Origin of the sequence: Streptomyces yangpuensis (assembly GCF_024666385.1) — a bacterium.
In the GTDB taxonomy this organism is placed as follows: Bacteria; Actinomycetota; Actinomycetes; order Streptomycetales; family Streptomycetaceae; genus Streptomyces; species Streptomyces yangpuensis.
The window spans coordinates 3970047-4165000 of record NZ_CP102514.1 but is presented as its reverse complement, the minus strand read 5'-3'; the positions used below and the strand labels follow the sequence as shown (position 1 = coordinate 4165000).

Annotated in this window: 170 protein-coding genes, 2 tRNA genes and 2 pseudogenes (1 of these 174 only partly in view); 80 read left to right on the top strand and 94 right to left on the bottom strand. The window is 72.2% G+C overall.

Annotated features, from left to right (window positions below; genetic code table 11):
• Positions 1-193: 193 nt before the first annotated feature.
• Complete coding sequence (gene trpS / locus NRK68_RS19045; RefSeq protein WP_183066690.1) at positions 194-1192, top strand: tryptophan--tRNA ligase; 999 nt, start codon at positions 194-196, stop codon at positions 1190-1192.
• A 56-nt stretch (positions 1193-1248) separates the two neighbouring features.
• Here trpS and proC read toward each other — a convergent pair whose 3' ends face one another.
• From proC to NRK68_RS19020, 5 genes are all read right to left on the bottom strand, one after another.
• A complete protein-coding gene (gene proC, locus NRK68_RS19040; protein ID WP_030966218.1) occupies positions 1249-2058 on the bottom strand; it encodes a pyrroline-5-carboxylate reductase in 810 nt (269 codons plus the stop codon).
• 137 nt (positions 2059-2195) lie between these two features.
• Positions 2196-2933, bottom strand: coding sequence for an ABC transporter permease (locus tag NRK68_RS19035; RefSeq protein WP_046780886.1), 738 nt, complete (start codon positions 2931-2933; stop codon positions 2196-2198).
• Positions 2930-3727, bottom strand: coding sequence for an ABC transporter ATP-binding protein (locus tag NRK68_RS19030; protein WP_257856292.1), 798 nt, complete (start codon positions 3725-3727; stop codon positions 2930-2932). Before NRK68_RS19030 ends, NRK68_RS19035 begins: the two co-directional genes overlap by 4 nt.
• A 124-nt stretch (positions 3728-3851) precedes the next feature.
• Positions 3852-4409: a hypothetical protein gene (locus NRK68_RS19025; protein ID WP_257856291.1), complete on the bottom strand. Its 558-nt coding sequence runs from the start codon at positions 4407-4409 to the stop codon at positions 3852-3854.
• Between the two features lie 136 nt (positions 4410-4545).
• The gene (locus tag NRK68_RS19020) at positions 4546-4848 is read right to left on the bottom strand and encodes an SH3 domain-containing protein (RefSeq protein WP_183066686.1); all 303 of its coding nucleotides are present in this window, start codon (positions 4846-4848) and stop codon (positions 4546-4548) included.
• Between the two features lie 106 nt (positions 4849-4954).
• On the opposite strand from NRK68_RS19020, the gene NRK68_RS19015 reads away from it, so the two are divergent.
• Positions 4955-7096, top strand: a complete 2142-nt coding sequence (locus NRK68_RS19015) for a serine/threonine-protein kinase (protein WP_257856290.1) — start codon at positions 4955-4957, stop codon at positions 7094-7096.
• 153 nt (positions 7097-7249) lie between these two features.
• On the opposite strand, the gene ilvD is transcribed toward NRK68_RS19015, so the two are convergent.
• From ilvD to NRK68_RS18990, 5 genes are all read right to left on the bottom strand, one after another.
• The gene (gene ilvD / locus NRK68_RS19010; protein WP_183066685.1) at positions 7250-9100 is read right to left on the bottom strand and encodes a dihydroxy-acid dehydratase; all 1851 of its coding nucleotides are present in this window, start codon (positions 9098-9100) and stop codon (positions 7250-7252) included.
• Positions 9101-9221: 121 nt separating this feature from the next.
• Positions 9222-9842: a TetR/AcrR family transcriptional regulator gene (locus NRK68_RS19005; protein WP_257856288.1), complete on the bottom strand. Its 621-nt coding sequence runs from the start codon at positions 9840-9842 to the stop codon at positions 9222-9224.
• Positions 9839-10666 (bottom strand): sugar phosphate isomerase/epimerase family protein, encoded by an 828-nt coding sequence (locus NRK68_RS19000; RefSeq protein ID WP_183066683.1) that lies wholly within the window; start codon positions 10664-10666, stop codon positions 9839-9841. Before NRK68_RS19000 ends, NRK68_RS19005 begins: the two co-directional genes overlap by 4 nt.
• 68 nt (positions 10667-10734) lie before the next feature.
• On the bottom strand, positions 10735-11385 hold the full coding sequence (locus NRK68_RS18995) for a DUF7691 family protein (RefSeq protein WP_257856287.1): 651 nt from the start codon (positions 11383-11385) through the stop codon (positions 10735-10737).
• Positions 11386-13086: 1701 nt separating this feature from the next.
• A complete protein-coding gene (locus NRK68_RS18990) occupies positions 13087-14034 on the bottom strand; it encodes a Ppx/GppA family phosphatase (RefSeq protein ID WP_183066681.1) in 948 nt (315 codons plus the stop codon).
• A 216-nt stretch (positions 14035-14250) separates the two neighbouring features.
• Here NRK68_RS18990 and NRK68_RS18985 point away from each other — a divergent pair, with 216 nt between their 5' ends.
• Positions 14251-15000 carry a DUF3109 family protein gene (locus NRK68_RS18985; RefSeq protein WP_257857882.1) on the top strand — a complete coding sequence of 250 codons (750 nt, stop codon included), beginning with the start codon at positions 14251-14253 and terminating at the stop codon, positions 14998-15000.
• Positions 15001-15046: 46 nt separating this feature from the next.
• Here the strand turns inward: NRK68_RS18985 and NRK68_RS18980 are convergent, their stop codons facing one another.
• On the bottom strand, positions 15047-16825 hold the full coding sequence (locus NRK68_RS18980; RefSeq protein ID WP_257856286.1) for a BACON domain-containing protein: 1779 nt from the start codon (positions 16823-16825) through the stop codon (positions 15047-15049).
• A 209-nt stretch (positions 16826-17034) separates the two neighbouring features.
• Between NRK68_RS18980 and radA the strand changes: the two genes are divergently transcribed.
• Together radA and disA are read left to right on the top strand one after the other, a co-directional pair.
• A complete protein-coding gene (gene radA / locus NRK68_RS18975) occupies positions 17035-18471 on the top strand; it encodes a DNA repair protein RadA (protein ID WP_183066678.1) in 1437 nt (478 codons plus the stop codon).
• Between the two features lie 298 nt (positions 18472-18769).
• A complete protein-coding gene (gene disA / locus NRK68_RS18970) occupies positions 18770-19894 on the top strand; it encodes a DNA integrity scanning diadenylate cyclase DisA (RefSeq protein WP_030817598.1) in 1125 nt (374 codons plus the stop codon).
• A gap of 90 nt (positions 19895-19984) precedes the next feature.
• Here disA and NRK68_RS18965 read toward each other — a convergent pair whose 3' ends face one another.
• Complete coding sequence (locus tag NRK68_RS18965; RefSeq protein WP_257856285.1) at positions 19985-20791, bottom strand: hypothetical protein; 807 nt, start codon at positions 20789-20791, stop codon at positions 19985-19987.
• Positions 20792-20951: 160 nt separating this feature from the next.
• Between NRK68_RS18965 and NRK68_RS18960 the strand changes: the two genes are divergently transcribed.
• From NRK68_RS18960 to NRK68_RS18930, 7 genes are all read left to right on the top strand, one after another.
• Complete coding sequence (locus NRK68_RS18960; RefSeq protein WP_373023622.1) at positions 20952-21350, top strand: phosphatase PAP2 family protein; 399 nt, start codon at positions 20952-20954, stop codon at positions 21348-21350.
• Complete coding sequence (locus NRK68_RS18955; RefSeq protein ID WP_257856284.1) at positions 21347-22348, top strand: iron-sulfur binding domain-containing protein; 1002 nt, start codon at positions 21347-21349, stop codon at positions 22346-22348. Before NRK68_RS18960 ends, NRK68_RS18955 begins: the two co-directional genes overlap by 4 nt.
• 274 nt (positions 22349-22622) lie before the next feature.
• Positions 22623-23189 carry a SigE family RNA polymerase sigma factor gene (locus NRK68_RS18950; RefSeq protein ID WP_030763752.1) on the top strand — a complete coding sequence of 189 codons (567 nt, stop codon included), beginning with the start codon at positions 22623-22625 and terminating at the stop codon, positions 23187-23189.
• Between the two features lie 65 nt (positions 23190-23254).
• Entirely contained in the window at positions 23255-23893 is a 639-nt protein-coding gene (locus NRK68_RS18945; RefSeq protein WP_257856283.1) for a hypothetical protein, read from the top strand.
• Between the two features lie 34 nt (positions 23894-23927).
• A complete protein-coding gene (cseB, locus tag NRK68_RS18940; protein WP_046780900.1) occupies positions 23928-24641 on the top strand; it encodes a two-component system response regulator CseB in 714 nt (237 codons plus the stop codon).
• The gene (gene cseC / locus NRK68_RS18935; protein WP_183066672.1) at positions 24638-25978 is read left to right on the top strand and encodes a two-component system sensor histidine kinase CseC; all 1341 of its coding nucleotides are present in this window, start codon (positions 24638-24640) and stop codon (positions 25976-25978) included. The genes cseB and cseC overlap by 4 nt, the downstream gene beginning before the upstream one ends.
• Positions 25979-26066: 88 nt before the next feature.
• Positions 26067-27245 carry a LamG-like jellyroll fold domain-containing protein gene (locus NRK68_RS18930; protein ID WP_257856282.1) on the top strand — a complete coding sequence of 393 codons (1179 nt, stop codon included), beginning with the start codon at positions 26067-26069 and terminating at the stop codon, positions 27243-27245.
• Positions 27246-27362: 117 nt separating this feature from the next.
• On the opposite strand, the gene NRK68_RS18925 is transcribed toward NRK68_RS18930, so the two are convergent.
• A complete protein-coding gene (locus NRK68_RS18925; RefSeq protein ID WP_183066670.1) occupies positions 27363-27944 on the bottom strand; it encodes a M23 family metallopeptidase in 582 nt (193 codons plus the stop codon).
• A gap of 523 nt (positions 27945-28467) precedes the next feature.
• Positions 28468-30993 carry an ATP-dependent Clp protease ATP-binding subunit gene (locus NRK68_RS18920; RefSeq protein WP_183066669.1) on the bottom strand — a complete coding sequence of 842 codons (2526 nt, stop codon included), beginning with the start codon at positions 30991-30993 and terminating at the stop codon, positions 28468-28470.
• Between the two features lie 463 nt (positions 30994-31456).
• On the opposite strand from NRK68_RS18920, the gene NRK68_RS18915 reads away from it, so the two are divergent.
• Positions 31457-32038, top strand: a complete 582-nt coding sequence (locus NRK68_RS18915) for an SCO3374 family protein (protein WP_183066668.1) — start codon at positions 31457-31459, stop codon at positions 32036-32038.
• On the opposite strand, the gene NRK68_RS18910 is transcribed toward NRK68_RS18915, so the two are convergent.
• The 7 genes from NRK68_RS18910 to NRK68_RS18880 form a co-directional block, all read right to left on the bottom strand.
• Positions 32017-32352: a histone-like nucleoid-structuring protein Lsr2 gene (locus NRK68_RS18910; RefSeq protein WP_030027396.1), complete on the bottom strand. Its 336-nt coding sequence runs from the start codon at positions 32350-32352 to the stop codon at positions 32017-32019. The two genes, NRK68_RS18915 and NRK68_RS18910, sit on opposite strands and share 22 nt — an antisense overlap.
• 165 nt (positions 32353-32517) lie before the next feature.
• Entirely contained in the window at positions 32518-33048 is a 531-nt protein-coding gene (locus tag NRK68_RS18905; protein ID WP_046777941.1) for an amino-acid N-acetyltransferase, read from the bottom strand.
• Between the two features lie 11 nt (positions 33049-33059).
• The gene (locus NRK68_RS18900; RefSeq protein ID WP_183066667.1) at positions 33060-33500 is read right to left on the bottom strand and encodes a BlaI/MecI/CopY family transcriptional regulator; all 441 of its coding nucleotides are present in this window, start codon (positions 33498-33500) and stop codon (positions 33060-33062) included.
• A 111-nt stretch (positions 33501-33611) separates the two neighbouring features.
• Entirely contained in the window at positions 33612-33779 is a 168-nt protein-coding gene (locus tag NRK68_RS18895; protein ID WP_257856281.1) for a hypothetical protein, read from the bottom strand.
• 87 nt (positions 33780-33866) lie between these two features.
• Positions 33867-34451 carry a hypothetical protein gene (locus tag NRK68_RS18890; protein WP_257856280.1) on the bottom strand — a complete coding sequence of 195 codons (585 nt, stop codon included), beginning with the start codon at positions 34449-34451 and terminating at the stop codon, positions 33867-33869.
• An 84-nt stretch (positions 34452-34535) separates the two neighbouring features.
• Positions 34536-34721, bottom strand: coding sequence for a DUF397 domain-containing protein (locus NRK68_RS18885; protein WP_030817586.1), 186 nt, complete (start codon positions 34719-34721; stop codon positions 34536-34538).
• Between the two features lie 274 nt (positions 34722-34995).
• The gene (locus NRK68_RS18880; RefSeq protein WP_183066664.1) at positions 34996-36132 is read right to left on the bottom strand and encodes a threonine aldolase family protein; all 1137 of its coding nucleotides are present in this window, start codon (positions 36130-36132) and stop codon (positions 34996-34998) included.
• Between the two features lie 54 nt (positions 36133-36186).
• On the opposite strand from NRK68_RS18880, the gene NRK68_RS18875 reads away from it, so the two are divergent.
• Genes NRK68_RS18875 through NRK68_RS18855 form a run of 5 tightly spaced genes read left to right on the top strand, consistent with a single transcriptional unit; the run spans position 36187 to position 41658 of the window.
• Positions 36187-37152 (top strand): Rossmann-like and DUF2520 domain-containing protein, encoded by a 966-nt coding sequence (locus tag NRK68_RS18875; RefSeq protein WP_259656628.1) that lies wholly within the window; start codon positions 36187-36189, stop codon positions 37150-37152.
• On the top strand, positions 37149-38141 hold the full coding sequence (gene panC, locus NRK68_RS18870; protein ID WP_183066663.1) for a pantoate--beta-alanine ligase: 993 nt from the start codon (positions 37149-37151) through the stop codon (positions 38139-38141). The genes NRK68_RS18875 and panC overlap by 4 nt, the downstream gene beginning before the upstream one ends.
• Positions 38138-39874, top strand: coding sequence for an L-aspartate oxidase (locus NRK68_RS18865; protein ID WP_257856279.1), 1737 nt, complete (start codon positions 38138-38140; stop codon positions 39872-39874). The genes panC and NRK68_RS18865 overlap by 4 nt, the downstream gene beginning before the upstream one ends.
• 2 nt (positions 39875-39876) lie before the next feature.
• The gene (gene nadC, locus NRK68_RS18860; protein ID WP_183066725.1) at positions 39877-40845 is read left to right on the top strand and encodes a carboxylating nicotinate-nucleotide diphosphorylase; all 969 of its coding nucleotides are present in this window, start codon (positions 39877-39879) and stop codon (positions 40843-40845) included.
• 3 nt (positions 40846-40848) lie between these two features.
• Positions 40849-41658, top strand: a complete 810-nt coding sequence (locus NRK68_RS18855; protein WP_030656442.1) for a type III pantothenate kinase — start codon at positions 40849-40851, stop codon at positions 41656-41658.
• A gap of 47 nt (positions 41659-41705) precedes the next feature.
• Here the strand turns inward: NRK68_RS18855 and NRK68_RS18850 are convergent, their stop codons facing one another.
• A complete protein-coding gene (locus tag NRK68_RS18850) occupies positions 41706-42143 on the bottom strand; it encodes an ATP-binding protein (RefSeq protein WP_257856277.1) in 438 nt (145 codons plus the stop codon).
• A 200-nt stretch (positions 42144-42343) separates the two neighbouring features.
• Here NRK68_RS18850 and NRK68_RS18845 point away from each other — a divergent pair, with 200 nt between their 5' ends.
• The gene (locus tag NRK68_RS18845) at positions 42344-43195 is read left to right on the top strand and encodes a helix-turn-helix domain-containing protein (RefSeq protein WP_183066660.1); all 852 of its coding nucleotides are present in this window, start codon (positions 42344-42346) and stop codon (positions 43193-43195) included.
• A 13-nt stretch (positions 43196-43208) separates the two neighbouring features.
• On the top strand, positions 43209-43409 hold the full coding sequence (locus tag NRK68_RS18840; RefSeq protein ID WP_257856276.1) for a DUF397 domain-containing protein: 201 nt from the start codon (positions 43209-43211) through the stop codon (positions 43407-43409).
• Positions 43410-43488: 79 nt separating this feature from the next.
• Here NRK68_RS18840 and NRK68_RS18835 read toward each other — a convergent pair whose 3' ends face one another.
• Positions 43489-43698, bottom strand: coding sequence for a hypothetical protein (locus NRK68_RS18835; protein ID WP_183066658.1), 210 nt, complete (start codon positions 43696-43698; stop codon positions 43489-43491).
• Positions 43699-43896: 198 nt separating this feature from the next.
• Here NRK68_RS18835 and NRK68_RS18830 point away from each other — a divergent pair, with 198 nt between their 5' ends.
• Entirely contained in the window at positions 43897-45021 is a 1125-nt protein-coding gene (locus tag NRK68_RS18830; protein ID WP_257856275.1) for a DUF5937 family protein, read from the top strand.
• 309 nt (positions 45022-45330) lie between these two features.
• On the top strand, positions 45331-46884 hold the full coding sequence (locus NRK68_RS18825; RefSeq protein WP_183066656.1) for a M28 family metallopeptidase: 1554 nt from the start codon (positions 45331-45333) through the stop codon (positions 46882-46884).
• An 84-nt stretch (positions 46885-46968) separates the two neighbouring features.
• Here the strand turns inward: NRK68_RS18825 and NRK68_RS18820 are convergent, their stop codons facing one another.
• Entirely contained in the window at positions 46969-47946 is a 978-nt protein-coding gene (locus NRK68_RS18820; protein WP_257856274.1) for an SAM-dependent methyltransferase, read from the bottom strand.
• 106 nt (positions 47947-48052) lie between these two features.
• Here NRK68_RS18820 and NRK68_RS18815 point away from each other — a divergent pair, with 106 nt between their 5' ends.
• Complete coding sequence (locus NRK68_RS18815) at positions 48053-49255, top strand: sensor histidine kinase (RefSeq protein ID WP_183066655.1); 1203 nt, start codon at positions 48053-48055, stop codon at positions 49253-49255.
• A gap of 17 nt (positions 49256-49272) precedes the next feature.
• Entirely contained in the window at positions 49273-49947 is a 675-nt protein-coding gene (locus NRK68_RS18810; RefSeq protein ID WP_030656452.1) for a response regulator transcription factor, read from the top strand.
• Between the two features lie 153 nt (positions 49948-50100).
• Here the strand turns inward: NRK68_RS18810 and NRK68_RS18805 are convergent, their stop codons facing one another.
• Together NRK68_RS18805 and NRK68_RS18800 are read right to left on the bottom strand one after the other, a co-directional pair.
• Entirely contained in the window at positions 50101-51408 is a 1308-nt protein-coding gene (locus NRK68_RS18805) for a PH domain-containing protein (RefSeq protein ID WP_373023621.1), read from the bottom strand.
• A gap of 191 nt (positions 51409-51599) precedes the next feature.
• Positions 51600-52091 (bottom strand): PH domain-containing protein, encoded by a 492-nt coding sequence (locus NRK68_RS18800; protein WP_257856272.1) that lies wholly within the window; start codon positions 52089-52091, stop codon positions 51600-51602.
• Between the two features lie 31 nt (positions 52092-52122).
• Here NRK68_RS18800 and NRK68_RS18795 point away from each other — a divergent pair, with 31 nt between their 5' ends.
• From NRK68_RS18795 to NRK68_RS18785, 3 genes are read left to right on the top strand one after another with little or no spacing between them, the layout of a single operon-like run.
• Positions 52123-53265: an NADH-quinone oxidoreductase subunit D gene (locus NRK68_RS18795; protein ID WP_183066652.1), complete on the top strand. Its 1143-nt coding sequence runs from the start codon at positions 52123-52125 to the stop codon at positions 53263-53265.
• Between the two features lie 45 nt (positions 53266-53310).
• Complete coding sequence (locus NRK68_RS18790) at positions 53311-54192, top strand: arylamine N-acetyltransferase family protein (RefSeq protein WP_257856270.1); 882 nt, start codon at positions 53311-53313, stop codon at positions 54190-54192.
• A 28-nt stretch (positions 54193-54220) separates the two neighbouring features.
• The gene (locus tag NRK68_RS18785) at positions 54221-54436 is read left to right on the top strand and encodes a hypothetical protein (RefSeq protein WP_046777919.1); all 216 of its coding nucleotides are present in this window, start codon (positions 54221-54223) and stop codon (positions 54434-54436) included.
• Between the two features lie 19 nt (positions 54437-54455).
• On the opposite strand, the gene NRK68_RS18780 is transcribed toward NRK68_RS18785, so the two are convergent.
• Positions 54456-55283, bottom strand: a complete 828-nt coding sequence (locus NRK68_RS18780; protein WP_183066723.1) for an NAD(P)-dependent oxidoreductase — start codon at positions 55281-55283, stop codon at positions 54456-54458.
• 184 nt (positions 55284-55467) lie between these two features.
• On the opposite strand from NRK68_RS18780, the gene NRK68_RS18775 reads away from it, so the two are divergent.
• Positions 55468-56061, top strand: coding sequence for a TetR/AcrR family transcriptional regulator (locus tag NRK68_RS18775; protein WP_183066650.1), 594 nt, complete (start codon positions 55468-55470; stop codon positions 56059-56061).
• A gap of 33 nt (positions 56062-56094) precedes the next feature.
• On the opposite strand, the gene NRK68_RS18770 is transcribed toward NRK68_RS18775, so the two are convergent.
• The 4 genes from NRK68_RS18770 to NRK68_RS18755 form a co-directional block, all read right to left on the bottom strand.
• The gene (locus NRK68_RS18770) at positions 56095-57087 is read right to left on the bottom strand and encodes a hypothetical protein (RefSeq protein WP_183066649.1); all 993 of its coding nucleotides are present in this window, start codon (positions 57085-57087) and stop codon (positions 56095-56097) included.
• Between the two features lie 95 nt (positions 57088-57182).
• Positions 57183-58160 (bottom strand): ABC transporter substrate-binding protein, encoded by a 978-nt coding sequence (locus NRK68_RS18765; RefSeq protein ID WP_183066648.1) that lies wholly within the window; start codon positions 58158-58160, stop codon positions 57183-57185.
• 69 nt (positions 58161-58229) lie between these two features.
• The gene (locus tag NRK68_RS18760) at positions 58230-58898 is read right to left on the bottom strand and encodes an ABC transporter permease (protein WP_257856267.1); all 669 of its coding nucleotides are present in this window, start codon (positions 58896-58898) and stop codon (positions 58230-58232) included.
• 4 nt (positions 58899-58902) lie between these two features.
• Complete coding sequence (locus NRK68_RS18755) at positions 58903-59643, bottom strand: ABC transporter permease (RefSeq protein WP_257856266.1); 741 nt, start codon at positions 59641-59643, stop codon at positions 58903-58905.
• A 149-nt stretch (positions 59644-59792) separates the two neighbouring features.
• Between NRK68_RS18755 and NRK68_RS18750 the strand changes: the two genes are divergently transcribed.
• On the top strand, positions 59793-60755 hold the full coding sequence (locus NRK68_RS18750) for an ABC transporter ATP-binding protein (protein ID WP_183066645.1): 963 nt from the start codon (positions 59793-59795) through the stop codon (positions 60753-60755).
• 83 nt (positions 60756-60838) lie between these two features.
• Here NRK68_RS18750 and NRK68_RS18745 read toward each other — a convergent pair whose 3' ends face one another.
• Positions 60839-61948 (bottom strand): alpha/beta hydrolase, encoded by a 1110-nt coding sequence (locus NRK68_RS18745; RefSeq protein ID WP_183066644.1) that lies wholly within the window; start codon positions 61946-61948, stop codon positions 60839-60841.
• A 152-nt stretch (positions 61949-62100) separates the two neighbouring features.
• Between NRK68_RS18745 and NRK68_RS18740 the strand changes: the two genes are divergently transcribed.
• The 6 genes from NRK68_RS18740 (at position 62101) to NRK68_RS18715 (ending at position 67087) form a co-directional block, all read left to right on the top strand.
• Positions 62101-63951, top strand: coding sequence for a phosphatidylglycerol lysyltransferase domain-containing protein (locus NRK68_RS18740; protein ID WP_183066643.1), 1851 nt, complete (start codon positions 62101-62103; stop codon positions 63949-63951).
• Positions 63952-64111: 160 nt separating this feature from the next.
• Positions 64112-64984, top strand: a complete 873-nt coding sequence (gene folP, locus NRK68_RS18735; RefSeq protein WP_183066642.1) for a dihydropteroate synthase — start codon at positions 64112-64114, stop codon at positions 64982-64984.
• Positions 64985-65009: 25 nt separating this feature from the next.
• A complete protein-coding gene (locus NRK68_RS18730; protein ID WP_079025781.1) occupies positions 65010-65453 on the top strand; it encodes a nuclear transport factor 2 family protein in 444 nt (147 codons plus the stop codon).
• 132 nt (positions 65454-65585) lie between these two features.
• Positions 65586-65945 carry a dihydroneopterin aldolase gene (folB, locus tag NRK68_RS18725; protein WP_030010912.1) on the top strand — a complete coding sequence of 120 codons (360 nt, stop codon included), beginning with the start codon at positions 65586-65588 and terminating at the stop codon, positions 65943-65945.
• A complete protein-coding gene (gene folK, locus NRK68_RS18720) occupies positions 65942-66550 on the top strand; it encodes a 2-amino-4-hydroxy-6-hydroxymethyldihydropteridine diphosphokinase (protein WP_046777910.1) in 609 nt (202 codons plus the stop codon). Before folB ends, folK begins: the two co-directional genes overlap by 4 nt.
• A gap of 48 nt (positions 66551-66598) precedes the next feature.
• A complete protein-coding gene (locus NRK68_RS18715) occupies positions 66599-67087 on the top strand; it encodes a DUF3180 domain-containing protein (RefSeq protein WP_183066641.1) in 489 nt (162 codons plus the stop codon).
• A 108-nt stretch (positions 67088-67195) separates the two neighbouring features.
• Here the strand turns inward: NRK68_RS18715 and folE are convergent, their stop codons facing one another.
• From folE to dacB, 6 genes are all read right to left on the bottom strand, one after another.
• Entirely contained in the window at positions 67196-67804 is a 609-nt protein-coding gene (gene folE, locus NRK68_RS18710) for a GTP cyclohydrolase I FolE (RefSeq protein WP_030845998.1), read from the bottom strand.
• 106 nt (positions 67805-67910) lie between these two features.
• The gene (gene ftsH / locus NRK68_RS18705) at positions 67911-69935 is read right to left on the bottom strand and encodes an ATP-dependent zinc metalloprotease FtsH (RefSeq protein ID WP_183066640.1); all 2025 of its coding nucleotides are present in this window, start codon (positions 69933-69935) and stop codon (positions 67911-67913) included.
• Between the two features lie 203 nt (positions 69936-70138).
• On the bottom strand, positions 70139-70699 hold the full coding sequence (gene hpt / locus NRK68_RS18700; RefSeq protein WP_030010907.1) for a hypoxanthine phosphoribosyltransferase: 561 nt from the start codon (positions 70697-70699) through the stop codon (positions 70139-70141).
• 65 nt (positions 70700-70764) lie between these two features.
• Positions 70765-71844, bottom strand: coding sequence for a tRNA lysidine(34) synthetase TilS (gene tilS, locus NRK68_RS18695; protein WP_183066639.1), 1080 nt, complete (start codon positions 71842-71844; stop codon positions 70765-70767).
• A gap of 310 nt (positions 71845-72154) precedes the next feature.
• Positions 72155-73309 (bottom strand): Rv3626c family coenzyme F420 biosynthesis-associated protein, encoded by a 1155-nt coding sequence (locus NRK68_RS18690; RefSeq protein WP_183066638.1) that lies wholly within the window; start codon positions 73307-73309, stop codon positions 72155-72157.
• A 38-nt stretch (positions 73310-73347) separates the two neighbouring features.
• On the bottom strand, positions 73348-74820 hold the full coding sequence (dacB, locus tag NRK68_RS18685) for a D-alanyl-D-alanine carboxypeptidase/D-alanyl-D-alanine endopeptidase (RefSeq protein ID WP_183066637.1): 1473 nt from the start codon (positions 74818-74820) through the stop codon (positions 73348-73350).
• A 133-nt stretch (positions 74821-74953) separates the two neighbouring features.
• On the opposite strand from dacB, the gene NRK68_RS18680 reads away from it, so the two are divergent.
• Together NRK68_RS18680 and NRK68_RS18675 are read left to right on the top strand one after the other, a co-directional pair.
• Positions 74954-75448, top strand: a complete 495-nt coding sequence (locus NRK68_RS18680) for an inorganic diphosphatase (RefSeq protein WP_030031597.1) — start codon at positions 74954-74956, stop codon at positions 75446-75448.
• Positions 75449-75618: 170 nt separating this feature from the next.
• Positions 75619-77265 carry a threonine/serine exporter family protein gene (locus NRK68_RS18675; RefSeq protein ID WP_183066636.1) on the top strand — a complete coding sequence of 549 codons (1647 nt, stop codon included), beginning with the start codon at positions 75619-75621 and terminating at the stop codon, positions 77263-77265.
• A 121-nt stretch (positions 77266-77386) separates the two neighbouring features.
• On the opposite strand, the pseudogene NRK68_RS18670 reads toward NRK68_RS18675, so the two are convergent.
• From NRK68_RS18670 to NRK68_RS18630, 9 genes and pseudogenes are all read right to left on the bottom strand, one after another.
• Positions 77387-78058: pseudogene (locus tag NRK68_RS18670) on the bottom strand (DedA family protein); the annotation flags it as partial.
• Positions 78059-78177: 119 nt separating this feature from the next.
• Positions 78178-78936: a MerR family transcriptional regulator gene (locus NRK68_RS18665; RefSeq protein WP_257856265.1), complete on the bottom strand. Its 759-nt coding sequence runs from the start codon at positions 78934-78936 to the stop codon at positions 78178-78180.
• 76 nt (positions 78937-79012) lie between these two features.
• Positions 79013-79795: an ABC transporter permease gene (locus NRK68_RS18660; RefSeq protein WP_183066633.1), complete on the bottom strand. Its 783-nt coding sequence runs from the start codon at positions 79793-79795 to the stop codon at positions 79013-79015.
• Positions 79792-80718: an ATP-binding cassette domain-containing protein gene (locus tag NRK68_RS18655; RefSeq protein WP_259656627.1), complete on the bottom strand. Its 927-nt coding sequence runs from the start codon at positions 80716-80718 to the stop codon at positions 79792-79794. The genes NRK68_RS18660 and NRK68_RS18655 overlap by 4 nt, the downstream gene beginning before the upstream one ends.
• A 78-nt stretch (positions 80719-80796) precedes the next feature.
• Positions 80797-81411: a PadR family transcriptional regulator gene (locus NRK68_RS18650; RefSeq protein ID WP_183066632.1), complete on the bottom strand. Its 615-nt coding sequence runs from the start codon at positions 81409-81411 to the stop codon at positions 80797-80799.
• A gap of 65 nt (positions 81412-81476) precedes the next feature.
• Positions 81477-81989 carry a DinB family protein gene (locus NRK68_RS18645; protein ID WP_183066631.1) on the bottom strand — a complete coding sequence of 171 codons (513 nt, stop codon included), beginning with the start codon at positions 81987-81989 and terminating at the stop codon, positions 81477-81479.
• 109 nt (positions 81990-82098) lie between these two features.
• Positions 82099-84174, bottom strand: a pseudogene (gene mrdA / locus NRK68_RS18640) (penicillin-binding protein 2); the annotation flags it as partial.
• Positions 84175-84235: 61 nt separating this feature from the next.
• Positions 84236-85693, bottom strand: a complete 1458-nt coding sequence (locus NRK68_RS18635) for an aldehyde dehydrogenase family protein (protein WP_183066629.1) — start codon at positions 85691-85693, stop codon at positions 84236-84238.
• Positions 85694-85782: 89 nt separating this feature from the next.
• Positions 85783-86661, bottom strand: a complete 879-nt coding sequence (locus NRK68_RS18630) for a Sco1979 family transcriptional regulator (RefSeq protein ID WP_183066628.1) — start codon at positions 86659-86661, stop codon at positions 85783-85785.
• Between the two features lie 341 nt (positions 86662-87002).
• On the opposite strand from NRK68_RS18630, the gene NRK68_RS18625 reads away from it, so the two are divergent.
• The gene (locus NRK68_RS18625; RefSeq protein ID WP_079025779.1) at positions 87003-87512 is read left to right on the top strand and encodes an ATP-binding protein; all 510 of its coding nucleotides are present in this window, start codon (positions 87003-87005) and stop codon (positions 87510-87512) included.
• 110 nt (positions 87513-87622) lie between these two features.
• On the opposite strand, the gene NRK68_RS18620 is transcribed toward NRK68_RS18625, so the two are convergent.
• Positions 87623-87868 carry a DUF397 domain-containing protein gene (locus tag NRK68_RS18620; RefSeq protein WP_030656519.1) on the bottom strand — a complete coding sequence of 82 codons (246 nt, stop codon included), beginning with the start codon at positions 87866-87868 and terminating at the stop codon, positions 87623-87625.
• 144 nt (positions 87869-88012) lie between these two features.
• On the bottom strand, positions 88013-89194 hold the full coding sequence (locus tag NRK68_RS18615) for a DUF2786 domain-containing protein (protein WP_183066626.1): 1182 nt from the start codon (positions 89192-89194) through the stop codon (positions 88013-88015).
• 232 nt (positions 89195-89426) lie between these two features.
• Here NRK68_RS18615 and NRK68_RS18610 point away from each other — a divergent pair, with 232 nt between their 5' ends.
• Positions 89427-91157 carry a bifunctional 3'-5' exonuclease/DNA polymerase gene (locus NRK68_RS18610; RefSeq protein ID WP_257856264.1) on the top strand — a complete coding sequence of 577 codons (1731 nt, stop codon included), beginning with the start codon at positions 89427-89429 and terminating at the stop codon, positions 91155-91157.
• A gap of 13 nt (positions 91158-91170) precedes the next feature.
• Here NRK68_RS18610 and NRK68_RS18605 read toward each other — a convergent pair whose 3' ends face one another.
• The 3 genes from NRK68_RS18605 to NRK68_RS18595 form a co-directional block, all read right to left on the bottom strand.
• Complete coding sequence (locus NRK68_RS18605; protein ID WP_183066624.1) at positions 91171-92451, bottom strand: hypothetical protein; 1281 nt, start codon at positions 92449-92451, stop codon at positions 91171-91173.
• A 67-nt stretch (positions 92452-92518) separates the two neighbouring features.
• Positions 92519-93034 (bottom strand): SigE family RNA polymerase sigma factor, encoded by a 516-nt coding sequence (locus NRK68_RS18600; protein ID WP_046777894.1) that lies wholly within the window; start codon positions 93032-93034, stop codon positions 92519-92521.
• Positions 93035-93090: 56 nt separating this feature from the next.
• The gene (locus NRK68_RS18595; protein ID WP_257856263.1) at positions 93091-93621 is read right to left on the bottom strand and encodes a GNAT family N-acetyltransferase; all 531 of its coding nucleotides are present in this window, start codon (positions 93619-93621) and stop codon (positions 93091-93093) included.
• Between the two features lie 340 nt (positions 93622-93961).
• On the opposite strand from NRK68_RS18595, the gene NRK68_RS18590 reads away from it, so the two are divergent.
• The 15 genes from NRK68_RS18590 to NRK68_RS18520 all read left to right on the top strand — a co-directional run bounded on the left by NRK68_RS18590 (position 93962) and on the right by NRK68_RS18520 (position 114755).
• Entirely contained in the window at positions 93962-94348 is a 387-nt protein-coding gene (locus NRK68_RS18590; protein ID WP_183066622.1) for a hypothetical protein, read from the top strand.
• A 123-nt stretch (positions 94349-94471) separates the two neighbouring features.
• Positions 94472-95827 carry a type VII secretion integral membrane protein EccD gene (gene eccD, locus NRK68_RS18585; RefSeq protein ID WP_183066621.1) on the top strand — a complete coding sequence of 452 codons (1356 nt, stop codon included), beginning with the start codon at positions 94472-94474 and terminating at the stop codon, positions 95825-95827.
• A 21-nt stretch (positions 95828-95848) separates the two neighbouring features.
• Entirely contained in the window at positions 95849-97174 is a 1326-nt protein-coding gene (locus NRK68_RS18580; protein ID WP_183066620.1) for a MinD/ParA family ATP-binding protein, read from the top strand.
• A 2-nt stretch (positions 97175-97176) separates the two neighbouring features.
• Complete coding sequence (gene eccCa / locus NRK68_RS18575; RefSeq protein WP_183066619.1) at positions 97177-101151, top strand: type VII secretion protein EccCa; 3975 nt, start codon at positions 97177-97179, stop codon at positions 101149-101151.
• 16 nt (positions 101152-101167) lie between these two features.
• The gene (locus NRK68_RS18570; protein WP_257856262.1) at positions 101168-102586 is read left to right on the top strand and encodes a DUF6177 family protein; all 1419 of its coding nucleotides are present in this window, start codon (positions 101168-101170) and stop codon (positions 102584-102586) included.
• Between the two features lie 130 nt (positions 102587-102716).
• Positions 102717-103049 (top strand): hypothetical protein, encoded by a 333-nt coding sequence (locus NRK68_RS18565; protein WP_183066617.1) that lies wholly within the window; start codon positions 102717-102719, stop codon positions 103047-103049.
• Between the two features lie 53 nt (positions 103050-103102).
• Positions 103103-103417 carry a pore-forming ESAT-6 family protein gene (locus NRK68_RS18560; protein ID WP_045320797.1) on the top strand — a complete coding sequence of 105 codons (315 nt, stop codon included), beginning with the start codon at positions 103103-103105 and terminating at the stop codon, positions 103415-103417.
• A 72-nt stretch (positions 103418-103489) separates the two neighbouring features.
• Entirely contained in the window at positions 103490-103918 is a 429-nt protein-coding gene (locus tag NRK68_RS18555) for a DUF6507 family protein (protein ID WP_183066616.1), read from the top strand.
• Entirely contained in the window at positions 103915-106728 is a 2814-nt protein-coding gene (locus NRK68_RS18550; protein WP_257856261.1) for a hypothetical protein, read from the top strand. The genes NRK68_RS18555 and NRK68_RS18550 overlap by 4 nt, the downstream gene beginning before the upstream one ends.
• A gap of 17 nt (positions 106729-106745) precedes the next feature.
• Positions 106746-107600: an immunity 49 family protein gene (locus NRK68_RS18545; protein WP_257856260.1), complete on the top strand. Its 855-nt coding sequence runs from the start codon at positions 106746-106748 to the stop codon at positions 107598-107600.
• A gap of 140 nt (positions 107601-107740) precedes the next feature.
• The gene (locus NRK68_RS18540) at positions 107741-108601 is read left to right on the top strand and encodes an immunity 49 family protein (protein ID WP_257856259.1); all 861 of its coding nucleotides are present in this window, start codon (positions 107741-107743) and stop codon (positions 108599-108601) included.
• A gap of 7 nt (positions 108602-108608) precedes the next feature.
• On the top strand, positions 108609-109472 hold the full coding sequence (locus tag NRK68_RS18535) for an immunity 49 family protein (protein ID WP_257856258.1): 864 nt from the start codon (positions 108609-108611) through the stop codon (positions 109470-109472).
• Positions 109473-109531: 59 nt separating this feature from the next.
• Positions 109532-110392, top strand: a complete 861-nt coding sequence (locus tag NRK68_RS18530; protein ID WP_257856257.1) for a protein kinase family protein — start codon at positions 109532-109534, stop codon at positions 110390-110392.
• On the top strand, positions 110392-112638 hold the full coding sequence (locus NRK68_RS18525; RefSeq protein ID WP_257856255.1) for a serine/threonine-protein kinase: 2247 nt from the start codon (positions 110392-110394) through the stop codon (positions 112636-112638). The genes NRK68_RS18530 and NRK68_RS18525 overlap by 1 nt, the downstream gene beginning before the upstream one ends.
• A 26-nt stretch (positions 112639-112664) precedes the next feature.
• Entirely contained in the window at positions 112665-114755 is a 2091-nt protein-coding gene (locus NRK68_RS18520) for a serine/threonine-protein kinase (RefSeq protein WP_257856254.1), read from the top strand.
• A gap of 31 nt (positions 114756-114786) precedes the next feature.
• Here NRK68_RS18520 and NRK68_RS18515 read toward each other — a convergent pair whose 3' ends face one another.
• The 3 genes from NRK68_RS18515 to NRK68_RS18505 form a co-directional block, all read right to left on the bottom strand.
• Positions 114787-115458: a DUF5825 family protein gene (locus tag NRK68_RS18515; protein WP_183066611.1), complete on the bottom strand. Its 672-nt coding sequence runs from the start codon at positions 115456-115458 to the stop codon at positions 114787-114789.
• Positions 115455-117374 carry a RiPP maturation radical SAM C-methyltransferase gene (locus tag NRK68_RS18510; RefSeq protein ID WP_257856253.1) on the bottom strand — a complete coding sequence of 640 codons (1920 nt, stop codon included), beginning with the start codon at positions 117372-117374 and terminating at the stop codon, positions 115455-115457. The genes NRK68_RS18515 and NRK68_RS18510 overlap by 4 nt, the downstream gene beginning before the upstream one ends.
• A 157-nt stretch (positions 117375-117531) precedes the next feature.
• Positions 117532-120654 (bottom strand): AfsR/SARP family transcriptional regulator, encoded by a 3123-nt coding sequence (locus NRK68_RS18505; RefSeq protein WP_257856252.1) that lies wholly within the window; start codon positions 120652-120654, stop codon positions 117532-117534.
• Between the two features lie 171 nt (positions 120655-120825).
• On the opposite strand from NRK68_RS18505, the gene NRK68_RS18500 reads away from it, so the two are divergent.
• From NRK68_RS18500 to NRK68_RS18460, 9 genes are all read left to right on the top strand, one after another.
• Positions 120826-121035: a hypothetical protein gene (locus NRK68_RS18500; protein ID WP_183066608.1), complete on the top strand. Its 210-nt coding sequence runs from the start codon at positions 120826-120828 to the stop codon at positions 121033-121035.
• 10 nt (positions 121036-121045) lie between these two features.
• Positions 121046-122425 carry a lysine N(6)-hydroxylase/L-ornithine N(5)-oxygenase family protein gene (locus NRK68_RS18495; protein ID WP_220818888.1) on the top strand — a complete coding sequence of 460 codons (1380 nt, stop codon included), beginning with the start codon at positions 121046-121048 and terminating at the stop codon, positions 122423-122425.
• An 11-nt stretch (positions 122426-122436) separates the two neighbouring features.
• Positions 122437-123816 carry an aspartate aminotransferase family protein gene (locus NRK68_RS18490; RefSeq protein ID WP_257856251.1) on the top strand — a complete coding sequence of 460 codons (1380 nt, stop codon included), beginning with the start codon at positions 122437-122439 and terminating at the stop codon, positions 123814-123816.
• Positions 123813-124631: a homoserine O-acetyltransferase/O-succinyltransferase family protein gene (locus tag NRK68_RS18485; RefSeq protein WP_183066605.1), complete on the top strand. Its 819-nt coding sequence runs from the start codon at positions 123813-123815 to the stop codon at positions 124629-124631. Before NRK68_RS18490 ends, NRK68_RS18485 begins: the two co-directional genes overlap by 4 nt.
• A gap of 15 nt (positions 124632-124646) precedes the next feature.
• Positions 124647-125918 carry an aspartate kinase gene (locus tag NRK68_RS18480; RefSeq protein WP_183066604.1) on the top strand — a complete coding sequence of 424 codons (1272 nt, stop codon included), beginning with the start codon at positions 124647-124649 and terminating at the stop codon, positions 125916-125918.
• 14 nt (positions 125919-125932) lie between these two features.
• Positions 125933-127234 (top strand): MFS transporter, encoded by a 1302-nt coding sequence (locus tag NRK68_RS18475; protein ID WP_183066603.1) that lies wholly within the window; start codon positions 125933-125935, stop codon positions 127232-127234.
• 72 nt (positions 127235-127306) lie between these two features.
• Complete coding sequence (locus NRK68_RS18470; RefSeq protein ID WP_257856250.1) at positions 127307-131395, top strand: non-ribosomal peptide synthetase; 4089 nt, start codon at positions 127307-127309, stop codon at positions 131393-131395.
• A gap of 235 nt (positions 131396-131630) precedes the next feature.
• Positions 131631-132086 (top strand): helix-turn-helix domain-containing protein, encoded by a 456-nt coding sequence (locus tag NRK68_RS18465; protein ID WP_183066601.1) that lies wholly within the window; start codon positions 131631-131633, stop codon positions 132084-132086.
• 13 nt (positions 132087-132099) lie between these two features.
• A complete protein-coding gene (locus NRK68_RS18460; protein WP_257857880.1) occupies positions 132100-132648 on the top strand; it encodes a PIN domain-containing protein in 549 nt (182 codons plus the stop codon).
• A 134-nt stretch (positions 132649-132782) separates the two neighbouring features.
• Here the strand turns inward: NRK68_RS18460 and NRK68_RS18455 are convergent.
• From NRK68_RS18455 to bldG, 10 genes are all read right to left on the bottom strand, one after another.
• A tRNA-Thr gene (locus NRK68_RS18455) sits at positions 132783-132856 on the bottom strand.
• Positions 132857-133012: 156 nt separating this feature from the next.
• Positions 133013-134584 (bottom strand): alpha/beta hydrolase, encoded by a 1572-nt coding sequence (locus NRK68_RS18450; protein ID WP_183066599.1) that lies wholly within the window; start codon positions 134582-134584, stop codon positions 133013-133015.
• A 223-nt stretch (positions 134585-134807) separates the two neighbouring features.
• Positions 134808-136019, bottom strand: a complete 1212-nt coding sequence (locus NRK68_RS18445) for a DNA polymerase III subunit delta' (RefSeq protein WP_257856249.1) — start codon at positions 136017-136019, stop codon at positions 134808-134810.
• Positions 136020-136108: 89 nt separating this feature from the next.
• Positions 136109-139357 (bottom strand): dTMP kinase, encoded by a 3249-nt coding sequence (tmk, locus tag NRK68_RS18440; RefSeq protein ID WP_257856248.1) that lies wholly within the window; start codon positions 139355-139357, stop codon positions 136109-136111.
• A gap of 188 nt (positions 139358-139545) precedes the next feature.
• Positions 139546-142377 carry a type I DNA topoisomerase gene (topA, locus tag NRK68_RS18435; RefSeq protein ID WP_257856247.1) on the bottom strand — a complete coding sequence of 944 codons (2832 nt, stop codon included), beginning with the start codon at positions 142375-142377 and terminating at the stop codon, positions 139546-139548.
• Between the two features lie 567 nt (positions 142378-142944).
• The gene (locus NRK68_RS18430) at positions 142945-144474 is read right to left on the bottom strand and encodes a DUF7059 domain-containing protein (protein ID WP_183066595.1); all 1530 of its coding nucleotides are present in this window, start codon (positions 144472-144474) and stop codon (positions 142945-142947) included.
• A gap of 232 nt (positions 144475-144706) precedes the next feature.
• Positions 144707-145273: a small secreted protein gene (locus tag NRK68_RS18425; protein WP_183066594.1), complete on the bottom strand. Its 567-nt coding sequence runs from the start codon at positions 145271-145273 to the stop codon at positions 144707-144709.
• 162 nt (positions 145274-145435) lie between these two features.
• On the bottom strand, positions 145436-147835 hold the full coding sequence (locus NRK68_RS18420; RefSeq protein WP_183066593.1) for a sodium-translocating pyrophosphatase: 2400 nt from the start codon (positions 147833-147835) through the stop codon (positions 145436-145438).
• 257 nt (positions 147836-148092) lie between these two features.
• Positions 148093-148533 (bottom strand): ATP-binding protein, encoded by a 441-nt coding sequence (locus NRK68_RS18415; RefSeq protein WP_046777869.1) that lies wholly within the window; start codon positions 148531-148533, stop codon positions 148093-148095.
• A 122-nt stretch (positions 148534-148655) separates the two neighbouring features.
• Positions 148656-148997 (bottom strand): anti-sigma factor antagonist BldG, encoded by a 342-nt coding sequence (bldG, locus tag NRK68_RS18410; RefSeq protein WP_030028781.1) that lies wholly within the window; start codon positions 148995-148997, stop codon positions 148656-148658.
• 81 nt (positions 148998-149078) lie between these two features.
• Here bldG and sftH point away from each other — a divergent pair, with 81 nt between their 5' ends.
• Positions 149079-151550, top strand: a complete 2472-nt coding sequence (gene sftH / locus NRK68_RS18405) for a DEAD/DEAH box helicase (RefSeq protein ID WP_257856246.1) — start codon at positions 149079-149081, stop codon at positions 151548-151550.
• Between the two features lie 325 nt (positions 151551-151875).
• On the opposite strand, the gene NRK68_RS18400 is transcribed toward sftH, so the two are convergent.
• From NRK68_RS18400 to ssd, 7 genes are read right to left on the bottom strand one after another with little or no spacing between them, the layout of a single operon-like run.
• The gene (locus NRK68_RS18400; RefSeq protein ID WP_257856245.1) at positions 151876-152217 is read right to left on the bottom strand and encodes an Rv3654c family TadE-like protein; all 342 of its coding nucleotides are present in this window, start codon (positions 152215-152217) and stop codon (positions 151876-151878) included.
• A complete protein-coding gene (locus NRK68_RS18395; RefSeq protein WP_373023620.1) occupies positions 152214-152561 on the bottom strand; it encodes a TadE family type IV pilus minor pilin in 348 nt (115 codons plus the stop codon). The genes NRK68_RS18400 and NRK68_RS18395 overlap by 4 nt, the downstream gene beginning before the upstream one ends.
• A gap of 25 nt (positions 152562-152586) precedes the next feature.
• Entirely contained in the window at positions 152587-152784 is a 198-nt protein-coding gene (locus tag NRK68_RS18390) for a DUF4244 domain-containing protein (RefSeq protein ID WP_183066589.1), read from the bottom strand.
• A 47-nt stretch (positions 152785-152831) separates the two neighbouring features.
• On the bottom strand, positions 152832-153617 hold the full coding sequence (locus NRK68_RS18385; protein WP_257856243.1) for a type II secretion system F family protein: 786 nt from the start codon (positions 153615-153617) through the stop codon (positions 152832-152834).
• Entirely contained in the window at positions 153617-154501 is an 885-nt protein-coding gene (locus NRK68_RS18380; RefSeq protein ID WP_257856242.1) for a type II secretion system F family protein, read from the bottom strand. Before NRK68_RS18380 ends, NRK68_RS18385 begins: the two co-directional genes overlap by 1 nt.
• On the bottom strand, positions 154498-155646 hold the full coding sequence (locus NRK68_RS18375) for a TadA family conjugal transfer-associated ATPase (protein ID WP_183066587.1): 1149 nt from the start codon (positions 155644-155646) through the stop codon (positions 154498-154500). The genes NRK68_RS18380 and NRK68_RS18375 overlap by 4 nt, the downstream gene beginning before the upstream one ends.
• Positions 155643-156776: a septum site-determining protein Ssd gene (gene ssd / locus NRK68_RS18370; RefSeq protein ID WP_257857879.1), complete on the bottom strand. Its 1134-nt coding sequence runs from the start codon at positions 156774-156776 to the stop codon at positions 155643-155645. Before ssd ends, NRK68_RS18375 begins: the two co-directional genes overlap by 4 nt.
• A 566-nt stretch (positions 156777-157342) precedes the next feature.
• On the opposite strand from ssd, the gene NRK68_RS18365 reads away from it, so the two are divergent.
• The gene (locus tag NRK68_RS18365; protein ID WP_183066586.1) at positions 157343-158218 is read left to right on the top strand and encodes an HAD family hydrolase; all 876 of its coding nucleotides are present in this window, start codon (positions 157343-157345) and stop codon (positions 158216-158218) included.
• Positions 158219-158596: 378 nt separating this feature from the next.
• On the opposite strand, the gene NRK68_RS18360 is transcribed toward NRK68_RS18365, so the two are convergent.
• A complete protein-coding gene (locus NRK68_RS18360) occupies positions 158597-159418 on the bottom strand; it encodes a Fic family protein (RefSeq protein ID WP_183066585.1) in 822 nt (273 codons plus the stop codon).
• 109 nt (positions 159419-159527) lie between these two features.
• Between NRK68_RS18360 and NRK68_RS18355 the strand changes: the two genes are divergently transcribed.
• A complete protein-coding gene (locus tag NRK68_RS18355) occupies positions 159528-160586 on the top strand; it encodes an ATP-binding protein (protein ID WP_220818887.1) in 1059 nt (352 codons plus the stop codon).
• Here NRK68_RS18355 and NRK68_RS18350 read toward each other — a convergent pair.
• The gene (locus NRK68_RS18350) at positions 160540-161838 is read right to left on the bottom strand and encodes a polysaccharide deacetylase family protein (protein WP_183066584.1); all 1299 of its coding nucleotides are present in this window, start codon (positions 161836-161838) and stop codon (positions 160540-160542) included. The genes NRK68_RS18355 and NRK68_RS18350 overlap by 47 nt on opposite strands.
• Before the next feature lie 237 nt (positions 161839-162075).
• Here NRK68_RS18350 and NRK68_RS18345 point away from each other — a divergent pair, with 237 nt between their 5' ends.
• From NRK68_RS18345 to NRK68_RS18325, 5 genes are all read left to right on the top strand, one after another.
• The gene (locus NRK68_RS18345) at positions 162076-164565 is read left to right on the top strand and encodes a bifunctional SulP family inorganic anion transporter/carbonic anhydrase (protein ID WP_257856241.1); all 2490 of its coding nucleotides are present in this window, start codon (positions 162076-162078) and stop codon (positions 164563-164565) included.
• 161 nt (positions 164566-164726) lie between these two features.
• Entirely contained in the window at positions 164727-166727 is a 2001-nt protein-coding gene (gene acs / locus NRK68_RS18340; RefSeq protein ID WP_257856240.1) for an acetate--CoA ligase, read from the top strand.
• 246 nt (positions 166728-166973) lie between these two features.
• On the top strand, positions 166974-168407 hold the full coding sequence (nhaA, locus tag NRK68_RS18335; RefSeq protein WP_257856239.1) for a Na+/H+ antiporter NhaA: 1434 nt from the start codon (positions 166974-166976) through the stop codon (positions 168405-168407).
• Between the two features lie 70 nt (positions 168408-168477).
• Positions 168478-168936, top strand: coding sequence for a phage holin family protein (locus NRK68_RS18330; protein WP_183066580.1), 459 nt, complete (start codon positions 168478-168480; stop codon positions 168934-168936).
• The gene (locus tag NRK68_RS18325; protein WP_183066579.1) at positions 168933-169892 is read left to right on the top strand and encodes an alpha/beta fold hydrolase; all 960 of its coding nucleotides are present in this window, start codon (positions 168933-168935) and stop codon (positions 169890-169892) included. The genes NRK68_RS18330 and NRK68_RS18325 overlap by 4 nt, the downstream gene beginning before the upstream one ends.
• A 322-nt stretch (positions 169893-170214) precedes the next feature.
• Here NRK68_RS18325 and NRK68_RS18320 read toward each other — a convergent pair whose 3' ends face one another.
• From NRK68_RS18320 to nth, 3 genes are all read right to left on the bottom strand, one after another.
• A complete protein-coding gene (locus tag NRK68_RS18320) occupies positions 170215-171417 on the bottom strand; it encodes a MarP family serine protease (protein ID WP_183066578.1) in 1203 nt (400 codons plus the stop codon).
• Positions 171418-171430: 13 nt separating this feature from the next.
• Positions 171431-172153, bottom strand: coding sequence for an NUDIX hydrolase (locus NRK68_RS18315; protein WP_183066577.1), 723 nt, complete (start codon positions 172151-172153; stop codon positions 171431-171433).
• A gap of 83 nt (positions 172154-172236) precedes the next feature.
• Positions 172237-173067 (bottom strand): endonuclease III, encoded by an 831-nt coding sequence (gene nth, locus NRK68_RS18310; protein ID WP_257856236.1) that lies wholly within the window; start codon positions 173065-173067, stop codon positions 172237-172239.
• A gap of 290 nt (positions 173068-173357) precedes the next feature.
• Between nth and NRK68_RS18305 the strand changes: the two genes are divergently transcribed.
• Positions 173358-174032 (top strand): Crp/Fnr family transcriptional regulator, encoded by a 675-nt coding sequence (locus tag NRK68_RS18305; protein ID WP_003981529.1) that lies wholly within the window; start codon positions 173358-173360, stop codon positions 174030-174032.
• A 162-nt stretch (positions 174033-174194) separates the two neighbouring features.
• On the top strand, positions 174195-175031 hold the full coding sequence (locus tag NRK68_RS18300; RefSeq protein ID WP_257856233.1) for a nucleotidyltransferase domain-containing protein: 837 nt from the start codon (positions 174195-174197) through the stop codon (positions 175029-175031).
• Here the strand turns inward: NRK68_RS18300 and NRK68_RS18295 are convergent.
• From NRK68_RS18295 to sp36, 5 genes are all read right to left on the bottom strand, one after another.
• The gene (locus NRK68_RS18295; RefSeq protein WP_183066574.1) at positions 175012-175314 is read right to left on the bottom strand and encodes a hypothetical protein; all 303 of its coding nucleotides are present in this window, start codon (positions 175312-175314) and stop codon (positions 175012-175014) included. The genes NRK68_RS18300 and NRK68_RS18295 overlap by 20 nt on opposite strands.
• Positions 175311-176156, bottom strand: coding sequence for an MBL fold metallo-hydrolase (locus tag NRK68_RS18290; protein ID WP_183066573.1), 846 nt, complete (start codon positions 176154-176156; stop codon positions 175311-175313). The genes NRK68_RS18295 and NRK68_RS18290 overlap by 4 nt, the downstream gene beginning before the upstream one ends.
• Complete coding sequence (locus NRK68_RS18285) at positions 176153-177097, bottom strand: NUDIX hydrolase (RefSeq protein WP_183066572.1); 945 nt, start codon at positions 177095-177097, stop codon at positions 176153-176155. The genes NRK68_RS18290 and NRK68_RS18285 overlap by 4 nt, the downstream gene beginning before the upstream one ends.
• Before the next feature lie 184 nt (positions 177098-177281).
• A complete protein-coding gene (locus NRK68_RS18280; RefSeq protein ID WP_257856232.1) occupies positions 177282-177755 on the bottom strand; it encodes a RidA family protein in 474 nt (157 codons plus the stop codon).
• Entirely contained in the window at positions 177752-177913 is a 162-nt protein-coding gene (gene sp36, locus NRK68_RS18275; RefSeq protein ID WP_007264966.1) for a Sp36 family protein, read from the bottom strand. The genes NRK68_RS18280 and sp36 overlap by 4 nt, the downstream gene beginning before the upstream one ends.
• Before the next feature lie 72 nt (positions 177914-177985).
• On the opposite strand from sp36, the gene bagA reads away from it, so the two are divergent.
• Together bagA and bagB are read left to right on the top strand one after the other, a co-directional pair.
• The gene (gene bagA / locus NRK68_RS18270) at positions 177986-178966 is read left to right on the top strand and encodes an ATPase BagA (RefSeq protein WP_030957807.1); all 981 of its coding nucleotides are present in this window, start codon (positions 177986-177988) and stop codon (positions 178964-178966) included.
• Positions 178963-180216, top strand: coding sequence for an ATPase BagB (gene bagB, locus NRK68_RS18265; protein ID WP_183066570.1), 1254 nt, complete (start codon positions 178963-178965; stop codon positions 180214-180216). Before bagA ends, bagB begins: the two co-directional genes overlap by 4 nt.
• A gap of 31 nt (positions 180217-180247) precedes the next feature.
• Here bagB and NRK68_RS18260 read toward each other — a convergent pair whose 3' ends face one another.
• On the bottom strand, positions 180248-180598 hold the full coding sequence (locus NRK68_RS18260; RefSeq protein WP_030648100.1) for a WhiB family transcriptional regulator: 351 nt from the start codon (positions 180596-180598) through the stop codon (positions 180248-180250).
• A gap of 385 nt (positions 180599-180983) precedes the next feature.
• Between NRK68_RS18260 and NRK68_RS18255 the strand changes: the two genes are divergently transcribed.
• Positions 180984-183263, top strand: a complete 2280-nt coding sequence (locus NRK68_RS18255; RefSeq protein ID WP_183066569.1) for a transglycosylase domain-containing protein — start codon at positions 180984-180986, stop codon at positions 183261-183263.
• Positions 183264-183358: 95 nt separating this feature from the next.
• On the opposite strand, the gene NRK68_RS18250 is transcribed toward NRK68_RS18255, so the two are convergent.
• On the bottom strand, positions 183359-183820 hold the full coding sequence (locus NRK68_RS18250; protein WP_030817481.1) for a GatB/YqeY domain-containing protein: 462 nt from the start codon (positions 183818-183820) through the stop codon (positions 183359-183361).
• Positions 183821-183887: 67 nt separating this feature from the next.
• Between NRK68_RS18250 and NRK68_RS18245 the strand changes: the two genes are divergently transcribed.
• Both NRK68_RS18245 and NRK68_RS18240 read left to right on the top strand, forming a co-directional pair.
• Complete coding sequence (locus NRK68_RS18245) at positions 183888-184826, top strand: metallophosphoesterase (protein ID WP_183066568.1); 939 nt, start codon at positions 183888-183890, stop codon at positions 184824-184826.
• Positions 184827-184926: 100 nt separating this feature from the next.
• Positions 184927-185000: transfer RNA gene (locus tag NRK68_RS18240), tRNA-Pro, on the top strand.
• A gap of 765 nt (positions 185001-185765) precedes the next feature.
• Here NRK68_RS18240 and NRK68_RS18235 read toward each other — a convergent pair.
• The 7 genes from NRK68_RS18235 to NRK68_RS18205 form a co-directional block, all read right to left on the bottom strand.
• Entirely contained in the window at positions 185766-185981 is a 216-nt protein-coding gene (locus NRK68_RS18235; protein ID WP_183066567.1) for a hypothetical protein, read from the bottom strand.
• A gap of 361 nt (positions 185982-186342) precedes the next feature.
• Positions 186343-186948 carry a hypothetical protein gene (locus tag NRK68_RS18230; RefSeq protein ID WP_257856230.1) on the bottom strand — a complete coding sequence of 202 codons (606 nt, stop codon included), beginning with the start codon at positions 186946-186948 and terminating at the stop codon, positions 186343-186345.
• A gap of 107 nt (positions 186949-187055) precedes the next feature.
• The gene (locus NRK68_RS18225) at positions 187056-187334 is read right to left on the bottom strand and encodes a hypothetical protein (protein WP_046777826.1); all 279 of its coding nucleotides are present in this window, start codon (positions 187332-187334) and stop codon (positions 187056-187058) included.
• Between the two features lie 48 nt (positions 187335-187382).
• On the bottom strand, positions 187383-187877 hold the full coding sequence (locus tag NRK68_RS18220) for a DUF5956 family protein (RefSeq protein WP_257856229.1): 495 nt from the start codon (positions 187875-187877) through the stop codon (positions 187383-187385).
• A 59-nt stretch (positions 187878-187936) separates the two neighbouring features.
• Positions 187937-188521 carry an HD domain-containing protein gene (locus NRK68_RS18215; protein ID WP_183066565.1) on the bottom strand — a complete coding sequence of 195 codons (585 nt, stop codon included), beginning with the start codon at positions 188519-188521 and terminating at the stop codon, positions 187937-187939.
• A 6-nt stretch (positions 188522-188527) separates the two neighbouring features.
• On the bottom strand, positions 188528-189829 hold the full coding sequence (gene codA / locus NRK68_RS18210; RefSeq protein ID WP_308296205.1) for a cytosine deaminase: 1302 nt from the start codon (positions 189827-189829) through the stop codon (positions 188528-188530).
• Between the two features lie 25 nt (positions 189830-189854).
• Positions 189855-190022, bottom strand: coding sequence for a hypothetical protein (locus NRK68_RS18205; RefSeq protein WP_157879735.1), 168 nt, complete (start codon positions 190020-190022; stop codon positions 189855-189857).
• Between the two features lie 86 nt (positions 190023-190108).
• Between NRK68_RS18205 and NRK68_RS18200 the strand changes: the two genes are divergently transcribed.
• Together NRK68_RS18200 and NRK68_RS18195 are read left to right on the top strand one after the other, a co-directional pair.
• Entirely contained in the window at positions 190109-191920 is a 1812-nt protein-coding gene (locus NRK68_RS18200) for a S9 family peptidase (protein WP_183066564.1), read from the top strand.
• Positions 191921-191957: 37 nt separating this feature from the next.
• Complete coding sequence (locus NRK68_RS18195) at positions 191958-192827, top strand: SURF1 family protein (protein ID WP_183066563.1); 870 nt, start codon at positions 191958-191960, stop codon at positions 192825-192827.
• Here the strand turns inward: NRK68_RS18195 and NRK68_RS18190 are convergent.
• From NRK68_RS18190 to NRK68_RS18180, 3 genes are all read right to left on the bottom strand, one after another.
• Entirely contained in the window at positions 192794-193888 is a 1095-nt protein-coding gene (locus NRK68_RS18190; protein ID WP_183066562.1) for a hypothetical protein, read from the bottom strand. The genes NRK68_RS18195 and NRK68_RS18190 overlap by 34 nt on opposite strands.
• Positions 193885-194655: a SigE family RNA polymerase sigma factor gene (locus NRK68_RS18185; RefSeq protein ID WP_183066561.1), complete on the bottom strand. Its 771-nt coding sequence runs from the start codon at positions 194653-194655 to the stop codon at positions 193885-193887. The genes NRK68_RS18190 and NRK68_RS18185 overlap by 4 nt, the downstream gene beginning before the upstream one ends.
• A 169-nt stretch (positions 194656-194824) precedes the next feature.
• Positions 194825-194954: the 3' end of an aspartate-semialdehyde dehydrogenase gene (locus NRK68_RS18180; protein WP_183066560.1), read on the bottom strand. It continues 947 nt past the right edge of the window; the window shows 130 of its 1077 coding nt (coding positions 948-1077); the start codon falls outside the window, past its right edge; the stop codon is at positions 194825-194827.

Below are 194954 nucleotides of genomic sequence, written 5' to 3'. Positions count from 1 at the left end.
GACTACGCATGCGCTCACGCTCAGCCTTCGCTGGTGGGCCGCCTGACGGCGGCCGACCTTCCACGCGAGCACGCATGCGCTCACGGCCGCCGCCTCGGCGGCCGTTCTGTTTTCTCCCCCTTCCGGGAGTGGCCCGGCCGCCGCCCGACGCGGTGGCCCGACACCACTCACGCACTCACCGGGAGAGCAGGACATGACGAGGATCTTCAGCGGGATCAAGCCGACCGGTCACATGACCCTGGGCAACTACCTGGGCGCCGTACGCCAGTGGGTCGCGGCCGACCAGGAGCCCGACGACGCGCTGTTCTGCGTCGTCGACCTGCACGCGCTGACCGTCGAGCACGAGCCTGCGCGCGTACGGAGGCTGAGCCGGCAGGCCGCGACGCTGCTCATCGCCGCCGGGCTGGATCCCCGGCGGTGCACCCTCTTCGTCCAGAGCCATGTCGACGAGCACACGCGGCTGGCGTACCTGCTGGAGTGCACGGCGACCGACGGCGAGCTGCGGCGGATGATCCAGTACAGGGAGAAGGCGGCGAAGGCGCAGGCCGCCGGCGACGGCGTACGGCTGTCCCTGCTCACCTATCCGGTGCTGATGGCCGCCGACATCCTGGCGTACGGGGCCGGGGAAGTGCCGGTCGGGGACGACCAGCGCCAGCACGTCGAGCTGACCCGGGATCTGGCGGTGCGGTTCAACCAGCGCTACGGCCACACCTTCACCGTTCCGCAGGCCACCCATCCGGCGGTGGCCGCCCGCGTCATGGACCTGCAGGATCCGACGTCGAAGATGGGGAAGTCCCACGAGAACGGGGCGGGGATCGTCTACCTGCTCGACGAGCCCGAGGTGGTCCGCAGGAAGGTGATGCGGGCCGTGACCGACAGCGGCGACGGTGCGGTGGTCCACGACCGGGAGACGCGGCCCGGGGTGGCGAACCTGCTGGACATCCTGGCGGCGTGCACCGGCGGTGATCCGGCCGCGCTCGCCGAGGGGTACAGCGGCTACGGGGCGCTGAAGCGGGACGTCGCCGACGCGGTGGTGGAGCTGCTGCGTCCGTTGCGGCAGCGGCATGCGGAGCTGGCGGCCGATCCCGCGCAGGTGGACGAGGTGCTGCGGGAGGGGGCGGAGCGGGCCAGGGGGCTGGCGCGGCCCGTGGTGGACCGGGCGTACGAGGCGATCGGGCTGCTCAGGCCGTAGCCGGGGGTACGGGCCCCGGCGGGGCGGGGGCCCGTACCCGCGCGCGTACGCGTGGTTCAGCTGTTGCCGGAGGCGAGCTCGCGGCTGCGGTCGCGGGCCGCTTCGAGGGCGGCGATCAGGGCGGCGCGTACGCCGTGCCTCTCCAGCTCGACGATGGCGTTGATGGTCGTGCCGGCCGGGGAGGTGACGGCCTCACGGAGCTTGACCGGGTGTTCGCCGCTGTCGCGGAGCATCACGGCGGCGCCGATGGCGGCCTGGACGATGAGGTCGTGGGCCTGGGCGCGGGGCAGTCCGAGGAGGATGCCGGCGTCGGTCATGGCTTCGACGAGGAAGTAGAAGTAGGCGGGTCCGGAGCCGGACAGGGCAGTGGCCGCGTCCTGCTGGGATTCGGGGACGCGCAGGGTCTTGCCGACGCCGCCGAAGATCTCCTCGGTGTGGGCGAGGTGACCGGCGGTGGCGTGGCTGCCGGCGGAGATGACGGACATGGCCTCGTCGACGAGGGCGGGGGTGTTCGTCATGACGCGCACGACCGGGGTACCGGGGGCGAGCCGCTCCTCGAAGAAGGAGGTGGGGATGCCGGCGGCGCCGCTGATGACGAGGCGGTCGGCGGGGACGTGCGGGGCGAGCTCTTCGAGGAGCTTGGCCATGTCCTGGGGTTTGACGGTGAGGATCAGGGTGTCGGCGCGCTTGGCGGCCTCGGCGTTGGAGACGGCCTCGACGCCGTAGCGGGTGCGGAGTTCCTCGGCGCGGTCGCTGCGGCGCGCGGTGACGAGGAGCTTGGAGGCGGGCCAGCCGCCGCGGATCATTCCGCTGAGCAGGGCCTCGCCGATCTTGCCGGTACCGAGGACTGCGACTGTCTGGGTCATGCCCGATTCACCTCGCCGAACGTTCTTCCACCTGGGCTGCGTAGGCGTGGCGTACGCGTACGCCCACGCCTGCTCATCCTTGCACTCGGGCGGCGGGGCGGGGGGGGCCGTCCGGAGTGCGGTCAGGTCGGGCCGGGTCAGGGGGTGCGGCGGCGGAGGGTGGCTGCGCCAAGGGCGAGTACGAGGACGGCGCAGGCGGCGACGATCACCACGTCGCGGACGAAGTCCGCCGTCATGTCGGTGTGGGTGAGGACCTGGGTCATGCCGTCGACGGCGTAGGACATGGGCAGGGCGTCGGAGATGCCTTCGAGTACGGGGTGCATGGTGCTGCGGGCCGCGAAGAGGCCGCAGAGGAGCAGCTGGGGGAAGATCACCGCCGGCATGAACTGGACGGCCTGGAATTCGGAGGCCGCGAAGGCGGAGACGAAGAGGCCGAGGGCGGTGCCGAGGAGGGCGTCGAGGAGGGCGACGAGCAGGAGGAGCCAGGGGGAGCCGACGACGTCGAGACCGAGGGCCCAGAGGGCGAGGCCGGTGGCGAGGAGGGACTGGACGACGGCGACGGCGCCGAAGGCGAGGGCGTAGCCGGCGATGAGGTCGCCCTTGCCGAGCGGCATGGCGAGGAGGCGTTCGAGGGTTCCGGAGGTGCGTTCGCGCAGGGTGGCGATGGAGGTCACCAGGAACATCGTGATGAGGGGGAAGATCCCGAGGAGTGAGGCGCCGATGCTGTCGAAGGTGCGGGGGCTGCCGTCGAAGACGAAGCGCAGCAGGGTGAGCATCAGGACCGGCACCAGGATCATCAGGGCGATGGACCGCGGGTCGTGGCGGAGCTGGCGCAGGACGCGGGCGGCGGTGGCGGCGGTGCGGGCGGCGTTCATCGGGGCTGCTCCTGGACGGGGAGGGCGTTCGCCTGGTCGACGAGGCGGAGGAAGGCCTCTTCGACGGTGGCGGAGTGGGTGCGGGTGCGCAGGGCGTCGGGGGTGTCCTGGGCGAGGATGCTGCCCTCGCGCATGAGGAGCAGGTCGTGGCAGCGCTCGGCCTCGTCCATGACGTGGGAGGAGACGAGGATCGTGGCGCCGCGGGTGGCGGCGATGTCGTGGAAGAGGTTCCACAGGTCGCGGCGCAGGACGGGGTCGAGTCCGACGGTGGGTTCGTCGAGGACCAGGAGCTCGGGGGTGCCGAGCAGGGCGACGGCGAGGGAGACGCGGCTGCGCTGGCCGCCGGAGAGGTTGCCGGCGAGGGCGTCGGCGCGGGTGGTGAGGTCGACGTCGGTGATGGCGCGGTGCACGGCGTCGGCGCGGCGGGCGGCGGCGGCCCGGCCGGGGTCGAGGATCGCAGCGAAGTAGTCGAGGTTCTGGCGGACGGTGAGGTCGTCGTAGACGGAGGGGGCCTGGGTGACGTAGCCGATGCGGGAGCGGAGGTCGGGGTGGCCGGCGGGGCGGCCGAGGACGTCGAGGGTGCCGGTGACGTGGGCCTGGGTGCCGACGATGGCGCGCAGGAGGGTGGATTTGCCGCAGCCGGAGGGGCCGAGGAGGCCGGTGATGCGGCCGCGGGGGACGTCGAAGGCGATGTCGGCGATGACGGTGCGGGGGGTGCGGCCGGTGCCGCGGCGGACGGTCAGGCCGTGGGCGTGCACGGCGGCCTGGTCTCCCTCGGCCTGCTTATTCATCATGTGATGAATAATGCTCCTGGCGGTGCCCGGGCGTCAATGACCGGGGGCAGGCCGTGGGGAGCAGGCTGCGGGGGCGAGGCAGGCCGCCGGGGCGGTGCGGGCCGCTGGGGGCTCGCCCGCTACTTCACTTCTTGCGCTTGGGGCGGCGGGCGGCCGGGTTGCCGGTACGGGTGCTGCGGCGGCGCTCGTAGTCGGCGAGGGCGCGCTCGTACTCGGCGCGGCGGAGCTGCTCGCCGGGGGCCTCGGTGAGACAGCGCAGGGAGTACGCGATGAGGGAGCCGATGAAACCGATCGTCTTGAGGCCCTTGAGGGCGGCCTCGTCGGAGGACGGGGCGGGGCGCCGCTTGTAGGAGTCCCAGGTCTTGACGAAGGCGATGGCGCTGGAGATCGCGAAGAGGACGACGACGGAGATGCTGAGGAAGGGGCCGACGTTGCCGATCTCCAGGCCCTCGTAGGAGAGGCGGAGCAGCAGGGCGGCGGCGGTGGCCGTGACCAGGGAGCCGACGGCGAGGGCGGCGCGGCGCAGGCCGTAGCCGCTCTCGTGGTTCACCCAGGTGGTACCGAAGTACCGGATCGGCTCGGGCTGCGGGCCGGCGGGGACCGCGGCGGCGGGCGCGGTCGAGGCGGGGGCGGCCGCGCCGGCCGGCTCGGCGGGGGTCTGGTCTCGCTGGTCGTCGCTCACAGCAGCGATTATCCCCCGCCGGACCGGTCGAGCCGGTTGTGTCTCACGTGTCAGACGGGTCGGACGCGCCGGACGGGGCGGACGCGACGGACGAGGCGACGGCCGGGACCCCGCACGCCGCCTCGGCCGGCGAGGATCAGCCGCAGCGGGTGACCACGAAGCCGTCGCTGCCCGTCTTCACGTAGGCGTCGGAGACGAAGCGGCCGTTGCCGACGCAGTCCCAGATGTCGGTCGTGCCGTACGGGCCCGAGACCGTGGTGCCCTCGGTCTGGCAGCGCAGCGTGACCGTCGCGCCGAGCGGCAGGACGTCGATCACCGAGTAGTTGGTGCCGGGGCCGCTGCGGACGTTCAGGCGGTAGCCGGGAGCGACCGGATAGGACGGGTAACCCGAGCCCGAAGTCAGGCTCTGGACTTGGCTCGAATCGTTCTCGACCGACATGCGAAATCTCCCCCCATGGGCGTTGCCGTGCGCAACTCGCGCAGGGTAGCAGGACCTTGGAGATGCGTACCGGGCATCGACTAGGCTCCGGCGGGGGTGGTGAGCGGTGCATTCGCTGCGCGCGGACTACGCGGGCTTTCCGGAGTACGCCGGGCAGTACCGGCTCGAATCGGTGCTCGGCTCCGGAGGGATGGGCGTCGTCCACCTCGCCACGTCCGGCTCGGGGCTGAAACTCGCCGTAAAGATCGTGCATGCCGAGCACGCGGTCGACCCGGAGTTCCGGGCCCGCTTCCGGCAGGAGGTCACCGCCGCGCGCCGGGTGAGCGGGGCGTTCACCGCGCCCGTCGTGGACGCCGACCCCGATGCCGAACGGCCCTGGATGGCCACCCTGTTCATCGACGCCCCGACGCTCGCCGCACGCGTACGGGAACAGGTGCTGGACCGCACCGAGCTGGCCCGGCTCGCCGCCGGCCTGGCGGAGGCGCTGCGCGACATCCACCGGGCGGGCGTGGTCCACCGGGACCTCAAGCCCAGCAACGTGCTGATGGCGCCCGACGGCGTGCGGGTCATCGACTTCGGCATCTCGCGTCCGGCCGACAGCGACCTGCGCACCGAGACCGGGAAACTGATCGGCACCCCGCCGTTCATGGCGCCCGAGCAGTTCCAGCGACCTCGCGAAGTCGGAACGGCCGCGGACGTCTTCGCCCTCGGTGCGGTGCTCGTGCACGCGGCGACGGGCCGCGGGCCCTTCGACTCCGACAGCCACTACCTGGTGGCGTACCAGGTGGTGCACAGCGAACCCGACCTGACCGGGCTCCCGCGGCAGCTCGTACCGCTCGTCGAACGGTGCCTGGCCAAGGACCCGCAGGAGCGGCCCACCGCCGAGGAGCTGATCGCCGAGATGCGGGCGGTCGCCTACCCGACCGCCGAGGACACCCAGGCCTTCATCCCCCGGCCGCGGCAGCCCGACGGGGCCGAGCTGCTCACCCACCGCAGGGAGCGGCTCCCCGCCGTGCCGGAGCCGCGGGCACCGAACCGGCGGCGGGCCCGGATCGCGGTCGGGGCCGGGGTCGGGCTGCTGATCGTGAGCGGCGCCGTCGGCGGGTACCTGCGCTACGGGACGGCCGCCGGGTCGTCGCCCGCCCAGATCGCCGCGCAGGCGGACCCGGCTCCGGCGAAGGCCTTCACCCCCTGGTCGGTCCCCCTGGGCAAGCCCGGGACGGGCAACCGGATCGGGGCCTGCTCCTGGCAGGCGGAGGCCCTGTACTGCGCCGGACCGGGCCTCGCCGCGGCCCGGCTCGATCCCGCGGACGGCTCGACGGTGTGGACCGTGGAGGCGCCCGCGTCCGCGTCGGCGAAGGGGGCGACGCCCGTCGGCGCGCCCCTGCACGCCGGCGGGCGGGTCCTCGTCGTGGCGCCGGGCAGCGAGACCCTCCGGGCCCTGGACCCGGCGACGGGGGCCGAGCGCTGGAAGCACCGGCTCCCCGCCGGCTCGCAGATGGTGCCCGCGGGCGGGCAGGTGCTGCTGGTCGGTACGAACGGCGCCGTCACCGCGCTGGACGCGGCGGCCGGCACCACGCGCTGGACCCAGCAGATCGGCGGGGTCGGCTCCGTGTGGTGGAGCGGCGGCGGGCAGGAGGGCGGCGCGGCGCCCGAACTGTACGTCGCGACGCCCGACGGCAGCGGTTCCACCCAGCTCGCCGCGGTCGATCCGGCGAACGGAAGCGTCGTGCGGCAGTTCCGTACGGCGGGACGGCTGCGGCCGGTCGGGGCGACGGGCGGCGGGCTGTACCTGACGGACTTCGACGCGTCCTCCAGGGCCACCGCCGTCGTACGCGCCGACCTGGGGGCGCGCACCGTGCAGCGGGTGAAGCTCACGGCGCCGCTGTTCGACGCGGAAGCGACGGTGGACCGGGCCGGGGTCACGTACCTGTTCGGGACCTCCGGCGCGCTCGTCGCGGTCGGGCCGGACAAGGAGCGGTGGCGGCTGGAGACCGGCGTGACGGTGGCCTCCCGTCCGGTGGTCGCCGACGGGCGGGTCCACCTGACGGCGCCGGACGGGCGGCTGCTCGCCGTCGACGCCGCCGATGGCAGGCCGGCGGGCCAGACCAGGCCGCGGATGGCCGACGGCAAGGACACCTACGCGTCGACGCTGCCGGCTCCGGTGGCCGGTGGCGGGCGGCTGTTCGCGGGCGCGCCCGACGGATCGGTGTTCGCGGTGGCCGCGGGCGACCCCGCCCACTGGTGACCCCGGGCCCGGCCCGGACCGGTGGGCGCCTTCCCCGGTAGGGCCCCGGCACGGTCCTGGTGCGGCCCCGGTCCGGGACCGGCCGGGGCGCAAACGCGGGCGCCCCCGCACCGGGGTGGTGCGGGGGCGCCGCTGCCGGGGTCGGCGGGCCGGTCAGCCCAGGCGGGTGACGTCGCGGACCGCGCCCTTGTCGGCGCTGGTGGCCATCGCGGCGTAGGCGCGCAGGGCCGCGGAGACCTTGCGCTCGCGGTTCTTCGGCGCGTACACGCCGCCGAGGGCCTCGTGGCGGGCCGCGAGCGTGGCCTCGTCGACGAGGATCTCGATGGACCGGTTCGGGATGTCGATGCGGATCCGGTCGCCGTTCTCGACGACGGCGATGTCGCCGCCGGACGCCGCCTCCGGGGAGGCGTGGCCGATGGACAGGCCGGAGGTGCCGCCGGAGAAGCGGCCGTCGGTCACCAGCGCGCAGACCTTGCCGAGGCCGCGGCCCTTGAGGAACGACGTCGGGTAGAGCATCTCCTGCATGCCGGGGCCGCCGCGCGGGCCCTCGTAGCGGATGACGACGACGTCGCCCGCCTTGACCTCCTTGCGCAGGATCTTGTCGACGGCCTCGTCCTGCGACTCGCAGACGACCGCGGGGCCCTCGAAGGTCCAGATCGACTCGTCGACGCCGGCCGTCTTCACGACGCAGCCGTCGGCGGCGATGTTGCCGCGCAGGACGGCGAGGCCGCCGTCCTTGGAGTACGCGTGCTGCACGGAGCGGATGCAGCCGCCCTCGGCGTCGAGGTCGAGGGTGTCCCAGCGCTCGGACTGGGAGAAGGCGGTGGCGGAGCGGACGCAGCCGGGGGCCGCGTGCCACAGCTCCATGGCCGTTTCGCTGGCCGTGCCGGAGCGGGCGTCCCACGTGCCGAGCCAGTCGTCCAGGCCCTCGGAGTGGACGGTCGTCACGTCCTTGTTGAGGAGCCCGCCGCGGTGCAGCTCGCCGAGGATGGCGGGGATGCCGCCGGCGCGGTGCACGTCCTCCATGTAGTACGTGCCGCCGGGCGCCACGTTCGGGGCGACCTTGGCCAGGCACGGGACGCGGCGCGAGACGGCGTCGATGTCCTTGAGGTCGTAGTCCAGGCCCGCCTCCTGCGCGGCGGCCAGCAGGTGCAGGATCGTGTTGGTGGAGCCGCCCATGGCGATGTCGAGGGCCATGGCGTTCTCGAAGGCCTCGCGGGTGGCGATGTTGCGGGGCAGGACGGACTCGTCGCCGCCCTCGTAGTACCGCTTGGTGATCTCCACGACCGTGCGGCCGGCGTCCTCGTACAGGGCGCGGCGGGCGGTGTGCGTGGCGAGGACCGACCCGTTGCCCGGGAGGGCCAGGCCGATGGCCTCGGCGAGGCAGTTCATCGAGTTGGCGGTGAACATGCCGGAACACGAACCGCAGGTGGGACAGGCGTTCTCCTCGATGCGGAGCACGTCCTCGTCGGAGACGTTCTCGTTGGAGGCGTCCACCATGGCGTCGATCAGGTCCAGCTTGCGGACGGTGCCGTCGACGAGGATGGCCTGGCCGGCCTCCATCGGGCCGCCCGAGACGAACACGGCCGGGATGTTGAGGCGCATGGCGGCCATCAGCATGCCGGGGGTGATCTTGTCGCAGTTGGAGATGCAGATCAGGGCGTCGGCGCAGTGCGCCTCGACCATGTACTCCACGCTGTCCGCGATCAGGTCGCGGGACGGCAGGGAGTACAGCATGCCGCCGTGACCCATGGCGATGCCGTCGTCGACGGCGATCGTGTTGAACTCGCGGGGGATGGCACCGGCCGCGCGGATGGCGTCGGAGACGATCCGGCCGACGGGCGCCAGGTGCGTGTGACCGGGCACGAACTCGGTGAAGGAGTTGGCGACCGCGATGATCGGCTTGCCGATGTCCTCGCTCGCTACGCCCGACGCGCGCATAAGGGCGCGGGCGCCCGCCATGTTGCGGCCGTGGGTGACGGTGCGGGACCTCAGCTCGGGCATGCGGTTCACTCCCCATGAGTGCGGCTGTACGGTCAGCCGCGACTGTGGATATGGCTCAGATACGAGGCTACGCCCACCGCCCGGGATCCGGACGGCATGTCCGCATGGCGGGACGAGCGGCTCAGTCCTCGGTCAGGTACCGCTGGAGCGTAGGGGCCACGAGCGCCACGATGTCCTCGGGGTCGGCGGACGCGAGGGGCTCGACCTGCAGGACGTAGCGCAGGATCGCGATCCCGACCATGTGGGAGGCCGCGAGCTCGGCGCGGAAGGTCGGATCGGGAACGTCCAGGTCGGCGGCGACCCGCTCCAGGACCCGGCGCAGCACCAGCCCGCGCAGCACCTTCGCGGCGGCCTCGTGGGTGAGCGCAGACCGGATCACGGCGAGCAGCGGGGCCCGGGTGACCGGGTTCTCCCAGACGCCGAGGAAGTAGCGGGCGAGGCGCTCGCCGATGCCGTCGGGCCCCTCGCCGATGACGGCCGGATCCACCAGGGCGGGCTCCATGCTCATCTCGATGGCCGCGGCGAACAGGTCGTCCTTGCTGCCGAAGTAGTGGTGCACCAGGGCCGGGTCCACGCCGGCGACCTTCGCGACGCCGCGCACGGACGTCTTGTCGTAGCCGCGCTCGGCGAACACCTCACGGGCGGCGAGCCGGATGCGTTCCTGGGTGCCCGGACCCTCCTCGGCCTCGTCCTGGCGGGGCCGGCCCGGCCCCCGGCGGCGCGGGCCGCTCTCCCCGGTCACGGCCGCCGGGCCCCGTCGCGCCCGGCGGCGGCCAGGTGCAGGCGCGTGAAGGCCAGCGCCTCGGCGAGATCGGCCTCGCGCTCGGCGGAGGACATCGCGCGCCGCGTGTTGACCTCGATCACCACGTGGCCGTCGAAGGAGCTGCGGGCCAGGCGTTCCAGCAGCTCGGCGCAGGGCTGCGTACCCCGGCCGGGGACCAGGTGCTCGTCCTTCGCCGACCCGTTGCCGTCGGCGAGGTGCACGTGGGCCAGCCGGTCCCCCATCCGGTCGATCATCGCGGTCGCGTCCGTACGGGCGGTCGCGGTGTGCGACAGGTCGACGGTGAAGTGCCGGTAGTCGTCCTTCGTCACGTCCCACTCCGGGGCGTAGGCGAGCATCTCGCGGTCCCGGTACCGCCACGGGTACATGTTCTCCACGGCGAACCGGACGTCGGTCTCCTCCGCCATCCGCCAGATGCCGGAGACGAACTCCCGCGCGTACTGGCGCTGCCACCGGAAGGGCGGATGCACGACCACGGTGGACGCGCCGAGCCGCTCAGCCGCCGACCGGGCACGCTGCAGCTTGACCCACGGATCGGTGGACCACACCCGCTGGGTGATCAGCAGGCAGGGGGCGTGGACGGCGAGGATCGGCACCTGGTGGTGGTCCGAGAGGCGGCGCAGCGCGTCGATGTCCTGGCTGACCGGATCCGTCCACACCATGACCTCGACGCCGTCGTATCCGAGGCGTGCGGCGATCTCGAAGGCGGTCGCCGTGGACTCCGGATAGACGGAGGCGGTGGACAGGGCGACTTTCGCGGTCGGGATGCGGACGGGTTCTGCCACGGGGACAGGGTACGGGGCCCGCGCCCGCCCGGTACGTGACGGCCGCCACGCGGGCCCCGTTCCGGCCGTCAGACGAGCCGGAAGAAGAGCGTGTCCTGGGTGTACCAGTCGAGCTTCTCCGTCGCGCGCTCCCACTCCCGGTGCTCCTCCTCGAGCTTGTCGATGAGTTCCTGCACGTCGTAGCGGAAGTCGGGGTCCATCCGGTCCAGGACGGCCCGGTACGCCCCGGCGGCGTCCTTGGCCCTCGCGAGGGGCAGGTGGCCGATGGCCGGGTACCCGTCCGTCGACCAGGGGATGTCCGGGAACTCGACGGGCGTCCCGCCGTAGAGGAACCCGTGCGGCAGCAGTTCGGCCGGCACACCGAGACGGCGCATCTCGTCGTCCACGAGGCCGAAGAAGGTGCTGGGCCTGGAGTACGTGCCGAGGTGCATCGAGTCGGAGGCGTTGAAGTCGATGACGAACTGCAGGGCGGTGGTGTAGGCGTTGCCCGCGCAGTCCGCGTCCGAGTCGGTGCGGCCCGCGATCAGGTGCTCCAGGGCATCGGGAACGGACAGCCCCCACTCCACGCCCTGGCGGTCCAGGTTGTCCTGGTAGGCCCGGGCGTACCTGCGCATGCTCTCCAGCCGGCGCAGCTGATCCGCCGTGAGATCGCCCTGGCTGCCGAGGAAGGCCAGCACGTCGGCCTTGTCCGCCGTGGAGTACGAGATGTTGTGACTCATGGTCACCATCCTCCCCCTCAGCACCGACAGCCCGTGCCGGGGCGCGGGCGGGGGCCCCACCCCCGCGGCCCCGCCCTCCGGGCCGGTGGCTGCCCACCCACCTCAGGGCGCGGTGTGGTCGGAGCACGGCAGGAGCAGGCGGGGCGGTGCGGGGGATCGGGAGCCGTTAGGGGCGGCGGCTTCGACGGTGCGGGGTGGTGGTGGGGGCGGGATCCTCTTGGGCGGCATCAGTGACGCGTATGGGGGTTTCCCGGCAGTCCCATCGTCTCTCCGTGTCGTGCCGGTCCCTCAAGGGCGCTCCTTCGTCGCGTCGCTTCGCGATGGCCTGCGGCCCCCCTTGACCGACCGTCCCGCCCCGGAAATCCGAAAGACTGCCGGGAAACCCCCAAAAGGACGGGCCGGGGGGAGAAAGAGACAGACGGGGCGGTGCCCTGCCCGGGCGAAGCCCGGAGCGCCCCCAATCGCTACGCGCTCCTGCCCGACGGCGTCTGCCAGCCCCTGTGGCTGGTCATAAGCCGCCACTAATCGCTACGCGCTCCTCCAAGACGGCGTCTGCGAGCCTCATGGGCCGGACATAGGCCGCCATCAATCGCTACGCGCTCCTCGAGGACGGCGTCTGCAAGCCCCGTGGGCTGGCCATAGGCCGCCATCGATCGCTACGCGCTTCTCGATCACGCGCCCGGAGACCGCCCGGGGCTGGCCAGAAGCCGCAGATACCTTCCTTCACCCACCACGGACGGCGTCCGAAGGCGGTCGTGGGCCGGAAATCCGGCAGATGACGGCTGAGACGAAGTCAATCCGGGTCTGGGAGGGTGCGAGCCCCAAAGAGCCTGCAATATGCCCCAATTGCCCTCTTCTGGGCGGGCAGATGGGATCTCGCAGTGGCCCTGACGGGGATTGAGTTCGGCTGGGCCGATGGATCGGCCTTTCGGACCTCCCATTCGCCCCGATCAGCCCCCAACTGGGGGCGGACGCCGTCTCGGAGAAGCGCGTAGCGATCGATGGCGGCCTGTGGCCGATCACAGGTGCCCGCAGACGCGTGATTGAAAAGCGCGTGGCAGATGTGGGCGGCCCCTGCCCGACCCAAGGGGCTCGCAGACGCAGTCTTCGAGAAGCGCGTAGCGATCGATGGCGGCCTATGACCCAGCCCACGGGGCTCGCAGACGCCGTCTTGGAGGAGCGCGTAGCGATTAGTGGCGGCTTATGACCAGCCACAGGGGCTGGCAGACGCCGTCGGGCAGGAGCGCGTAGCGATTGGGGGCGCTCCGGGCTTCGCCCGGGCAGGGCACCGCCCCGTCTGTCTCTTTCTCCCCCCGGCCCGTCCTTTTGGGGGTTTCCCGGCAGTCTTTCGGATTTCCGGGGCGGGACGGTCGGTCAAGGGTGGCCGCAGGCCATCGCGAAGCGACGCGACGAAGGAGCGCCCTTGAGGGACCGGCACGACACGGAGAGACGATGGGACTGCCGGGAAACCCCCATACGCGTCACTGACCAAGGCCCGGGCAGCTCCCGCCCCCACACCACCCCGCACCGTCGAAGCCGCCGCCCCTCACGGCTCCCGCTCCCCCGCACCGCCCCGTCGGCTGCCGCCGTGCCCCGACCACACTGCGCCCTGAGGGCGGGGCCGCGGGGGTGGGCCTCCGCCCGCGCGTGCCCCCGTGCCCCCGTGCCCCCGTACCCCACGTCCCCCGACCCCCGTACTCGCTACGCCGGTGCGGTGCCCGGGGTGGGGAGGTGGTCCAGCCTGCGCAGGATCACGCCCTCGCGCAGGGCCCACGGGCAGATCTCCAGCTCCTCGACGCCGAAGAGGTCCATCGTGGCCTCGGCGACGAGCGCACCCGCCAGCAGCTGGTTGGCACGGCCCTCCGAGACGCCCGGCAGGGTGGAGCGCTGGGCCGTCGTCATCTCGGCCAGGCGCGGGACCCATTCCTCCAGGGCCTTGCGGCTGAGGTCCCGCTGCACGTACAGGCCGTCCGCCGAGCGGGCGGCGCCCGCGATGCGGGCCAGCTGCTTGAAGGTCTTGGACGTCGCCACCACGTGGTCCGGGGCACCGAACCGGCTGAACTCGCGGACCGTCCGCGCGATCTCCGTCCGCACGTGCCGCCGCAGCGCCCGGATGTCCAGGGGGTCCGGCGGGTCCCCCGGGAGCCACCCCGAGGTGAGGCGGCCCGCGCCGAGCGGGAGGGAGACGGCTGCGTCCGGGTCCTCGTCGATGCCGTACGCGATCTCCAGGGAGCCGCCGCCGATGTCCAGGACCAGCAGCTTCCCGGCCGACCAGCCGAACCAGCGGCGCGCGGCGAGGAAGGTGAGCCGCGCCTCGTCCTCCCCGCTCAGCACCGGCAGGTCGACGCCCGTCTCGGCCTTGACGCGGGCCAGTACCTCGTCGGCGTTGGTGGCCTCGCGCACCGCGCTGGTCGCGAAGGGGAGGACGTCCTCACAGCCCTTGTCCTCCGCGGCCTGTACCGCCTCGTTGACGACCGAGAGGAGACGCTCGACGCCCGCGGGGGTGACGGCGCCGGCGTCGTCGAGGAGCTCCGCCAGCCTTATTTCCACCTTGTGCGAGTGCGCCGGCTGCGGGCGCGCACCGGGGTGCGCGTCCACCACCAGCAGATGGACGGTATTCGAACCCACATCAAGGACACCGAGTCTCATAGGGGGAAACGCTACTGCGAGGAACGCTCAGGGGTTGCGTAAGGGGCGCTTAGGCTTGGGTTTGTGCCAAATACGAAGAAGGCCAACAAGACCCGGCCGGAGAAGGACACGGGCAAGGACGACCAGGGCGCGAGCACCCGGCGCGCCAAGAACAGCAAGCCCGGCCGGCCCGACAAGGCGGGCAAGCCGGGCAAGCCCGCGAAGGGCAGGACCGCCGTGGCAGACGAGAAGGGGCTCGACTTCCCCCGCGCCTGGGTGGAATTCCCCGACCCCGCCGACGACGAGCAGGTCTTCCGCTGCGACCTGACGTGGCTGACCTCGCGTTGGACCTGCATCTTCGGCAGCGGCTGCCAGGGCATCCAGGCGGGCCGGGCCTCGGACGGATGCTGCACGCTCGGCGCGCACTTCTCCGACGAGGACGACGAGAAGCGCGTCGCGGAGCACGTGGCCCGGCTGACACCCGAGCTGTGGCAGTTCCACGACGTCGGCAGCGAGAGCGGGTGGACGCAGAACGACGACGACGGGGAGAAGCAGACCCGACGCTGGGACGGCGCGTGCATCTTCCTGAACCGGCCCGGGTTCCCCGCCGGGGCCGGCTGCTCGCTGCACATCCTCGCGCTGAAGGAGGGCCGGGAGCCGCTGGAGACCAAGCCGGACGTCTGCTGGCAGCTGCCGATCCGCCGGACGTACGACTGGATCGACCGGCCCGACGACACCCGGGTGCTCCAGGTGTCGATCGGCGAGTACGACCGCCGGGGCTGGGGCCCCGGTGGCCACGACCTGCACTGGTGGTGCACGTCGGCGACGTCCGCGCACGGTGCCGGGGACCCGGTGTACGTGTCGTACCGGGCCGAGCTGACGGAGCTGATGGGCAAGGAGGGGTACGAGGCGCTCGTGCGGCTGTGCGAGGCCCGGCTGGCCTCGCTGCTGCCGATGGCTCCGCACCCCGCGGACCCGGCCCCGTAGGCGAAGGCCGCGCCGAAGCCGCAGGCCAAGCCTGCGGCGAAGCCCGTCAGCCTCCCGCCGGGCCCGACGGGGCCGGGTCCGGCGCGGGGGAAACCGTTCCGCCTGCGCCGTCCGTCGGGGTCGGCGCGGGCGTCGGGGACGGCGGCGGGGTCGTCGGTTCCGTCGGGGCCGGTGTCGGCGTGGGCCCCTGGCTCTGGTCCGGTGACGCCGGCGGGCTCGCGGGCTGGGTCGGTTCCGGCTGCGGGGTCGGCGTCGACGCGGGCCGGCCGCGGCCCCGGATGGAGACCACCGCGCCGGTCGGGTCGACCCCGACCCGGGCGGTCCAGGCTCCGACGGGCTGCGCCTCGGGGTCGACGGCGATGTGCAGCGTGACCGACTCTCCGGGCGCGAGCGTGCCCGCGGTGCGGCTCGCGCGCAGCCAGGGCGCGTCCGACCAGAGTCGCCAGTCCACCGGGGCGCCGCCCGAGGCGGTGAGGGTGAGCAGGGTGAGGGCGCCCCGCGAGGAGGCGGCCACGGAGAGCCGGCCGGGGGCACCGGCCTGGTCGGGGGGTGCGGGCGGGCCGCTGCTGATCACCTCGACGGAGACGTCGGAGGACTCGCTGCTCTCGGCGAAGCCGGGGCCGTCGGTGGTGGCGGCGGCGTTCCCCGTGTTCTCGTAGGCGGTCAGCGGGCGGCCGTCGACCCGGGCGGTCGGGAGTTCGGTCTCGCTCGCGGAGATCCGGGTGGAGCCGTTCCCGGCGGGCTCGCCGGTGCCCTGCTCGGCGCGGTACGAGGCCCACAGGGCCAGGACCGGGGCCGCGACGACGGTGGCCACGACGGTGGTGGTGACCGCCCGGGCCCGCAGCCGGTCGCGTCGGGCCGCGCGGTCCTTGGGGTCCATCGGGAAGCCGGTGCGGTCGAAGCGCGGGCCGGGACTGCGACCGCGGCCCCGGCCGGAGCGGAGCATCGCGGCGTGGACCGCGGTACGGGGGGCCGGTACGAGCGGCAGTGCGGCGTTGCCGACGCCGGCGGAGCCGGGCCAGGGGGCGGCGGCGCCGACGCGTTCGGCGACGCGCCGGCACCGGGGACAGTCGTCGACGTGCCGGACGAGTTCGGCGCGCAGGGTGCTGGACAGCAGGACGTCGCCACTGCCGCCGTTGCCGTCCGCGTCCCCGCCGGTGAGCTGGGAGACGCTGGGGCAGCCGCCGGTCTCGACGACGGCGAGGGCGGCGCGGGTGCGCTCCACCTCGCAGGCGGCGCCGGTCAGCAGCTCCCGGGCGGCGGCGGGCGGCGTACCGAGGACCGCGGCGAGTTCGGGGAGGGCGAGGCGGTGGCGGACGGCGAGTTCGAGCGCCTCGCGCTGCGCGGGTGTGGTCCCCGCGGCCTCCGGCCAGGCGAGCCGGGCCAGCTCGGTACGGCGGTAGGCGCTGACGTCAAGCTGTCGGTGGGCGTCCTGGACCGGGCCGTCGTCCGTCGCGCCCCCCGGCGCACGATCACGCCCTGCATGCTCCGGCGCACGCCGGGCGGAATGCGCTCCCTGCCGAACGCGCCGCTGCTCCGCCAGCCGGCGCAGGCAGCCCCAGCGGGCGAGCGCGTAGAGCCAGGCGCGTCGGTCGCCCTCGTCGGGACAGCGGCCGGGATGCCGCTCCGCCACGGCGAGGACGTCTCCTAGCACGTCGGTCGCGCTGTCGTGGTCGCACAGGACCGACAGGCAGTACGTGAACAGGCCGTCGAGGTACGGCTCGTGCCGGAAGGGGCGCGGCGGCTCCTCTTCGCGAGGCGTGCGCCCGTGCGCCCGGTGTGCGCCGGTGCGCGGCGAGGGTTGGGCCTGGTGGCTGCTGTTCACCTGGCGACCGTAGGCGGCGCGTCGGGGGCGCCCTGGAAGCCTTCCCCGGTTTTAGCCCTTACGGGTGAACAGATCGGTGGTGCACTGACGACGGCACTGACGACGGCCCGAACGCGGGCGGGGGCGGGGGAGCCGCCCGCCCCCGGAGCCGCCCGCCCCGAGGGGCACCGCGGCCCGCGCTGTCGGTGGCGGCGGCTACCGTGAACGGCATGGCTGCCCGCACTGCTCGTTCATCCGCCAAGGACCGACCGTCCTACCGCTGCACCGAATGCGGCTGGACCACGGCCAAGTGGCTCGGCCGGTGTCCCGAGTGCCAGGCCTGGGGGACCGTCGAGGAGATGGGTGCGCCCGCCGTACGGACCACCGCGGCCGGCCGGGTGTCGACCGCCGCGCTGCCGATCGCCCAGGTCGACGGGCGGACGGCGACCGCGCGCAGCACCGGGGTGGACGAGCTGGACCGTGTCCTGGGCGGCGGGCTGGTGCCCGGCGCCGTCGTACTGCTGGCCGGTGAGCCCGGCGTGGGCAAGTCGACGCTGCTGCTGGATGTCGCGGCGAAGGCCTCCAGCGACACCCACCGCACCCTGTACGTCACGGGTGAGGAGTCGGCGAGCCAGGTCCGGCTGCGGGCCGACCGCATCAAGGCACTGAGCGACCACCTGTACCTCGCCGCCGAGACCGACCTGTCGGCGGTGCTCGGGCATCTCGACGCCGTGAAGCCGTCCCTCCTCATCCTCGACTCCGTACAGACCATCGCCTCCCCCGAGATCGACGGCGCGCCCGGCGGCATGGCCCAGGTGCGCGAGGTGGCGGGCGCGCTGATCCGGGCGTCCAAGGAGCGGGGCATGGCCACCCTCCTCGTCGGCCACGTCACCAAGGACGGGGCCATCGCCGGTCCCCGCCTGCTGGAGCACCTCGTCGACGTGGTGCTGAGCTTCGAGGGCGACCGGCACGCCCGGCTGCGGCTCGTGCGCGGCGTGAAGAACCGGTACGGCGCCACCGACGAGGTCGGCTGCTTCGAGCTGCACGACGAGGGGATCACCGGGCTCGCCGACCCGAGCGGGCTGTTCCTGACCCGGCGCGCCGAAGCCGTTCCGGGGACCTGCCTGACCGTGACCCTGGAGGGGAAGCGGCCGCTGGTCGCCGAGGTGCAGGCGCTGACCGTGGACTCGCAGATCCCCTCCCCCCGGCGGACCACCTCGGGCCTGGAGACCTCGCGCGTCTCGATGATGCTGGCGGTGCTGGAGCAGCGCGGCCGGATCACGGCGCTCGGCAAGCGCGACATCTACAGCGCCACCGTGGGCGGGGTGAAGCTCACCGAGCCGGCCGCGGACCTGGCGATCGCGCTCGCGCTGGCGTCCGCCGCCAGTGACGTCCCGCTCCCGAAGAACCTGGTGGCCATCGGGGAGGTCGGCCTCGCCGGAGAGGTGCGGCGGGTGACGGGCGTACAGCGGCGGCTGGCGGAGGCTCACCGGCTGGGCTTCACGCACGCGCTGGTACCGGCGGATCCGGGCAAGGTGCCGCCCGGCATGAAGGTCACGGAGGTCGCCGACATGGGCGACGCCCTGCGGGTGCTGCCGCGCGGCCGTTCCCGTACGCCGGCCAGGGAGGGCCGGGAGGCCAAGGAGCGGGCCGCGGCGGCGGAGTAGGTCCGGCACCCGTCCCGGCCGGGCCCGGCCGGGGCCGTCGGCCCCGGCCCGTACCGCGTACCCCGTACCCCGTACCCACGACCATGATCGAACCGGGTGGCCCGTCATGATCGAACCGGCCGACCGACCGGTCGCCGCCCTGGTCAGGGGGTCCGCGCGGCCCCCCACCGGGCCGTAGCACGCCAAGCCACGGCGGGTCCGCAGCGCGCGCCGGTAGACTTTGTGCTGGTCCGCCCGGCCGTACGCACGTCCTCGTGCCCCCGCGCTGGGCGGCGCAACCCGCGACCGGAGGAGTGCAGTGGCAGCCAAGGACGGGGCATCAGCACCCGGGAAGTCCGGCGCGAGCTCCAAGCACGACGCGCTCATGCGCGCCTCGCTGAGCGCGGTCGCACCTGGTCAGCCGCTGCGCGACGGCCTTGAGCGGATCGTCCGCGGCAACACCGGCGGCCTGATCGTCCTCGGCATGGACAAGGCCGTCGAGGCGATGTGCACGGGCGGCTTCGTCCTGGACGTGGAGTTCACCGCGACCCGGCTGCGGGAGCTGTGCAAGCTCGACGGCGCGCTCATCCTCGACAAGGACCTCACCAAGATCCTGCGGGCCGGCGTACAGCTCGTGCCGGACGCCTCGATCCCCACGGAGGAGACCGGTACCCGCCACCGCACGGCCGACCGCGTGTCGAAGCAGTGCGGCTTCCCGGTGGTGTCGGTGTCGCAGTCGATGCGGCTGATCGCGCTGTACGTGGACGGGGAGCGGCGGGTCCTGGAGGAGTCCGGGGCGATCCTGTCGCGGGCGAACCAGGCACTGGCCACGCTGGAGCGGTACAAGCTGCGTCTCGACGAGGTCGCGGGCACGCTGTCCGCGCTGGAGATCGAGGACCTGGTCACGGTGCGCGACGTGACGGCGGTCGCGCAGCGGCTGGAAATGGTCCGCCGGATCGCGACCGAGATCGCCGAGTACGTGGTCGAACTGGGCACGGACGGGCGACTGCTGTCCCTCCAGCTGGACGAGCTGACCGTGGGGATCGAGCAGGAGCGGGAGCTGGTCATCCGGGACTACGTGCCCGAGCCGACGGCGAAGCGTTCCCGCACGGTGGACGAGGCGCTGGCGGAGCTGGACGCGCTGACCCACCCGGAGCTGCTGGAACTGCCCATCGTGGCGCGGGCGCTGGGGTACACGGGCTCGCCCGAGACGCTGGACTCGGCGGTGTCGCCGCGCGGCTACCGGCTGCTGGCGAAGGTGCCGAGGCTGCCGGGCGCGATCATCGAGCGGCTGGTGGAGCACTTCGGCGGTCTGCAGAAGCTGCTCGCCGCGAGCGTCGACGACCTGCAGACGGTGGACGGTGTGGGCGAGGCCCGGGCGCGGAGCGTGCGGGAGGGGCTGTCGCGGCTGGCGGAGTCGTCGATCCTGGAGCGGTACGTCTAGCATGCGGCTCTGCTCGGCCTACCCGCCTCGCCGCGCCATTCGGGGCTCCGCCCCCCGGCCCCGCGCCTCCAACGCCGGCGGGGCTGGGGTTCAGTTCTGCTTGAGGACGAAGGACGTGCGGGCCACCGGCATGCCGGGGGACTTGACCTCGACCACGTAGGTGTCCGGGGCGGCGGTTCCCGCGGGAGGCGTCTGGCACTGGTCGGCCGCGCTGAACCTGCGGTCCCAGTCCAGTGCGTGCTTGGTCTCGCCCTGGGCCGGGAGGCGGAAGAAGGCGTTGCCCGCGCCCGTCGGACAGTCCGCCGAGGACCACACCGCCTTGTTGCCGCTCGCCTGAAAGATGGTCATGACGGCCTGCTTCGGGCCGAGATCGACCTTGCAGGTGGTTCCGGAGATGTTGCGGGCGACCAGTTCGAGGCGGGGCTTCTCGTTCGCCTCGTACTCGTTCTTCGCACTCTTGACCTCCCACTGGAGCGCGCTCGTCGCGCACGTGGGGAGCGGGGAGTCCGCCGGGACCGCCGCCGGGCCGCCCGCGCCGCCGCCGCTCGCGGAGCCCGAACCGCCGCCCGCGCCGCCACCGTTGCCCGGTTCGCCGTTCTTGCCCGCACCGCCGCCGGAGCCGCCGCCCGAGCCCGCGGACCCGCTGCCGCCGGACTCGGGGCGCCCGCCGGGGGCGGCGCTGATGGCGGGGCCCGTACCGGACGGGCCCGGGGTGATCGAGGTGACGGGATCGGGGCCGCCTTCGCCCTTGCCGTTCGTACTCGTCCTCCCCCCACCGGAACTGACGGTCCATACGGCGAGGAGCGCGAGGAGCGCGACGACGGACGCCAGCACAGCCCTCCGTCGCCAGTAGATGGAGGAGGGGAGCGGCCCGACCGGATTGCGCAGAGATCCCACGGAGGGAACTTTACGAGAGTTCGCGACGCGATCAGTGCCCCACATGCCGCGCAACGGACTCGATTTGCCGATGATCATCCTGCGGGCCCAGGCGGAGGCGGTGAGAACCGGCCAAAGGGCTGACATGGAGATTAATCCTGTTTCAGTACGTTCGGTGACCATGGACACCTCCGGCCTCTACCGCGCCGTCACCGCCCGCCGCCCGCCGTCCGGAGACCACTCGTTCCCGGGCAACCAGGCGGCCATCGCGGGCGCCGCCGCCGTGGCCCTGGTCATGGCCGCGCGCCGGCTCGCGCCGCTGGTGGTGCCGCTCGCGCCGCTGATGGCCTTCTCCCGTGTCTTCGTCGGTGTCCACTACCCGCACGACGTGGCGCTGGGCCTGCTGCTGGGCGGGGCGGTCGCCGCGCTGCTCGTCCTCGCGCTCACCGGTCCGGCCGCCTTGGCCGTCCGCGCGGTGCGGGCGGGCCGGATCCGGGCGGGCGTGCTGCTGACCGGGCCGGGTCCGGCCGACACGGCCTCCCCCGAGGTCCGAAACGTGCCAGGATGCCGTATGCCATGACTGCATCCCCCTCTCCCTCCCCCGACATGACCGACGCCGTGACCGACGCCGTGACCGACGACGCCTCCCGCGACGCACGCCGCGACACGTCCGCCGACTCCTCCCACGCGCTGCACTCACCCGTCATCGCGTGGTTCGAGGAGCACGCCCGCGACCTGCCCTGGCGCCGCCCCGAGGCCGGCCCCTGGGGCGTCATGGTCAGTGAGTTCATGCTCCAGCAGACCCCGGTCAGCCGGGTCCTGCCGGTCTACGAGCAGTGGCTCGCCCGGTGGCCCCGCCCCGCCGACCTGGCCGCCGAGGCCCCCGGTGAGGCCGTACGGGCCTGGGGGCGGCTCGGCTACCCGCGCCGGGCCCTGCGGCTGCACGGCGCGGCCGCCGCGATAACGGAGCGGCACGGGGGCGACGTACCGCAGGAGCACGCGCAGCTCCTCGCGCTGCCCGGGGTGGGCGAGTACACGGCCGCCGCGGTGGCCTCCTTCGCGTACGGGCAGCGGCACGCCGTCCTCGACACCAACGTCCGGCGGGTCTTCGCGCGCGCCGCCACCGGGGTCGAGTACCCGCCGAACGCGACCACGGCCGCCGAGCGGCGCCTGGCCCGCGAGCTGCTGCCCGGGGACGAGAGCACCGCGGCCCGCTGGGCGGCGGCGTCGATGGAACTCGGCGCGCTCGTGTGCACCGCGAAGAACCCGGACTGCGCGCGCTGCCCGGTGGCCGGGCTGTGCGCGTGGCGGCTGGCCGGGAAGCCGGCGCACGACGGGCCGCCGCGGCGCGGCCAGACGTACGCCGGGACCGACCGGCAGGTGCGCGGCAAGCTCCTGGCCGTGCTGCGCGAGGCGGTGGGCCCCGTTCCGCAGGCCGTGCTCGACACGGTGTGGAACGAGCCGGTGCAGCGGGCCCGCGCTCTCGACGGGCTGGTCTCCGACGGGCTGGTGGAACCCCTCGACGGCGGCCTCTACCGGCTCCCCCAGAGCCGGCCCGACACCCGGCCGCAGGCGTGACCGGCGGCGGGCCGGGGAGGGTTCGCGACCGGGCCGGGGACGGTTCGGGAACGGACCGTGCACCGGTCCGCCACCGCCCGTAGCGACCCCTGAAGCTGAGCCGGCAATTCCGCTTGTTGCCGTGAAACCGCAGCTCACGGGCACTGTTACACAACCTATGGGTGTCCGTGCTCCCACCGAAGGCTGGCTCGCACAGGCCCGTGACAACCCCTCCGTACCGTCTTCCCCGTAAGACAGCGGTGGAGCGGTCGGACGGGAACGGAGGCGGTCTGAAATGGCGCAGGCGCATGGCGAGGTGCTCGGGTTCGAAGAGTACGTACGCACCCGGCAGGACGCCCTGCTGCGCAGTGCGCGGCGCCTGGTCCCGGACCCCACCGACGCCCAGGACCTCCTCCAGACGGCCCTCGTGCGCACCTACGGCCGCTGGGACGGGATCGCGGACAAGTCGCTGGCCGACGCCTACCTCCGCCGCGTCATGATCAACACTCGTACCGAGTGGTGGCGCGCCCGCAAGCTCGAAGAGGTCCCCACCGAGCAGCTCCCCGACGCGTCCGTCGAGGACGGCTCCGACCAGCGCGCCGACCGCGCCCTGCTGATGGACATCCTCAAGGTGCTCGCGCCCAAACAGCGCAGTGTGGTCGTCCTGCGACACTGGGAGCAGATGAGCACCGAGGAGACGGCCGCGGCGCTCGGAATGTCGGCGGGAACCGTGAAGAGCACTCTGCACCGCGCCCTGGCCCGCCTCCGGCAGGAGCTGGAGAGCCGGGACCTGGACATGCGTGCGCTGGAGCGCGGTGACCACACCATGCGGTACGAGGGGCGTGAGCGGTGCGCGGCCTGAACGGCCAAGATCTGAACGGCAGGAGCTCTCCCCCCTCCTTCGGGGGAAGAGGCAGTCTGGTGCTGGTGTCGGCGGGGACGATCGTCCTCGTCGGCACAGCCGTGTTCGCGGTCGGTTGCGCCACCGGCGGCACCGGCCTGCGCGACGGCGGCCCCGCCCGCAGCGACACCGTCGCCAGGACCATGCCGTCGGGCTCGTCCTCCGGGTCCTCCTCGGCCTCGTCGTCCGCGTCCGGCACGGCCCTGAAGAAGGTGGACCCGGTCGCGCTGGTCATGGCGGACCCGAAGGTCAGCTCCGAGGTCAAGCGGGACCTCAAGCCCTGCACGGGCAAGGAGTATCCCGTGGACGTGAGTTACGGCAGGGTCACCGGCGGCCCGGTGGCGGACATCGTAGTGAACGTCCTGTCCTGCGCCGATGCGCTGGGCCGCGGCTCCTACGTGTACCGGTCGGACGGCGGCTCGTACGAGAATGTGTTCTCGGACGAACAGCCACCCGTCTACGCGGAGATCGACCGGGGCGACCTGGTGGTCACGAAGCAGGTCTACGGAAAGAGCGACGCGCTCGCCTATCCGTCGGGCGAGGACGTGATCACGTACCGCTGGAACGGTGAGAAGTTCACCGAGCAGGACCGGGTGCACTCGGAGTACAGCAACGTGGTCGACGGCGGCGTCCAGCCTGCCCCGGCGACAAGTCAGAAGAACTGAGCACTGAGCAAGAAGAACGAGGCGAGGCTTGCGCATGGCCGAGACCCATGTCCTGTTCGTGGAGGACGACGACGTCATCCGTGAGGCCACGACCCTGGCGCTGGAGCGCGACGGGTTCGTGGTCACGGCCATGCCCGACGGCCTGTCCGGTCTGGAGTCCTTCCGCGCGCGCCGGCCCGACATCGCCCTGCTGGACGTGATGGTGCCGGGCATGGACGGTGTGAGCCTGTGCCGCCGCATCCGTGACGAGTCCACCGTCCCCGTCATCATGCTGTCGGCGCGCGCCGACTCCATCGATGTGGTGCTGGGCCTGGAGGCGGGCGCCGACGACTACGTCACCAAGCCCTTCGACGGATCCGTGCTCGTCGCCCGGATCCGCGCCGTGCTGCGCCGCTTCGACCACTCGGGCGGCGCGCAGAACGGCGGCGCGGGCGGCCCCGACCACGGCCCGGACGGCGAGCGCGGGGTGCTCTCCTTCGGCGACCTGGAAGTGGACACCGAGGGCATGGAGGTCCGCAGGTCGGGTGCCAACGTGGCGCTGACGCCGACGGAGATGCGGCTGCTGCTGGAGTTCTCCTCCGCACCCGGCACCGTCCTGTCGCGCGACCGGCTCCTGGAGCGGGTGTGGGACTACGACTGGGGCGGCGACACCCGCGTCGTGGACGTCCACGTCCAGCGGCTGCGCACCAAGATCGGGCAGGACCGGATCGAAACGGTCCGGGGCTTCGGATACAAGCTGAAAGCATGAGACGGTTCACCCTCCGCACGGGGATCCGCTGGAAGATCACACTCGCCATCGCGGCCGTGGGCGCCCTCGTGACGATCGCGCTGAGTCTGGTGGTGCACAGCGCTGCCCGCGTGTCGATGCTGGGGAGCGCGCGCGAAGTCCAGCTGGAACGCGTGCAGTTCATCTCCCGCAACGCCGAGGCCGGGCGCAAGCCGCCCATGGGGGCCAAGCTCAACGATCCCGAACTGCCCGCCGAACTGCGGCAGAAGGCGCAGTCGGGGCGGCGCGGGACGTACATCCAGGAGCGCCCGCACGGGGTGCCCGAGGTGTGGGCCGCCGTACCGCTCGGCAACGGCCAGGTGCTGTCGCTGCACACGCCGTTCCGGGAGAGCGCCGACCTGCTCCCCGACCTGGACCGGGCGCTGGTCATCGGCGGACTCGCCGCCGTCATCGGCGGATCGGCCCTCGGCGTCCTCATCGGCGGCCAGATCTCGCGCCGGCTGCGCAAGGCGGCCGCCGCCGCGCAGCGGGTGGCGCACGGTGATCCCGACGTACGGGTGCGGGACGCGGTCGGCGGCGTCGTCCGCGACGAGACCGACGACCTGGCACGGGCCGTGGACGCCATGGCCGACGCCCTGCAGCAGCGGCTGGAGGCCGAGCAGCGGGTGACCGCGGACATCGCGCACGAGCTGCGGACCCCGGTGACGGGTCTGCTCACCGCCGCGGAACTGCTGCCTCCGGGGCGGCCCACGGAGCTGGTGCGGGACCGCGCGCAGGCGCTGCGCGCCCTGGTCGAGGACGTGCTGGAGGTGGCCCGGCTGGACAGCGCCTCGGAGCGGGCGGAGCTCCAGGAGGTGGCGCTGGGCGAGTTCGTGAGCCGGCGCGTGAAGGTGCTGATGCCGGAGGCGTCGGTCCGGATCGTCGCGGACGAGATCGTCAGCACGGACCCGCGCCGGCTGGAGCGGATCCTGGGCAACCTGCTCGCCAACGCCGCCCGGTACGGGCGGCCGCCGGTCCAGGTCGACGTCGAGGGACGGGTGGTGCGGGTCCGCGACCACGGGCCGGGCTTCCCCGAGGCACTGTTGCGCGAGGGGCCGAGCCGGTTCCGTACCGGGTCGACGGACCGGGCCGGTGTGGGGCACGGGCTGGGGCTGACCATCGCGGAGGGTCAGGCACGGGTGCTGGGAGCCCGGTTGACCTTCCGCAACGTGGCGGCCCCCGGTGTACTGGACCGCTCGGTGACGGCGGCGGGCACGCCCGCCGGAAGCGCGGCCGGAGCGGTCGCGGTGCTGTGGCTGCCGGAGCACGCGCCGACGGCGACGGGCAGCTTCCCGGCCCTGAAGCTGCCGCCGGGCTGACGGAGGGGCACGCTGCCGTAGGACCGGTACGGGGCCGACGGGTACCGGGCCGTGCCCGTCGGTGGGTGCGTGTCCTAGGCTCCCTGCCATGACCGACGGCACGAATCCCCCGAGCGGCCCGCAGCCCGAGCCCGCACCCGGCAGCGGCGGATACGGGTTCCCGCCGGGACCGCCCGCCCAGAGCGGCTACGGCTACGGCTACCCGGCGGCGAACGAGGGCTACGGCTATCCGCAGCCCGGGCAGCAGCCGAACCCGTACCAGCAGGACGCGGGCGGTGGTCAGTGGCCGCCGGCCGCCGATGCGGCCCCGGCCCAGCCGGGCTTCACGAGGCTGGCCGGTCCGGACATGCCCGGCGCTGCGGAGCAGCCCGACTGGGAGGCCATGGCCGCCCGGTCCGAGGCGGCACGGCGCACGAAGAAGCGGCGGATGCTGGTCGGCGGGGCGGCCGCACTGGTGCTGCTGGCCGGCGGTGGAACGTTTTTCCTGATGAGCGGCCTGGGCGGCACCGAGGACGGGGCGAACGCCCAGCCCTCGACGTCGACGTCGGCCACGCCCGAACCGGAGGCGTCGCAGTCGTCCCAGGCCTACACGGCAACGGTCGCGGGTGACGACACGCTGCTGCGCGACAGCTACGGGCAGACCGGCATCCGGCTGGGCCCCGACCTCAAGGTCGCCCCCGTGGGCCAGCGGTTCCAGGTCCTCGGCAAGGGCAACGGGAACTCGTGGGGACAGTCCGCCGAGGCCGTCGTCGACGTCACCAAGAGCTTCACGGTCACGGCGCGCGTCTACAGCTCCGCCGCCAAGGGCTCACGGATCGCGATCAGCCAGGGCGACGGGGAGTCCTACTCCTTCGAGCTCGGCGTGAACGAGATCAACGGCAAGCAGGCCTGGATCTTCCGGGTGCAGACGGGCGACAAGGGCGCCGAGGCGACCACGCGGACCGTCGCAGCCGAGGGGCTCACCGTCCTCAAGACGCCGACGCTGCTGATGGCCACGTACGACGCGGAGAAGAAGGCCATCGCCCTCTACGTGGACGGCAAGAAGGCCGGCGAGACGCCGGTCCCGGAGATCTGGCAGGGCCCCGGCCCGATGCAGCTCGGCCGCTCCCGGCACCACAACATCTGGACGGGACCGTGGCAGGGCGGCCTGCACAACATCAAGGTGTACGACGCGGCCTTCACGCAGGAGCAGGCCGCCGGGTACAAGGAGGGCAAGCTCTCGCCGGCGCCGAAGCCGGCGCATGCCTGGCTGCTCACCTGGCCCTGACCCGACCCGGGCCTGACCGGCGGCGAACGGGTACGACGACGCCGACCGGCCCACAGGGGCCGGTCGGCGTCGTCGTGAAAAGGTCTCGCGCGAGTCGGTCGCGCGTCGGCTCTCAGGTCAGATGCTGACGCCGTTGGTGCGCAGGAAGGCCATCGGGTTGAGGGCGGAGCCGTAGTTCGGGGTGGTGCGGATCTCGAAGTGCAGGTGCGGGCCGCTGGAGTTGCCGGTGTTGCCCGACAGGCCGATGCGCTGCTTGACGGAGACCTTCTGGCCGATCTTGACCTGGATCTTCGACAGGTGCGCGTACTGCGAGTACGTGTTGTTCGCGTGCTTGATCACGATGGCGTTGCCGTACGCGGGACCGTCGCCGCCGCCGTTCGGGCCGGCCTTGACGACGACGCCGCCGCCGGCGGCGTTGACCGGGGTGCCGACCGGGACGGCGAAGTCCTGGCCGGAGTGCTTACGGGCCCACATGCTGCCGCCCTTGCCGAAGGTCGCGGACAGCGTGTACTTCTCCAGCGGCTTGTCCCAGAGACCGGCCTTCTTCTTCGCCGCGGCGGCGGCGTCGGCGGCGGCGGGAACCGTCTGCGGGGCGTCGGCGAAGGCTGCGGTCGTCCCGGCCCCGAGAGCCAGCACAGCACCGAGGGTTGCGCCGACGGTGATACGGGTAGAACGGGTGATGACGCGCTTCGCGGACATAGAGCAGACCTCCGGGGCCGGGGACGTGGGCGATCACGCCCGTCTCGGGCATGAAGTGACCCGGCACGTTCAGCCATGTGCCGGGTTGGCTCATCTTTGGTAACCCGTATGTCCGGACATCCCCAAACGTCCCCGTTTACTACCGGGGCTCGTAGGCGCGCCGGAGTGACGTGGTCCGTTGACAGGATTCTCCGCGGCCGAGCGACCCTCGACGGGCCCCCGAGGCCCTTTCGATCTACGAAACCCCCTCGTATGTCCGTTTTGTTCTGTGCGGCTTGTCACCGGCCTGTCCCAGAACCGACCGCTTCGGGCCCCCGTGAATGTGACCGGCGCTACCCTCCTGGCGCGCGGGCGCATCACGGGGGATCCGGCCGGCTTCGGCCGCCGTGACGCCCCCGATCAAGAAGCTCTTACGGACCGAGGGCGCCTGCGCGCACGAGCGGTGACCGGCCGACGGACGGCAAAAGGGGCGGCCCCGGGACTCGGAAGTCCCGGGGCCGCCCCTGTTACCGCTCAGTCGCGCTTACGCGCCCTTCGACAGGTCCGGGCCGGAGCCCGTGGCCTCGATCGGGGGGAGGTCGGGCAGCGCCGACTTCTCCTCGCCGCGGAAGGTGAACTTGGCTTCCTCGCCCTCACCCTCCTTGCCGACGACCACGATGTGGCCGGGACGCAGCTCGCCGAAGAGGATCTTCTCCGACAGCACGTCCTCGATCTCGCGCTGGATGGTCCGGCGCAGCGGCCGGGCACCCAGGATCGGGTCGTAGCCGCGCTTGGCGAGCAGGAGCTTCGCGTCGCCGCTCAGCTCGATGCCCATGTCGCGGTCCTTCAGGCGCTCGTCGACCTTGGCGATCATCAGGTCGACGATCTGGATGATGTCTTCCTCGGTGAGCTGGTGGAAGACGACCGTGTCGTCGACGCGGTTCAGGAACTCGGGCCGGAAGTGCTGCTTGAGCTCTTCGTTGACCTTCGCCTTCATCCGCTCGTAGCCGGTCTTCGTGTCGCCCTGGGCCGCGAAGCCCAGGTTGAAGCCCTTCGAGATGTCCCGCGTGCCCAGGTTGGTCGTCATGATGATGACCGTGTTCTTGAAGTCCACGACCCGGCCCTGGGAGTCGGTCAGGCGACCGTCCTCCAGGATCTGGAGAAGGGAATTGAAGATATCCGGGTGGGCCTTCTCGACCTCGTCGAAGAGGACGACGGAGAACGGCTTGCGGCGCACCTTCTCGGTGAGCTGGCCGCCCTCTTCGTAGCCCACGTAACCGGGGGGCGAACCGAAGAGGCGGGAAACCGTGTGCTTCTCGCTGAACTCCGACATGTCGAGGGAGATCAGCGCGTCCTCGTCGCCGAAGAGGAATTCGGCGAGCGTCTTGGAGAGCTCGGTCTTACCGACACCGGACGGGCCGGCGAAGATGAACGAGCCACCCGGGCGCTTCGGGTCCTTCAGACCCGCACGGGTACGACGGATCGCCTGGGAGAGCGCCTTGATGGCGTCCTTCTGGCCGATGACCCGGCGGTGGAGCTCGTCCTCCATGCGGAGCAGTCGCGAGGACTCCTCCTCGGTGAGCTTGAAGACGGGAATGCCGGTCGCGGTCGCGAGGACCTCGGCGATGAGCTCGCCGTCGACCTCGGCGACGACGTCCATGTCGCCGGCCTTCCATTCCTTCTCGCGCTTGGTCTTCGCCGCGAGCAGCTGCTTCTCCTTGTCGCGGAGGGAAGCCGCCTTCTCGAAGTCCTGGGAGTCGATGGCCGACTCCTTGTCCCGGCGCACGGCCGCGATCTTCTCGTCGAACTCGCGGAGGTCCGGCGGCGCGGTCATCCGGCGGATGCGCATCCGGGAGCCGGCCTCGTCGATCAGGTCGATCGCCTTGTCCGGGAGGAAGCGGTCCGAGATGTACCGGTCGGCCAGCGTCGCCGCCTGGACGAGGGCCTCGTCCGTGATGGAGACGCGGTGGTGGGCCTCGTAGCGGTCGCGCAGGCCCTTGAGGATCTCGATCGTGTGGGGGAGGGAAGGCTCCGCCACCTGGATCGGCTGGAAGCGGCGCTCGAGGGCCGCGTCCTTCTCGAGGTGCTTGCGGTACTCGTCGAGCGTCGTGGCACCGATGGTCTGGAGCTCACCACGGGCCAGCATGGGCTTGAGGATGCTCGCGGCGTCGATCGCGCCCTCGGCGGCACCCGCACCCACGAGGGTGTGGAGCTCGTCGATGAACAGGATGATGTCGCCGCGGGTGCGGATCTCCTTGAGCACCTTCTTCAGGCGCTCCTCGAAGTCACCGCGGTAGCGGGAACCGGCGACCAGGGCGCCGAGGTCAAGCGTGTAGAGGTGCTTGTCCTTGAGGGTCTCGGGGACCTCGCCCTTGACGATGGCCTGCGCCAGGCCCTCGACGACGGCGGTCTTGCCGACGCCGGGCTCGCCGATGAGGACCGGGTTGTTCTTCGTACGGCGGGACAGCACCTGCATGACCCGCTCGATCTCCTTCTCGCGCCCGATGACCGGGTCGAGCTTGGATTCGCGGGCAGCCTGGGTGAGGTTGCGGCCGAACTGGTCCAGGACGAGGGAGGTCGAGGGCGTGCCCTCGGCCGGGCCGCCGGCCGTGGCCGACTCCTTGCCCCCGCCGGTGTAGCCGGAGAGCAGCTGGATGACCTGCTGCCGGACTCGGTTGAGATCGGCGCCCAGCTTCACGAGGACCTGGGCCGCGACGCCCTCGCCCTCGCGGATCAGGCCGAGCAGGATGTGCTCGGTGCCGATGTAGTTGTGGCCGAGCTGGAGGGCCTCTCGGAGCGAAAGCTCCAGGACCTTCTTCGCCCGCGGGGTGAAGGGGATGTGGCCGGACGGGGCCTGCTGACCCTGACCGATGATCTCCTCAACCTGCTGGCGAACAGCCTCGAGCGAAATCCCGAGGCTCTCCAGGGCCTTAGCGGCGACACCCTCACCCTCGTGGATCAAGCCCAGGAGGATGTGCTCGGTGCCGATGTAGTTGTGGTTGAGCATCCGGGCTTCTTCCTGAGCCAGGACGACAACCCGCCGCGCGCGGTCGGTGAACCTCTCGAACATCGTTTATCGCTCCTCAGAGCGGTCGGGCAGTTCGGGGTCGGTCCCCGCCCTGTCCTTCCGCATGCTAGTCCCGTGGGGCGGGACAGCTCATTCCAACTGCCGACATCCGTCCACGGCTCACCCCTGCATCAGCGGGAAAACCGGCTTGAAGAGCCGACAACTGCTCCAACTCGATGGTGCGAGACGATGTTCCCGCAGGCCAGGCAGATACCCGTCATGCGTGTACGCCGACGGCGAACGGAAGCCGGTCAAATCAGCGTGTCGCCCCGATCCACTAGGAATGTCTTACCCGTAAGGGCTGACACTCCATGCCGGTGACGCCGGTTCCCTCCGCTGAGGGCGAACAGAGTTCCGTCTCGAATGTGGGGCTCCACGGCCGCGGACGTTTACGTTCCGCACATCTTCGAGTGCCGAACGTCACATCCACCGTAACCCCCGAAGCGTTTCTGCAGTTGCTCCGGGTATGGCCGCAACCCTGCCGACCGTCCCGCCGCCCCGTGTCGCGTCCGAGGAGGACGCGTACGCCGCCTGGTACGGGAAGGTGCTCGGCTGGACCGTCACGGGCGGGCCGCCGGTCCAGCTCGTGACCGGTGTCGGCTTCGATGTGCTGGAGCTGCCGTCGGACGCGGGGACGGCGCTGTTGCGCCGGCCGGTCGCCACGGGTCCGGTGGCCGTGATGGGGCGCCGGATGCGGTTCCTGGTGGCCTCGGGGAGCGCAGAGGAGCTCGACGGGCTGCTCGACTGGCTGGAGTGGGGCGGGGTCGCCCTGGATCTGACCGCCCTGGGTGCGGGCGGGCGGATCACCGCCCCGGCTCCACCGGGGCGGCCTCTGGGAGAAAGCCTTCGGGGGGCCGCCGTGTGGCTGCGACCCCCCGAGCAGGGGTGTGAGGCACTGCTGCCGGCCCTGCCCGGTCCCGGGCGGGCCGCAGGGCCCGCTCACGGGCCCGATCTCGTACGCCTGGTCGCGGCGGCGGCGACGGAATGCCACCGGGCGCGCCTGGGCCGGCGTACGAACGGGGTCCGTCAGCCCTTGGCCTTCTCGTAGGCCTCGCGGATCTCGGCCGGGACGCGGCCGCGGTCGTTGACGTTGTAGCCGTTCTCCTTGGCCCAGGCGCGGATCTCGGCCGTGTCCGGGTTGCCGGTCGCCGCGGCGCGGCCCTTGGCGCGGGCGGCGGTGGCACGGCCACCGGTACGGCGGCCGCCCTTGGTGTACGGGTCGAGCAGACCGCGGAGCTTTTCAGCGTTGGCGGTGGTGAGGTCGATCTCGTAGGTCTTGCCATCCAGAGCGAACGTCACCGTCTCGTCCGCCTCGCCACCGTCGAGGTCGTCGACAAGAAGGACCTGAACCTTCTGTGCCACCGGGATTTCCTTTCATCGAAAAGCAGTACGCGGAAAGGAAACCGCTTTTGCCGGGAAAACACAAACCCCCCGGGAGAGGTTCAGGACCACAACGAGGCGGGAAACGTGCGCGATTCGGACATAGGCCACAGGTGCGCGGAGCGCCGGAAAAGCTGGGGCCATCGATCAGAGGTGCAGAAGCATCCGGCTGTTGCCCAAGGTGTTCGGCTTCACTCGTTCGAGACCGAGGAACTCGGCGACGCCCTCGTCATAGGAACGCAAGAGCTCCATGTAGACATCGGTGTCGACCGGGGTCTCGCCGATCTCGACGAAGCCGTGCTTCGCGAAGAACTCGACTTCGAAGGTCAGGCAGAAAACCCGGCTCACCCCGAGCGTGCGGGCGGTGCTCAACAACTGCTGGAGCACCTGATGGCCGACGCCGGCGCCCTTCAAGTCGCGGTCGACGGCGAGAGTACGCACTTCGGCCAGGTCTTCCCACATCACGTGGAGTGCACCGCAGCCCACCACCTGTGCATCGGAGTCGCGTTCCGCGACCCAGAACTCCTGGATGTCCTCGTAAAGGACGACCGGTGCTTTGTCGAGCAGGATCCGCTGCTGCACGTACTGGTCGAGGAGGCGGCGCAGCGCGGGAACATCGCGTGTGCGGGCACGGCGGATCGTCACTGTTTCTGCGTGTGCAGAGGAAAACTCTCCCATGGCTGCGGACGCTATCGCTCCGGCGGCGTCGGGGGCCCGGCGGACTCCCCTTCGGCCTCGGGTGGCGCGGGGGCCTCCGTGGCGGACTCGTCGTCGTACTGGACGACCCGGACGGCGTCCCGGAGGGCCTCGCGCTGTTCCGCGGACATCATGCCGAAGAAGGCGACGAGAGCGGCGGCGGGGTTGTCGCTCGTCGACCAGGCTTCGTTCATCAGTGCGGCCGAGTAGGCGGCGCGGGTGGAGACCGCCGTATATCGATAGGCGCGGCCTTCGGCTTCCCGGCGGACCCAGCCCTTCTGATGGAGATTGTCCATAACGGTCATGACCGTGGTGTACGCGATGGACCGTTCCTGCTGGAGGTCTTCCAGGACTTCCCGAACGGTGACCGGGCGGTTCCACTGCCACACCCGCGTCATGACGGCGTCTTCGAGTTCTCCCAAGGGGCGAGGCACAACAGCACGATAGTGCGGCTTGTACGGAATTGCCCGACTATTCACCCGGCAACGCGCAACAAAATCGGGCGCACGGTCCGTACCCGTGCGCCCGCGCGGAGGGGCCGCGCTCTAGTTCTGCTGCTGGCGGGTGGCTTCGGCCCGGGCGATCACGGCGTCGACCGCCACGTCCTCCTTGGCCTTGTTGGAGCCGCCCTGGCTCTTCACGATCGTCACGACGAGGGCGATGAAGAACGCGGCCATCACGAAGGGGGGCACGAGCGCGGAGACGTAGTCCATGCCCCCAGCGTAGCCACCCGCGCCCGGTCCGGTCCGGGTGGGTGAGGGGTGGGTCCCGCAGCCGTCACCCGGACCGCCCGGGCGGGCTCAGACGGCGGCGAGCCCGGACGCCGGGGGCGCGGTGGGCTTGCGGCGCGGCGGGAAGACCTCGCCGGGGGTGGGGACCGGCCGCTCGGGGCGCGGGCGCTCCTTGGGCGCGGGCGCCGGCCGCGGCGGCTCCGCCTGGCCGCCCGCCAGGGTCAGCAGGCGGGTGCGGGGCGCGGGGGTCGTGGCCAGGCGGCGCCGTACGGATCGCTCCGCGACCGCCCGGGCCCGCTCCAGCAGCGCGGCGGCGGCCGGATCGGCCCGGAGCGCGCGCAGGGCGGCGAGGTCGTCGGGGACCGGCTCGTAGCCGGTGGCGAGGGCTTCCCGGAGCAGTGCCAGGTAGCCGGGGAGGCTGCCGGGCAGGGCGCCGCGGTAGCGGGCCAGATCGTCCAGGACGAAGGCTCTGAGCCGGCCCGCCTCCCGGACCGCTTCGTCCACCGACTGCGCGAGGTGCAGGCAGTCCTGGACCTCCTCGGCCGCCAGGGGGGCCGAGGAGGACTGAAGGGCGTGGGCGAGCGAACGCCTGAGCACGTGCAGCTCAGCGGCGCTGAACGCCATGCCGCCGCGGGATCCGTAGGGCGTGGGCATGGGGCCGAAGATACGCGCTAATCGGACAAAATCCCCTTAAGGGGGCCGGCTGCGGCGCGGCGCGGCCGGCCCCGGCGCCGGACCTCAGCCGGTCTCCTTGACGGCGCGCAGGAAGTCCGCCCAGGCGGCCTGGGTCGTGGCCAGGACCAGGTGGGCGGGGTCGACGCGGTCGGCGACCTTGACGAGGGCTCCGGGGGTGACGGCGACGTAGACGCAGGCGTCTCCGTCACCGCAGAACGAGGACTTCCGCCACGCGGGCTGAGCGGTCATGGTGTCTCCTCCGGGCACGGTGGCCGGTAAATGCGGTCAAGGGACGGTAACTCCGCAGCCGGCCCTCACCGGCGACTTTCACGCAATTCGGCGTGTCGCCGCGGCCCTGCGGGGGTCCGGGTGATACACGGCGGTGCCGGCCCGTCACAGGCCGGCGGCCGTTCGGCGGGTGCCGGCCGGACCCGCGCCGACGGGCCGCGGCGGGGCTGGTTCCGGCCCCGCGGGCGTCGTCGGACCCGGGCCACCGAGGCCGGTACCCGCCCCCGGGCCGGGGTCAGATGCGGGACACGAAGGCCGAGACCGCCTCGTGGACGTCGGACTCCGTCCAGGACAGGCCCGGCCCGGTGACGTCCACCTCGGTCACCGCGAGGCCCGGCGGTCCCCCGGCCGACCAGCGGCGGAAGAGGACCGTGCCGGTCTCCTCCGCCTGCCGCAGCCCCGCGTCCGTCAGCCGGTCCGGGTCGTGGGGCAGCCACACCTGGAACTGGTGCGTGTGCGGCTCCTCGGGGTGGACGCGCGACCACGGGACGCCGGACGCCGCGAAGGCCTCGCGCAGCGCCCCGGCCACCATGCGCGCCTGCGCCACGTACGACGGCAGCCGCGGCAGCTCCCGGTCCAGTCCGGCCAGCGCGGACAGGGCCTGCGGGAACTGCCGGAAGATCTGGCCGCCGTAGCGGTGGCGCCAGACCCTGGTCTCCTCCACGAAATCCCGCGGGCCGGCCAGGGCCGCCCCGCTCAGCCCGCCCAGCGACTTGTAGAACGAGACGTACACGGAGTCGGCGAGCCCGGCGATCTCCGGCAGCGGGCGGCCGAAGCGGACCGTCGACTCCCACAGCCGGGCCCCGTCGAAGTGGATCACCGCCTCCCGCTCCCGGCCCGCCTCCACCAGCGCCACCAGCTCCTCCCAGGTGGGCAGCAGGAACCCGGCCTCGCGCAGCGGCAGCTCCAGCATCAGCGTCCCGAAGGGCTCCCGGACGGCCGCGACCTCCTCCGGGGTCGGCTGGCGCGGCTCGGTCGTGGGGTGGACGACCCGCAGCCCGGAGACCGTCGAGAGGGCGTCGCCCTCCCACATCTCGGGGTGGCTCATGGGGTGCAGCGCGACGACCGGGTTCCCGGTCCGGCCGGCCCAGCAGCGCAGGGCGACCTGCTGCGCCATCGTGCCGCTGGGGAAGAACGCGGCATCCTGCGTCCCGAGCAGCTCCGCGACCCGCCGCTCCAGCTCCTCGACGATCCCGTCGCCGTAGATGTCGGCCGGCGCGTCCATGTCGTAGGCGTACGGACCCTCGGCGAGCCGCGCCAGACACTCACCCACCGTGGCCTCGCGCGGACCGCGGGTCAGGGTCGTGGCCGCCGCCCGCCAGGCCGCCGCGAGCCGCTCGTCGCGCCGCGTTTCCTCGTTGCTGTCGCTCATGGCCCCTGATCCTCGCCGCTCGTCCCCGACCGGCCAAGAGCCTCACGGGCTAGCATGGCGGCGTATCGTCCGGTACCCCTGCGGACTGGAACGGAAGGCATTCCCCGCGTGAATCCATCACAGCAGCCACGCCCTGCCCGGCTCGCCGTCGGCGTCGTCGGGGCGGGCCGCGTCGGCCCGGCACTGGCCGTAGCGCTCCAGCAGGCGGGCCACCGGCCCGTCGCCGTGTCGGGAGTGTCCGACGCCTCCGTGCGCCGCGCCGCCCGCATGCTGCCCGATGTACCGCTCGTGCCGCCCGCGCAGGTGCTGGAGCTGGCCGACCTGGTCCTGCTGACCGTCCCCGACGACGCGCTGCCGTCGCTCGTGGAGGGGCTCGCGGAGACCGGCGCGGTCCGGCCCGGCCAGCTGCTCGTGCACACCTCGGGCCGGTACGGGACCGCCGTGCTCGACCCGGCGCGCCGCGCCGGCGCCCTGCCGCTGGCCCTGCACCCCGCGATGACCTTCACCGGCACCGAGGTCGACGTGCAGCGGCTGGCCGGCTGCTCCTTCGGCGTCACCGCCCCCGACGAGCTGCGGCTGGCCGCCGAGGCCCTGGTCATCGAGATGGGCGGGGAGCCCGAGTGGATCGCGGAGGAGAACCGCGCGCTCTACCACGCGGCGCTGGCCCTCGGCGCGAACCACCTCGTCACCCTGGTCGCCCAGTCCCTGGAGCTGCTGCGCACGGCCGGGGTCGCGCACCCCGACCGGATGCTGGGCCCGCTGCTCGGCGCGGCCCTCGACAACGCCCTGCGCTCCGGGGACGCGGCCCTGACCGGGCCGGTGGCCCGCGGGGACGCCGGTACGGTCGCCGCGCACATCTCCCAGCTGCGCCGGCACGCGCCGGGCACGGTCGCCGGATACCTGGCCATGGCCCGCACCACCGCCGACCGGGCCCTCGCCCACGGGCTGCTCAAGCCCGAACTCGCCGAGGACCTGCTCGGTGTACTCGCCGACACGGACCCTGACGGGGGCGACCAGTGACCGAGCTGCTGCTGCACACCGCCGACGAGCTGCACAAGCTGCCGCGCACCGGGCGGCGGGCCGTGGTGATGACCATGGGCGCCCTCCACGAGGGTCACGCCACGCTGATCCGTTCCGCCCGTGCGGCGGCCGGGCCCGAGGGGCAGGTCGTCGTCACCGTCTTCGTCAACCCGCTGCAGTTCGGGGCGGGCGAGGACCTCGACCGCTATCCCCGCACCCTCGACGCGGACCTGGCGATCGCCGAAGAGGCGGGCGCCGACGCGGTGTTCGCCCCCGCCGTCGACGAGGTCTACCCGGGCGGGGACCCGCAGGTGCGGATCAGTGCCGGCCCGATGGGCGAGCGCCTGGAAGGGGCCACCCGGCCCGGCCACTTCGACGGGATGCTGACCGTCGTCGCCAAGCTGCTCCACCTGACCCGGCCCGACCTGGCCCTCTTCGGCCAGAAGGACGCGCAGCAACTGGCCCTGATCCGGCGGATGGTGACGGACCTGAACTTCCCCGTCGAGGTGGTCGGCGTACCGACCGTCCGCGAGGAGGACGGGCTGGCGCTGTCGTCCCGCAACCGCTACCTCTCCCCCGCGGACCGGCGGACCGCCCTGGCGCTGTCCCGGGCCCTGTTCGCGGGCCGCGACCGGCTCGCGGCGCAGGCCGCGCTGCGGGCCCGCGCCGAGGCCGCCCCGGCCACCGACGAGCGGGCCACCGCCCTGGCCCGGCTGGGCGAGATCCGCGCCTCGGCCGACGCGCACGCCGTCTCGGCGGCCTGCGCAGGCCTGCCGGACGCGGTCCGGGCCGCGGCGGCCCACGTACTGGCCGACGCGGCCCGCTCGGAGCCGCCGCTCGTGCTGGACTACCTGGCTCTGGTGGATCCGCAGGACTTCACCGAGGCCGGTCCCGACTTCACCGGGCAGGCCGTGCTGGCCGTCGCCGCGAAGGTGGGCACGACCCGGCTGATCGACAACATCCCATTGGAATTCGGAGCACACTCGTGAGCACCCCTGGCAGAGGCCCCGCAGGCAGCACCGGCATACGGCTGCACGCGCCGGCGCCCGGCTGGTCCCTGGACGCCGACGTCGTGGTCGTCGGATCCGGCGTGGCGGGGCTGACCGCCGCGCTGCGCTGCGCGGCCGCGGGCCGCCGTACCGTCGTGGTCACCAAGGCCCGGCTCGACGACGGCTCCACCCGCTGGGCCCAGGGCGGCATCGCCGCGGCTCTCGGCGACGGCGACACCCCCGAGCAGCACCTCGACGACACCCTGGTCGCGGGCGCCGGCCTGTGCGACGAGGAGGCCGTACGGCTGCTCGTCACCGAGGGCCCCGACGCGGTGCGGCGGCTGATCGACACCGGTGCGGTCTTCGACACCTCCGCCGAGACCGGGGAGATAGAGCTGACCCGCGAGGGCGGCCACCACCGCCGGCGGATCGCGCACGCGGGCGGTGACGCCACCGGCGCCGAGATCTCCCGGGCGCTGGTCGAGGCCGTGCACGCCGCGGGCATAGAGACCGTGGAGAACGCGCTCGTCCTCGACCTCCTCCAGGACGCGCAGGGCCGTACGGCCGGTGTCACCCTGCACGTCATGGGCGAGGGCCAGCACGACGGCGTCGGCGCCGTCCACGCGCCCGCCGTGATCCTGGCGACCGGCGGCATGGGCCAGGTCTTCTCCGCGACGACCAACCCGTCGGTGTCCACCGGCGACGGCGTGGCGCTCGCGCTGCGCGCCGGGGCCGAGGTCTCCGACCTGGAGTTCGTGCAGTTCCACCCGACGGTGCTGTTCCTCGGCCCGGACGCCGAGGGGCAGCAGCCGCTGGTGTCGGAGGCCGTGCGGGGCGAGGGCGCGTACCTCGTCGACGCGGACGGCGTGCGCTTCATGGTCGGGCAGCACGAGCTCGCCGAGCTGGCCCCGCGCGACATCGTCGCCAAGGGCATCATGCGCCGCATGCAGGAGCAGGGCGCGCAGCACATGTACCTGGACGCCCGGCACTTCGGCGCCGAGATGTGGGAGCAGCGCTTCCCCACGATCCTGGCCGCCTGCCGCTCGCACGGCATCGACCCGGTGACCGAGCCGATCCCGGTGGCGCCCGCCGCGCACTACGCGTCCGGCGGCGTACGGACCGACCTGCACGGCCGCACCACCGTCCCCGGCCTGTACGCCTGCGGCGAGGTCGCCTGCACGGGCGTGCACGGCGCGAACCGGCTCGCCTCCAACTCCCTGCTGGAGGGGCTGGTCTTCGCCGAGCGGATCGCCGAGGACATCACCGCGCAGGAGTACGGCGGGGGCGGCCCCGGCGTGCCGGTGCCCTCGACCGGGCCGCTGCAGCCCGCCGAGGCCCGCCACGAGATCCAGCGGATCATGACGGAGGGCGCGGGCGTCCTGCGCTCCGCCGCGTCGCTGGCCGCGGCGGCCGAGGCCCTGGAAGGGCTGTACGCCACCGCCCTGACCGCGCTGGAGACGCACGGCAAGACCGCCGTCCCGGGTGTGGACACCTGGGAGGCGACGAACCTGCTGTGCGTGGCGCGGGTCCTGGTCGCCGCCGCGCAGCGGCGCGCGGAGACCCGCGGCTGCCACTGGCGCGAGGACCACCCGGACCGGGACGATGCGCGGTGGCGCCGCCACCTGGTGGTCCGGCTCTCGGCCACCGAGAAGCGGGCCCTGGTCGTCGTACCCACCGACTCCGCGGACTTCCCGTCCGTGCACCCCCTGAGCACCCCGAGCCTGGAGCAGTGACCGTGAGCACCCCCGAACTTCCCCTCATCGACCAGAACGACGGCGGCTGCGGCGACGACTGCGCCTGCGGCGACGGCGAGGAGAGCGGCCTCGACCCGGCGCTCGCCGAGCTGCTCGCGGACGCGGGCCTGGACCCCATCGAGGTCGAGGACATCGCCCACATGGCGCTTTCCGAGGACCTCGACGGCGGCGTGGACGTCACCACCGTGGCCACGGTCCCCGAGGACGCCGAGGCCATCGCCGACTTCGTCGCCCGTGAGGACGGTGTCGTCGCGGGCCTGCGGATCGCGGAGGCGGTGTTCTCCGTGGTGTGCACGGAGGCCTTCGAGGTGGAGCGGCACGCGGAGGACGGCGACACCGTCAAGGCCGGTGAGGTGCTGCTGTCGGTCCGCGCCCGCACCCGCGACCTGCTGACGGCCGAGCGCAGCGCGCTGAACATCCTGTGCCGCCTCTCGGGCATCGCGACGGCCACCCGCCGCTGGGCGGACGTGCTGGAGGGCACGAAGGCCAAGGTCCGCGACACCCGCAAGACGACGCCGGGCCTGCGTTCGCTGGAGAAGTACGCGGTCCGCTGCGGCGGCGGTGTCAACCACCGCATGTCGCTGTCGGACGCGGCGCTGGTGAAGGACAACCACGTGGTCGCCGCGGGCGGTGTCGCGCAGGCCTTCACCGCGGTGCGCGAGGCCTTCCCGGAGGTCCCGATCGAGGTCGAGGTCGACACGATGCACCAGGTCCGCGAGGTCCTGGACGCGGGCGCCGACCTGATCCTGCTGGACAACTTCACGGTCCCGGAGACCGAGGAGGCCGTCACGCTGGTGGCCGGCCGGGCGGTGCTGGAGTCCTCCGGCCGCCTCACGCTGGACACCGCCCGGGCGTACGCGGAGACCGGCGTGGACTACCTGGCGGTCGGCGGGCTGACCCACTCCTCGCCGATCCTGGACATCGGTCTCGACCTGCGCGAGGCGGTGTAACCGGTGCTCCTCACCATCGACGTAGGCAACACCCACACGGTCCTGGGCCTGTTCGACGGTGACGAGATCGTCGAGCACTGGCGCATCTCGACCGACCCGCGGCGCACGGCCGACGAGATGGCCGTGCTGATGCAGGGCCTGATGGGCATGCACCCGATGCTCGGCAGCGAGCTCGGCGACGGGATCCACGGCATCGCGATCTGCTCGACGGTGCCGTCGGTCCTGCACGAGCTGCGCGAGGTCACCCGGCGCTACTACGGCGACGTGCCGGCGGTGCTGGTGGAGCCGGGCATCAAGACGGGCGTGCCGATCCTGATGGACAACCCGAAGGAGGTCGGCGCGGACCGCATCATCAACGCGGTCGCGGCGGTCGAGCTCTACGGCGGTCCGGCGATCGTGGTCGACTTCGGTACGGCGACCACCTTCGACGCGGTGTCCGCGAAGGGCGAGTACGTGGGCGGGGTGATCTCCCCGGGGATAGAGATCTCGATGGAGGCGCTCGGCGTGCGGGGCGCGCAGCTGCGCAAGATCGAGCTGGCCCGGCCGCGCCACGTGATCGGCAAGTCCACGGTCGAGGCGATGCAGTCGGGCGTGATCTACGGTTTCGCGGGTCAGGTCGACGGGGTCGTGGCCCGGATGGCCAAGGAGCTGGCCGGGCCGAACGGCGATCCGGACGACGTCCGGGTCATCGCGACCGGCGGGCTGGCCCCGATGGTGCTGGGCGAGTCGTCGGTGATCGACGACCACGAGCCGTGGCTGACGCTGATCGGGCTGCGGCTGGTGTACCAGCGCAACGCGCCGAACTTCGAGTGACGCCGCCGGGACCGGGGCCGTACCCCGTGGGTGCGGTCCCGGCCCCGTCAGGCGCGGACCTCGACCCACAGCAGCTTCCCCCCGGCCTCCCCGTACAGCCCCGTCCCACCGAGCGGGTAGCCGCCCCAGTTCGCGGCGTACGCCCGTACGAGGAACAGCCCGCGGCCCCGCTCGGCACCCGACGGCGGTGCCTCGGCGCGAGGATCCGCTCCGAAGGGCGGAGGGATGTGCGGATTGCTGTCCCAGACGCTGACACCCAGCCGGGTGGACCCCATGGCCCGGAGCCGGAGGGTGTACGGACCGTCGGAATAGAGGTAGGCGTTGGCCAGCAGCTCACCGGCCAGCAGTTCGGCGGTATCCAGGAGTGCGCTCATCGCGTGTGTCCGCAGCACGGACCGCAGGGTCTGGCGGGCGAGGCCGGGAGCACGGGGATCTTGCGGGAGTTGCAGGCTGTAGGCCCACGACGGAGATACGGTGGCAGGCATGGAAGTCTCCGATCACGGAGGGGTGTTGGTCTCGTCGTTCGTGCTGCCCGGTGACCGTGCCGCTCCGTCGAGCGGGGTACTTCCGGGCGGGGTGGCCTGCGTCCCAGATTAGGGGCGAGCAAGTGTTATTTGCGCGAATGCTGGGAGATCCAGGCGTTCCTTCGCTCGTGTGAGTGAGACAGTCGCCGGAAGGGAGTGCGATGGCGGGGCGGGTAGCACTGACGGCCCGACGCATCCGCGTCGCCGTTGAGCTGCGCAAGTTGCGAGAACGCTCCGGGCTCACGTCGACCGAGGCTGCCCGTCAACTCGGCACCAGCCAGGGCCAGCTGAGCAATGTGGAGACCGGCAGGTTCGGAGTCAGCCCCGAACGCGTCCACGCCATGGCGCAGGTGTACTCCGTCTGTGACCCCCTGCTCGTCGACGCACTGGCCGCCATGGCGGGCGACCGCACGAAGGGCTGGTGGGAGCAGTACAGGGGGATCCTGCCGCCCGGCCTCCTCGACCTCGCCGAGCTGGAGCACCACGGCCTGGCGCTGCGCGCCGCTTACACCGTCCACGTGCCCGGCCTGCTACAGACAGCGGAACACGCCCGGGAGATCTTCGGGCACGTGCTGCCGCCGCTTCCCCAGGGCGACGTGGAGCAGCGCGTGGCTCACCGCATCAAGCGGCAGGAGGTACTCCACCGCGACGACCCGGTCCCGTACACCGCGATCATCCACGAGGCGGCCCTGCGGATGAAGTTCGGCGGGCACGCCGTCGTGCGGGCCCAGCTGGCCCACCTGCTGGAGATGGGGGAGCTGAGCCATGTCCGGATTCTGGTGATCCCCTTCGACGCGGGTTCCTTTCCCGGGTCGGGCCAGTCGATCTACTACGTCCACGGGCCGGTGCCGCAGCTCGACACCGTCCACCTGGACCAGTCCCACGGCCCGGCACTGGTCGACGCCGAGGCCCAGCTCGCCAAGTACCGGCTGCTTCTGGACCGCATGGAGGGCGCGGCCCTCACATGCGGCAAGAGCCGGGACTTCATCCACAGCATCCTGCGCGCCCTGTGAACGGAGAAGCCCCATGACTCGGCCCAGCTGGCGAAAGTCGTCGTTCTGCCAGGAGGGAGAGGCCTGTGTGCACGTAGCGACGACCGCCCCGGACGCGGCCGTGAAGGTGGCCGGCAGCGCCGACCCCGCCAAGGACCACCTCACCGTCTCCGCGGCCGCGTGGACGGCCTTCCTCCAGGCGGTCCAGGCTGCCCCGCAGGGGCGACAGGGCTGAGCCGGGGCCGGGCAAGGGCGGACGTCTGCCCCTGGCGGCAGCCACCGTCCGGCGGCCACGGGTCACTCCCGGGTACGGCTCAGCACGGGCGGGGGCGGGTCAGTATGCGGCGCAGGGCGGCTCTCCAGGGGTGGCGGGCCTCGCCGCCGTCCAGGACGGCGCGGAACTGCTGGTAGGAGCGGGCCGCGCGGACGACGGCCACGTCGTCGCGGCCGGGCGGCGGGGGCATGGGGTCCCCGTGCTGGGACGCGCGGTAGGTGTCCATGAGGTACTGCTCGATCGCTGTCATCCCTCCACCCTCACCCCGTCGGCCCCGTCGCGCACGACGGTTGACGTTCCGCGTCAACCGTCCCGTCCGGCGGCCGCCCCGGGCGGTGACGATCACTCGTCCGGCGGCCGTGACGAGGGCCCGTACGGCCACCCGTACGGCGGCGCGGAGTGGCCGGGCCGGACGTCCCCGACGTGCGGGAACGGACAGAATGGCCCGATGAGCGTCACCATCGACATCGCCGGGCTCCCCGCCGAACGGATCGTCTTCGCGCCCTCCCCGCTCGCGGAGCTCTGCATGGCCCTGCACGCGCTCTCGCAGCCGGCCCACCACCCGCGGCTCAGCTCCTGGACCACCGCCACCTCAGCCTCGCTCGATCCGTGTCTCGCGGACCGTCTGCTGGAGGCCGACTTCCTGTGGCGCAGCTCCTTCTCCGACATCTTCATGCCCTTCGCCGGGATCCCCGGGGAGGCCGGGCTGCCGGCGGCGACGCTGGCCGAGGAGCTCGACGTACTCGACCGGCTGGACGACGAGCGGTTCGTGGGGGCCGCGCTGGAGCACTGCCGGCTGGCGCTCTACAACGAGGGCGGCGGGCCCTCGCCGCTGAAGGACCCGTCGGCCCGGGCCAGGGCGCTGGAGCTGGCCGCCGCCCGCGGGCCGCGCCAGCTGGCCTTCTCCGTGCGGCTGCTGGACGACACCGCTGCCGTGCGGGTGTGGCTCAGGCGGCTCCTGGAGGACTGCGACGAGGCGTTCTTCGCGCAGACGTGGGAGCGCCTGGAGCCCGGGCAGAGCGCCGACGCCCGGCACAAGGCCGAGCTGCTGCGCCGCAGGGGCCTGGCGGCCGCGCTGAAGGACGTCTCGACGGCCCTGAGCGTCGACGAGGGCCTCACCACCATCACGGCCGACAAGATGGTCCACGGGACGGCGACGGCGACCGATCCCCGAATAGGCAGCGGCCTCGTCTTCGTACCGACCAACTTCGGCTGGCCGCATCTGCTGGTGCTGCACGCACCGGACTGGCGGCCGGTGGTCCACTATCCGCTCGGCACCCCCGAGCCGGCCTCCGGGCCGGGCTCGGTGGAGCTGCTCCAGCTGCGGATGGAGGCCCTGGCGCACCCGATGCGGATGATGCTGTGCCGGAGTCTGGCCCGGGCCCCCTACACGACGAGCGAGCTGGCGAACGTGCACGGGATCACCGCGCCGGAGGTGTCACGGCACCTGGCCGTCCTGAAAAAGGCCGGTCTGATGCATACGCGAAGGCAAGGCCGTTATGCCCAGCACCAGTTGGATCTGGGTACGGTCGCCCGTATCGGCGCCGACTTCATCGAGGGCATCCTCCGATAGCGCCAACCAGCAGGTGGTTGGCTGGATTCGACCGGCCCAGAGTCACCGATATACGGAATTCATAAACCGAAATCAGCGAAAACTCTGGCCATGATGGCCACTTGCTGTCTAACGTGCGCTCACTGTTCGCCCACGTAACGCGCACCGCGTCCGCACGTCCGGTCCGTCGCGTTCCGCCGTGCTGTGCCCTGCTCCGCCCGTCGTGCCCGGATCCACCTCGTTCCGCCCGTCGTGCCCAGCTCCGCCCTGTCCAGCTCTGCCCTGCTCCGCTCTGCTCTGCTCTGCTCGCCCAGTCGTGGAAGGACCTTCATGCCCTCACGCCGTATAGCCGCAGCAACCGCCGCCCTGGCAGCCGCGGCCCTCGTCTCGCCCCTGCTGATCGCCGGACCGGCCGGTGCCACCGGAAGCCCGCAGAGCGACGCCGCCAGGGCCGACGCGCTGGCCCGGAAGCTGGTCAAGGACGCGACCGGCAAGGGAGCCTTCAACCACCTCAAGGTCCTGCAGTCGATCGCCGACTACAACAACGGCAACCGCGCCGCCGGTTCCAAGGGCCACGAGCAGTCGGCCAAGTACGTCGAGGCCGTGATGAAGGCGGCCGGTTACACGGTCACCCGCAACGAGTTCGACTTCGTCTACGTCGAGACGCTCGAGGAGAAGCTCACGGTCAACGGCGCGAACGGGCGCGACGTCCCGATCCACCTGATGACCTACACGGCGAACTCCCCGGAGGGCGGTGTCACCGCCCCGGTCGCCGTCGCCCCGGTCGACGCGGACGGGACCAACGGCTGCGAGCCCGGCGACTTCGCCGCCGGCGCCTTCACCGGCAAGATCGCCCTGATCAAGCGCGGCGGCTGCACCTTCGCCGCCAAGCAGCAGAACGCCGCAGCGGCCGGCGCGGTCGGCGCGGTCATCTACAACAACACCGCGGGCGCCCTGAACGGCACGATAGGCGACCCGACCGCGGGCAAGGTCCCCACCGGTGGCATCACCCAGGCGGACGGCGAGAAGCTGGCCGCCGAGGCCGCCGCCGGTCCGGTCGAGCTGACCCTCGACATCCGCGAGCTGCGCGAGACCCGCAAGACCTTCAACGTCATCGCCGAGACCAAGGGCGGCGACGAGAACAACACCGTCTTCCTCGGCGCGCACCTCGACTCGGTCGCGGCCGGCCCGGGCATCAACGACAACGGTTCCGGCTCGGCCGGCATCCTCCAGGTCGCCCAGCGCCTCGCGAGCGAGCAGAAGAAGGTCAAGAACAAGGTCAAGTTCGCCTGGTGGTCGGCGGAGGAGTTCGGCCTGCTCGGCTCCGAGGCGTATGTCGGGGGCCTGACGGACGCGCAGAAGAAGCAGATCAAGCTCTACCTGAACTTCGACATGATCGGCTCGCCGAACGCCGCGTACTTCGTGTACGACGGCGACGACTCGGACGGCGTCGGCGCGGGCCCCGGCCCGGAGGGCTCCGCCCAGCTGGAGAAGGGGATCACCGACTTCCTCGACTCGAAGAACATCCCGCACGCGGGCACCGACTTCTCCGGCCGCTCGGACTACGGCCCGTTCATCGAGGTGGGCATCCCGTCCGGCGGCACCTTCACCGGCGCCGAGGGCATCAAGACGCCCGAGGAGGCCGCGAAGTTCGGTGGCCAGGCAGGTGTCGCCTACGACGTGAACTACCACGGCAAGGGTGACGACATCACCAACATCGACCAGAAGGCGCTCGACATCAACGTCGACATCATCGCGGACGCGGTCGGGCACTACGCCCACGACCTCGCCCCGCTGTCGAAGCCGGTCGTCTCGACGCCGACCCCCGGCGGCAGCGGCGGTGGCGGCGGTCTGCACCCGGGCCACGACGAGGTCACGCAGTAAGGACGGTCAACGGTGAGGGGGCGCGATCCCAGGGGGTCGCGCCCCCTTCGCCGTCCGTGCCCCTTCTTCCTCCGTTCCCCCCGGTCAGTCCGCGGGCGGCCAGGCCCGCACACCCACCGGCTGCACCAGCCAGCCGAAGGCGCCGAGGCCGGAGCGGGAGGTCAGCTCCGCCGCCTCACCGGCCGAGGCCAGGGCCCGTACGTAGGCCACCGGGTCCGAGGAGGCCAGGGCGAGCGGGGGGCGGGCGCCCGAGACGCCGAGGGCGGTGAGGGCCTCGGCCTGCGTCAGCAGGACCGCTCCCGGCCCGGCGCAGGCGTCGAGCGCCACATGGGCGGTGACGTCGCAGCCGCCGTCCGGGACCGGCGCGACCTCCCGGCCGCCCCGGAATCCGGTCAGGGTGCCGAACGGGGGCCGGGCCCGGCGGGTGTGGGCGTAGTCCACCGCCACCGCCAGGCCCCGCTCCAGGGTCCGGGCGGCGGCCGCCCAGGCCTCGTCGCGCGGGCGGCCGATCTCCGCGCGGCCGCCGCCCGGCCACCACCGCTCCAGCCAGGCCCGGTCGGCGTCCTCCAGCGGGCCGCCCCGGCTCTCCGTACCGTCCGGCGCGACCAGTACGTAGTACCCGTCCTCGGCGATGTCGAGGGGGACGTTGTCCAGCCATTCGTTGGCGAAGAGCAGCCCGGTCACGCCCTCGGGCGGCTCCCCGGTCCAGTGGATCCGCGGGTCGAGCCCCTCGGGCCGGGGCGCCCGCTCCACGGCGTACGGGCGCACCCGCGCCGCCGTCTCCGGGTCGAGCGCGGCGAGCACCCCGGACAGCAGTTCGGCCCGCCCGGCGCCCATGTCGACGAGGTCGAGCTCCCGCGGGTGCCCGAGCTCCGCGTCCACCCACCGCAGCAGCCGGGCCACGGCCGCCGCGTAGAGGGCGGAGGCGTGCACGGAGGTACGGAAGTGGCCGGCGGGACCGGGCCCCGCGGGACGCACGTAGAAGCCGCCGGGCCCGTACAGCGCGGCTTCCATCGCGCTGCGCCACCGGACCGGCGCGCCGGGTCCACCAGGAGTACTCATCACCGAAGGCTATGCTCACCCTCCACCTTGGGGAGTATGTCCCCGGTGTCAGGTTCGGACCTCTGGTTGACTCCAGCACCTATCCCCGTTCCCTACTCTGGGTTACGTGCAGCGCCTCTACGACTTCCTCCGCAGACACCCGACGGGCGTCGACAGCTTCTGGGCTGTGCTCTTCTTCGGGGTCTCGATGCTGAACGTCACGGGCGAGCCCGACATCAGCCGGCCCCTGAAGATCGTCGCCGTCCCGGTGGTGATCGCGCTGAGCACGGCCCTGGCGCTGCGCCGCAGGTGGACGCAGGCGATGTTCTGGCTCACCCTCGGGGCGGGCCTGCTTCAGCTGGCCGCGGGGATCGTCGCCGGGTTCTACGACATCGCCATGTTCGTGATCCTCTACACGGTCGCCGCGAGCGAGGTCCCGCGCTGGGTCTCGCGCGCCGCGCTGGGCTGGGGGCTGGTGGCCGCGCCGCTCTACTTCCTGCGGTACGGCGTGGACAAGGGCACCAACGACGTCGACAACATCCTCTTCGCCGTCTTCATGATCGTCCCCTTCGTCCTGGCCTGGGTGCTGGGCGACTCCCTGCGCACCCGGCGGGCCTATTACGCCCAGCTGGTCGAGCGCAACCAGCGGCTGGAGAAGGAGCGCGAGGCCCAGTCCAAGGTGGCCGTGGCCGCCGAGCGCGCCCGGATCGCCCGCGAGCTGCACGACGTCGTCGCGCACAACGTCTCGGTGATGGTGGTCCAGGCGGACGGCGCCGCCTACGTCATGGACGTGGCCCCCGAGCAGGCCAAGGAGGCCCTCCAGACCATCTCGGGGACCGGCCGCCAGGCCCTCGCCGAGATGCGCCGGCTGCTCGGCGTCCTGCGCACGGGCGAGCCGCAGGAGTCCGAGGACTACGTGCCGCAGCCCGACGTCGAGCAGATCGAGGTCCTGGTCGAGCAGGTACGGGCGGCCGGGCTGACGGTGGACTTCGAGGTCGAGGGCGCCCCGCGGCCGCTGCCCAGCGGGGTCGAGCTGACCGCGTACCGGATCGTGCAGGAGGCGCTCACCAACACCCGCAAGCACGGCGGCCCCGAAGCGAAGGCCAGCGTCCGGCTGGTCTACTTCGACGACGGGCTCGGCCTGCTGGTCGAGGACGACGGCCGGGGCGCGGCCCACGAGCTGTACGAGGACGGCGGCGCGGACGGTGCCGGGCACGGGCTGATCGGCATGCGCGAGCGGATCGGTATGGTCGGCGGAACCCTGGACGCGGGGCCGCGGCCCGGTGGCGGCTTCCGGATCAGCGCACTGCTGCCCCTGAAGAAGAGATGACGAGGACGAGGTAACTGATGTCCATCCGAGTGATGCTGGTCGACGACCAGGTCCTGCTGCGCACCGGCTTCCGCATGGTGCTCGCCGCCCAGCCGGACATGGAGGTCGTCGCCGAGGCGGGTGACGGGCTGGAGGCTCTGGAGGTGCTGCGGGCCACGAAGGTGGACGTGGTGCTGATGGACGTCCGCATGCCGAGGCTCGACGGTGTCGAGGCGACGCGGCGGATCTGCGAGCCCGAGGAGCACCCGAAGGTGATCATCCTGACCACCTTCGACCTGGACGAGTACGCGTTCTCGGGCCTGAAGGCGGGCGCGAGCGGCTTCATGCTGAAGGACGTGCCGCCGGCCGAGCTGCTGGGCGCCATCCGCTCGGTGCACAGCGGGGACGCGGTGGTCGCCCCGTCGACGACGCGGCGCCTGCTGGACCGTTTCGCCCCGATGCTGCCGACGACGACGCAGGAACCGGAGAACAAGGAGATCGAGCGGCTGACGGAGCGCGAGCGCGAGGTCATGCTGCTGGTGGCGCAGGGCCTGTCGAACGGCGAGATCGCGGCGCGGCTGGTCCTGTCGGAGGCGACGGTGAAGACCCACGTGGGCCGCATCCTGACCAAGCTGGGCCTGCGCGACCGGGTCCAGGTCGTGGTCCTGGCCTACGAGACGGGCCTGGTCCGCGCGGGCGGCGGCGCCGGCTAGCCGGTACGGCCTGATAAGGGCCGACGTGCCGGGTTGTCCGGACCCGGCCCCGATCCGCCGGGCGCCCCCAGGCACCTGCCCCGCCCCCGGAGGCCCGGGCCGAGGGGCCCGGGCCGACGGGTGCCGGGCCGGCGGGTGCCAGGCCGGGCAGGGTCAGGCGTCGGGGTCCGGGGAGGTCATCCAGCGGTCCGGGCGGGCCGTCGCGCGGGAGGTGTGGGAGCGGGCGGCCTGGTCGTGCAGGAGCTGCGCGGCCTCGGCGGCCGGCCGCAGCCGGGCGGTCACCGTGCCGTTCGCGCCGGTGTCCACGTGGACGTCGGCGACACCACGGGCGCGGGCCCACGGGCCCTGGGTGAACCGGACGCTCTGCACCTTGGCGTGCGGGACGATCTCCGTACGGCGGCACAGGCGGCCGTGCCGGGCGGCGAACACCTCCGGGGAGAGCGCCAGGGCGTAGCCCTTCCACCAGACCGGGACCACCCAGCGCGATCCGGTGTCCGGGGAGCCCGAGTAGGACAGGCCCGCCAGATCCACCCCGGGCAGGACCCGGGCGATCACGGCGTACGCGTCGGCCCGGGAGGCCACCGGCACCAGGACCTCGTTCTTCGATCCGGCCACGGCCAGCTCCACGCGGACCCGGTCGCTGCGCCGCCACAGCAGCGGCTCCACGATCCGTACGGTCTGCACGCGCCCCGGCGGCACGGTCTCGTGGGCCCGGTCCAGCATCCCGTGGTCCAGGCGCAGCCCGTCCGGGGACTCGGCGACCCGCCAGTCGTACTCGGTGAGGAAGCGGCCGACGGTACCCGCCCACACCGCGCCCAGCATCGGGAGCAGGGTGGCGACGGCCACCCACGGGCTGGAGCTGAACCACCACACGGCGAACGGCGCGACGATTCCGCCGGCCAGGGCCGCCCAGACGCCGAGGCTGAGCATCAGCGACACCGCGAGCTCGCGCGGGGGCACCCGCAGCAGTTCGCGCTGCGGTGCCTCGCCCAGGCGCACCGCCTCCTCGGGGGCGAAGCCCGCGGCGCGGGCCAGCAGCTCGGCGCGCAGGGCGACGGCCTCCTTCTCGCCGAGGAAGGACAGCTGGTCCTTCTCCTCGGCGCCGATCACGTCGAGCCGCAGGCTGGCGACACCGGTCAGCCGGGCCAGCAGCGGCCGGGTGACGTCCACGGCCTGGAGCCGGTCCAGCCGGATGTGCGCGGTGCGGCGGAAGAGCAGCCCGGTGCGGATGCGCAGCTCGGTGTCGGTCACCGCGTAGTGGGTGAACCACCAGCTCAGGAACCCGTACACGCCGAACACCAGCAGCACTGCGGCCAGCGTGACCAGCCGCAGGAGCGTGGACAGGTCCGCCACCCAGCGCGCCGCGCGGTCGCCCTGCTGGGCCAGGACGCCGACGGTCGCGGCGATCGGCACCCAGGCGCGGCGCAACGGTGTGAAGGGATGCAGCCGTCGCTCGGCCACCGGCCCGCCGCCTCCCGCCACCGGGGCACCCGGGCCGCCGTCCCCCGGACCCGGACCGCTCGCCCCGCCGCCCGCAGCCCCGCCGCCCGCCGGACCCGGGCCGCTCGCCCCGCCGTCCGCAGCCCCGTCGCCCGCCGGACCCGGGCCGCTCGCCCCGCCGTCCGCAGCCCCGTCGCCCACCGGACCGGCGGTCACAGGCCCGCCGACCTTGCCTCGCCGAGCGCGGCGAGGCGGTCGCGCAGCCGCTCCGCCTCGGCCGGCACCAGCCCCGGGATCCGGGCGTCGGTCGCGGCCGCCGCCGTGTGCAGCTGCAGGGACGCCAGGCCGAAGCGGCGCTCCACCGGGCCCGAGGTGACCTCGACCAGCTGCATCCTCCCGTACGGGACCACCGTCTGCTCCCGCCACAGCACCCCGCGGCTGATCAGCAGGTCGTCGGCGCGCTCCGCGTACCGCCAGGACCGCCAGTTCCGGCCCAGCAGCACCCAGCCCCAGGCCCCCGCGGCGAGCCAGAACCCCCCGGCCGCCCCCCATACCGGGCCCACGAGCAGGCCGAGCAGCACCGCCGTCGCCACCGCGAGCAGACCGCACCAGAACGCGAGCAGCGTCCGCCGCATGGTGAGCAGCCCGCCGGGCAGGCCCACCCACCGCAGGTCGCCCGTCTCACCCTTCGTCCCCGTATCCATCCCCCCAGCGTAGGACTGAGACAATGCCCGCATGACGGAGACCACGGTCGGCATCGGCGGAGCGGCGGAGAGCACCGACATGGTGCTCAACATCGGCCCCCAGCACCCTTCCACGCACGGCGTGCTGCGCCTGCGCCTCGTCCTGGACGGCGAGCGGATCGCCGCCGCCGAACCGGTGGTCGGCTACATGCACCGCGGCGCCGAGAAGCTCTTCGAGGCCCGCGACTACCGCCAGATCGTCATGCTCGCGAACCGGCACGACTGGCTGTCGGCGTTCTCCAACGAGCTCGGTGTGGTCATGGCGGTCGAGCGGATGCTCGGCATGGAGGTCCCCGAGCGGGCCGTGTGGATGCGGACCCTGCTGGCCGAGCTGAACCGGGTGCTGAACCACCTGATGTTCCTCGGCTCGTACCCGCTCGAACTGGGCGGGATCACCCCGATCTTCCACGCGTTCCGCGAGCGCGAGGAGCTCCAGGCCGTCATGGAGGAGATCTCCGGCGGCCGGATGCACTACATGTTCAATCGCGTGGGCGGCCTCAAGGAGGACCTCCCGGCCGGCTGGCTCGGCCGGGCCCGCGCCGCGATCGCCGACGTACGCACCCGGATGGACGTCTACGACAAGCTGGTCCACGGGAACGAGATCTTCCGCGGCCGGACCCGCGGCGTGGGCGTCCTGTCCGCCGAGGCGGTGCACGCGTACGGGGTCTCCGGCCCGATCGCCCGCGCCTCCGGCGTCGACTTCGACCTGCGCCGCGACGAGCCGTACCTGGCCTACGGAGAGCTCCAGGACGTCCTGAAGGTGGTCACCCGCACCGAGGGCGACTGCCTGGCCCGCTTCGAGTGCCTGCTGGACCAGACCCACAACTCCCTCGACCTCGCCGTGGCCTGCCTGGACCGGATGGAGGAGCTCCCGCCGGGGCCGGTCAACCAGCGTCTGCCCAAGGTCCTGAAGGCGCCGGAGGGACACACCTACGCCTGGACCGAGAACCCGCTGGGCATCAACGGCTACTACCTGGTCTCGAAGGGCGAGAAAACCCCGTACCGGCTGAAGCTGCGCAGCGCCTCCTACAACAACATCCAGGCGCTGGCCGTGCTGCTGCCGGGGCAGCTGGTCGCGGACATGGTGTCGATCCTGGGCTCGCTGTTCTTCGTGGTCGGCGACATCGACAAGTAGCCGTAATTCAAAGGGAGTAGAGGCTTCCGCGCCTAGCCTGGCCGGATGACACCGGACTTCTTCGACGGCTACCTGCGCCGCCTCGGCGTCGCCGAACCCGCCCTCGGCGCCCCCAGCGCGGAGGGCCTGTTCGCGCTCCAGCGCGCGCACCTGGAGCGCATCGCCTACGAGAACATCGACATCCAGCTCGGCCGGCCGCCGGGCATCGACCCCGAGCTGTCGGTGCGGCGGTTCGCCGCGGGGCGGGGCGGCTACTGCTTCCATCTGAACGGTGCCTTCGCCCTGCTCCTGGAGTCCCTGGGCTATGAGGTGACCCGGCACCTCGGCGCGGTGAACTCCGACGCCGCGTCGCGGGCGGTCCGGGGCGACCACCTCGCGCTGACCGTACGCGTCGGGGGCGCCGAGTACTGGGTGGACGCCGGGCTCGGGGACATGGGCCCCTACGAGCCGCTGCCGCTGCGGGCCGGCACCTACGAGCAGAATGGTTTCACCTACTCCCTGGAACGGCTGGACCCGCTGGAGGGCGAGGGCCCCGGCTGGTCCTTCTTCGCCTCCGCGGGAGGCGCGTCACGGATGAACTTCCGCGACGCCCCGGCCACGACCGCCGATTTCGAGGCCATGCACGCGTGGCTGTCCACGAACGAGGAGTCGCCCTTCGTGCGGGTCTTCGCGGTGTTCCGCCGCGACGCGGGCGGCGCGGACAGCCTGCGCGGCAAGGTCCTGACCCGGCTGGAGCACGGGAAGCAGGCGCACGAGCGGGTGCTGTCCGGGCCGGAGGAACTCCTCGCGGTCCTGGGCGGGCTCTTCGAGCTGGACCTCGGCGACCTGACCCCGGCCGACCGGGCCGCCCTGTGGGCCCGGGTGGAACGGGTCCACGAGGTGTGGCTGAGCCGGCGGCGGGCGGGTGCGGAGCCGGCACGGGCCTGATGTCGGTGCGGCAGGGCAGACTTGGCGCATGTCCCACTCCCCCCGCCGGGCCTGCCCCGCCTGCGGCCGCGACTGCGCCGTCACCGCCGGCCGCATCGCCCGCCACGACCCGCCCGCCCCGCGGGACCGCGCGGATCTGGTGTCCTGCCCGGGATCCCGCGCGCGGGTGGTGATCGGCGCCTCCGCGCCGACGCTGGACGGCTTCGTCCTGCCCGAGTTCCCCGGGCAGCTGCCGCTGTTCTGAGGCGCCGGCCCGCCCGCGCTCAGGCCGCCTCGGCGGCCAGCAGTCCGATCAGCCGCGAGCTGCTCTCGGCGCCGAAGCCGGCGTCGACCCCGCGGCGGTACAGCTCGGCGTGCGCGGCCAGGATCGTGGTGTCCACGCCGGAGTCGGCCGCGGTGTGCAGGATGTGCTCGACGCTGGCGGCGCACATCGTCAGGCGCTCCTCCTCGCCGCGGTGGTCGTCGGCGTCGACGAGCGCGGCGCTCCCGGTGTAGAAGCCGCGCATGGTGTCGGCGGTGTAGCCGGCGTAGGGCAGGATGTCGGACGCCGTCAGGCCGTTGGCGCGGGCCACGGCGACCGCCTGGTACCAGCCCGTGTAGGCGGTCCAGAAGAGGATCATGTTGAGCTGGTAGTAGAGCTGCGCATAGCCGGGGTCGGCGCCCCGGTAGTCGGTGGCGGCGAGCAGGTCGAGCGCCGTGCGGTGCTCGTCGTAGACCGCCCTCGGGCCGCTGATGAAGATCGAGGAGCCCTCCTGGCCGATGCCGGTGGGCGGTACGTTGACCCCGCCGGTCAGGTACGACGCCCCACGCTCCTCGGCCCACCGTGCGGCCGCGCGGGCCTTGTCCGGGAGGTCGGAGGAGAGGTTGGCGAGCACGCGGCCGGTGAGGTCGGTGTCGCCGAGGGTGCCGTACATGGCCTCCACGTCGATGAGGCTGAGGACGACCAGCGGGCTCGCCGCGACGGCCGCGGCGATGTCCGCCACGCTGCGCGCGCCGCGGGCGACGAGCTCGGCGTCCTTGCCGGCGCTGCGGTTCCACACGGTGACCTCGTAGCCGGCGTCGAGGTAGGCGGCGGCCATGGCCCGGCCCATCGGGCCCAGCCCGACCACGGTGACCTTGGTGTTCTCGGTGTTCTTGGTGCTGTTCACGGAGCTGTTCACGGAGCTCTCCCCCAGGAGTGAATGGCTAGAACGAGCGCTCTATCCAGCGCTCGGTCCGACCGTAGCACGGGACTAGAACGAGCGCTCTATCCAATTTTCCGGGTAGGATCCGGCCATGGCGGCAACAGGGACGACGACAGAGCTGGGAACGCGCGAGCGGCTGGTCCGCACCGCCTCCCGCCTCATGCAGCACGGCGGCTACGAGAACACCCCGGTCAAACAGCTCGTCCGGGAGGCCGGAGCCACGCTGGGCTCGCTGTACCACTTCTTCCCGGGCGGCAAACAGGAACTGGCGGTGGCCGCGATCCACTTCGGCGACGAGGAGTTCGCCGCGCTGCTGCGCGCCGGCCTCACCGCGCACCCCGACCCGGCGGAGGCCGTGGAGGCGGTCACGGGCCTGCTCGCGGAGGCCCTGGAGGCGTCCGACTGGCTCGACGGCTGCCCGGTGACGGCCACCGCCCTGGAGACGGTCGGCCGCCTCCCCGACCTGCAGGCGGCCTGCGCCCGCGCCTTCGCCAACTGGCGGGAGCTGGTGGCCGCGAAGCTCCTGGCCTCCGGCTACCCGGAGGAGGAGGCGCGGGACCTGGCGATCACCGTGGTGAACACCCTGGAGGGCGCGGAAATGACCTCACAGGTCACCCGGAGCCGGACCCCGCTGCTGGTGGCGGGCCGGCACCTGGCCCGCCTGGTGGCCTCGTACCGGCCCTGACCGCGGGCCCACCGGGGCCGGACGGGGCGCGGACTACGAGATCGCGGTGCGCAGCCGGACCACGTCGACGGGCTCGGTCTCGTCGTGGGCCGTCAGGTCGATGACCTGGCCCACCGCACGGGTCTCGTCGGTCGGCGGCTTGAACTCCGGCTCGGCCGTCTCCTGCGCGGACTCCGCCTTGTGCACGGCGAGGGCCTCGGCGCCCACGACGTCGGCCAGGTCCTCGTTCTGGACCGCCTCGATCGCCGCGCGGGCCTGCGCCGAGTTCTTCGTGCCGAAGAAGTCGAAGCCGCCCTCGACACGGGAGGCCGTACGCCGCTGGGCCGCGTACGGTGCCACGGCCGCCGCCGGACGGCGGGCCGGGACGGAGGCGGCCGCCGCCGACGCGGGCAGCTCCCCCACGGCCCGCGCCTTGGGCAGCGCCCGCTCCTGGGCCTTGCGGGCCAGCGCCGCCATGGCCGCGTGGGCGCGGGCGTAGCCGACGGAGGTGGGCGCGCCCGCCGAGGTGCGCTCCTCGGAGACGGCCGGAAGCTGCTTCGGGTCGGCCGGGGCCGTGGCCGCCGAGGCCTCGATGGCCAGCAGCCGGCGCTTCTCCAGCGCGCTGGCGCGCTCGGTCTCGGCGGTCGCGTAGCGGCGCAGCAGCGCCGCGTGCTCGCCGCGCAGGCCCGCCAGTTCGACGCGCTTGGCGCGCAGCTTGGCGTCGAGCCTGGCCCGCAGCGCCCGGGCCTCCTCGAGGTCGGACTCCAGTTCGGCTATGCGCTCGTCGGTGCGCCACTCGTCCTTGACCCGCTCGCGGGCGAGTTCGGCCACCCGGCGGCCCGCGGCGCGGTCCCAGGCCCGCATCACGACGGCGCCGGCGATCCCGGCGGCCGCGGCGACGGCCACGAGGAGCCTCAGCGCGGTGCCGTCGTCGGGACCGGCCAGCAGCCAGGCGGCGCCGACGCTGGTGACGGAGACACCTGCGACGGCCGTCGGCGTGAGCAGCCGGTGCAGGGGTTCGGGATTGCGGTGGCGTCCACGGGGCATGGCCTGAAATTTACAGGGCGTGGGGGTCGTGCGGGATACCACCCGGCAATATGTTCCCGGGCAGTTACCCCGCATTCCCCTTCGACCGGTGGCCGCTACTTCTTCAGAAGGCCCTTCGCCTCCAGGTAGGCCTTCGCGACATCGGCCGGCTTGGCGCGCTCGGCGTCCACCTTCCGGTTGAGGTCGACCAGGTCGGCGGTGGTGAGCACCTTGGTCAGCTTGTCCAGCGCGGCCGCGACCTCGGGGGCGCCGGCGTCCTTGGCGTTGACCACAGGCAGCACGTTGTCGGCGTTCTGGAGCTTCTTGTCGTCCTCCAGCAGGACCAGGCCGAAGCTGTCGAGGGTGGCGTCCGTGGTCGTGGTGAGCACGAGCTGGTCGACGCCGTCCTTGACGGCCTGCTTGGCCTGCGGGGTGCCGACGCCCTTCGGGTCGATACCGGAAACTTGAATTCCGTATGTCTTCGTCAGTCCGGGGCCGCAGAAGGGACGGACCGCGCATTCGTCGCCCGCCGCGATCTTCACCTGCAGTCCCGACTTACCAAGATCGGAAAGCGACTTGAGGTTGTTCTTCGCGGCGAATTCCTTGGTCACCGCGAATGCGTTCTGGTCGACCGCCGCGCCCGCGGGCAGCACCTTCAGCCCGAGCGGGGCCGCGAGCTTCTCCAGGCCCGCCACCGTCGCCGCGACGTCGCTCGACGCGACGGGCTTCTCCTCGGGTGCCTTCGGCCCGTTGACCTTGGCATTGAGGAACTCCGCGAGCGTGGCCGCGTACTCCGGGACGACGTCGATCTCGCCCTTCTCCAGCGACGGCTCGTACAGCTCACGGTTGTTGACCGTCTTGACGGACGTGCTGTAGCCGGCGTCCTTCAGAACCTGCGCGTACAGCTCCGCCAGCACGTTCGACTCGGTGAATCCGGCCGCGCCGATCACCAGGCCGCCCTTGCCGTCCGCGGCCGGGGCCGCGCCGCCGCCGTCCTTGCTCTTCTCCAGGCTGTCACCGCCGCACGCGGCCAGCGACACCGTCAGGGCCAGGACGCCCAGGGACGCGCCGAGGACGCGCGTGGTCTTGGTCATGGACTTGCTCCGTTCGAAGAGAGGAGAAGGGGAAGGAGGGGAAGAAGGGGGACGGGACGGGGACGGGGATCAGCGGTGGGCGCCGGCCCGGGGCAGCAGCCGGTCCGCCGCCACCAGCACGCCCTCCACCAGCAGCGCCAGCGCCGCCACGAGCAGGGCCCCGGCGACGACCTGCGGGGTGTTGTACGTGTTGAAGCCGGCGGTGATGATCCGGCCGAGACCGCCCTGGCCGACCATCGCCGCGATCGTGGCGGTCGCGACGACCTGCACGGCGCCCGAGCGCAGGCCGGTCATCACCAGGCCGCGCGCGAGCGGGAGTTCCACCCGCCAGAAGAGCTGCCCGCCGGACATGCCCATCCCGCGGGCGGCCTCCACCACCGAGCGGTCCACCTCGCGCATGCCCACGTACGCGTTCGTCAGCAGCGGCGGTACGGCGAACAGCACCAGGGCGGACACGGTCGGCAGGTAGCCCTCGTTGCGCAGCGGGGAGACCATGAAGAGCGCCAGCACGGCGAAGACCGGAACGGCCCGGCCGACGTTGGAGACGTTGACGGCGAGGGTGCCGCCCCGGCCGAGGTGCCCGAGGTACAGGCCGACCGGCAGCGCGATCGCGCAGGCGATCGCCAGGGCGAGCCCGCTGACCCAGGCGTGTTCGGCGAGCCGGTGCCAGACACCGTTCTCCCCGGCCCAGTTGGCGCCGTCCGCGAGCCACTCCCAGGCCCCTGCCACCGCACCCATGCCGTCAGGCCCCCTTCGCCGGTACCGACGGCCTCGCGCGGGCGCCGTCCCGGGCGCCGTCCCGGGCGCCGTCCCGGACGCCTGCCCGGGTCCACGGCGTGAGCAGCCGCTGCAGGCCGAGCAGCAGCAGGTCCGCGGCGAGCGCGAGCAGAACGCACAGCACCGAGGCGGTGAGCACCTGCGCCTTGAAGGAGCTGCTCACCGCGGGCGCGATGAGGTTGCCCAGGCCGCCCTTGCCGACGATGGAGCCGACCGTGGTCAGCGCGACCGTCGAGACCGTGGCGATCCGGACGCCGGCGAGCAGCGCGGGCAGCGCCAACGGCAGTTCGACCTGCCACAGCAGCCGCCCGGGGCCGTACCCCATGCCGCGCGCGGCCTCCCGTACCTCCTCGGGGACGGCCTCCAGGCCGGCCAGCGCGTTGCGGACCAGGATGGTCAGCGAATACAGCACCAGACCGGTCACGACCAGCGCCGCCGAGAGCCCGAAGACGGGCAGCAGCAGGGAGAACATGGCCAGCGACGGGACCGTGTAGAGCAGGGTGGTGAAGGTGAGCACGGGCGCCGCCCAGTGCCGGCCGCGGCGGGCCAGCAGGGCCAGCGGCACGGCCACGAGCAGGCCGATCAGGACGGACACGCCGGTGATCCACACGTGCTCGACGGTGGCGTCGGTGAGTTCCCGGGAACGGGAGGTGACGTAGTCCCAGCAGATCCAGTCGTTCGCCACCAGGCAGTTCAGCCCCGACACCCATCTCACCCCCCGTCACCAAACGTACAGATGCTCGACCGTACGGCCGTGAACGACCCTAACCCCCCTCACTCCCGGTGGCCGGAATCTTTCGCAGGGGGCAACACTCCCTTCACATACGGACGACGCCTGTGAGGAAGGATGGGTATGTGATCCGATTCGAGCATGTGACCAAGCGCTACCCCGACGGGACGACGGCTGTCGAGGATCTGTCCTTCGAGGTGGCGGAGGGAGAGCTGGTCACGCTGGTCGGACCGTCCGGCTGCGGCAAGACGACCACGATGAAGATGGTCAACCGGCTCATCGACCCGACCTCCGGCCGGATCCTGCTGGGCGGCGAGGACATCGCCGCCGCCGACCCGGTCGAGCTGCGCCGCCGGATCGGGTACGTCATCCAGCAGGTCGGGCTGTTCCCGCACAAGACCGTGCTGGAGAACACCGCGACCGTGCCGCAGCTGACCGGCACCCCCAGGGCCGCGGCCCGCGCCCGGGCGGCCGAACTCCTCGAACTGGTCGGGCTGGACCCGTCGGTGTACGGGAACCGGTACCCGGAGCAGCTGTCCGGCGGGCAGCGCCAGCGCGTCGGCGTGGCCCGCGCGCTCGCCGCCGACCCGCCGGTCCTGCTGATGGACGAACCCTTCGGCGCGGTCGACCCGGTGGTGCGCGAGCGGCTCCAGAACGAGTTCCTGGCCCTGCAGAGGACCGTGCGCAAGACGATCCTCCTGGTCACCCACGACCTGGAGGAGGCCATCCGGCTCGGCGACCGCATCGCCGTCTACGGGACGGGCACCATCGAGCAGTTCGACCGCCCGGCGGCGGTGCTGGGAGCCCCGGCCACCCCGTACGTGGCCTCCTTCGTCGGCGCCGACCGCGGGCTCAAGCGGCTCGCCGTCACCCCGCTCGGGGCCGGCGACCTGGCACCGGCGGAGGGGACGGAACCGCAGGCGTCGGTGCCGCTCGGCGCGACGCTGCGCGAGGCGCTCGCCGCGCTGCTCCAGGAGGACTCCGGCCGCATCGGCGTCACCGACCCGGACACCGGCGAGCTGGCCGGCGTACTGACCCCGGAGGGCGTCCACCGGGCACTGCGCCGGGCCGAGCTGCAGGAGGCATGAGGCAGGAGGCATGAGACGGCGGGCATGAGAAAGGGGCCCGACCCCGGTCGGACCCCTGCTCCCCATGTCGCAGCGCACGGCTGTCAGGCCTGGATGCGGCCGCTCATCCACATCAGCATCGGCGGGATCTCACGGCGCCACGTGTTGAAGTTGTGGCCGCCGCTGTCGAGGATGATGGACGAGACCCGGTCCGGGCCCTGCACCTTCTTGATGAACTTCCTGGTGTCCGCGAGGTTCGGCTCGCCCTTCTCGCTGCTGGTGACGAGGAAGGACGTACCGGCCGGCTTCTTGTTCTCCATGACGTGCAGGATGTCCGCGCGCTTCTTCAGCTTCGCGTCCCCGTGGAACAGGTCACCGGTCGTCGGGTCGTCCGGAGCGTCGTAGTACGCGGACAGCCCCGCGGCGGCACCGAAGGTCTGCGGGTAGTGCGCGGCGATCTTCAGGGCGCAGTAACCGCCCGTGGAGTTACCGATGAAGCCCATGTTCTCGGGCTTCTTGCCGACCCGGAAGGTGTCCTGGATGGCCTGCGGGAGGTCCACCCCGAAGAAGGTCTCGGTCTGCGGCCCGTCGGGGATGTCGACGCACTCGGTGTCGCGCGGCGGCGCCACCGTCGGGCGCAGCATGACCAGGATCATCGGCTTCATCTTGCCCGACTTGGACAGGCTGAAGGCCTTCATCGGGTAGTCGAGCCCTTTGATCAGGTTCTCGGCGGTGCCCGGGTAGCCGGTCAGGACGATGGACGCCGGGAAGTTCTCGTCCTTGTGCTGCGGCTGGAAGTACTCCGGCGGGAGCCACACGTAGCCCGGGCTGGTGATCTTCGACTTCTGCCCGGATATGGCGACCTTCAGGATCTGGCCGCCCACCTGGGGCTTGGCGCCGCCGGGCACGTCCAGCTTCTGCTTGTCGACGACCTTGATGTCCTTGCTGCTCATCGAGTGGTCGACGACCTTGCCCATCGACGTCTCCTGGCCGAACAGGTCGGCCCAGGAACCGTAGAACAGGAAGGACTTGTTGGCCGCGAGCCCCACAGCCGAGAACAGCGCCAGCTGGGTCGCCAGCAGGAGCCCGATCCGGCCGGTGAACGCACGCCAGGTGCGGCCGGAGAGCTTCGGCCAGAACCAGATGGTGGCCGCGAACAGCAGCACACCGGCGAGGACGGCCAGCGCCAGGACCGTATTACTGGTGAGACCCATGAGCAGTCAGTCGACTTTCTGATGGCAGGACTGGAAATTTCCGGCGGAAGAGTGAACCCGTTCCCCGCCGCTGTCGTCCTAAGGGACGCACCACACACCGGAGGCTGTCGCGGCCTTCGGCCACTTGATCTCTCGCGGAGCAACGGGAAGCGATGTCTAGCAGGATAGATGGCGATAAGTCGGGACAGGTTCCGAGCCGGGTCCGCCGAATCCTCAGAGGCCCACAGCCTGAGTCGGTGCCCGGCCTGGTAGGTACGGCCGTCACGATCGTCGGCCTTCTGGACATCGCGGCGGGTGTCTTCCCCCGCTTCCGGCACAGCCGGATCCACGCGGTCACCGAGGTACTCCCGGGTTCCCTCGGCCCGTTCGCGGCCGCCATGTCCATCAGCGCGGGCGTCCTGCTCCTGCTGCTCGCCCACGGCCTCAAGCGGCACAAGCGGCGCGCCTGGCGGGCCGCCGTCGTCCTGCTGCCCGCGGGCGCGGCCGCGCAGTTCGTCTACCGCCACTCGATCATCAGCGTGGTCATCGCGGCGGTGCTCCTCGCGCTGCTCCTGCGGCACCAGGGTGAATTCAAGGCGCTGCCCGACCCGCGCAGCCGCTGGAAGGCGCTCGCGAACTTCGTCCTCATGAGCGCGGGCTCCATAGGCCTCGGACTGGTCATCGTCAACGTCCACCCGGGCAAGGTCGTCGGCAACCCGAGCCTGTACGAGCAGATCACCCACGTCGTCTACGGCCTGTTCGGCTTCGAGGGCCCCGTCGACTACGCCGGCCGGGTCTCCTGGACCGTCGGCTACTCCCTCGGCGCGCTCGGCATGCTGACCGCGCTGACCACCATCTACCTGGCCTTCCGCCCCGAGCACCCGGCCGCCCGGCTCACCGCCGACGACGAGGCCCAGCTGCGCGGGCTCCTCGCCAAGCACGGCGGCCGCGACTCCCTCGGCCACTTCGCGCTCCGCCGCGACAAGGCCGTCGTCTTCTCCCCCAGCGGCAAGGCCGCCGTCACCTACCGCGTCGTCTCCGGCGTGATGCTCGCCTCCGGCGACCCGATCGGCGATGTCGAGGCGTGGCCCGGCGCGATCGAGCGGTTCATGGAGGAGGCCAAGGCCCACTCCTGGACCCCGGCGGTCATGGGCTGCAGCGAGACCGGTGGCGAGGTCTGGACCCGCGAGACCGGCCTGGACGCCCTGGAGCTGGGTGACGAGGCGATTGTCGATGTCAAAGACTTCTCCCTTTCGGGCCGTGCCATGCGCAATGTCCGCCAGATGGTGAAGCGCATCGAGCGCAACGGCTACACCACCAAGGTCCGCCGGGTCAGCGAGCTGACCGAGGAGGAGCTGGAGCAGGTCCGCGGCGCCGCCGAGGCGTGGCGCGGTACCGACACCGAGCGCGGCTTCTCGATGGCCCTGGGCCGGGTCGGCGACCCGGGCGACGGCGACTGCTTCATCGCCACCGCGCACCGCGTCGAGGAGGGTGACACCAGCCCCTTCGGCGACCTGAAGGCCATCCAGCACTTCGTGCCGTGGGGCAAGGACGGCATGTCGCTGGAGCTGATGCGCCGTGACCGCGGCGCCGACCCCGGCATGAACGAGCTGCTGATCGTGGCCTCCCTGGAGGCCGCCCCCTCCCTGGGCATCGAGCGGGTCTCGCTGAACTTCGCGATGTTCCGCTCGGCGCTGGCCCGCGGCGAGAAGATCGGCGCCGGCCCCGTCCTGCGGATGTGGCGCAGCCTGCTGGTCTTCCTCTCCCGCTGGTTCCAGATCGAGTCGCTGTACAAGTTCAACGCGAAGTTCCGCCCCCGCTGGGAGCCGCGCTTCGTGGTCTTCCGCGCCACCCGCGACCTGCCCCGCATCGGCTTCGCCGCAATGCAGGCCGAAGGCTTCGTGACGCTGGCCCTGCCGCGGCTCTTCGCCAGCCGCCGCCGTCCCAAGCCGGTCCGCACCTGCACGCACAACCTGATGGCGTCCGTCCCGAAGCAGGCCGAGCGCGAGGTCCAGCCCGCCTGATCCCCGCCGAATCCGCGACACCCCCCGAAGGCCCGGTCAGCCCCTGACCGGGCCTTCGGCCTGTCCGGCCCGGCCCCGCGGACCTCACGGCCACCGCGGGGACAGGAGGCGGAAACGGTGACAGGGGCTGTCATATCCAGGTCAGCCCTACCCTGGACCCATGAACACGAAGCGCGGAGCCACCGGCAGGGGCCGGGTCGCAGGTCTGCCGGAATGGGACCGCTGCGCGGTCATGGGCGTCGTCAACGTGACCCCCGACTCCTTCTCCGACGGCGGCCGCTGGTTCGACACCACCGCCGCCGTCAAGCGCGGCCTCGACCTCGTCGCCCAGGGCGCCGACCTCGTCGACGTCGGCGGCGAGTCCACCCGCCCCGGCGCCTCCCGCGTCGACGAGGAGGAGGAGCTGCGCCGCGTCGTCCCCGTGGTGCGCGGCCTGGCCTCCGAGGGCGTCACCGTCTCCGTCGACACCATGCGCGCGGCCGTCGCCGCCCGGGCCGTCGCCGCCGGCGCCGCACTGGTCAACGACGTCAGCGGCGGCCTCGCCGACCCCGGCATGATCCCGGCCGTCGCGGCGGCCGAGGTGCCTTTCGTGGTGATGCACTGGCGCGGTTTCAGCGCCGACATGAACAGCCTCGCCGTCTACGACGACGTGATCGCCGAGGTCACCGCCGAGCTGAGGGCCCGGATCGACGCGGTCGTCGCCGGCGGCATCGCCCCCGAGCGGCTCCTCGTCGACCCCGGCCTGGGCTTCGCCAAGAACGCCGAGCACGACCTGGCCCTGCTCGCGCACATGGCCGACCTGTGCGCCCTCGGCTTCCCGCTGCTGGTCGCCGCCTCGCGCAAGCGCTTCCTCGGCCGGGTCCTGGCCGGCGGGAGCAACGCCACCCCGCCGCCCGCCCGCGAACGCGACGCCGCCACGGCCGCCGTCTCGGCGATCGCCGCCCACCAGGGCGCCTGGGCCGTACGGGTCCACGAGGTACGGGCGACCGCCGACGCGGTTCGGGTGGCCCGCGCCGTGGAAGGGGCACTCTGACCCTCATCGAAGGACTAGGAGAACAGTGAGCAGAACCGACATCGAAGCGGTCGAAGAGGTCAACACGGCCTTCTACGAGGCAATGGAGCGGGGGGACTTCGACGCTCTGTCGGCGCTCTGGCTGGAGGATGAGATCTCCTGCGTGCACCCCGGCTGGCCGGTCCTCTCGGGCCGCGGCGAGGTACTGCGCTCGTACGCGCTGATCATGTCCCACACCGAGTACATCCAGTTCTTCCTGACCGACACCAAGGTGGCCGTCATAGGTGACACGGCCCTGGTGACGTGCACCGAGAACATCCTCAGCGGCGGCCCCGCCGAGGACGGCGGGGAGCTCGGCCCGCTCGTCGGCCAGCTGGTCGTCGCCACGAATGTGTTCCGACGCACATCCGAAGGCTGGCGCCTCTGGTCCCACCACGGTTCTCCCGTCCTCACGGAGTCCGACGAGGACGACGAGGAGCCCGCCTCCTGACCCCTACGGCGGGGGCCGGACTGTTTCGCAGGTAAATTCGAAGTCGGACGACGCCGACCGCACTCGGCGCGGGCCCATGGCCGCGGGGCAGCCCCGAGGCCGCAAGCACCTACGAAAGCAGGAGTGATTCGCGTGGATCGTGTCGCGCTGCGCGGCCTCAAGGCTCGCGGGCACCACGGCGTCTTCCCCCGGGAACGCGAGGAGGGCCAGACCTTCATCGTCGACCTCGTGCTGCACCTCGACACCCGCCCCGCCGCGGCCGGTGACGACCTGGCGAAAACCGTGCACTACGGGGTGGTCGCCGAGGAAGTCGTCGACGTGGTCCAGGGCGAGCCCGTCGACCTGATCGAGACCCTGGCCGAGCGGATCGCCCAGCAGTGCCTGAAGCACGAAGCGGTGGCGCAGGTGGAGGTCGTCGTCCACAAGCCGGACGCGCCCATCACCGTCCCCTTCGACGACGTGACCATCACGATCACCCGGAGCCGCGCATGAACAACGGACTGAACGCTCAGAGCGACCCCACCGTCCAGCCGGTACCCGCCGCCGTCGTCGAGACGGTCGACGCGGCGGACGTGACCCTGTCCAACCCGAAATGGGCCGTCATCGCGCTCGGCGCGAACCTCGGCAACCGCCTGGAGACCCTCCAGGGGGCCATCGACGCCCTCGGCGACACCCCCGGCCTGCGGGTCAAGGCCGTCTCCCCCGTCTACGAGACCGAGCCGTGGGGCGTCGAGCCCGGCTCGCAGCCCTCGTACCTCAACGCGGTCATCGCGGTGAAGACCACCCTGCCGCCGTCCTCGCTGCTGGAGCGCGGACACGCCATCGAGGAGGCGTTCGACCGCGTCCGCGAGGAGCGCTGGGGCCCGCGCACGATCGACGTCGACATCGTCGCGTACGCCGACCGCGTCTCGGACGACCCGGTCCTCACCCTCCCGCACCCGCGCGCCCACCAGCGCGCCTTCGTGCTGGCCCCCTGGCACGACATCGACCCGGAAGCCCGGATCCCCGGCCACGGCCCGGTCGCCGGCCTCCTGGCCGGAATCGGCCTGAGCGGTGTCACGCCGCGCCCCGACCTGGAACTCCGCCTCCCCGAGTAGTCGTTAGTAGCCTGTTCACGGCTACTCGCTGAAAGTGGGGACGGGCAAGTGAAGCAACTGAGGCCGGGGATCCTGGCGGGCATCTTCGTGGTCGCCGGGATCCTGTCCTGGGCGGGCGCCCGGCTGTGGAACGCCTATGGCACCCTGCCGGGCGTTCCGCTGGCCGCTCCGATCGTCCTGGGGGTGATCGCCGTGGTGCTGCTGGCCACGGCGCTGTCACTGAAGGCCCGGCTCAAGGCCCAGCGGGAGCGCCGCCCGGGCGCGAAGGGCGTGGAGCCGCTGATGGCGGCCCGCGCGGTGGTCTTCGGGCAGGCCAGCGCCCTGGTGGCCGCGCTGGTGGCGGGCATGTACGGCGGTGTGGGCGTCTTCCTGCTGACCGACTCCCTGGACGTCCCCGCCCGCCGCGACCAGGCCTGGTACGCCGCCTTCTCGGTCCTCGCGGGCATCGCGGTCATCGCGGCCGCCCTCTTCCTGGAGCGCGTCCTGAAGCTCCCCGAGGACGAGGACCCCACCCCGGAATCGCCGGCCCGCGCCTGACCCGGCCACGGGGCCGGGCCGGCCGGCGGCACAGCCCCGGCCGGGCGGCGGCCGGGGCGGGGCACCGGGTCACCGGGTCAGGGGGTCACCGGGTCGGCGGGCATCGCGTCAGCGGGCCATGATCAGGCTCATCGCCTCGTTGCGGGTCGCGGGGTCGCGGAGCTGACCGCGGACCGCCGAGGTGATGGTCTTCGCGCCGGGCTTGCGGACCCCGCGCATGGTCATGCACATGTGCTCGCATTCGATGACCACGATGACCCCGCGCGGGTCCAGGATCTCCATCAGGGAGTCCGCGATCTGCGTCGTCAGGCGCTCCTGCACCTGCGGGCGGCGGGCGAACACATCCACGAGGCGGGCCAGCTTCGACAGGCCGGTGATCTTGCCGTCGGTGGACGGGATGTAGCCGACGTGGGCGACCCCGTGGAAGGGGACAAGATGATGTTCACAGGAACTCATGACTTCGATGTCCTTCACGAGGACCATCTCGTCGTGGCCCAGGTCGAACGTCGTCGTCAGCACCTCTTCGGGCTTCTGGTACAGACCGGCGAATATTTCGCGGTACGCACGCGCCACGCGGGCCGGTGTCTCCAGGAGGCCCTCGCGGTCCGGGTCCTCGCCGACCGCGATCAGGAGTTCACGGATCGCCGCCTCCGCGCGCTTCTCGTCGAACTCGCCGATCCTGCCCTCGTCACCTGTCAGGGTCACTGGGTCGGTCATCTCATCCTCGTTCCTGTCCGCACACGCGGTCGTACAAATGTGCCGCGCCCCCCAGGCTAGAACCTGGGGGGCGCGGCTTCCATTCCGGGTGGGTCGAGCCCGACCGTTACTCGGGGCGGTCCTCCGGAGCCACCTCGATGCCCTTCTCCGTGGAGACCGGCGCGACGGCGGACGTGCCGTTCGCCGCGTTCGTCAGCTGCAGCTCCTTGGGGGAGAGCACCGGCGGACGGGTGGAGGGGGTGCGGCGGGAGGAGCCGGTCCACGCGGGGCGGGCCGGGCGCTTGACGATGGTCGAGAAGATCTCGGCGATCTCCTCCTTGCCCAGCGTCTCCTTCTCCAGCAGCGCGAGAACCAGGTTGTCGAGGACGTCACGGTTCTCGACGAGGATCTCCCAGGCCTCGTTGTGCGCGGTCTCGATGAGCTTCTTGACCTCTTCGTCGACCAGCGCCGCGACCTCTTCCGAGTAGTCCCGCGGGTGCGACATCTCGCGGCCCAGGAACGGCTCGGTGTTGTCGCCGCCGAACTTGATCGCACCGAGACGCTCGGTCATGCCGTACTGCGTGACCATGGCCCGCGCCGTGGCGGTGGCCTTCTCGATGTCGTTCGCCGCGCCCGTGGTCGGGTCGTGGAAGACCAGCTCCTCGGCCGCGCGCCCGCCCAGCATGTACGCCAGCTGGTCGAGCATCTCGTTGCGCGTGGTCGAGTACTTGTCCTCGTCGGGCAGGACCATGGTGTAGCCCAGGGCCCGGCCGCGGGACAGGATCGTGATCTTGTGGACCGGGTCGGAGTTCGGCGAGGCCGCCGCGACCAGGGCGTGACCGCCCTCGTGGTACGCGGTGATCTTCTTCTCGCGGTCCGACATGATCCGGGTCCGCTTCTGCGGGCCCGCCACGACACGGTCGATGGCCTCGTCCAGGACGTGGTTGTCGATCAGCTTCTTGTCCGAGCGGGCCGTGAGCAGCGCGGCCTCGTTGAGGACGTTGGAGAGATCGGCACCCGTGAAGCCCGGGGTCCGGCGGGCGACGGCGCCCAGGTCGACGTCCGGGGCGACCGGCTTGCCCTTCTGGTGGACCTTGAGGATCTCCAGACGGCCCTGCATGTCGGGACGGTCGACCGCGATCTGCCGGTCGAAGCGGCCCGGACGCAGCAGCGCCGGGTCGAGGATGTCGGGGCGGTTCGTGGCGGCGATCAGGATGACGCCGCCCTTCACGTCGAAGCCGTCCATCTCGACGAGCAGCTGGTTCAGGGTCTGCTCGCGCTCGTCGTGGCCGCCGCCGAGGCCCGCACCGCGGTGCCGGCCGACGGCGTCGATCTCGTCGACGAAGACGATCGCCGGGGCGTTGGCCTTGGCCTGCTCGAACAGGTCGCGGACACGCGAGGCACCGACACCGACGAACATCTCGACGAAGTCGGAACCGGAGATCGAGTAGAAGGGAACACCGGCCTCGCCCGCGACGGCGCGCGCGAGCAGGGTCTTTCCGGTGCCGGGCGGGCCGTAGAGCAGCACACCCTTGGGGATCTTGGCGCCGACCGCCTGGAACTTCGCCGGCTCCTGGAGGAACTCCTTGATCTCGTGGAGCTCCTCGACGGCCTCGTCCGAGCCCGCGACATCGGCGAACGTCGTCTTCGGGGTGTCCTTGGTGATGAGCTTGGCCTTGGACTTCCCGAAGTTCATGACCCGGGAGCCGCCGCCCTGCATCTGGTTCATCAGGAACAGGAAGACGACGACGATGAGGACGAAGGGCAGGAGCGAGAGCAGCACGCTGAGGAACGGGCTGGTCTTGTCCGGGGTGACGGAGTACCCGTCCGGGATCTGACCGGCGTCGTACTTGGTCTGGAGGCTCTGGGCGAGCTGGACGCCCTGATCCCCGATGTAGTTGGCCTGGAACTTGGTGCCGTCGTGCTTGCCGAGCTTCTCGCCTTGCTTGAGCTCAATCTTGATCATCTGGCTGTCGCCGGTGGTCAGCTTGGCTGTCTCCACCTGGCCAGTGTTGATCGCCTTGATGACCTCGCTGGTGTCCACCGACTTGTAGCCGCCGCCGGAGCCGACGACATTCATCAACACGACCACGGCGAGGACGGCCAGCACGATCCACATGACCGGCCCACGGAAGTATCGCTTCACGTCCATCCATACGGGGTGCCGGGCACCCCGTCCCTCCTGCCCGTAGGTAAATGCTGCTGTGTGAGTAAAGACTGTTCTTCGGAATGTACCCCTGAATTGTCACCCGCGGCCCGTGGGACGGCTGACAGACCCGCCTTCCCCTGCTCCAACGGCGGGGATCGCCCCCAGGTTCCCCGGCGGCGCCGGGGATTCCCGGGGGCGGGGCGGGGTCAGCCGCCGTAGACGTGCGGGGCGAGCGTGCCGACGAACGGCAGGTTGCGGTACTTCTCCGCGTAGTCGAGGCCGTACCCCACGACGAACTCGTTGGGGATGTCGAAGCCGACCCACTTCACGTCGATCGCGACCTTCGCGGCCTCGGGCTTGCGCAGCAGCGTGACGACCTCCAGGGAGGCCGGCTGGCGGGAGCCCAGGTTCGACAGCAGCCAGGACAGCGTCAGACCGGAGTCGATGATGTCCTCGACGATCAGGACGTGCTTGTCCTTGATGTCGGTGTCCAGGTCCTTGAGGATCCGCACCACACCGGAGGACTGGGTCCCGGCGCCGTACGAGGACACCGCCATCCAGTCCATGGTGAGCGGGGTGGACAAGGCGCGCGCCAGGTCCGCCATCACCATGACGGCGCCCTTGAGGACGCCGACGATGAGCAGGTCCTTGCCCGCGTACTCCGCGTCGATCTTCGCGGCCAGCTCGGCCAGCTTCGCGTCGATCTCTTCCTTGGTGATGAGCACCGACTGGAGGTCGTTGCCCATGTCCTTCTCGTCCACCCGCATCACTTTCGTTGTCGGCCGGGGCTCCGAGGTGTCCCCCGGAGGACTCAACCGTGTTTCAGCACCAATCAGCCCTGCCGGATGACAAGTCTGCCACCCTGCCGCTGGGCCTCCACCCGGCCGGGCAGGTTGATGGCGCCCTGACCGCGCCATCCCGTGATGAGGCGGTCGACTTCCTCGATGTGGCGGGCGAAGAGGGAGCCCGCGGGTGAGCCCGCCGCGACGACGGCCCTGCGCAGCACACGGCGGCGGACGGCCGGGGGCAGGGCGTACAGCTTGGCGCACTCCAGGCGGCCGTCCTCGTCGCGTACGCCGCCCTCCGCCTCGGCGGCCCAGGCGTCCAGGGCGTCGGCGTCGTCGCGGGAGAGCTGGGCGGTGCGGGCGAGGGCCTCCACGACGCCCTTGCCGAGCGCCTTCTCCAGGGCGGGCAGTCCCTCGTGGCGCAGGCGGGAGCGGGTGTAGGCGGGGTCCATGTTGTGCGGGTCGTCCCAGACGGCCAGGGACTGGACCATGCACGCCTTGCGGGCGGTCTGCCGGTCGACCTGGAGGAAGGGGCGGCGGTAGCGGTGGCTGCGGCCGGGGCGGCCGGGGCCACCGGGCCCGCCCGAGACCTCGGGCATGCCGGAGAGCGAGCGGATGCCGGATCCGCGGGCCAGTCCCAGCAGGACGGTTTCCGCTTGATCGTCCCGGGTGTGGCCGAGCAGTACGGCGGCGGCGCCGAGGCGGTCGGCGGCGTCGTCCAGGGCGCCGTAGCGGGCGTCGCGGGCGGCGGCCTCGGGACCTCCGTCACGGCCGACGCGCACGGCGACGGACTCCACCGGGTCGAGGCCGAGGGCGGTCATGCGGGAGACGACCTCGGCGGCGCGCTGGTCGGAGCCGTCCTGCAGTCCGTGGTCGACGGTGATCCCGCCGGCCCGGATGCCGAGTTTGGGGGCCTCGAAGGCGAGCGCCGAGGCGAGTGCCATGGAGTCGGCGCCGCCGGAGCAGGCGACGAGCACGAGTGGCGGGGTGCCCGCGCCGGTGCGACGGTCGGCACGGGGGATCCCTCCGGACGGGGTCCGGGGGAGGTCGGTGAGCTCGGTGAGGACGTCGTGGAGTACGCGGCGGACCGCCAGGCGTATCGCCGCGACCGCAGGATGGGGACCCATGTCCGGTGCCCTTCGATGGAGTTCGGATGCCTCGGAGGCTTCGGGGTGGTGTGCTGGGAGGTGCTTGCCCGGCTGCCCCCGCGGAACGGGAGGATGTCACTCAGAGTGCGTCGATGGTGACAGAACCGAGCCGTTCCCCGAGCATCGCACGCCCTTCTACGACTCACGGTCCCTCGGACGGGTGATGCTGCTTCCCCCAGTGAGACATGTTTAGGCCTCTCCGTCACGTGTGGCACGGGTGAACGGGAGGGAAGCCCCGTGGCCGCGCGGGGCGGGCCCGCCGCTTCCCGGCGGGCCCGTGCTCCCGGCGTCACCCCTGCCGGTGCTCTCCGCCCCCCTCGCTCCCCTTGCCGTGGACGCGGGCGACCCAGTCGGCGGGCCGGTCGATCTCCGCCTTGGTGGGCAGTGTGTTCGGGGAGGTCCAGACCCGGTTGAAGCCGTCCATGCCGACCTGGCCGACGACGGCCCGTACGAAGCGCTCGCCGTCGCGGTACTGCCGCAGCTTGGCGTCGAGGCCGAGCAGCTTGCGCAGGACGGCGTCGAGGCGGCCCGCTCCGCTGGCGCGGCGCTGCTGGAACTTCTCGCGGATCTCGGCCACCGAGGGCACCACCTGGGGGCCGACGCCGTCCATGACGAAGTCGGCGTGTCCCTCCAGCAGGGACATGACGGCCGTGAGGCGGCCGAGGATCTCGCGCTGCTCGGGGGTCTGCACGAGTTCGACGAGGGAGCGGCCCTCGTCGTCGCCGCGCTCGGCGTCGGGGCGGGCCCCCGCGAAGGACTGGGCGGCCTCCCGGATGCGTTCCAGGACCGTCATGGGGTCGACTTCGGTGGCGCCGAGGAACGTCTGGATTTCGCCTTCGAGGTGGGCGCGCAGCCACGGGACGGCCGTGAACTGGGTACGGTGCGTCTCCTCGTGGAGGCAGACCCACAGCCGGAAGTCGTGCGGGGCCACCTCCAGCTCCCGCTCGACGTGCACGATGTTCGGGGCGACGAGCAGCAGCCGGCCGCCCGCCGCGGAGGACGGCAGGTCGCGGGAGGCCGGTGCGAAGGTCTCGTACTGCCCCAGCACCCTGGAGGCCAGGAAGCTGAGCAGCATGCCCAGCTCGACGCCGGTGACCTTGCCGCCGAAGGCTCCGAGGACGGCTCCGCCGGGGGCGTTCGCCCGGCGGTCCTGCATCTTGCCGAGGAGCGGCATCAGCAGCTCCCGGAATCCGGCGACGTTGGCCTTGACCCAGCCGGCCCGGTCGACGACCAGGACGGGGGTGTCGGGGACGGCGGCCCCTTCGGGGATCATCCGGGTGAACTCGCGCACGTGCCGTTCCGAGGTCCTGGCGTGCCCGCGCAGTTCGGCGACGACGGCCCGCGCCTCGTCCCGGGTGACCTCCGGGCCGGGCCGTACCAGCCGGGTCGCGGTCGCCACCGCGAGGTTCCAGTCGACCATCTCCGCACCACTGATGCTCGTCATGCGTCAACCGTACGTGGGCGAGCCGTCCGGCGGACCCCCTACGGAGCGCCCGCGACGGCCGCGGCCAGCTTGTCGAGGCCCTTCTCGGCGCCCTCGGGGCCGGGGCTGTTCGCGGTCAGGAAGGCGAAGGCGAGGAGCCTGCCGGTGGCGTCGACGACGGTGCCGGACAGGGAGTTCACCCCGGTGAGCGTGCCGGTCTTGGCGCGGACCAGGCCGGCGGCCGGGGAGGTGCCGGCGTTGCGGGCGCGCAGGGTCCCGGTGAACCCGGCGACGGGCAGCCCGGTGAGGACGGGCCGCAGCTCGGGGTGGTCCGGGCCGGCGGCCTTGGCGAGCAGGCCGGTCAGCAGGCCGGCGCTGACCTTGTCCGCGCGGCTGAGGCCGCTGCCGTCGGCGAAGCGGGAGCCGGCCGTGTCGACGCCGAGGCCGGCGAGCCGGGCGGTGACGGCCTTCTCGGCGCCTTCGAAGCTGGCGGGCTGTCCGGAGGCGAGGGCGGTCTGGCGGGCGAGGGCCTCGGCGATGTCGTTGTCGCTGTTGGTCAGCATCCGTTCGACGAGCCCGGCCACCGGGGTGGACCGGGTGACGGCCAGCGGCTGGGCGCCGGCGGCGGCCTTGGCCCGGACGGGCTCCCCGGTGACCTTGACGCCGCGTTCCGCCAGCAGGGTGCGGAAGGCGCGGGCGGCGGCCCCGGCCGGGTCGTCGGCGCGGTCCACGGGCCCGGAGGTGGAGTCGTCGGGGCGGCCTTCGTCGGCCGCCAGGGCGGTCACGGGGGCGATGTTGGGGTTGACACCGATCGGGTGCCGTACGGGGCCGCTGTAGAGGCTGTCGTCGTAGGCGAGGGTCACGGTGTCGGTGCCGGCGGCCTTGAGGGCCTGGGCGGCGTCGGCGGCCAGGGCGACGAGGCTGCCGCCGGATCCGGCGGGGCTCTTCTTCTTCGCGGTGAGGGAGGGGTCGCCGCCGCCGACCAGGACGACCTGTCCGGGGGTGGCGCCGGGCACGACGGTGGTCCTGATCCGGTGCTCGGGCCCGAGCGCGGCCAGGACGGCCGCCGCGGTGGCGATCTTGACGGTGGAGGCGGGGGTCATCGCGTCGCGCGCCCCGGACTCGTACAGGACCTGCCCGGTGGCGGTGTCCACGACGGAGGCGGTACGGAGGGTGCCGAGCGCCGGATCGGCCAGCAGCGGCCGCAGCCTGGCGGCCAGCGCGTCGGCGGGCGCGGCGGCGGCCGCCTGGCCCCGCGGGACGCCGGGACCGACGGCGCCCAGCACTCCGGGGGCGCTGGGCGCGGCCTGCGGAAGGGGCCCGGCGGCGGCGCCGCCATCGTGATCTGCGCCACCCGTACGGCCCCAGGAGGCGGCCTTGTCCCGCTCGGCCTTACGCTGGCCGGAGTCCCACGGACCGGCGGCGGTCACCGCTGCCACCGACAGGGCGAGGCCGGCGACGGCCGCACCCGCGGTGAGCTGCCAGGTCTTGACCAATGGCACCTCGGACCAGCCCCTTTCGCGATCACACATATGCGTGAGGGACACTTAACCACTGCGTCTTGCCGCGAGCATGGCACCCCACCCGACAGGGATGGGCCGGACGCGCACGCAGTTGAATCAATGCCGTCTCGAAGCAATGAAGCTGATCATGGAGGAGCAGGACGTGGAGTTCGACGTCACCATCGAGATCCCCAAGGGTTCGCGGAACAAGTACGAGGTGGACCACGAGACCGGCCGGATCCGTCTGGACCGTCGCCTCTTCACCTCGACCAGCTACCCGGCCGACTACGGCTTCGTCGAGAACACCCTCGGCGAGGACGGCGACCCGCTGGACGCGCTGGTCATCCTTGACGAGCCGACCTTCCCGGGCTGCCTGATCAAGTGCCGCGCCATCGGCATGTTCCGTATGACGGACGAGGCGGGCGGCGACGACAAGCTGCTCTGCGTGCCGGCCTCCGACCCGCGTGTCGAGCACCTGCGCGACATCCACCACGTGTCCGAGTTCGACCGCCTGGAGATCCAGCACTTCTTCGAGGTCTACAAGGACCTGGAGCCGGGCAAGTCGGTCGAGGGCGCCAACTGGGTCGGCCGCGCCGAGGCCGAGGCCGAGATCGAGGCCTCCTACAAGCGCCTGGAGGCGCAGGGCGGCCACCACTGAGCTCGCGCTCGGCGGTGACGGGCCGGGGCGGCGCCCCGCGCCCCCTGTGACACGGCGGGCGGCATCCCTCGGGATGCCGCCCGCTTTCGCGTTCCCGGGGAGCCAGGTTTCGACGGGGAGGAAACGGTTCCGCATACTGATACTCCGGGTGATCACGAAGGGGAGGACGCGTGGCGGAGGCCGACGGGGCGGAGGACAGGAAGCCTCAGTCCGACGAAGCGCACAGCGCCTTCACGCCGCCTCCCGGCATCGAGCCGGAGGTGTCCGCCGACGATCAGCCCACCTCGGAGTTCGTCCGCCCGCCGAACACCGGGCCGGTCCCGCCGGAGCCCGAGGGCTCGGCCTTCGCCGCGCCGGCCACCTACAGCGCCGCGCAGTCCCCGCCCGCCTACACCCCCGGCCAGGGCTTCCCCGTCGTCCAGCTGAAGGAGTCCCCCTGGCAGGACCGCATGCGCACGATGCTGCGCATGCCGGTCGACGTGCGCCCCGTACCGGACCTGGTGCAGCGGCCGAGCGACACCGGGCCCGCCGTGGGCCGCGTGCTCGACCTGACGCTGCGCATCGGCGAGCTGCTGCTGTCGGGCGGCGAGGGCTCCGAGGACGTGGAGGCCGCGATGTTCGCCGTGGCCCGCTCCTACGGGCTCGACCGCTGCGAGCCGACCGTCACCTTCACCATGCTGTCGATCACGCACCAGCCGTCGCTGGTCGACCACCCGGTCTCGGCGAGCCGGACCGTGCGCCGCCGGGGCACCGACTACACGCGCCTGGCGGCCGTGTTCCGGCTGGTGGCCGACATCAGCTCGGCGGAGACCGACATCTCCCTGGAGGAGGCCTACCGGCGCCTCGCCGAGATCCGGCGCAACCGCCACCCGTACCCCACGTGGGTGCTCACGGCGGCCGCCGGGCTGCTCGCCGGGGCCGCCTCGATCCTGGTCGGCGGCGGAGTGCTGGTCTTCTTCGCGGCCGCACTCGGCGCGGTCCTCGGGGACCGGCTCGCCTGGCTGTGCGCCGGGCGCGGGCTGCCCGAGTTCTACCAGTTCGTGGTCGCCGCGATGCCGCCGGCCGCCTTCGGGGTGGCGCTCAAGCTCGCGGAGATCGAGAACATCAAGGCCTCCGCCGTGATCACCGGCGGGCTGTTCGCGCTGCTGCCGGGGCGGGCCCTGGTCGCGGCCGTGCAGGACGGCCTGACCGGCTTCTACATCACCGCCGCCGCGCGGCTCCTGGAGGTCATGTACCTCTTCATCGGCATCATCATGGGCGTGCTGGTCGTGCTCTACCTCGGGCTGCAGCTGGGCGCCTCGCCCAAGCCCGAGGAGGTCCTGCAGATCACCCAGCGGCCGCTGGTCCAGATCGCGGCCTCGATGGTGCTCGTCTTCACCTTCGCGATCCTGCTCCAGCAGGAACGCTCCACCGTGTGGATCGTGACCCTCAACGGCGGGGTGGCGTGGGTGGTCTTCGGGGCCCTGCACTACGCGGGCGGGATCCCGCCCGTGCCGTCCACGTGCGTCGCTGCCGGGCTGGTGGGCCTCTTCGGGCAGCTCTTCTCCCGCTACCGCTTCGCGTCCGCCCTGCCGTACGTCACGGCCGCCATCGGGCCGCTGCTGCCGGGCTCCGCGACGTATTACGGGCTGCTGCTGATCGCCGAGGACCGGCTGAACGAGGGGCTGGGCTCCCTGGTGAACGCCGCGGCCATCGCCCTGGCCATCGCGATCGGGGTCAACCTGGGCTCGGAGACCTCCCGGCTGTTCATGCGCATCCCCGGGGCGGCGAGCGCCGTCAAGGGCCGCGCCGCGGCCAAGCGGACCCGCGGCTACTGAGGACCGTCACACGCCGACGGGCCGCACCTCCTGCCCCGGCGGGGCGGGCGTGCGGCCCGTGCGGCGTGTGGTCCTGCGCGCGGTGTCAGCGCTTGGCGTGGCGCCCGCGCTGGCCCGGGGACTGCGGGCCGGTGCCGTCGGCGGCGACCGCGTCCGGCGCCTGGCCGGCGTTCGCCTTGTTCTCCTTGCGGGCCTTCAGGACCTCGAAGACGACCGGGATGACGGAGATGAGGACGATGCCGACGAGGATCGGCTCGACGTTCGTCTTGATGAACTCGATCTGGCCGAGCCAGTAGCCGGCGATGGTGACGCCCGCGCCCCAGCCGATGCCACCGATGATGTTGTAGGTCAGGAAGGTGCGGTACTTCATCGTGCCGGCGCCGGCGACCATCGGGGCGAAGGTGCGGATGATCGGCACGAAGCGGGCGAGCACGATGGCCTTGGGGCCGTGCTTGTCCATGAACTCGTGCGCCTTGTCCAGATTCTCCCGCTTGAAGAGCTTGGAGTTCGGCCGGTTGAAGAGCTTCGGCCCGAAGTACTTTCCGATCATGTAGCCGACCTGGTCGCCGATGATCGCGGCGGCGACGATCAGGGTGCAGACCAGCCACAGCGGCTGCTTGATGTACTGCCCGTCCGCGACCAGCAGGCCCGCGGTGAAGAGCAGGGAGTCGCCGGGCAGGAAGGCGAAGAGACCCGACTCGGCGAAGACGATGACCAGGATGCCGATCAGGCCGAAGTGCGAGATCAGGTAGTCCGGGGACAGCCACTCAGGGCCGAGCGCAAGCGTATACACGGGTTCCGGGCTCTCCTGGATCGGGGGAAGAACAGCGATGGGGGCGGTTTCAATTATCAACGCACACGACCCCCGCCCGGTTCCAGGTACCGGCGGGGGTCGTGCGCGTGACATTCCGCTTACGCCTCGCGCACACCGTTGGCGAGGATCGCGTCCCTCAGGTGCGCCGCGAAGCCCGGCTTCATGGCGTCGTAGAACGCCGTGAACCGCTCGTCCGCCACGTACATCTCACCGAGGCAGGTGTGCATCTCGTACGGGCAGTCGTAGAACCAGCGGTGGATGTGCAGCCGGTGCTCCTCGGCCAGGTCCATCGCCCGCTCGCCGTCGGCGGGTTCGCCCGCCTCCATGGCCGCCACGTACCGGCGGCCCCACTCGGCGGACTCGTCCTGCATCCGCTGCCAGTCCTCCTTGGTGTACGAGGCCGCGCGGCGCTGCGACTCGGCGTACGCCTCGGTGCCGCCCCAGCGCTCCTCGACCTCCTGCGCGTAACTCTCGGGGTCCTGCTCCCCGAAGACCTCGAACTTCTCCTCGGGCGTGAGGTTGATGCCCATCTTCTTCGCCTCCATGGCGTGCTCAACGGCCTTGGCCATCTGCTGGAGCCGGGCGATCCGGTCGGTCAGCAGGGCATGCTGCCGGCGCAGATGCTCCTGTGGATCCGATGCCGGGTCGTCCAGCAGGACCGCGACCTTGTCGAGGGGGAAGCCGAGCTCCCGGTAGAACAGGATCCGCTGCAGCCGGTCCAGGTCGGCGTCGTCGTACCGCCGGTGTCCCGCGTGGCTGCGGCCGCCCGGGGAGAGCAGCCCGATCTCGTCGTAGTGGTGCAGGGTGCGCACCGTGACCCCGGCGAACCCGGCCACCTGGCCCACTGAGTAGCCCATTCCTTCCCTCCTCCGTTCGGGTACGCCCCCCACTGTGGTTCCTCACGCCGCGTGAGGTGCAAGTCCGCTCCGGCGGCTACTTGCTGAGCCCCCGGTAGCGGCCCACCGCCAGCGGGAAGAAGACCGCGAGCAGCAGCAGCGGCCAGGCGACCGCCAGCAGGGCCGCGTGGTCGGCGGCCCACGAGGGCGGGGCCGCGGCCGGGTTGCCGAACAGGTCGCGGACGGCGGTGGCCGTCGCCGAGAGCGGATTCCATTCCACCACCGCGCCCAGCCAGCCCGGCATCGACTCCGGGGTGGCGAAGGCGTTGGACAGGAAGCCCACCGGCCACACCAGGATCTGCACCGCCTGGACCAGCTCCGGCCGGCCCGCGACCATACCGAGCCAGATCCCGATCCACAGCATCGCGAGGCGCAGCAGCAGGAGCAGCCCGAAGGCGAGCAGGGCGGCCGCCGCGCCGCCGTGCCAGCGCCAGCCGAGCAGCAGCCCGACGGCGGCCAGGACCAGCAGCCCCACGGCCGACTGGAGCATGTCGGCGGCGCTGCGGCCCACCAGGACCGCGGAGGAGGACATCGGCATGGCGCGGAAGCGGTCGATCACCCCCTTGTTCAGGTCCTGGGTGACGGCCGTCATGGTGGCCTCCAGCCCGAAGGCCATGGTGAGGGCGAGCATCCCCGGCACCAGGAACTCGATGTACTCGCCGTCGATCCCGCGCCCGCCGCCCACCAGGAAGCCGAACATCAGCAGCATCATCACGGGGAAGACCAGGCCCACGAGCATCTGCACCGGCCGGCGCGCCCAGTGCGCCAGCTCGCGCCGGGTCATCGTCCAGGAGTCCGAGACCACCCATGCCGCGCTCATACGGCCGCCTCCTCGCGGTCGGTCAGGTGCAGGAAGACCTCGTCGAGCGTGGGGCGCCGGACGGCGAGGTCGGCCGCCTCGATGCCCGCCTCCTCAAGCGTCCGCAGGGTCCGGGCCAGGCCCGCCATCCGGTCCTGGACGGGGAAGCTCAGGGTCAGGGTGTCGGGGTCGACGGCTGGGTCGGGCAGCAGCCGGGCCGCCTGCGCCAGTTGCGCCGCGTCGCGCAGGACCACGACGATCCGGTCCGCGCCGAGGAGGGCCTTCAGTTCGTCGGCCGTGCCCTCGGCCGCCACCCGGCCGCCGTCGATCAGGGCGATCCGGTCGGCGAGCTGGTCGGCCTCCTCCAGGTACTGCGTGGTGAGCAGCACGGTGGTGCCGCCGCCGACGAGGGAGCGGACCGCGCTCCACACCTCGGCGCGGCCGCGCGGGTCGAGGCCGGTGGTCGGCTCGTCGAGGAACAGCACCTCCGGTGCGGTGATCAGGGAGGCGGCGAGGTCGAGCCGGCGCCGCATGCCGCCGCTGTACTGCTTCACGGCCTTGCGGCCGGTGTCCGCGAGGCCGAAGCGGGCCAGCAGTTCGTCGGCGCGCCGCCCGGCCCCGCGCGCGCCCAGGTGGTGCAGGCGGCCGAACATCTCCAGGTTCTGCCGTCCGGCCAGTTCCTCGTCGAGCGCGGCGTGCTGGCCGAGCAGCCCGATGCGCGAGCGGACGGCCGCCGGGTCGGCGGCGACGTCGTGGCCCGCCACCCGGACCACCCCTTCGTCGTGGCGGAGCAGGGTGCTCATGATCCGCACCGCCGTGGTCTTCCCGGCGCCGTTGGGGCCGAGCACGGCGTGCACGGTGCCGGGCGCCACCTCCAGGTCGAGTCCGGCCAGGGCCTGCTTGTCGCCGTAGCGTTTGTGGACACCTTCGACGGAGATCGCCAAAGCCACTCCCTCACTAGTCAAACTTGATTACTACGAGCCGCACAAAGTAGTGCCCGCTCGCAAGCTAGTCAAACTTGATTAGATGAAGGGATTCTCCTGGCCGTCCGCGAGGACCCCCACGAACGGATCGCCGCCCTCGCCCGCGAAGGAGTACGCGCCCCCCTCGATCCGGGCGATCAGGCCTCGCGTCCACTCCGCCTCCGCGTCCGCGGAGTGGACCCACCTGTGCATGATCTCGCCGATGTGGCCCAGCGACTCCGGGCCGCCCTCGGGGGTGTAGTACTCGGTCACCGACGACCGCCAGACCGCCAGCTTCGCCAGCCGCTCCCGGAGCAGCGCGAGCACGTCCCCGCGCGGCAGGTCGACCATGAAGCCGATCGCCGCCGACAGCACGTCCGTCTTCTGGTCGAAGGCCGCGAGCGCCTCACGCAGCAGCCTGAAGTACTCCTCGCGGCCGGCGTCCGTCACCTCGTACTCGGTGCGCGGCGGTCCGCCCGCCGCGCTCGGCGCCACCTCGTGCGCGTGCAGGACGCCCTGCTTCGCCATCTGTTTCAGCGCGTGGTAGATCGATCCCGGCTTGGTGTTCGACCACTCGTGGGCGCCCCAGTACTCCAGGTCGTTGCGCACCTGGTACCCGTGGGCCCGCCCGTGCTGGCGGACGGCGCCGAGGACAAGAAGCCGGATCGCTGACATGGAGCCAGGCTATGCCCCCGCCGCCACCCCCTCTCCCAAGGGCTGTCCCGTAATCGGGACAGCCCTCAGCCCATCGCCTTGGTGCCGTCGATGGACTCGCGGATGACGTCCGCATGACCGGCGTGCCGGGCGAACTCCTCCACCAGGTGCAGCAGCATCCAGCGGAGCGAGACCTTGGTGTCCTTGGGGAACCACGGCGCCGGCGGCAGCGGAAAGGCCGCGTCCAGGCTCGCGACGGCGGTGACGTAGGCCTCCGTCTCCTGCCGGACGCCGTCCCAGAAGGCCAGCACGGACGGGATGGACTCGCCCTCGACGAGGCGGAAGCTGTCGGCGTAGCTCGCCTCGTCGCGCATCCGCTCGTTCGGCTGCTGCTGGGCCAGCCGCAGCCAGTTCAGCTCGACCTCCGCCACGTGCTTGAGCAACCCGGACAGGGAGAGCTCGCTCGCGCTCGGCCGGCTCGCGGCCTGCTCCTCGTCGAGCCCGGCGAGGGATGCGCGGATCGCCGCGCGCTGGGACTCGACGAAGGCGAGGAGCGTGCCGCGCTCGTCGCCGGGGACGTCGGTGGGAAGCTGAGCCATGACCGGACCGCCTCTGCGTGGTGTCGCCGGGAGTCTCTCCCCCGGCACCTCCTACGCTACGGAGGATCTAGGTCAGGGTGTGTCCTAGATCCTCCGGTCAGTTGGGGGAGACCTCCCCGTCCGGCCGGATCGCGGGCAGCGCCGTGGCGGGCGTGGGCAGCAGGGCCTTGGTGAGGTCCTGCTTGCCCGTCGGGTCGAGCCCGTACATCGCCTCGTAGATCTTGCGGACGGCCGGTCCGGAGGCCCCGGAGCCGGTACCGCCCTGGGAGATCGTCATGACGATCGCGTAGTCCTCGGTGTACGAGGCGAACCACGAGGTGGTCTGCTTGCCCTGGACCTCGGCCGTGCCGGTCTTGGCGTGCATGGGGATCTGCTTCTGCGGCCAGCCGCCGAAGCGCCAGGCGGCGCTGCCGTCGGTGGCCACGCCCGCGAGGGCCGCGTCGATGTTGTCGCGGGTCTTCTTGTCCATCGGGAGCTTCCCCCGCTCCTTGGGGGCGATCTCCTTCACCGACGTCCCGTCGGCGCTGACGACCGCCTTGCCGACGCTCGGCTGGTGCAGGGTGCCGCCGTTGGCGATGGCCGCGTAGACGGACGCCATCTGGACCGGGGTGACGAGGGTGTCGCCCTGCCCGATCGAGTAGTTGATCGCGTCACCCTCGCGCAGCTGGTTGCCCTGGCGGCAGTTCTCGTAGGCGATCTTCTCGGCGAAGCTGCCGTTCTTCTTGCCGTCCCGGCACCAGGCGTCCTTGTTGGCGTCGAAGAAGTCCTGCTTCCACTTGCGGTCGGGGACCCGGCCGGGCACCTCGTTGGGCAGGTCGATGCCGGTGCGCTTGCCCAGACCGAACTCGTGGGCCGTCTTGAGGAACCAGTCGTTGGGGTCCTTCTTGGGCTTGATGCCCCCGTCCTTCTTCCACTCCTGGTCCGCGATCAGGTAGTAGACGGTGTCGCAGGAGACCTCCAGGGCCCGGCCGATGGTGATGTCGCCGTAGCCCTGCGACTCGAAGTTCGTGAAGGTCTGACTGCCCACCGAGTACGAGCTGGGGCAGGGGTAGCGGTTGTTGAAGGGGTAGCCGGCGTTGACCGCGGCGGTCGAGGTGACCACCTTGAAGATGGAGCCCGGCGCCGCCTGCCCCTGGATCGCCCGATTCAGCAGGGGGTAGTTGGACTCCTTGTCGGTGAGGGAGGCGTAGTCCTTCGCGGAGATGCCGCCCACCCAGGTGTTGGGATCGTAGGTGGGGTTCGAGGCCATCGCGACGATCCGGCCCGTCTTGGTCTCCATCACCACGACCGCGCCCGAGTCGGCCTCGTAGTTGCGGTTGGTGTTCCTGTCCCTGACCTTGCGCGCTTCGATCATCGCGTTGTTCAGCTCGCGCTCGGCCACCGCCTGCACGCGCGAGTCGATCGAGGTCACGATGTTCGAGCCGGGCTGCGCCGGGTCGGTCTGCCCCTGCCCGATGACACGGCCGAGGTTGTCCACCTCGTAGCGGGTGATGCCGGCCTTGCCGCGCAGCTCCTTGTCGTAGGTGCGCTCCAGGCCGGAGCGGCCCACCTGGTCGGAGCGCAGGTAGGGGGAGTCGGTCTTCTTCGCCTTCGCGATCTCCTCGTCGGTGACCGGGGAGAGGTAGCCCAGCACCTGGGAGGTGTTGGCCTGGTCCGGGGCCGCGTAGCGGCGCAGCGCGGTGGCCTCGGCCGTGATGCCGGGGAAGTCCTCGGGGTGCTCACGGATCTGCAGCGCCTGCTCGGTGGTGGCCTCGTCGCTGACCGGGATCGGCTGGTAGGGGGAGCCGTTCCAGCAGGGCTGCTTGGTCTTGGAGTCGCAGAGGCGGACCTTGTCGACGACCTCCTGGGGGTCCATGCCCAGGACCCCGGCGAGCCGGATCAGGACGGACCTGCCCTTGTCCTTCATCGTCAGCAGCTCGGTACGGCTGGCGGACACCACCAGGTGGGTCGCGTTGTCGGCGAGCGGGACCCCGCGCGAGTCGAGGATCGAGCCGCGCACGGCCGGCTGGACCACCTGCTGGACGTGGTTGTTCTTCGCCTCGTCCGTGTAGTCCTGGCCGTTGCGGATCTGGAGGTACCAGAGCCGTCCGCCCAGCGTGAGCAGCAGGGAGAAGACCACGACCTGGATGACGACGAGCCGGTTCTGGACCCGAGGGGTCCGGCCGGTCTCCGGTATGTTGCTCAACTCGATCTCCCCCGGGCGGCTGCCTACGCCCGGTCGAGTCTAGGGGTGCGCGGACCCTTGATCAGAACGGGAACGCCGTCCGCCCGTGCTGCACGGAGATCCACTTCTGGGTGGTGAACGCCTCGACCGTGGCCTCGCCGTTCAGCCTGCCCAGGCCGGAGGCCTTCTCCCCGCCGAAGGCGGCCAGCGGCTCGTCCCCGATCGTCGAATCGTTGACGTGCATCATCCCCGTCTCGATCCGCTGGGCGAAGCGGACGCCCCGCTCCACGTCCCGGGTGTGCACGGCGCCGCTGAGCCCGTACGGGGTCGCGTTGGCCAGCCGTACGGCCTCGTCCTCGCCGTCGAAGACCACCAGCAGCGCGACCGGGCCGAAGATCTCCTGGCCCAGCAGCGGGGAGTCCTCGGGGATCCCGGCGAGCACCGTGGGCTCGACCAGGTTGCCGCGCGTAGACCCCCGTACGAGTGCCTGCGCGCCGGATTCCACTGCCTGGTCCACGAGCGCGGTCAGCGCGTCGGCCTGGAAGGAGTTGATCAGCGGGCCGATGTGGGTGTCGGCCTCGCGCGGGTCGCCGGTCCGCAGGCCCCGCACGCGGGCGGTGAACTTCTCGGTGAACTCCTCGGCGACGGACGCGTCGACCAGGATCCGGTTGGCGGCCATGCAGACCTGGCCCTGGTAGACGAAGCGGCTGAAGACGGCCGCGTCCACCGCGTAGTCGAGATCGGCGTCGTCGAGGACGACGAGCGCGCTGTTGCCGCTGAGCTCCAGGACCGTGCGCTTGAAGTGGCGGGCGGCGATCGCGCCGACGTGCCGGCCGACCCGGTCCGACCCGGCGAAGGAGATCACCTTGGGGACGGGGTGCGTCAGGAGCGCGTCGCCTATCTCGGCGATGTCGGTGACCAGCACGTTCAGCAGGCCGGCCGGGAGCCCCGCGTCCTCGAAGATCTTGGCGATCACGCCGCCGCCCACGACCGGGGCGTTCTGGTTCGGCTTGATGACGACCGCGTTGCCCAGCGCCAGGGCCGGGGCGACCGACTTCAGGGTGACCAGGAAGGGGAAGTTGAACGGGCTGATCACGGTGACGACGCCGACGGGCAGCCGCTGGACCCGGTTCTCCTTGCCCTCGACCGGCGAGGGCAGGATCCGGCCCTCGGGGCGGACGGCCAGCTGGAGCGACTCGCGGATGAACTCCATCGCGAGGTGGACCTCGTACTCGGCCTTGGGACGGGTCCCGCCGAGCTCGTCGATCATCGCCTCGACGATCTCCTTCTCGCGCTCCTCGGTGATCCGCAGGGCACGCTCCAGGACCGCGCGTCTGATGTAGGGGCTGGTCGCGGCCCACTCCCGCTGGGCGCGCTCGGCGCCGCGGTACGCCCGGTCGACCTGTTCGACGGTGGCGACGGTGATGGCCGCGAGCTTCTCCCCGTTGTACGGGTTGACGTCGATGATGTCCCAGGAACCGTTGCCGGCCAGCCATTCGCCGTCGATGTACTGGTGAGCGAGGTCGCTGAATATGGACATGCCATCCCTTACTGCGAGCGCGCACCCGTGCGCTGCACCGGAGACCGATCGGTCATCATGCACTGATCAGACGTCATACTACGTGCGGATCAAGACAGTTGGAGTAGGCCGCGGAGAAGATCCCTGGTCCGGTCGGGATCGGGGCAGTCGGCCTGCAGGCGTTCCATCGCCCGCTCGTACTGCCCCACTTCCTCGTCCTTGTCCAGGTAGAGGGCACTGGTGAGCTGTTCCAGATAGACGATGTCCTGCAGGTCGGACTCGGGGAAGCGCAGCAGGGTGAAGGCCCCGCTCTCGCCCGCGTGCCCGCCGAAGGAGAAGGGCATCACCTGGAGCTGGACGTTGGGCCGCTCGGAGATCTCGATGAGGTGCTCCAGCTGGCCGCGCATGACGCCGCGGTCGCCGTACGGGCGGCGCAGCGCGGCCTCGTCGAGGACCGCGTGGAAGACGGGGGCGCTCTCGGAGACGAGCACCTTCTGCCGCTCCAGGCGCAGCGCGACGCGGCGGTCGATCTCGGCGGCGGTGGCGTCGGGCATGCCGCGGCTGACGACGGCGTGGGCGTAGGCCTCGGTCTGCAGCAGGCCGTGGACGAACTGCACCTCGTAGATACGGATGAGCGACGCGGCGCCCTCCAGCCCGATGTACGTCTGGAACCAGCCCGGCAGCACGTCGCCGTAACTGTGCCACCAGCCGGTCGCGTTGGCCTCGCGGACCAGTCCCAGCAGGGACTCGCGCTCGGTGCTGTCCGTGACTCCGTAGAGCGTGAGGAGGTCCTCCACGTCCCGTGCCTTGAAGCTCACCCTTCCCAACTCCAAGCGGCTGATCTTCGATTCGGATGCGCGGATCGAGTAGCCGGCCGCCTCACGGGTGATGCCGCGGGATTCTCGGAGTCGCCTGAGCTGGGAGCCCAGGAGGATGCGGCGCACCACAGAACCGCTTGTCTCTGCGGTCACTAGTACTGCCCTCCCCATCGCATTGGCGTGCGCGTGGTGTGCGCGTGCGTCGCGGGGCCCCCGCACCCCAGAGGCCGCAGTCTGCCACCAAAACGCATCGGGCCGTACTCGTTCCGTAACGGAATCTCGGGTACGGGGAAAGAAGTCCGTAAGTATGCGTAGGAAGAAATGAGCAAGAACCGTCACGTGAGCGGACAGGTCCGGCGCGTGCACGTGCATCTGCCCTTGCATCCGGCCCGAGCATTCGGAACGATGGTCCCCGCGCACCTGCGTGCTCTTCGCGCCGGCGCGGGACCCACCCCGCAGTTCTCTTTGGACACAAGCCACCGCTTCGTCCGCGAATCCCGGGAGTGCCTCGCATGGGGACGAATGGATCGACCATGCTCGAGCCGTTACGGCAGGGGCTTCCCCCGGTCGACCCCACGGCTGTCTCCGGGTCCGCCTCATGCGCTCTGCCCGCGCGGTTCGACGCGGTGCGGGGCGCCCGCACTTTCACCCGCTCGACGCTGTCCCAGTGGGGCCTCGACGAACGCTTCGACGATGTGGCCCTGGTCGTCTCCGAGCTCGTCACCAACGCGCTGCGCCATGCCCTGCCGGAGGAGTCACGCGGTCCGGCGGGGGAGCCGGAGCCGCCGGTACGGCTGCACCTGATGCGGTGGAGCACCCGGCTGGTGTGCGCGGTGCGCGACCCCAGCGAGGACCGGCCCGGCGGGGCCTTCTCGCCGGAGCGGACCGAGGAGAACTTCGACCTGGAGTCCGGGCGGGGGCTGTTCCTCGTGGACTCGTACAGCGACAGCTGGGGCTGGCACCCGCTCGCGGGGCGGCTCACCGGCAAGGTGGTCTGGGCGCTGTTCCTGCTCCACGACTGACTCCACGACCGAGCCGCGCGCGACCCCTCGGGACGACGACTGGCCGGGACCGATCACTGCGATCGGTCCCGGCCAGTGCACGTGCATGGCTTGATGAGTGCGCCGTTCCGTCAGCCGATCAGGTGGTCGAACTCGCCGTCCTTGACGCCCAGGAGCAGGGCTTCTATCTCGGCCGGCGTGTAGACGAGCGCCGGACCGTCGGGGAAGCGCGAATTGCGCATGGCGACGTCGCCTCCGGGCAGCTTCGCGAACTCCACGCAGGAACCCTGCGAGTTGCTGTGTCTGCTCTTCTGCCACGTCAGCTCAAACAAGGAAGCGAGTTCTGCAGCTGCCATCCCGTTGTACGCGTGGTCCACAGGAAGCCCCCGATAGTGCAGATGTCAACTCCACCGGATCATAGCCGTGTTCACCAGCTGCTGCATGCGCAGATGCACGTGCACGCGGGGTGTTCCCATGATCACAGACAGGTCCGCCGGCTCTGACAGCACACCTAGGTGTTGCTAGGTGTTGGGGAGCGGCCGGCGGCGGCCGGCCATGTGGGCCCGGTCGGCGGCCGCCGTGCCGTCCTCCCAGCCCGCGTGGTCGGTGGCCCCGCGCAGCCGGGTGGTGGTGGTCCGCGGGAACATCTCCTCGGCCCGGGAGGTGACCGCCACGTCGCGCGCCACCAGGGCCGGCAGGTTGTCCGGGGCCTCCGTCGCCGTGTGCTCGGCCGTCTCGGCGAGCCGGTGGCCGAGCCGGCTGGCGTAGGCGAGCAGGAAGGACTGCCGGAAGGTCTTCGTCCGCTTGCGTCCGCCGGAGCGCTGCGCGGCCTCCGCGCGGGTCATCGCGGCCGTTCCCTGCACGAGGAGCGAGGTGTACAGCAGCTCCACCGCCTCCAGGTCGCTCTCGAAGCCGACCACCGTGGAGAACTCGAAGCCGCTGTTCCACACCGCCCGGCAGCGGTTGGCGGTGGCCACCGCGTCGAGCAGGACCGCCTTCGCCTCCTCGTACGGCGGCTCGACACCGATCCGGCAGGCCGCCGGCAGCTGGGCGGGGCGCTTGCCGCTCGCCGCGAGCAGGGCCTCGTCGACGGTGTGCCGGGCCATCAGCTCCTGGGCCTTGGCGCTCAGCGCCTCGGCCTCGTCCGGGTAGGTGGTCGCCTCGGCCTTGGCGAGCAGGGCCCGGATCCGGCCGAGCATGCGCGGCTCGATGTGGCCGTACTCGGCGAGGGCGTCGACCGGGTCGCCCGGCAGCGGCCCCACCGGCTCGACGGAGGGCAGCCGGATCAGCAGCCGCAGCACCTCCAGGAAGGCGGTGGCCAGGGTGAACCGGTCGGCCCGCTCCCGCCGCGCGAGGGCGTCGGCGTACTCCTCGTCGCCCTTCCACCACACCTCGGCGGTGGTCCAGCGCTCCGGCAGCCGGGCGTAGCGGCGCGCCTCGGCGGCGATCAGGTCCCCGGTGATCCGCAGGTGCCGCTCGTCGAGGTCCCGGCGGACCAGCCGCAGCACGTCGGCCGGCTGCCAGCCCCGCTCCCAGCCCTGCCGTACGTACGCCTCCCCGCGCGCCAGCAGCTCCCGGCCCACCCCGGACCAGCGTCCCTGATCGGCGGCGAGCAACGATGCGCCGGTGTCCAGCCCGGCGTCGTCCTGGGCGTGGAGGGCTGCGGCGAAGGCTCGGTCGACGGTCTCGGCAAGGTCTGTCACACCTCTCAGCTTGGCATGTCCGCCACCCGCGCCCCCGCCCGCCCGGGACGGGCCGGTGCCGGTGCCGGTCGCGTACCGGTGCCGGTGCCGGTCCCGTGCCGGTGCCGGACGGCCCGTACCCGGCCCGAGGGGCGTCGTGGTGTCCCTGGTTCGGGTGATCGGGCCGTCGCGCGGCCGGGTGGCGCGGGCCGCCGCGCCGGCGCTGTCGGACCCCGGTGGGACACTCGCACCCATGAGCGACCGCACTCCCCGGTGGGCCCTCGCCGAGGACGGCGACGGGTGGTGGCACGCCGCACCCGTGCCCCCCGTATCCGCGCACCCCGCGGCCGCGGCACCGCTCCGCATCCGGGACCCCGCCGACGCGATCCGCTCCGCGCCGCCCGGCACCCGCTGGGTCTGGCGTTCCACCGCCGCCGTGTATCCGCGCCTGCTCGCGGCCGGCGTCCGCGTCGAGCGGTGTCACGACATCGAGGACGCCGAGCTGCTGCTCCTCGGCCACGAGGGCCGCTCCGGCGAGCCCCGCTCGGCCGCCGCCGCCTGGGCGCGGCTGAGCGACGCCCCGGTACCGCCCGATCCGCCGCAGCGCGCCGTCGACCCCCGCGCCCAGGACTCGCTCTTCGATCCGCAGCCCGCCCCGGTCTCCCTGGACGCCCTGCTCGCCGTCCACGCCGACCAGGCGAGACGGCTCGACGCCACCGACCGTCCCGACCGGATGCGGCTGCTCGTCGCCGCCGAGTCGGCCGCCTTCCTCGTCGCCGCCGAGATGAACCGCGCCGGTCTGCCCTGGCGGGCCGACGTGCACCGCGCCCTGCTGACCGAGCTGCTCGGCGAGCGGTACGCGGGCGGTGGGGAGCCGAGGCGCCTCGCCGAGCTGGCCGACCGCGTCTCGGCGGCCTTCGGCCGGCGCGTACGCCCCGACCTGCCCGCCGAGGTCGTCCGGGCCTTCGCCAAGGACGGGATCAGGCTGAAGTCCACCCGCCGCTGGGAGATCCAGGAGCTGGACCATCCCGCCGTGGAGCCGTTGATCGAGTACAAGAAGCTGTACCGGATCTACACCGCCCACGGCTGGTCCTGGCTGGGCGACTGGGTCCACGAAGGCCGGTTCCGCCCGGAGTTCATCCCCGGCGGCACGCTCACCGGCCGCTGGGTCACCAACGGCGGCGGGGCCCTGCAGATCCCCAAGGTGATCCGCCGGGCCGTGGTCGCCGATCCGGGCTGGCGGCTCGTCGTCGCCGACGCCGACCAGATGGAACCGCGCGTGCTCGCCGCGATCTCCCGCGACCCCGCCTTCATGGAGGTGGCCGGCCGGCCCGAGGACCTCTACACCTCCGTCTCCCGCCAGGGCTTCTCCGGCGACCGGGAGCAGGCCAAGATCGCCGTTCTCGGCGCCGTGTACGGGCAGACCTCCGGGGACGGCCTGAAGAACCTGGCCGCGCTCCGCCGCCGGTTCCCCCGGGCCGTGGCGTACGTGGACGACGCGGCGAAGGCCGGGGAGGAGGGCCGGCTCGTCCGCACCTGGCTCGGCCGCACGTGCCCGCCGCCCGCCGGCTCCGGCGAGGGGTACGAGGCCGGCGACGGCGGCGTCGACCCGAGCGAGGGGGAATCGGAGGGCGAGGCCGGGACCCGGCAGGACCGGGACGAGAGCTGGACGCCGAGCTACGCCTCCACCAACGCCCGGGCCCGCGGCCGGTTCACCCGCAACTTCGTCGTCCAGGGCAGCGCCGCCGACTGGGCCCTGCTGCTGCTCGCGGCCCTGCGGCAGGCGACCGCCGGGATGCGCGCGGAGCTGGTGTTCTTCCAGCACGACGAGGTGATGGTGCACTGCCCGGCCGAGGAGGCCGAGGCGGTGGTGGAGGCGATCCGCGCCGCCGGCGACCGGGCCGGCCGGATCGCCTTCGGCGACACCCCGGTCCGGTTCCCGTTCACGATCGCGGTCGTGGAGTGCTACGCCGACGCCAAATGATCGCTCCATGTCTCTAGTTGCGGTCGCGGTTCCAGCCCGGCGCGAGTGCGATCCCCTTCAGCTGCTCCAGTGCGGGAGCGGGTGTCCTGCGGGTCGGGGCGCCGTTCTGGTTGCCGGTGTTGAAGGCGGAGACCGTCACCCGCAGGCCGTCCTTGCGCAGGGTGTCCACGGTCCACTGGATCACCCCCTCGCCCTTCCCGGCGGAACCCTGCGTGATCTTGACCTTCGTGCCGTCGGACTCGGTGGTGACGTCGGCGCCGGCGAAGCCCGTGGTGCTCTCGCCCTTGCTGACGTTGAGCTGGACCAGGGAGTAGCCCTTGCCGTCGTCGAGCACGGCGTATCCGTACGAGCCCTCCCCGCCCCGGGAGCTGATCGGGATCCCGACCGGGACCAGCAGCGACTCCAGGGCGTCGGCGGCGCTGCGGTCCTTCAGCGGCGTGGCCGATCCGGCGCCCGGCTGCACCGGATCGGGCTCGGCGGGCGGCAGGTCGTTCAGCGCCGGGCGCCAGACCTGCGAGGTGACCAGGGTCTTCAACTGCGCACTGCCCAGCGGCGGGTCGGGCCGCGTGACAGCCGCGTCCTTCTCCGCCGGGGCGTTCCACTCGGAGGCCTCGACGAGGAAGCCCGCCGGGGTGACGAGCACGGCCCGCCAGCACTTGGTGTCCACCCGGCGGTCGGGGTACTCGTACCCCTTGAAGATCAGCAGCTTCGAGCCGTCCGGCAGCCGCTCGGTCCGGCAGTCGTCGTAGCCCTGGACGGTCTTGTCCCCGCACTGCGTGAGCTGGCCGGCCTGGCTGCCCAGGGGGTCCACGCGGGAGAGACTGACGCTGACGGCCGCCTTGCCCTTCCCGTCGTCGTACACGCCGGAGACGGCCGCGCCGCCCTCGCTCTCCGTGCCGCGCCCCGCCCTGGCCTCCAGCTTCCCGCCCTCGACGGCCAGGGCCTTCTCCAGATTGGCCATCATCCGCTCCGCGCTGACCGCGCCGCTGCCGGTCCGAGGCCCCTTCCCGGCCCCGGCGTCCGGCCCGCCGCCGGAGCCGCCGGTCGGGGTCGGCTGCGCCGCGACCTGGACCCCGTCCGCGCCGCCCGGGCCGTCGAGGAGGCCGCCGGTGTAGGCGCCCGCGGTCGCGGTCAGGGCCAGGGCCAGTACGGATCCCCCGATCACCGCGGCCCGGCGGCGGGCCACCAGCCGCCGGCCGCGCTCCTCGCCCGCGTCCACCAGGGCGTGCCGGTCGATCGTGAAGTCCTCCCCCGTCCGCCGGAGGGCCGCGCCGAGATCATCTTCAAAGGGCATGAGGAACTACACCTTCCGTTTCAGGGGTGGGGAGGGGCCGTGCGGGGGCGCGGGAGGTCCGGCGCCCTCAGAATTCCGCGAAGGCGGAGAGGCTGCCGCCCAGCTGCTCCCGCAGCCGGGCCAGCGCCCGCGAGCAGCGGGTACGGACCGCCGCCGAGCTGACGTTCATCGCGTCCGCGGTCTCCTCGACGCTGCGGTCCTCCCAGTAGCGCAGCACCAGCACCGCCCGGTCCTTGGGAGCCAGCCGCCCCAGCGCCTGCAGCAGGGTCATCCGCAGCGCCGGATCACCGCCGCCGGCCGCCACCGCCGAGGTGTCCGGCAGCTCGCCGACCGGGCGCTCCCCCGCCGACCGGCGGCGCCGGTGCGTGAGATAGGCCCGTACCAGCACCGTCTGCGCGTACGCCGCCGGATTGTCCACCCGGGATATCCGGCCCCAGTGCAGGTACATCCGGCCCAGGGTCTCCTGCACCAGGTCCTCCGCGAGGTGCGTGTCCCCGCTCGCCAGCAGACATGCCGATCGGTACAGGTGCCCCGACCGGCCTGCCGCGAATTCACGGAACCCGTCCCTGCGGCCCTGTCGCATCCACTCCCCCTCGCGTCCGTCTCACTCCCTTGACGCGACGGCGGACCGGAAACGTTTCACGCCCCGGCGGAAGTCCCGGCGCCGCCGAGGTCGTGGACGTACACGTGGAACTGCTCGCGGACAAAGCCCTCCGCCTCGTACAGCCCCTGCGCGACCGTGTTGTCGTACGCGGTCTCCAGCTGGACGCACGACACCCCGGCCTCGCGGGCCCGGCGCAGCACCTCGCGCAGCAGCGCCCGGCCGGCGCCGGTGCGGCGGCCGGAGGGGGCGACGTAGAGGTCGTTGAGGATCCAGGCGGTCGTCAGCGACAGGGAGGAGAAGGCGCGGTAGACCTGCGCGAAGCCGACCGTCCCGGATCCGGGGGCGTCGGCGAGCAGGACCAGGGACTCGTCCTTCGCGATGCGCTCGGCCAGGAAGGCCCGCGGGGCGTCCGGGTCCCCGACCTCCACCTCGTAGAAGTCGAGGTAGCCGCGGAACAGCGCGGCCGCCGCTTCGACGTCCGCCGCGCCGGCCACGCGGACCACCACGCCCGGATCGGCCTGCGGGGTGGACTGGTTGCCCTGCTGCTGCACTGCCTGACCGGTCATGTGCCTCTCCCTGGGGTGTACGGGGCGCGCGGGACGGCGGAAGCGGTCCCGAAGGACCCACGCTACGACGGGAGTTGCGGCCGGTGGCCGCCCCCTTCCGGATCGCGGCGGCGGGCCGCGGGCGCCCGGGCCGCTCCACGCTGAGCCACCCGGTCCGGCCCCCGTTCCGGCCCCCGGTCCGGCCCCGGTCCGGTCCCCGGTCCGGATGTGCCGGATCCGCACACATGCTCTATGTTGCAGAGGCAAAACACGGGGCCCGGCATTGGCACACAGTCAGGAGCCGCGCCCCGGAGCGGTGACAGGCGCTCGACGAGCCGGGACCGGGGGCGACGGACGACAGATGGCAAGGGACTACGACAGCCAGCTTCTGGAGTCGGTGGCGGTACGCCGCCGCAGGATGAGGGACGCCCTGCTCTTCGGCGCCCAGCGGGCGCGGCGCACGGCGGACGAACGGCTGGGGAAGCTGTTCGCGGGCATCGCCATCGCGGCCGTCCTGTGCGCGGGTTGCGTCGGCTGGTCCTTCGTCCAGCACACGCTCGCCAAGCAGAAGGCCGAGCAGCAGAAGCAGCAACAACAGCAGCAAGGCCGACTGCAGCCGCTCGACCAGCCCGGCACGTCCCCCCAGCCCTCCGCCCCGGCGAGCCCGTCGGCGGCGAAGCCGTCGAAGTCCCCCAAACCGTCGAAGACGTCACAGCCCTCCCCCTCGCACTCGGCCAAGTCGCCGTAGCCGGTGCGTTCGTAGCGGAAGAAGCATCAGGCGTGCAGATCCGGGAGAGTTCACGGTCCGGCAGCAGCGTCATGTCCCCTTGGCCCCGAAAGGTCGCAAACCCGCGATGATAGGTTCCCGCAAGTGGTGAGCACAGCAACGACTTCCCGGGCGCAACTGAGCCGGGTGACCCTGATCGGCGAGCGGCGCCGGGCGGACATGGTCCTGCCGTCCGACACGCCGATCGGTCAACTGCTGCCGGACATACTGCAGCTGCTCGACGACCGGGCCGCCTCGCGCCCGCTGACCCGTCAGCTGATCGCGCCGGACGGTTCGGCGCTGCCGCACGACAGCACACTGGCGACGGCCGGGATAGCCGACGGTGCGGTGCTGCGCCTGGTCAGGAGCCATTCCGCACCGCCCGCCCCGGTGGTCCACGACGTCACCGACCTGGTCTCGGACGACCTCGACCTCCAGGCGTGGCGCTGGCGTCCCGCCGCCCGGCGGGGCAGCGCGGGCGTGGCGACCGTCGCCTTCACCGTGACCGCAGCGCTGCTCGCCCGCCGCGAGTTCGCCCTGGAGTCGCTGGCCGCGGCCCTGGCCGTCGTCACACTCGTCCTGATGGCGTCCGGCGCCCTCGTCTCACGGGTCGGCCAGGGCAACCGGGGCCTGGCGACGGCGCTCCTGCTCGCCTCCGGCGGGCTCGGCGTCCTCACCGCCTGGACCGCCGCGGACGCCCACGACTGGCCGGGCACCGCGCGGCTCGCCGCCGTCGCGGGCGCGCTCGTCCTGACGCTGGCCCTGCTCGGCTACTTCTCCCCGCTCGGCCGCGGCGGGCTCTTCGGCGCCATGGCCACCGCCGTGATCACCGCCCTGTGGGAGGCCGCCGCCGCGGTCCAGGGCGACCCGGCCAAGCTCGGCGCCGTCATGGCCCTCGTCTCCGTGGTGCTGCTCGGCCTGCTGCCGAGGCTGGCCCTGATGGCCTCCGGACTCACCGCCCTCGACGACCGCCGCTCGGGCGGCGCCTCCGTCAGCCGCCACGAGGTGGGCAACGCGCTCGCCGCCACGCACCGCGGGCTCGCCCTCGCCACCATCGTCACCGCCGCCTCGGCGGCGGGCGCCGGCTGGCTGCTGACGCTGGCCGAGAAGCCCTCCGTGTGGACGGTCTCGCTGCCGTCGCTCGTCGCGGTGGTGCTGCTGTCGCGGGCGCGCGCCTTCCCGCTGGTGGCCGAGGTCGTCGCGCTGTTCGCCGCCGCGGCCCTGCTCGTCGTACGCCTGGTGATCCTGTGGACCGGGCACGACGGGGGCGCCGGCCCGCTCGCCGTCCTGGTCCTGGCCGCGCTGCTGCCGCTGCTGGTCCTCGCGGTGCAGCCGCCGGACCACGTGCGGGTCCGGCTGCGGCGCACGGCCGACCTCATCGAATCGGTGGGCATGGTGGGGCTCTTCCCGCTCGCCGTCGGGGTGTTCGGCGTGTACGGGCAGCTGCTCAACAAGTTCTGAGGAAGAGGGGCAGGGGCAGACATGCCGAACGCAGAGAACTGGCAGGGCGACGTCCTGCGCGACCTCAAGGGCGGAGCACAGCCTCCGGCCCAGGCACAGCCTCCGGCGCAGGGGCAGCCTCCGGCCCAGGCACAGCCTCCGGCCCAGGGGCAGGCCGGGCCGCACCAGCGGCCGGCCGCGGGTCCCGCCGCGCAGGCCCCCGCCCCGGGGGCCGGACCGCAGGCCACCGGAGCGCAGGGCCCCGGCGCGGCCCAGCGTCCGGCGGCCGGCCCCGGTGGGCACGCTCCCGCCGGCCCCCAGGGCGGCGTCCCGCCGCAGGCCCGGCCGTACCCGCAGGCCCAGGCCCAGCCGCCCCAGCAGCCGCAGGCACAGGCGCAGCCCCAGACCGCGTACGCCGCCGCCGGCCCCGGGCAGCGGAGCCGTACCACCCCCGACTCCAAGCCCGCGGTGGACCGGCAGCTCTCCGGAACCGGCCGCAAGCCCCGGCACGGCGAACCGTTCGGCGCCCGCGCCCTGCGCGCCGTACGGAGAACCGTTTCCTCCTCGGCCGCCCGCGAGGTCGCCGAAGCCACCCGCGCCGCCGAACTGCTCCAGCAGCCGGTGACCACCGGGCGCCAGATCGCCGTCACCTCCATCCGCGGCGGCGCCGGCAAGTCCACGGTCGCCGCCCTGCTCGGCACCACCTACGCGCACTACCGGCAGGACCCCGTCCTCTTCGTCGAGGCCGACCCGGCCCTCGGCTCCCTGCCCATCCGGCTCGGCGCCGAGAGCCTGCGCTGGACCACCGGCGACGTCGCGGACATCGTCGAGCCCCAGATGTCGCTGCTCGACATCACCGGCTACCTCGTCCAGCTCCGCGACAACGCCTGGCTGCTGCCCGGCAGCCAGGGCCAGATCGGCGCGATGCTCGACACCCGCGCCTACGAACGGGCCATGGTCGCGCTGCGCCGCTACTTCGGCGTCACCGTCGTCGACTGCGAGACGCTCCCCGCCGAGGTCGCCCGCGTCGCGCTCTCCGCCTCCCAGGCCCGCGTACTGACCACCCCCGCCACCCTGGACGGCGTCAGCAGCACCTTCGCCGTCCTGCAGTGGATGAAGGGCCTGCCGCCGCACATGCTGGCCAGCACCTGCGTCGTCATCACCGAGCAGGCGCCGCACTCCGGGGTCGACCTCGCCGACGCCGTACGCACCCTGGAGGCGGCCGGGCCGAGCGTCCACGTCCTGCCGTACGACCGCCACCTCGCCGACGGCGGCCACATCCGCACCGAACTGCTCGCCCACTCCACCCGGCAGACCGCCGCCCGGCTCGCCGCGGACGTCTTCCAGCTCTCCCAGAAGCGCCACTGACGATGAGTACCCGACTGATCCACCGCCCGGCGCGGACCGTCAGGCCGCCGGCGCCCCCCGAGGCGCGCACCATCGAGGCCCCGCCCAACCTCCCCGAGGGGAAGGCGGGCAGCATCGCGATGTCGCTGCTGCCCGTGGCCGGCGTCATGTCGTCCGTCGTGATGATGACAGTCGTCCGCAACAGCCAGTTCGCGGCGCTCGGCGCGCTGATCCTCGTCGTCACCATCGTCGGCTCGGTCGCGCTCGTCTTCTCCCAGCGCGGCAAGGCCCAGCGCACCCGCCGCACCCAGCGCGAGGCCTACCTCGCCTACCTGGAGGACCTGCGCGAGGAGCTCTCCGCCGAGGAACGCGAACGCGGCGAGCACGCCGACGTGCTCAACCCGCCGCCGCACGCCCTGTACGACATCGTCCGCGACCCGGCCCGGCTGTGGGAGCGCCGCCGCACCGACGGGGACTTCCTGCGCGTGCGCGTCGGCACCGGTGAGATGCCGGTCCGCGACCTGCAGATCGGCCAGCAGGGCTCCACCGTCCTCACCCCGCCCGACCAGTTCATGCTGAACGAGGCCTCGGCGCTCACCGCCCGCTTCCGCAACGGCACCGAGCTGCCCCTCACCGTGCCGCTGGACCGCATCGGCAACATCAGCGTCATCGGCCCCCGCGAGGACTGCCTGCGCGTCGCCCGCGCCCTGCTGGTCCAGGCCGCCGCCATGCACGCCCCCGACGACGTGGCGATCGCGCTCGCCGTGCCCGGCGACCGGCTCCCCGACTGGGAGTGGGCCAAGTGGATGCCGCACCTCCTGGACACCGAACAGCTCGACGGCCCCGTCGCCGCCCGCCGTATCGCCCCCTCCCCGGACCAGCTCGCCCGGCAGATCGGCCCTGAGCTGCGCCGCCGCGCCTCCTACGCCGCCGAGGTGCGGCGCGGACTGTCCGGCAAGGACGCCCTGGCCATGACGTCGCGGCTGCTGGTCGTGACCGACGGGCACGGGGAGGACGCCGTCGAACTGCCGCGCCCCGACGAGGCGGTCGGCCTGCGCGAGATGGGCGTCACCGTCCTGCACCTGCTCGAACAGCGCATCCAGGAGCCCGGCCACGTCGGCGTACGGATCACCGTCGACGGCGACCGGGTGCTCATCGAGGACCTGCGCCAGGACGAGCCCATCAGCGCCCACGGCACCGTGGACGAGGTCGGCATCCCCTTCGCCGAGGGCCTGGCCCGGATGCTCGCCCCGCTGCGCCTGTCCGCCGAGTCCCTCATCGACGCCCCGCTGTCCGGCCCCGTCGACTTCGCCGACCTGCTCGGCATCGACGACGTGGCCCGCCTCGACCTCGCGAGCCTGTGGGCCCCGCGCGGCGAACGCGCCTTCCTGCGCGTCCCCATCGGCATCAGCGACGCCCGCGAGCCCGTCCTGCTCGACCTGAAGGAATCCTCCGAGCTGGGCATGGGCCCGCACGGCCTGTGCGTCGGCGCGACCGGCTCCGGAAAGTCCGAGCTGCTGCGCACCCTGGTCCTCGCCCTGGTGGCCACCCACCCGCCCGAGGACCTCGCCCTGGTCCTCGTCGACTACAAGGGCGGTGCGACCTTCGCGCCGTTCGCCGACCTCCCGCACGTCGCCGGCGTCATCACCAACCTGGAGAACCAGGCCGGTCTCGTCGAGCGCGTCCACGCCTCCCTCGCCGGCGAGGTCAAGCGCCGCCAGCAGGTCCTCAAGGACGCCGGCAACGTCGCCGACATCGGCGACTACGCCGCGCTGCGCGCCGACCGCCGGCCCGACCTTGACCCGCTCCCGCACCTGTTCGTCGTCATCGACGAGTTCGGCGAACTGCTCACCGCCAAACCCGACTTCATCGACCTGTTCCTGTCCATCGGCCGCATCGGCCGGTCCATCGGCGTGCACCTGCTGCTGTCCAGCCAGCGCATCGAGGGCGGCAAGCTCAAGGGCCTGGACACCTACCTCTCGTACCGCCTGGGCCTGCGCACCTTCTCCGCCGACGAGTCCCGCACCGTCCTCGACACCACCGACGCCTTCCACCTCCCGCCGCTGCCCGGCTTCGGCTACCTCAAGGTCGACACCAGCCACTACGAACGTTTCAAGGCGAGCTACGTCTCCGGCGCCTACCGCGGCCCCGTACAGCGCGCCGAGGACGCGGACAGCGGACCGCTCGCCCTGGAGTACGGGGCGTTCAACTCCCTGTCCGAGCCGGAGAACACGGGCGGCCCGGAGCCCTCGGCGCGCCGCCGCGAGACCGGCCCCACCGAGATGGGCGTCATCGTCGAGCAGCTGGAGCACGCCGCGGGCCCGGTGCGCCGCATCTGGCTGCCGCCGCTGCCCGGCGCGATCGCCCTGGACTCCGTCGCCGGCCCCCTCGACGTGGGCGTGCGGGGCATGCAGCTCACCGCACGCCGCGACCGGCTCGTGGTGCCGCTCGGCCTGCTCGACGACCCGACGAAGCAGTGGCAGGGGCAGTGGTACCTCGACCTCACCGTCGCGGGCGGCCACGTCGCCGTCATCGGCGGCCCGCAGTCCGGCAAGACCACCCTGCTGCGGACCCTGGTCCTCTCGCTCGCCCTGACCCACACCCCGCAGGAGGTCGGCGTCTACGGCCTCGACCTGGTCGGCGGCGGCCTGCAGGCCCTGTCCGGGCTGCCGCACGTGGGCGGGATCGCGGGACGCGCCGACCGTGAGCGGGCGGCCCGCACCGTCGAAGAGGTACGCACCATGCTCGCCCTGCGCGAGGACCTCTTCCGCGAGCACGGCATCGACTCCGTCGAGCAGCTGCGCACCCTGCACGCGGCCGGCCGGCTGCCGCAGCTGGCCTCCGCCGAGATCGTCCTGGTCATCGACGGGTTCGGCGCGCTGCGCGACGACTTCGAGGAGCTCGACGACGCCGTCGTCGACATCCTCAAGCGCGGCGGAGGCTATGGCGTCCACGTCGTCGCGGGCATGCTCCGCTGGAACGACGTCCGCATCGCCGTCCAGTCGAACTTCGGCACGCGCGTCGAGCTGCGCCTGAACGACCCCAGCGAGTCCAGCATCGAGCGCAAGCTCGCCGAGACCCTGGCGCCCGACGAGCCCGGCCGGGTCCTCACCGACGGCAAGCTCTTCGCGCAGGTGGCGCTGCCCCGCACGGACGGGCTCACCGACACCTCGGAACTGGGCTCCGTCCTGGAACGCACGGCCCGCACGATCCGCGCCACCTGGAGCGGCGACGCAGCCCAGCCGGTCCGGGTGCTGCCGCACGTACTGGAGCCGCACCTGCTGCCGGGCCCGGTCGCCGAGCCGAAGCGGGTGCCGATCGGACTGGACCAGACGGCGCTGGCTCCCGTACTGCTCGACCTGTTCCACCACGACCAGCACCTGCTGGTCATGGGCGACAGCGAGTGCGGCAAGACGAACCTGCTCAAGACGGTCGCCGCCGGTCTCATCGAGCGCTACGGCGAGGACGAACTGGTCTTCGCGATCATGGACCCGCGGCGCAGCCTGCGCGGTGTGGTCCCGGAGGAGTTCAACGGCGGCTACGCCTACAACGCCAAGATGTGCGCCGGCCTGGCCGCGGGCATCGCCGGCGAGCTGGAACGGCGGATGCCCGACGACAGCGCCCCGCTGGAGGACCTGGAACCGGGCAGCTGGGGCGGCGGCCCGCGGATCGTGGTCCTCGTCGACGACTACGACGTGCTGACCACCGCGGGACAGTCACCGCTGGCCCCGTTCGTCCCGTACATCCCGTCGGCGGCCGACATCGGCCTGCACTTCGTGCTGACCCGCCGCGTCGCGGGCGCCTCGCGCGGGATGTACGAGCCGCTGGTGCAGGGCCTGCGCGAATCGGGCGCCTCGGCGATCGTCATGGCGGGCGACCGGGGCGAGGGCCAGCTGTTCCCGGGGGTGTACGCCTCCCTGCAGCCCCCCGGCCGCGGCGTCCTCGTCCGCAGGGGCCAGTCCAACCGCCTCGTCCAGACCGTGTACACCTCGGAGTGAAGGGCCGCAGAACCGTATGACCAAGGACGTCGTAGCTCTGACCCAGCGGATGCCCGCCCCCTGGACGGTGCTCGCGGGACTGCTGTCCGGCGGCCCCGACAAGCTGGTGGACACGGCCGGTGACGGGGCGGTGATCCAGCTCTGCGACGAGCAGGGGCGGCCGCTCGTCTCGGTCGAGGCGCCCCTGCTGGTGCAGGTCGAGGGGGAGGCGGAGCGGCTGCTCGGCGCCACCCCGCCGCGCGTCCCCTACTGGTGGACCGAGGCCCGCGCCACCACCGGCGTGCCCGAGGCCGAGCGCCTCGCGGGCACCTTCGCGGCCCGCCTGGCCTCGCTCGCCGGCGGGAGCGCCTGGCCGCCGGAGGCAGCGCGGTCGGTGGCGGTGGTGGAGAGCGACGGCATCGGCGTGGCGCCGACGCCGGCCGCGGCGCAGCCCGCCGTCGACGTGCTGACCCCCAACGTCGCCGTGGTCATCATGGACCGGCCGGTCGTCGCGATGACGGCCTGGCTCTCCGACGCCTTCCGGGCCGCCGCGGCGGCCGAGCGGGGCCTGCAGATCGTCACCCCGCCGGGGACGGTGCTGTCCCCGGCGGTGCTGGCGAACATGCCGGAGTGGCCCTCGCGGTGGGTCGTGCAGGACCAGCGGGCGGGCTACTACGACGGCCTCTCGGGCGCGGTGCTGCGCTGGCAGGAGGGCATGTTCGCCACGGTCGTCGCCCCGGACGCCACCGAGGACGACCCGCGGACGCCGGTCGCCGCCTCGTACCAGGAGGTAGCGGAGACGGCGCAGCGGCAGCTGGCCCTCACCTTCCGCACCATCCACCCCGCGGACGACCGGCTGGTCCTCGGCGGGGCCCTGGAGACGGTGTGGCGCGAGCTGACGGGCGCCCCGCCGGCGGGCTGGAGCACCGCCGAGCCCGCCAACCTGCCCTGGTCGCCGGGCCGGCTGACCGACGTGGCGTTCGCGCGGGCCCCCGAGCCGACCTGGTTCGTGGTGGTGGGCGGACCGGACCGGCCCGGACTGGCCACGGTGCGGGTGAGCCGTACGAAGGCGGGCGTCGAGGAGACCGTGACGATGGCTCTGGGCTACGGCGACGGCGAGGAGCCGCCCCTGGCCGCCCTCCCCCGGGTCGCGGAGGCGCTCGTCACCCGCCACCGTCTCCAGTCGATGCTCGTACAGCTCCGCAAAGCCCGCCGTGACCTGCTGGTACCGCCGCGCTTCGAGGGGCCGGGGGTGCCGCTGGCCTTCGTCCTGGGCGCGGAGGAGGTCCGCGGCATGCCGGACGACCGGGCCCGGCGCACACCGCTGGCCGAGGCTCCGGTGCAACTGGGCCCCAAGTCCCGCCCCGGCTACTACTACCCGCTGCCCGGGGATCCTTCGGACCTGGCCGGGTGGGCGGACTTCGAGCGGCTGACGCGGCATCTGAAGGGATCGTGAAGATGCCTGGCGGATTGTCATAAGTACGCCACAACTGGACCGTTGCACGTTGCAGCTGCGATGTATGTTGATAGAACTGGTCATACTGATGGCTGATTGACGGCCGTTCGAGAGCACGGGGGAGTGTGAGATGAAGTTCGACATGGGGACGCAGGTTCTGACGAACCTGATGTCGGGTTCGCGGACCTCGAATACCGATCTGGGTTCGCTGGTGAAGCAGCTGGTGGTGGCGGCGCAGCCGCTGGAGGGCAAGTTCCAGGGGCAGGGCAAGGTCGCGTTCGACTCGTTCAAGCTGCGTGCGGACGGGATCGCGAAGGAGCTGAACGCCTCGCTGGCGGCGATCCTGGGCGGCCAGTCGGGCATGGAGCAGGCGTTCGGGTCGGGTGACCAGGAGCAGGGCGAGAACGCGCGTCAGACGCAGGGTTCGGCGAACTTCGACGCGGCCCGCTTCCGCGGCCGCTGAGCGCGCAGGGTTCCGGGTCTCTCTTCTTACATCTCACGGGGAGTGTGGTTGTCATGGGTACGGGTGGGACGGACCGTCGTGCGTACGACGTGGGTGCCTCGACCGAGGTGCAGGGCGGTATCAAAGCGGTCATCGGGCAGCTGGAGCAGGTGATCGCCGCGCGTGAGGCGCAGGTGGCGGCGGCGATGTCGGACTTCGCGGCGGACGGTGTGGCGGACGACTACCACGCCAAGGAACTGCGGTGGAAGAACGCCTCGCAGGAGGTCAAGAACATCATCCAGCTGCTGAACACGACGCTGGAGAAGAACGACGCGACCGCGCGGCAGACGCTGCAGCGCGCGAAGGCCGCGGTCGACAACATCGGCTGAGCAGGATCGTTTCAGCCGATCGGTGGGACAGCGGGACAGTAGGGCAGCCGGATTCACGGGGGTGGATCGTCCATGACGTCATGGGACATCAAGCCGCAGGGTGTGCAGGGCCAGTTGAAGACCGTCGGCGGGAACGCCGGCGAGCTGGAGAAGGCCTTGAACGCGCTGCTCACAGCCATGTCGGAGGCGGCTCAGGCGGCGGGGACGGCGGTGCCGGGCTCGCAGGCTGAGACGAAACTGCAGGGCCCGGTGCCGGTGGGGGCGCCGCCCCTGTCGCAGAAGGCGATGGGGCCGGTCGCGGCCGCGCTGGGCGAGTACCTCACTGCCCGCAAGCCGGAGTTCAAGTCGATGGCGGAGCGGATCGAGGCGTGCGTCCTCGGCGCGGTCGCGGCGACGAACGAGTACCTGGAGGGCGACCTGGACCAGGCGAAGGCCGCCCAGGACGCGGCGAAGTCCGTCAACCTCGACATCCTGCGTGAGAAGACCGGGGGGAAGAAGTGAGCGGGGACGCGCCGGTCGATCCGGCAGAGGTACCGGTCTTCACGGGGAATCTGGCGACTCTCGACGCGAAGGTGAAGGAGATCTCGTCGGGCGGGGCGGCCGTCTCGACGAAGGCGTCCGACGTCCACAGCAGCTTCGGTGGCCTGCAGGCGTTCTACCAGGCGCCCGAGGCGGACCAGCTGTTCGCGACGACGAAGCCGGTCTCCGACCTGGGACTGAAGCTCAGCTCCGACATGTGCACCATCGCCGGCGCCCTGGGCACGTACTCCCGTGACGCCGCACCCGTCGTCAAGAAGCTGGAGAATCTGAAGGCGGAGGCGGAAGCGTTCCGCACGAAGGTCTCCAAGGAGGACAAGTGGCGTGAGGACGGCGATCTGATCGACGAGAACCTCGAGCGCCGCAACAAGATCGCCGAGGTGTGGGCCGAGTTCCAGGAAGTGGAACGCGCTGCCCACGCGAAGATCGTCGCGCTGGTCGGCGGCAAGCCGCTGCGGGTCAACGACGGCTCCAATGCCAAGGACATGTACGGCTACGACGCCGAGGCGATGAAGCAGTCCAAGTCCCTGCCCTGGGGCGACGCGGTGGAGGAGTCCATCCCCGCCTGGCAGGTGTGGGAGCACGCCTGGGAGTTCGGCAAGGGCGTCGTCGTCGACGGCGTCTGGGGGACCCTGAAGGGCCTGGGCGGCCTCGTCGGGCTGCAGGGCTGGGACGTCTTCAAGCAGTCCTGGACGGGCCTGGCCAAGCTGGGTACCGGCCTGGCCATCCTGTCGATCCCCGGTGCCGGCCCGCTGTTCCTGTCCGCGCCGGACGACAAGCTGCCGTCCTGGCTGCGGGACTCCCGTACGGCGATGAAGGAGACGGGCAAGGCGCTGCTGGCCTGGGACCAGTGGGGCTCGAACCCTTCGCGGGCGGCGGGCGCGGTCACCTTCAACGTCGTGACCACGATCTTCACCGGCGGCGCGGGCGGCGCAGCGGCGGGCGCGGGCAAGGCGGGCGCGGTCGCCAAGACCCTCTCCTTCGCGGGCAAGGCCGGTCACGCCATCGACCCGATGACGTACATCTTCAAGGGCGCGGGGGCGGGCTTCTCCAAGATCGGCGACGTGATGGCCGGTCTGAAGGGCGCGGGCAAGTTCGAGGTCCCGAGCATCAACCTGGACGGCGCGGTCGCCCTCCCCGACGGCGCCGTGATGCTGCCCGACGGCGCGATCCACCTCCCCTCCGGCGCGGTGATCCCCGAAGGGGCGGCCAAGCTCCCGGACGGCAACATCAGACTCCCCGAGGGCACCACCACGTTCCCCCCGGGCACGGTCAAACTCCCGGTCGACGGCCCGGCGCAGTTCATGGACCCCAAGGGCAACATCTACGAGGCGGACGGCTCGCTCTCCCAGGCCGGCAAGGACTCCCCGAAGGAGCCCGCAGCGGAGACGGGCGCGGGCGTACCGCGCACCGAGGCCCCCAAGGTCGACACCCCCGCCACCGCCAGGGTCCCGGAACTCGAACTCGCCGGCGTCGGCGGCCGCGGCGGCGACAACGGCATCAACCTCGGCTCCCACATCGACGGCCCGCTCCACACCCTGGACAACGGCCCTCGCGGCGTCGACAACACCCCGGGCGGCCTCGCCCCGGACAACATGCCGCGGGGCGACCTCAACAACCCGGGCGGCGGCCGCCCGGACACCCCGAGCACGCCCGCCACGCACGCGGACACCCCGTCCACGGCCGCCACCCACGGCGACGGCCCGAGCACCGGAGCCACCCACGGCGACGGCCCGGGCGGCCCGGGCGGCACCCACAACCCGCTGGGCGGCCATGGCCCCGGCTACGACGGCATCCCTGCCCTGGGCGACGACGCGGCCCGGGGCGCGGACGACGGGACGACCCCGGCAGGCAGTCACGACGGCCAGCCGACCCCCCCTGCCGCCGGACAGCAGCTGACGCCGGAGCAGGTCAAGGCCAAGCAGGACGAGTTCGTCCAGAAGGCGAACGACGACAAGGCCTGGTTCAGCCAGTACTACCGGGTGGACGGACACCGTCACAGCGTTCAGACCAAGATCGACGGCGTCGAGCTGCCGATCCTGGCGAAGGACAGCGACGGCTCCTGGATCTCCAAGAACAGCCTCCCGTCCGCCGGCTCCGAGACCAAGTTCGGCAAGGATCCGTTCCTCCGCGACGAGGCCCACCCCCAGATCGACCACCTCGACGACGTAGCACGGGACCGCAAGGTCTCGGTTGACCTCGCCAACGCCGAGCGCGCCCACAAGAACGGCCCCACCGCCGATACGCTGGACGAACTGGCCAGGGCACAGGCGCGTTTCGACACGCGCATGACCCCGAGGTGGGGCGAGAACACCTCCAACAACACGTCGTTCTCGGAACGACTGGGCGAGGACGCGGCACGGCTGCATGTGGTCCCGGAGAGGTTCCCCGGGTCGGTGGAGCAGCCACTGCCGAAGACGCCCAACGGTGCCAACATGTTCGACCAGCTGTACCGTCGCCCGGACGGCAAGCTGATGATCATCGAGGCGAAAGCGCCGTCCTCCAGCCTGCTCTGGCGCAAGGGAGTCGGCCCGGCCGAGGGCTTCATGGTGAAGCAGGGCACCGAGCCGTACCTGCGCACCATCATCGCCGAAATGGAACTCCGGCCGAACCTGAAGGTGACCGACCCCTCGGGCAAGGTCTGGAAGAACTCGGATCTGGCGGATGAACTCACAAAGGCTCTGGACAGCGGGAACCTGGAGTACGCCATGGTGAAGGCCAAGGATGGCGGCACTCAGTACGCTGGGGCCGTCCTCGAATTCTTCAAGATCTGACAAAGGAGACAGAGTCCGTGATCGTGCCGCGCCAGGACTATCCGAAGGACGAGATGGCGGCGGTGGTTCCCTCCATGGAGGGGGCGCTGTCCTATTCGCTGGAGGGGATCGAGACCTCGCACAACTCCAGGTCGGGCGCGGTCATGAGGTCGCTGAACGTCGCCTTCGTGCGCTGTGTCGGGGATCCGGGTGCCGTCATGCTGGAGACGTGGGAGTCCTGGCTGCTGGCGATGCAGGTGCACTCCGCCGTCTTCGCCGCCGTCGACCCCGACCGGGAGACGGTCACCTGCAAGATCCGGCAGGAAGAGCGCCACCTCGCGACCACCGGGCCGCAGACCTATCTCAACGCGAACACCTGGCTCAACGCCTTCTACCTCGCGATCATCTGCCGCGAAGCAGCCCGCCTCGACATGCTGTCGCGGATTCCGGTCTCCCTGCTGCGCGACTTCGGCGGCGCCCTGGACGAGTACACCTATGCGTGGGTGGAGACCCTCCAGAGCTTCTGGCTCCGCCGCGACGATGTGGGCACGCACCTGGTGCGCGCCGTGGACCTGAGCGCTCCCGAGCAGGCCCGCGTCATAGACGCCGAGACGATGAGCAAGCTCCGCTATCCGCCGATCATGATGCTGTACCGCTACCTGCGCAACGACGCCGCCGGCTTCAACGAGTCCCTTGCCGATGCCGTCCGCTGGCACAAGGAATACTGGACCGCCGACGAAGACCGCCGGCAGAACATCCTGGGCATCGTCGCTCTCGGTCCTCTGGCGATCGCCTGCCTGGCGAAGGCCAACGGCCTCCCGTTCGACGTCGAGACCGAGTACCTCCCCGAAGCCCTCCTCGACTTCGCCTGGCGCGGCGAGTTCGACGCGTAGTCCCCATCCGGGAGAGGAACGGCGGTGGGCCGCCCTTCGCGACGTTACTCCCTCCCTGACGGCCTCGCGGGGCATGCACCCGTACTGAGCAGGGGCAGAGCAAGGTCCCGTTCGATTCGTTCAAGCTAGGGGACCCTTCCATGGCTGTGACCGTTGCCACCCACCTGGCGGCCGGGCCCGACGCAGCTGGATTCGCCGCGCGACTGAGCACGTCAGTGGCGCGCCGCGTCGACAACCTCGAGGAGTCGGCGGACGCCATCGACTTCGCGTTCAGCACCGCCGTCCTCGCCCTTCAGGCGCATTGCGTGGCCGACCCGGAAGCGGACACGCTGGAGACGTGGCAGGCCACGGTCACCGCGATGCAGCTCGGTTCGGCGTTGTTCGCCGTGACCGGCGCGAGCGAGGGGACCGTGGAGTGCTTCATCAGCGGAAGGACGCGGACCCTCAAGGCCATCGGCCCTCAGCCGTTCGCCGACGCAGGCAACTGGCTCCTTGCCTTCTGGCTGGCTGTCATCTGCCGTGAACAGCGCCGGATGACCGAGTTGTCCGAGATTCCGCTGGAGCGACTTCGTTCCGCAGACGACTCCTACGAGGAGTTCTACTACCACTGGGTGGATGTACAGCAGTCCTACTGGCTCCGGCGTCCGGAGGTGGCGGAACGGCTCATCTCCGCCATCGAGATGTCGAACCCCGAGGTGGCACGCAGCCTTCCCCAGGATCTCCTTCAAGGCCTCCTGTATCCGCCGATCAACCTCTTCTACACCTTTGTGCGCAAGAACGTGGACGGCTTCGGCCCGGCCCTCGCGGAGGCGCTGCACCTCCACAAGGGTTACTGGACGCTGACCGAGGAACGCGCGGAGGACATCGACGGCGCGGTCGCCTTGGGGCCGCTCGCCATGGCATGCCTGGCTTACGACGGGAAGCTGCCGATCGGTGTGGAGTCGCCTTTCATCCCGAAGTACCTCGTCGAACACGGCTGGCTGGGCGAGTTCCCCACGTAAGGCGCACATGACCGCGATCGTCCCCCGCCAGGACTATCCCAAGGACGACATGGCGGCGGTCATCCCCGTCATGGAGGGTTCCGTGTCCTATTCGCTGGAGAAGTTCGAGACCTCGCACAACTCCAGGTCGGGCGCGGTCATGACTGCGCTGAACGTCGCCCTCGTGCGGTCCGCCGTGGACCCCCGCGCCGCCCTGCGGGAGACCTGGGAGTCCTGGCGGCTGGCCATGCAAGTGCACTCGGCCGTCTTCGCCGCCACCACCGCTCCCGACCGGGAGACGGTCACCTGCAGGATCCGCCACGAAGAGCGCCACCTGGCCACCACCGGGCCGCAGACCTACCTCAGCGCCCACACCTGGATCGACGCCTTCTACCTCGCGGTCATCTGCCGTGACGCAGCCGGCCTCGACATGCTGGCGCGCATCCCGCTGTCCTTGCTGCGCGCCTTCGGCGGTCGGCTGGACGAGTACGCGTACGCCTGGGTGGAGACCCTCCAGAGCTTCTGGCTCCGACGTGACGACCTGCGCACGCACCTGGTGCGGGCCGTTAACCTGTGCGTGCCCGAGCAGGCCCGGACCCTCGACGGGGACGAAGTGGCCAAGCTCTGCCGTCCGCCGATCATGATGCTCTACCGCTACCTGCGCGGTGATGTCACCGGCTTCAACGAGTCCCTGGCCGACGCCCTGCGGCAGCACAAGGAGTACTGGACCGCCGACGAGGACCGGAAGCTGATCATCCACGGCGTTGTCGCCATCGGACCGCTGGCGATCGCCTGCCTGGCCAAGGCCAACGGACTGCCGGTCGAGGTCGAATCCGGCTACCTCCCCGAGGCCCTCCTCGACTTCGCCTGGCGCGGTGAGGTCGACGCGTAGCCGCGGGCAGGGGCTTCAGTAGGGTGGGCGGAGATCAATTCGGGCGGGGGAGATCACGTATGGAAGCGCTGCGTCATGACGACCCCGTGCGGGTCGGGGCGTACGTCGCGCTGGCCCGGCTCGACGCCGAGCCGGACAGCACCGCCCCCGAGCGGCGGTTCGTCGTCCGCAGCGGAAGCGGCGACGGTCGTACCCTTCTCGCCCGGCTTCCCCGCCCCGGCGTCGACCCGACCCGCTGGGCCATCGAGGCCGAGGGGGCCCGGCGGCTCTCCGTACCCGGGTTCCTGCCGGTCGGCGAGGTCGGCGGCGGTGGGGCGGAGCCGCCCTGGTGCGCGGGCCCGTACGTTCCCGCCGTCCCGCTCCCCGGCGCCCTGCGCGCGCACGGCGGGCCGCTGCCCGACCCCGTCGTACGGGCCCTGGGCGCGGCCCTCGCCCGGACGCTGGCCACCGCGCACGCGCAGGGCGTCCCGCACGCCGGCCTGTCCCCCGCCGCCGTCCTGCTCACCGCCGACGGGCCCCTCCTGAGCGGCTTCGGCGCGGTACGGGCCGCGGCTCCCGACGGCGAGCCGCGCAGCGGCCTGCCGGGCCTCGACTCCGGCTGTCTCGCCCCGGAGCAGGCGGCCGGCGGGCGGCCCCGCCCGCCGGGCGACGTGTACGCGCTGGGGGCGGTGCTCGCCTACGCCGCGACCGGCCACACCGTCCCCGAACGCGACGAGCTGCCCTCCTTCCTCCGCGAACCCGTCACGGCGTGCCTCTCCCGCGATCCCGGGCGGCGCCCTCAGGCGCACCAGCTCTTCCCGCACCCGGAACCGGCCGGCCCGATGCCCCTGCCGGCGCCCCTCGTCGTCGCCCTCGCGCACCAGTCGGCGCGGATCCTCGCGGCCGAGCTCCCCGTTCCCGCTCCCTGGACCGACCGCTGATGCTGACCCCGCTGACCCCGCTGACGCCGCTGACGCCACTCACCCCGCTCAGCGCGCTCCTCCCCCTCAGCCACGACGACCCGCACACCCTCGGCGGCCACCGCCTCGTGGCCCGTCTCGGCAGCGGCGGCATGGGCACCGTCTACCTCGCCCGCTCCGCCACCGGCCGGACCGTGGCGCTGAAGACGATGCACGCCCGCATCGCCGCCGACCCCGCCGCCCGCACCCGCTTCCGCCTGGAGGTGGACGCGGCCCGCGTCATGGGTCCCGTCCACGGCGCCCGCGTCTTCGACGCCGATCCGCTCGCCGAAACCCCCTGGCTGGCCACCGAGTACGTGCTCGGCCCGCCCCTCGACGAGGCCGTCTCCCTCGCCGGACCGCTCCCCGAGCCGGCCGTACGCGCCCTCGGCGCCCTGCTGTGCGCGGCCCTGGCCCAGCTCCACGCCTCGGACGTCGTCCACCGCGACCTCAAGCCCTCCAACGTGATGATCACGGCCGACGGCCCCAAGGTCATCGACTTCGGCATCGCCCGCGCCCTCGGCGACGACCACCTCACCCGCACCGGCACCGCCGCGGGCACGCCCGCCTTCATGTCACCCGAGCAGGCGACCGGCCTGGAACACACCTCCGCGGGCGACGTGTTCGCCCTCGCCGGCGTCCTCACCTACGCCGCCTCCGGCCACGGTCCCTTCGGCAGCGGGCGCCACGCCGACCTCATGTACCGCGTCCGCCACGCCGACCCCGACCTGACCGGAGTCCCGGCCGCCCTCGTCCCCGTCCTGACGCGCTGCCTCGACAAGGACCCCGCCGGCCGCCCCACCACCTCCGGCCTCGCCGCCCTCCTCCACCCCGGGCAGGACGGCGGCTCCTTCGCCGGGCACCTGCCCCAGCCGCTGCGCATGGAGATCGCCCGCCGCGTCGGCGGCGTCTGGAACGCCCCGCCCCCGCGGCTGCCGGCCCCACCGGAGCACACCCTCACCCCACCGCTCCCGAGCAGCACGCCCCCGCCCCCGTCCGGCCTCTCCCGCCGCAGGCTCCTCACCCTCGGCGGCGGGTCCCTCCTCGGGGCGGCCGCCGCCGGAGCCGGCGCCTGGGCCTGGCTCGACCGCGAGGACTCCACCACCGCGAAACCCCCGGCCCCCGCCAAGGACCCCGCGTGGGACCTCCTCTGGCAGGAGCCCGTCAGCTACGCCGACCCCCGCATCCCGCCCGCGCCGCTGCTCCTGAACGGGCTCCTCCTCGTCGGCGAGTACGGCCTCAAAGGCCTCGATCCCGCGACGGGCGCGGCCAAGTGGGCCGACCCCGCCGTCTACTTCATGCGCCGCACCACCACCGACGGCACGAAGGTCTACGCCGCCGACTACACCCTCGACGAGGCCGACCCGCTCCGCGTCTCCACCGTCGACACGGCCACCGGCAAGCTCAACGCCCCCTTCAGCGAACTCAAGGACCTGCGGGCCATCCTCTACGGCACCCAGCTGCTCTGCGCGACGGCCGACGCCGTCTACCTGGCCGGGGGCCGCGGCACGCACACCCGCGACGGCTTCGGCAAGGACCAGACCTGGTTCCTGCTGAAGGTCGACACCCGCTCCGGCGGCAGGCTCTGGGAAGTGCCGCTGCCCGCCCGCCCCGCCGCCTCCCCGCACCTGCACTTCCTGTCCGCCCGGGCCGTGGGCAGGCACCTCGTCCTCGTCCAGCAGTCCGCGGACGCCGAACCGCGCCTCGTCGTCCACGACGCCCTGACGGGCAGGGCGCTGTGGGACAAGCCGCTCCAGGGCGCGCAGCCGGTCCTGAACCGGGCCCACCTGGCGGTGGACGACCGGCACGTGTACCCGGGAGCCGGCGAACTCGTCGCCCTCGGCCTCGCCGACGGCAAGCCGGTCTGGCGCTTCGAGGGCCTGACCCCGAAGGCCCGGTTCGGGCCCCCGGCCGTCAAGGACGGCGTGGTGTACGCGGTCGAGGAGAACCGCGGCCTCGTCGCCCTCGACGCCGTGACCGGCGCCCCACGCTGGGCGGAGAAGAGCCGCGCGGTGGCCCCCGAGGACCTGGCCGCCCCGCCCGCCGTCGGGCTTTCGTACGTGTACACCTACGCCGGCGCCTCGTCGGGGCTGGTGGCCACCGACATCCGGACCGGCGCCGTCAGCCACCCGTTCAAGGCCGCCCGGGCCCGGTACTTCGCCGACGCGTCCGCCGGGCGGCTCATCGCGATCGGCGGCGAGTACGTCGCCGCGTACCCCCTCGCCTGAGCACCCCACAGAAAGCCGCACACACCATGAAGCCCCTCGAATCCGGAGACCCGATCCGCCTGGGCCCGTACCGCATCCTCGCCGTCCTCGGCGAAGGCGGCATGGGCAAGGTCTACGTCGGCCAGGACGGCGAGGGCCGGGCGGCCGCGGTGAAGGTGCTGCACCCCCACCTGGCGCACGATCCGGACCTCGGGCGGCGCTTCGTCCGCGAGGCCCAGGTGGCCCGGGCCGTCGAGAGCGAATCCGTGGCCCGGGTCCTGGACGCCCGGACGGACGGCGGGCGGCCGTGGATGGCGACCGAGTTCCTGACCGGGCCGACGCTCGCCGACGCCGTACGCGCCCACGGCCCCTTCGACGAGCCGACCGTACGGGCCCTGGCGGCGGCCCTCGCCGGGGCGCTGCGCGACATCCACGCCGCCGGCCTCGTCCACCGGGACCTGAAGCCCGCCAACATCGTGCTCACCGTGGCGGGCCCGCGCGTCATCGACTTCGGCATCGCCCGCCCCGAACACGGCCTCACCCTCACCGCCACCGGCCAGGTCCCGGTCACCCCCGGCTACGGCGCGCCCGAGCAGGTCCTCGGACAGCGCGTCGGCCCGGCGGCGGACGTCTTCTCCCTCGGCGCGGTCCTGGTGTTCGCGGCGAGCGGGCACCACGCCTATGAGGGTTCGCACGTCGCGGCCGTGCAGTACGAGGTCGTCCACGGCGAGCCGCGCCTGGACCGCGTACCGCCCGCACTCCGGCCGCTGATCGGCCCGTGTCTCGCCAAGGACGCGGCGGCGCGGCCGCTCCCGGACCGGATCGTCCGGTCGTCCGCCCCGCCCCGGGGCGCCGACCGGCTCTGGCGGAAGGGAGCGATCGCGCAGGACATCACGACGCGCGAGCACGGCCTCAACCGGCTGACCACCGTGCCGGGCGGGCTCGCACCGCGCCCCGTGTCACGTCGCCGCCTGCTGACGGGTCTCGTCGCCGGCGGATCCGTACTGGCGGTCGGCGGCGGCACGGCTGCGTGGTGGAGCCGCCGGTCCGGCCCCTTCGACATCCCCGCAGCCGTGAAGACTCCGGAGGGCAAGCTCTTCGACATGAAGAAGGGCGACTACGTCCTGGGGGAGACTCCCGCACCGCTGTGGAGCGTCCCCTCGGCTGTCTCGGACGCCACACCCGCGCCCCTGCCCGTACGGGACGTCGTCATCGTCGGGGCACCGAAGGGCGGCATCGCCGCACGCGGCGTCGTCGACGGCACGCTCCGCTGGTCGGCCGAGAAGGTGGCGGCCGCCGGCCGCTACCTGTCCCTCTCCGACCGTCTGGTGGCCGCCGCCGACCGCGACGGCACCCTCATGACCTTCGTCGCCTCGACCGGCGAGCCGAAGTGGACCTCGCCCGCGGAGGCCGCTTCCCTCCTCGCCGCGGACGACGAGGCCGTCTACGTGATCACCAAGGACGGTCGGGTGCGCAGCATCGGCCGCTCCGACGCCCGGATCCGCTGGACCGTCGGTATCGACGCGGACCTCGGCAAGGACGCCGCCTCCCGCGGCCTGGTGGGCCAGGGCCGGCTCGTCGTCACGGCGGCGGACGGGTCCGTCGTCGCCCTGGACACGGCCGGCGGCCGCACGGTGTGGGACCGCCGCAAGCAGTCCGACGACGGCCGGGCCAGGGCCGCCGTCTCGGGCCGCAGCCTGTGCGTGACCGGCAAGAACCTCACCGTCCTCGACATCGTCGACGGCAAGGAGCTCTGGAGGGCCGAAAACCCCGAGCCGCCGAACGGCACACCGTTCTTCTGGGGGCCGCCGACCATCCACGGCGATCACCTGTACGCGAGCGCCCTGAACGTTCCCCTGCGCTACGACCTGCGCACCGGCCGCGGAACGGACTGGGTCTTCCAGGGCCTGTTCGAATGCGACCCGCCCAGCCCGCTCGTCGTGCAGGGCAACGGCCTGTGGTCCGTCGCCGTCAACAGGACGGAGGGCGGCATCAACGTCGTCGACCTCTCGGAAGGCAACCGGACGTCGTGGGTCTTCCGCATCGTCAAGAACCCCGACCGGTACTGGATCACGGCCGACGCCAACCGGGTGTTCCTCCTGGACGGCACGACGCTCACCGCCCTCCCCGTCTTCTGAGCCGCCGGGACGCGGCGGCCCCGGCCCCCGGTCAGACCCGGAAGGGCGGCTGCGGCCAGCGGTGCGGCCGGTGGGGAGCCCACCACCAGAGGTCACCGACGGCGAGCAGGAGCGACTCCGCCGCGAGGTCGGTCCGGACGGCGGGGGAGACACCGTCGGCCGACGGGTCCGCCCGCACCGCCCGCACGGCGGCGAGGTAGTCCGGTTCGTCGATGACGATCCGGTTCAGCACGCCGGGCCGGTGGTCGCGGATCTCCAGGAAGCCCGGCCCCTTCCGGACGAGGCACTTGCCCAGGAAGAAGCCCTCGGCCCAGGCCGACCGGAGTTCGGCCGCGTCGGCCGGGCCCTCGACCCGGGCCGGCGGGTAGAGATGGCTGAGCGTGTACGCCGACGGGCCGGTCCGGCAGGCCCCCGCGTCGGGCAGCCGCACCCGCCAGTCGACGACGACGCCCCAGGCGGTCAGCTCCCGGAGCAGGTCCAGGACCCGTACGGCGCAGGCCGGTTCGGCCGCGGCGGACAGATCGACGAGGGCGCTGAACTCGGCCCTGCGCACGCCCGTGCGGTACAGCTCGCGGGCGGTGTGCGCGGCGTCCACGGAGGCTTCGGCGACGGTGATGCTGCCGAGGTGCATGCCCGGGAGCGTCCGCGCGTGGTCGCGGTAGTCCCGCCAGAGGTCGATCACCGCTTTGCGGGCGAGGCTCACGAGGCGGCCCCGGGGCCCTGCGCGGGGCCGGGCGCCCGGGTGAAGTCCCGGGTCAGGTCGGGGGCCGAGCCGCCCAGGCGGGTCAGCTCCGCGTTGGTGCCCAGGGGCACGACGTGGACGTACCGGCCGGCGTCCTCGAAGAGGAGCCCGGCCTCGCCCCACTCCGCGAGCAGTTCCGCGACCCGGGCCGGGGAGACGCTGGCGGTGCACCGGGCGCTGAGCCGGTGGGTCAGCGACTGGACGCTGCGCGGGTCCTCCAGGAGCCGGAACGCGGCCACCTCGACGGGGTCCGTGATGGTCCTCGTCGTCCAGTCGAAGTCTTCCCGCCGGTTGGTCAGCACGATTCTCGATCCGATGTCGTAGCGGGTCAGGCTGCTGTGGGGGTACTGGTCGCGCCACCGCTCGACGGCGGCGCCGAGCTCCTTCGCGACGGTTTCGCCGATGCCGGCGTGCGGGGCGTCGAAGAGGTAGGCCAGGTCGTACAGCTCCGCCTCCGGCAGGTCGTACACGACGCCGTAGTGGGAGGCCGGCCGCAGCGGCGCGAAGCCCAGCTCCGGCCGGTCGAAGTAGGGGCTGAACCTCTCGATCTCGATGCGGGTGACGCCGTCCGGCGGGGTGAGGTGGGCGAGGGCGGGGAACTGCCGGATCACCTCGGTGTAGTCGCGATCCTTCTCGCCGGGGAACCCGTAGAGGTAGTTCCATGTGGCCCACAGGCCCGCGGACTGGGCGTCCCGCAGGTGGCGCACGTTCTGGCAGCCGGTGACGCCCTTGTCCATCAGGCGCAGCACCCTGCTGCTGAGGCTCTCGATGCCGGGCTGCACCTGCACCAGACCGGCGTCGGCGAGCGTCTTCAGATGGCGGTGGCGGAGGTTGGACTTGATCTCGTAGTGGAAGCGCAGATCGTGGTCGAGGTCGATCAGGGCGGGCAGCACGCTGCGCAGGTATCCCATGTCGAGGATGTTGTCGACGACCATGATGTCGAGCACCTGGTGCTGCCGGGCCTGCTCCACGATCTCGTTGACAAACGTCTCGGGGGCCTTGCTGCGGAAGGCCATGGACGATCCGTTGAGCCCGCAGAACGTGCAGTGGTGCTTCTCGCCCCACCAACAGCCGCGGGACCCTTCCAGGACCAGTTTCGGCTCGATCCGGGAGCGGGCCGCGGACCTCTGCACCCGGGTGAAGTACGGCCGGTAGTCCGGCTGCTTCAACTCGCCGGGCGGGAGCGGGAACCGGGGCATGTCGTTCGCCCGGTGCGCACCGTCGTCGCCGCGCCAGCACAGCCCGGGGACCGTCCCCGGCTCCACCTCGCCGCGGACCACGCCGAGCAGCGCGGGGAACGCCCGCTCCGCCTCGCCGCGCACCACGTAGTCGACGGCGGGGAAGTTGCGGTGCAGGGCCGCTCCCTGCGGTCCGTCGCAGTTGGCGCCGCCGAGCACCGTGGCGGTGCCCGGCGACAGCCTCTTGACCGCCGCGGCCGTGGCCAGGGCGGCCGTGTTCTGCTGGAACGTGGTGGTGAATCCCACCAGGTCCGGGCCGGTGCCGGCGATCCTCTCGGCCAGTTCCCCGACGAACCGTGCGGACGCCTCGTGCAGGGCCAGGCACACGTCCCGCAGGTGCGGGCCGAGACCGGGTGCCATCTGCTCCTCGAACTCACGCACCCGCCACTGCGGTACGCCGTGGAGGGCGCCGGAGAACACCCAGTCCCCGTAGCCCTCGAAGTACGCGTGACTGGCGAAGAACTCGTAGTCCTCGACCTGCAGTCCGATCGCTTCCGCCGCCCAGTCGAAGTAGTCCAGGTTGGCGTTCACCGTCTCCACCTCCGCCCGGTGGGAGCGGCCGATGGAATGCAGGATCCCCAGCGCGAGGGACGGCGTGTCCAACGACGCCCACGGCATGTTCACCAGAGTCACACGCATGTGCGGAGCAGCCCCCCGGTCTGTCTCAGAGTCCTTCCACCGCAAGAGGCCTGCGCACGCCGATGACGTCCGTGCCTGATCTCTTGCTCTCCGCCATCGCGCGTGGGTCGACGTGGATGGTGGTCTTCTTCACGATGGTTCCCGTCCGTTTCCGTGGTCAGTGGATCGGTTGCAGAACGGGAACTCTAGGCAGAGTCACTACCGGATTCCTTCCGGTGACTCTGCGTGCAACCTGGGCGAGGATCGAGTCGAGGCAGTGGGCCGGAGCGGGAGTGCCGACACACGCGGCCAGCTCGGCGAGTTCCATGCGCAGGACCCGGCCGGCGGCCGGGTCCTCGGCCTCCAGCGCCTGGCAGAGCAACTCGACGGCGGAGAGCAGCACGTGGTGGACCGGCTCCGCCCCCAGCAGCCGGATGGACTGGGTCAGCCGCTCGACAGCCCGGTCGATGTGGCCGTCGGCGAGCTCCAGGGAGGCCAGCACGTAGAAGAGTTCGCCCATGCCGAACTCCAGGTTCATGTCCCGCAGCACGGCGTGCCCCTCCTCGATGAACCGCCGGGCCGAGGGGTCGCGCAGCTCCAGCAGGCTCAGCCCCAGCGTGAGGCCGCTGAACGCCTCGTACGGGCGGTCCCCCAGCTCGTGGAAGGCCGCGAGGGCCGTCTCCGCCTTCTCCCTCGCCTCCTGGAGCTCCCCGCGGTGGCGCAGTACGACGGCCCAGTGGCGCAGCGCGAGGGCCTCCTCGCGCCGGTGACCGGCCAGACCGCTGAGCCGGACCGCCTCCTGGAAGGCGTCCGAGGACAGCTCCCAGCGCCCCTGCTCGTAACGGATCGTGCCCAGTTCACGGGCGGCCACCGCCTGTTCGAGAGGGCTCTCAGAAGCCAGCGCCGCCTCGGCGGCCCGGCTCACCTCGGTGAGGGCGGCTCCCAGCCGGCCCAGTGCCCGCAGCGCTCCCGCCCGGATCACCAGGCACTCGCTGCGCAGTGCGTCGAAGCCCAGCTCCTCGAAGGCGGCGTCCGCCCGGTCCACGAGCTCCAGGCCGGCCTCGGGATCCCGGCGGATGCACCGCAGCCGTGCCAGCCGCAGGGACATGACGCCGACACCGGCGGCATCGCCGTCGGCCTCGGCCGCCGCCAGGGCGAGCCGGTGGCCGGCCTCCCAGTCGTCGTAGTGGTGGCGCATCTCCAGGAAGTCGGTCGTGCTGTCGGCCAGTTCCCAGGCGATCCGGCCGAATCCGTTCGAGCAGGCCATCGCGATCGCGGAGGCCAGGGCCGGACGCTCCGCCTCGAACCAGAGGTACGGGTCCTCGACGATGTAGTCGACGTCGGAGCGGTCGAATCCGTCGTAGCGCTTCGTCGCACCCCCTGCCGCCGCCGGCCATTCCCGGGCCCGCGCACCGGTGATGCGCTGCGCCGCCGTGGTGGACAGCGTGAGCCATCCCTCCAGCACCCTGGCCAGGGCCTCGCGGCACTGCGCCTGCGAGTACTCGGCCTGGGCCCGCTCCCTGGCGTAGAGGCGGACCAGGTTGTGGTACCGGTAGCGGGTCTGGCCGGCGGCGTCGCATCCGATGACGTCGAGGAGCTGGGTGCTGACGAGTTCCTCGATCAGGTCCTCGGCCTCGTCGATGGTGATGCCCAGCAGCGGCGCCAGTAACCACGACGCGAAGTCCGGTGTGTCGATCAGGCCCAGCAGGCAGAACGCCTCGCGCTCGCGCGGCTCCAGCTCCTCGTAGCCGGTCTCCAGGGTGGCCCGTACCTCCAGGTCGCCGGAGACCAGCACGTCCAGGCGCCGCCGCTCGTCGGCGAGGCGGCGGGCGAACCGGGTGATGCCGCCCCGGGAGTGCTGGGCGAGCCGCGCGGCCGCGATCCGGACGGCCAGGGGCAGGTAGCCGCACAGCCGGGCGATCTCCGCCGTGGTGGCCTCGTCGCCGATGACGCGGTCGCGGCCGGCGATCCGTTCGATCAGGGCGCCGGACTCCTCCGCGTTGAACACGTCGAGGTCGACGTGGGTGGCGGACTCCAGACCACTGAGCCGCGGCCGGCTGGTGATCAGCACGACGCAGCCGGGTGAGCCCGGGAGCAGCGGTCTCACCTGCGCCTCGCTGACGGCGTCGTCGAGGAGGATCAGCATGCGGGAGGAGGCGGTCCGGCTGCGGAAGAGCTCGCTGCACTCCTCCAGGTCGTCCGGTATGCCTTCCTCCCCGACGCCGAGCGCGCGCAGGAAGCGTTTGAGCGCCACCAGCGGGTCGAGCGGCCGCGTGTCGGCCGTGCGCAGACGTATGTACAGCTGTCCGTCGGGGAACTGGTCGGCCACCCGGCGGGCGGCCTGCACCGCGAGGGTGGACTTGCCGACCCCGCCCTTCCCCGAGAGGGCGACGAGCGCCAGTGACTCCTTGTCTCCCGTCGTCAGCGTCTCGCGGATGCGGCCGACCTGGTCGGCGCGTCCGGTGAAGTCGGCTATGGACGGCGGGAGCTGGGCCGGTACGACGGCGGCGATGGGGGACCAGACGCGCTCGGGCACCTCGTCGGGCGCCTTGCGGGGCAGGTCGAGCGCGGGACCGCCGACCAGGATCGCCTCGTGGAGCCGCTGGAGCTCGCTCCCCGGCTCCAGGCCGAGCTCCTCGGCGATCAGGGTGCGCCCGGCCTGGTAGACGGCGAGGGCGTCGGCCACCCGCCCGCAGCGGTAGAGCGCCAGCATCAGCTGACCGCGCAGCCGCTCCCGCAGCGGCTGTTCCCCGACGAGCGCCTTGAGTTCGCTGACGAGTTCGCCGTGGCGGCCCAGGGACAGCTCCGCCTCGATGCGTTCCATGACGACGCCGATCCGGCGTTCCTCCAGCGCCGGCGACTCGGTCCGGATCAGCTCCTCGGTGCCGTCGGCCAGTGGCTCCCCCCGCCACTGGGCGAGGCCGGCGCAGTACGCCTCCACCGCGTCGAGCTGCCTGTCCTGCGCGAGCGCCGCCCTGGCGTCCGCGACGGCCCGGTCGAAGGCCTGCAGGTCGAACCGGTGCTCGCCGAGCTGGAGGCGGTAGCCGTTGCCCGACCGGATGATCAGCTCCGGCCCCAGCTCTCCGCGCAGCTGGGACACGCACTTCTGGATCTGGGCCACGGCGGTCGGCGGCGGCGCTTCCCCCCACAGGATCGCGACGAGTCGTTCCACCGGGACGACGTGTTCGGAACGCAGCAGCAGCGCGGCCAGTACCGACCTCGTCTTGCGCCCGTTGAGTCTGACTGCGAGTCCGTCGCGCCATGCCGTGATCGGCCCGAGAACACGGAACTCGAATGTCACGCAGCCCCCTCCTGATCCCGTCCGCCGTATACGGATACGGGACTCCCACCCCCACCTGATGACCTGCGCTTGTGGACGATACCGCACGGTCGGAAGCCCGGCGGAAGGCAACCGGTAGCGGTCAGTGAAAAGCTCATTACATCTCGGACGGCGACGGAAGCTGCAGTTCAAATGACCAGAAATGCGGACACCGATACAGCGGCCGGGGACACCGCCGGCCTCTCGCCGGCAAGCGACCTCACCGGCCCGGACGCCGCTCAGTGGGCGGTCCCGCACGCAGCGGGGACCCTCAGCGACGGTGCGTTCTTCGCCGGCCGTCACGCGGCCGGGCCGTACACCGACGGCGCTTGCGCGGACGTGCAGGCGGTCTCCCGTCCGTGAACCAGCCGGCATGCCGACGGCATGCCGCGCACATCAACCCTGGAGGTTCAACGTGCACGATGTCTATGACGTTCTCTGCGTGGGATACGGACCCGCGAACGTCGCCGTCGCCGTCGCGTTCGAGGAACTGTGGCCGCAGGCCCGGGTGAAGTTCCTGGAACGCGAGCCCGGCCCCTACTGGCAGCGCGCCATGCTCCTGGACGGCTCGGACATCCAGAACAATCCGCTGCGCGACCTGGTGACTCCGCGCAACCCGCGCAGCCGGTACACCTTCACCAACTTCCTGCACGAGCAGGGCCGGCTCTTCAAACACCTCAACCTGCCCTCGCACTACCCGCTCCGCAAGGAGTACGCCCGCTACGTCCAGTGGGTGGCCGAGAACGTGAGCGCCGACGTGGACTACGGCTGCGAGGTCACCGGCATAGGCGTGACGCCGACCGCCGAGGGCCAGCTGGTCGAGGTCACCGCCGCCGACGGCAAGACCTACCACGGCCGCTCCGTCGTCGTGGCCCCCGGCCGTACCCCGAACGTCCCCGCGGTCTTCACCGGCGTGCCGGCCCCGCACCTGTTCCACACCTCCCAGTTCCTGCCCAACATCGCCGGTCTGGAGCGGGACTTCGACGGCACGCTCGCCGTGGTCGGGGCCAGCCAGAGCGCCGTCGAGGTCGTGCTCGACCTCATCGCGCGCTTCCCCGCCGCCCGCATCGTCAACGTGATGACCGGCTTCGGCTACCGCCTGAAGGACACCAGCCCGTTCTCCGAGGAGGTCTACTTCCCGGAGTTCGTGGACTACTACTTCAACGCCACGGAAGAGGGCAAGAAGCGGCTGCGCGACCAGCTGCGCCCGACCAACTACTCGGCCGCCGACGCGGACGTGGTCAGCGCCCTCTACATGCGCATGTACGAGGACGAGCTCGACGGACGCGACCGGGTCCGGCTGTACACCAACCGCCGCGTCGAGGCCGTGGAGCGCACCGCCGAGGGCGTCGCGCTGGACGTCACCGAGCACATCACCGGTGAGCGCGAGCGGATCCACGCCGACCGGGTGGTTCTGGCCACCGGCTACCTGGACCTGGGTATCACCGGCCGCACCGAGCAGCTTCCGCCGCTGCTCAAGGACCTGACGGACGTGCTCGGCGTGACGGACGGCCGCCCGCTGTCCGTCGGCTACGACTACGGCGTCGTCCCGCACCCCGCCTTCGAGGGCGAGGTCCCGCCGATCTTCGTCAACGGCCTGTGCGAGTCCACGCACGGTCTCGGCGACGCGGGCTCCTTCAGCCTGCTGGCGCTGCGCTCCCAAGCCATCGTCGAAAGCCTTGAGCGGCGCCTGGTCGCCGAGCAGGGAGCTGCCGACCTCGTCGCCGCCCAGGCGGCCGGCTCCGACCTCTGAGAGAGACGATCATGCAGACTCTTGAAGCGACCTCACCGAAACCGGCGGTCGACCTCACCCAGCCCGGCCCCAACGGACGCGTGCTGCTCGACAGCCAGGCCGCCACCGAGTCCAACGCCCGTACGTACCCGCGCCGGATCCCGGTCGCGATCGCCGAGGCCTCCGGCTCCTACATCACCGACCTCGACGGCCGCCGCTACATCGACTTCCTCTCGGGCGCGGGCGTCCTCGCCCTGGGCCACAACCACCCCGAGCTCGTCGCCGCCGTCACCGAGCAGCTGCCGAAGCTGACCCACGGCCTCGACTTCCCGACGCCGGTGCGCGACGAGTTCAAGCGCCGTCAGATCGCGATGCTGCCCGAGCACATGCGCGACGACGTCAAGATGCACTTCTGCGGCCCCACCGGCTCCGACGCCGTCGAGGCCGCGATCAAGCTGTGCAAGAAGGCGACCGGCCGCGGCCAGGTCGTCGTCTTCCAGGGCGCCTACCACGGCTCCACCCAGGGGGCCATGTCCCTCACCTCGGAGCACGCGCCCAAGACCGGCCTGCACAACCTGCTGCCGGGCATCCACTTCACCCCGTACTCCTACTGCCACCGCTGCCCGATCGGTCTGGCACCGGAGACCTGCACCACCAACTGCGCCGACGTCCTGGTCAACACGCTGACCGACACCCACGGCGGGGTGCAGCTGCCGGCCGCGATCATCATGGAGCTGGTCCAGGGCGAGGGCGGGGCCATCCCGGCCCGCCCCGAGTTCGTCCGCCGGGTCGCGGACACCGCCCGTGAGCTCGGCATCCCGCTGATCGTGGACGAGGTCCAGACCGGCTGCGGACGCACCGGCACCTGGTTCGCCTTCGAGCAGTACGGCATCACCCCGGACGTCGTCGTGGCCTCCAAGGGCCTGTCCGGCATGGGCCTGCCCGTCGCCGCGATCCTCTACCGCAAGCACCTGGACACCTGGACGCCGGGCAGCCACATCGGCACGTTCCGCGGCAACAACCTCGCCTTCGCCAGCGCCAACGCCTTCCTCGACGTCGTCGAGCGCGACCAGGTGCTGCCGCACGTCCGCGTCATCGGCGAGCACCTGCTCGGCGAGCTGAAGCGGCTCGGCGACAGCGAGCTCGTCTCCGACGTGCGCGGCCTGGGCCTGATGCTCGGCATGGAGATGGCCGGAAGCGGACCCCTCGACGCGACCGCGGTCGCCGCCAGGTTCCAGCAGGAGGCACTGCGCCGCGGGCTGATCGTCGAGCTCGGCGGCCGGGGCGACTGCGTCGTCCGTCTGCTGCCGCCGCTGAACATCACCCGTGAGGTCGCCGACGACGCCGTGGCCATCCTGCGCGACGCGCTGGCCACGCTGGAGTCGGACCTCGCCGCGGAGGCCGGCCGATGAGCACCCTCATATCCGGACTCCCCGGCCGCCCGCCGCGCATCGGCATCGTCAACCTGATGCCGCACGCGGAGCAGTACGAGAACTGGCTGATGCCGCAGCTGTCGCTGGCCCAGCCGTTCGAACTGCAGTGGATCCGGATCTCCTCCCGCCGCTACCACCTGGACGACCCGGACCGCATCGCCGCGACCTACCGCACCTACGAGGAGGCCACGGCGGACGCACCGCTGGACGGTCTGATCGTCAGCGGCGCGGCGGTGGAGCACCTCCCCTTCGAGGAGGTGCGGTTCATGGACGAGCTGAACGACATGGTGCAGGACGTCCACGCGCAGGGCTCGCCGATCCTCGGCCTGTGCTGGGGCGCGATGGGCGTGGGCCACCTGCTCTACGGGCTGCCCAAGGACATCTACAGCGCCAAGATCTCCGGCATGTACGAGACCGAGCTGCTCGCGCAGGACGGCCCCGTCGCCTCGGCCCTCGACGACCGCTTCTGGTCGACGCACAGCCGCTTCGCCGGGTTCGACGACAAGGCGCTGGACGCCAGCACCACGGTCCGCGCCCTGGCCCGGGCCGATGGCGCGGGCACGGTGATCGCCGAGTCCTACGACCACTCCGTCCTCATGCACACCGGCCACCCCGAGTACTACGGCTCGCGCCTGGCGGAGGAGTACCACCGGGACGTCGACCAGCAGGTGGCCGGCGTCAGGGCACCGGTCGGCGTGGACCTGGACCAGCCGCTGCGGCTGTGGCGCAGCCACAGCCTGGCGTTCTTCGCGAGCTGGGTCCGACTGGTCGCCGACCAGTCGGCCGCGCGCTAGGGACGGGGAGGACCTGTGTCAGCTGTGTCATCCCTGTCCGCGGCAGAACCGTCCGGGCGCGTACTGCGGCCGGTCGTATGGAAGTTCGGCGGCTCCTCGGTGGGCGACATGGACCGGCTGCGCCGGGTTGCCCAGCGGCTGGTGGAGGCCAGGCGCGCCGGGGCGGACGTCGTCGCGGTCCTGTCCGCGATGTCGGACACCACCGACGACCTGCTTCAGATGGCGAACGGCCTCACGACGCAGCCCGACGCGCGGGAGCTGGACGCGCTCCTGGCGGTCGGCGAGTCCATGTCGTGCGCGCTCGCGGCGATCGCCGTGCACGAGCTCGGTGAACGCGCCGTCTCCCTCAACGGCGGCCAGGCCGGGGTGCTGACCGACACCGCGCACGGCAACGCCCGTATGCAGTCGATCGACCCGGGCCGGATCGTGGCCGCCCTGGAGCAGGGGCTGATCGTGCTGGTCACCGGCTACCAGGGCGTCACCGACGACGGTGACGTCACGACGCTGGGCCGCGGCGGCTCCGACGCCTCGGCGATCGCCGTGGCGGCGGCGCTGGGGCTGCCCGAGTGCGACATCTGGACCGACGTCCCGGGTGTCTTCACCGCCGACCCCCGCGTCGTCCCCGACGCGCGGCGACTGGACCGGCTCAGCCACGAGTCGATGCTCCAGCTCGCCGAGGCGGGAGCCCAGGTCATGCAGCCGCGGGCGGTCGAACTCGCGGCGGCCCACGGTGTCGCCATCCACGTCCGGTCCTCGTTCACCGGCGAGCCCGGCACGTGGATCACTGAATCCAGGGAGGAGAACGACATGTTCGAGACGGCCAGGATCATCGGTGTCGCCCACCGCCGGCACGACCCGCTCTACCAGGTCGACGGCCTGACGCCGGCCCAGGTCTCGGCGGCGCTCGCCGGACACGGGCTGCCCGTCGGATCCATCATCGGCAGCCCCGGCGAGCTCCGCTTCACCTCGCCCGGCGCCGAACCGCAGGCGGTCGTCGCCGCCCTCGGTGACGTCGGCGCCGTGGCCAAGGTCCACGACGAGGAGCTCGGCAGTGTGAGCGTGGCCGGGGACGCCTGCGGCAACCGGGCCGAGGTCACCCTGCGGATCCTGGAGTCCCTGGAGCGCACCGGCATCAGACCGGTGCTGGTCACCAGCACCCCCAGCCGCGTCTCCTGCCACGTCGCCTCCGGTGCGGTCGACGAGGCCGCCCGCGTCCTGCACCGCGCCTTCAACCTGCACACCGACGCTGCCGCCCCGCAGCCCGTCGGCGCGGGACTGGCCCACTGAGAGGGGGCGAGAGCATGACCACCACGCAGGCGAACCAGGACACCGCGAGCCGCCGCGGCGTCCTGGCCAACCGGGACTTCGTCAAACTCTGGAGCGGGCAGACGGTCTCCCTCGTCGGCTCTCAGGTGACCGACATCGCGCTGCCGCTGGCGGCCGTCCTCACCCTGAATGCCAGCGCGTTCCAGATCGGCCTGCTCAACGTCGCCAGGTTCGCCCCGTACGTACTGGTGACCCTGCTGGCCGGAGTCTGGTTCGACCGGCGGCGCAGAAGGCCGACCCTGATCGCCTCCGACGCGGTCCGGGTGGTGCTGATCGGCGCCCTGCCGGTGGCCCACCTGCTCGGCGTGCTCTCGCTCCCGTGGCTCTACGTCGTCGGGTTCATGGCCGGCGTGGCGACGGTCCTCTTCGACGTGGGGATCCTCTCCTACATCCCGGGACTCGTCGACAAGAACGACCTGGCGGACGCGAACAGCAAGATGACGGCCAGCTACTCGGTCGCCGGCATCGCCGGCCCGGGCCTGGCCGGCTTCCTGGTCGGCGCGCTGACCGCGCCCGTCGCGCTGACCGTGGGCGCCACCACCTACCTGGCCTCGGCCGTCGCCCTGTGGTGGATCCGCAGGCCGGAGGCCGAACCCGAGCGGCCCGCCGAGCCGAAGTCGGTCCGCGCCGACATCGTCGAAGGCCTGCGCACCGTCGTCGGCAGCCGGATCCTGCGGCACCTGGCGGCGCAGTCCGCCGTGTTCAACCTGTTCGAGAACGTCATGACGACGGTCTTCCTGGTCTACGCGGTGAGGTCCCTGGGACTGAGCCCGTTCCAGCTCGGCCTGGTCGTCGGGGCCGGCTCGGTCGGCGCGCTGCTGGGCGCCACGTTCTCCGGCCGGATCAGCAAGCGCCTGGGCTTCGGCCCGGCGCTGCGCCTGGTCACACTGCTGGCCTGCCTGTCGCCCGTACTGCTGCTCGTGCCCGGGGACACCGGCCTGCTCTCCCTGCTGATCCTGGGCGGGACACTCGCCGTGCACGGCTTCCACCTGGCCGTCTTCAACGTCAACTCGCTGACCCTGCGCCAGACCGTCACACCGGCCCGCCTGCTGGGCCGGATGAACGCCAGCTACCGGCTCATCCTCTACGGCACCATCCCGCTCGGCGCCCTGCTGGCCGGCTCGCTGGCCTCCCTGTTCGGGCTGCGCGCCGCCCTGGCCGTCGGTGTCGCGGGTATCGCGCTGCCGGTGGTGTGGATCGCCTTCTCGCCCGTCTACCGGCTCCGCGAGATGCCCGAGGGTCCCGTCGAAGCCGACCAGCCCGAACCCGTCGCCTGAGTCACGCGCGGCCGTCGTGACCGTGCCCTTGACGCTGCTCCATCCACTGCTCGAAAGAAGGACTGACCAGTCATGTTGACCGATTCCCAGCGGGCCGCCCTGACCGCCAGGCTGCGTCGCACGGCCCCCCCGATCTCCTCCATCCCCCGCCGCTCGCCCGCGCTGCAGGACCTGCCGCTCTCCTACGGGCAGGAGCAGCTCTGGTTCATCGACCAGCTGGCCCCCGGGGAATCCACCTACACCATCGCCGGCGCGGTCCGGATGACCGGCGCCCTCGACCGCCCCGCCCTCGGCGCGGCGCTCGACTCCCTGGTCGCCCGCCACGAGGCACTGCGCACCCGCCTGATCACCGTCGAGGGCGCACCGGTCCAGGTGATCGACCCGGCCGGGCCCGTCGAGCTGGCCTTCGTGGACCAGCGGGCCGTCGCCGCGGACGAGATCGAGCAGCACTGGCGCGCCGCCGCCCAGGAGGAGACGTCCCGCCCGTTCGAGCTGGAGCGCGGCCCCCTGTTCCGGGCGCACCTGCAACAGCTCGGCGACGAGGACCACGTCCTGCTGATCACCGTCCACCACACCGTCTTCGACGGCTCCTCCTTCCCCGTGCTGCTGGCGGAACTGGCCGAGTCGTACTCCGCAGCCGTCGCCGGGACGGCCGCGCAGCTGCCCGAGCTGCCCGTCCAGTTCGCCGACTTCGCCGTCTGGGAGCGCGACCGTCTGCGGGGCGAGACGCTGAAGGAGCTCACCGAGTACTGGAGCGAGAACCTCCAGGGCGCGCCCGTCCTCCAGCTGCCGACCGACCGGCCCCGCCCCCTCGTCCAGACCTACCAGGGCACCACCGAGTCCCGGGACCTCGGCGACAAGGTCCTCTCCCGGCTCACGACGCTGGGCCGCGACGAGGGCGCGACCCTGTTCATGACCCTGATGGCCGCCTACCACATCCTGCTCCACCGCTACAGCGGCCAGGACGACATCGTGGTCGGCACCGTCAGCGCCAACCGCAGCCGCCCCGAACTCCAGCCCGTGATCGGCTACCTGATCAACACCCTGCCGGTCCGGGTCGACCTGTCCGGCGACCCGACCTTCCGCGAGGTCCTGGAGCGCACCAAGGCCGCCACGCTGGGCGCCTTCGGACACCAGGACCTGCCCTTCGCGAAGATCGTCGAGGCCGCCAAGGCCCCCCGCGACCCCTCGCGCTCCCCGGTCTTCCAGGTCGGCTTCATGCTCTCCGACGACCAGAAGCGCGACCTCCGGCCCGGCGGCATGACCTGGGCCTCCGAGGAACTCCCCGCCGAGGCGGCCAAGTTCGACCTGCTGGTCTCCGCCGTCGAGAGCGGCGGCCGGCTCGGGCTGAACCTCAGCTACGCCACCGCCCTGTACGACGCGGCCACCGCGCAGCGGCTGCTCGGCCACTTCGAGACGCTGCTCGACGGCATCCTGAACGAGCCCGACGCCCGCATCTCCCAGCTGCCGATCATGACCGAGGCGGAGCTCCACCAGGAGCTCGTCGCCTGGAACAGCGACACGGCCGAGTTCCCCGACTGGAACCTGCACCAGGCCTTCGAGGCCAAGGTCGCGGCGCACCCCGACGTCATGGCCGTCGAACTCGACGGCGAGGGCCTGACCTACGCCCAGCTCGACGCCCACGCCAACCAGGTCGCGCGGCGGCTGCGCGAGCTCGGCGTCGGCCCGGAGGCGCTCGTCGGTGTCAGCATGCAGCGCACCGTGCGCCGCATCGTCGGCATCATGGGCATCCTCAAGGCCGGCGGCGGCTACGTGCCGCTGGACCCGGAGTACCCCGCCGACCGCCTCGCCTTCATGGTCGAGGACGCGAAGATGACCGTCGTCCTCACCGACGAGGCCAGCGCGTCCGCGGTACCGACCGACGACGTCACCGTGCTGGACCTGGACCGGTCCTGGACCGACCTCACCGCGCTGGACGACAGCGCCGTCGAAGCCACCGCCGACCCGTCGAACGTCGCGTACGTCATCTACACCTCGGGCTCCACCGGCCGCCCCAAGGGCGTGGTCGTCGAGCACCGCAACGCCGTCAACTTCTGCTACGCCGAGATCGAGTTCTGGCCGCTCGGCCCGGGAGACCGGATCCTGCAGTTCGCCTCGCTCAACTTCGACGTGTCCGTCCTGGACATCTTCGGCGCGCTGCTCTCCGGCTCCACCCTGGTCCTCGGCAGCACCCAGACCCTGCTCTCCCCGCCGCGGCTGGCCGACCTGATCCGCGGTGAGGGCATCACCTTCATGTGCCTGCCGCCGGCCGTGCTGAACCTGCTGGCCGAGGAGCAGTTCCCGAGCCTGCGCGTGGTCATCGCCGGCGGCGAGGCCTTCTCCTCCGAGCTGGTCCGCAACTGGGCGCGCCCCGGTATGCGCTTCATCAACGGCTACGGCCCCACCGAGACCACGGTCGGCTCGACCATGGCCCGGTGCCAGGACGACGGCATCGACCCGCCGCCGATCGGCCTGCCCCTGACGAACTACACGGCGTACGTGCTGGACAAGCACCTCAACCCGGTGCCGGTGGGCGTCGCGGGCGAACTCCACATCGGCGGCGCCAGCGTCACCCGCGGCTACCTCGGCCGCCCCGAGCTGACCGCCGAGCGCTTCGTCACGGACCCGTTCAGCGAGGTCCCGGACGCCCGCATGTACAAGACCGGCGACCTGGCCCGCCGTCTGCCGGACGGCAACCTGCAGTACCTCGGCCGGCTCGACCACCAGGTCAAGATCCGCGGCCTGCGGGTGGAGCTCGGCGAGATCGAGGCCGTGCTCGCCGCCCACCCCTCCGTCGCCCAGGCCATCATCATCGTCGGCGAGGACCAGGCCGGCCAGAAGAACCTCATCGGCTACGCCCGGACCAATCCCGACGCGCCGGCCGTCACCGTCGGCGACCTCCGCGCCCACCTGGGCGAAGCGCTGCCCGCCTTCATGGTCCCCGCCCACCTGGTCATCCTCGACACCTTCCCGCTCAACGCGAACGGCAAGGTCGACCGCGCCGCCCTGCCCGCGCCGGACGGCGCCGCGGACGCGGGCGACTACGTCGCCCCGCGCACCATCCTGGAGACCGTCCTCGCCGACATCGTCTCCGACATCCTCAAGCTGCCGCGGGTGGGCATCGAGGACAACTTCTTCGAGATGGGCGGCAACTCCCTGCAGGCGATGCAGGTGATCACCCGCCTGCGCAAGGACCTCGGGGTCGACACGGACGTGACGGCGATCTTCCTCGCCCCCACGCCCGCCCGGCTCGCCGTGGCCCTGGTCCAGAAGCACGGCCTGGAGGACGCCCCGCTGGACGAACTGGACGACCTCGACGCCCTGGAGGAGGTGGCCGGCCCGGCCGCCCCGGGCAGCACGGCCGTCGTCGCCGGTTCGGACACCATCGTGCCCCTGTCGCAGAACACCGACGGCGACCCGCTGTTCCTCATCCACGCCGTCGGCGGCACCGTCTACCCGTACTTCGGGCTGATGCAGGAACTGCAGAGCCGCTACCGCGTGCTCGGTGTGCAGGCCGCGGGCCTGCGGGCCGGCAGCGAGCCGCTCCAGGACCTGCGGGAGATGGCCGACGCGTACACCGAGGCCGTCCGCAAGGCCCAGCCCGCCGGACCGTACCGCCTGGCCGGCTGGTCCATGGGCGGTCTGCTCGCCCTGCAGGTCGCCCGCCGCCTGGAGGCCGCGGGCGAGCAGGTGGCCCTGGTCGGCCTGCTGGACACCCCCTTCTCCGCGGACGACGTCTCCGGAGTGGGAGAGCAGGCCTTCGCCGCCCAGTTCGTCCTGGACGGCGCCCGGGCCCTCGGCCCCGACGCGGGCGAACTGCCCGACCCGGAGACCACGCCGGTGGCCGAGCAGCTGCGCTGGTTCGGCGAGAAGCTGACCGGCGGCGCGGGCGACGCGGAGGAGGTCCAGGAGGACATCAACCGCAGGTTCCAGGTGTTCAAGGCCCACATCACCCTGATCGGCGGCCACCGCCCGGAGCCCGTGGCGGCCCCCGTCGTGGTGGTCTCGGCCGAACAGTCCCCGGACCTGTCGGCCCTCTGGACCCAGCTCCTCGGCACGGACACCCGCACCGTCCGCGTCCCGGGCGACCACTACACCTTCCTGCGCGCCCCCGGCGTCCAACTGGCCGCCAAGGCCCTCCTGACCGCCGACGAAGCCTGACCCACCCCGGGGCCGCGGCCCCACCGCGCCCCACCCACCCCGGAAACCCCAGGCCGGCCCCGCCGCCCTGGGGTTTCCCCATCGCGCTTCACCTCGAAGCGCGCAGCCTCACAGTGAGGCCAGGAGATGGACCACCCGGCCCAGTGCGTTGCGTTTGCTTCGATTATTTCGGATACTTCACCTAGGAGCCGTACGGGTCGGCCTCCCGGTCACGACACGAAGGGATGGTCACACTATGAGCGCGTCGACCGCTCGGGCCACGCCTCCCTCCGGGGCGAATGCCGACTTCGCGGCCCGGGCCCTGATGCCAGTGAAGAGGTCCCTAGCCCGCTCCCCTCACGCCGAGCGGATCCGGTTCCGGATCGAGGACGCAAATGCCGATCTTGAGCTGCCCCGCGAGGCCGTGGAGCTGCTGGCGACGGTACTGAGCCACATGGCGGCAGGCCGCGCCGTCTCCATCGTCCCCGAACACGCGGAGCTGACTACACAGCAAGCCGCTGACATGCTGAACGTCTCCCGGCCGTTCTTGATCGGACTGCTTGACGCTGGCGAAATCGACTACCGGAAGGTCGGAACCCACCGCCGGATCAAGGCGCAGTCCCTGCTTGAGTACCAACGCCAGGACGACCAGAAACGACGGGCTGCAGCAGACGAAATGACGGCCCTGAACCAGGAGATGGGGCTGATCTGACCCCGCGGCGTTCATCGTCGTCTACGACGCCTGCGTCCTGTACCCGAGCACGCTGCGCGACCTTCTGATCCGCATAGCCCAAGCTGGGCTCGTGCAGGCCAAATGGACCGAACGAATCCTCGATGAGGTTTTCACGAATCTGCAGGCCAACAGGCCCGAGCTCGATCCTGCGAGGTTGACCCGTACGCGCGAGTTGATGATGCGCGCTGTCCGGGACTGCCTCATCAAGGATTACGAGGCCCTGGAGTCGGCGCTGGACCTGCCGGACGTCGACGACCGTCACGTGCTCGCTGCCGCCGTCAAGTCACGAGCTCAGCTCATCGTCACCAACAACCTCAGGGACTTCCCCGGCGAGACGCTGAGGACATGGAACGTCGAAGCCGTCTCCGCGGACGACTTCGTTCTGGCCCAGATCGACCTCGATCGCCAGAGAGTCTTTGCCTCCGTCCAACAGATCGCCGACTCATGGCGAAATCCGCCCGGGGTCGCAGGTGATGTGCTTGATCGCCTGGAGCGAGACGGCCTCCTGGAGTCGGCCGCCGCCCTTCGCGCCGGCCGGTAACTCAGAGCCAGTTCCCGATCCGGACTTCACGCATGCTCAGCACGAGGTTCCAGACTCCGACCGCCACATGCCCCGGCACGTAATGTGAAAGCAAAAGGCCCAAGTCACAGGTTACGTGACTTGGGCCTTCTCTGAGCCGCCTTCGGGATTCGAACCCGAGACCTACGCATTACGAGTGCGTTGCTCTGGCCAACTGAGCTAAGGCGGCACCGCTGGGGAGACAAGGATTCCCTCGGAAGGGATCGCTCATCAGCAGCGGCGCCAAGTCTACAGGGTCCCGGCGGGTGCCCCGAACCAGGTTCTGCGGGGACGAGTCCCAGGTCACATGTCGGACGGGCAACGGGTCAGGTGGCCGCCCGGCGGGTCAGCACTTCTTGCCGTCCGCCGGGGGCCTGCCCTCCAGGAGGTAGCGGTTGATCGCGGTGTCGATGCAGTCGCTGCCGCGTCCGTACGCCGTGTGGCCGTCGCCGTCGTAGGTGAGGAGGGTGCCCGATTCGAGCTGGCCGGCCAGTGCCTGCGCCCACTTGTACGGGGTCGCCGGATCGCGGGTGGTGCCCACCACCACGATCGGCGCGGCGCCCTTCGCGGTCAGCGGCCCCGCCTGGCCCGTGGGCTTCACCGGCCAGTACCCGCAGTTCAGGGCGGCCCAGGCCAGGCCCGCGCCGAAGACCGGGGAGGCCTTCTGGAAGGAAGGGAGGGCGGTGTCGACCGCGTCCGGCCCGTTGAAGGCCGCGGGCTGGTCCAGGCAGTTGACGGCGGCGTTCGCGAACATCAGGTTGGCGTACTTGCCGTCCGCGCCGCGCTCGTAGTAGCTGTCGGCCAGGCCCAGCAGGCCCGCTCCGTCGCCGTTCATGGCCGAGGCCAGCGCCTCGCGCAGCTGGGGCCAGGCGTTCTCGTCGTAGAGCGCCGCGATCACCCCGGTCGTCGCGAGGGCCTCGCCGAGCGGACGCTTGTCGTCGCCGCTGGGCACGGGCTGCGCGTCCAGCTTGCGGAAGAAGTCCTTCAGGCGGGCGGCCACCTCCTCCGGGCTGCCCTTGCCCAGCGGGCAGTCGGGCTGCTTCGCACAGTCCTTGGCGAAGGAGGTGAAGGCCGTCTCGAAGCCCTCGGTCTGGTCCCGGTTGAGATCGAGCGCCGGGCGCGTGGGGTCCATCGCACCGTCCAGGACCAGCCGGCCGACCCGGTCCGGGAAGAGGTTCGCGTACGTCGCCCCCAGGAGCGTGCCGTACGAGGCGCCGACGTAGTTGAGCTTCGCGTCGCCGAGCACCGCACGCAGCAGGTCCATGTCGCGGGCGGCGTCGACGGTGGAGACGTGCGGCAGGACCCGCTTCGAGCGGGTCTCGCAGCCCGCCGCGAACTCCTTGAAGGCCGCCACCAGGCGGGCCCGCTCGGCCGCGTCGTCCGGCGTCTGGTCCACCTGGGTGTACTTGTCCATCTCCGGGCCGGTCAGGCACTCGACGGGGCTGCTGCGTGCCACGCCGCGCGGGTCAAAGGACACCATGTCGTACCGGGCGCGGACCGGAGCGGGGTAGCCGATGCCCGCGTACGCCTGGAGGTAGCCGATGCCGGAGCCGCCGGGGCCGCCCGGGTTGACCACCAGCGAACCGAGCCGTTTGCCGGGGCCGGTCGCCACCCGGCGGGCCACCGCGATGTCCACGTCCTCGCCGGCCCCGGGGTTCGCGTAGTCCAGCGGGGCCTTCATGGTGGAGCACTGGAATCCGGGGACACCGCAGTCGCGCCAGGTCAGCTTCTGCTCGTAGTACGGGCGCATCGCCGCGGCGTCGGGGGACGGGGGCACCGATGGCGTGCCGCCGGCCTCCCCTCTCGCGGACGCGGCGGTCGGGAGCGTCTCCGGCCCGCCCGAGGTGCAGCCGGAGAGCAGGAGCCCGGCTGCTGCGATCACGGTCCCGGTGGTACGCAGCACGCGACTGGTGTCCATCCCCGGAGCCTACGTCCTGCCGACGGGCGCGGGCGGGCCCTGTCCGCCGGACGGACCCGGGCCTTCCGTGGCGCTCACCGGGCGAGGCACGGACCGGCCCCGCTCCGGCCCCGGCGCCCGGTTCCCCCGTACGGGTGAGCCGACCGGCACCGCGAGGCCCGGGAGCCGGGCCGGGGCACCCGGGCCGGCCCGGGGGCGCGGCCGGTCAGCCCGGGTGGGCCGGTCAGCCCGCGCGGAGGGACATCGTCATCGCCTCCACCGCCAGGAGCGGGGCCACGTTGTGGTCGAGGGCGTCCCGGCAGGCGATGATCGCCTCGATCCTGCGCAGGGTCCGCTCCGGCCCGGAGGCCTTGGCGACGCGCTCCAGGTCCTGCCGTATGTCCTCGTTGGCGATGGCGACGGCCGTGCCGAGCTGGAGGGCCAGGACGTCGCGGTAGAAGCCGGTCAGGTCGGTGAGGGCGAGGTCGAGGCTGTCGCGCTGGGTGCGGGTCCGGCGCCGCTTCTGCTTGTCCTCCAGCTCCTTCATGACACCCGCCGTACCGCGCGGCATCCGCCCGCCCGTCCCGGCGGCGGCGCCCAGGGCGGCCCGGAGCTCCTCGGTCTCCTTGGTGTCGACCTCCTCTGCCATCTGCTTGGCGTCCTCGCCGGCGGCGTCCACCAGCTCCTGGGCGGCCTTCAGACAGGCTCCGATGTCGTCCACCCGGAGCGGGAGCCTCAGGACCGTCGCCCTGCGCTCCCGGGCTCCCTCGTCCGTGGCCAGCCGGCGGGCGCGGTCGACGTGCCCCTGCGTGGCCCGCGCGGCGGCCAGCGCCGCCGCCGGCTCGACGCCGTCGCGCCGCACCAGCATGTCGGCGACGGCCGCGACCGAGGGGGTGCTGAGGCTCAGGTGGCGGCAGCGGGAGCGGATGGTGGGCAGCACGTCCTCCAGCGAGGGCGAGCACAGCAGCCAGACCGTACGGGGCGCGGGCTCCTCCACGGCCTTGAGGACCGCGTTGGCGGACTTCTCGTTCAGCCGCTCGGCGTCCTCGACCAGGATGATCTGCCAGCGTCCCGTGGCGGGGGACGTGTAGGACTTGCGGACGGTGTCCCGCATGTCGTCGACGAGGATCTGGCTGCCGACCGCGGCGACGGTGGAGACGTCCGCGTGGGTGCCGACCATCGTGGTGTGGCAGCCGTCGCAGAACCCGCAGCCCGGCTCACCGCCGAGGGCGCGGTCCGGGCTGGTGCACTGCAGGGCCGCCGCGAAGGCCCGGGCGGCGGTGACCCGCCCCGATCCCGGCGGTCCCGTGAAGAGCCAGGCGTGGGTCATCTTCGAAGCCGCCGGCGGCGCGGTCCCGTCCGTGGCGGCCGTGACCAGCGCGTCGGCGTCGCGGGCGGCGGCGGCCAGCTGCGTCTGGATCCGCTCCTGACCCACCAGGTCGTCCCATACGGGCATCCCGCCCACCACCTCTCACTCTCCGTGCACCCATTGTGTCGGGCGCCACCGACAATCCCTACCGCCGCAGTCCCGTACCGCCGCCTGCGTCAGCGGCGGCGGCGCTTTCCGCGTGCGCCGTCGTCGCCCTCGTTGCCCTCGCCGTCGTACTCGTCGTACGCGTCGTCCCGGTGGCGGCCCAGCAGCTCGTCCGCCAGCGTCGGCAGGTCGTCCAGCGGGGTCTCCTCCGCCCAGTCCGGCCGGGGACGGCTCGGCCGGCCGTCGTCGTCCAGGACGGGCAGCTCCCGCGTCCGGTCGTTGCTGGAGTCCCGGAAGATGCCCGACGGAACCCGGTCGGCCGGGTCCTCCTCGGGGCGGCGGGCCGTCGGCCGCGTGGCCGACCGGGCCGGGCCGCCGCTGCCGCTCCCCGCGCCCGTGCCGGACGGGCGTACGGGCGGCAGCACGGCCGTCTCGTCCACGGCGGACGACGGCGCCGACGATGACGCCGACGATGACGCCGACGCCGACCGCGGGTCGATCTTCGGCACCGGAACGGTCTGGGTGACGTCGTCCGGGCGGACGACCCGCTTGACCACCGGGGTCTCGATCGTCACCGCGTCGTCCGGATGCGGATCGTCCTTCGTCATGTCGATCCTGCGTGCGGGCGCCGCGCCGGAGCCCTTCGCCGGTGCGGCCGGAGCCGCCGGGGCCTCGGCCGCCGCCTCGGCAGCGGCCCGGGCCTCCGCGGCGGCAGCGGCTGCCGCCGCCTTCGCCGCGGCCTCGGCCGCCTGCGCCTCGACCAGCCGGCGCGCCTCCTCGGCCTTCAGCAGGGCCTCCTCGGCCCGCCGCTGCTTCTCCAGCCGCCGCTCCTCGGCCTCGGCCCGCAGCCGGGCCTCCTCCTCGGCCTGCTTGCGCAGCCGCTCCGTTTCCGCCGCGCGCGCCTTCGCCTCGGCCTCCACGCGCAGCCGCTCGGCCTCGGCCCGCGCCCGGGCCTCCTCCTCGGCCCGCAGCCGCTCCTCCTCCGCCTTGCGGGCGGCCTCGGCCTCGGCCCTGATCCGCGCCTCCTCGGCCTCACGGGCCTTGCGCGCTTCCTCCTCGGCCCGCAGCCGGGCTTCCTCGGCCTTGCGCGCCGCCTCCTCCTCGGCCTTGCGCCGGGCCTCCTCCTCGGCGAGGCGCCGGGCCTCCGCCTGCGCGGCCACCTCGGCCTCGGAGAGCGGCAGCATCCGGTCCAGCCGGTGCCGTACGACCGTGGTCACCGAGTCCGGGTCCTGCCCGGCGTCGACCACCAGGTACCGGCCGGGGTCGGCGGCGGCGAGGGTGAGGAAGCCGGACCGCACCCGCTGGTGGAACTCCGCCGGCTCCGACTCCAGCCGGTCCGGCGCCTCCGTGAACCGCTCCCGCGCCGCTTCCGGCGACACGTCGAGCAGCACGGTCAGGTTCGGTACGAGCCCGTCGGTCGCCCAGCGCGAGATCCGGGCGATCTCCGTCGGGGAGAGGTCGCGGCCGGCGCCCTGGTAGGCCACCGAGGAGTCGATGTAGCGGTCGGAGATGACGATCGCGCCGCGCTCCAGGGCCGGACGCACCACCGTGTCCACGTGTTCCGCGCGGTCCGCCGCGTACAGCAGGGCCTCGGCGCGGTTCGACAGCCCGGCCGAGGAGATGTCGAGCAGGATCGAGCGGAGCCGCTTGCCGACGGGGGTGGCCCCCGGCTCGCGGGTCACGACGACCTCGTGCCCCTTGCCCCGTATCCACTCGGCGAGCGCCTTCACCTGGGTGGACTTGCCGGCTCCGTCGCCGCCTTCCAGCGCGATGAAGAATCCGGTCGTGGAGGGGGCCTGAACGGGCTCCCCGCCGCGCAGCGCGTCGCGCAGGTCGCGCCGCAGCGGCACGCCGCTGCGGTCGTCGGCCTTGGTGAGCACGACGACGGCGACCGGCAGCAGCAGTGCGCCGACGAGCATCAGGGTGAAGGCGGCCCCGCCGTGCGAGAGGACGGCCTCGGCACCGGTCAGCCGGTGCGGGCCGATCACCGCGGCCAGGACCGGCGCGGCGAGGGCGCCGACGGCCACGGCCACCCGGACGACCGCCCGGAGGTGCTCGGTGACCCGGGCCCGGCGGAACTCCTCGGTCTCCTGGTCCAGCAGGGTGTGGCCGGTGTTGGCCGCGACGCCCGCGGCGGTGCCGGCGAGCAGCGACAGGAACAGCACGGTCGCCATGTCGGGGACGAGGCCGCTCAGCAGCAGCGCGAGGCCCGCCACCGCTATGGCGAGGGCCAGCAGACGGCGCCGGGACAGCCCGGGCAGCACCTTGCCGGCCTGGGCCGCGCGGATGCCGGCGGCGGTGCCGCCGACCAGCGCGAGGACGAGCAGCGCGAAGGCGGCCGGGCCCCCGCCCAGGTCGAAGGCGTGCAGGACGGACACGGCGACGGCGCCGGAGACCGCTCCGGCGACCGCGGCGCAGCTCAGGACCAGCAGGGGGATGGCACCCGTACGTCCCTTGTCCGGCCGGTCTCCCGCCTTGGGCGCGCGCAGCCCCTCCAGCGGGGAACGGGGCCGGGGGGTCGCCGTGTCGGGCAGCACCAGCGGGAGCAGCAGCGAGACCGAGGCGGCGAAGAGGCCGGCGGCCACGTACGAGCCGAGGGCGGCCTGGTTCGCGGCGAACCAGTCCACGCCGAGGCCGAGGGCCTTGCCGACGAGGGTGGCGGCGAGCAGCGCGGCCGCCGCGACGGGAAGCGCCGCGAAAGCCGTACGCAGGGTCAGGCGCCGCAAGGCGTCCATGTGGTCCGGCAGCGGCCGTACGGTGGCGCCCTCCGGCGGCGGCTCGGGCAGCAGGGCGGGGGCCGCGCTCTCCTTGGCCAGCGTCCACAGCCGCTCGGCGGCGCCGGAGACGAAGACGGTGGCCAGCAGCGCGGTGAGCGCGTGGGCCGGGATCCAGTCGAGCCACAGCGGGGCGACGACGAACAGGGCGATGCGGACCCCGTCGGCTCCGATCATCGTCCAGCGGCGGTCCAGCTTGCCCTTCGCGCCGACGAGCCCGGCCAGCGGGCCGAGCAGGACCGCGCCGAAGAGCAGGGTGGCGAGGATCCGGACGCCGAAGACGACGGCGACGGCGAGGGCCGCACCGCGGTATCCGCCGCCGAAGGCCCCCTCGGAGGCGGCCGCCTGAAGGGCCAGCAGAACCAGCACCAGCAGGGCGAGGGCATCACCGATGCCGCTCACCAGCTGGGCGCTCCACAGGCGGCGCAGCCGGGGAGTGCGCAGCAGTGCGCGCACCGCACGCTCGCGGGAATCCGCGGCTAGGGCTTCGTCGTAGGTGGGGTTCGCCGGAGCGGTCACGACCGCCGGCTGCTCGGCTCGCGTCATCCGCCCAGCCTATCCGCTGCGCCTGGCGGCTGCGGAGGCCTGTGGACGAGGCGGGGTGTGACCCCGCACCCACCTTCCAGGGCCGTCCCGCGGCCTGCCCCACGGCCCGCCCCGCCGGGAGTGCGCGGGTGCGGGGGCGCTGCCCCCGGACCCCACGCCTCAAACGCCGGCGGGGCTGGATCCGGCCGTCACTCGTCGGACGAGGACGCCGCCGGCTTCTTCGCCGCGGTCTTCTTCGCGGTCGTCGTCTTCTTCGCGGTCGTCGTCTTCTTGGCCGTCGTCGTCTTCGCGGCAGCGGTCTTCGTCGCCGCCGCCTTCTTGGCGGGCGCCTTCTTCGCCGGGGCCTTCTTGGCGGCGGTCTTCTTCGCCGTCTTCTTGGCCGGGCCCTTCGCCCGCTTCTCCGCGAGCAGCTCGTAGCCCCGCTCCGGCGTGATCGTCTCGACGTCGTCGTCCCGCCGCAGCGTCGCGTTCGTCTCGCCGTCCGTCACGTACGGACCGAAGCGGCCGTCCTTGACCACCACCGGCTTCTCGCTGACCGGGTCCGTGCCCAGCTCCTTCAGCGGCGGCTTGGCCGCGGCCCGCCCGCGCTGCTTGGGCTGCGCGTAGATGGCGAGGGCCTCGTCGAGGGTGATCGTGAAGAGCTGGTCCTCGGTCTCCAGCGACCGCGAGTCCGTGCCCTTCTTCAGGTACGGGCCGTAGCGGCCGTTCTGCGCGGTGATCTCCACGCCCTCGGCGTCCGTGCCGACGACGCGCGGCAGCGACATCAGCTTCAGGGCGTCGTCGAGGGTGATCGTGTCCAGGCTCATCGTCTTGAAGAGCGAGGCCGTGCGCGCCTTGACCGCGTTCTTGCCGGTCTTCGGCGTGCCCTCGGGCAGGATCTCCGTCACGTACGGGCCGTAGCGGCCGTCCTTGGCGACGATCTCGTTGCCGCTGACGGGGTCCTTGCCGAGCTGGAACTCGCCGCTCGGCTTCGCGAAGAGCTCCTCCGCGTAGGCGACCGTCAGCTCGTCCGGAGCCATGTCGTCGGGGATGTCGGCGCGCTGGTGGCCCTCGGCGTCCTTCTCGCCCCGCTCCACGTACGGCCCGTAGCGGCCGACGCGCAGCACGATGCCCTCGCCGACCGGGAAGGAGGAGATCTCGCGGGCGTCGATCGCGCCCAGGTCCGTGACCAGCTCCTTCAGGCCACCGAGGTGGTCGCCGCCCGAGGGCACGACCTCGGTGGCGTCCTCGGAGCCGAAGTAGAAGCGCTTCAGCCACGGCACGGACTGGGCCTCGCCCCGCGCGATGCGGTCGAGGTCGTCCTCCATCTTCGCGGTGAAGTCGTAGTCGACGAGCCGGCCGAAGTGCTTCTCCAGCAGGTTGACCACGGCGAAGGACAGGAAGGACGGCACCAGGGCCGTGCCCTTCTTGAAGACGTAGCCGCGGTCGAGGATCGTGCCGATGATCGACGCGTACGTCGACGGCCGGCCGATCTCGCGCTCTTCCAGCTCCTTGACCAGCGAGGCCTCGGTGTAGCGGGCCGGCGGCTTGGTCGCGTGGCCGTCCGCCGTGATCTCCTCGGCGGCCAGCGCGTCGCCCTCCGCGACCTGCGGCAGACGCCGCTCACGGTCGTCGAGCTCGGCGTTCGGGTCGTCCGCGCCTTCCACGTACGCCTTCATGAAGCCGTGGAAGGTGATTGTCTTGCCGGACGCGCTGAACTCGGCGTCGCGGCCGTCCGAGGCGCGGCCGCCGATCTTCACGGTGACGCTGTTGCCGGTCGCGTCCTTCATCTGGGAGGCGACGGTGCGCTTCCAGATGAGCTCGTACAGGCGGAACTGGTCGCCGGTCAGACCCGTCTCGGCCGGGGTGCGGAAACGATCACCCGAGGGACGGATCGCCTCGTGCGCCTCCTGCGCGTTCTTGACCTTGCCCGCGTAGACGCGCGGCTTCTCCGGCAGGTAGTCGGCCCCGTAGAGCTGCGTGACCTGCGCCCGGGCGGCCGCCACCGCGGTGTCGGACAGCGTGGTGGAGTCCGTACGCATGTAGGTGATGAAGCCGTTCTCGTACAGCTTCTGCGCCACCTGCATGGTCGCCTTCGCACCGAAGCCGAGCTTGCGCGAGGCCTCCTGCTGCAGCGTCGTCGTGCGGAAGGGGGCGTACGGGGACCGGCGGTACGGCTTGGACTCGACCGACCGGACGGCGAAGGCGGTGTCGGCGAGCGCGGCGGCCAGGGCCCTGGCGTTCGCCTCGTCGAGGTGCAGCACCTCGCTCTTGAGCTGCCCGTTCGCACCGAAGTCGCGGCCCTGCGCGACGCGCTTGCCGTCCACCGTGTTCAGGCGGGCGACCAGGGAGGACGGGTCGGACGGGTCCCCGGCGCGGCCGGTGGAGAAGGTGCCGGTCAGGTCCCAGTACTCGGCGGAGCGGAAGGCGATGCGCTCGCGCTCCCGCTCCACGACGAGGCGGGTGGCCACCGACTGGACGCGGCCGGCCGACAGGCGCGGCATGACCTTCTTCCACAGGACCGGCGAGACCTCGTAGCCGTAGAGGCGGTCGAGGATGCGGCGGGTCTCCTGGGCGTCGACCATGCGCTGGTTCAGCTCGCGCGGGTTGGCGACGGCATCGCGGATCGCGTCCTTGGTGATCTCGTGGAAGACCATCCGGTGGACCGGGACCTTGGGCTTGAGGACTTCCTGCAGGTGCCACGCGATGGCTTCGCCCTCGCGGTCCTCATCGGTGGCGAGGAAGAGTTCGTCGGACTCGGCCAGCAGCTCCTTGAGCTTGCGGACCTGGGCCTTCTTGTCGGCGTTGACCACGTAGATCGGCTGGAAGTCGTGCTCGACGTCCACACCGAGGCGGCGGACCTCGCCGGTGTACTTGTCGGGAACCTCGGCCGCGCCGTTCGGGAGGTCGCGGATGTGCCCGACGCTCGCCTCGACGACGTATCCCGGGCCGAGGTAGCCCTTGATCGTCTTCGCCTTGGCAGGGGACTCGACAATGACGAGTCGGCGGCCGCCCTTTGCGGTCTCGCTAGTCGGGGACAACTTGGCTCTTCTCTCCGGTCGGCACTCGGTCGCAGTACGGCGACGCTGCGGAGTGTGACGGTACAACCCGCCCCCGTGTCAAACGGCACAAGCCCGCAACGGCCACTCGAACGGTAACCCGACAAGTGCCGTTTCTGCCGCCCGGATGCCGCGCCCGGCCCTTCGCGATCACCGGGCCGAGTGTCCCGGGGGCCGTCTGGCCCCGCGCCCGCAGGCCACCCCGTACCCCGTCCCGCCCCCGTCCCGCACCGGCTTCCGGCACGGGCGCCACCGCCCCCGGCAGGCCCCTCACGGCGGCGCCGGAAAAAGCGGAGGCAATGGTTCGGCCGTGACGGGGCGCGCACCCGAAGCCACCGGCGCACGGCGGCCGGCGCGCGCTCCCGTCCAGGCCTGCGGAGCGGCCCCGAACAGCGCGAACACGGCCCCGGCGAACATCACCGGACCGCGCTCCGCGCCGCTCCCCCTCACCCCCGGGCCGCTCCCGGACTCCCCCCGGACCCCGCTGTACGACACCCTGCCGCCCCCGGGGATACAGCGGGCGAACCCCGGGTTACATCACGGTGCCGCCTACTGTCCGGGACGCGCCACGGGCTCCAGGAAACCCTGCTCGACCAGCAGCCGGATGGCCTCCGGAGTCCGGTCCCGCAGCACGACGGGGTCCTCCTGCATCAGCTGCGCGATGGCGTCCAGGATCCGTCCGGCGCTCAGTGAGCCGTCACACACTCCGGCGAAGCCCGCGCCGACCGTGTCGACCTTCGTGGCGCGCCGCATGCCCCGGTTCTGCCGGAGCACGACGTGTTCCGGGTCCTCGGCGCCGGGCGAGCCGACCTGCTCCTGGACCACTTCCTCCACCAGCGTGAAGCGGGCCTCCAGCAGGGCCGCGTCGTCGTGCTCGCGCAGGTAGTCCTGACGGGCGAAGTGGGCGAGCACGGCCTCGCCGAGCGGCTGCTCCACCGTGTGCGGCCACTCCTCGATCACGATCGAGGGCTCGGCCGCGTCCGACCGGCGCAAGGTGATCCATCCGAAGCCGACGCTCTTGGTCTTCCGGGCCTCGAACTCGTCCAGCCAGTCCTCGTAGCGCCGGGCGTACTCGGCGGGGTCGGTGCGGTGGTCGCCCGCGTCGCGCAGCCACAGCTCCGCGTACTGCGTGATGTCCTGCACGTCACGCTGCACGATCCAGGCGTCGCAGCCGCGCGGCACCCAGGAGCGGAGCCGGTCGTGCCAGTCCTCGCCCTCGACGTGCTGCCAGTTGCCGAGGAACTGCGCGTACCCGCCGGGGTTGAGGCGCGCCCCCGCCTCCTGGACCAGGGTCCTGCACAGGTCGTCACCGCCCATCCCGCCGTCGCGGTACGTCAGCCGGGCGCCGGGGGAAATCACGAACGGCGGGTTCGACACGATCAGGTCGTACGTCGCCTCCCCGACCGGCTCGAAGAGCGAGCCGGTGAGCAGCTCGGCCTCCGGCGCCCCGGAGAGCGCCAGCGTCAAACGGGTGAATCCGAGGGCCCTGGGGTTGACGTCGGTCGCGGTGACCCTCGTCGCGTGCCGGGTGGCGTGCAGCGCCTGGATGCCCGATCCGGTGCCGACGTCGAGCGCGGAGCCGACCGGGGTGCGCACGGTGATCCCGGCCAGGGTGGTGGAGGCGCCGCCGACGCCGAGGACGACGCCCTCCTCCCGGCTGCCGATCCCGCCGGCCCCGCCCACGGCGCAGCCGAGGTCCGAGACGATGAACCAGTCCTCGCCGTCCGGGCCGCCGTACGGGCGCACGTCGACGGTGGCGTGCACGGTGTCCTCGCCGTCGGCGGCATCCCCGCGCCGCAGCCAGCCGTCGGCCAGGGCGGCCTCGACGGGCATCGCCGCCGCGGCGTGCACGTACGGCACGGGCCGCTGGAGCAGGAACAGCCGGACGAGGGTCGCGAGCGGGCCGTCGCCGCCGTCCCGGGTGGCGCGCAGGGCGGGGACCGTCTCGCTGCGGGCCAGTGCGGCATATGCGGGGGCGCCGAGCAGGTCGAGCAGCCCGTCGGCGGTGAAGCCGGCGGCCAGCATCGCGCCGCGGAGCTCGGCGGCGTGGTCGGGGGTGGGGAGGCTGGTGGTACTCACCCGTCCATTGTGTCCGCTGGGGGCGCTCCAGCCGGTCACCGCGGGCCCGGATGTACGAAAGGGCGGCCGCGGCCCCCTCTCGGAGGCCCGGCCGCCCGGGATTTCGTACGGCGCACCGCCGACGCGCGGGGCACCGGGCCCCGCACGGGCGGGGTCGTCCGGCGCCGGATCACGTGGGCGCCTGGTTGTTCGGACGCCGGGTACTTCGGCGCCGGACGACCCCGGCGCCGGACTACTTGGGCGATGCCGAGGTCGTCGCGACCTGGCAGCCCTTCTGCTTGTTGATGGCCTTGTCCAGGCCGCCCGCGTTGAGCGTGGCGAGCGCGTCCTGACCGCCCTTCGTCGCCGCCTGCAGGCCGCCGGCGACCTCCTTGAGGCCGTCGGCGAACTTCGTCTGGTCCGCGGGGTCGAGGGCGTCCATCTTGGCCTTCAGGTCTGCGTAGCCCTTGGAGGTCGCCTCGAAGCCCTTGACGGCCGACTCCTGGGTCGTGGCGCCGTTCTTGACCGGTGGCGTCCCGGCCTGCTGCAGGGCGTTGCCCATGGTCTTGTACGACTCGGACATGGTCGCGAACGCCGCCGCGTCGGTCTGCTTGACCTCGTCGGGCTTGCTGCTCTCGGTCGCCACGCGCTTGATGTCGGCGTTGGCGGTCTCGATCTTCTTGAGTTCGGGCTGCCACTGGTCGCAGACCTTCTTGGCCCAGGCGTTGGCCTTCTCGTCTCCGTCGTCCCCGCCGCAGCCGGACAGGACGAGCATCAGCACCGCACTGCCCGACAGCGCGGCCGCAAGCTTCTTGTTCACCGGATTGGTCCCTTCGAAGGCTCTCGGCCCGGAAGATACACGCCTGCCCTCCAGGGACGCACAAAGGCGGACAGACGGCGCGTAGGTCCGCGCCGCCTGTCCGCCTTTCGGGCGCACGGCCGGCCCTGCCCGGCCCGGCCCTTCCCGCTGCCGGGGCCTCGGTCAGGAGACCGTCGCCGGATCGGCCGACTGGGCCACCCGCTCGGCCGTCCCGTCGCTCTCGTCGCCCACGGCGATGCCGCGGCGCTTGGAGACGTACACGGCGCCGATGATGACGCCGATCGCGACGACCGCGACGATCGCCCGTACGGTCGGGCTGGTGTCCGGGCCGTAGCTGAACTGCACGACGGCGGGGGCGATCAGCAGCGCCACCAGGTTCATGACCTTGAGCAGCGGGTTGATCGCGGGACCGGCGGTGTCCTTGAACGGGTCGCCGACCGTGTCGCCGATGACGACCGCCTCGTGGGCCTCGCTGCCCTTGCCGCCGTGGTGGCCGTCCTCGACCAGCTTCTTCGCGTTGTCCCACGCGCCGCCGGAGTTGGCGAGGAAGACCGCCATCAGCGTGCCCGTGCCGATGGCACCGGCGAGGAACGACCCGAGCGCGCCGACGCCGAGGCAGAAGCCCACGGCGATGGGCGTCAGGACGGCGAGCAGGCCGGGCGTGGCGAGCTCGCGCAGCGCGTCCTTGGTGCAGATGTCGACGACGCGCCCGTACTCGGGCTTCTCGCTGTAGTCCATGATCCCGGGGTGCTCGCGGAACTGGCGGCGCACCTCGTAGACCACCGAGCCCGCGGAGCGCGAGACGGCGTTGATGGCGAGGCCGGAGAACAGGAAGACCACGGCCGCGCCCAGGATCAGCCCGACGAGGTTGTTGGGCTGCGCGATGTCCAGGCTGAGGTTCATCTCCCCGGCCTTGGCCCCGACTTCCTTGACCGCGGTGGCGATCGCGTCGTTGTACGAGCCGAAGAGCGCGGCGGCGGCGAGCACGGCCGTGGCGATGGCGATGCCCTTGGTGATGGCCTTGGTGGTGTTGCCGACGGCGTCCAGGTCGGTCAGGACCTGCGCGCCGGCGCCCTCGACGTCGCCGGACATCTCGGCGATGCCCTGGGCGTTGTCGGAGACGGGCCCGAAGGTGTCCATGGCGACGATGACGCCGACGGTGGTCAGCAGACCGGTGCCGGCCAGGGCGACCGCGAAGAGCGCGAGCAGGATGGACGTGCCGCCGAGCAGGAACGCCCCGTAGACGCCGAGGCCGATGAGCAGCGCCGTGTAGACGGCGGACTCCAGGCCGACGGAGATGCCGGCGAGGACCACGGTGGCCGCGCCGGTCAGGGAGGACTTGCCGATGTCCCGGACGGGACGGCGGTTGGTCTCGGTGAAGTAGCCGGTCAGCTGCTGGATCAGGGCCGCGAGCACGATGCCGATGGCGACGGCGACGACGGCCAGGACGCGCGGGTCACCGGAGTGGTTGGCGATCGCCGTGTTCTCGACGCCGACGAGGTCCGCGTAGCTGGAGGGCAGGTAGGCGTAGACGGCGATGCCGACCAGCACCAGGGAGATCACGGCCGAGATGAAGAAGCCGCGGTTGATGGCGGTCATGCCGCTGCGGTCGCTGCGGCGCGGGGAGACGGCGAAGATGCCGATCATCGCGGTGACGACGCCGATGGCGGGGACGATCAGCGGGAAGGCGAGGCCCAGGTCGCCGAAGGCCGCCTTGCCGAGGATGAGCGCGGCCACAAGGGTGACGGCGTAGGACTCGAAGAGGTCGGCCGCCATTCCGGCGCAGTCTCCGACGTTGTCGCCCACGTTGTCGGCGATGGTCGCGGCATTGCGCGGGTCGTCCTCCGGAATGCCCTGCTCGACCTTGCCGACCAGGTCGGCGCCGACGTCGGCGGCCTTGGTGAAGATCCCGCCGCCCACGCGCATGAACATCGCGATCAGGGCGGCGCCGAGCCCGAAGCCCTCCAGGACCTTGGGGGCGTCCGCGGCGTAGACCAGGACGACGCAGGAGGCGCCGAGGAGGCCGAGGCCGACGGTGAACATGCCGACCACGCCGCCCGTACGGAAGGCGATCTTCATCGCCTGGTGGGAGACCTCGGTCAGGTCCTTGGCGGGCTCCCCCTCGGCGGGGGTGGCCCGGCGCGCGGCGGCGGCGACGCGGACGTTGGCGCGGACCGCGAGGCGCATGCCGATGTAGCCGGTGGCCGCGGAGAAGATGGCGCCGACGAGGAAGAAGGCGGAGCGTCCCGCCCGCTGGTTCCAGTCGTCGGCGGGGAGCAGGAAGAGCAGGAAGAAGACCACGACGGCGAAGATGCCGAGGGTGCGCAGCTGGCGGCCGAGGTAGGCGTTGGCGCCTTCCTGGACGGCCGCGGCGATCTTCTTCATGCTGTCGGTTCCCTCGTCGGCGGCGAGGACCTGGCGGACCAGGAACTGCGCGACGACGAGTGCGGCGAGTGCCACGGCCGCAATGACCATCACGATGAGCCGATTGTCATCGGTGAGTACTGCGGATGCCAGATCAGCGGTGCTATCCGGCGCGAGAGGGGTGAAGAGCCCCGTCATTCGTCCTCCTTGACGTGATGAGCTCAAGATGTGGACGGATTGTAGGGAGCGCGCCCCGATCAAAACAGTGCGCAGGAAACGCAATTGGCGTGCTCCTGCTCCCCAGCAATAGATCGCGTCACTCCATTACCCTCGAAAGTAGTAATGGGGCAAAGGCATTGACGGATGTTCATTGATCTAGGGAAATGAAAAAGGCCCTGCTCAGCAGGGCCTTGATAAAGATCGGAAGATAGTAGCGATGGTGCGCGCGGTGGATCTCAGGGAAGGTCGGAGGCTCCCGAGACGGGCCAGCTCATCCGGATGGTCCCGCCCGATTCCCCACTGGTCACCTCGACGTCGTCGACGAGCCCGCTGATCACCGCGAGTCCCATCTCGTCCTCGGTGTCCCCGTCGGATTCCTGGACGGCGGCGATGCCTGACACGGTCTCGGCCGGGATCCCGTCCGGGCCGGGGACCTCGTCGCCGACCTCGATGGAGAACGTCTTGTCCTCTTCGGTCAGCACCACCCGGACGGGCGCGGTCAGCCCGTTGCTCCGGTGGAGTCCGACGGCACGCGAACAGGCCTCACCGACGGCGAGGCGGACCTCGTCGAGGACGGCTTCCTCCACACCGGCCCGGCGCGCCACGGCGGCCGCCACCAGGCGGGCCGTGCGGACGTGTTCGGGCTGGGCGCTGAAGCGCAGTTCAACGGTGGCCATGCGCGTCCCCCTCGGACTACGGGCGTGCCTTGACAGGGGCCCGGACCATCCATGGCCCGGTACCCCCGCTCTCCTTGCCGGCCCCCAGCTGCCCGGAGACTTCCGGGGGCCGCCTGGAGCCGTCAGTCGGTGGCGTTGACGGCGTCGTCCACCGTGGTGTGGATCGGGAACACCTTGGTCAGACCGGTGATGCGGAAGATCTTCAGGATGCGCTCCTGATTGCACACCAGGCGGAGCGAACCCTCGTGCGCACGGACGCGCTTGAGGCCGCCCACGAGCACACCAAGACCGGTGGAGTCGAGGAAGTCCACTCGCTCCATGTCGACGACCAGGTGGTAGCTGCCGTCGTTCACCAACTCGACCAACTGCTCGCGCAGCTTGGGCGCGGTATACACATCAATCTCGCCACCGACCTCCACGACCGTACGGTCGCCGACAGTGCGAGTCGACAGGGACAGGTCCACGGATCCTCCAGCACCTTGCTATCGAGCGGCGCCCCCCAGGGGCCTCCCCACCCGAAGGTAGGTGAGGGATTGGCTGCCGCAATGGCATTCAATCACTTACCGGCAGGCGCGCACGACGCCTTCCGACCATTGTCCCGCACGCCGGTGACACACTCGGTTCCGATGGCCAACACTCATGGTCCCGGACGGCCCACGGCAGACGCGGACTCCCGACCCACCCCCGGCACGGTTCTGGACCGCCTGTCACGGGGGCCTTTCCGCTCTGCGCGCATCACCCATACGGAGCACTTGCCCCCTCGGGAGGGCCGTCATGCAGTCTGGCCCGACCGCATCCGAACGGATGTAGTAGCCGCGATCCGGGCAGCCGGGATCGACCATCCGTGGGAACACCAGGCCTCGGTCGCCGAGCACGCCCTGGACGGCGAGTCCGTGGTCGTCGCCACGGGGACCGCCTCGGGCAAGTCCCTGGCCTACCTCGCCCCCGTGCTCTCGGCGCTCGCGGACGGCGCGCGGGCCCCGAACGGGCGGGGTGCGACCACCCTGTACCTGGCCCCCACCAAGGCCCTGGCCGCCGACCAGCGGCGCGCCGTACGGGACCTGGCCGCCCCGCTCGGCAACGCCGTCCGCCCCGCGGTCTACGACGGGGACACCCCCGTCGAGGAGCGCGAATGGGTGCGCCAGTACGCCAACCACGTCCTCACCAACCCCGACATGCTGCACCGCGGGATCCTCCCGGCCCACCCGCGCTGGTCCTCCTTCCTGCGCGCCCTGCGCTACGTGGTGATCGACGAGTGCCACACCTACCGCGGGGTGTTCGGCTCCCACGTGGCGCAGGTCCTGCGCCGGCTGCGGCGGCTGTGCGCCCGCTACGGCTCGCATCCGGTGTTCCTGCTGGCCTCCGCCACCGCCGGCGAGCCGGCGGCCGCCGCCTCCCGGCTGACCGGCGTACCCGTGATCGAGATCACCGACGACGCCTCACCGCGCGGCGAGGTGGTCTTCGCCCTCTGGGAGCCCCCGCTCCTCACCGAGCTGCGGGGCGAGAGGGGCGCTCCCGTACGCCGTACGGCCACCGCGGAGACCGCCGACCTGCTGACCGACCTGGTGGTCCAGGGCGTCCGTACGGTCGCCTTCGTGCGCTCCCGGCGGGGCGCCGAGCTGATCTCCGTGATCACGCAGGAGCGGCTCGCGGAGGTGGACCGCTCCCTGCCCCGGCGGGTCGCGGCCTACCGGGGCGGCTACCTGCCCGAGGAGCGCCGGGCCCTGGAGCGGGCCCTGCACTCCGGCGAGCTGCTGGGGCTGGCCGCCACGACCGCCCTGGAGCTGGGCGTGGACGTCTCCGGCCTGGACGCCGTACTGATCACCGGCTACCCGGGCACGCGGGCCTCCCTGTGGCAGCAGGCGGGCCGGGCCGGGCGCTCCGGCCAGGGCGCCCTGGCCGTGCTGATCGCCCGGGACGATCCGCTCGACACCTATCTGGTCCACCATCCGGAGGCGCTGTTCCGCCAACCGGTGGAAGCCACCGTCCTGGACCCCGACAACCCGTACGTCCTCGCCCCCCACCTGTGCGCGGCGGCGGAGGAGCTCCCGCTGACCGAGTCCGACCTGGACCTCTTCGGCCCGGCCACCGAGGAACTCCTCCCCCAGCTCGAAGCGGCCAAGCTGCTGCGCCGCCGGGCGTCCGGCTGGCACTGGACCCGCCGCGAGCGGGCCTCGGACCTCACCGACATCCGGGGCGGCGGCGGCCGCCCGGTGCAGATCGTCGAGGCCTCCACCGGCCGGCTGCTGGGCACGGTCGACGAGTCGGCGGCCCACACCGCCGTCCACGAGGGCGCCGTACACCTCCACCAGGGCCGCACGTATCTGGTGCGGCACCTGGACCTGGAGGGCTCGGCGGCCCTCGTGGAGGCGGCGGACCCGCCCTTCTCGACCACGGCCCGCGACACCACCTCCATCTCCGTCCTGGAGACCGAGACCGAGATCCCGTGGGGCTCGGCCCGGCTCTGCTTCGGCTCGGTGGAGGTGACCAACCAGGTCGTCTCCTACCTGCGCCGCAAACTGATCACAGGCGAGGTCCTCGGCGAGGCCAAGCTGGACCTGCCGCCCCGCACCCTGCGCACCAGGGCCGTCTGGTGGACGGTGACCGAGGACCAGCTCGACGAGGCCCGGATCGACCCGGAGATCCTCGGCGGCGCCCTGCACGCCGCGGAACACGCCTCCATCGGCATGCTGCCGCTGTTCGCCACCTGCGACCGCTGGGACATCGGCGGCGTGTCCGTGCCGCTGCATCCCGACACCCTCCTCCCCACGGTCTTCGTCTACGACGGCCACCCCGGCGGCGCCGGCTTCGCCGAGCGGGCCTTCCACACGGCCCGCGCCTGGCTGACGGCCACCCGCGACGCCATCGCCGCCTGCGAGTGCGAGGCCGGCTGCCCCTCCTGCATCCAGTCCCCCAAGTGCGGCAACGGCAACGACCCCCTCCACAAGCGCGGCGCCGTCCGTCTGCTCACCCGCCTCCTCTCCGAATCGCCACACCCCCCGCCGTCCACCCCCTGACCCGCCCTACCGCCCCCTGGCCGGCCCCGGGAAGGACCTGCGGGGGCCGCCCGGAGGAGCCCGGCCGCGGGCGGCCTGCCCCGGAGGGGCCCGCGGCCGGCACTCCTGGACGCACGGGCCCCGCCGGGGCTCCCGTGCAGCCGTCTCCGGCAGGGCCCGTGCGGCCGTCTCCGGAAGGGGCTCCCGCGCGCCCAGGCCCGGAAGGGGTGCCCAGGCCCGGGAGGGGTCCCGCGCGGCCGGGCCCGGAAGGGGTCCCGCAGGCGGCTCTGCCCGGCGCGGCCGCCTGCGGCCGCCGGCTCCCGGGCGGCCGGGGCCGGGGCTGTGTTCAGCCGGGCGGGTCGCGGGGTGGGCCGGCGCGGGCCCGGATCTCCGGCGCGAAGGGGCCCGCCGGGACCCGTGCGGCCACGTCGGCGACCTCGCCGCCGACGTGGCACCCGGCGAGCTCCGCCCCCTGTGCCCGGGCCACCCGGAGGGCCGTGGCGCAGGCGGTGTCCGGTCCGTGCGCCCAGGTGGCCGCCGCCGCGAGCGCCGCCAGGTCCGCGGCCGCCGCCGCCCGGTGGCGGGCAACGACCGCCTGCCCGAGCAGCAGCACCCCCGCGAACACCGCGCCCAGCACCGTCGCCACCAGCGCCGCCCAGACCGTGGCCGAACCCCGGTCCCGGCTCACGGCGGCGGCCCCACGCTGTCCTCGGCGAGGGCCACCGCCTGCGCGCCCAGCCGCAACGGGATCCCGGCCGGCCCGGGCGCGGGCGCCGCCACCCGGACCCGCCAGAGGTCGCCCACCCGCTCCAGCTCAACCCGCGCTCCCGGCGGCGCGGCCTCGCGGGCGGCCGCCACCGCCACCTCCGCCGGCTCCGACCGGGACGCCGCCCGGGCACCGGCCCGGGCCGCGTCCACACACCGGATCTGCCCGGCCGCCGCCATCAGGGTCCACACCAGCGACGCCGCGAAGAGCACCAGCGCAGGAATCACCAGAGCGGCCTCCGCCGTCACATATCCCCGGTCCCGCATTCCCCGCCCCCGCCCGGGCCTCTTCTCAGAAGGGCACATCGAGCGCCTTCCCGATGGTCGACTGCAGCGCCGTGGCGACGACGTCACTCGTCACCACCTTGTAGAGAACGGCCGCGAATGCGCACGCCGCGATCGTGCCCATGGCGTATTCCGAAGTGGACATCCCCGCATCGCTCCCGCGACCGGCGAGCGCCGTCCGTACACGAAACCAGATGATCCTCATGGCAACCTCCAGCGGATTTCCGTTGTTGATGTGTGGTCAATGCGACTTCAGGGGTTGGAGAGAAGTCCCGAGGCCATACCGATCACCACCGGCGCGACCCCGATCGAAAGAAATGCGGGAAGGAAACACAGCCCCACCGGTGCGGTGACGAGAACCGCCGCCCGCTGTGCCCGGGCCCCGGCCCGGCGGGCCCGGTCCTCCCGGAGACCGGAGGCGAGCCGGGACATCGGCTCCGCCGCAGGCGCCCCGGTCCGGGCGGCCCGCTCCAGGCATTCGGCGAGCGCCCGGGCACCCGGTATCTGCGCCAGCCTCCCCCACCCGGAGCCCGGTTCGCCGCCGAGCCGCAGCTCCGCACCCGCGCTCGCGAGCCGCTCGCCCACCGGGCCGCCCAGAGACTCGCCCACCACTTCCGCCGCCTCGACCGGCCCGGCGCCGGCCGCCAGGCAGGCGGCCAGCAGATCGGCGGCGAACGGCAGTTGACGCTCCGCCTCCCGCGGATCCACCCCGGCCGGTGGCCGCCGCCGGACCGGCAGACGCCGTACCCCGGCCGCCGCCAGGCAGCCGACGGCCACACCGGCCACCCCGCCGACGAGCAGCCAGGCCGCCAGCAGCGCCCCGGCCGGGAAGACCCACGCCGCCGCCGCACCCCGCAGCGCGGAGCCGAGCGCCGGCCCCCTCGCCCCGGGCCGCGCCCCCGGCCGCGCCCCCAGCACCGCCGCGGTCCTGCGCCGGACGGCGCGCGCCCTGACCCGCGCCGCCACCGCCGACACCATCCACAGGACGGCCGCCGCGCCCAGAACGATCCCCAGCCTGTGGACGGAGAAGCCGGCCATCACCGCTCCACCGCCCCGACGATCCGACGGCACCACAGCAGCCCGAGCCCCTCCAGCACCCCGCCCGCCAGCAGGCAGCCCCACCCCATGGGGGTGTGCAGCAGGATCCGCAGCGGATCCGCGCCCAGCCCGGTGCCGATCAACAGGCCCACCAGGGGCAGCAGGGCGAGCACCAGCACGGTCGACCGGGCCCCGGCCAGCTGGGCCCGCAGCGACTCCTGCCGGTCCCTCTCGGCCCGCAGGGCTCCCTCCAGCCGGTCCAGCCCGGCGGCCAGCCCGGCCCCGCCGTCCACCGACACCCGCCAGCAGGCGGCCATCCCGGCCAGCCCCTCGGCACCGGGCTCGCGCGCCGCCTGGCGCAGCGCCCCGGGCACGTCCCCGCCGAACGCCGCGGCGGCCAGCACGCCCGTCTCCGCCGCGCCCGGTCCGCCGGGGCCCGCGGCCGTCCGCCGCAGCGCCGCCATCAACGCCTGCCCGGGCTGGGCCCCTGCCCGCAGCTCACCCACCGCCGCCCCGCACAGGGCCACCACCTCGGCCGCCCGCTCGCTGCGGGCCCGTTCACGCGCCCGCACCCGCAGCCACCGCCGTACCAGTGGCACCGCGGCCGCTCCGGCCAGCACCGGCAGCACGGACCCGCCCAGGACCGCAATCAGCAGCCCGGCCCCGAGGCAGGCCCACTCCCGCCACCGCACGGCCCGCACCCGTACGGCGCCGAGCAGCAGCTCCCGGCGCGGCGGCCCGCAGGCGAGCGGCCCGCCTCCTCCGGCCAGCACCGCCCGGGCCCGCCGGGACACCCGGTCGCATCCGGTGATTCCCCAGGCGGCCGCGCCCGCGCACAGCACCCCCGCGAACAGCGGCAGCGCAGGCCCCGCCCCGGCGCTCACCGCGCACCCCGCAGCAGCGGACGCAGACGCTCCCAGCCCTGCTCCCGTACGAAACCGCGGGCGGCCCACCGCAGCGCGGGCACGGTCACCACCAGTCCCGCGGGGTCCCGTTCCAGGACGTGCACCTCGGCCACCCGGCGCCGCCCCGCCCGGTCCCGCACCAGGTGCAGTACGAGGGTCAGCGCGGCGGCCAACTGGCTGTGCAGGGCGCCACGGTCGAGCCCCGCGGCCGTCCCGAGCGCCTCCAGCCGGGCCGGGACATGGGCGGCGGCGTTGGCGTGCACCGTGCCGCAACCGCCTTCGTGACCGGTGTTCAGGGCGGCGAGCAGGTCCGCCACCTCGGCGCCACGCACCTCCCCGACCACCAGCCGGTCGGGCCGCATCCGCAGCGCCTGCCGGACCAGGTCCGCCAGCGTGACCAGCCCCGCGCCCTCCTGATTGGCCGGCCGGGTCTCCAGCCGCACCACGTGCGGGTGGTCCGGACGCAGCTCGGCGGAGTCCTCGGCCAGGACGATCCGCTCGCCGGGGCCCACCAGCCCCAACAGGGCGCTCAGGAGGGTGGTCTTGCCGGTCCCGGTCCCGCCGGAGACGAGGAACGACAACCGTGCCTCGACCATGTCCCGCAGCAGCCCCTGCCCGCCGGGCGGCAGCGTGCCCGCCGCGACGAGCTCGTCCAGGGTGAACGCCCGTGGCCGCACGACGCGCAGCGAGAGACAGGCGGAGCCCACCGAGACCGGTGGCAGCACGGCATGCAGCCTGGTTCCGTCGGGCATCCGGGCGTCCACCCAGGGCCGGGCGTCGTCGAGACGCCGGCCGGCGACGGCGGCCAGCCGCTGGGCGAGCCTGCGCACGGCCCCCGCGTCGGCGAAGGTCACCCCGGTCAGCTCCAGCCCGCCACCGCGGTCCACCCACACCCGGTCCGGGGCCGCCACCAGCACGTCGGTCACCTCCGGATCGGCGAGCAGCGGCTCCAGCGGGCCCGCGCCAACCAGTTCGGAACGCAACTCGGCGGCCGCGCCGAGCACTTCCTCGTCACCCAGCAGCCTGCCCTGGGCGCGCAGGGCCGCCGCCACCCGCGCCGGGGTCGGCTCCGCCCCGCTCTCGGCGAGCCGTCGGCGCACCGCGTCCAGCAGCACCGCGCTCATGCCGGCACCCCCTGAGCGGCACCGAGTGCCCGCTGCCAGAAGCCGTCGCAGAAGCGGGCCAGGGAGCCGCGCGCCTGCGCGCCCGGCGGCTCCCCCTCGGCCACCCGGCCCGGGAGACCCACCTCGACGGGCACCTCACCGGCCAGCGGCGCCCCCAGCAGGCCCGCCACGGCCTCCGGATCGAGACCGCCCGGGCAGCGTCCCCGTACGACGACGCGGACGTCCCGGGCCACCATCCGCACACCGGCGGCCACCCGGCCCGCCGCGGCCACCGACCGCAGCTCGCCCGGCACCACCATCAGCACCAGGTCGAGCTGGGCCAGCACCTCGGCCACGGCCTCGTCCACCCGCCGCGGGAGGTCGACCACGACGACCCCGCCCCGGCGGCGCGCCGCGGCCACCACCGAGCGGACGGCTGCGGGCGGCACGACCACCCGGTCCCCGCGGTCCCAGCTGAGCACGCGCAGATCGTGCAGCTCGGGCAGGGACTCCTCCAGCGCTCCGGCGCCCACCCGCCCCCGGGAGGCCGCGAAGTCCGGCCAGCGCAGGCCTTCGGCGCCCTCCCCGCCGAGCAGTACGTCCATACCGCCGCCCAGGGGGTCGCCGTCGATGAGCATGGTTCGCTCCCCCGCGCGGGCGGCCCGGACCGCGAGGGCGCAGGCCAGGGTGGAGGCGCCCGCCCCGCCGCTGCCTCCGATGACGCCGACGGCGAGGGCGGGACGGCCGGCCCCTTCGACGACATCGGCGATCCGGTCCACGAGCCGGCCCTCGGCGTCGGGCAGGCGCAACACCTCCTCAGCGCCGATCTCCACCGCCCGCTGCCACACGAGGGGGTCGTCGAGGTCCCGTCCGACCAGGAAGACCCCGGTCCTGCGCGGTGCACCCCGCACCCGCCGTGCGGCGTCGTCCCCTACCAGCACCAGAGGGGCCGACTCCCAGCCAACTGCCGTTCCATTGAAGCCAGTTGGCGAAGCAGCCGAATCAGCCCCGCCTTCGGCCGGTCCGGCCTCCGCTTCCACGGCCGCACCGCCGGGCCCGGGCGCCCCGTGGAGCACGTGCGGCTCGGCCCCCGCGGCCGCGCACAGCCTCAGCAAGTCGTCGAGCAGCAGGGGGTCCTCGGTGATGATCAGCGGCCGGCCCCCGGCGGACGCGCCTGCGGGCGGGGCATCCGCGGCGGCCCCAACTCCCGCCGCCCTTCCGGTCGTCACGGACTTCGGTGTTTCGCACGACTTCGATCGAGCCACGATCTCCGCCCCCTTCTCACTGCAAATCCCAGCACCGCGGACTTCGCGGCTGGAATCACCGTGCAGCGATCCGGGAAAAGAAGTGGATCTTGCCCAATAACTGTGGACAACCCCTCGATTGTGAATAACCCGGTCACTCTCACAGGTGAGTTCCGGAGCGCAGGGGAACGACTACGTAGCGTCACACGTCTGACGTGGTGAGGGCCTGTGCAAGGCGGGCCCCGCAGAAGAGGAGGGCCGAGGAGATGGCCGATCGAGGCCGGAGCCGGGGACGCGAACCGCGTCCGGACATGCGACGACCCCCGCCGGGGGGGAGAGCGGGGGTCGTCCCCACGGTCCGACTCGGGGGGGGAGGAGCCAGACCGGGTTAGCACGGTCGCGAACGATCCGTGACTTCCATGGTGTACCCGAGAGCCCTCTCAGGCAAACCCACGCGCCACACCTTACGCCGAATGGTGGGCGCATATGCTCGGGGCGTGGAAAATCAGCCCTTGCCGCACTCCTCGCCTCGCACCGCAGCCTTCTTCGATCTGGACAAGACGGTCATTGCGAAGTCGAGCACCTTGACGTTCAGCAAGTCCTTCTACCAAGGCGGCCTGATCAACCGGCGGGCCGTGTTGCGCACCGCCTACATCCAGTTCATCTTCCTGGCCGGCGGTGCCGACCACGATCAGATGGAGCGGATGCGGGAGTACCTGTCCGCCCTGTGCAAGGGGTGGAACGTGCAGCAGGTGCGGGAGATCGTCGCGGAGACCCTGCACGACCTCATCGACCCGATCATCTACGACGAGGCCGCTTCCCTGATCGAGGCCCACCACACGGCGGGCCGTGACGTGGTGATCGTGTCCACCTCCGGAGCGGAAGTCGTCGAGCCGATCGGAGAGATGCTCGGCGCGGACCGGGTCGTCGCCACGCGCATGGTCGTGGGCGAGGACGGCTGCTTCACCGGCGAAATCGACTACTACGCCTACGGCCCCACCAAGGCGGAGGCCGTACGGGAGCTCGCCGAGTCCGAGGGCTACGACCTCTCCCGGTGCTACGCCTACAGCGACTCGGCGACCGACATCCCGATGCTGGAGGCGGTCGGGCACCCGCACGCCGTCAACCCGGACCGCGCGCTGCGCCGCGAGGCGACGGCCCGCGAGTGGCCGGTCCTGGTCTTCAACCGGCCGGTCCGGCTGAAGCAGCGGCTCCCAGGACTGTCGATGCCCGCACGCCCGGCGCTCATCGCCGCGGCCGCGGTGGGCGCGGCAGCCGCCACCGCCGGGCTGGTCTGGTACGCGAGCCGGCGCCGGGCCCATGCCCTCTCCGCCGTCACCTCCGCCTGATTCCCCATCGCCCCACCTGCACCGATTCGGGCTGTCCGGTTCACACTCGTTCGTCCCGAAAAGTAAAAAGTGGAGCCAGGGGTTTCGCACAGCAGCGAAGCGGAGTACAAATAAAGCAACGGCCCGCGAGACCAAAGAACATCCGAGAGGATCATCTTTAAAACGCAGTAAGGCCCACGGACCGATGCATGAACGCCGAGCACCCACGCGACGTCGACCCGTCGATTACGGGCCAGCCGCACCAGGTGACGGGCAAAGTACCCGACCTGATGGGCAACTTTCGAGGACGCTTGGTACCTGGGCGTGAATGCCAGCGGCGACACCAGAGCAGTACGGTGTCGCCGCAACCCATGTCCGGGCCCGAAACCGGCGAAGGGCTCAGGCCGCGCCGCGCTGCAGGGCCTCGCAGACCGCCGTCGACTCGCGCACGCCGAGCTCGATCGCCCGGCCGCAGTGGCCGATCCACGCGGCCAGGCCCTCCGGGGTTCCGGAGAGGTAGCCCTCGAAGGCCGCCAGATAGGCCTCCGTGCCCTGTTCCGCGTGACCGACCTCGGCCGGGCAGATCGCCTTGGGGTCCAGCCCGCTGTTGATCAGGACGATGCGCTCGGCCGCCCGCGCGACCAGGCCGTTGTACGAGGCGAACGGCCGCAGGGCCAGGAGCTCGCCGTGCACCACCGCCGCCGTGACCAGGGCCGGGGCCGAACCGCCCGCGATGATGATCCGGGACAGGCCGTCCAGCCGGCCGGCGACCTCGTCGGCCCCCGGCAGCGGTGCCTCCACCAGGGGCTCGGCCACCGGCTCGCCCGCGAGGCGCGGACGGCCCACCACGTCCCCCTCGGCCGTCGACCCGACCGCCACCAGGTGCAGGCGCGCCAGGACCCGCAGCGGCGACTGGCGCCAGATGCTCAGCAGCTGCCCGGCCTCCGCGGTGAGCCGCAGCGCGGCGCCCACGGTCAGCGCTTCCGGCTCCGCACCGAAGTCGGTGCGCCGCCGCACCTCCTCCAGCGCCCAGTCCGCGCCGGACAGCGCCGCGCTGCCGCGGGCGCCGCGCAGGGCGGCCTCCGAGGTGATCTCACCGCTGCGGCGGCGCATCACCCGGTGCCCGTAGACCCGGTCCACGGCCTTGCGTACGGAATCCACGGAATCGGCGACACCCGGCAGCCCGGCCAGGGCGGCCAACGGGTCAGAAGCGCTACTCATAAGTAGGGAGCCTACGCACTGCGCGGGCCTGGCACCGACCCCTCCTTGGAGTGGTCTTCTTCACTCACCTTGACAACTCAGCGCTACTTACCCACTACCCTTGGTGAACATGAAGATCGCTTTCGTGGGAAAGGGCGGCAGCGGCAAAACGACGCTGTCCTCCCTCTTCATCCGCCACCTCGCCGCCAATGAAGCCCCCGTCGTCGCGGTGGACGCCGACATCAACCAGCACCTGGGCGCCGCGCTCGGACTCGCCGAGGACGAGGCCGCCGCCCTGCCGGCCCTGGGCGCGCACCTGCCCCTGATCAAGGACTATCTGCGGGGCTCCAACCCGCGCATCGCCTCCGCCGACGCGATGATCAAGACCACTCCGCCGGGCCGCGGCTCGCGGCTGCTGCGCGTCACCGGGGACAACCCGGTGTACGAGGCCTGCGCGCGCACGGTGCTGCTCGACGGGGAGCCCGTACGCCTCATGGCCACCGGGCCGTTCACCGAGGCCGACCTGGGAGTGGCCTGCTACCACTCCAAGGTCGGAGCGGTCGAGCTGTGCCTGAACCACCTCGTCGACGGACCGGACGAGTACGTGGTCGTCGACATGACGGCGGGCTCCGACTCCTTCGCCTCGGGCATGTTCACCCGCTTCGACGTGACCTTCCTGGTCGCCGAACCGACCCGCAAGGGCGTGTCCGTCTACCGGCAGTACAAGGAGTACGCGCGGGACTTCGGGGTGGCGCTCAAGGTCGTCGGCAACAAGGTGCAGGGCCCCGAGGACATCGAGTTCCTCCAGGACGAGGTCGGCGAGGACCTGCTGGTCACCGTCGGGCATTCCGACTGGGTGCGGGCGATGGAGAAGGGCCGCCCGGCATCGTTCGAACTGCTGGAGGCGACCAACCGGTTCGCCCTCCAGGCGCTCCAGGACGCCGCCGACGACTCGTACGCGCACCGCGACTGGGTCCGGTACACCGAGCAGATGGTGAGCTTCCACCTCAAGAACGCGGAGAGCTGGGGCAACGCCAAGACCGGGGCCGACCTGGCGGAGCAGGTCGACCCCGGGTTCGTCCTGCGCGAGGGCCTGGAGGCTCCCGACGCGTTCGACGGCGGCGCGGGCGCCGAGGACGTCGTCAGCCCTCGTCCTCAGTCCCTTCGGCCGGCTCCGCAGCCGGCTTGATGCCGGCGGGGGCGGCCGGTGCCGCCGGCGGCCCCGCGGTCAGGAACTTCGTCCAGCCCTCCTTCGGCGCCTCGCCGACGTCGAGGGTGCGCATCCACTCCAGGACCTTCGGGTCCTGGGCGTCCAGCCAGTCCACCAGCTCGCGGAACGGCACGCAGCGGACCTCCTTCTGCGTGCACATGCCCTTGATCGACTCCTCGACGGCACGCATGTAGGTGCCACCGTTCCAGGACTCGAAGTGGTTTCCGATGATCAGCGGCGCGCGGTTGCCCTGGTAGACGCGGTCGAAGGCCTGCCGCAGGCCGTCGCGCATCTGGTCGCCCCAGTAGGTGTGCTGCGAGGGGTCGCCCTGCGAGGTCGTCCCGGACTGGTTGACCATGTAGTTGTAGTCCATGCTCAACGTGTCGAAGGCGCGGCCCGGCATCGGCACGAGCTGGAGCGGGATGTCCCAGAGGCCGTCCGTCTTCTTGGGCCAGATCTGCTTGCTGATCCCGCTGGAGTCGTAGCGGAAGCCCATGCCCTTCGCCGCCAGCATGAAGTTCTTCTGTCCTTCGAGGCAGGGGGTGCGGGCGCCGATGAGCTCCTTGTCGTAGTCGAAGGGGAGCGCCTCCTCCTGCTTCAGGCCCGCGTTCGTCTTCCAGTTCTTGACGAAGGACTTGGCCTGGTCGATCTCGCTCTTCCACTCCTCCACGGACCAGGTGCCCACGCCGCCGTCGGGCCCGCAGAAGTGCCCGTTGAAGTGGGTGCCGATCTCGTTGCCCTCAAGCCAGGCCGCACGGACCTGGGTGGCGGTGTCCTTGATGCCCTGGAGGTCGCCGAAGCCGATGTCGGAGCGGCCGGGCGAGTGCTGCGGAGCGGTGTAGAGGAAACGCTTCTCCTCCGGGAGCATGTACACGCCGCTGAGGAAGTACGTCATGCGGGCGTTGTACTTCTTGCCGACCTCGCGGAAGTGCGAGAAGAGCTTCTGGCTGTCCTCACCGGCCCCGTCCCACGAGAACACCACGAACTGCGGGGGCTTCTCCCCCGGCTTCAGCTTCTGCGGCTTCTGCACGTTCGGCTGCGGCCCGGTGTACGCCGTCGAACCGTCACCGATGGGGCGGTTGACGCTGCCGGGGGCGTCCGGGGCCTTGCGCGCGTTCGGGCCTCCGGCCGCCGGGGACTTCGCGGGTTCCGAGGTGGTGCACCCCGCGACGCCCAGGACCAGCGCCGTGGCGACCAGGCCGCCGGCGATCTTCTTCGTGGCGGCGATCATCCGCCCCACCTCTCCCTCGCAGTTCCATCGCAGGACTTCCGCGCCGCAACGTCCCATGCGGTCCACCGCGAGGAAGGTATGACAAGCCGGACAAAATGCTTAATCACCCCTGGGTGCTAATTCATAAGCCATTTGCCCGAATTATCCACCACCCATCTTTACTCTCCATTACCATCCGTTTACTGAGTGTTGAGACTCCCGCCGCTTCACCCCTCATCCCAGAGGAGACGGGACCCGATGACAGCCACCTTCCCCACACGCACACCCCAAGGGGTCCGCAAAGACCTCCCCGCGGACCTCTCCGCCTCCATCACCGTCTTCCTGATCGCCATGCCGCTCTCCCTCGGCATCGCCCTGGCCACCGGAGCACCGCTCCAGGCGGGCCTGGTCGCGGCCGCGGTGGGCGGGATCGTCGCCGGACGCCTGGGCGGCGCACCCCTCCAGGTGAGCGGGCCCGCGGCCGGACTCACCGTGGTCACCGCGGAGTTGATCCAGCGGTACGGATGGCGCACCACGTGCGCCATCACCGTGCTCGCCGGCGTCTGCCAGCTCGGCCTCGCCGCCCTGCGCACCGCCCGGTCCGCGCTCATGGTCAGTCCGGCCATCGTGCACGGCATGCTCGCGGGCATCGGCGTGACCATCGCGCTGGCCCAGCTGCACATCGTGCTCGGCGGCACCCCGCAGAGCTCGGCCGTGGCCAACGTCCTGGGACTGCCGGCCCAGTTGGCCGATCTGCACCCGGTGGCGCTCGGCATCAGCGTGCTGACGCTGGTCGTCCTGCTCGGCTGGCCGCGGCTGCCCGGGCGGGTGGGCCGGGGCCTGCGCAAGGTGCCGGCCCCGCTCGCCGCCGTCGCCACGGCCACGGCCTTCGCCGCACTGGCCGGGCTCAGCCTTCCCCGGGTGGACCTGCCGTCCTGGCGCAGCCATGCCCTCCCCGAGATGCCCGAAGGGCCGGTCCTCGGTCTCATCGCCGCCGTACTGACCATCACCCTGGTCGGAAGCGTGGAGTCGCTGCTCTCCGCGGTCGCGACCGACAAGCTGATCGCCTCCGAGCGCGGGACGGACAACCGCCCGCCGCGCGCCGACCTCGACCGGGAGCTGCGCGGACAGGGCGCGGCGAACATCGTCTCCGGGGCCCTGGGCGGGCTGCCCATCACGGGCGTGGCCGTGCGCAGCGTGGCGAACGTCAAGTCCGGTGCGGCCAGCCGGAAGTCGTCCATGATGCACGGCCTGTGGGTGCTGCTCGCGGCCTTCCTGCTGGTCCCGCTCCTCGACCTGATCCCGCTGGCCACGCTGGCCGCCCTGGTGATGGCGGTGGGCGTGCAGATGGTCAGCATCACTCACCTGCGCAGCGTCACCCGGCACCGGGAGGCCCTCGTCTACGGGACGACCATCGTGGCCGTGGTGCTCGGCGGGGTGCTGGAGGGCGTGGCCGTGGGCATCGCGGTGGCCGTCGCCCTCGCCCTGCACCGGCTCGCCCGGACGCGCATCACTCTGGAGCGGCTGGACAGCGGCGTCCACCGGGTCCGCGCCCGCGGGCAGTTGACCTTCCTCGCGGTGCCGCGGCTGAGCCGGGTGCTCAACCAGATCCCGCACGGCGCGCACGCCGTGGTCGAGCTCGACGGCTCCTTCATGGACCACGCGGCCTACGAGACGATCCAGGACTGGCAGCAGTCCCACCTGGCACACGGCGGGGCCCTGGAGGTCACCGGCCGCTCGGGGCAGGCGGCCCGGATCACCGGGGCCGATCCGGCCGCGGCCGGAGAGGCCGGTTCCCCCGACGGAGCGGACGAGACCGAGGCCGCAGGCGGGGCCCACGGGTCCGGTCGCGGCCACGACGGCCGCCACGCCGAGGGCGGCCACCAGAGCGAGCGGTCCCGGCGCGACCGGCAGCGCGGGACGCATCAGTGCTGCCGCCCCTGGACCCCCTGGCAGAACCACTGCGACCACCGCGCCACGGCCACCCGTACGGCCACGGCCGCGACCATGGCGGCAGCGGCGGCCACGGACCCGGAGGACGGCGGCGCGCAGGACCCCTCACCAGCGCCCCGGCGGCGCGGCGCGGGCCAACTGGCCAACGGGATCAGCGCCTTCCAGCGGGACACCGCACCCCATGTGCGGGACGAGCTGGCGCGGCTGGCCCGCGAGGGGCAGCGGCCCTCCCAGCTCTTCATCACCTGCGCGGACTCCCGGCTGGTGACCAGCATGATCACGGCGAGCGGTCCCGGAGACCTGTTCACCGTCCGCAACGTCGGGAATCTGGTGCCGCTGCCCGGCGCGGAGTCGACGGACGACTCCGTCGCCGCGGCCATCGAGTACGCGGTGGACGTGCTGAAGGTGGACAGCATCACGGTCTGCGGGCACTCGGGCTGCGGGGCCATGCAGGCCCTCCTCAGCTCCGCGCCCGGGGTCGCGGTCACCCCGCTGCGCCGCTGGCTGCGGCACGGACTGCCCAGTCTGGAGCGGATGGCGAGCCGCCACCACGCGTGGGCCCGGATCGCGGGCAGGCTGCCCGCGGACGCCGTGGAGCAGCTGTGCCTGACCAATGTGGTCCAGCAGCTGGAGCACCTGCGGGCCCACGAGTCGGTGGCCCGGCGGCTCGCCGAGGGCACCCTGGAGCTGCACGGGATGTACTTCCACGTGGGCGAGGCCCAGGCGTACCTGCTGTCCGAGGGCGAGGACTTCTTCGACTGCAGGGTCTTCGACACGGTCGGCCAGCACGCCTGAACCGATACCCTCCGGTATCCGTGCCATCGATTGGCCCCTTCCCGCACCCTGCAGCGGGGAGGGGCCGTTCGCACGCCGTTCTCGTGCGGGCCGTCTGCGTGATATAGGTCTAAACCAATTTCAGGCTACCCCTTGTCACCTGGGCCGCAGACTGATGAGCTATGTCCGGGGACACAACGGACACCCTGGGAAAGGGAGATGTCGTGAGCAATGAGAGCCTGGCCAATCTGCTCAAGGAGGAGCGGCGGTTCGCACCGCCTGCCGATCTGGCCGCCGCCGCCAATGTGAAAGAGGCTGCGTATGCACAGGCCGACGCGGACCGGCTGGGCTTCTGGGCCGAGCAGGCCCGGCGGCTGACCTGGGCCACCGAGCCGACCGAGACGCTCGACTGGACGAACCCGCCCTTCGCGAAGTGGTTCGCCGACGGCAAGCTGAACGTCGCGTACAACTGCGTGGACCGCCACGTCGAGGCCGGCAACGGCGACCGCATCGCCATCCACTTCGAGGGCGAGCCCGGCGACAGCCGCGCGATCACCTACGCCGAGCTCAAGGACGAGGTCTCCAGGGCCGCCAACGCCCTCACCGAGCTGGGCGTCGAGGCCGGCGACCGCGTCGCCGTCTACCTCCCGATGATCCCCGAGGCGGTCGTCGCGATGCTCGCGTGCGCCCGTATCGGCGCCGCGCACTCCGTGGTCTTCGGCGGCTTCTCCGCCGACGCCGTCGCCTCCCGCATCCAGGACGCCGACGCCAAGCTGGTCATCACCGCCGACGGCGGCTACCGCCGCGGCAAGCCCAGCGCCCTGAAGCCCGCCATCGACGAGGCCGTCGCCAAGTGCCCCCAGGTCGAGCACGTACTCGTCGTACGCCGCACCGGCCAGGACACCGCCTTCACCGAGGGCCGCGACGTCTGGTGGCACGACGTGGTCGCCCGCCAGTCCGCGGAGCACACCCCGCAGGCCTTCGACGCCGAGCACCCGCTCTTCATCCTCTACACCTCGGGGACCACGGGTAAGCCGAAGGGCATCCTGCACACCTCCGGCGGCTACCTCACGCAGGCGGCCTACACCCACCACGCGGTCTTCGACCTGAAGCCGGAGAGCGACGTCTACTGGTGCACGGCCGACATCGGCTGGGTGACCGGGCACTCCTACATCGTCTACGGGCCGCTCGCGAACGGCGCCACGCAGGTCATGTACGAGGGCACGCCGGACACCCCGCACCAGGGCCGCTTCTGGGAGATCGTGCAGAAGTACGGCGTCACGATCCTCTACACGGCGCCCACGGCCATCCGCACGTTCATGAAGTGGGGCGACGACATCCCCGCGAAGTTCGACCTGTCGAGCCTGCGCGTCCTGGGCTCCGTCGGCGAGCCGATCAACCCCGAGGCCTGGGTCTGGTACCGCAAGCACATCGGCGGCGACCGCTGCCCGATCGTGGACACCTGGTGGCAGACCGAGACCGGCGCGATGATGATCTCCCCGCTGCCCGGCGTCACGCACACCAAGCCCGGCTCCGCCCAGCGCGCCTTGCCCGGTATCTCCGCCACCGTCGTGGACGACGAGGCGCGCGAGGTCCCGGACGGCGGAGGCGGCTACCTGGTCCTCACCGAGCCGTGGCCGTCGATGCTGCGCACCATCTGGGGCGACGACCAGCGCTTCATCGACACCTACTGGTCGCGCTTCGAGGGCAAGTACTTCGCGGGCGACGGCGCGAAGAAGGACGACGACGGCGACATCTGGCTGCTGGGCCGGGTGGACGACGTGATGCTGGTCTCCGGCCACAACATCTCGACCACCGAGGTCGAGTCGGCGCTCGTCTCGCACCCGTCGGTCGCCGAGGCCGCCGTCGTCGGCGCCGCCGACGAGACCACCGGCCAGGCCATCGTGGCCTTCGTCATCCTGCGCGGCAGCGCGTCCGAGACCGAGAACCTGGTCGCGGACCTGCGCAACCACGTGGGCAGCACGCTCGGCCCGATCGCCAAGCCCAAGCGGATCCTGCCGGTGCAGGAACTGCCGAAGACCCGCTCGGGCAAGATCATGCGCCGTCTGCTGCGCGACGTGGCGGAGAACCGCGCGGTCGGCGACGTCACCACGCTCGCCGACTCCTCGGTCATGGACCTCATCCAGAGCAAGCTCCCGGCCGCCGCCGGCAGCGAGGACTGACCCGGCGACACCTGCAACACCTGCGGCTCCGGCGTCACCGGCGTCACCGGCGACGGACACGGGAAGGGGCACTCGGCGCGGCGCGCCGGATGCCCCTTTCGCGCCTAAAGTGATGATCGCCGGATGCGCCCTCGCGTACACCCTGTAAAATCATGAAAGCGTAAAGAAAGACCACAGGGTGCGCCGGGAAGTCTGGTCGGCAACGAGTTCCGCCATGCCGTCCAACAGCCCCCGGAGGTGCCCCCCGTGGCCGCGCCCACCCCCACCGACCACAAGAGCCGCAAGCTGCTCGGCCGCCTCTCGCTGCCCGAGAGCCGCTACATCGCCGATGCCCTGCGCGCCGAGACGATGGGCGGCGTCCTGCTCCTCGTGGCCGCGATCACCGCCCTGCTGTGGGCCAACATCCCCGCCGTCTCGGACAGCTACGCGAGCGTACGGTCCTTCCACATCGGCCCCGCCGCCCTCGGCCTGGACCTCTCCCTCCAGCACTGGGCGGCCGACGGGCTCCTCGCCATCTTCTTCTTCGTCGCCGGCATCGAGCTCAAGCGCGAACTCGTCGCGGGCGACCTGCGCGACCCCAGGGCCGCCGCACTCCCGGTGATCGCCGCCCTCTGCGGCATGGCCGTGCCCGCACTCGTCTACGCACTGGTCAACGTCACCGGCAACGGCTCCCTGGACGGCTGGGCGGTCCCGACGGCCACCGACATCGCCTTCGCGCTCGCCGTGCTCGCCGTCATCGGCACCTCCCTCCCCTCGGCCCTGCGCGCCTTCCTGCTGACCCTCGCCGTCGTCGACGACCTCTTCGCCATCCTGATCATCGCGGTGTTCTTCACCAGCGAGATCGACTTCCTGGCGCTCGGCGGGGCGCTGGCGGGGCTGGCCCTCTTCTGGTTCCTGCTCCGCCGCGGCGTCCGGGGCTGGTACGTCTACGTCCCGCTCGCCCTGGTCGTCTGGGGCCTGATGTACAACAGCGGCGTGCACGCCACCATCGCCGGCGTCGCCATGGGCCTGATGCTCCGCTGCACCCGCAGGGAGGGCGAGCCGACCTCCCCCGGCGAGCACATCGAGCACCTGGTCCGACCCGTTTCGGCCGGTCTCGCCGTACCGCTCTTCGCGCTCCTCTCCGCCGGGGTCTCGCTCTCCGACGAAGCCATCGCGCAGGTCTTCACCCGTCCCGAGACCCTCGGCGTGGTCCTCGGACTCGTCGTCGGCAAGACCGTTGGCATCTTCGGCGGAACCTGGCTGGCCGCCCGCTTCACCAGGGCCGAGCTGAACGAGGACCTCGCCTGGCCGGACGTGCTCGCCGTCGCCACGCTCGCCGGAATCGGCTTCACCGTCTCCCTCCTCATCGGCGAACTCGCCTTCGCGGGTGACGCGACCCTCACCGACGAGATCAAGGCCGCCGTGCTGATCGGCTCCCTCATCGCCGCCGTGATCGCCTGCGTTCTGCTCAAGCTCCGCAACCGCCGCTACCGGATGCTCACCGAGGCCGAGGAGCGTGACGAGGACCAGGACGGCATCCCCGACATCTACGAGCAGGACAAGCCCGAGTACCACCTGCGGATGGCGAAGATCTACGAGGACCGGGCGGCGGAACACCGCCGCAAGGCGGAGAAGGCGTCCGCCGCCGCGGTCCAAAGCGCAGCCGGGTCCACCACCGAGGCCGACCGTCCGGCATGATCTGAGTGACGACGCAGGGACAGACGCACGACAGCCGCCAGGCGGCGGCCGACGACAGAAGGAGAGAGCGATGAGCGCAGTGGACCAAGGGGCGCAGGGAGCCGAGCGCACACTCGGCCAGCTGGTCGCCTCGGCCACCGCCGAGATGTCCGCCCTGGTTCACGACGAGATCGCCCTGGCCAAGGCGGAACTGCGCGAGGACGCCAAGCGCGTGGGCAGCGGCAGCGTCTCCCTCGTCGCCGCGGGCGTCTTCGCCGTCTTCTCCCTCCCGGTGCTGACCTTCGCCGCGGCGTACGGGATTCACAACCTGGGGCTCGGCCTCGCCTGGTCCTTCCTGATCGTCGGCGGCGCGTTCCTGCTGATCGCGGGCGTGCTCGCACTGATCGCCGTACGGAAGTTCAAGAAGATCAAGCCGCCGGAGAAGTCCATCGCCTCGGTCAAGCAGACCGCCGCGGTGGTCGGGACCGTCAAGCCGCACCCGCGGCCGGTGAGTGACAAGGCTGTGGGTGTGGCACGCTCGTCCTCATGACAGCGCCCACGCCGGACCCCAGCATTCCGCCCACGGCCGCCACAGCCGTACGGCTCGGCCTCCCCGGCGGGGAAGCGGTGACGCACCGGGACGTGGCCGCCAACGGTGCCCGGTTCCACGTCGCCGAGCTCGGTGACGGGCCGCTGGTGCTGCTGCTGCACGGCTTCCCGCAGTTCTGGTGGACCTGGCGGCACCAGCTGACCGCGCTCGCCGACGCCGGGTACCGCGCGGTCGCGATGGACCTGCGCGGGGTCGGCGGCAGCGACCGCACCCCGCGCGGCTACGACCCCGCCAACCTGGCGCTCGACATCACCGGGGTCGTACGGTCCCTCGGCGAGCCGGACGCCGCGCTGGTCGGGCACGACCTGGGCGGGTACCTCGCCTGGACGGCGGCCGTGATGCGGCCCAAACTGGTGCGCCGGCTCGTCGTGTCGTCCATGCCCCATCCCCGCCGCTGGCGCTCGGCGATGCTGTCGGACTTCGGTCAGACCCGGGCGAGTTCACACATCTGGGGCTTCCAGCGGCCGTTCGTGCCCGAGCGGCAGCTCGTCGCCGACGGCGGGGCCCTCGTGGGGGACCTGATCCGCGACTGGTCGGGGCCGCGGCCTCCGCAGGAGGAGGACCTCGCGGTGTACCGGCGGGCCATGTGCATCCCGTCCACCGCGCACTGCTCGATCGAGCCGTACCGCTGGATGATGCGGTCGATGGCCCGGCCCGACGGGCTGCAGTTCAACCGGCGGATGAAGCGGCCCGTCCGGGTGCCCACGCTGCACCTGCACGGTTCGCTCGACCCGGTGATGCGCACGCGCAGCGCCGCCGGATCCGGCGAGTACGTCGAAGCCCCGTACCGGTGGCGGCTGTTCGACGGGCTCGGGCACTTCCCGCACGAGGAGGACCCCGTCGCCTTCTCGACCGAGCTGGTGAACTGGCTGAAGGACCCCGAGCCGGACCGCTGACCGCCCGCCGTACGTACGGCAGTTCAGCGGTCGGATTGTCCTACGGGCATTCAATTGCCCGGCGCATAGGCCAATTGGCCGCCCCGTACGGGGTTACGGACCTTGGGGCCCGGGCACAGAGCCGAGTATGAGCTGGACGCACGACTACGGTGACACCGCGCACGAACGCCGCTCGGCAGCCACGCCGGGCACGCACGAGAGGGCCGGCCGGCACGGCCACGACCCACGCCTCGGAATTCCCCGCATCCTGCGCCGCCGGGCCCGCTGGGTCTCCGCACGCCTGCGGCATCCACGGACGTAGGGACCCGGCGGGGGCGCCGCGTCAGAGGGCGCAGCCCTGGCTCTCGACGCGGCGCTCGGCGGTCCGGCCCTTCTCGATGTCGTCGCGGATCTCGTCCACGGTGAGCGCGTAGCCGGTGTTCGGGTCGTCGAGGGACTTCGCGAACACGACCCCGTAGACCTTGCCGTCGGGCGTCAGCAGCGGGCCGCCGGAGTTGCCCTGGCGGACCGTCGCGAACAGCGAGTAGACGTCCCGTCGGACGGTGCCGCGGTGGTAGATGTCCGGTCCGTTGGCATTGATCCGGCCGCGGACCCGGGCCGCGCGGACGTCGTACGCGCCGTTCTCCGGGAAGCCGGCGACGATCGCGTCGTTGCCGCTCGTCGCGTCCTTGTCGGTGAACTCCAGCGGCGGCGCCTTCAGCTTGGGCACGTCCAGGACGGCGATGTCGCGCTCCCAGTCGTAGAGCACGACCTTGCCGTCGTACAGCTTGCCCTCGCCGCCGATCTGCACGGTCGGCTCACCGACCCCGCCGACGACGTGCGCGTTGGTCATGACCTTCCCTGGCGCGAAGACGAAGCCCGTGCCCTCCAGCACCTTGCTGCAGCTGGGCGCCGTACCCACGACCTTCACGATCGAGCGCTTGGCCAGGTCCGCGACGGGACTGGTGGCGAGCGCCGGGTCGGGCGCCTTCACCTCGGTGATGGGCTCGTTGGAGAACGGGCTGAACACCTGTGGGAAGCCGTTGCGCGCGAGGGTGGAGCTGAAGTCCGAGAACCAGCTGTTCGCCTGGTCGGGCAGCACCCGCGAAACCCCCAGGAGCACCTTGGAGTTGCGGACCTCCTTGCCCAGGGTGGGCAGCGAGGTACCGGCGAGGGCCGAGCCGATCAGCCAGGCCACCAGCAGCATCGCGACCACGTTGACCAGGGCGCCGCCGGTGGCGTCGAGCACGCGCGCGGGCGTACCGGTGATCTGGCGGCGTAGCTTGCCGCCGAGATGGGTGGTCAGCGCCTGGCCGACCGAGGCACAGATGATGATCGCGACGACGGCGATGACCACGACCGTGGTGGACACCTGGGTGCCGTTGTCGGTCACCCGGTCCCAGATCAGCGGGAGCAGGGCGACGGCGACCAGGCCACCGCCCAGGAAGCCGATCACCGACAGGATGCCGACGACGAACCCCTGGCGGTAGCCGACGATCGCGAACCACACGGCGGCGAGCAACAACAGGATGTCCAGCACGTTCACGTGGGCCACCGTCTCATGCGTGCCAGTCGAGCGGGACCTGACGTGATCGGTCCCACGGGCGTTCCCAGCCGGCGAAGTGCAGGATCCGGTCGATCACCCCGGCGGTGAAACCCCACACGAGGGCCGACTCGACGGTGAAACCGGGGCCCAGATGGCCCCGCGGGTGGACCGTCGTGACCCGGTGCCCGGGATCCGTGAGGTCGGCCACGGGGACCGTGAACACCCGGGCCGTCTCGGCCGGGTCCACGACGCCCACCGGACTCGGGGTGTGCCACCAGCCCAGGACCGGGGTCACGACGAACTCGCTGACCGGGATGTAGAGCCGGGGCAGCACCCCGAAGAGCTGGACACCGGAAGGATCGAGGCCGGTCTCCTCCTCGGCCTCGCGCAGTGCCGCCGACAGCGGGCCGATGGTGTGCGGATCCCCGTCCTCCGGGTCCAGCGCGCCGCCCGGGAAGGACGGCTGGCCCGCATGCGAGCGCAGCGTGCCGGCGCGCTCCATCAGGAGCAGCTCCGGCCCGCGGGGGCCCTCGCCGAACAGGATGAGGACGGCCGACTGCCGCCCCCGGCCGTCCTCGGGCGGCAGGAACCGGCTCAGCTGCCGCGGTTCCACGGTCCGGGCGGCCCTGACGACGGGATCGAGCCAGTCGGGCAGCCCCGCGGTGGTGACGGCCGGGCCGCCCCCCTCGCGCACTCCCGCAGTGACCCCGGCCTCGTCCCGTGTACCGCGCGTCATAGGCGCTCCTGTCCGCGTTCCTCTGTCAACAGCGTCTCCCACACCGCAAACGCGGTCCGGGTACCGATTCGTTCCTACGACTCCTACGCCTCCGGCGCGTCGACCTCGCCGAGCGGCGGCGCCGGCAGGCCCGGGTAGTCCGGGGGCGGGCTCAGCCGCTGGCCCGGCCGTCCGCCCTTCTCGTACTTGAGCAGCTTCTTCGCCTTCTCCGGGTCCGTCTCGCCCTCCCCGTACGCCGGGCACAGCGGGGCGATCGGGCAGGCCCCGCAGGCGGGCCTGCGGGCGTGGCAGATGCGGCGGCCGTGGAAGACGACCCGGTGCGAGAGCATCGTCCACTCGCTCTTGGGGAAGATCGCGCAGATCTCCGCCTCGACCTTCTCCGGGTCCTCCTGCTCGGTCCACTTCCAGCGGCGCACCAGGCGTCCGAAGTGGGTGTCCACGGTGATCCCGGGGACACCGAACGCATTGCCGAGGACCACGTTGGCGGTCTTGCGGCCGACGCCCGGCAGCTTCACCAGGTCCTCCAGCCGGCCCGGCACCTCCCCGCCGTGGTCGTCCCGCAGGGCCTGCGACAGGCCCAGCAGGGACTTGGCCTTCATCCGGAAGAACCCGGTCGGGCGGATGAGCTCTTCCAGCTCCTCGGGGACGGCCGCGGCCATGTCCTCGGGGGTCGGATAGGCCGCGAAGAGGGCCGGGGTCGTCTGGTTCACCCGCAGGTCGGTGGTCTGCGCGGACAGCACCGTCGCGACGAGCAGTTCGAAGGGATTGCGGAAGTCGAGCTCCGGATGGGCGTACGGGTAGGTCTCGGCCAGCTCACGGTTGATGCGACGCGCCCGGCGCACCATGGCCAGGCGGGATTCCGGCTTCGCCGCCTTCGGTTTCTTGGCCGAAACTTTGCCCTGAGGGGCGGTCACGGCCTTCGGGGGCACCTTCGAGGGACCTTGTTCGCCCACAGCTGAATTTTGGGCGTCCGTCACTCCTGCGGACCCCTTGGCCTGTGCTCTCACCGGCTTATTGGACACCCGGCCAGCCTAAGGCCGGGCGCCGACACCCGTCCGGACCTCAGGTAACACCACCCCGATTGGGCTCTCGCCGCACAGCACGCCCGTCCGTCCGGCATCCTTGTGATTGATCGCACTGTTTGAGCCGTCCGGCAAAATGGGGAGCACGGTCCCCTGAGCTGGTCGACATAGGAGAGAGACTCGTGGACGACGTTCTGCGGCGCGCCCCGCTCTTCGCGGCGCTCGATGACGAGCAGGCCGCGGAGCTCCGCGCCTCCATGGGCGAGGTGACCCTCGCACGCGGCGACGCCCTGTTCCACGAGGGCGACCCCGGCGACCGGCTGTATGTCGTGACCGAGGGCAAGGTGAAGCTGCACCGCACCTCCCCTGACGGCCGCGAGAACATGCTGGCCGTCCTCGGCCCCGGCGAGCTGATCGGTGAGCTGTCGCTCTTCGACCCGGGCCCGCGCACCGCCACCGCCACCGCGCTGACCGAGGTCAAGCTGCTCGGCCTCGGCCACGGCGACCTCCAGCCCTGGCTCAACGCCCGGCCCGAGGTCGCGACCGCGCTGCTGCGCGCCGTCGCACGGCGCCTGCGCAAGACCAACGACCAGATGTCCGACCTGGTCTTCTCCGACGTTCCCGGCCGCGTGGCCCGGGCGCTCCTCGACCTGTCGCGCCGCTTCGGCGTGCAGTCGGAGGAGGGCATCCACGTGGTGCACGACCTCACCCAGGAAGAGCTCGCACAGCTCGTCGGCGCCTCGCGCGAGACCGTGAACAAGGCCCTGGCCGACTTCGCGGGCCGCGGCTGGCTCCGTCTGGAGGCCCGCGCGGTGATCCTGCTGGACGTGGAGCGCCTCGCGAAGCGCTCCCGCTGACGGCACCGCCGGTCGCGTTCAGAAGGGTCCTGTCCGGCCGGGCAGGGCCCTTCTGCGTGCCCGGCGGAGCCCTCCGCCCGGCGGAGCCCTCCGCTCGCAGGGCGGCCTCCCCTGCCCCCGCGCCTCGAACGCCCGGGCAGCCGCTCCGTGCACAGTGGAAACATGGAGCACCGAGGTCTGGACGCGTACGGCTACTTCGAGCGGGAGGGCTCGCTCGGACAGGTGCAGGGCGAGTTCCGGGCGGTCGTGGCCGCCGCGCGCGAGCGGACGGGCGAGGCGTACGGGCGCCGGCTGCACAGCGCGTACCTGTACGGGTCCGTGCCGCGCGGGACGGCCCTGCCCGGGCGCTCGGGCCTCGACCTGTTGCTCGTCCTGCACCACCCGCCCTCGCCCGACGACCGCGACACCGCCGAGGTCCTCGCGCGCAGCATCGACGCGGACTTCGAGCAGATCGACGGCGTCGTTGTGCGGCTGCACGACAAGGACACCGTGCTGAGCGAGGAGGAACGATTCGACCTCGGCTGGTTCCTCGCCTGCCGGTGCACCCCGCTGCTCGGCGCGGACCTGGCCGAGCACCTGCCGCGCTACCGGCCGGACAGCCTGCTCGCCCGCGAGACCAACGGCGACCTCGCCGCGCTGCTGCCCACGTGGCGGACGAGCCTGCGGGAGGCGTCGACCCCGGCGGAGCACCGGCGGCTGAGCCGCCTCCTCGCACGCCACCTCGTGCGCACGGGATTCACCCTGGTCATGCCCCGGTGGGGCGGCTGGACCAGCGATCTGACGGAGTCCGCGGAAATCTTCGGCATCTACTACCCCGAGCGCGCCGCCCAGATGCGGGCCGCGGCGGCGGTGGCCCTGGATCCGGTCGAGGACCCGGCCGTACCGCGCGGCTACGTCGAGGACCTGGGGCCGTGGCTCGCGGACGAGTACACGGCACGCCACGGCACGAAGACGCGCCGCCGCCCGCCGGGCCCGGGAGCTACTTCCTCCGCTCGGTGACGGCGAGGGCCTCGACGGCCAGCTTGGCCTCCGCCAGGCCCGCGCCGGTGATGCGGCGGTAGGCCTTGATCGCCGAGATCTGCCGGTCGTCCCGGATCAGGGCGCGCACCTCGTCCAGACCCGCCGGCTCCGGCTCCTCGATGCCCAGGTGGTCCAGCAGCAGCGCCAGGCGGCGCTCCGTCCGGTCCGCCTGCACCTGGAGGCTCTTCACGCGCAGCGACACCGTGGAGGTGATCCATCCGGCGGTGCCTATGAGCACGACGAGCAGGAACATGGTGTTCATTCGGGTCCTCCGGGGATCAGTCCGTGATCTTGAAGGTACTCGAGCTGCGCCTCGACGGACCACTGAGCCGCCGGCCACAGGGAGCGGTCCACGTCCGCGTACACCTGGGCCACGACCGCCTCGGGGGTGGTGAAGCCGTTCTCGACGGCCGTCTCGACCTGCGCCAGCCGGTGCGCCCGGTGGGCCAGGTAGTACTCGACGGCGCCCTGTGCGTCGTCCAGGACCGGCCCGTGTCCCGGCAGGACGGTGTGCACCCCGTCGTCCACGGTGAGCGAGCGCAGGCGGCGCAGGGAGTCCAGATAGTCGCCGAGGCGGCCGTCGGGATGCGCGACCACCGTGGTGCCGCGGCCGAGAATGGTGTCGCCGGTCAGCACCGCCCGGTCGGCGGGCAGGTGGAAGCAGAGCGAGTCGCTGGTGTGGCCCGGCGTCGGAACCACCCGCAGCTCCAGCCCGCCGGTCCGTATCACGTCCCCGGCGGCCAGCCCCTCGTCGCCCAGGCGCAGGGCCGGGTCCAGCGCGCGGACCTTGGTACCGGTGAGCTCTGCGAAGCGGCCCGCGCCCTCCGCGTGGTCGGGGTGGCCATGGGTGAGCAGGGTGAGGGCGACCCGCTTGCCCGCCCGCTCGGCGGTGGCGACGACCGCCCGCAGGTGGGCCTCGTCCAGCGGGCCGGGATCGATGACGACGGCGAGGTCCGAGCCGGGCTCGGACACCAGCCAGGTGTTGGTGCCGTCCAGGGTCATCGCGGAGGCGTTGGGGGCCAGTACGTTCACCGCGCGGGCGGTGGCCGGCCCCGAGGTGACGAGCCCGCGGGGCTGTCCGGGCAGTGCGGCGGCGTCGCTCATGCGGGACCTCCGGGGTCTGCGGGGTCTGCGGGGTCGGCGGGGTCTGCGGGGTCGGCGGGGCGCCCGAGGCGGACGCGCTTGGTGAACTCGTCGTGGCCCGGCCAGCTGAGCACCACCTCGCCGCCCTCCAGCGCGGCCTGCGCCAGCACCGGGGCGAGCTCCTGGGCCCCGGCAGCGGCGAGCGCGTCCGCGGCGCTCCCGTACGCCTCCAGGGACCGCAGGGTGGAGATGGTCGGCGGCATCATCAGCAGCTCGCCCTTGTCGTACCCGTCGGCCGCGTCGGCCGGGCGGATCCAGACGGTCCGGTCGGCCTCGGTGGAGGCGTTGCGGGTGCGCTGGCCCTCGGGCAGGGCGGCCACGAAGAACCAGGTGTCGTAGCGGCGCGGCTCGAACTCGGGCGTGATCCAGCGCGCCCACGCACCGAGCAGGTCCGAGCGCAGCCACAGGCCGCGGCGTTCGAGGAAGTCCGCGAAGGACAGCTCCCGCGCCACGAGGGCCTGCCGGTCCGCCTCCCAGTCGTCGCCGGTGGTGTCCCCGACGACCGTGTCCGCGGTCGGGCCGGCGAGCAGCACGCCCGCCTCCTCGAAGGTCTCCCGTACGGCGCCGCACACGATGGCCTGCGCGGTACGGGCGTCGGTCCCGAGCCGGGCCGCCCAGTCCGCCTGGGAGGGCCCCGCCCAGCCGACGTGGTGCTCCTCGTCGCGGGGGTCGACCCCGCCGCCCGGATAGGCGTACGCGCCGCCCGCGAAGGCCATGGAGGCCCGCCTGCGCAGCATGTGGACGACCGGCCCGTCCGGGGTGTCGCGCAGGAGCATCACGGTGGCGGCGAGCCGCGGCCGAACCGGGGTGAGCGAGCCGTCCGCGAGCGCGCGGATGCGGTCGGGCCATTCGGGCGGGTACCACTGGCCCCCCGCGGGGGGCTGCTGCTGACCATTCGGCATGGCCGGATGCTACGGCCATCCGGGCCGATGTTCGAGGGTCGTCCTTCCGACGGCCGCCGCGCGGCGCCCCGAAGGCGGCGCCCGCCGGCCCCGCCCCGGCGCGCGGCCGGGAGCGGGCATGGCGCGGGGGCGCGGGCACCGTGAAACGGCGCCCGCGCCCCCGTCCGTACGGCCTCTCGCGGGGTCAGGCTCCGGGAACCAGCTCGACCTGGATCTCGACCTCGACGGGCGCGTCGAGCGGCAGGACCGCCACACCGACGGCACTGCGGGCGTGGACGCCCTTCTCGCCGAGGACGGCGCCCAGGAGCTCGCTCGCGCCGTTCAGCACGCCCGGCTGCCCGGTGAAGTCGGGGGCCGAGGCGACGAAGCCGACGACCTTCACGACACGCGCGATCCTGTCGAGGTCACCGACGACCGACTTGACGGCGGCCAGGGCGTTCAGCGCGCAGGTGGCGGCCAGTTCCCTGGCCTGCTCCGGCGACACCTCGGCGCCGACCTTGCCGGTGACCGGCATGCTGCCCTTGACCATCGGGAGCTGGCCCGCGGTGTAGACACAGGCGCCCGACCGCACGGCCGGCTGGTAGGTGGCCAGCGGCGGAACGACCTCGGGCAGGGTCAGGCCGAGCTCGGCCAGCTTCGCGTCGACGACGCCACTCATGCCTTCTCCCGCTTGAGGTAGGCCACGAGCTGCTCGGGGTTGTTCGGGCCGGGTACGACCTGGACGAGCTCCCAGCCGTCCTCGCCCCAGGTGTCCAGGATCTGCTTGGTGGCGTGGACCAGCAGGGGGACCGTCGCGTATTCGAACTTCTTGGTCATGGGAGCGAGGGTAGTGCCTGTGATGCGGGGCTCCTGCGCGCCCCGGGAGCCGAGTGGTTAGGCTCGGGCGATGTGAGCAGGCTCCAGGTGGTCAGCGGCAAGGGCGGCACCGGCAAGACCACGGTCGCCGCGGCACTCGCGCTTGCCCTCGCGCGCGAGGGCGGACGGACTCTACTGGTGGAGGTCGAGGGCAGGCAGGGGCTCGCGCAGCTCTTCGGCGCCGAGGCGCTCCCCTACGAGGAGCGGAAGATCGCGGTGGCGCCCGGCGGGGGCGAGGTCTTCGCGCTCGCCATCGACGCCGAACGGGCGCTGCTGGACTACCTCCAGATGTTCTACAAGCTCGGCTCGGCCGGGCGCGCCCTCAAGAAGCTCGGTGCCATCGACTTCGCGACGACGATCGCCCCCGGACTGCGCGACGTGCTGCTGACCGGCAAGGCGTGCGAGGCGGTGCGCCGCAAGGACAAGGCCGGGCAGTACGTCTACGACCACGTGATCATGGACGCGCCGCCGACCGGCCGGATCACCCGCTTCCTCAACGTCAACGACGAGGTCGCGGGCCTGGCCCGGTTCGGGCCGATCCACAACCAGGCGCAGGCCGTCATGAAGGTGCTCAAGTCCCCCGAGACGGCGGTGCACCTGGTCACCCTCCTGGAGGAGATGCCCGTCCAGGAGACCGCGGACGGCATCGAGGAACTGCGCGAGGCGGGGCTGCCCGTCGGCCGCGTCGTCGTCAACATGGTCCGCCCGCACCATCTGGACGAGGACACCCTGCGCACCGCGGCCGGCGACCACCGCGCCGGGGTGGCGCGCGCCCTGTCCCGGGCCGGGCTGGGCGGCGCGCGCCGCGGCGGACTGGCCGAGCGGCTGGTCGAACCGCTGCTCGCGCAGGCCGCCGAGCACGCGGGCCGGGTGGAGCTGGAGCGCGAGCAGCGCGCCGTACTGACAGGGCTGGACCTGCCGACGTACGAACTGCCCCTCCTCGGGGCGGGGATGGACCTGGCGGGGCTCTACGAGCTGGCCAAGGAACTCCGGAAGCAGTCGGTGGCCGAATGAGCGAGGGGGTGGACACGGTGGGCCTGGACTCTCCGCCGCGGCTGGCGGTCGACCGGCTGCTGGACGACCGGCAGACCCGCATCATCGTGTGCTGTGGGGCGGGCGGCGTCGGGAAGACCACCACGGCCGCGGCATTGGGCGTACGGGCGGCGGCGCGCGGGCGGAAGGCGGTCGTGCTGACCATCGATCCGGCGCGGCGGCTCGCGCAGTCGATGGGGATCGACTCGCTGGACAACACGCCCCGCAGGGTCGCGGACGCCGGTGCGGACGGCGGCGAACTGCACGCCATGATGCTGGACATGAAGCGCACCTTCGACGAGATCGTCGAAGCGCACGCGGACGCCGAGCGCGCCCGGGCCATCCTCGCCAACCCCTTCTACCAGTCGCTGTCGGCGGGCTTCGCGGGCACGCAGGAGTACATGGCGATGGAGAAGCTCGGGCAGCTGCGGGCCCGGGACGACTGGGACCTGATCATCGTGGACACCCCGCCGAGCCGGTCCGCGCTGGACTTCCTCGACGCGCCGAAGCGCCTCGGGTCCTTCCTGGACGGGAAGTTCATCCGGGTGCTGATGGCGCCGGCGAAGGTGGGCGGCCGGGCCGGGATGAAGTTCCTGAACGTCGGCATGTCGATGATGACCGGCACCCTCAGCAAGCTGATGGGGGCTTCGCTGCTGAAGGACGTCCAGACCTTCGTGGCGGCGATGGACACGATGTTCGGCGGCTTCCGCACGCGCGCCGACGCGACCTTCCGGCTGCTCCAGGCGCCCGGTACGGCTTTCCTCGTGGTCGCGGCGCCCGAGCCGGACGCGCTGCGCGAGGCGGCGTACTTCGTGGAGCGGCTGGCCGCGGAGCGCATGCCGCTGGCCGGTCTGGTGCTCAACCGGGTACACGGCAGCGGGGCCGACCAGCTGTCCGCCGAACGGGCGTTGGCCGCCGCAGAGAATCTTGAAGAAGGCGGCATTGTCGATCAGGAGTCCGGGAAAGCTGGACTTCGTGACACGGCCGCCGAACCCCCCGGCGCCGATGACGACACCACGGCCGTCGACCGGATCACGGCAGGACTGCTGCGCCTGCACGCCGAACGGATGCAGGTGATCGCGCGTGAGCAGCGCACGCGTGATCGCTTCACCTCGCTTCACCCCGAGGTGGCGGTGGCCGAAGTGGCCGCCCTGCCCGGCGATGTGCACGACCTCGCCGGGCTGCGGGCCATCGGAGAACGACTCGCGGCCGGGGTGCCGGCCGGAGCGTAAGGCGTTCGTACGAAGGTGGCGGCCGTGCGATCTACCCGGCTGCCGCGTACGTCTCGTACGGAACGTCGATCTCCGCGTCTGCATCCATGGTCAGGATGCCCGTGCTGCGCTCGTACTCCGTGCGTGCGGTTTCGAGCAGCCGTCGCCACGAGGTGACGGTGGGACGACGGCGCAGCAGCGCGCGTCGTTCCCGCTCGGTCATTCCGCCCCACACGCCGAACTCGACGCGATTGTCGAGCGCGTCGGCCAGGCATTCGGTCCGCACCGGACATCCGGTGCACACCGCCTTGGCCCTGTTCTGTGCCGCTCCTTGAACGAACAGTTCATCCGGATCGGTAGTGCGGCAGGCTGCCTGCGCACTCCAGTCGGTAACCCAGCCCATCCCGGCGCCGTCCTCTCCCGAATCGAGGCTCCCCCACGGCGGTAGCGGCATATTCACCGCTGCCAGTTGAGGACGTTACGGAAGGCGGGCACAGTGCAACACCCCCGACGGGCCCAATCTTGAATGGTCCGAACGGACTATGGGTAAGCGGCAGATCACCCGACGGAGTGATCCGGCGACATGCCCGACCATTCCGGCAATTCGGGTGCAATCGGCGGATCGTGTTCACCGGGGCGGCGAGATTCGGACATCAGTCCACCCCATTCGGGAAGGGTGAAAATCAAGCCGAGGGGTTGATGTCGCACCGGACTGCTGTGACAGTTGGGGTCAGCTTAGGCCAAGGCATTCGCGTGTGTCCGGCGAATCAGAACGTAGGCTGCCCTCCATGGGAAAGAAGCGCTCGGGCGGCGGGCTCACCGGGAGCCAGCAGGCCGCCAAGTTCCTCGGGGTGTCCGTTCTCTCCGGAGTCGTGCTGGCGGGCATGGCGATTCCGGCTGCAGGCGCCCTGGGACTGGCCGCCAAGGGCACGGTCGAGGGATTCGACGAGATCCCGGCCAATCTCAAGACCCCGCCGCTGAGCCAGCGGACCACGATCCTGGACGCCGAGGGCGGCTTGATCGCCACCGTCTATTCGCGCGACCGCCAGGTGGTCCCGCTCACCTCGATCTCCCCGTACATGCAGAAGGCCATCGTCGCCATCGAGGACTCGCGTTTCTACGAGCACGGCGCGGTCGACCTCAAGGGCATCCTGCGCGCGGTCAACCGCAACGCGCAGGAGGGCGGCGCGGCCCAGGGCGCGTCCACGCTCACCCAGCAGTACGTGAAGAACGTCTTCGTCGAGGAGGCCGGCGACGACGAGACCAAGGTGCGCGAGGCCCAGGAGAAGAGCCTCGGCCGCAAGATCCGCGAGCTGAAGTACTCGATCCAGGTCGAGGAGGAGCTCGGGAAGAAGAAGATCCTCGAGAACTACCTCAACATCACCTACTTCGGCCAGCAGGCCTACGGGATCGAATCCGCCGCCCAGCGCTACTTCAGCAAGCCGGCCAAGGACCTGACCCTGGAGGAGTCCGCGCTGCTGGCGGGCGTCGTGCAGTCGCCGAGCCGCTACGACCCGGTGAACGACGCCCAGGAGGCGACGAAGCGCCGCAACATCGTCCTCCAGCGGATGGCCGACACCAGGGACGTCTCGCAGGCGGAGGCCGACGCGGCCAAGGCCAAGCCCGTCACGCTGAAGGTCACCAAGCCCAAGAACGGCTGCATCACGGCGGTCAAGGGCGCGGGCTTCTTCTGCGACTACGTGCGCAACTCCTTCCTGACCGACCCGGTCTTCGGCAAGACGCGCGAGGAGCGGGCGAAGCTCTGGAACAAGGGCGGCCTGACCGTACGCACGACCCTGGACCCGCAGTCGCAGGACGCGGCCAACGAGTCGATCAAGGACCACGTCTACCAGGAGGACTCCATCGCGACGGCTGTGACCATGGTCCAGCCGGGCACCGGACGGGTGCTGGCGATGGGCCAGTCCAAGCCGTACGGCTTCGGCAAGAACGAGACGCAGATCAACTACTCCGTGGACAAGCGGATGGGCGGCTCGAACTTCGGCTTCCAGGTCGGTTCGACCTTCAAGCCCTTCATCGCCGCCGCCGCCCTGGAGCGGGGCATGCCGCCGACGAAGGTCTACGGGGCCCCGAACAAGCTCGACTACCCGAGCCCGATCTCCCGCTGCGACGGCTCGCAGTACATCAACACCCAGAAGGAATCCGCGGAGAACGAGACCGAGGACGAGATCGGCCCGTACGCGCTGCGCACGGCGATGGAGAAGTCGATCAACACCTACTTCGTCGAGATGATCGGCGAGATCGGCCTGTGCCCGGTGTCGGAGATGGCGGCCAAGCTCGGCGTGGTGCCGGCGAGCGGCGCGAAGCTGGCCGACGGCCCCGCCATCGCGCTCGGCTCGGAGGAGATGTCCCCGCTGACGATGGCCAACGCGTACGCGGCCTTCGCCAACCGCGGCGTCTACTGCACCCCGGTCGCCATCGAGTCGATCACCGACGCGCACGGCAAGGCGCTCGCGGTGCCCAAGAGCAAGTGCGAGCGGGCAATGTCGCAGAACACCGCCGACACCATCAACACCCTGCTGAGCGGTGTGGTCGACTCCGGCACCGGTGAGCGGGCCGGCCTGACCGACCGCGACAGCGCGGGCAAGACCGGTACGACCGACTCCCGCTACAACGCCTGGTTCGTGGGCTACACCCCGAACGTCTCGGGCGCGGTGTGGGTCGGCTCGGGCGGCGCGAAGAAGATCACGATGGAGAACATCGTGATCGGCGGCAGGTCCTACGCCAAGGTCTTCGGCGGTGGCCTGCCCGGCCCGATCTGGAAGGACGCGATCACGGGCGCGCTGTCCGGCCGCGAGGCCCTGCGCTTCACCACGGTCCACATCGCCGAACCGAACGTCCCCGCCGGCGGCCCCCGCGGCAACAAGCCGTCCACCAGCCCGAACCGTCCCGGCAAGCCCGGCGGCGACGGCAAGCCCGGCGGGCGGCCCGGCGGCCAGACGGGCGGCTCCACCGGTGGCGCCACGGGCGGCGGCGGGGAACCGGACATCCCCTTCCCCGGGATCACGATCGACCCGGGCAACGTGATCGGCGGCCCCGGCCCCCAGTAGCGGGCGGTACGCGACCACGACGACATAAAGGGGAGGGCCCCGGCCGTTCGGCCGGGGCCCTCCCCTTTATGTCGTGCGAATGCGTGGTGCGACTCCTACGAGAGCGCCTTCTTCACGGCGGCGGCGACACGCCCGCCCTCCGCCAGCCCGGCGACCTTCGGGGTCACGATCTTCATGACGGCGCCCATGGCCCGCGGCCCCTCGGCACCCGCCGACCGGGCCTCCTCGACGGCCTCCGCCACGATCCCGGCGAGCTCCTCGTCGGAGAGCTGCTTGGGCAGGTAGGTGTCCAGGAACTCGCCCTCGGCGCTCTCGCGCGCGGCCTGCTCGGGACGACCGCCCTGCGCGAAGGCGTCCGCGGCCTCACGGCGCTTCTTCGCCTCCTTGGCGATCACCTTGAGGACTTCCTCGTCGGAGAGCACACGGGCCTCCTTGCCCGCGACCTCCTCCTTGGTGATGGCGGCAAGGGTCAGACGCAGCGTGGACGAGTGCAGCTCGTCGCGCGCCCTGATCGCGGTGGTGAGGTCTTCCTGGAGCTTGGCCTTGAGCGTGGTCATGCAGGTGAGTGTGCCAGGTACGGGGACGGTGGCGCCCACCCGTTTTCCGGTCTGCGACGATGGGTCCATGCGTGCGCGTTACGGAGTACCACTGAAAGCGGCTGCCGGAATCGCTGCGGTGGGGGCCGCGGGTGTGGCTTACGCCGCCGGTTTCGAGGCACGGTCCTTCCGGCTGCGCCGGGTCACGGTGCCGGTGCTCCCCCGGGGGATGCGCCCGCTGCGCGTACTCCAGGTCTCGGACATCCACATGGTCGGCGGGCAGCGCAAGAAGCGCGCCTGGCTGCAGTCGCTGGCCGGGCTGCGCCCCGACTTCGTCGTGAACACCGGCGACAACCTCTCCGACACCGAGGGCGTTCCCGAGGTCCTCGACGCCCTGGGCCCGCTGATGTCCTTCCCCGGCGTGTACGTCTTCGGGTCGAACGACTACTACGGGCCGCGGCTGCGAAACCCCGGGCGCTACCTGGTCGAGAAGGTCCAGGGCCGGCACGGGCTGAACGGCAACAAGCCGGTCGTCGGCGCCGTGCACAACCCGTGGGAGGGGATGCGGGACGCCTTCGACGCGGCGGGCTGGCTGAACCTCACCAACACCCGGGCCCGGATGAAGCTGGAGGGGCTGGAGCTGGCCTTCACCGGCCTCGACGACCCGCACATCAAGCGGGACCGCTACGAGAGCGTCGCCGGCGGCCCGGAGGCGGACGCCGACTTCTCGCTGGCCGTGGTGCACGCCCCGTACCTGCGCGTCCTCGAATCCTTCACCGCCGACCGGTACCCGCTGATCCTCGCGGGCCACACCCACGGCGGACAGCTGTGCATCCCCTTCTACGGCGCCCTGGTCACCAACTGCGACCTGGACACCAAGCGGGTGAAGGGCCTGTCGACGCACGAGGCGGCGGGCCACCGCTCCTACCTGCACGTCTCGGCCGGCTGCGGCACGAACCGCTTCACCCCGGTCCGCTTCGCCTGCCCGCCGGAGGCCACCCTCCTGACCCTCACCCCGAAGCCGTAGGGCCCCCGCGCCCGCTCCGTGAAAACCGGATTTCGTCTCCGGCGAGAGGTCCGCTAAAGTAATCGATGTCGCCAGGACAGCAACACTTCAGGGCGACGATCGGGGTGTAGCGCAGCTTGGCAGCGCGCTTCGTTCGGGACGAAGAGGTCGTGGGTTCAAATCCCGCCACCCCGACAGAGTAAGACCAGGTCAGGGCCTGATTCGCGAAAGCGGATCAGGCCCTTCCTGCGTTTTCAGGAGCGACGCGCGGGCAGCGCCGCCAGGGCCTCACCGAGCGAGCGATCACGTGCACCGAGATCACCGGCGCCCGCTTCGCCTCGTGGTCCGCTGCGGAACGGGGCTCGGGATCGATGTCCTGGGCCACGTCGGCTGCCGGACCCGATGCAAGCAGCGCGCACCCGTCCAGCGGACGACACGCACCGGAGAACGGGGTGGCTTCACGCAGCCCTGGGCCGGGGCGGGCCAGGTTGACGGACGTCACACCCGGTCCGCACTGCGTGGCGGCCCCCACGGCCGGCGCACTGCCGGTGTCGAGCCTGGCCCAGAGGGAGTAGCAGTCGCTGCCGGTGTTCTTCAGCCCACCTCTTATGACGAGTGTGGAAAGCAGAGAGAAGGGCAGTTCGCGCTCGGCTTGAACCAGCCGCTCTCGGCAGCGGATGCAGGGCCCATGGAGAAGGAAGACGCAGCCACCGCTATGGCCACTATGACAGCCCTGGAGGCAGGTGAACGCATTGTGTGTCCTTCGATGTCTGAAACCGGCGCTGCTTTTCATGCAGACCTGTCCTGAGCAGTACGGCACACGGGTAACCGGGGCGATGGCGCTCCATCGGGATCGTGTCTCCACAGGGGGCGAGCTGGCCCAGGTCGCGCTACCAGGCAGCCAAGATCAGCCAAGCAGCCTCCCTCCGGCGCGACCGGGAGGGTGAACGACGGAGAGCATCAGCCCTGGTCCTGCGAGGGTGCACGGTGGGCGCGGCGCCGTACTGCGGGGCCGATGCCGGCAGCGCTGCCGATTCCGATGCCGAGGCCCAAGCCCATGCCGACGTTGTCGAAGACGAAGAGCCCGAGCAGGAGCCCGACGGCGACGCCGAGCGACATGCCCACGGCCAGCCCGATGCCTATGGAACGAGTTCCGGAATTATCAACGTGCGTCATACATTCATTATGTCACGACTGCCCGATCCACCTGATGGAGCGCCAAAAACCTGCACACCAAGGCAGGTTGGCCGGACACCAGAATTCCAAGGAACGCCTCCTCTCGAGGGAGCATCCCCAACCGGTTGCACATCATGTGGGCCTGGTGGAATACCAGGTGACCGGCGCTGTAGGAAATGCGCGCGGCCTCCGCCCTCCGCGAGGTATGAGGACAGGGCTTGCGTCCAGATGGAACCGACGCGCGAGACGAGCCGGTTGACCGACCGGGCACGTTCCCTCCCTCCCGGACAGCATGTGGAGCCCCGCTGCCACGTCCCCCATTTCCTCCAACAGCATGCTCTGTGCCAGGGCACGGACGGGGTCAGTTCGACGTAGCGGGAGGCATCGACAGTGCGTCCGTGCGCCAGGCCGATTCACCCGCGCCGGGATAGGCGGGGGTCAGCAGGTACGCATGGGCCCCCAGCCGACGCAGGGACCGGTTGGGCTCCACCTCGAAAGCGGTGGCGAAGCGCTCGTCGCGTGCCAGGGCGTCCAGCCAGGCGTGGACGTGTTGCTGATCGACGTAGCTGTGGCTTGCTCCGTCCGCCTGCCCGCCGTCCACCGCCAGGGCGGTCAGCCAGGAGAACGGACTGGTCTTCACGGCAGCCCTGGAAACGTGACCCAGCACCGAACGGGCCGCCTTGCCCTGCGGTTCGAGCGGCTTGGCCGTCACGTGATCAAGCAGATGGGGGCTTGCCTGCCGCGAGTCCCTGGGCGAAGACCGGCTCGGACAGGACGTCTCGCAGGCGCGCGGTCGGCGCAGCTTGAGGACCGCACGACGGGGGCTCGGGGCGTCGTCGAGCGCGGGGACGGCGGCGTGCAGGGCATCGGTGAGCAGGCCGGCCCGCTCGGCGAGGTGCTCCTCGTACGCCGGCTCCCGCCGCAGGGAGTCCGAGGTGTGGGGCAGGACGAGATCCAGCGACTCCACGGGCAAACGGTTCACGCGGTGCACGGCCCACGCCGGCACCACGGGGCTCAGCCCGTCCGGGGCGCGTTCCTCGGTGGATCAGGCCCTTCGTGCTTTTCCGGGGCCCGTCAGTAGGGGCGGGGCGACATGATGTGGGGCTCTATGGCCGGGGCCTCGAAGACGCAGCGGGGGATGCCGGGGCCGGGGGTGGCGCGGACGGAGACCTTCGTCGGGGGGTCCGTCGGCAGCTCGACGCGGACCGTCACCGGGTGGTCGTGGTGGGTCGTCGCGTGGCCCGTCTCCTTGCCGTCGACCAGGACCTCGACGACCGCGGTGCGGCCGGTCTGGACCGTGGCACTGACCGAGTGGCCCGCGTGGTCGATGTGGAAGTGATGCCGCCGTCGCATGAGACCGCCTCCCGCCGCTGCCCCCACGTCCAGCGTAGCCAACAGCGGCTAGGAGCTCGCGTGGAGCGCGGCCAGTTCGGTGCGCGCCAGGGTCGGGAGGTCGGTGGTCGGGGTTGTCGCCGTCAGGGCGTCGAGGTGGGCGAGGACCGCGGCGACGGTGGGGAAGGGGCCCACCGGGCGGAGCAGCCAGAGGCGGCCACGGGGGCGGGGCGGGAGGCCGAGGGCGGCGAGGGCCTCGTCCGCCTCGCGGTCGAGGCCGCGGAGGTCCGGCTCGGGGAGCGGGGCGCATTCCACGCCGGTGATGTGGCCGTGGCCGTCGAGGGCGGTGTCGACGGCCCAGTGGGTGGAGCGGTCGGGGATCCAGGTGCGGGCCGCCGGGGGCCAGACGTACGGGAGGAATACCCAGCGCAGGTCCTCGGGGGCCGGCTCCCAGCCGAGCGCCTCCAGCTCCCGCATCTCGGGCAGCCGGTCCGCCTCCAGTTCGCTGCGGCCGGTGCGGCGCTGTGCGAGCGGGTGCGGTGTTCCGTCCTCGTCCCACGACATGCGGGCACGCTATCCGACCGGGTGCCGGATCTACGTGACCTGCGCCGTGGGCGTCCCCGTCAGGCGTCCAGGGGGTTGGCCGCGATACGGCTGGCCGCGCCGGAGGCGACGTAGGCGGCGGCCGCGCAGGCGGGCTTGCGCCGCGCCTGGTCCTCGACCAGGGCGGTGAAGACCGGGCCGAAGCCGGCCCGCGGGTGGGCGGTGAGGAGGCCGGCCGTGAAGGCCGGGTCGAACTCGGCGAGGCGCAGGCCGGAGACGTCGGCGCTCGTGCCCACCTGGAGGAGGTGGCTCTCCACGTCCTCGGCCGCGCTCACGTCGTCCCGCATGTGCAGGACGATGATCTCCTCGGCGCGGGCCCGCCGGTCCGCCGGCCAGCCCAGGCCCGCCGTCAGGACGCGCGCCACATGGCCGCCGGCCTCCTCGAAGGGCAGGGTGTGGCTGTCGAACGGCGCGGTCAGGCCCAGGTCGTGCAGGAGGGCCGCCACGTAGAAGAGTTCCCGGTCGTACTCCAGGCCGTGGTCGGCCGCGTACCGCGCGCCGAAGGCGTAGGAGCGCACGGAGTGGTTCAGGAGCGCCGTGTCGGCGTACTCCGACGCGATCTCCAGGGCGGCCCGGGCTGAGTTGGTGTCGAGCGTCCACGTCATGGCACGTCAGCGTAGGCGGCGCGTGAAGTCGACGTCCGACGGGGGCTCACCGGGCCAGCTGAGCCGGGTCGGGGTGGGCGGGGTCTCGGCGAGGACGGAGCCGCGCGAGACCACGTGACGGGGGCGCACCTGGCGGCGGATCGCCTCCTCGGGCGAGGGCGCGGGCAGGAGGACGAAGGAGGCCGGGGCGCCCGCGGTGATGCCGTACTCGTCGGCGCCGAGACCGAGGACGCGCGCCGCACGGTCCGTCACCATCGAGAAGGCCACCGGGATGTCGTCGGCACCGGTGAGCTGGGCGGCGTACAGGCCGACGAGGGCGGTCTGCAGCGGGTTGGCGGTGCCGAGGGCGTTCCACGGGTCCATCACGTCGTCGTGGCCGAAGGCCACATTGACCCCGGCCGCCAGCATCTCCCGGACCTGGGTGAGGCCGCGCCGCTTGGGGTAGGCGTCGAAGCGGCCCTGGAGGTTGAGGTTGGCGAAGGGGTTGGCGACCAGGTTGATGCCCGAACGCGACAGGAGCCGCTGGAGTTTGAAGCTGTAGGCGCCGTTGTAGGAGCCCATGGCCGTGGTGTGCGAGGCGGTGGCGCGTTCGCGCAGGCCGAAGCGCAGGGCGAGGGTGGCCAGCACCTCGACGAAGCGGGACTGTTCGTCGTCGATCTCGTCGCAGTGGGCGTCCACGCGCAGCCCGTGTTCCTCGGCGAGCGCGAAAGCGGTCCGCAGTGAGGCGACGCCGTCCTCGCGGGTGTCCTCGAAGTGCGGGATCGCGCCGACGACGTCCGCCCCGCGGGCGATGGCCTCGCGCAGCAGCGCCTCGCCGTCCGGGAAGGAGACGATGCCCTCCTGCGGGAAGGCGACGATCTGCAGGTTCATGACGTCCCGCACCCGGTCGCGCACCTCCAGCAGTGCGTCGAGGGCGGTGAGGGACGGGTCGGTGACGTCGCAGTGCGTACGGACGTGCAGCACGCCGTGGGCGGCCTGCCAGCGCAGCACCTCGGTGGCCCGCGCGATCACGTCCTCGCGGGTCAGGGTCCGTTTGCGCTCGCTCCAGCAGGCGATGCCCTCCCACAGGGTGCCGGAGGTGTTGGGGCGCGGCTCGCCGGCGGTCAGCGCCGTGTCGAGGTGGATGTGCGGTTCGACGAAGGGCGCGGTGAGCAGGCCGCCGTGCGCCTCGATGAGGATGCCGGTGGCCGGCGGTTCCTTCTGGTCGTCGTACGGAATCACCCGCGCGATGTGGCCGTCCTCCCCCACCTCGACGTCGGACAGGCCTGATGTGTGGAGCAGCCGGGCACCCCGGACGATCATCCGCATGGCGCCAGCGTACGGACGACGGCCCTCAGCCGCGCTTGGCCTGGGCCTTCTGCTGCATGCCGCGCGTCTTCGCGGCGTTGGAGTGGGCGTCCTTGAACGCGGCTTTCGCACGGGCCTCGGCAGCGGTGTTCTTCGCCAGCGCGCGTTCGGAGTCCTGGTGCAGGTGGTGACCGGTGCGGGCCTTCTTGGCCATGATCGTTCCTCCTTGGCGTACGGGTCCACTGTGCGCCCATTCGGAGCAGTCAGCATCCCCGGAGCCACTGCGGCCACAATGGGCGCATGACCAGCGACAGCGAGATCACCCCCGAGATGCCCGACTGGGAGAAGCGGTTCCGTGCGCCGCGCGTCGGGCTGCCCGAGTGGGCCGAGGACGCCCCGGACCGTTCGCTCTTCGTCTCCAACGCGACCGGCACCTTCGAGATCTACGCCTGGGACCGCGCCACGGGCCGGCAGCGGCAGGCCACCGACCGCCCCAACGGCACCACCGACGGCACCCTCTCTCCCGACGGCGAGTGGATCTGGTGGTTCTCAGACACCGACGGCGACGAGTTCGGCACATGGGTGCGCCAGCCCTTCGCGGGCGGCCCCGACGAGCCGGCCACCCCCGGCCTGGAGCCCTCGTACCCCGCGGGCCTGGCCATCGGGCGGGACGGCACCACGGTCGTCGGGCGCTCCACGGACGAGGACGGCTCGACCATCCACGTGGTCCGCCCGGACGGCTCCGAGCCCGCGGTGATCTACCGGCACCGGGAGTCCGCGGGCGTCGGCGACCTGTCGTACGACGGGACCCTGCTGGCCGTCGAGCACACCGAGCACGGCGACGCGATGCACTCGGCGCTGCGCGTCCTCACCCTCGACGGGGCCACCGTCGCCGAGCTGGACGACTCCCGCGGCGGAACGGAGGAGCTCGGCCTCGAGGTGCTCGGCTTCGCCCCGGTCGCGGGCGACACCCGGCTGCTCATCGGCCACCAGCGGCGCGGCCGCTGGGAGCCGCTGGTGTGGGACGTGGCCACCGGCGCCGAGCAGGACCTCGCGATCGACCTGCCGGGCGACGTCAGCGCCGAGTGGTATCCGGACGGTTCCGCGCTGCTGGTCGCGCACAGCTTCGAGGCGCGCAGCGAGCTGTGGCGCTACGACCTGGCCGCGGGGGAGCTCGTACGCGTGGACACGCCGCCGGGGTCGGTGTCCGGGGCCACCGCGCGGCCCGACGGGACGGTGGAGTACCTGTGGTCGTCGGCCGCCGAGCCCTCGTCGGTGCGGTCCACCGCGGGCGGTGTCGTCCTGGACCCGCCGGGCTTCCGGCCGCCGGGCTCGCTGCCGGTGGAGGACGCCTGGGTGGAGGGTCCGGGCGGCCGCATCCACGCGCTCGTGCAGCGCCCGGCGGGCCACGGCGACGGCCCCTTCCCGACGGTATTCGAGGTCCACGGCGGGCCCACCTGGCACGACAGCGACGCGTTCGCCGCGGCCCCGGCGGCCTGGCTGGACCACGGCTTCGCGGTGGTCCGGGTCAACTACCGGGGTTCGACGGGCTACGGCCGGGAGTGGACGGACGCCCTCAAGCACCGGGTCGGCCTGATCGAACTGGAGGACATCGAGGCGGTCCGGGAGTGGGCGGTCTCGTCCGGCCTCGCGGACCCGGCGCGCCTGGTCCTGTCGGGCGGCTCCTGGGGCGGGTACCTGACGCTGCTGGGCCTGGGCACCCGGCCCGACGCGTGGGCGGTGGGCCTGGCCGCCGTACCGGTCGCGGACTACGTGACGGCCTACCACGACGAGATGGAGGCGCTGAAGGCCCTGGACCGCACCCTCTTCGGCGGAACGCCGGAGGAGGTCCCGGACCGCTTCGAGGCGTCCTCGCCGCTGACGTACGTGGACGCGGTGAAGGCCCCCGTGCACATCGCGGCGGGCGTCAACGACCCGCGCTGCCCGATCCGGCAGATCGACAACTACGTGGACCGGCTCGCGGCGCGCGGAGCGGTGCACGAGGTGTACCGGTACGACGCGGGGCACGGCTCGCTCGTCGTGGAGGAGCGGATCAAGCAGGTCCGGATGGAGTTGGAGTTCGCGCTGAAGCACCTGCCCGCCCGACCCTGAGCACCGGTGGCCGGTGCACCCCCCGTACCGTGGTGGGGTGCACCGGTTTCTCCTGACCCCGCGCTGGTGGGGGATCAACGTCTTCGTCGCGCTCGCGGTCCCCTTCTGCCTGTTCATGGGGTCGTGGCAGCTCGGCCGGTTCGAGGCCCGTGTCGACAGCCACCGGGAAGCGACCGCCGAGCGGCCCGCCGACCAGGTGGCGGCCCCGCTGGACTCGCTGCTCCCGGTCGACACGGAGACCTCCGGACGGCTGGCTTCCGCGTCCGGGGAGTACGCCGAGCAGATGCTGGTGCCCGGGCGGCGGCTCGACGGCGCGACCGGTTTCTACGTCCTGACGCTGCTGAGGACCGACTCCGGCAAGGCCGTCCCGGTGGTACGGGGCTGGCTGCCGGGCGCGGCGGACCCCGCGAAGGCGCCGGCCGCGCCGACGGGCCGGGTCGAGGTGACCGGAGCCCTCCAGGCCCCGGAGAACTCGGGCACGAAGGGGGTCCACGCCCAGGGTGGTCTGCCCGCCGGGCAGGTCGGGGTGATCGCGGCGGCCACGCTGGTCAACATCGTCCCGCACCCGCTGTACGACGCCTGGCTGACCGTGCAGACCCCGGCGGATGGCATGCTTCCGGTGCCTGCGCAGGCGCCGACCAACACCGGGCTCGACCTGAAGGCGTTCCAGAACCTCGGCTACACCGGCGAGTGGTTCGTCTTCGTCGCCTTCGTGCTCTTCATGTGGTTCCGGCTCTACCGCCGCGAGGTGGAGACGCTGCGCGACGCGGAGGCCGGCCTGCTCGACCCCACCGCCCCGGCCGACCTCGCCGCCCCGGCCGACCTCACCGGCCCGGCGGACGCCACCGCCCCGGCCGGCCAGGACCCGCAGGATCAGTCGTCGACCGGGATCGCGCCCGTCCGGTAGACCGTGCCGCCGCAGGCGTCGGGGATCGATGTCCGCGTCGTCGGTGCGCCGCTGGTCTGGGGGGTGTGGGACACCTCGACGACGCTCGGCGCCTGAGGAGTGCCGGTCTGCGGCTCCGACGCAGCGCCGCTGCGCAGGCTGCCCGAGGTGCCCGCCGACCCGGTCTGCGGCGGCGTACCGCCACTGGTCGAGCCGGTCGTCGTGCAGGGCTCGCCCGGCGGCACCCACGCGAAGCGGACCTCGTAGGACTTGTTCGGCGGGAGCACCACCACCGGCGCCTCCGCCGACGGGTCGGGCAGCAGCCCGCTGCCCGGGCCGCCCGCCGTGTGGCCGACCACGGCGACCCCGGAGCCCGGGGTCAGCGTCGCGACGGGCGCGGAGGCCGCGGTCACGGCGTCCCGGCCGGCGACGGCGCAGCCCTGGGACGAGACGTTGGTGACCCGGAAGCCGCCGGCCACGCGGCCGTCGGTCTCCGGGTTGCGGACGAAGCCGACGACACCGAGCTGCTCGGCGCCGCACCCGGGCACGCCCGGCGCGGCCACCGGCGGCAGCGGGCCCGTGCCGGCCGCCGGACCGGCCGCGGTACCGGCCGGTCCGCCCGAGGCTCCGGTGCCCGCCGGGCCGGAGGTCAGCCCCCCGGTCGGGGAGCCGCCCTGCGCGGGGTCCGGCTGTCCGGTGGCGCCGCCCGCGTCCGGGGCGCCGCTGACGGAGCTCCCCGCCTTCGGGTAGGCGCCGTATCCGTTCTGGTGCGGGTCGGACGCGCCGCCCCGCTTGCCGCCCGACTGCGCCTCGTGGCCGGCGATGGCATGGCGGTCCGGGGCCGTGCCCTCGCCGCCCGCCAGGTGCAGGGCGGCCGGGATCGCGGTACCCGCCAGCAGCGCGGCCGCGGCCGCGCCGACGACGGCCCGGCGCCTGCGGGCCCGGCGTCGCGCGGGGACGCCGTGCAGGATCCGCTCCAGCGCGTCCTCGGAGGGCTGCAGGCCCTCGACGGCCCCGCGCAGGAGGATGCGCAGCTCGTCCTCGCCGCTCGCGCCGTCCGGCGCTGTGTGGTCGTCCATCATGACTGCGCAGCCTCCATCGCCACCCGCAGCGCGGCAATCCCCCGCGATCCGTACGCCTTGACCGAGCCGAGCGATATCCCGAGCGTCTCGGCGACCTGGGACTCCGTCATGTCCGCGAAGTAACGCAGCACCAGCACTTCGCGCTGGCGGCGCTGGAGCCCCCGCATCGCCTTGATCAGGTCGTCGCGTTCCAGTTGGTCGTACGCGCCCTCTTCGGCGCTCGCCATGTCCGGCATGGGCTTCGACAGCAGCTTGAGGCCGAGGATGCGCCGGCGCAGGGCGGAACGGGAGAGGTTCACGACGGTCTGGCGCAGGTACGCCAGGGTCTTCTCGCGGTCGCGGACCCGGTTGCGGGCGGAGTGCACCCGGATGAACGCCTCCTGGACCACGTCCTCGCACGAGGCGGTGTCGTCGAGGAGCAGCGCGGCCAGGCCGAGGAGGGAGCGGTAGTGCGCCTGGTAGGTCGCCGTGAGGTGGTCGACCGTGGTGCCGGCCACCACCTGCGCCGCCACGTCGGCCGCCACGTCGGCCGTCGGCTGCGCCGTCTCGTCCTTGCCGTTCCCGTCCGTCCCTGCGTTGTCACGCTGAGCGGGCACGAGGCCGCCCGGGACCGGTACGGCGGCCCGTGCGGGCACCTCCGGGGTCCCCGGCCGCGGGACGGGAACGATCACGGGGAGACCGCCGCCGGACGTGCGGAGATCCCGGCGCGGCGGGACGATCCCCGCACGTGCCGGTAGGACGGCCACTTCGAGCAGTGCCTCTGCCACGCCTGTAGGACACGCGTCCCCCCGTCAGGGTTGTACGCGCGTGGAAGCCTCACCGGAGAAATCCGTATTGCGCTCATGCGTACCCGCTCTTCCCGATTGCCCCGTCCAGCGAAACGGCAGTCGGGCCATCACCTTGATCAAGGGATCGGCACCGATCCTACAAAGCGAATTACGCAAATTCACCTGCGATCAGTTCCGCGATCTGCGTGGCATTCAGTGCCGCCCCCTTGCGGAGATTGTCGGCGCACACGAAGAACTCCAGCGCGTACGGGTCGTCGAGCGAGGCCCGCACCCGGCCC

Coding starts and splice junctions, on each gene's coding strand:
- trpS (WP_183066690.1), top strand. CDS start 194: ATGACGAGGATCTTCAGCGGGATCAAGCCGACCGGTCACATGACCCTG.
- proC (WP_030966218.1), bottom strand. CDS start 2,058: ATGACCCAGACAGTCGCAGTCCTCGGTACCGGCAAGATCGGCGAGGCC.
- NRK68_RS19035 (WP_046780886.1), bottom strand. CDS start 2,933: ATGAACGCCGCCCGCACCGCCGCCACCGCCGCCCGCGTCCTGCGCCAG.
- NRK68_RS19030 (WP_257856292.1), bottom strand. CDS start 3,727: ATGATGAATAAGCAGGCCGAGGGAGACCAGGCCGCCGTGCACGCCCAC.
- NRK68_RS19020 (WP_183066686.1), bottom strand. CDS start 4,848: ATGTCGGTCGAGAACGATTCGAGCCAAGTCCAGAGCCTGACTTCGGGC.
- ilvD (WP_183066685.1), bottom strand. CDS start 9,100: ATGCCCGAGCTGAGGTCCCGCACCGTCACCCACGGCCGCAACATGGCG.
- NRK68_RS18995 (WP_257856287.1), bottom strand. CDS start 11,385: ATGAGTCACAACATCTCGTACTCCACGGCGGACAAGGCCGACGTGCTG.
- NRK68_RS18990 (WP_183066681.1), bottom strand. CDS start 14,034: ATGAGACTCGGTGTCCTTGATGTGGGTTCGAATACCGTCCATCTGCTG.
- radA (WP_183066678.1), top strand. CDS start 17,035: ATGGCTGCCCGCACTGCTCGTTCATCCGCCAAGGACCGACCGTCCTAC.
- NRK68_RS18960 (WP_373023622.1), top strand. CDS start 20,952: ATGGACACCTCCGGCCTCTACCGCGCCGTCACCGCCCGCCGCCCGCCG.
- NRK68_RS18955 (WP_257856284.1), top strand. CDS start 21,347: ATGACTGCATCCCCCTCTCCCTCCCCCGACATGACCGACGCCGTGACC.
- NRK68_RS18950 (WP_030763752.1), top strand. CDS start 22,623: ATGGCGCAGGCGCATGGCGAGGTGCTCGGGTTCGAAGAGTACGTACGC.
- cseB (WP_046780900.1), top strand. CDS start 23,928: ATGGCCGAGACCCATGTCCTGTTCGTGGAGGACGACGACGTCATCCGT.
- cseC (WP_183066672.1), top strand. CDS start 24,638: ATGAGACGGTTCACCCTCCGCACGGGGATCCGCTGGAAGATCACACTC.
- NRK68_RS18930 (WP_257856282.1), top strand. CDS start 26,067: ATGACCGACGGCACGAATCCCCCGAGCGGCCCGCAGCCCGAGCCCGCA.
- NRK68_RS18925 (WP_183066670.1), bottom strand. CDS start 27,944: ATGTCCGCGAAGCGCGTCATCACCCGTTCTACCCGTATCACCGTCGGC.
- NRK68_RS18920 (WP_183066669.1), bottom strand. CDS start 30,993: ATGTTCGAGAGGTTCACCGACCGCGCGCGGCGGGTTGTCGTCCTGGCT.
- NRK68_RS18915 (WP_183066668.1), top strand. CDS start 31,457: ATGGCCGCAACCCTGCCGACCGTCCCGCCGCCCCGTGTCGCGTCCGAG.
- NRK68_RS18905 (WP_046777941.1), bottom strand. CDS start 33,048: ATGGGAGAGTTTTCCTCTGCACACGCAGAAACAGTGACGATCCGCCGT.
- NRK68_RS18895 (WP_257856281.1), bottom strand. CDS start 33,779: ATGGACTACGTCTCCGCGCTCGTGCCCCCCTTCGTGATGGCCGCGTTC.
- NRK68_RS18890 (WP_257856280.1), bottom strand. CDS start 34,451: ATGCCCACGCCCTACGGATCCCGCGGCGGCATGGCGTTCAGCGCCGCT.
- NRK68_RS18885 (WP_030817586.1), bottom strand. CDS start 34,721: ATGACCGCTCAGCCCGCGTGGCGGAAGTCCTCGTTCTGCGGTGACGGA.
- NRK68_RS18880 (WP_183066664.1), bottom strand. CDS start 36,132: ATGAGCGACAGCAACGAGGAAACGCGGCGCGACGAGCGGCTCGCGGCG.
- NRK68_RS18875 (WP_259656628.1), top strand. CDS start 36,187: ATGGCGGCGTATCGTCCGGTACCCCTGCGGACTGGAACGGAAGGCATT.
- NRK68_RS18850 (WP_257856277.1), bottom strand. CDS start 42,143: ATGCCTGCCACCGTATCTCCGTCGTGGGCCTACAGCCTGCAACTCCCG.
- NRK68_RS18845 (WP_183066660.1), top strand. CDS start 42,344: ATGGCGGGGCGGGTAGCACTGACGGCCCGACGCATCCGCGTCGCCGTT.
- NRK68_RS18840 (WP_257856276.1), top strand. CDS start 43,209: ATGACTCGGCCCAGCTGGCGAAAGTCGTCGTTCTGCCAGGAGGGAGAG.
- NRK68_RS18835 (WP_183066658.1), bottom strand. CDS start 43,698: ATGACAGCGATCGAGCAGTACCTCATGGACACCTACCGCGCGTCCCAG.
- NRK68_RS18830 (WP_257856275.1), top strand. CDS start 43,897: ATGAGCGTCACCATCGACATCGCCGGGCTCCCCGCCGAACGGATCGTC.
- NRK68_RS18825 (WP_183066656.1), top strand. CDS start 45,331: ATGCCCTCACGCCGTATAGCCGCAGCAACCGCCGCCCTGGCAGCCGCG.
- NRK68_RS18820 (WP_257856274.1), bottom strand. CDS start 47,946: ATGAGTACTCCTGGTGGACCCGGCGCGCCGGTCCGGTGGCGCAGCGCG.
- NRK68_RS18810 (WP_030656452.1), top strand. CDS start 49,273: ATGTCCATCCGAGTGATGCTGGTCGACGACCAGGTCCTGCTGCGCACC.
- NRK68_RS18800 (WP_257856272.1), bottom strand. CDS start 52,091: ATGGATACGGGGACGAAGGGTGAGACGGGCGACCTGCGGTGGGTGGGC.
- NRK68_RS18795 (WP_183066652.1), top strand. CDS start 52,123: ATGACGGAGACCACGGTCGGCATCGGCGGAGCGGCGGAGAGCACCGAC.
- NRK68_RS18790 (WP_257856270.1), top strand. CDS start 53,311: ATGACACCGGACTTCTTCGACGGCTACCTGCGCCGCCTCGGCGTCGCC.
- NRK68_RS18785 (WP_046777919.1), top strand. CDS start 54,221: ATGTCCCACTCCCCCCGCCGGGCCTGCCCCGCCTGCGGCCGCGACTGC.
- NRK68_RS18780 (WP_183066723.1), bottom strand. CDS start 55,283: ATGGGCCGGGCCATGGCCGCCGCCTACCTCGACGCCGGCTACGAGGTC.
- NRK68_RS18775 (WP_183066650.1), top strand. CDS start 55,468: ATGGCGGCAACAGGGACGACGACAGAGCTGGGAACGCGCGAGCGGCTG.
- NRK68_RS18770 (WP_183066649.1), bottom strand. CDS start 57,087: ATGCCCCGTGGACGCCACCGCAATCCCGAACCCCTGCACCGGCTGCTC.
- NRK68_RS18765 (WP_183066648.1), bottom strand. CDS start 58,160: ATGACCAAGACCACGCGCGTCCTCGGCGCGTCCCTGGGCGTCCTGGCC.
- NRK68_RS18760 (WP_257856267.1), bottom strand. CDS start 58,898: ATGGGTGCGGTGGCAGGGGCCTGGGAGTGGCTCGCGGACGGCGCCAAC.
- NRK68_RS18745 (WP_183066644.1), bottom strand. CDS start 61,948: ATGGGTCTCACCAGTAATACGGTCCTGGCGCTGGCCGTCCTCGCCGGT.
- NRK68_RS18740 (WP_183066643.1), top strand. CDS start 62,101: ATGTCTAGCAGGATAGATGGCGATAAGTCGGGACAGGTTCCGAGCCGG.
- folP (WP_183066642.1), top strand. CDS start 64,112: ATGAACACGAAGCGCGGAGCCACCGGCAGGGGCCGGGTCGCAGGTCTG.
- folK (WP_046777910.1), top strand. CDS start 65,942: ATGAACAACGGACTGAACGCTCAGAGCGACCCCACCGTCCAGCCGGTA.
- folE (WP_030845998.1), bottom strand. CDS start 67,804: ATGACCGACCCAGTGACCCTGACAGGTGACGAGGGCAGGATCGGCGAG.
- ftsH (WP_183066640.1), bottom strand. CDS start 69,935: ATGGACGTGAAGCGATACTTCCGTGGGCCGGTCATGTGGATCGTGCTG.
- hpt (WP_030010907.1), bottom strand. CDS start 70,699: ATGCGGGTGGACGAGAAGGACATGGGCAACGACCTCCAGTCGGTGCTC.
- tilS (WP_183066639.1), bottom strand. CDS start 71,844: ATGGGTCCCCATCCTGCGGTCGCGGCGATACGCCTGGCGGTCCGCCGC.
- NRK68_RS18690 (WP_183066638.1), bottom strand. CDS start 73,309: ATGACGAGCATCAGTGGTGCGGAGATGGTCGACTGGAACCTCGCGGTG.
- dacB (WP_183066637.1), bottom strand. CDS start 74,820: ATGTGTGATCGCGAAAGGGGCTGGTCCGAGGTGCCATTGGTCAAGACC.
- NRK68_RS18665 (WP_257856265.1), bottom strand. CDS start 78,936: ATGGGCTACTCAGTGGGCCAGGTGGCCGGGTTCGCCGGGGTCACGGTG.
- NRK68_RS18660 (WP_183066633.1), bottom strand. CDS start 79,795: ATGAGCGCGGCATGGGTGGTCTCGGACTCCTGGACGATGACCCGGCGC.
- NRK68_RS18650 (WP_183066632.1), bottom strand. CDS start 81,411: ATGTCAGCGATCCGGCTTCTTGTCCTCGGCGCCGTCCGCCAGCACGGG.
- NRK68_RS18645 (WP_183066631.1), bottom strand. CDS start 81,989: ATGGCTCAGCTTCCCACCGACGTCCCCGGCGACGAGCGCGGCACGCTC.
- NRK68_RS18635 (WP_183066629.1), bottom strand. CDS start 85,693: ATGTCCATATTCAGCGACCTCGCTCACCAGTACATCGACGGCGAATGG.
- NRK68_RS18630 (WP_183066628.1), bottom strand. CDS start 86,661: ATGGGGAGGGCAGTACTAGTGACCGCAGAGACAAGCGGTTCTGTGGTG.
- NRK68_RS18625 (WP_079025779.1), top strand. CDS start 87,003: ATGGGGACGAATGGATCGACCATGCTCGAGCCGTTACGGCAGGGGCTT.
- NRK68_RS18610 (WP_257856264.1), top strand. CDS start 89,427: ATGAGCGACCGCACTCCCCGGTGGGCCCTCGCCGAGGACGGCGACGGG.
- NRK68_RS18605 (WP_183066624.1), bottom strand. CDS start 92,451: ATGCCCTTTGAAGATGATCTCGGCGCGGCCCTCCGGCGGACGGGGGAG.
- NRK68_RS18600 (WP_046777894.1), bottom strand. CDS start 93,034: ATGCGACAGGGCCGCAGGGACGGGTTCCGTGAATTCGCGGCAGGCCGG.
- NRK68_RS18595 (WP_257856263.1), bottom strand. CDS start 93,621: ATGACCGGTCAGGCAGTGCAGCAGCAGGGCAACCAGTCCACCCCGCAG.
- NRK68_RS18590 (WP_183066622.1), top strand. CDS start 93,962: ATGGCAAGGGACTACGACAGCCAGCTTCTGGAGTCGGTGGCGGTACGC.
- NRK68_RS18580 (WP_183066620.1), top strand. CDS start 95,849: ATGCCGAACGCAGAGAACTGGCAGGGCGACGTCCTGCGCGACCTCAAG.
- eccCa (WP_183066619.1), top strand. CDS start 97,177: ATGAGTACCCGACTGATCCACCGCCCGGCGCGGACCGTCAGGCCGCCG.
- NRK68_RS18570 (WP_257856262.1), top strand. CDS start 101,168: ATGACCAAGGACGTCGTAGCTCTGACCCAGCGGATGCCCGCCCCCTGG.
- NRK68_RS18565 (WP_183066617.1), top strand. CDS start 102,717: ATGAAGTTCGACATGGGGACGCAGGTTCTGACGAACCTGATGTCGGGT.
- NRK68_RS18560 (WP_045320797.1), top strand. CDS start 103,103: ATGGGTACGGGTGGGACGGACCGTCGTGCGTACGACGTGGGTGCCTCG.
- NRK68_RS18555 (WP_183066616.1), top strand. CDS start 103,490: ATGACGTCATGGGACATCAAGCCGCAGGGTGTGCAGGGCCAGTTGAAG.
- NRK68_RS18540 (WP_257856259.1), top strand. CDS start 107,741: ATGGCTGTGACCGTTGCCACCCACCTGGCGGCCGGGCCCGACGCAGCT.
- NRK68_RS18535 (WP_257856258.1), top strand. CDS start 108,609: ATGACCGCGATCGTCCCCCGCCAGGACTATCCCAAGGACGACATGGCG.
- NRK68_RS18530 (WP_257856257.1), top strand. CDS start 109,532: ATGGAAGCGCTGCGTCATGACGACCCCGTGCGGGTCGGGGCGTACGTC.
- NRK68_RS18525 (WP_257856255.1), top strand. CDS start 110,392: ATGCTGACCCCGCTGACCCCGCTGACGCCGCTGACGCCACTCACCCCG.
- NRK68_RS18520 (WP_257856254.1), top strand. CDS start 112,665: ATGAAGCCCCTCGAATCCGGAGACCCGATCCGCCTGGGCCCGTACCGC.
- NRK68_RS18510 (WP_257856253.1), bottom strand. CDS start 117,374: ATGCGTGTGACTCTGGTGAACATGCCGTGGGCGTCGTTGGACACGCCG.
- NRK68_RS18500 (WP_183066608.1), top strand. CDS start 120,826: ATGACCAGAAATGCGGACACCGATACAGCGGCCGGGGACACCGCCGGC.
- NRK68_RS18495 (WP_220818888.1), top strand. CDS start 121,046: ATGCCGACGGCATGCCGCGCACATCAACCCTGGAGGTTCAACGTGCAC.
- NRK68_RS18490 (WP_257856251.1), top strand. CDS start 122,437: ATGCAGACTCTTGAAGCGACCTCACCGAAACCGGCGGTCGACCTCACC.
- NRK68_RS18485 (WP_183066605.1), top strand. CDS start 123,813: ATGAGCACCCTCATATCCGGACTCCCCGGCCGCCCGCCGCGCATCGGC.
- NRK68_RS18475 (WP_183066603.1), top strand. CDS start 125,933: ATGACCACCACGCAGGCGAACCAGGACACCGCGAGCCGCCGCGGCGTC.
- NRK68_RS18470 (WP_257856250.1), top strand. CDS start 127,307: ATGTTGACCGATTCCCAGCGGGCCGCCCTGACCGCCAGGCTGCGTCGC.
- NRK68_RS18465 (WP_183066601.1), top strand. CDS start 131,631: ATGAGCGCGTCGACCGCTCGGGCCACGCCTCCCTCCGGGGCGAATGCC.
- NRK68_RS18450 (WP_183066599.1), bottom strand. CDS start 134,584: ATGGACACCAGTCGCGTGCTGCGTACCACCGGGACCGTGATCGCAGCA.
- NRK68_RS18445 (WP_257856249.1), bottom strand. CDS start 136,019: ATGCCCGTATGGGACGACCTGGTGGGTCAGGAGCGGATCCAGACGCAG.
- tmk (WP_257856248.1), bottom strand. CDS start 139,357: ATGACGCGAGCCGAGCAGCCGGCGGTCGTGACCGCTCCGGCGAACCCC.
- NRK68_RS18420 (WP_183066593.1), bottom strand. CDS start 147,835: ATGACGGGGCTCTTCACCCCTCTCGCGCCGGATAGCACCGCTGATCTG.
- NRK68_RS18415 (WP_046777869.1), bottom strand. CDS start 148,533: ATGGCCACCGTTGAACTGCGCTTCAGCGCCCAGCCCGAACACGTCCGC.
- sftH (WP_257856246.1), top strand. CDS start 149,079: ATGGCATTCAATCACTTACCGGCAGGCGCGCACGACGCCTTCCGACCA.
- NRK68_RS18395 (WP_373023620.1), bottom strand. CDS start 152,561: ATGCGGGACCGGGGATATGTGACGGCGGAGGCCGCTCTGGTGATTCCT.
- NRK68_RS18390 (WP_183066589.1), bottom strand. CDS start 152,784: ATGAGGATCATCTGGTTTCGTGTACGGACGGCGCTCGCCGGTCGCGGG.
- NRK68_RS18385 (WP_257856243.1), bottom strand. CDS start 153,617: ATGGCCGGCTTCTCCGTCCACAGGCTGGGGATCGTTCTGGGCGCGGCG.
- NRK68_RS18375 (WP_183066587.1), bottom strand. CDS start 155,646: ATGAGCGCGGTGCTGCTGGACGCGGTGCGCCGACGGCTCGCCGAGAGC.
- NRK68_RS18365 (WP_183066586.1), top strand. CDS start 157,343: ATGGTGGGCGCATATGCTCGGGGCGTGGAAAATCAGCCCTTGCCGCAC.
- NRK68_RS18360 (WP_183066585.1), bottom strand. CDS start 159,418: ATGAGTAGCGCTTCTGACCCGTTGGCCGCCCTGGCCGGGCTGCCGGGT.
- NRK68_RS18355 (WP_220818887.1), top strand. CDS start 159,528: ATGAAGATCGCTTTCGTGGGAAAGGGCGGCAGCGGCAAAACGACGCTG.
- NRK68_RS18350 (WP_183066584.1), bottom strand. CDS start 161,838: ATGATCGCCGCCACGAAGAAGATCGCCGGCGGCCTGGTCGCCACGGCG.
- NRK68_RS18345 (WP_257856241.1), top strand. CDS start 162,076: ATGACAGCCACCTTCCCCACACGCACACCCCAAGGGGTCCGCAAAGAC.
- acs (WP_257856240.1), top strand. CDS start 164,727: ATGTCCGGGGACACAACGGACACCCTGGGAAAGGGAGATGTCGTGAGC.
- NRK68_RS18330 (WP_183066580.1), top strand. CDS start 168,478: ATGAGCGCAGTGGACCAAGGGGCGCAGGGAGCCGAGCGCACACTCGGC.
- NRK68_RS18325 (WP_183066579.1), top strand. CDS start 168,933: ATGACAGCGCCCACGCCGGACCCCAGCATTCCGCCCACGGCCGCCACA.
- NRK68_RS18315 (WP_183066577.1), bottom strand. CDS start 172,153: ATGACGCGCGGTACACGGGACGAGGCCGGGGTCACTGCGGGAGTGCGC.
- NRK68_RS18300 (WP_257856233.1), top strand. CDS start 174,195: ATGGAGCACCGAGGTCTGGACGCGTACGGCTACTTCGAGCGGGAGGGC.
- NRK68_RS18295 (WP_183066574.1), bottom strand. CDS start 175,314: ATGAACACCATGTTCCTGCTCGTCGTGCTCATAGGCACCGCCGGATGG.
- NRK68_RS18290 (WP_183066573.1), bottom strand. CDS start 176,156: ATGAGCGACGCCGCCGCACTGCCCGGACAGCCCCGCGGGCTCGTCACC.
- NRK68_RS18285 (WP_183066572.1), bottom strand. CDS start 177,097: ATGCCGAATGGTCAGCAGCAGCCCCCCGCGGGGGGCCAGTGGTACCCG.
- NRK68_RS18280 (WP_257856232.1), bottom strand. CDS start 177,755: ATGAGTGGCGTCGTCGACGCGAAGCTGGCCGAGCTCGGCCTGACCCTG.
- sp36 (WP_007264966.1), bottom strand. CDS start 177,913: ATGACCAAGAAGTTCGAATACGCGACGGTCCCCCTGCTGGTCCACGCC.
- bagB (WP_183066570.1), top strand. CDS start 178,963: ATGAGCGAGGGGGTGGACACGGTGGGCCTGGACTCTCCGCCGCGGCTG.
- NRK68_RS18260 (WP_030648100.1), bottom strand. CDS start 180,598: ATGGGCTGGGTTACCGACTGGAGTGCGCAGGCAGCCTGCCGCACTACC.
- NRK68_RS18255 (WP_183066569.1), top strand. CDS start 180,984: ATGGGAAAGAAGCGCTCGGGCGGCGGGCTCACCGGGAGCCAGCAGGCC.
- NRK68_RS18250 (WP_030817481.1), bottom strand. CDS start 183,820: ATGACCACGCTCAAGGCCAAGCTCCAGGAAGACCTCACCACCGCGATC.
- NRK68_RS18245 (WP_183066568.1), top strand. CDS start 183,888: ATGCGTGCGCGTTACGGAGTACCACTGAAAGCGGCTGCCGGAATCGCT.
- NRK68_RS18235 (WP_183066567.1), bottom strand. CDS start 185,981: ATGACGCACGTTGATAATTCCGGAACTCGTTCCATAGGCATCGGGCTG.
- NRK68_RS18225 (WP_046777826.1), bottom strand. CDS start 187,334: ATGCGACGGCGGCATCACTTCCACATCGACCACGCGGGCCACTCGGTC.
- NRK68_RS18220 (WP_257856229.1), bottom strand. CDS start 187,877: ATGTCGTGGGACGAGGACGGAACACCGCACCCGCTCGCACAGCGCCGC.
- NRK68_RS18215 (WP_183066565.1), bottom strand. CDS start 188,521: ATGACGTGGACGCTCGACACCAACTCAGCCCGGGCCGCCCTGGAGATC.
- codA (WP_308296205.1), bottom strand. CDS start 189,829: ATGCGGATGATCGTCCGGGGTGCCCGGCTGCTCCACACATCAGGCCTG.
- NRK68_RS18205 (WP_157879735.1), bottom strand. CDS start 190,022: ATGGCCAAGAAGGCCCGCACCGGTCACCACCTGCACCAGGACTCCGAA.
- NRK68_RS18200 (WP_183066564.1), top strand. CDS start 190,109: ATGACCAGCGACAGCGAGATCACCCCCGAGATGCCCGACTGGGAGAAG.
- NRK68_RS18190 (WP_183066562.1), bottom strand. CDS start 193,888: ATGATGGACGACCACACAGCGCCGGACGGCGCGAGCGGCGAGGACGAG.